Genomic DNA, 226,261 nt, shown 5'->3' on the forward strand with positions numbered 1-226,261 from the left:
CTGCGCGACGCAGGCGACGACATCCGCTCGCTCACGGTGCCCGCCGGGCGGGTGCGCGTGCGTGCAGAGGGCGACCTCGTGTTCGTCACAGCCAGGCCGGATTGGGCCCCCGACTTCGACCTCGAGCAGCTTGATTCCCCCGAGGCGGTAGAGGCGGTCGACCCCGACGCGTACGGGTTCGGCGCGCACTACGTGTGGGCCTGGCTCGACGAGCACAAGGGCCGGGTTCGCGCGCGCATGTTCGCGCCGAGCCTCGGTATCCGCGAGGACGAGGCCACCGGCGCCGCCGCCGTGCGGCTGAGCGCGGCCCTCGGCCGCGGCCTCGACATCACGCAGGGGGCAGGCTCGCGCCTCTCCACGCACGTGCGCGATCTCGGCCGGCAGGTGGAGGTCGGCGGCCGCACGTCGGGGGCGCGCACGCGCGAGCTGTGACCGGGGCGCGCCGCGGGCGCGCGCTCAGGACCAGACGAAGCGGAACGTGCCCGCAGCCACCGCCGCCGCGATCGCGAGCGCCATGATCAGGCTCCCGCCGGCGACGGCGACGAGATCGCGCCGGTGCAGCCGCGACGGCCTCGACCACGTGCGCGGGATGCCCGACCCGAAGCCCCGCGCCTCCATCGCCATCGCGAGCTTGGTCCCGCGGCGCACCGCGAAGACCAGCAGCACGAAGGCCATCGAGAAGAAGCGGCGCAGGGCTCCGGCATCCCCCACTCCCCGGGCGCGGCGGGCGAGGCCCATGCTCCGCCAGTCGTCGAGGAACAGCCCGAGCGTGCGGGTGCCGGCCAGCACGCCGAGCACGAAGCGGCTCGGCAGCTTCGCCACCTGGGCGAGGGCGTCGGCGAGCTCGGTGGGATCGGTGCGCCCGAACAGGAGGATCGTCGGCAGCCCGAGGGCGACCACGCGCAGCGACACCGCCATCGCGAGCGCGATCGAGTCGTCGCTGATCGTGGCGTACCAGAACGACCAGTAGACCTCGCCGCCCGGTTCGGCGTACAGCAGCATGCTCACCCCCGCGACCGGCGCGAACAGCACGATCGGGAGCATCCGCAGGGCCACGGTGCGCAGGGCGAGCCCGGTCAGCGGCAGGCACGCGAGCTCGAGGGCGATCGCGACGAGGGCGCTCGTGGCATCGATCGACGCGAACAGCGGCACCGACAGCAGCAGCGCCAGCAGGATCTTGGTGACCGGGTTCACCCCGTCGAGCCACGTCATGCCGCACCGCTCGAGAGAGTGAGGGCGCCGGGCGCGAGGGCGATGCGGTGGCCACCGAGGTGGTGGAGCACGTCGGCGTCGTGGGTCACGGCGACGACGGTGGTGCCGCGGGCGATCTCGTCCTGCAGCAGCGCGACCAGCTCGATCCAGCCGCGGCGGTCCTGCCCGAACGTCGGCTCATCGAGCACGATCACCGGCGGCGCATCGGCGAGCACGGTCGCGACCGAGAGGCGGCGCTTCTGCCCGCCCGACAGGGTGAAGGGGTTCGCGAGCGCGAGGGGGGCGAGGTGCAGGCGGTCGAGCAGGTCGTCGACGATGCGGTCGACCTCCGCCGGGGCGACCTTGCGCGACCGTGGTCCTATGGCGAGCTCGTCGCGCACGGTCTGGGCGAGGAACTGGTGCTCGGGCTCCTGGAACACTGTGCCGATGCGGGTCAGCAGTTCCCGCGAGCGCCAGCGCGACGGGCGCCGTCCCGAGCGGGCGGCGAGGTCGGGGGCCGCGACCACCTCGCCCGCCGCCTCGGGCAGCAGGCCCGCGAGCGTCAGGGCGAGCGTCGACTTGCCCGCGCCGTTGGGGCCGGTGATCGCGGTTGCCGCGCCGCGCGGCACGCGCACGTCGAGATCCCGCTGCACGATCCCCCGTCCGTCGCGGGAGATCGACAGAGTGGATGCCGCGAGCGCGGCATCCACCGAGGGATCGACCTCGGGCAGGACGGGCAGGTCGACAGCGCGTCCGGGCACCCAGACGCCGGCGGAGGCGAGGGCGGTGCCGTGCGCGGCGAACACCTCGTCGGGCGCGCCGTCGGCGAGCAGGCCGCCGTCGGCGCCGACCACGATCACGCGGTCCATGAGGTCGGCCCACACGGCGGTGCGGTGCTCGATCACGATGAGGGTGGCGCCGGTCTCGGCGACGGCGTGCTCGACGGCGGCGCGCACCTCGGCGACGCCGTCGGGGTCGAGGTTCGCGGTGGGCTCGTCGAGCAGGAGAACTCCTGGCCGCATCGCGAGCACGCCGGCCAGCGCGAGGCGCTGCTTCTGACCGCCGGAGAGGGCTTTCGTCGCCCGCGAGGGCGGCACATCGAGCCCGACCGCGCGCATCGCCTCGGCGACCCGCGCCGGGATCTCCGCCGCCGGCACACCGAGGTTCTCGCAGCCGAACGCGACGTCGTCACCGACCTTCGAGAGCACGACGCCCGCGTCGGGGTCCTGCAGCACGAGGCCGACGCGACCGCGCTGCGCCTCGGGCCGCTCTCCGTCGACGAGCAGCGCACCCGACTCGTGGCCCTCGTCGGCGCCGCCGAGCAGCCCGGCGATGCCCGCCAGCAGCGTGGACTTGCCCGCTCCCGAGGCGCCGAGGAGCAGCACGCGCTCGCCCGGCTCGATCGTGAACGTGACGTCGGCGACGGCCGGCGCACGCCGCCCGGCGTAGCGCCAGCCCCACCCCGCCGCGGTGACCCGGGCCGGGTGACCGCCGGTCATCTCAGACCTCGCGTCGCGCTTCGCGTCCGGCGGCGAAGCGGTTCAGCGCACCTGTCGCCGCCAGCGCCTTGACGGCGAGCCAGCCGACGAGCCCTGCCAGAAGCGCTCCCGACGCCACGAGCGACACCAGGTAGATGGTGTTGAACTCGAGCGTCTTGAGGATGTTGGGCGAGGAGCCGTAGAACAGCTCGAACACCCACGCGCCCACGGCCGCGCCGACACCGGCGAGCATCGCGACCGGAAGCGTGAACCGGCGGTAGAGGAAGAGCAGGAAGATGAGCTCGGCGCCGAGGCCCTGCACGAGGCCGGACAGCAGGGTCGACACGCCCCACACGTTGCCGATGAGCATCGAGACGATCGCGGCGATCACCTCGACCAGCAGCGCGGCGCCGGGCTTGCGGATGACGAGGCCGCCGATGACGCCGCCGATCAGCCAGATGCCGACGGCGATGCCGCCCAGGCCCGGGGTGAGCCCGTCCATGGCGATGAACCAGGCGTAGCCGACGGTGTTCCAGCCCCAGAAGACGAGGCCGATCGCGACGCCGAGCACCGCGGCGACGACGATGTCGACGACGCGCCATCGGTAGGTGCGCGTCGGACGGGCGTCCGTGGCGGTCTCGGAAACGGACGAAGACGTGTTCATTTCACTCCTCCCTGCGCCGGCATGATCCGGATCAGGTTCGACGGTCGAAGCGCGGATCGCTTCCTCTCAGCCCGGCTCGCCGGACTCCCGTGGTTTCGCGGATGAGTATAGCCCGGGGCGAGACGGTAGTTTTGACACGTGACCGTCGAGGAACCGCTTGCCCCCACCACGCGCCGCGCGGCGCGCACCGGGCCGATCCCGACCGAGCCGCACGACTCCGAGGCCGGCTCGACGATCACCGACGACACCGTTCCGATCGAGGGCGTCCCAGTAGACGAGGCTCTCGCCGGAACGGGCCCGGTCGACGCGGCCCCCGCCGAGACGCTCCCGGTCGAGCCGCTCGAGCAGGAGCACGAGCTCGCCGAGACCGAGGTGCTCCCCGACGGGATGCTGCCCGCCGAGGCATCCCCCGCCCCTGACGCCCCGCCCGCCCACGTGGCGCTGGCGTGGCTCGACGAGGAGCGCGTCACCCCGCGCCCGATCACCCAGCCGACATTCGTCAATCAGGATCTGCTCGCCCACCGTCCGCGCCGGTCGCTCATCCGCGCGGGCGTGATCGTGCCCACGGCCCTGGCCGTGCTTGTCGTCGCCGCGTACACGATCGCGATGCTCCTGTGGCCGCTCAACGCCGTCGAGCCGACGGTGTCGCCGATCACGGTCGAACCCGCGCCCGCACCGGCGACCGCCCTGCCATGGCCGGCCGAGGGGTCGGCGGCGGTGACGGTCGATGGCATCGGCGGAGTGCCGGCCTCCAGCGCCGATGCCGCCGCGATCGCGAGCATCACCAAGGTCGTGACCGCGCTCCTCGTGCTCGACGAGTCGCCGCTCGCCGTCGGCGAGGCGGGGATCTCGTTCCGCTTCTCGTTCGCCGACAACCTGAACTACTGGTCGTATCGGGCCCGCGGCGAGTCCGCGCTCGATGTGCCCGTGGGCGGCGAACTCTCGCAGTACCAGATGCTCGAGGGCATGCTCATCGGCTCGGCCAACAACTACGCCGACCGCCTCGCGGGTAACTGGTGGCCCTCCGACGCGGTGTTCGCCGACGCGGCCCAGCAGTGGCTCACCAGCCACGGTGTGCCCGGCGTGACGATCGTCGAGCCGACCGGCATGGACTCGCGCAACGCGGCGAGCCCGGCCGCCCTCATCACCCTCGCGCAGAAGGCGCTCGAGAACCCGGTGATCGCCGAGATCGTCGCCAAGCGCTCGGTGGAGCTGCCGGGTGCGGGGCTCGTCGAGAACACCAACGCGCTGCTCGCCGACCCCGGCGTGATCGGCATCAAGACCGGCACCCTCGACCGCTGGAACCTCCTGTCGGCCAAGGACATCACGGTCGGCGAGACCCCGGTGCGCCTCTACGCCGCGGTGCTGGGCCAGCCTGACGAGGAGGCGCGGATCGCGGCATCCCGTGCCCTCTACACCCAGCTCGAACTCGAGCTGCAGCTGAAGCCCTCGGTGCCGGCCGGCACGGTGGCGGGCTCGGTCGAGACGGAGTGGGGCGATCAGGTCGACATCGTGACGGCGGCCGATGCGTCGGTGATCTTGTGGAACGGCGGCATCGGCGAGGTCGTGACGAACTTCGCGCTCGAAGACAGCCGCACCGCCGGCAACGACGTGGGTGCGCTGTCGGTGACCGGTCCTCTGGATGCCACGACCGTGAGCCTCCGGCTCGCCGACGACATCGGGCCGCCCGACGCCTGGTGGCGCCTCACCCACCCGCTGGAGCTCCTCGGCCTCGACTGAGAGCCGCCGCCGCGCCGGTCAGGACCCCGACTCGGCCTCGATCGCCTCGGCGAGCGTGTAGATGAGCGGCCATGCGCCCTCGGAGCTGTTGCCCAGCACGCTCACCGTCGTCTGCGACGCGACGATGTGCGTGGAGCGGAACGACGCACCGGCGTCGTAGCCCTCGATCGCGAGCACGGTGCCGCCCGGATCGATCGAGTACACGCCCAGCCCGCACCACATGTCCTCGCCGGGGATCTCGCCGCGGGGTCGGATCATCTCGGCCACGGTGTCGGGCGACACGATCGCGCCGGCGAGGAACGCGCGCCAGAACCGGTGCAGGTCGCCGGCGGTCGTGAACGCACCCCCGTCGCCGTTGCCGAGCACCGGCAGGTGGAGCGTGTTGGCCCGGTCGCCCGTGTCGAACACGTACCCGACCGCGGCCGTCGCGGGCAGCTCATCGAGTCGCAGGTAGTCCGTGTGCGCGAGCCCCGCCGGGGCGAGCACGAGCCGGCGCACCACGTCGTGGAACACCTCGCCGGTGATCCGCTCGATCACGACCGCCAGCACCATGTAGCCGCCGTTGCAGTAGGCCAGGCGTTGCCCGGGCGGGAACGACTGCGGAAAGCCGTCGAGCATCGGCAGGAAGGCGGCTGCGGTGGTCAGCTCGTGCACCGGACGCGTGAGCACGTAGTCGAAGACCTCCCCGTCGCTGTCCTCGTCGAGGTAGTCACCGATCCCGGACGTATGCGAGAGCAGCTGCTCGATCGTGACGGCGTCGTCGATGAGCGGCAGGTCTGCGCCGAGCACCTCTCGCACCGGCTGGTCGAGGCGCAGCATCCCGTCTTCGACGAGCCGCATCACCGCGAGCGCCGTGAACATCTTGCTGCCGCTGGCGATGCCGAACTGCGTGTCCGGAGTGTTCGGAACGGCCAAGGCGCGATGCGCGAACCCCCGGCAGCGCTCGAAGGTTCGCTCGTCGCCCACGTCGATGGTGACGACACCGGAGAAGGCGTGCTTTCTGGCGGCCACGTCGAACGTCTCGGTGCTGAGCTGCATGGCTTGCTCCTCGCTTCTGGCTGCGAGTCTATTGACGTCCCCGCGGCGCGAACAGCGCGCCGGTGGATGCCGCGCCCTGCCGCGCTCGTTCGGAGATCTGCGCTCGTTCGGCGATTCTGCGTCGGATGCTCCGCACGACGGCAGATCTCCGACGCACGGGCGCCAGGCAGTCCGACCCGACTAGACGAACTGGGCGGTCTGCTGCAGCCTCGTGCGCACGTCGAAGACCTCGTTGCCGCCGAGGGAGCGCGCGCCGGTGATGCCGCGCCGCAGCACGGCCGACAGTGCGCTGCGGGATGCCACGGCCACCGGCATCCCCTTGACCTTGCCGATCTCGTCGATGGGGTGCTCGACGTCTTCGTCGGGGAGCACGACGATCGCACCGCTGAAGCGCACGCCGGCCGCGCGGGCGATGACCCGCATGCGGGCGACGAGCTCGGCGATCGGGGCGCCGCCCACGCCGTCGCCGATGAGCTCGCCGCGCTTGAGGCGCACGGGTCCGCCGAAGTCCTCCGAGAGCACCCCGTACAGGCCGCTCGGGCCCAGCACGATGTGGTCGAGCTTCACGTCGGGGCCGGCACCCCGGCCGCCGGCGTACACGTCGTGCCACACCGTGTAGCCCATGCCGAGATCGGAGATGACGCGGGCGGTCGCCTCTTCGGCGAGCGCGTCGGCCAGGAGCCGCTTGATGTCATGGGGTGCGCGACGCACGAGCGCCGGGTCGTAGGGATCGGACAGTTCGACGCCGCGACCGGCCCACTCGCGGATGAGCGTCAGGTACCGCTCGCGCCGCCAGCCGCCCGGGTGGCCGTACGACCGGGCGCGGGGACGCGTGTCGCGCGTCTCGGTGCGCGGTGCCTGCCAGCCCGCCCACTCCGGCGCCGCAGCGGCGCCGAAGCCGTGGCCGCGGTCGTACGCGGCGCGCGCCTCCGCCGTGCCGACGAGCTCCCACGCCCGCTGCACCTGGATGAACATGGCCGCATCTCCCCCGGTGTCGGGGTGGGTCTGCCGCAGCCGCAGCCGGTACGCCTTGCGCAGCGCCTCGTCATCGATGTCGGGCTCGACGGCGAGCACCTCGTACGCCGAGGCGGAGAGCGGACTGTCGAACACCGGGTCAGTCCTCCGCCCAGAGCGGCAGTGCGGGCTCGAACGCGAAGGCCGCGTCGATCACGGCGGGGTCGAGCTCGGCGAGCGTGGCCGGCTGCCAGCGCGGCGAGCGGTCCTTGTCGATGAGCTGCGCGCGGATCCCCTCGACGAGGTCGGGCTGCGTCGTCGCGAACCACATCACCAGTCCGTACTCCTGGGCGAGCGCCGCGCGCAGGTCGGGAAGCCCGCGGGCGCGGCGGATGGCGGCGAGCGTCACGGCGAGCCCGGTCGGGGCGAGGCCCTCGAGCGTGTCGGCGGTGGTCGATGCCGCGGGCTCGGGCCGCGCCCGGAGGCGCGCGATGATCTCCCCGACGGTGTCGGCCGAGAAGGCGTCGTCGATCCACGCGCGCGCGGCCTCGAGGGTCGAGGGACCCGGCGTCTCGTCGAACAGGAGCACGAGCTCGGTCGGACTCGACGGGTCGGCGCGCGTGCGGAACGCGTCGCGCAGGGCGTCGAGGTTCTCCGACGGTACGAGGTGATCGGCGAACCCGGCGTAGACGGCGTCTGCGGCATCCATCACCGCGCCCGTCAGACCGAGGTACTCGCCGAGCCGGCCCGGGGCGTGGGCGAGCAGCCACGTGCCGCCGACGTCGGGAGTGAAGCCGATGCGCGTCTCGGGCATCGCGAGCTTCGAGCGCTCGGTGACCACGCGGATCGCGGCGTGGCCGGCGAGACCGATTCCGCCTCCCATGGTGATGCCGTCGGCAAGCGCCACGAACGGCTTCGGGTACTCCGCGATGCGCGCGTTCAGGGCGTACTCGGCGCGGAAGAAGTGCGCGGTGAGCTCCGGCTGGCCGCCGCGGATCTGCTCCGCGAGCCCGCGCACGTCGCCGCCGGCGCACAGTCCCCGATCGCCCGCGCCGTCGAGCAGCACGAGGTCGGCCTCGGTGTCACGCTCCCAGCGATCGAGTGTCGCCGACAGGGTCTCGATCATGCCGAGGTCGAGGGCGTTGATCGCCCGCGGGCGATTGAGCGTGAGGTGGCCGACACCGCCCTCGGTGCGGGTCAGGACGGTGGGCTCAGCGGCTTCGGTCACCTGCGCAACGTTACCCTTGTGCGCCTCTGCCGTTCCCGTGACGTTTCCGCAAAGATAAGGAGGATCGACTCCCGACGACGAGAGGGTTCGGATGCCCGACGGACAGGTGCTGGAATTCTCCGCGGTGACGAAGCGCTTCGGCGCCGTCACCGCCGTCTCTGATTTCACCGCCCGTGTCGAGCCCGGCACCGTGACCGGATTCCTCGGTCCCAACGGCGCCGGCAAGACCACCACGATGCGCATGCTGCTCGGCCTCGTCACGCCGAGTTCGGGCGCCGCGACCATCGGCGGCGTGCCGCATGCGAAGCTGCGGCAGCCGATGCGCGCGGTCGGGGCGGTGCTGGAGTCGTCGAGCTTCCACCCGGGGCGCACGGGCGCCAACCACCTCAAGGTCTACGCGCGGGCGGGCGGGCTGCCGAACGCGCGGGTCGACGAGGTGCTCGGTCTCGTCGGGCTCGCAGATGCGGCGGGTCGCAAGGCGGGCGGCTACTCGCTCGGCATGCGGCAGCGCCTGGGCCTCGCCTACGCGCTGCTCGGCGATCCCGGCGTGCTGGTGCTCGACGAGCCGGCCAACGGCCTCGACCCCGAGGGCATCAAGTGGCTGCGCGGATTCCTCCAGACCCTCGCCGGCGAGGGGCGCACGGTGTTCGTCTCGTCGCACCTGCTCGCCGAGATCCAGCAGACCGTCGACGCCCTCCTGATCATCTCGCGCGGGCGGCTCGTCTTCGAGGGCGGCATCGAAGAGCTCGCCGATCCCGCCGAGCACGCAACCGTCGTCGATGCGCCCGATCGCGCGGCGCTGATGCGGGCGCTGGATGCCGCGGGCATCGGCTACGAGGTGCTGCGTACCGGTCTCACCGTGCGCTCGAGCGACCCCGCCTCGCTCGGCGCGCTGGCCGCCGGCGCGGGCATCGCCCTCTCGTCGCTGCATCGCCGGGGACCGGCGCTGGAGGAGATCTTCCTCGAACTCGTCAACGGCACCCGGATGCACGAGAGCGCGGCAGGGGTCGGGGATGCTCCGGAGGCCGAGCCGGAACCCGAGGCCGAGCCTGAGGGGGAACCCGAGCCGATCGCCGAAGCAGAACCCGAGCCCGAGCCTGAGCCCGTCGCCGAAGCAGAACCGGAGCCCGAGCCCGAGCCCGAGCCGGAGCCGGAGCCGGAGCCGGAGCCGGAGCCGGAGCCGGAGCCGCAGCCCGAGCCCGTCGCCGAAGCAGAGCCGGAGCCCGAGCCCGTCGCCGAAGCAGAGCCTGAGCCTGAGCCTGAGCCCGTTGCCGAAGCAGAACCGGAGCCGGAGCCCGAGCCCGAGCAGGTCGAAGACACAGCACCCGAGCCGATCGCCGACGAGGAGCCCGAGGCCGAGGCTTCCCTTCCCTTCCCGGAGCCCCGCGACGACACCGATGACCGCCCGTGGGAGCACTACGAGAAGACCGACGCCGACGTCGAGGCCGATCGCTTCTTCGCGGCCTTCGATGCACCGCCCGAGACAGCCGGCGGCCCCGAGGCCGAACCCGTCACCGCCGACCAGACCCGCGAGGAAGGTGAGCAGCGATGAGCCTCGCCACCGCCACGCGCTCGGAGTCGACCAAGCAGTTCACCACGGCGATGTGGTGGGTGCTCGCCATCGTTCTCTTCGCCTACGTGGGCTTCACGGCCGCCGTGCTCGGGTTCGTCTTCGCGGCGTCGGCGACCGGCTCGCTGCCCGGCGACGCGCCCACGATCCCCGAAGACGGCCTCGCGCCCGTGCTCTACAGCACCGCCACGGCGGTCGGGTACGTCTTCCCGCTGCTGATCGGCACGCTGATGGTGACCGGCGAGTTCCGCCACCGCACGCTCACGCCGACCTTCCTGGCCACCCCGCGGCGGGGCATGGTGCTGGTCGCCAAGCTCCTCGTGGGCGTGCTGCTGGGCGCTCTGTACGGGATCGTCGGCATCGCGGCATCCGTCGGCCCGTCGGTCGGGTTCCTGCTCGGCTTCGACATCGACGCCCAGTTGACGAGTGTCGACACGTGGGCCATGTTCGGCAGGATGCTGCTGGCCTTCGTGCTCTGGGTGCTGATCGGCATCGGCACTGGCGCCCTGGTGCGCAACCAGGTGGGGGCGATCGTGGGCGTGCTCGTGTTCACGCAGTTCCTCGAACCGGTCGCGCGCACCGCCGCGGGCTTCGTGGACGGACTCACCGACGTCACGCGGTTCCTGCCGGGAGCCGCGAGCGACGCACTCGTCGGCGCGAGCCTGCTCACCGCCTCGACGGACCTTCCCACCGAGGATCCGCTCGAGTGGTGGGTCGGCGGGCTCGTACTGCTCGGCTACGCCGTGGTGACGGTGCTGCTCGGCCTCCTCACGAGCTGGCGGCGCGACGTCAGCTGACGCCTGCGGCGATGTCGACGACGTCGGCGGCCGCCTCGGCGGGCGCGTCCACGCGCAGCGCCTGCACGAGCGCGAGTCCGTGCCGGGTGGTGAGCGTGAGCCGCTCGAAGTCGGGGTGGCCCGCGAGATCGATGACCACGCCGGCCCGGTGGCGGCGGACGATCACGAAGTCGTCGCCTCCGGCCGCCTTCCACGTGCCCATGGCGACCAGCCCGCGGACGTGCGTGCCGGGGCTCGGGATGCCGCGCAGCCACGTCCAGCAGTCCTCGGTGAGCTGCACCTTGGTGATCTGCGAACGCTCGATGACGACATTCCCCTTGCGGAATGCCATCGCGCGCTCCGCACCCGACAGCACCACCTCGAGGCGGGTCGAATCGAGCAGCAGGGTCACCACCCCCTCAGTCTGCCAGCAAGGGCATGCCGCTTCGACCGGTTTGCTTACAGGAGCACAACGATCCCGGCACCGCCAGGGCACCCCTCCACGGCGCCCGGCCGCGCCCGCGGTGCAAGACTGGTGCAGTGACCCTGCTCGAGCCGTCCCCGCCCACGAGCACGCCGATCGCGCACGCGCTCGATCGCGCGGCGGGCGGCGCCCCGCTCACGGTCGATGACGCCACGGCGCTGCTCGGCGCGCGCGGGGCCGATCTCGACGCCGTGCTCGCCGTCGCGGGGTCGCTGCGGGATGCCGGGCTGGCCGCTGCCGGCCGCGCGGGCGTCATCACGTACTCCCGCAAGGCGTTCGTGCCGCTCACCACGCTGTGCCGCGACCGCTGCCACTACTGCATCTTCGTGGACACCCCCGGGCAGCTGCTCAAGAAGCGCAAGCCCGTCTTCATGTCGCCCGAGCAGGTTCTCGCCGTCGTGCGACAGGGCGCGGCGATGGGGTGCAAGGAGGCCCTCCTCACCCTCGGTGATCGGCCCGAGGAGCGGTGGCCCGAGGCGCGCGCGTGGCTCGACGAGCACGGCTTCGCCTCGACGCTGGACTACGTGGGGCACATCGCGCGGCTCATCACCGCCGAGACCGGCATGCTCGCGCACCTGAACCCCGGGGTCATGACCGCCGACGAGCTGGTCGCGCTGCGCCCGACGGCGCCGTCGATGGGCATGATGCTCGAGACCACCTCGCGCCGACTCCACGAGGAGCCCGGCCAGGTGCACTACGGATCCCCCGACAAGGACCCGGCCCTGCGCCTCCGGGTCATCGACGATGCCGGCCGCGCGCGCGTGCCGTTCACCACCGGCATCCTCGTCGGCATCGGCGAGACCGTGCGCGACCGGGCCGAGTCGCTCGTCGCGCTGCGCGACCTGCACGCCCGGCACGGGCACGTGCAGGAGATCATCGTCCAGAACTTCCGCGCCAAGCCCCGCACCGCCATGCAGGACGCACCCGACGCCGACCTCATCGAGTACGTCGCCGCCGTGGCCGTCGCCCGACTGGTGATGGGCGCGCACATGCGCATCCAGGTGCCGCCGAACCTCTCCGCCCCGGCCGAGTTCGCCCTCCTCGTGCGCGCGGGCATCGACGACTGGGGCGGCGTCTCGCCGCTGACCGCCGACCACGTCAATCCGGAACGGCCCTGGCCGCACGTCGACGACCTCGGGGCGAAGACCGCGGACCTCGGCTACACCCTGCGCGAGCGCCTCACCGCCCACCCCGAGTTCGTGCGGGATGCCGCGACCTGGCTCGATCAGGCGATGCGGGCGCCGGTGGCGGCCCTGGCCGACCCCGCGACCGGGCTGGCCGCTGCGGGCGCGGTGGTGGGGCACCCGGCCGCGCAGCCGGACGAAGGGCCGGACACGTTCCGGCGCCGGGTCGAGCGGGCCGCCGCCGACCCGCTGAGCCTCGACGACGCCGAGTGGGCGCGCCTGCTCGCCGCGACCGGCGACGACCTCGACGCCCTCGCGGCCACGGCCGACGACGTGCGCCGGTACACGGTCGGCGAGGCGATCACCCTCGTCGTCAACCGCAACCTCACCTCGTCGGGCTTCACGCGGGGCGCCCCGACCGCGCCCGGCGCGTTCACGCTCGACGACGCGGCAGCCATCGCCGTCGACGCCGCCGCGCTCGGCGCGACGGAGGTCTGCGTGCAGGGGCTCCTTCCGGCCGAGGTCGAGGCGGAGGCCTACCTCGACATCGCGCGGGCGATCAAAGACGCGGTGCCCGGCATCCACCTCCACGCCTACCGCCCGCAGGACGTGCGCGACCTCGCCGACCGCGGCGGGCTCGGACTCGACGGGGCCCTCGCGGCGATGCGCGCCGTGGGCGTGGACACCGTGCCCGGCACCGGCGTCAAGGTGCTGAGCGAGCGCGTGCGGGCGCTCGTCGCACCCGGCGACCTGGAGATCGATGGGTGGGTCGAGGGCATCACGGCCGCGCACCGCGCCGGTTTCCGCTCGACGAGCGTGCTGTTCTACGGCCACGTCGAGACCGCGGCCGAGCGTATCGCGCACCTGCGCGCACTGCGCGCGATCCAGCACGAGACGCGCGGCTTCACCGAGTTCGTGCCGATCCCGCTGCCCGGCCCCGCCGGCGGGGTGCCGCTCGTGCCCGGCCGCGCCGCGATCGACGAGCACCGCGCCATGGTGGCCGTCTCGCGGCTGATGCTGTCGGGCAGCATCCCGCACATCCAGATCCCGTGGACCCGGGTCGGCCGCGACACCGGAGCGGTGCTGCTGCGATCGGGCGGCGACGACCTCGGCGGCACTCTGCTCGACGGGCGGGTCAAGCCCGAGGCGGGCATCGAGCACGGTCTCGAACTGCCGGTGGCGGATGCCGCCGCGATCGCTGCCCGCATGTTCCGCCCGTTCCGGGTGCGCACGACCACGTACGGCGACGCGGGGGCACGGCCATGACCGAGCCGGTGGAGGTCGCCGTCGTCGGGGCCGGGTTCGCCGGACTCGGCATGGCGATCGCCCTGCGCCGCGCCGGTATCGACGACTTCGTGGTGCTCGAGCGGGCCGGATCGGTCGGCGGCACGTGGCGCGACAACACGTATCCGGGGGTGGCGTGCGACGTGCCGGCCCACCTCTACGGGTTCGCGAGCCACCCGAACCCGGACTGGTCGGGGCTGTACGCGCGCGGCGACGAGATCCGCCGCTACCTCCTCGGGGTCGCCGACGCGGAGGATCTCGGCGTCCGGCTGCGACTGCGCACGGCGCTCCTGTCGGCGCGCTGGGATGCCGACCGCGACCTGTGGCGCCTCTCCACCTCGCGCGGCGAGGTGACGGCCCGCTCGCTCGTGCTCGCCTGCGGCCGGCTCACCGAGCCGAGGATCCCCGAGATCGACGGGCTCGAGACATTCCCCGGCCCGCTGTTCCACTCCTCGCGCTGGGACCACTCGGTCGACCTGACCGACGCCCAGGTCGGCATCGTCGGCACCGGGGCGAGCGCCGTGCAGCTCGTTCCGACGCTCGTGCGGCAGGGGGCGCGCGTCACGGTGTTCCAGCGCACGCCGGCCTGGATCGTCCCCCGCGGCGCCCACCCCTACACCGAGGCCGAGCGCACACGGCTGGCGACGCACCCCGGCGAGCTCGCGCGCCTGCGGGCCGCCCTCTACGCCGAGGGCGAGGCGCGGTTCGCGTCGCGATCGGGGGATGCCGCGGCGGCGCGCGCCGCGCAGGAGAGCGCGCTCGCGCACCTCGCGGCGCAGGTCGCCGACCCGGCGCTTCGCGCGGCGCTCACCCCCGACTACGCGTTCGGGTGCAAGCGCGTGCTGCTCTCCGACGACTTCTATCCGGCGGTGGCCTCGCCGGCGGTCACGCTCGTGACCGCGGGCCTTGCCTCGGTGGAGGGCGCGACGCTGATCGCCGACGACGGCACCCGTCACGACGCCGACGCACTCGTGCTCGCCACCGGCTTCGCGACCACGCAGCAGCCGTACGCCGACCTCGTCACCGGCGAAGACGGCACCCTCGCCGACCACTGGTCGGGCGGCATGACCTCGTTCGGCTCCACGGTGGTCGCAGGCTTCCCCAACATGTACGTGCTCGACGGCCCGAACGCCGCGCTCGGGCACTCCTCGTCGGTGCTCATGATCGAGGAGCAGGCCGCCTACGCGGTGCGGTGCCTCGTGCGCGCGCGGCGCGGCGTGCTGCGGGTCGAGCCGGCGGCCGAAGCGGCCTACACCGAGGAGATCGCGGCGGCCGCGGCATCCACCCCCTGGATGACCGGCGGCTGCCGCAACTGGTACGTCGACGAGCGGTCGGGGCGGCTGACGCTGCTGTGGCCGGGCACCGTCGACGCGTTCCGGGCGCGACTGGCGCGCGCGGACGGTTCGGAGTTCGCGTCCGCCCGGGCGGACGTGCAGAGAGGAGATGCGTGATGATTCCCATCCGGTTCGGCTACAAGGCCTCCGCCGAGCAGTTCGGCCCCGGCGAGCTGCTGGACTACGCGGTGCTCGCGGAGGAGGTCGGGTTCGACTCGGTGTTCATCTCCGACCACCTGCAGCCCTGGCTGCACGAGGGCGGGCATGCCCCGGCATCCATCCCCTGGCTCGGCGCGCTCGGGGCGCGCACCTCGAAGGTGCTGATCGGAACATCGGTGCTGACCCCGACCTTCCGGTACAACCCCACCGTCGTCGCACAGGACTTCGCGACCCTCGGCGTGCTCTACCCGGGGCGGGTGATCCTGGGCGTCGGCACCGGCGAGGCGCTCAACGAGGCGAACCTCGGCATCACGTGGCCCGAGCCGCCGGAGCGGTTCCAGCGGCTGAAGGAGGCGATCGGCCTCATCCGGCGCCTGTGGTCGGAAGACAGGGTGAACTTCGACGGCACGTATTACCACGCGAAGAACATCACGATCTACGACAAGCTCGACCAGCCGGTGCCGATCTACATCGGCGCCGCCGGCCCGGCCGCGACGCGCCTCGCGGGCCGGATCGCCGACGGCTTCATCACCACCTCGGGCAAGAAGCGCGAGCTCTACACCGACACGCTGCTGCCGGCGCTCGAGGAGGGCCTGTCGAAGGAGGGCCGCGCACCGGGATCGATCGACACCCTCATGGAGATCAAGGTCTCGCTCGACGAGACGCTCGAGGCCGCGCAGGAGAAGACGCGGTTCTGGGCTCCGCTGGCGCTCACGCCCGAGGAGAAGATGGGCATCGACGACCCGATCGAGATGCAGCGGCTCGGCGAGGAACTGCCGATCGAGCGCGCGGCGTCGCGGTTCATCGTCTCGGACGACCCCGACGAGCACGTCGAACGGATCGCCTGGTACGTGTCGCTGGGCTTCCGGCACCTGGTCTTCCACGACCCCGGCCACGACCAGGAGGCGTTCCTGCGCCGCTACGGCACCGAGATCCTGCCGCGACTGCGCGCGCGGTTCGGAGCGTGACGGCGAGCCCGGCCGCCGCGGGCTGGGCGGTCGTCGTGCCGGTCAAGGATCCGGCCCGGGGGAAGTCCCGCCTGTCCGTCGACGGGGTGGACCGCGCGACGCTGGCACGGGCGATCGCGCTCGACACCGTCGCGGCGGTGGCGGTGTGCGACGAGGTCGCGCGGGTGATCGTGGTCACCGACGACGCCGCCCTGCCCGCGCACGCGGGCGACATCCCCGGCGTGCGGTGGGTCGATGAGACGTTCGCCCGCGAGCGCGCCGCGGCCGATGCCGTCGCCGGACGCCCCGGGGCGGGCATCGCCCCGGCGGGGCTCGACGGAGCGATCGCCCTCGGGATCGCGACAGCCGGTGAGGGGATGCCGCGCGCCGCGCTGCTCGGCGACCTGCCCGCCCTGCGCGCCGACGATCTGGGTGCGGCGCTGCGGGCCGCGGCATCCCGCGATCGGGCCGTCGTCGCCGACGGCGAGGGCACGGGCTCGACCCTGGTGACGGCCGCGCCGGGCGTGGCGTGGCGCTCGTCGTTCGGCGACGGATCGTTCGCCCGCCACGTGGCACTCGGGTGCACGGCGCTGGCCGTGGAACCCGACTCGACGCTGCGGCGCGACGTCGACACGGCGGCCCAGCTGCGCGCAGCCCTCGCGCTCGGCGTCGGCCCCCGCACCGCGGCCCTGCTCGCGCGGCCGTAGCCCGACGGGCGGGGTGGGCGCCGGACCCCCCGGCTCAGGAGACCAGCAGGTAGACCGCGCCGACGACCGTGAAGACGATCACCAGCTTCTCGAACACCGACTGGTCCAGGCGCGAGGCCAGCCACCGACCGGCGAAGGCGCCGATCACCACGAGCGGCACCAGCACGGCATCCACGAGCAGTCCCGGCGCGGTGATGATGCCGATCCCGACCGAGAACGGCACCTTGAAGATGTTCACGATCGCGAAGAACCACGCCGCGGTGCCGAGGAACTCCTTCACCGGGAACCGCGCCGCCAGGAAGTACATCGACATGACCGGCCCGGCCGCATTGGCGACCATCGTGGTGAAGCCGCCGAGCGTGCCGTAGGTCGCCGAGGCCACACGGTGCGAGCCCTCGCCGCCCGCCGTCGCACCCAGCCGCCGCCGCACGAGCGTGATCGCGATCACCGCGAGCAGGATCACCCCGATGACGCGCTTGACCCACACATCGTCGGCGAACGCGAGGAACACGACGCCGAGCAGCACTCCGACGACCACGGCCGGCATGAGCCGCAGCAGCGCCCGCCAGTTCGCGTGGCGGCGGTACATCGTGACCGCGAAGATGTCGGCCACGATCAGCAGCAGCAGGAGCGTGCCGGTGGACTGTCGCGCCGGCAGCACCGCCGCGAAGATCGCGACCGCGACGGTTCCGGCGCCGGGCACCGCGGTCTTCGACAGTCCGACGATCAGCGACGCCGCGCCCAGGGCAACCCACGCCCACCAGGTGAGATCGGGCACGTCACACGCCGCCGGTGCGCAGCGCGGCTTCGGCGAGGGCGGCCGAGGTGGCGGCGTCGGTCATCCACAGCGGAACGACGGGAGAGTGGATGCCGCGCCCGGCCACCTCGTCGGCGGCAGCCGCGTCTTCCTCGGCGAGCAGCCACGCGTCGAGGAGTCCGCCCGAGGATCGGGCCCCGTAGTGGGCCGCGACTGCCGCGGCGGAGGTCTCCACGCCGATGGCGGTGAGGCACACGTCGGCCATGCCGCGCACGACCTCTCCGCCGATGATCGGCGAGACGCCGACGACGCGCGCCGGTGCGGCGGCGAGGGCCGCGCGCATTCCAGGCACGGCCAGGATCGGCCCGATCGACACCACCGGGTTCGACGGCGCGACGAGCACGACGTCGGCCGCGGCGATCGCCTCGGTCACCCCGGGCGCCGCAGCAGCCGCCTCGATGCCCGGGTTCTCGAAACGGGCGGGGGCGAGGGTCGCCCGGTGGCGCGTCCACCACTCCTGGAAGTGCATGTCCGATCCGTCGGCGAAGACCACCCGCGTGTCGACCTCGGCGTCGGTCATCGGCAGCAGCCGGGCGCCGAGCGGCCACCGCTCGGCCATGCGGGCGAGCACCGCGGTGGGCGTGAGCCCGTCGCGCAGCCATCCGGTGCGCGCGAGGTGGGTGCCGAGATCGAGGTCGCCGAGCGTGAACCAGGGCCAGCCGGCTCCCCACGCCTGCAGCTCGGCGTTGACGCGCTCGGTGTCACCGGCGCGTCCCCACCCGCGGACGGTGTCGTTCACGCCGGCCAGCGCGTAGGTGATCGAGTCGACGTCGGGCTGCAGGCGCACGCCCGAGAGCCACAGGTCGTCGCCGGTGTTGACGACGACCGTGAGGGATGCCGCGGTGTCGGCGACGCCGCGATCGCGCAGCGCGGACCGCACGCCGAGCACGAACCGCGATCCGCCGACGCCTCCGGCGAGCACGACCACGCGCGGTGCGCGCGAGGTCACGAGTTCTCGTACCCGGGGAGCGGCAGCACGCCCGTGCGGGGCGTGAATTCGTCGGCGGCGTACGGCAGCGGGAACGACCCGAGCGCATCGATGAGCGAGTCCACCGTCTGGGTCTGCGCGACGACGTCGACCTCGAGCCCCGCGTGCCGGGCATCGGCGGCCGTGCGCGGGCCGATCGCGGCGATGAGGGTCGAATCGGGGATGTCGGGGAACTGCGCGACCACCTGCTCGGCGACCGAGCCGCTCGTCACGAGGATCGCGTTGACCCGGCCCGATCGCACGTCGGCGGCGACCTTGTCGGACACCGGCACGCCGATCGTGCGGTAGGCGACGACGCTGCGCACCCGATGGCCGGCGCCGATGAGCGTCTCGGTGAGCACGGGCTTGGCGATCTCGCTGCGCAACGTGAGGATCTCGCGCGGCTCGGGCTCACGGGCGATGAGGTCGGCGGCGAGGCCCACCGCGGAGTTGTCGTCGGCGGGCACGAGATCGACCCGGTAGCCGACCGCCTGCAGCGCGGCGGCGGTGGTCTCGCCGACGGCGGCGACCCGGGTGTGCGCGGGGATCTTCGCGCGGTACGCGTAGAGCACGTCCACGGTCGTGGCGCTGGTCATCGTGAGCCAGTCGAAGGCGCCGGCCGACAGATCGACGAGCGCCTGCTCGAGGGTCTCCTGGTCGGTCGACGGGGCGAAGTTGATGAGCGGCGCGACCACGGGACTGGCACCTTTGCGTCGGAGCGTCGCCGCGACGCCGTCGCCCCACGGCCCGCCGCGGGGCACGAGGACGCGCCAGCCGGCGAGGGGCTTCTCAGACGATGCGTGTGGGGCGTGGTTCATCAGCAGGGCTCTCAGGCGCGGATTCGGCCGCCCCGACGTTCGAGCAGCCGATACGTGATTCTCGGGTCACGCGATCGGCAGCGTCCGCACCATTGCACTGCCTGGAACCGAGCATACCCCCGCTGACAGGTCGCTGTGAGCGCGGCGTGTCCATTGCGCGGCTTTCGCTCGCTCCGCCAGGGATCCGACCCGCTCAGCGCGAGTAGAGGCGCACCAGTCCCCACACGGCCGCGCCGACGGCGGCGGCTCCGACGACGACGGCCACGGCCGCCGCGGCGGGATTGCGCTGCGAGAACGCGCGGGCTTTCACGATGCCACGGTCGACCGCGTTCCCGACGCGCCGGGGCACGTTCGCCTTCGTCTCGATCGCCGCGAGCGCCGCCTTCAACTCGGCGCGCGCCTTCTCGACCGGATCGCCGATGCCGAGGGGCACCGCGGTGCGGGGAACGGGCACGTTCGTGGGCGCGTCAGAGCTCATCGCGCACCTCCTTCACATCCTGGGCGATCGACTGCACCGGATTCTGGCGGCTCGAGAGGCGCTTGAAGCGCATCAGCCCCAGCAGTGCGAGCACCGCGGTGATCACGAGCATCACGGCGAACACGACCAGCGCTGCCAGCCACACCGGCCACACCAGCGACAGGGCGGCGATGATGACGGTGAACAGCACCGGAACCGCCCAGAACAGCACGAACAGGGCGGCGAGCACCCAGACGACGCCGATCCCGGCATCCTTCGAGGTCTTCGCCGCCCACTTCTTCGCCGCCTCGACCTCGGCGACCACGAGGTTTCGGATCAGCTCCGGAATCTCGCCGACGAGCGTCAGCAGGCTGTCGTCCGCGCGATCGCGGAGGCCACGGGGGGTCGTCATCTCAGGCCCCGCCACGGCCTTCGATCGCCTCGTCGACCGCGTCTTCGACGGCCTCCGCCGAGGTCTGCGCGGCGCGGCTCACCTCGTCGGCCGAGTCCTGGCTCGCCTTCACGGCGGCATCCAACCGCTGTCCGGCGGTTCCCTTGGATGCCGCGGCCTTGCCGACTTTGACGGCCGAGTCCCACAGGGTGCTGGGCAGGGCCATGGCGCTGGACTTCGCGAAGTCCTTCACCTTGCCCACCTGCTCCTGCACGGGATCGAGATTCCAGACCTTGAGCCATTGCGTCTTGATCTGCTCGTACCGCTCCCGGCCGGCTCGGGTGCCGAGCACATAGCCGATGGCGATTCCGATGACGAGTCCTGCCTTGCCCCTCATGAGGTCCCCTCACGCTTGGTGGTGCGTCTGCGATTCCCGTCCAGGTTAGCCGTGCATGCCGCTGTGGGCATCCGCCCTTGACATGATCCGCCGACCGGGGTTCACTCGGCGGGTTCGACCGCGTCGCTCCCCCAGAGCGCGCGGCGGCGCACGTGCTCCGCCTCGGCGACGGCATCGGCGACCACCTGGGCCAGTCCGCTGCCCGAGAGCCACCCGCCGACGGCGGCCAGGCCCGGGATGCCGCGCACCGCGGCTCGCACCGTGTCGGCGTGCTCGTCCACCCCGAGCGCGGAGCCCGGGCGCGCGAGGGTGAAGCGATCGCGGCGGGCGGCCCGCACCGTGCCGAGCTCGGCGCCCAGCAGCGCGGTCGCCTCGCGGCGGGCGAGGTCGAACGCCGCGGCGTCGTCGAGCGCCGCGGTCGCCGGAGCCGTGCCGGCGGATCCGAACATGACGCGCAGCACGTGGCGGCCGGGCCCGGCCGCGCGCGCGAGCCACTCCCACCGGGCGGTGTCGTGGAGCACGCCCGCGGCCGCGTGCGAGCCGGGCACGCTGTAGACCGCGGCGCCACGGGGAGCGGCATCCAGCGCCGCGGCGTCGACGACGAGCGTGACGACCTCGCGCGCGATCGGCGCGGCGGCGCGCGCCGGCAGCGCGCCGGGCGCGGCATCCTCCACCAGAGCCCGCACGGCGCCCTCGTCGGCGGCCAGCACGACCAGATCCGCATCGAGCTGCGCGCGCGCCGCGTCCGCGGACCCATCGCCCGGGACCTGCCCGGCGCCGTCGAGTCCGGTGGCGACATCGCCGGCGTCGACGGCGTCGACGGCGTCGACGGCGTCGACGGCGTCGACGGCGTCGACCGTCACGCGCCACCGGGCGTCGGCCTCGGTGCCGGTCCGCGCGATCGCGGTGGCCGCGGCATCCACGCGCACGGTGCCGCCGAGCGCCGTGATCCGCTCGCGCAGCGCGTCGGCGAGGAGCGAGAGTCCGCCTTCCAGCCCGGAGATCGCCGGCCCCTCCGGTGGGGTGGCGCGCAGGTCTGCGACGGCGCCGCCGAGGGATCCGGTGCGGGTGAGCGCCGTGCTCAGGCCCGGCGCCGCGCCCTCGACGTCGACGGTGTCGGGCGTGACGCCGTAGCCGCCCACGCTCAACGGCGCGACGAGGCGGTCGGCGACCGCGTCGCCCATGCGCGAGCGGACGAGCTTGTCGAGGTTGCGCTCGATGCCGATGGTCATCGGCGGGCGCAGCCGGTCGACGTACGCGCGCCACGTGCCGCCCCACCCGAGGAACGGGCGCACCCGCTCGTCCCACGGGTTGGCCGGGATGCCGGCCACGGCGTCACCCGGAACCTCGGCCGCCGCACCGCGCGGCAGCCCGGCGATCCAGGTGCGGGAGTCGCGCGGATGCACGACGGCGTCGCCGAGACCCAGCTCGTCGACGAGGGTGCGGACTGCGCCGCCGCGTCGCGCCCAGCCGGCAGCGCCGGTATCGACCGGGAGTCCGTCGACGTCGATCGTGGCGACGGCGCCCCCGACGCGGTCGGAGGACTCCAGCAGCGTGACCGGCATGCCGACCTTCGCGCATTCGTACGCGGCGACCAGGCCTGCGATGCCGCCGCCGATGACGACGACGCGGGTCTCGTGCGCGTGCTGGAGGAGGTCGCCGAAGGGCGCTGGGGAGTCCGTCACGTCCTCCATCCTCCCACCGGACTCAGCGCTGACACCCGGCCGCAGCGGTGGAAGGCTTGTCGTCATGACGCTCCACATCACCGGCGACTCGGGATCGCGCATCCGCGTCAGACGCAGAGTCACCAGTGGCCGGGACCGACCGCGCCGCCATCAGGGATCGTCTTCGCGATGTCGGTCGCGATGTGTTCCAGTGCGGTGGATCAGGCGACCATGTGCCAGTCCGGTGACATGGCTCCACAGCGAGAGACACACCGAACTCATCGGCGAACTCTGCACGCATGGGACACGGCGAGCTTGAATCTGCAGTACTGAGAACTGGAGGGGTCATGCGCAAGAAACTGCTCGCCGCAGTGGTGGTGTTCGCGGCACTCAGCGTGACGGGATGTGCGCAAGGGCGCGTAGCCGCGGCCACACAAACGGCGGAGTCACCAGACGCAGGAGAAGTGTGTGCATCGACGACATACTTCGAGCATGCTCCGGACAGTGGGGCGCGATCACGGGTGGACGCAGTCAACGGGATGATCGCGGCGCTGCGCGAGCATCCCGAGGCCCCTGAGCTCGAGTATGCATCGCGAGCAGACATCCTGCTCCTGCTCGAGACCAGTGTCGACAACCTGATCGCTGCTGAGAGAGCGGCAGGCGAGGCCGCGCAGGCGAACGGATATCTGGAGGTACCTGTCGAGACACGCGACGGCGAGCACCTCGGACAGGTGAACATCTCCGAAGTCAATGGCGGCTTCGTCATCGACGCCATCGAGGTCGCACACAGAGACGGCATCTCCTGCCCTGGTTGAGCCTGCCATGCGGTCGCCGCCCGGGCGCGCGGTACAAATCCACCACTCACGCACGGCTACCGCGGAGGAGTTCGCCACAGTCCGAGTGCGCCCCTCGCCCACCGGTGGGAGACTGGGGGTCATGACGCTCCACATCACGGGCGACCCCGCCGCCGACCGCCTGCTGACCGACGAGCCGCTGGCCCTGCTCATCGGGATGCTGCTCGACCAGCAGGTCGCCATGGAGACCGCGTTCGCCGGCCCGCTGAAGATCCGCGAGCGGGTGGGATCGATGGATGCCGCCACCCTCGCCGGCTTCGACCCCGAGGCCTTCGTCGAGGAGTTCAAGAAGACGCCCGCGGTGCACCGCTTCCCGGGCTCGATGGCGGCGCGCGTGCAGTCGCTCTGCGCCGCGGTCGACCAGGACTGGGGCGGCGATGCCGCCGCGATCTGGACGCAGGGCGACCCCGACGGGGCGACCGTGCTCAAGCGCCTGAAGGCGCTGCCGGGATTCGGCGAGCAGAAGGCGAAGATCTTCCTGGCGCTGCTGGGCAAGCAGTACGGCTACGACGGCGCCGGATGGCGCGACGCGGCCGGCGCCTACGGCGAGGAGGGCTCGTACCGCAGCGTCGCCGACATCGTCTCGCCCGAATCGCTCACCAAGGTGCGCGAGTACAAGCGTGAGATGAAGGCCGCGGCCAAGACCGCGACGTCGTAGGGAGCTAACCCATGCAGAAGACCGGCACGAGCGTGGCATCCTTCCTCGCCGGCGTCACCCCCGCCAAGCGCCGCGCCGACGCGGAGATCCTGATCGCGCTCATGTCCGAGACCACCGGCCGCGAGCCCGAGATGTGGGGCACGATCGTCGGCTTCGGCACGTGCCACTACCGCTACCCGACCGGCACCGAAGGCGACGCGCCGATCGTCGCGTTCTCCCCCCGCCGCCAGGCGACCACGATCTACCTGCAGGCGGACTATGCGACGACTCACGCGCACGATCTGGCGGAGCTCGGGCCCCACACGACCGGCGTCGGGTGCCTGTACATCAAAGACCTCGATGCGGTCGATCACGACGTGCTGACCCGTCTGATCTCCGCCGGGGAGGCCTGGGTGCGCGCCGGCGGAGATGCCTACGCGGCCTACACCGTCACCGACTGACACCCGGTTCCGCGACCTCCGACACACCGGTTCGGATTTTCGGCTCATTCATCAGAAGCGGCCCTAGAGTGGGCGAGCGCACGGATTCCGTGCGCCGAGTCGGATTCGGTGCGGTACCCCAGATCCCGCTGATTCCGACCTGCGTGGGCACAGTCGACGCAGCCGGGGGTTCCCGAGTCCCAGTTCGGTCGAACCCCCGGTCTTCCCTTCGCGGGTAACGCCCCGCGGGGTGCCTCGACCCGTCTCCGGATCGAGGCACCCCGCGGTGTCATCGCCGCGGGCCCCGGCTCACTTCACCGCGATCGCGTCGATCACGGTCTCCGTGAAGGTTCCGCCGGCCGCATCCCACGCCTCCGACTTCAACGCGACCTTGGTCGTGCCCTTGGGCGGGGTGATGGTGGCCGAGTAGTCGCCGTCCGATCCGCTCACGGCGACGGCCGTCCACGACTTCCCGGCGTCGAAGGACGCCCACAGCTTCAGCCCCTGGATCGTGGAGCCCGTCGAGCCGTCCTGGTGGGACACGGTCGGGGTCAGCACGATTCTCTTCGACGACGCGACGTTCAGGCTCGACAGCCCCTGCACGCCGTAGTCGAGCTGGAGCAGCGGCAGCACGGTGGGCGCGTCCGTCGCGGCGCTCCGGAAGGTCCACTCGGTCCGGACGTCGGTGGACTGCGTCCACCACCGCTCGTACCGATGCGTCTCCAGGGCCAGGCGGTACGTGTGCTCGTCGGCGGGGAAGGCGCCCGAGCCGCTCGCATACGGGCTGCTCGTCACCGGCGTACCGTCGATCCACAGCTCCATCCTGCTGTCGGTGCCGCCGTCGGGGCCCGCGACGTTCGGATGGCCTTGGGCGTCCACGCGGTACGGCAGATCCACCGCGAGCACGTCGCCGTCACGACGGACGGATGCCTGAGAGGGAGATTCCGGATCGGGATACAGCCCACCGTGGACGACCTGTCCGAGCAGCTCCTCGGTCAGCTTCTCACCGGGCGCGTACGAGCGCAGCGGTCCGTTGAACGCCGACGGGAAGGCGTCCGAGCCATTGGTCCCGCCGCCCGCGTAGGGTTCGGCGGACCGCTGGAATCGGACTCCCGCATCGGCGAGATAGCTGATCGTCCGATCGGCCACGGGCTCATCGAGCCAACGGGGGAACCCGACGTAGCTCTCGGCGGTGATCATCGTGTGCCACTCCTGCAGCGAGGAGCCGGCCGTCTGGCCGTTCACCGCGCTCGTGACGACGGCGGTGTTGGACGCGTCGAGACGGTAGTCGAGGCTCGCCGGGATGCCGTGCTCGACCGTCGCGAACGCGTAGTCGTACGGCGCGTACCCGTAGCCGGTGCCGACGAGCTTCGCACCCTTCTTGGCGGCGAGGAGATCGAGCACCTGCAGCCCCGTGGCGCGGGGCAGCGTGAGCGTCGGCAGCACCTTGTCGGGGAAGTTGCCCATCGCGATGATCTCCAGGTCCTCCCAGTAGGGGCCGTCCACAGGCCCGTAGGCGATGAGGGCCAGGGCGCCCGCATCCTTGGCCGCCTGGGCCTGCGCGTTCAGGAGTCCGGTCACCGTGCCGACCGCGGCGGGCCGCGCCTCGACGAGGGCGACCTTGCCTCGGACGCCGGCCCGCTCGAGCTCCGCGGGCGTCCCGGCACCGGCCGCGACGATCCCCGCGTTCACGCTGCCGGTGAGCTCCGGCGAGGTGACGGCGTACCGCAGGTCCAGTGCGAGATCGATGGATCGCGAACCTGAGGTGACCGCGACATCGAGCTCGGGCGCGGCGAGCAGCCAGCTCTCGGTGAGCGTCTGCTCGCCCACCAGGTCGCCCTCGGTGAACACGTAGATCTCGTCCGCGACTCCGGGGCTGCTGATGATGGAGTTCGCGAAGGTGCTCTGCGTCACCGGCCAGCTCCACCCCGGAAGGGTGCGCTTGAGCACCTGATCGAAGTTGGTGACCTGCGCCTGCTTCTCGGTGCTGATGCTCACCGGCATCGCCTTCGTGCCGTCGATGACGACGTCATGCCGACCCGGTTCGGTGAGGTCGAGGTCGCGCGTGAACAGCGTCGACCCGTCGATGATCAGCGCATCCGGAGCGCTGTTGTAGAGGGCGCCGAGGATGGCGTATCGCCCGATCGGCACGCGCACATCGGCCTTTCCGCCGCTGATCACGACGGTGCGCACGATCGAGGGGTCGTCGATGTTGTAAAGAGTCGCGTAGCTGGAGCCCCTCACGAGTGCGCCGTCCGGCTGGAGCGCCTCGAGGTGGAGAGCGGCCATGTCAGCCTCGACCTGGAACCCGAGCACGGTGCGAACCGGCACGAATCCCGCCCCGGCGGCGGTCACGACTCCCGTGTAGAAGTCGGGATCGTCGAGCGTCGGGTCCACCGTGACATCGACCGACGCGGTCCCGTGCGCGGGGACGGTGACGGAGGTGCTGGACAGCGTGATCATCCCGTCGGGCACCGGGGCTCCGTCCGAGCCTGCGGCGACGTCCCACAGCTCGAGCGTGAGATCGGTGGCCTGGGTGTTGGTGTATTCGATCGACACGGTCCGGGGCACCTGCTCTTCGCGCGGGGACTCGAAGACGCCGATCGACAGCGACGAGGGTTCGGCGTAGAGCGGCTGGCCGAGGGCGGCCGGGATCTGGATCTTCCCCGCCCCCTCCTTCCACACGTCGCCGACGGTGGACTGCGCGGTGCCCATGAGGACGGCCTTCAGCCCGTCGCCGTCCAGGTCGGGCCGCGCGGCCTTCAGGATCGCCGCCGCGCCCGCGACGGCCGGCGTCGCCATCGACGTTCCGCCGTCGTGCACGTACTTGTCTTCGGCGGGGATGTCGGGGCGGGTTCCCGCAGCACGGGCTGCCAGGATCCACGCGCCCGGTGCCGTGACGTCGGGCTTGACGCCCGCGTCGCCGAACCGCGGCCCGACCGAGGAGAAGCCGGCGAGCTGATCGTTCTCATCGATCGCGCCGACCGTCAGCGCGCTCTGCGCCGTGCCGGGCGTGGTCACCGTCGTGGATCCCGCGTTGCCCTCGTTGCCGGCCGCGACGACCACAAGAGTGTCGTAGCGCTCCGAGATCGAGTCGACCGCCAGCGCGCCGGGATCGGTGCCGTCGGTGTAGTCGCCGCGGACCCCGAGGCTCATGTTGATCACATCGGCGCCCTCGGCGGCGGCCCACTCCATCGCGTCGATGGTCCAGGACTCCTGGCCGAAGCCAGTGGGGCCCAGCACGCGCGCGTTGAGGAGCTTCGCCCCGTACGCGACACCGCGGTTCGCGCCGTCGGATGCTTCACCGCTGCCCGCGACGATCGATGCCACGTGCGTGCCGTGGCCGAAGGGGTCCTTCGTCGAGCCGCTGCCGGTGAAGTCCTTCTCCTTGATCACGACTCCCTCATCGAGATCGGGATGTGTCGTGTCGATGCCCGTGTCGAGCACGGCGACCACGGCGCCGGTGCCATCCAGGCCGGCCTCCCACGCGGCGGGTGCGCCGATCTGCGGGGTGGAGACCGCGTCGAGCATCTCGACGGGCGCGTCGAGCCACACCTTCTGCACGGACCCGCCTGCGTCCACCGCCTCCAACAGAGCCGGGGCGCCGGCGGCCGGAACCTCGCCGGACACCGCGTCGATCGACTCGAGCGTGCGGTCGGCATCCACATCGAGCGCTTCCCACTCGGCGGCATGGGTCTTCGCGTTCGTCGATTCGTCGGACTGGACGATGACCGGCACTCCCTCGGCGTCGTCGAGCTCGGCCAGCGTCAGCACGTCGAACAGGCCGAGGTCGAGCTTGTCGGGAACGAGCCCGGCCACGTCGGACGGGATCACGTAATAGTGCTCGGCGTCGCCGTAGGCGGCGTACGAGATCGGCGCACCGGTCTCCCGCGGGGCGGCGGTGAACTCGACGATCGGTGCATCGCCCGGGCCGTCGTGGAGGGTGACCTCGTCACCGGTGATCAAGGTGACCGTCCGCTGCGGGGACGTCGTGACCCAGCCGCCTGATGCCGCCGTGGGTGGCGGCGGCGCCGCGACCGCGGGTGCTGTCGCCGCTGTCGCGACCGAGATGATCCCGACGACGGCCATCGCGGCGCCCGCCTTGTTGACTCTGTACCTCACGTGTGTGTGCTCCCGTGTTTGCGGGGCGCGGCTCCCCGCAGTCACGTGCCAGAGCTGAGACCGGACGCCGAGGTGCCGTCAGCGCCCCTGCCGATCAATGGCTTCACCCAAACAGGGACGGGAGCGCTCCCACAAGATCCAGCGAAACGTTTTTCCGCGCGGAAACATCGTGTCTCGAGCTGGGCGCGGCGCGAATTATGTTGTGATCAGCCACTTATCGGCGGCGTGGCCAGCGGTACCGGAATCGTCCTTCAGCAACCTGTAACAAGTCGGACACGAACCGGCGTGGCTCCCCGCTCGCTCCGGACAAATCGCTCCGGTTCGCCGCAGACGACGGATGCCGCCACCCGATCGGGTGACGGCATCCACGGACTCGGAGGTCAGGCGCCGCCGAGGCGCTCCGCGAGGTACGCCCGCAGGTTCTCCATCGGCACGCGCTCCTGCGACATCGTGTCGCGGTCGCGGACGGTCACGGCGCGGTCCTCGAGCGAGTCGAAGTCGACCGTGACGCAGAAAGGGGTGCCGATCTCGTCCTGCCGGCGATAGCGGCGGCCGATGGCACCGGCGTCGTCGAAGTCGATGTTCCACTCGCCGCGCAGGCTGTCGGCGACCTCCCGCGCGATCGGCGACAGCTTCTCGTTGCGCGACAGCGGCAGGATCGCCGCCTTCACGGGCGCCAGCCGCGGGTCGAGCTTGAGCACCGTGCGGGTGTCGGTGCCGCCCTTGGCGTTCGGCGCCTCCTCCTCGTGGTACGCGTCGACGAGGAACGCCATCATGGCGCGCGTGAGGCCGAACGACGGCTCGATCACGTACGGGATGTACTTCTCGCCCGAGGCCTGGTCGAAGTAGGTGAGGCTCTGGCCGGAGGCCTCGGTGTGGCTGCCGAGGTCATAGTCGGTGCGGTTGGCGACGCCCATCAGCTCGCCCCACTCCTTGCCGGGGAAGCCGAAGCGGTACTCGACGTCGATCGTGCCGGCCGAGTAGTGGGCGCGCTCGTGCTCGGGCACGTCGAACTGGCGCATGTTCTCGGGGTCGATGCCGAGGTCGATGAACCAGTTCCAGCACGCCTCGACCCAGTGGTCGAACCACTGCGGCGCCTCGGCGGGCGGCGCGAAGAACTCGATCTCCATCTGCTCGAACTCGCGGGTGCGGAAGATGAAGTTTCCGGGCGTGATCTCGTTGCGGAACGCCTTGCCGACCTGGCCGATGCCGAACGGCGGCTTCTTGCGGCTGGCGGTGAGCACGTTCGAGAAGTTCACGAAGATGCCCTGGGCCGTCTCCGGGCGCAGGAAGTGCAGGCCGGACTCGTCGTCGACGACGCCGAGGTAGGTCTTCACCAGACCCGAGAACGCCTTCGGCTCCGTGTACTGGCCCTTGGTGCCGCAGTTCGGGCAAGGCACCTCGGCGAGGCCGTTCTCGGCCTTGCGGCCCTTGCGCGCCTCGAAGTCCTCGATGAGGTTGTCCTCGCGGAAGCGCTTGTGGCACTGCAGGCACTCCACCAGCGGGTCGGTGAAGGTCGCGACGTGGCCGGAGGCCTCCCACACGCGCTTGGGGAGGATCACCGACGAGTCCAGGCCCACCATGTCGCCGCGGCCGCGCACGAAGGTCTGCCACCACTGCCGACGGATGTTCTCCTTCAGCTCGGTGCCGAGGGGGCCGTAGTCCCAGGCCGAACGCGAACCGCCGTAGATCTCACCCGCTTGGAAGACGAACCCGCGATGACGGGCGAGGGCGATGACTTTGTCGAGACGGGACTGCTCGGCCACGGTGGCTCCAATGGTCGGGTGGGGAGGCGCACGAGGTGCGGGATGCCGCGAGCGCGGCATCCATCGATTCTAATCGGCGCGGGGCACGGGGCCGGTGTCGTCGGCGGCGCGATCGAAGGCGCGATCCCACTCCTGCAGCTCCTTGCGACGGCCGATGAGACCGTCGAGCGACACCTGGAAGTGCAGTCCGCGCCGCGCGTTGACCTGCTTGATGTTCTCGACGAGCTCGGTCGCGACCTCCGCGAGGGCGGAGCGCACCTCTCGCGCGCGTTCGGCCGGGTCGTCCCAGAGGTGCGGGTGGGTGAGGATGTCGAGCAGGTAGTCGCGATCGAGCGCCCCGGTGAGCTTGCGCAGCGTGTCGCCGTACTCGAGCGCCGCCGTCGCCCGCTGCGCTTCGTCGCCGCGGCGGCCGAGGCGCTCGAACAGCTCGACGGTGTTGGTCGCGACGCCGCCGATCTCGGCGGCGACCTCCTGCGCCGCGGGGGTGCCTGCCATCGCGGCGGCGCCGTACTCCGCCGCGAGCACCCGCAGGCGCGCCACCGACGAGCGCACCGGCTCGGGCAGGGCGTTCCGGTCGCTGCGGCGACGCGCGCGCACGATGCCGAGCACCGCACCGCCCGCGGCCAGGACGACCGCGACGCCGACGGCGACGCCGATCACGACGCCCGCATCGATGCCCCCGGTGGCGCCGCCGGCACCGCCGGGGATCTCGGCGGTGATCTGCTCCACCGTCTGGGTGAGGGCGCCCTCGACGGAGTCGGTCGAGGCCTCCGACTCGTTCGCGATGCGCAGCGCCTCGCCGCTCGGGAGCACCCGGGAACCCGCGAACACGTCGTCGCCCACCGCCACGATGATGGTGTCGTACGGAGTGGATTCGGCCAGCTCCGCCAGGATCTGCTGATCGGATGCCTCGAGCGAGACGTTCTCCGAGAACACCGCGATCCCGATCGATGCGTCGCCCACCTGCTGTTCGAGCGCACTCGCGAGATCGGCGGCGCCGCTCACCTCGCGGGACACGTACACGTTCGCGCCGGCCAGCCCGTCGACGGCGTCATCGACGTAGCCGGTGGTGTCCAGTGGCTGCAGCATGCGGTGGCCTCAGAAGTTGTTGATGACCGAGGCGAACACGAGGTCGATCTTGGCCGCGTCGGAGGCGTCGAACCACTGACCGCCGGTCGCCTCCGCGATGCGCTGCAGCGCACGGGTGTCGGCGCCCTCGCCGTACGCGATCGGGAAGATGCGCACCGGCGACGACTCGCCTCCCTCCCCCTCGTCTGCGCCGATGCGCGCGATGAGCGAATCGAGGGAGATCGTGGAGTCGGTGTCCTGGCCGTCGGAGAGCACGACGATGGCGTTGATGCGCCCCGGCTCGGCCCGCGCGGTCATCTCCTCGTACGCGACGGCGATCGCGTCGTAGAGCGGCGTGCCCTCGCGCTGGGCGAAGCGCAGGTCGTCGAGCGAAGCATCCACCGACTCGCGATCGGAGGCGAGCGGCTCGACGTCGCGGAGCACGACGATGTTCTCGCCGGCCTCGGACTCGATGCCCGTGGTGAAGGCCCAGACGCCCACCTCGTCGCTCGAGCGGAAGTGGCCGAGCGTGGCCTGCGCGCCCTCGATGGCGCCGTCGAGCTTGGAACGGCCATCCCCGATCGGGTCGTCCATCGAGCCCGAGATGTCGATCACCTCGAGCACCGACGAGGGCTTGCGGATCTGGGTCCACTGGTCGAGCGCGGCCGAGACCACGTCGACGGCAGGGCGCGGGAGCGTGATCGCGGGGCCGGCGGGGTCGACGCCGAACTCCGCGGTGAACAGGTCGCCGAGGGGCGCCGAGGCATCGAGGGGCCGGAAGCCGAACGCGGGGAGGATCTCCTGGGCCGCGTCGGTCTGCAGGAACGCGGCGAACGCGGCGCCCGCCTCGGCCTGGGCGTCGGTCACCCAGTCGGCCCCGAGCACGGTGATGGGATTGTCCGACCACATCGATCCGCCCGAGGGATAGATCGCGACCAGCTTCTCGCTGGGCCGGGTGAGCGTCTCCCCCGGCTGCACGGTGTGGGAGTCGGGGTTGCCCTGGTTGTAGTTGAGGAGGGAGGTCTCCTCGAGGGCGACCGCCGACACGTAGCCCGACCCGCCCGCCCCGTTCTGCGTCTCGTCGTAGAGGGTCGTCAGCACCTTGCCGGTGGTGTCGCCGTAGTGGATGACGCACTCCTCGAACACGCGCGAGAAGTCCTCCGCGGTGGCGACGTCGTCGGTCGTGAGGTCGGCCGACTTGCCCGCCGCCTCGTACGACTGCATGAGGATCGCCGATAGGCCGGTGGTCGAGGTGTTCGGGTTGGTCTTGGAGATCTTGAACGACCCCCACAGGGACTTGCCGACGCTGCCCCAGCCCTCCGGGTCCTGGCAGAGCGCCTCCAGGTCGGCGATGCCGATCTCGGCGTCGGGCCAGCCGAGCGCCTTCGCCATGGTCTCGGGCATGCCGAACACGACCGGCGTGTGGGTGAAGCTCTCCGGCTCGCCGACGAGCGCCGGCGATCCCGCCGCCGCGACGCGCTCGGTCCAGACGGTGGAGGCGGGCGACCACATCGCCGGCCAGCGCCGCACATCGTCGTCGGGCCAGTCGCCGCCCGCGGAGAGGAAGCGCGTCGCGTCGCCCGAGGAGACGTTGATCGGGCGCACGGTGGCGCACTCGGCGAGCGCCTCATGCTGCGGCGACTGCTTGAAGGCGTCGGCGAGCGCGTCGAGCATGTTGACCTTCTCCGACGAGGTCGCCACCACCACGCTCGTGCAGCCGTCGTCGACGAAGTCTCCGTCGACCGCGTCGTCTTCACCGGTCGGCGTGCACGCGGTCAGCGCCAGGCCGACAGCGAGCGCGAGAGCGCCGATCCGGACCGTGCGGCGGGTCCCGGCGGCGGCGATGCGGACGGGCTCTGTCTCGAGGCGGGGGGCCATGCGTACAGCGTAGATCCCCGCCCGGGCCTCACGTGCCGAAGCCGCACCACTGCGCCACCCAGGTGAGGATGCGACCGCGCAGCGCGTCGCCGACGAACAGCTCGATCTCGCCCGGCTCCCCGTCGACGATCACGCGCACGTCGAAGATCGTGCCGCGCTTGTCCTCCTGCACGGCGTGCGGATCGCACCGGAAGGGCACGATCGGCACGTCGACACCCTGCGCCGCGCCGTCGGCGGTCACGTCGGCGTCGATCGGGAAGGTGCCGTCGACGCTCGCGTCGCCGAAGTCGAGGAGGTTCGTGCCCTCGACGGCGACGATCGTCACCTCTGTTGCCGAGTCGCCGGTGGGCGTCATCTCGAGCCGGAGCATGCCCGGCGAACCGGTGGCGAACGTGGTGAACGACGTGAACGCGAGGTCGACGGCCGCCCCGAGCGCCTGGGCGCGGCACTCGCGCTCGTGCAGCGGGCCGACGAAGCCGAGCGGGTCGGTCGCCGCGGCCCGCACGGGCTCTCCTGCGTCGCCGCCGAGGTCGAGGAGCACGACGGGCGCGGCATCCACCGTCCCGTCGCCCGCGCAGGCCATCTCGGGGAGCTGCACGCGGATCTCGACGCGGCCGCCCGGCGGCACGGTCGTGGTGCGCCCCGCGACGACCCGCGTCGCCTCCCCGTCGAAGCGCTCGTCCTGCACGCGCACATCGCCGATGACGACGGCCTCGTCGGATCCGTTGCTCACCTGCACCTGCGCCTGCCGTGCGGCGACGTCTCCGCGCAGCTGCACGAGCGCGACCTCCAGCCCTGCGGGCACGGCGTCGGGCGAGGGCGAAGGCGGGCCGGCCGGATCGCAGGCCACGAGCAGGGCACCGAGCATCGCGACCTGCACCGCGGTCGACAGGGCGGCGACGGCGCGCCCGCGTGCGACCACCGCTACCTCCGCAGCACTTCTCGGGCGACGGTGAACTCCTCGAGGGCGGCGTCGTCGAGCTCGACGCCCAGCCCGTGCCCGGTCGGCACCCGCACGTGGCCGTCTTCGAGCACAGCCGGCTCCGTGACGATGTCGCGGGTGTAGAAGCGGTTCGAGGCGGAGATGTCGCCCGGCAGGGTGAATCCCGGCAGGGCGGCGAGCGCGGCGTTGGCCGCGCGGCCGATGCCCGTCTCGAGCATGCCGCCGCACCATACCGGGATGCCCGCATCGCGGCACAGGTCATGGATGCGCAGCGCCTCGAGGTACCCGCCGACCCGCCCGGCCTTGATGTTGATGACCGATGCCGATCCGAGCGCGAGGGCATCGAGGGCGGCCTTGGCCGACACCACCGACTCGTCGAGGCAGATCGGCGTCTTCACGTGACGCGCCAGCGCGGCGTGGTCGACGATGTCGTCTTCCTGCAGCGGCTGCTCGATCAGCAGCAGGTCGAACCGGTCGAGCTCGGCGAGGGTGTCGAGGTCGGCGAGCGTGTAGGCCGAGTTCGCGTCGACCTGCAGGGGGATGCCGCCGAAGGCGTCGCGCACTGCGGCGGTGTCGTGCACGTCGCGCCCGGGCTTGATCTTGATCTTGATGCGCACGTACCCCTCGTCGAGGTACCCGCGCACGGCCTCCACGAGGGCTTGCGGGTCGCGCTGGATGCCGACGCTCACGCCGCTCGGCACGCGGTCGCGCTCGGCGCCGAGGTACTCCGCGAACGCACGGCCCTGGGCGCGCAGCGCCGCGTCGAGCACGGCGAGCTCGAGTCCCGCCTTGACCATGCGGTGGCCCTTGAACGGCTCGAGCGCCGGCGCGACGCGCTCCGCAGGCAGTGTCCGCTCGTCGAGCAGGGCCGGGATCAGCCAGCGCAGCGCGACGTCCCAGGCGCCGTAGGTGTACTCGCTCGAATACAGCGGCGCGTCCTGCGTGACGATCTCGCCCCAGCCGTCGCCGTCGGCCGTCAGCGCCCGCACCACGATCACCTCGCGCACCGTCTCGGTGCCGAACGAGGTCGTGAAGGGGGACACGAGGGGCAGGTGCAGCACCCGCAGCTCGAATCCGTCGAGGGTGATCGGTGCGGTGGGCGCGCGCATGCCCCTCAGGCTACGCCGGGTCGTGGGTCAGACGGCCGCAACGCGGGCGGCGACCCGGCGCGACGGGGCGACGAAGGTCTGGCGGGCGGCGCGGGGCAGGCCGCGGCGCGGCAGGCGCGGCATCCGGCGCGACACGGTGTGCGGTGCGCGCGGCGTGCGACGGAAAGCGTCGACGATCGCCTCGACGATGGTCTCGGTGTGCTCGTGCATGGCTCCTCCTGGCTGTTCGCAGTGGAGGAGCCCCTTCGGCCGGCCCTGATACACGCCCGGTGGATGGATGCCGCGCCCGGCGCGGGTCAGGGTCGAACCAGCAGATACCCGCGGGCGTCATCGAAGCCGCCGACCACGAGTCCGTCGGCGAGGTGGCCGACGAGAGCCTCGCGCACCCGGACGCGCCAGGAGGCGGCATCCACCGGATCCGACGCCCGCAGCGCCTCGATGTCGCGCGGGATCGCGACCGACGCCACCACCGCATCGTCCTCGGGGGTGGGCGCGGGCGGCGCAGCGAGCGCCCACGACACCATCACCCGGTCGGACTCGTCGCCGCGGTTGACGCCGTCGTCCATCGGTCCGTAGTGGTTCACGAGGTACTCGGTCACCCTGGCTCCCAGCACCCGCAGGTTGAAGTGGGCGTTGCGGGCGATGAGGGGGTCGAACGTCCACGTCACGTGCCCGACGCCGCGGCGCAGCGCCCAATCCCGCTGGTGGAACTTCAGCAGCCGCCCGATCCCCCGGCCCTGGTGCCCCGGCAGCACGCCGGTGATGTGGCTGTGCATCGATCGCGCCGCGGGCTCCGCGAAGAACGCGACCGAGGCTCCGACCATGCGCTCGCCGTCGTAGATGCCGACCGCGTAGCTGCCGGCGTGGGCGAGAGCGCGCAGCAGGTTCGGCGGCATGCCGCCGCGGTCGCCGCCCCACACCTCGGCGAGCACCTCGGAGGCCGTGAAGACCTCCTCCACGGTGTCGAGGGGATGGATGCCGAGACCGGCCGCGGGATCGGGTTGCGCGCTCACGGCCCCACGTTACGCCCGCGCGTGCGGTCAGCGCGCGGTCAGCGCGCGGTCAGCGCGCGCCGGTGGTGGCGACGTGCTCGGCGAACAGTCCGGGCCAGGCCATGATCCCGTAGGGCGTGCGGGCGACGACCAGCCGAGAGTCCGGGAGCAGCTTCTTGAGCCGCTTGGCCGTGGTGATCGGGTGGGCGGGGTCGCCCGTCCAGGCGAGGATCAGGGTGGGCGTCGTGATCTTCGCAACGGTCTTCTCACCGGGGAAATCCGTGGATGCCGCACCCCGCAGCACCGTGGGAAGCAGGTGCTCCGGCACGCTCGGGTGCGTGACGGGCGCGTCGGCGAGCGCGGGCGGCACCGGGGAGACCGCGCTGGCCAGGAACGCGTCGAGCCCCTCCCGCTCGATGCGCGCGGCGTTCACGCGGTAGACGCGCTGCTGCAGCGGCCGGGTCGCCCACGCGGTGGGCGGCACCACCAGGGTGAGGCTGGCGAATCGCTCGGGATGCCGCTTGGCGGCGTGCAGGAGTGTGCCCGAGCCCATCGAGGGGCCCACCGCGTGCACCCGCTCGCCGGGCGCGAGCGCGTCGAGGATCGCGAGCAGGTCGCGGGCCAGCCGGGTCCAGCGGTACGAGCGCGGATCGCTGTCTCCGGTCGACCCGCCGTGCCCGCGGGCGTCGTAGCGCAGCACGCGGTGCCCGCGCAGGGCGCGACCGAGGTCGAGGCCGAGCTGGGCGTCCTGCGCGCGCGAGGAGGTGAGTCCGTGAAGCTGCACGACGAGCGGCCCGGTGGAACCCGTGATGTCGTAGTCGATGGTCACATCGTCGACGGCGAGTGCGGGCACAGAACCTCCACGGCGCGGGCGTGAAACCTGAGAGCCCTAGACTACGACGCCATGCGGCTGACCACGGTCTCCCAGATGACGCTGCCCGAAGGCGTCGTCCGCAGCCTCGAGATGCGCGCCGACGTGCTCGAGGACGCGGTGCTGCCCATTTCCTTCGACCAGCGCCGTCACGTCGGGGCGGGCGACCGGCCGGGATCGTGGATGGCGATCGCCTTCCGCCTGCCGGAGCAGGCGGCCCGCAGCGAGATCGCCGAGGCCTGGGCCGCCGCCGTCACGCGCCACGCGGCGCTGCGCACGGTGTTCGACCGCGACGCCGCGGGCGAGCTGCGGCTGCGCGAAGCCCGGGTCGAGGTCGCCGGCTGGCGTCTGCACGACGACGCCGTCGGGGCGCACCCGCGGGAGGTGCTGGCGGGGCTCTTCGACGCGCGCTGCCGCCCGTTCGCCGCGCCCTCCCACCTGCTGTGCCTGGTGGAGCCCCACGACGCCTCGGCCGATCCCGACCCCCGCCCGATCGCGGTGATCGCGTCGGACCACTCCCACGTGGACATGTGGTCGCTGCTCGTGCTCGCCCGCGACCTGGAGGCCGGCATCCAGGATCTGCACGACGGTCGCGGGCCCGAGACCGCGCCCGCGCCCGCCTTCGCCGACCACACCCGGCTGCTGGCCGCGCAGCCTCCCGCCCCCGCGGCCGTCGCCGCGCGCTGGGCGGAGGTGCTCGACGCGGGCGGCGGCGCCATGCCCCGGTTCCCGCTCCCCCTCGGCGACCCGGCGCGCACCGCGCGCGCCGTCGTGGGCGTCGACGACATCCTCGACGCCGACGGGCTCGCCGCGCTCACCGCCCGCGCGGCCCGGAGCGGCGTGCGGGTGACCGCGCTGGCGATGTCGGCGCTGGCCGATGCCACCCTCGCCCTCTCCGGCGCGCCGCTGCGCGCGGTGTTCCCCGTGCACAGCCGCCACGGCGGCCGCTGGGACGACGCGGTCGGCTGGTTCATCACGAACTCGGTGCTCGAACTCGGCGACCCCGACCCGCACGCGTGCGCCGCCGCGCTCCGGGACGCGATCCGGCTCGGCTCTTACCCGCTCGCGCCGCTCCTTGCCCCGTACGGCGGCATGGTCGAACCGCACGGCATGTTCGCGCTCTCCTGGCTCGACACGCGCCGCATGCCGGTGGGCGTCGATGCGGGTTTCGACGTGCAGTACGTGTCGGCGACGGTGTCCACCGACGGCGTGATGGTGTGGTTCATCGTCAACGACGACGGGCTCCACGTGCGCTGGCGCCATCCCGACACGCAGGCGGCCCGCACGAACGTGAGGGCGTGGGTGGATGCCGTGGCCGACCGCCTGGGCGGACTCCGCCCCGGCGGCCCGGCCCCCGCTTCCGCGCCGATAGCCTTGCGTGGTGGCACCACGGGATGACGACGATCGACGCGGACTCACCCGGATGCCACCCCAGGCGGCCATCGTCGCCGTGCTGGCCGTGGCCGGCCTCGCCTCGTCGTTCATGTTCACGCTGGTCGTGCCGATCCAGTCGAAGCTGCCCGAGCTCCTGAACGCCAGCCGCGAGGACACCGCGTGGGTGGTGACCTCGACCCTGGTCGCCGCCGCCGTGATCACGCCGATCTCGGGGCGCCTGGGCGACATGTACGGCAAGCGGCGCATCGTGCTGATCCTGCTGGCGCTGCTCGTGGCCGGCTCGGTGATCGCAGCGGTCTCCCCCGGCATCGTCGGGGTGATCGTCGGCCGCACGCTGCAGGGCGCGGTGACCGGGGTGATCCCGCTCGGCATCTCGATCCTCCGCGACGTGCTGCACGAGAATCGCGTCGACTCCGCGATCGCCCTCATCAGCGCCACCCTCGGCGTCGGCGGTGCGCTCGGACTGCCGATCAGCGCGTTCATCACCGAGCGCAGCGACTGGCACGTGGTCTTCTGGGTGGCCGCCGCGCTCGGAGCGGTCGTGTTCGTCCTCGTGCTGTGGATCGTGCCGGTGAGCGTGCTGCGCACGGCCGGCCGGTTCGACTTCGTCGGCACCGCCGGGCTCGCGATCGGCCTGGTCGGCATCCTCCTCGCCGTCTCCCGGGGCAACGAGTGGGGCTGGACCTCGCCCGCCGTGCTGGCTCTGGGCCTCGGCGGGGTCGCGGTGCTGCTGGTGTGGGGCTGGTACGAGCTGCGCATCGACGATCCGCTGCTCGATCTGCGCGTGGCCGCGCGGCGCCCGGTGCTGCTCACCAACATCGCCTCGATCGCGATGGGCTTCTCGCTGTTCGCCTCCAACGTGGCCTACCCGCAGATCCTCGAGCTGCCGGCGGAGGTGGGAGGCTTCGGCCTGTCGCTGCTGGCGGCGAGCCTGGTGGTCATGCCCGCCGGGCTCGTGATGATGGTGCTCTCGCCGTTCTCGGGGCGGCTGGCGCGCACCGTCGGCCCCAAGCTCCTGCTCGTGCTGGGCGCGATCTCGCTGATCGCGGCCTACGCGTTCACGCTGCTGTTCTCGAGCGAGGTGTGGCAGCTCGTGGTCGCCAACATCATCATCGGGGTGGGCATCGGCTTCGGCTACGCCGCGATGCCGATGCTGATCATGAGGTCGGTGCCGCAGTCCGAGACCGGCGCCTCGAACGGGCTGAACGCGCTGTTCCGGTCGCTCGGCACCAGCACGGCGGCGGCGGTGATCGGCGCGATCCTGGCGACCTACTCGATCGACTTCGAGGGGGTCCCGGTTCCCACGCCCCAGGGGTTCCAGCTGTCGTTCGTGCTCGGCGGCGCCGCGGCCGTGATGGCGCTGGCCGTGGCGCTGTTCATCCCCCGTCACCGGGCGCCTCAGGAGCGGCATCCCTCGCTCCCCGAGTGACGACGGTGCGAGGTCTGTCGGCGGCGCGGCTCGGCGACTAGCCTGACGCCATGGACGCGCACGACGGCCGCGAGCCGGACCAGGTGCCCGTCGGACCGCCCGATGGCGCGGTGACGGCGGAGGCGACGACCGCGACCGGGGGCCAGGGAGTGCAGGACACCCGCTTCTTCGGGCAGCCCTGGGCCCTCGCGCACGTGTTCGGCGTGGAGATGTGGGAGCGCTTCAGCTTCTACGGCATGCAGGGCATCCTGCTCATCTACATGTACTTCTCGGTCGCCGAGGGGGGCCTGGGCATCGACCAGGCCGTCGCCACCGGCATCGTGGGCGCCTACGGCGGGTCGGTGTATCTCGCGACCATCCTGGGCGCCTGGCTGGCCGACCGGCTGCTGGGCTCGGAGCGGGTGCTCTTCTACAGCGCCATGGTGATCATGGCCGGGCACATCGCGCTCGCGGTTCTGCCGAACGTGTGGGGTCTGGGCGTCGGTCTGATCCTCGTGGCGCTCGGCTCCGGCGGGCTCAAGGCCAACGCGACGGCCGTCGTCGGCACGCTCTACGCCGCGAAGGATCCCCGGCGCGACGCCGGCTTCTCCCTCTTCTACCTCGGCATCAACCTCGGCGCGTTCCTCGGCCCGCTGATCACGGGACTCCTGCAGAGCAACGTCGGCTTCCACTGGGGGTTCGGGGCCGCCGCGGTGGGCATGGCGATCGGACTCATCCAGTACTCCTTCGGCCGCAAGGATCTGCCGCCCGAATCGCGCGTGGTCGCCAACCCGCTCCCCCGGAGCCGGTACGGCATGATGATCGGCATCGGCGTGGCCGGCATCCTCCTGGTCGTGCTCGGGGTGCTGTTCGGCATCGTCCGCGCCGACAACCTCGCCGGCATCGTGATCCTCGTCACCCTCGTCGCCGCCGTCGCCTACTTCATCGTCATCATCGGCTCGTCGCAGATCACCGCCGTCGACCGTTCGCGTGTGACGGGATTCATTCCGCTGTTCATCGTGAATGTGGGCTTCTGGTCGCTGTACCAGCAGCAGTTCACCGTGCTCACCGTCTACTCCGACGAGCGGCTGAACCGCGACATCCTCGGCTGGACGATGCCGATCTCCTGGATCAACTCCATCAACCCGGTGTTCGTCATCATCCTCTCGGGCGTCTTCGCCGCCATCTGGTCGAAGCTCGGCGACCGCGCCCCGTCGGCGCCGGTCAAGTTCGGCGTCGGCGCGATGATCATGGGCGTCGCGTTCCTGCTGTTCCTCCCCTTCGCGGGGGGCGGCCCGAACTCGACGCCGCTGCTGGCGATCGTCGGCATCCTGCTCGTGTTCACGATCGCCGAGCTGTTCATCTCCCCGCCGGGGCTCTCGGTGACGACCAAACTCGCCCCGGAGCGCTTCCACACGCAGATGGTGGCCCTCTACTTCCTGTCGGTGGCGCTCGGCACTGCGATCGCGGGCTGGCTCGCGCAGTTCTACAACCCCGACGACGAGGTGCCCTACTTCACGATCCTGGGTGTGATCGCGATCCTGCTGGGCGCGGCGCTGGTGGCGGCCGTCAAGCCGGTGCTCGCCCTCATGCGAGGGGTGCGGTAGCCCGCTCGCGTCACACCAGTCGCAGCTCGGCGTCGATCGCGGCGGCGGTCTCGCGCAGCGGCGGCAGGTACCGCTCGCGCACGTGCTCGACCGAGTCGCGCGTCGCGCTCGTCGAGACGTTCACGGCCGCGACCACGGTGCCGCGCCGGTCGTGCACGGGCACCGCGACCGAGCGGAGGCCCGGCTCCAGCTCGCCGTCCACGAGCGCCCATCCCTGTGCGGCGACGCGGTCGAGCTCGGCCCGCAGGGCCGCCGGGTCGGTGATCGTGCGCTCCGTGTGGGCCGGGAGCGGGGATGCCGCCAGCAGCGCGTCGCGCGCGGCATCCGGCATCCCCGCCAGCAGCACGCGCCCCATGCTCGTGGCCGCCGCCGGGAACCGCGTGCCGATCGTGATGCGCACGCTCATGATGCGGCGGGTGGGGACGCGGGCGACGTAGACGATGTCGTCGCCGTCGAGCACGGCCGCCGAGACGGACTCGTCGACAGTGCGGGAGAGGGACTCCAGGTGCGGCTGCACGATCTCGGGCAGCGACAGCGACGACAGGTAGGAGAAGCCCAGCTCCAGCACGCGCGGGGTCAGCGCGAAGGTGCGCCCGTCGGTGCGCACGTATCCGAGCGCGACGAGGGTGTGGAGGAACCGGCGGGCGGCCGCGCGGGTCAGCTCGGTGCGGCGCGCCACGTCGCTCAGCGACAGCTCGGGATGCTCCGCGTCGAACGCACGGACCACCGCGAGTCCGCGGACGAGGGACTGGACGAACTCCTCAGCCATGCGTCACCCGTCCTCCAGCGCCGGACGGATGTCGGTGCGCGAGAAGTCGTCGCCGACGTAGAGCAGCGAGTCGTTCTGCACTCGAGCGAGCGCGTAGCTTGCCGTGTCGCCGAAGTTGAGGCGCGCGGGGTGCCCCGAGCCCTTCCCGTAATCGCGGTACGCCGTCGCCGCGACGTCCGATTGCCGCGCATCGAAGGGGGCGATGTCCAAGGAGAACTGCGCGACCATATCGTCGACGCGACGGACCGCCGAAGCGCCACCCCTCGCGAGTGCAACGATGCGCGCCTCCAGGAGCGTCACGGCCGAGATGGCGCCGCCCTGTTCGAGGAGGAGTTCCGCGAGGTCCGCGGCGGAGTCTTCGTCCTGAAGGATCGCGATGAGCGCGGATGTGTCGACGATCACCTCGGGAGACCGAGTTCGTCGTACAGCCAATCGCCGTGGTTGCTCATCGCTTCCCTCTGCTCAGGAGTCGTCTCTTCGTGGAACTGCGCCACGATCCGACGGATCTCGGCACGGCGTCGCGCCTCCTCCTCGGGGCTGAATCGGCGCTTCGGCGTCTCTTCGCGCAGCTGCTCGAGACGCCGCCGCACGGCATCCTCCACGGCGCTCGTCTGACTCATGCCCGTGATCTCGGCGAGCTCGCGCACGAGGGCGTGCACGCTCTCGTTCTTGATGTTCAGGCTCACGCGGCGATTCTACCCAGGGTAGAAAGCATGGTCTACCCCTCTACCGTTCCAGCACCACGGCGAGACCCTGCCCGACGCCGATGCAGATCGCGGCGACCGCGACGCCGCCGCCGCGACGGGCGAGCTCATGCGCGGCGTGGCCGATGATGCGGCCGCCGGAGGCGCCCAGCGGGTGCCCGATCGCCAGTGCGCCGCCGTGGATGTTCACCTTCTCCGGGTCGAGGTCGGGCCATCCGGCGATGCACGCCAGCGACTGCGAGGCGAACGCCTCGTTCAGCTCGACGAGGTCCACGTCCGCCCACGTGCGTCCGGCGCGCGCGAGCGCCTTGTTCGCCGCTTCGATCGGCGCGATCGGGAACTGATCGGGGTCGGTGCCGTGAGCGCCCCGGCCTGTGATGACCGCCAGCGGTGCGGCATCCACCGCCCCCTCCGCCCCGAGCAGCACGGCCGATGCGCCGTCGTTGATGGGCGAGGAGTTGCCGGCCGTGACCGTGCCCGCGTCGTCGGCCGCGAACAGGGGCTTCAGCTTCGCCAGGGCCCCGACCGACGTGTCGTCGCGGATGCCCTCGTCGCGCGCCAAGTCGACACCGGGAACCCCGACGACCTCGCCGGCGTACACGCCCGCCGCCCACGCCTGCGCGGCGAGCCGGTGCGAGCGCACCGCGAAGGCGTCCTGCGCGTCGCGGTCGATGCCCCACTCGCGCGCGATCTTCTCGGCCGACTCGCCGTTGGAGATCGTCCAGTGGCGCGGCAGCGCGCGGTTGGTCATGCGCCATCCGATCGCGGTGTTCCAGAGGGTCTGGTTGCCGACCGCGGGGTAGGGCCGCGGCGACTTCTCCACCACGTAGGGCGCGCGGCTCATCGACTCGACGCCGCCCGCGAGCACGATCCGCGCATCGCCGGACTCGATCGCGCGCGACCCCTGCACCACCGCCTCGACGCTGGAGGCGCAGAGGCGGTTCACCGTCACGCCGGTCACCGTGGTCGGGAACCCGGCCAGCAATGCGCCGAACCTCGCGACGTTGCGGTTGTCCTCGCCGGCCTGGTTCGCGTCGCCGAAGATCACGTCGTCCACGAGCGCCGGGTCGAGACCGGCGCGCTCGACCGACGCCTTCATCACGAGGGCCGCGAGGTCGTCGGGGCGGATGCCCGCAAGGGCGCCGCCGGCGCGACCGAACGGGGTGCGCACGGCGTCGAAGATGTGGGTGCGGGTCATGTCAGGCATCCTCTCCGGTCGCATCGGCCAGTGTCAGGCCGGTGAGCTCCGCCAGCGACGCCACGGTGTTCTCGCCGAACGCCTCGCGCACGGCGAACCCGTCGGGGGTCACATCGAACACGGCGTGATCGGTGTAGACGCGCGTGACGCAGCCGACCCCGGTGAGCGGGTAGGTGCACGCCGCGACGAGCTTGGACTCCCCGGTCTTCGTGAGCAGGTCGGTCATGACGTACACCGCCTTCGCGCCGATGGCGAGGTCCATCGCGCCGCCGACCGCGGGGATCGCGCCCGGCGCCCCCGTCGACCAGTTCGCGAGGTCGCCGGTCTGCGACACCTGGAAGGCGCCGAGCACGCACACGTCGAGGTGCCCGCCGCGCATCATCGCGAACGAGTCCGCGTGGTGGAAGTACGCGGCCCCGGGCAGCGCGGTGACCGCCTGCTTGCCCGCGTTGATGAGGTCGGGGTCGATGCGGCCGGGCTCCGGAGCCGGCCCCATGCCGAGCAGCCCGTTCTCGGTGTGCAGGATCACCTCGAGGCCCTCGGGCAGGAAGTCCGCCACCAGGGTGGGCGCGCCGATGCCGAGGTTCACGTAGGCGCCCTCGGGGATGTCGGCGGCGATGCGGGCGGCCAGCTGCGCACGCGAGATGCGGGTGGTGGGGTTCGTCGCGGTGCTCACCGGCCGCCCTCCGTCTCGGTGGATGCCGCGCCCGCCGACACCGGCTGCCCTTCGATGTCCACCCCGCCGACGAAGGCGCCCTCGCGCAGCCACGCGCGCTCGCCGACGGCGACCACGCGGTCGACGAAGATGCCCGGGGTGACCACCGACTCCGGATCGAGGGATCCGAGCTCGACGATCTCGTCGACCTGCACGATCGTGCGGCGCGCGGCTGCCGCCATCACGGGGCCGAAGTTGCGGGCCGTCTCGCGATAGACGACGTTGCCCCACCGGTCGGCGGCACGCGCGCTGATGAGGGCCACGTCGGCGCGGATCGGGTACTCGAGCACGTAGTCGCGTCCGTCGATGCGGCGGGCCTCCTTGCCGTCGGCGAGCAGCGTGCCCACGCCCGTCGGCGAGAAGAACGCGCCGATCCCGGCGCCCGCGGCGCGGATGCGCTCGGCGAGGTTGCCCTGCGGCACGATCTCGAGCTCGATCTCCCCCGCGCGGTACAGCCCGTCGAACACCCACGAGTCGTGTTGACGCGGGAACGAGCAGATGATCCGGCGCACGCGCTTCTGCGCCAGCAGGGCGGCGAGGCCCACATCCCCGTTGCCGGCGTTGTTGCTCACGATCGTGAGGTCGGTCGCGCCCTGCGCGATGAGCGCGTCGATGAGCTCGACCGGCTGCCCCGCGCGGCCGAAGCCGCCGATCATCACCGTCGCTCCGTCGGGGATGCCCGCCACAGCAGCCTCGACATCCGGCACCGTCTTGTCGATCATCGCGCCTCCTCTGGTTCGCCGCTCGAGTGTTCGACATGCGAACGCCTGTACGTATTATGAACAGGATACGCCATCGGTCGCGCCGGGGGTCTGCCCGGTCACACTTCGTCGCCGTAGACCTCCGACGCGATGCGGAACGCCGTGTTGGCCGCCGGCACACCGCAGTACAGCCCGGCCTGCAGGATCACCTCCCGCACCTCGTCGACGGTGAGGCCGTTGCGAAGCGCCGCACGCAGGTGCATGGCGAGCTCTTCGTGGTGGCCGAGCGCGATGAGCGCGGTCAGCACCGCGACCGAGCGCGACCGGCGATCGAGGCCCGGACGCGACCAGATGTCGCCCCACGCATACCGGGAGATGAAGTCCTGGAAGTCCGCGGTCAGCTCCGTGGTGTTCGCGATCGCACGGTCCACGTGCTCGTCGCCGAGCACCGCGCGGCGCACCTGCATGCCCTGTTCCCAGCGCTCCGCGTCGGAGAGTCCCTCGTTCGTGGTCATCGCCCCGTCCTTTCGAGAGTGGTCGCGAAGAAGGCGCGCAGCGCGTGCGCCGTCGCGGCCGGGTCTTCCGCCGGCGGCAGGTGGGCGACGCCGGCCACGCACTCGGCCCGACCGTCGCGCACGCCGGACGCGATCTCGACGGCCTTGCCCTCGGGCGCGACAGCGTCGTGCTCACCCCACAGCGCGAGCGTCGGCACCGCGATCTCGCCGAGCCGGTCGCGCACGTCGTACGCCGCGAGCGCCTCGCAGCAGCGGGCGTAGCTCTCGTCGTCGGCATCGCGCAGCGCGTGCAGCAGGCGCCCGGACAGGTCGGGGTGCCGCTCGATCGACCCGGGCGCGAACCAGCGCTGCGCCGAGGGGATCACGAGCGACGCGGTCGAGAGTGCCCGCACGTGCGCGGCCCGCTCGTGCCACGCGGCCGGATCGCCGAGCCTGGCGCCCGAGGCGACGATCGCCGACGCGGCGACGAGATCGGGATGCCGCAGCGAGAGCTCCAGCCCGGTGGCGCCGCCCAGCGAGACGCCGGCGTACAGCACGCGGTGCTCGCCGAGTCCGCGCGCGCGCTCGGCGACGGCATCGGCGAGGTCGGCGACCGAGAAAGCCGCGGCGCCGGCGGGCGAGGCGCCGTGACCGGGAAGATCCCACGCGGTGACGCGGAACTCCGTCGCGAGCGCCGGCGTCGCTGCCTCCCAGAGGATCGTCGAGGTGCCCAGCGACGGCCCCAGCACGAGCAGGGGCGCGCCGGCGGGTCCGACGGGTTCGGTGAAGGCGAGGGTCGGGATGGTCACGCGCGGGTGTCTCCGGTGAGTCGGTCGGTCAGGATGCCGGCAAGGCCCGTGTAGTGCGCGGGGTCGAGGAGCTCGTCGAGGTCGAGACCTGCCAGCGCGCTCTCGGAGGCCAGGAGGCCGCGCAGATCGTCACCGCCGTTCGCCCGGGCGATGATCGCCGCGAGACGGTCGGGGCCGACCAGCGGCGCGGCGACGGCGGAGAGCCGCTCCGCGACGATGAGGCCGCCCGAGGCTGCGGTGTTGCGCGCCATCGCGTCGGCGTCGATCACCAGTCCGTCGACGAGGCGCGCGAGCGTGGCAGCGGTGCCGAGCGCGAGGCGCAGAAGTTCCCGCAGCACCGGCCACTCTGCGTGCCACGCGCCGTCGGGTCTTTCGTCGACGGCGAGGGCCGCCGACGCATGCAGGCTCGCCCCGAGGTGCGGCGCGCGGATCGCCGCCGATCGGATCAGCACCGACGCCGCCGGGTTCTGCTTCTGCGGCATGGCCGACGAGCCGCCGGCGGCGCCCTCGGAGACCTCGGCGATCTCGGTGCGACTGAGCGTCACGACGTCGGCGGCGACGACGCCCGCGGCATCCATCACCTGCACGAGGGCGTCGCCGAGCTCGGTCACCGGCCAGCGGACGGTGTGCCACGGGGCGTCGGGGGCCGCCAGCCCCAGCTCGGCGGCCAGCAGCGTCGGCAGCCGCACCGCGGCATCGCGCGCCGCCTCGTCACCGAGCGCGTGGCCGGCGGCCTCGACCGCCGCCGCGAGGGTGCCGGCCGCCCCGCCGAGCTGGGCGGGGAGAGTGGATGCCGCGGCCTCGAGCCGCACGCCGGCGCGGCGCACGCCGGCGAGCCACGTGGCCGCGCGCAGACCGAACGTCGTCGGCACGGCGTGCTGGCCGAGTGTGCGGGCCGCCGCGACCGTGCCGCGGTGGGTGCGGGCGAGCGCCGTGAGCGCGGCCTCGGCGCGCTCGAGCGCCGCCGAGACGTCGGTGCACGCACGTCGGGCGACGAGCATGAGGGCGGAGTCGAGGATGTCCTGGCTCGTCGCGCCGCGATGCACCCAGGCGCGATGCTCGGGCGCGACGCGCGCGCGCAATGCGGAGACCAGCGGGATGACGGGGTTGCCGCCCGCGACGGCCGCCTCGGCGAGCGCGCCGAGGTCCGCACCGTGCCCGATGCACAGCTGTCCCGGCCCGCTCCAGCCGAGCGCCCCGGAGATCCCGGCCACGGCGTCGGCGGGCGCGGCCGCCACCTCCCCCCACGCCCGGGCGAGGGCGGCCTCGGCGGTCACGAGCGCGTCGAGCACCGCGGCATCCGACACGGCGTCGGCAGAGCCGACCGTCACCGGCGACAGCAGCCCGACGTCGATCGGGGCGGGGTCAGAAGGCAAGGAACACGGTCTCCCTCTCGCCCTGCAGGCGGACGTCGAACCGGAGTCCGCCATCGGGCGTGCGCTCAGCGATGAGAGTAGCGCGCTCCTCGGCGTCGAGCGAGGACAGGAGCGGATCGGCGGCGAGCGCCGCCTCGTCGTCGGGCAGGTAGATGCGGGTGTGCAGCTTGTTCGGCAGTCCGCGCGCGTAGACGATGAGCGCGATGAACGGCGCCTCGGCGGCGACCTGGCCGGGGTTGCGGGTCCAGAAGTAGTAACCGCCTTCGTCGTTCGTGTACGAGCGCCCGAATCCGGTGAACGTGTGGTCGTCACGGCGGAGCGATCCGCGACCGCGCGGCACCGAGCCGTCGGCGTCGCGCTGCCAGATCTCGAGCATCGCGTCGGGAATCGCGTTCCCGTCGCCGTCGGTCACCGTGCCGGTGAGAACGATCGCCCCCGGCGAGTGCGGGAAGGCGACTTCGCGCATCTTGGGGTACTCCACCCCGTACGCGAAGAACGGGCCGACGGTCTGGCCGGCGGTGGGCGCATGGGTCTTCGGGGGCACGTTCGCGGTGGTCATCAGTGCTCTCCCTCGGGCTCGAACCATGTGGCATCCGGCCCGTCGACGACGATGTCGAAGCGGTAGCCCATCGAGAACTCGGGCACCGTCAGGTCGTGGTCGTACACGCCGATCAGGCGGTCGCGGTCCTTCTGACTGCGGATGGTGTTGTAGATCGGGTCGAGCGGGAACAGCGGATCGCCGGGGAAGTACATCTGCGTCACGATGCGCTGCGTGAACGACGAGCCGAAGACGGAGAAGTGGATGTGCGCGGGCCGCCAGGCATTCACGTGGTTCTTCCACGGGTACGCGCCGGGCTTGATCGTGGTGAACCGGTAGAAACCGTCGCCATCGGTGACCGCCCGGCCGGCACCGGTGAAGTTCGGGTCGAGGGGGGCGGGGTGCTGGTCGCGCTGGTGGATGTAGCGCCCGGCGGCGTTGGCCTGCCACAGTTCGATCAGCTGATTGGCCAGCGGGCGCCCCCACGAATCGAGCAGGCGCCCCGACACCGTGATGCGCTCGCCCTGGGGCTCTCCGGTGTGCTGGAGCGTCAGGTCGGATTCGATCGCGGCGACATCGCGCTGACCGAACGCCGGAGACCAGAGCTCGATGGTCTCCGGGTCGACGAGCTTGGGGTTCTTCGTCGGGTGCCGCAGGATGCTCGACCGGTACGGCGGGAAGTCGTAGAGGGTCGCGGGCACCTGCTCGCCGGCGGCGACACGCCGCTCGGCCTCGGCGTGGATCGCGACGATCTCGGCCGTGATCTCGTCCTGCGACACCTGGATCGCGGGTGCCAGCAGCGATTCCGGGGCTGCGGCGGTGGGCGCGTCTGCCATGGGGTCGGTCTCCTTCGACGCGGTCGGGCTCGGGAACGGCGGCGCGCACGGCGCCGCTCCCATGCTCCTCCGGGCGGCCGGGCGCGGCATCCCTCTTCCCGTCCAATGGGAATCGGAGGCGTTGTGTGGCATTCTGCGAGGGTGGCGAACTCCCCCTCCGGCGACTCCGTGACCGACCGGCTCGTGCGCGTTCTCGAGACGTTCACGCCGACCCGCACCGCGCAGACGGCGGCCGAGATCGGCCGGCGCAGCGGCCTCCCGTCGTCGAGCGCGCACCGGATCGTCGGGGAGCTGGTGGATGCCGGCCTCCTCGAGCGCGACGGCGACCGGCGCATCCGCATCGGCATGCGCCTGTGGGAGCTGGCCACGCGTTCGTCGCACGCGCTGCGCCTGCGCCAGGCGGCCATGCCGTTCATGGAGCGCGTGCAGTCGCGCGTGCGGGAGCACACGCAGCTGGCGATCCTCGAGCAGGACGAAGCCCTGTTCCTCGAACGGCTGAGCGGACAGGGGGCGGGCTCGAACGTCACCCGCGTCGCCGGGCGCCTGCCCCTTCACGCGTCGTCGTCGGGGCTGGTGCTTCTGGCCTTCGCCGACGCGGAGCTGCAGGAGCGGGTGCTCGGTGCGCCGCTGCGCGCCCTCACCCGCTCGACGCCCACCGACCCGGCCGCGGTGCGCCGCAAGCTCGCCGAGGTGCGCACGCTCGGCCACGCGATCGCCCCCGGCTACATCGAGGAGGTCTCCACGGGGCTCGCCGTTCCCGTGCACGACGAGACCGGGGCGCCCGTCGCCGCGCTCTCGGTGGTGCTCCCTCGCGACGCGCAGACCGCCTACGCGCTCGAGGAGCTCTACCGCGCCGCCCGCGACATCGAGCGAGCCATGGGGTATCGACGCTGACGCGGCCGCCCGGCTGCGACGTCAGAAGGGCGGCAGGTCGTCATCGCCCCTGTCGGCGGCCGGCACGGGCGGGCTCGGTCGGAAGACGGGGATCCGCCGTTCGGGGTTCACGACGTATCGTCGCCCCGTGGGCGAGGTCCATCGCACGGCGCCGCCGCTCGCGGGGAGCTGTTCGACCCTCCAGGTCGTGTTGTCCTTCACGAGATGATGGCCTTTGCAGAACGGCGCATTGTTCTCGAGCGAGGTTTCGCCACCGTCGGCCCAGCGGATCTGATGATCGATCTCGCATCGTGATGCCGGCATCCCGCACCCGGGACCCATGCATCGGTCGGCCCGCCACCTCACGAGCCTCTGCAACGCCGCCGGCGGCCGGTAGGAGTCTCGCCCGACCGACAGCACCGCGCCGGTCTCGGGGTGGGTGAGCACCCGCATCCAGCGGGTGTCGCCGCCGCACAGCTCACGAGCACGGGAGATCGGAATCGGCCCGACGCCCTCGACCGTGGCCGGGTCGCTCGCACGGGCCGCGTCGTCGTCGAGCAGTGCGAGCGCGGGAACCGTCACGACCACCGTGGCACGGATCCCCCGCGCCGTCGCGGGCGTCGCGTCGGTCGTTCCATCGATGAGCAGGTCGCAGAGCACATCGGCACGCACCTTGTCGAGCGTGCGCTGCTCGCCATCGCGCCCCGTGATGGTCTTCGCCATCGCGGTCGCGCGGCCGTGGATCGCCCGCAGCTCCACCTCGGGGGCGTGCAGGTGCAGTACGCCCATGCCGGCGCCGGTCGATTCGACCACGACCCGCCGTTCCTGCACCGCCTGGCGGTACTGCTCCTCGAGGGTAGCGGCGAGCGCGGCGTCGACCATCGCCCGCACGGCGCGACGGAACGTGCCGACCGCCTCGGCCTCGGCGACGGCGACCGCGCGCTCCACGATGTCGCCGCGCAGCGCGGCCGGCAGCCGGTCGATCTCGTCGACGAGGACTTCGGCGTGCTTCAGCGTGATCCGTCCGCCGCCCAGCGACGAGAGCGCCTGCGGGTACCGGCACACCAGCGCCTCGGCGTGCGTGATCATGCGGCCCGCGGCGTGCTCGGTGATCCGCATGGCCGCGGCGAGCTCCAGCCGGATCGACCGTTCGGTGAGATCCGACATCGCTCCGTACCGCACCCCGTGGGCCCCGAACCCGCTGTCGTCGGCCGCGGCGAGCGCCTCCCGCCGCATCCCGTGGATGCGCTCCAGTCGCTGCGCCGCGAACACGGCCTCCATCGTCGCCACCTCGGTCACCAGATCCACAGCATCCGGCACGACGACCGCGGAGAACTCCGCGTCGCTCATCCACACCGACTCATCGAGCTCGTCGGGGCCGTCCGCCGTCTCGAGATCGGCGGCCGGAGCGAGGGTCGAGGTCATGCATCCAGAATAGAACAGATGTTCGAATGTGTCCAGAGTGTGATCGAGAGAGGATCGCGTCCGACGAAGGAGTCGGCGACCGTCGCCAGGTCCACGCGGCAACCCGTTCAATGAGAGTGCGGCCTGGATGTCGAACCTCCGCGCGCACCATGAATCGCAGGCACCATGTCGAAGGAGACACCCCATGACCGAGACCATCCGCACCCGCGTCGCGATCGTCGGCGCCGGACCGGCGGGGCTCGTGCTCTCGCACCTGCTCGCCGCGTCGGGCATCGAGTCGATCGTCGTCGATCAGCGCTCGCGCGAGGAGATCGAGACGACGATCCGCGCCGGCATCCTCGAGCAGGGGACGGTCGAGCTGCTCGCCGCGATCGACGGATCGCGCGTGCACACGGTCGGCTCCCGCCACGACGGCATCGAGCTGCGTTTCGACGGCGCCGGGCACCGCATCGACTTCGCCGACCTCGTCGGCCGCGCCGTGTGGCTCTACCCGCAGCACGAAGCGCTGAAGGACCTCATCGCCGCGCGGCTCGCGGCCGGACAGGACCTGCGCTTCGGCGTCACCGTGGCGTCGGTCGAGGGCGCCGACACGTCGTCGCCGCGCGTGCGCGCGACCGATCCGACGGGCGCCCCGCTCGAGATCGAGGCCGACTTCGTGGTCGGCGCCGACGGCTCGCGCTCGAGCGTGCGGGCTGCGGTCACCGGCGCGCACGGCGGCTACTTCCGCGAGTACCCGTTCGCGTGGTTCGGCATCCTGTGCGAGGCGCCGCCGAGCGCCGAGGAGCTCATCTACTCGAACTCACCCGACGGCTTCGCCCTCATCAGCCAGCGCTCCCCCACCGTGCAGCGCATGTACTTCCAGTGCGACCCGGAGGCCGACCCGCACGCGCTCAGCGAAGCCGAGATCTGGGACACGCTGCAGAAGCGGGTGCCCGGCACGACCCTCGCCGAGGGCCCGATCTTCCAGCGTGACGTGCTGCGGTTCCGCTCCTTCGTCGCGCGCGACCTGCGCCGGGGACGCGTGGCGATCGTCGGAGACGCCGCCCACACCGTGCCGCCGACGGGGGCGAAGGGCATGAACCTCGCGGTCGCCGACGTGATCCTGCTGGCGCGGGCGCTGGAGGCGCTGCTGCTGCGCGGCGACGAGGCCGGCATCGACGGATGGGCGGATGCCGCGCGCCAGCGCATCTGGAAGGCGCAGCACTTCTCGTGGTGGATGACCTCGATGCTGCACGTGACACCGGACGCCACCGACTTCGACCGGCTGCGCCAGCTCGGCGAGCTGCGCACGGTCGTGGATTCGGACGCCGGCCGCGCCTACCTCGCCGAGGCGTACACGGGGTGGCCGCTGGACTGACCACCCCGCGCACGGCCGTCACTCGTAGCGCAGCGATTCCACCGGGTCGGCCTTCGCCGCCCGCCAGGCCGGGATCGTGCCGGCGAGGAACGCGATCACCATCACGATGAGGATGATCGTCGCGATCGACACCGGGTCGAACGCGATGAGCGTCAGCCCCGCGAGATCCGCGAGCAGTCCCTGGGCGAGCGCTCCGCTGAGCGCGGTGCCCGCGACCATCGCGATGCCCACCCCGATCGCGCTGCCGAGGAACCCGAGGAAGACCGCTTCGAGGCTGAACAGTGAGAACACGCGCCCCGACCCCATGCCCATGGCCTTCATGAGTCCGATCTCGCGAGTGCGCTCCTGCACCGACATCAGCAACGTGTTCACGATGCCGAAGCTCGCGGCGAGCAGCGCGATGACCGCGAACGCATTGAGGACGAGCACGATGCCGTCGATCACGGTCGTGACCGCGCCGAGCTGGTCGGCCACGGTGGTGCCGGTGAAGCCCTCGTCGGCCAGGTCGTCCTTCAGCGCCTGGATCTCGTCCTCGGTCGCCGCCGCGTCGAACCACACGGTGGCCGACGCGTATCGATCGGCCTGCTCGGCCGGGATGCCGGCCGACTGCGTCTCGAACAGCGTGTCGGTGAGCGCATCGTTGAGCAGGATGCTCGACCCGAGCGGCGAGGCGAGCGTCTCCTCGGTGACCCCGGTGACGGTCGCCTCGATGATGTGCTGCTCACGCAGCGCATCGGTGATCGCGATCGAGATCGTCTCGCCGACGGCATCCGTGTCGGAATCGAACCCGAGCGCCTCCACGTACTCCTGCGGGATCGCCACCTCGAAGGCGTCGGCGTCGGCATCGGGCTCCGCGCCCGCGGTGAGCAGGGTCGTCTGCCCGGGCACGAGGCTGCCGACCTGGGCCGTGTACTTCGTGCCGGCGTCGTGGACGATGTAGTCGGGGCTGATGGCGCGGGCCGCCTGCACCTCGAACACGCCGTCGATCCCCTCGATCGCCTCGATGTCGTCGGGGGTCATGGCGATCACGGATCGGCCGGGGATGCCGGTGTCGACGGCATCCGGGTCGTACTCGAGCGGGCCGGTCTCGCCGGGGATGGCGCCGCCCTCGCTCTGCACCTTGGCGACCGACATCGCATCGGATGCGCCGACGCCGCTGAGGGTGTCGTCGATGTACGCGTTGATGCCGGTGCCGAGGCCGCTGGTGAGCGTGAGGGTGAACGCGCCGACGAAGATCGCGAGGATCGTGAGGGTCGATCGGGTCTTGGAGCGGAACGTGTTGGCGCCCGCCGTGGTGATCAGGTCTGCGGTCTTCATGCCGCCACCTCCTCGATCGAGTCGGACTCGATGCGGCCGTCGCGGATGTGGATGCGCCGGTCGCAGCGGGCGGCGAGCTCCTCGTCGTGGGTGACGACGATCAGCGTGATGCCGTGCTCGCGATTGAGGGTGAACAGGATGTCCTCGACGACCGCACCGGTGTGCGAATCGAGGTTGCCGGTCGGCTCGTCGGCGAAGATGATGCGCGGGCTGTTGACGAGCGCGCGGGCGATGACCGTGCGCTGCTTCTGCCCGCCGGAGAGGTTCACCGCCTTGTTCCTGGCTTTGTCGGCGAGTTCGAGCTGCTCGAGGGCGGCCAGGCCGCGACGCTTGCGCTCGGCGCGGCCGACGCCGGCGATCTTCAGGGGGAGGATCACGTTCTCGAGCACGGTGTTGGAGCCGGTGAGGAAGAACTGCTGGAACACGAACCCGAACGTCTTGTTGCGGGTGCGGTTGAGCTTCTTTCCGCGCAGCGCCGCGGTGTCGGCGCCGTCGAGCGTCAGGGCCCCGGAGTCGGGGGCGTCGAGCAGGGCGAGCACGTGCATGAGGGTGGACTTGCCGGAGCCCGACTTGCCGATGATCGCGAGGCTCTCGCCCTCTCGGATGTCGAGGCTGATGCCCTTGAGCGCCTCGAACCGGTTCTGGCCCCGGCCGTAGGACTTGCGCACGTCACGCACCGAGATGATCGGCGGCGCGACGGGCGTCGTTCGGGTGTGGATGCTGGATGTGTTCACCCTTCCAGCCTCGCGAGCGCTGCCCGTTCGCGAATCCTCCGGGCGCGGCATCCTCATACCGCAGCCGCGGTATTCGGATCAGCCGCCCGGGGTCAGCAGGCCGGTCTCGTACGCGACGATCACCAGCTGCGCGCGGTCGTGGGCGTGCAGCTTCGTCATGATGCGGTTCACGTGCGTCTTGGCGGTGTGCGGGGAGATGAACAGCTCATCGGCGATCTCCTGGTTCGAGCGGCCCCGCCCGACGAGCATGAGCACCTCCTGCTCGCGCTCCGTCAGCGGCGCGAGGCGGCTGCGATCGACGGTCGCCGGTGCGGGGTGCAGGTGCTTGGCGATGAGCGCGCGCGTCGCGGTCGCCGACAGCAGCGAGTCGCCGGCGTGCACCGCTTCGACCGCGCGCACGATGTCGTCGGGCTCGGCCCCCTTGCCGATGAATCCGCTCGCGCCGGCGCGCATGGCGGAGACGACGTACTCGTCCTCCTCGAAGGTGGTGAGGATCAGCACGCGTGTCTCAGCAAGCGCGGGGTCGTCGCAGATGCGCTCGGTAGCCTGGATGCCGTCGAGGTGCGGCATCCGGATGTCCATGAGCACCACATCCGGCCGCAGAGCCCGCGCCTGCGCCACGGCCTCGACGCCGTCGACGGCCTCGCCCACCACGGACACCCCGTCTGCCCCGGAGAGGATGTCGGTCACGGCCTGGCGGATCAGCGCCTGGTCGTCGACCACGAGCACCCCGATCACGCGGAATCCCCCGTCGGCAGGGGAAGTCGGGCGGTGACGCGCCAGCCGCCGGGCGCCGACCCGGTCTCGACGACCCCGCGCACCGTCGCCACGCGCTCCCGCACGCCGACCAGTCCCCGCCGCGAGCCGGGTGATGTGGATGCCGCGCCCGCCGCCGTCGGATTCGTGACGACGACCGTGAGCGCGTCGTCCTGCACCGTGAGCAGCACGTGGGCGCGGTGCTCGTCGCCGTGCTTGTGGGCGTTCGTAAGAGCCTCCTGGATCACCCGGTACGCCACGAGCGACACCGCGCTGGGCGCACGGGAGAGATCACCCTCGACGCGCACCGACACGTCGAGCCCGGCATCCGCGAACTGCCTCGTCAGCTCGTCGAGTCGTGCGAGGTTCGGTCCGGGCGCGGTCGCCGGGTCGTCGTCGGCGGCCCGCAGGACGTCGAGGAGCCCGCCGATCTCGCCGAGCACCGTGCGGGAGGCCGAGCGGATCGTCGCGAGCGCCTCCTTCGCCTTCTCGGGGCGCTCGTCGACCGCCGCCGAGGCGACCCCCGCATTGAGGCTGATCACCGAGATCTGGTGGGCGACCGCGTCGTGGAGGTCGCGCGCGATGCGCAGGCGCTCCTCCGACACGCGACGCCGCGCTTCGGCCTCGCGTGTGCGCTCGGCCCGCTCGGCGCGATCGGTGATGGCCTCGATGTACTCGCGGCGTGAGCGCGTGGCGTCACCGAGGGCCGAGCCGATCGCGGTCGTGAGCGCGAACTGCACCAGGCGCGGGTCGGGGCCGTCGCCGACCCAGGCGATCAGGCCGAACCCGGTGACGACGGCGAGGGTGATGCCGGTGGCGACGAGACCTTCGCGGCGCGGCATCCGATTCGTCACCTGGAACATCGCGACGGCGACGGCGAGCGAGAGGGCCTGGGGCAGACCGCCGACGACGGCGGCGAGCGCGAAGATGCCGAGCTCGACGCCGAGGATGGGCAGCGGCCACCGGCGCCGGAAGGGGAGCGCGACCGCGGCCAGGATCACGAGACCGATCGTCGCCGGTGAGGGCCACTCGATGCTGCGGCCGGGCTCGGTCACGAGAGTGAGCGGCACCATGATGACGACGATCAGCGCGTCGACCGCCCAGGCCGGCACGCGCGGCTGCGGGTCCTTCGGCATCGCGGGCACGGTGGCGGTCATGCCCCTAGTGTGGCCCGGCTGCGAGGTGGGGGAATCCCCCCGGTGCGGTATTCCGCGGCGGGGCCCTGTTCGGTCCTGGTCGACCAACGGCGGCCGTCGCCGGGCGCGAGAACTTGGCATACTCCTCTCGTCGGCATCATCAGGACGAAGCGGAGCCCCATGGACATCGAGCTCGTCGATCCGAGCCTGCGCGAGGCGACGCGGCGCGCGCCCCGGGTCGATTTCGAGAACCGGTTCGTCCGCTGGAGCGTCGCCGCGCTCACCCGCATCGCCCCCGGCCGGAAGGTCGACGGGGTGGAACGCCGCCGGGCCCGCGCGGGCCGGGTCGGCGTGCGCGTCTACACGCCCGAGACCGTCTCGGGCGACGGGCTGCTCTGGATCCACGGCGGCGGCCTCATCATCGGATCGGCCGCGCTCGACGATGTGATGTGCGCGAAGACCGCGCGCGACACCGGCGCCGTCGTGGTGTCGGTCGACTACCGCCTGGCGCCGCGGCATCGGTTTCCCGCGGCGATCGACGACTGCGCGGACGCGTTCGCCTGGCTGATCGAGAACGCACTCGCGCTCGGGATCAACCCCTCACGGGTCGCGGTCGGCGGGCAGAGCGCGGGCGGAGGTCTCGCCGCAGCCCTCGCGCAGAGGCTGCACGACGAAGGCGTCGCGGTCGCGGCGCAATGGCTCTTCTGTCCCATGCTCGATGACCGCACTGCGACCGACCGCACGCACGACGCGACCGCGCACCTGGTGTGGAGCAACCGGTCCAACCTCGTCGGGTGGTCCTCCTATCTGGGCGATCGGGTCGGCGCTCCCGACCTCCCGCCGTACGCCGCAGCCGCGCGCCGTGAGGACCTGTCGGGGCTGCCCCCGACGTGGATCTACTCGTCGGACATCGAGCTCTTCCACGAGGAGGACCGGGACTACGCCGAACGGCTGCGGTCTGCGGGCGTTGCGGTGACCATGACCACTGTCTCCGGCGCCCCGCACGGTTTCGAGGCATGGGCGCCCGGGAACGCGATGGCGCGAGACCTGCTCGCGGAGGCGCTTGCGTGGCTCCGCGGTGCGCTCGAGGGCGCGGAGCCCGCCAAGGCATAGGTGAGCGTCTCGATGATCAGGAGAGTCATGCGGCGGAGGCGATCGACGACCTGGCCGACGAGCGGCACGAAGATGGTGATTGTCTATCGTCCGCATTGACACCACCGATACCCCTGCCCCACACGACGTTTCGCCGGATACGCCGTGGGACGATGGACTTTGAAACGATCCACAAACGGGCGCCTCGCCCGGACATGACCCGATAGGCAGGCTACGATGGCCCTCGCCCCGACCGCTCCCACACTGCGCACCGAGCACGACGATCATTCACCGCGGATCGGAAGCGGAAGCGCGCGCCCTCGCCTCTCCTGGACGATCGAGACGGCACCGCCCGCCTATGCTCAGGCCGCGTACGAGCTGCGCTGGACGACGACAGATCCGAGTGGCACCGTCATCGAGCGGTCCGACGCGACGGTGGAGTCCACCGATCAGATCCTCGTCCCGTGGCCCGGCCGTCCGCTCGGGCCCCGCCAGTGCGCCGAGGTGAGCGTCCGCACCAAGGACGGCTCCAGCGGGGAATGGGGTCGTTGGAGCGCACCGGTCTCGGTCGAGCGCGGCCTGGCCGCCGAAGACTGGCGCGCACAGCTCATCGGTCCCGGCTACCCCGAAGGCCCCGAAACCGATCGTCGCGCACCTCTCGTGCGATACGGCTTCGTCGTGACCGGAGACGTGCGCGCGGCCCGCCTGCATGTGACCGCCCACGGCCTCGTCGAGACCGAGCTCAATGGCATCCGGGTCGGCCGCGACGAACTCCTCCCCGGCTGGACCCCTTACGGGGAGCTGCTGCGCGTGTTCACTTACGACGTCACGGACCTCATCCGCGCCGGCGAGAACGCCATCGGAGCGTGGCTGGCCGACGGATGGTTCCGCGGCCGCTTCGGATTCGAAGGCGGCACCACCGACATCTATGGATCGCACGTCGGCGTGCTCGCCCAGCTCGAGATCGTGCTCGCCGACGGTACGACTCAGACCGTCGCCAGCGATGATTCGTGGCGCAGCGCTCCCGGCCCGCTCACCCGCGCGAGTCTGTACGACGGCGAGCGGATCGACCTGAACCTCGTGCCGGCCGGCTGGTCCGAGCCAGGATTCGATGACGCGGAGTGGGCACCGGTCGTCGTCCACCCGCTCGACCTCGCGACGCTGGCGGCACACGATGGTCCCGCTGTGCGGGTGATCGAGGAGATCGCCCCGATCAGCATCACGGCGGTCGACGACGGGTGGCTGATCGACTACGGGCAGAACCACTCCGGGCGTCCGCGAGTGCGCGTGCCAGCTGCGCCGGCCGGCACGCACATCACGATCCGGCATGCCGAGGTGCTGCAAGACGGCCGACTGTGCACGCGCCCCCTGCGTGCGGCAGCCGCGACCGACGAGATCATCACGGCCGGGGAGCCGGTCGAGTGGGAGCCTCGCTTCACGATCCACGGATACCGCTACGCCTTCGTGACCGGATGGCCCGGAGACCGCGCGCCGTCCACCGAGGAGATCGTGTCGCGGGTGATGCACTCCGACATGCCGCGCACCGGCTGGTTCCGGTCCGATCGCGACGACCTCAACCGGCTGCACGAGAACGTCGTGTGGGGCCTGCGCTCGAACTTCGTCGACATCCCGACCGACTGCCCCCAGCGCGACGAGCGGCTCGGCTGGACCGGTGACATCCAGATCTTCACGCCGACGGCATCGTTCCTCTACGACGTCCACGACGTGCTCGGCGGCTGGCTCCGGGCGCTCGTGATCGAGCAGGACCGCTTCGACGGCAACGTTCCGGTCTACGTGCCGTTCATCCCCGGCGGCCCGTGGTGGAACCCGCGCGAGGCCGTCGCCGGGTGGGGCGACGCTGCCGTGCTCGTCCCGGAAGCGCTGCACGACGCGTTCGCCGATCGGGCGCTCGTCGAGCGGCAGTTCGCCTCCGCCCGCACGTGGGTGGAGAAGGTCTGCGCACTCGCCGGCCCGGGACGGCTGTGGGATCAGCAGCGCCAGCTGGGCGACTGGCTCGACCCGACCGCACCGCCGGATCGCCCGTTCGAGGCGAAGACCGACCCGCACCTCGTGTCGACCGCGTACTTCGCGCGGTCGACGGCTGGGCTCGCCCGTCTTGCCGGGCTGCTCGGCAAGAGCGACGATGCGGTGCACTACGGAGCGCTCGCGACCGAGATCCGCGGCGCGTTCGCGAACGCCTACCTCGAGTCCGGCGTGGCGAGCCACGACACCGTGACCGCGCATTCGCTCGCGATCGTCTTCGGCCTGCACCCCGACGATGAGTCGCGTCAGCGCGCCGGGGATCGGCTCGCCGTGCTCGTCCGCGCGCACGGTCACCGCGTCGCGACCGGCTTTCTCGGCACGCCCGTCGTCGCCGAGGCACTCACCGCGACCGGGCATACCGATACCGCCTACGCGCTCGTGCTCAACCACGACGCGCCCTCGTGGATGGCGACGGTCGACCTCGGCGCGACCACGGTCTGGGAGCGCTGGGACTCACTGCTGCCCGATGGCACGGTGAACCCCGGCGATATGACGTCCTTCAACCACTATGCCCTGGGCTCGGTGGCCCATTGGATCCACGGGACGATCGGCGGACTCAGCACGGTCGAGCCGGGCTGGCGACGCATCCGCATCGCCCCGCGGCCCGGTCCGGGTGTCACCTCGGCAATGGCCTCCCACATGTCCCCTTACGGCATGGCGAGCGTCGACTGGGCAGTCCATGACGGAGATCTCCGGGTCTCGTTCACCATTCCTGTCGGGGCGACCGCCGTCGTCGACCTGCCCGGCACCGATCCGTACACGGTCGGGCACGGCATCCACACCGCAGTTTCACGCCTCTGACACCGCGTCGCCGGCAGGCGGTGTCAGTCGTCCTGCCGCCCGCGGCGGGCGAGCGGGACCAGTTCGATGACACGCACCTCGAGGGGTTCGAGCACGGCCGAGAGCGTCAGCTCGCCATCGACCTCCACATCGTCGACCACCATCTGCGGCACCGACACCTGACGGATGTAGTCCACCGTGCGTGCGTCGATGGCCGGTGCTCCCATGCGGATCCAGGTGTCGAACGCGGAGCCGTGCTCCGTGTTGATCACCTCCTCGCGCCGGCGGTACCGTCCCGGGGCGAGACCGGTGAGCTCGGCCGAGAAGTCCATCCGTCCCACCTCGGAGAACGGTGCGTAACGCTCCAGGTAGGTCATGTCGTACCGCTCGCCCGAGGCGAACAGGTGGCCGAAGTGCTCGTAGTTGTAGAGGATCGCCTGCACGCCATGTTCGGTCGCCGTCACGAAATACCCCTCCCCCGACGCGAGCAGGCGATCACCGACACGCCCCAGCGCCGTGAAGAAGTGGTAGTGCGGCTTCTTCACGCCGTTCGATGTCAGGAGTCCCAGACCGCCGTGGAACATGTCGGGGCTCGGCTGGAGCTCCTCGATGAGGTCAGTGAGAGTCCAGTAGCCGAACGCGTCGAGCTCGTCGTAGTTCTCGAGCAGGTTCTTGGCCAGGTAGCAGCTCTTGAACGTGGTGTCGTTGAGCAGGTCCCGATGCGAGACGGTGAGGTTCCACTCCGTCAGGTAGACCGGCACTCGGAGTCCGCGATCGCGCAGCAGCAGCTTCAGCTGCCGAACGGTCTTGTGGAACGTGTCCTGATCCTTGTTGAGGCGTGATGAGCTGGGGTTTCCCGGTGTGTGCTCGGGCAGCGTGTCCCAGGCGAAGTCATTGTCGTAGAAGTGGATGGTCAGGAAGTCCGGACGGCAGGCGTGCTCGTCGGCGTAGTCGAGGAAGGACATCAGCCAGTCCTTGCCCTGCGCGTAGGAGACGAGCATCGCCGGGCTGCCGAATGTCAGCTCGGACCCGAAGCCCTTCACGGCGCCGAATGTCGCCCGATAGAACGCGTGGAACTCGGCGTCGTCGTCGAAGCCGAACAGTGTCGGACCCGTGTCGGGCTCATTCCACACGCTGAACAGCCACGAGCGCACCTCGTCGTACGTGTATCGCTCGATCACATGCGCCATGAACGCCTCGACCAGCGCCGTCCACTGGTCGAGGCGCGCCGGAGGGCTCACGTTGAAGGGCGCCGAGTACACGGTGCGCTCCGGCAGTGAGGCGAGCTCCTGGGGCATGAACGACAGTTCGACGAACGGGCGCAGGCCGATCGACAGCAGGTAATCGATGACCTTGTCGACGAAGGTGAAGCTGTACACCGGCTCCCCGTCGGCGCCCACCCGGTACACGTGCATGTCGTCACTGAAGATGCCGTGGAATTTGATGTACTCGAATCCGACGTCGCGCTGCCACTGCGACAGCATCTCGCGGACCTCTTCGTACATGAGTTCCTTGGCGCGCCCGACCGTGGTGACTTTCCGGTACCGGTGATGGAGTCGGCGACCGCGCGAGGAGGCATCGATCGGCTCGACCGCCACGATCTTCGTGGTCGGCTCGATCTCGAGCCCCCGCGACACGTCCGTCGCGCTCTCGTCGGGGAGGTACTTCGCGAGTACTCGGAGCGGCGTGTCCGGGGCCGCGGCCGCCGTCGTCATGCGATCGACGCGGTCTCCGCGTTCGTCACGGCCATCGCGCCGATACTGGCTGGGCAGCAGGCCGAAACGCTGCTTGAACACCTTCACGAACGCGCGCGGATCGCGGAAGCCGTTGCGCCGCGCGATCACCTCCACGCTCTCGTCACTGGTCATGAGGTCGTCGACGGCCCGGTCCAGGCGCAGAGCGTTGTAGTACGCCGAGAACGTCATCCCGACGTGCTCCTTGAAGAAGGCCGACAGGTAGGGCGCCGACAGGTGCTCGTGATCGGCGACGTGATTGAGGGTGAGCGCCTCGGCGTAGTGCTCGTCGATGTAGCGGAGGAGCCCGCGCATTCGCGATCGATGTTTGTCGGATGCCGGCGCCGGTCCAGCGGGGCTCGCGACGTACGCACGGGTGAGCTCATCGAGGAGCATGTAGAGCAGGGCTGTGGTCTTGAATCGACTCTGCTCGTCTTCGGTGCTGTTCACCTTGATGATGCGGGCGAGGATGTGGACCAGCGGCCGGAACGCCTTGCTGTTGCCCGCGGTTGCGGAGTTGACGCGGAACTCGACGTCGTCGAGCGATCCGGCGAGCCTGCGGATGTCGAATCGCAGGGCGATCACCTGGAACGGGCCGTCGGACTCGAGCGCGACGAGACTGTGCGCGTTCGCGAGGACCACGTCCTCGACATCGAGATTCGTCTCGTCCTCGTCGATCACAAACGTCGGTCGCCCGTGGACGACGAAGAACAGCTGCGCCTCATCGCGGCGGGTCGGCGGCACCTGTTCATCGGCGTCGATGAACACCACACGGGCAGGCACCGCGCGCGCGAGAGCGACGAGTTCACTCTCCCGGAACATCATCCGCTCGCTCTCGCAAGGCCGTCATCCTCTCGAGCCCTGGTGTCGCATCGGTCTCAGATGCGCTCGAGGACCTCTCCGAGCGTATCGATCCGCCACGTGACCTCGGGGTGTGAACCGGCGTCGCCGATGCCGATCGCGGTGAAACCACCGGCGACGGCGGCCTCCACTCCCGCCCGTGCGTCCTCCACGACCGCGCACTGCGCCGGCGTGAGCGCGAGGAACTCCGCGGCGCGCAGGAAGACCTCGGGGTCGGGCTTGCTCCGAACGATGTTCTCCCCGTCGGAGACGGCGTCGAACCACCCACGCAGGCCGGTGCGCTCCAGGATCATCTTCGCGTTGCGGCTCGACGAGCCGACCGCGAGCCGCAATCCGCGTTCCCGCAGCGTCGCGAGCGTCTCGCGGACGCCCGGTTCGACATCGGCGGCCGACAGCCCGCGCAGCAGCGTTCGGTAGATCGCGTTCTTCTCGTCGGCGAGGACGGATTTCTCGGTCTCGGAGACCTGCGTGCCGCCGATCTCGAGGATGATCTCCAGGCTCTCCTCGCGCGATACGCCTCGCAGCCGATCGTTGTCCTCGCGGGTGAACGGGATGCCGAGGCGTCCAGCGATCTCCGACCACGCTTGGAAGTGCAGATCGTCGGTGTGGATGAGCACACCGTCGAGGTCGAAGATGACGCCGCGCGTCGCGGTCACAGGCGGGTGTCCCAGCGGCCGACGAACGCATCAACCGGCGATGTGCCAGGGAACGGCGACTCCCCGCGCAGGGCAGCCAGCATCGACTCCACGACGGCGGGCGACGATCCGTACGTGTTGATGTACGTGCGCACGCGCGGCACGTCGAGCAGGTGGTAAGGATTCTCGAGCGAGATGAAGACGGTCGGCACGGTCGGCACGTACGCCGGCACGTTCGCACCCATGGGCGACGCCCACTCGATGCGGACCACGGTCTGATTGGACTTCGTCGAGAGGTTCGCGAGGTAGACGATGAGGTCGTGGTTGTCCGTGACATCGCTCGTGGGCGCGGCCAGACCCTCCCAGCCGCCCCCGGGGACGAATCGGGTGACCTCGTGCCCTGCGGCGACCAGCTCGGCGACGATCTGCTCGATCGCGCCCGCCTTCGCGCCCTGCCCGATGGGGTTGGCGCCGCCCTCGATGTCGTACACGAGGACGCGGGGGTAGCGCTCGGCCGAGATCGGGAGCACCCCCGCCTCCTCCTTCACCAGCGTGAGCGACTCCTGGGCGACCGCGCGCGCCACCGCGCGGTGATCCTCGCTCCCGATCTTCACCGCAGTCGCGTCGGGCAGCGTCCGGCCGCGGTGAATACCGAGGGACGCCTTGAGCGCGAGCACGCGTGTGACCGCTTCGTCGAGCCGCTCCCGGGTGAGGATGCCCGACTCGAGCCCCGCACGCATGAAGGCGAAGTCCTCTTCCAGGTTCTTCGTGAACAGGAACATGTCACAGCCCGCCGCGATCACCCGCGGCACGGCCTCGCGGCGCGGGAGAACGGTGGCCATACCGGCCATCGTGGTCGAGTCCGAGACAATGAGGCCGTTGAAGCCGAGACGGTCGCGCAGGAGGTCGTTCAGCAGCTCCTCGGCCACCAGGCCCGGCATGATCTCCGAGTCGTGGATGCCGGGTCGCAGGGCGCGACTGTACTCGGGCAGCATGATGTGGCCGACCATGATGGTCTTCGTTCCGGCCTCGATTCCTGCGCGATAGACCTCTCCGAAACTGGACTCCCACTCCTCGACGCCCATGGAGTTCACGGACGCCAGAAGGTGCTGGTCTCGCTCATCGACGCCGTCGCCGGGGAAGTGCTTGACCGAAGCTGCAACTCCTTCGGCTTGCAGGGATTCGACGTAGGCGGCCGTGAAGGCGGCGACGTCGTCGGCGTGGGCGCCGAAGGTGCGTGTGTTCGTGATCGGGTTGCGGAAGTTGAGGTCGATGTCGGCGACGGGCGTGAAGGCCCAGTTGATGCCGACCTCTCGGGCTTCGCGGGCGATGACCTGCGCAGCCTGGCGCACACGCTCGAGACAGCCGGTCGCTGCGAGGGCCATGTTGCTCCCCACGTGCGTCGCGCCGATGAGGGTCTGATCGGCACCGCCTTCGAGGTTGGCGGAGATGAGCAGCGGGACCTCGGCACTCTGTTGGAGCGTCGTCACGGCTTCGGCCGCCTCGGCGATCTCCATCGTGCGCAGCATCACCCCGCCCACGTGGAGCCCACGGGTGAGGTAGTTCAGGTAGCCGGGATCGTTCGTGTAGGTGATGAGGCAGAACAGCTGGCCGAGCTTCTGCTCATCGCTCATGCCGGCGAGGGTGTCGGACACCCACGAGACGTCCTCGTCGGTGAGCGAGAACGGGGCGGCGGCGAGGTCGATCATGATGCGGATGCTCCGGTGGTGACGAGAGAGGACGGTGTCGAGCCGCCGCGAGCGCGGCCGGTGAGCGTGCGCCACCAGCGCGCGATGCGCTGCTCGTTGCTGAGGAAGATGAGGAACGCGACAAGGAGGAGCGCCGTGGTGACGGACTGGACGCTGCTTGTGAGGTTCATCGCCGAGTAGCCGAGCGCGATCACGGTCGTGCTGAAGGCGCCCAGCAGATATCCGAGCTTGTCGTTCGAGTACCGTCCGATCCACCCACCGACGAACATGGGCAAGAAGGCCGTGAACATGATGCCGATCGTCGCGAAGTTGAGGTTGCCCGCCTCGATGAAGCCGACCTGCGAAGCGAGGATGAGCCCGACGACGCTCATCAGCCCGCCGCTGGCCGCATAGGTCGCGATCGCGTTGCCCCGCTCCTTCGCGCCGGCGGCCACCGCCGCGTTCTGCCCGGTGATGAGCGCACGGTAGTCGAAGCCGAATCGGCTGCGGTCGAACAGCACATACACCACGCCGAGCGCGACCCCGACGACCAGGATCATGTTGATCGGGCTCTTCGCGAACGCCGTGAGGTCGTTGCGCAGCACGAAGCTGATGTTCGCTCCGCCGCTGATGGTGAAGGCGATGCCCTCGTAGAGGAGTGTGACTCCGAGCGAGCTCACCAAGGGTGAGATGCGCAGGAGTACGTAGACGAGCCCCGAGAACGCACCGAGGCCGAGGCCCGCGACGACGGTGATGAACGCCATCATCGGGAATCCTCCGCCGAGATCGAGCGCGGTGCTCGTGCCGATGACCGCGGACAGCGTGGCCATCGCTCCGAGTGAGAAGTCGAAGCGGCCGCTGTTGAGGTTGATGGCGAGCGCCATCGCCGTGAGCGACGTGATGGCCACACCTCGGGTCAGCAGCAGGAAGCTGTCGCCCGTGCCGAACAGGGAGACACCGTTGATCGCGCACAGCGCGGAGACGATCGCGACCACCCCGATCGGGATGATAAGTGTTCCCGTCGCCCGTCGCATGAAGCCAGCCATCTGCGGTGCCTCCCTGTCCTTTCCGGTGTGTGTCAGCCGACGAGGTCGGCGTAGGTGTACTGGCTCACGAAGGTTGCGAAGTCGTCGTAGGTCGCACCCGATGCGATCCACGGCTCCAGCGCGGTCTTGTCGTAGACGGGGCTCTCGACGCTGTCGGCAGCAAGGATCTGATCGAACTCCTCGATCGAGGTGGCGACCCAGTATCCCTGGCCCAGCGCGATCGCCGCGTCGCCGTCGGCGCGCAGCGGCTCGCCCTGGACGGCACTGAGGGTGGCGGCGAAGATCGGACCGTTGATCGAGGTGAACTTTCCGGCGAGGTAGGCGAGCGCGCCCGACTCCATCGCGGCCTTGTTGTCCTCGGTGTACGCGTCGATGTCACCGATCTTGATGTCGGTGCCTGCGACAGCGGCACCCACCACGGCGAACCCGGTGCCCGCGGCGAGGATCGCATCGGGCTGCGCGGCGACCATGCCGGCCATGTTGGCCTGCCACGCCGAATCGCTGAAGTTCCAGGCCTCGAGATATCCGGTCAGGCTGTACACGTCGGACTCGAAGTCAGCGATCTTGATCGTGCCGTCCTGGTAGATCTTGCCCAGGATCGCGCCCGGGTCCTTCTGGCCGCCGTACGTGGTCGAAGGCTCCTCCGCGAGTGCCGCGAGAATGCCCGCCGTGCGGTGGATGTGCATGTCGAGGTAGTAGGGGATGCCCGCACCGAAGAGGCCGAAGGAGGTGTCCCCCTCCTCGACGAAGAACTGCGCCATGTCGTACCCCGCCTGGAACTCGATGTCGAGGCTCGGGCCGATCGCGCCCACGTAGTACTCGTAGTCCTTGTAGGTCTCGTAGTCCTCGTCGGAGAGCGTGCCGGTGGCCACGGCGTAGTAGACGCCGGCATCCTCGGCCATCTCGATCTGCGCGGGCCGATCGGCCGACGCGAACGAGATGACGGCCTTGCAGTTGTTGGCGATGAAGTTCTCCATCGCGGACTTCTCGGCGTCGGCGTCGGCGAGCTCGTCCGAGTAGACGAACTCGACGGGGAAGTTCTCCTGCACGTACTCCGTGTAGTAGTCCTTGAAGCCGAGCGCTTCGGACGAGGTCGCGTCGGAGACGAGGACGCACATCTTCACCGGGTCGGCGGAGGCGTCGCCGCCTGCCGAGCCCGTGCTGCCCGCGCAGCCGGTGAGGGCGAGCGACAGTCCGACCACGGCGGAGGCGCCGAGTGCGATGCTGCGGGTGATTCTCATTGGTGTTCCCTTCATTGGGTGGGTTCTCGGAGGTGCGAGCCGGGCGCGCGTCAGCGCGGGAGGACCTTGCTGCGGAAGCCGATGGTGGCGACCCATACGATCGCGAGGAACAGCACGGCCCGCACGATCTGGGCGATGCCGTTCCCGGCGGATGTGGTGGAGAGCAGCGTGGTCATGGTCTGGTTGAGGAAGGCCATCGAGAGCCCTCCGATGAGCGCCGCGTAGATGCGGCTGCGCGGCCCGCCGGAGATCGGCATGCCGCCGAACACCATCGCGACGAGGATGTTCATTCCGATGTCGCCGGCGCTCATCGTCGTCAGGGTCGGCGTGCGGAGCACGGTGAGGAAGGCGCCGAGTCCCACGCCGAGCCCCGCGATCGCGAATGCGGCGATCGCGGTCTTCTTCATCGACACGCCGGTGAGCTTGGCGGTGACGGGGTTGCCGCCGATGAGCTTCTCGACCCTGCCGAGTCGAGTGAAGGAGAACAGCAGCACACACAGTCCGATGAACGCACCGGCGACGATGAGCTTCATCCACAGCGTGTCGTACTCCCGTGCGAAGGAGCTGTCGATGCGGATCTGTGCGCCGCCGGTGGTCTGCACGAGCGCGACGGCCACCGCTCCCAGAACAGAGAGCATCGCGACAGTGGTGACGAAGACGGGCAGATCGAAGACGGCAGCAAGCACCGCACTGATCAGGGAGGTCGTGACCGCCGTCACCACGCACGCCAGGAGCATGGCCCAGAGGTCGCCCGTCGCGTTGAAGACGAGCGCTCCCACCATCGCGGAGACCAGCGTCGACGCACCCAGGCTGATGTCGAACGAGCCCATCGAGAAGATGAAGATGGCGCCCGTGGCGATGATGATGATGATGACGGACTGGTTGATGAGCGTCTGCAGGCTGAAGGCCATGTTGATGCCCTGCCATGACCCGACGACGACGAACGCAACGGCCAGGACGACCAGTCCGGCGAGCGGAGCGAGCTCGGCGGCGAACGTGGCCCAGCGGGCGCGGTTGCGGGCTTTGGTGTCGACCTCCGGCTCGACGAACTTGTCGTCGACCGACGTGATGACCGGATCCTTCACGCCGGTGGCGCTGCTCAGATCATGCATTCGATGATCTCCATCTCGTTGAGGTCGGCGCTGCGCTCGAACTCGCGCACCACCTGACCGTCCTTCATGATGAGGAGGCGGTCGCTCATGCCCATGAGCTCGGTCATCTCCTCGGAGACGATGACGATCGCCTTGCCTTCGTTCTTGAGGTCGGTCATCAGCCGGTACATCGCCTGCTTGACCCCCACATCGACGCCGCGGGTGGGGCAGTCGAGGATGAGCACCTCGGTGCCGCAGGCGATCCACTTGCCGAAGACGACCTTCTGCTTGTTCCCGCCCGAAAGCGTCGAGACGACCGTTTCGGCGCTCGGCGCCTTGATCTCCAGCTGGGCCATCGGGTCTGCGACGTACGCCGTCTCCGCGCGCGAGGTGATGAGCCCCGCACGGCCACGGCCGATGATCCGCAGACCCGCGCTGGCGATGTTGTCCCGGATGCTCGCCGTCAGACTCAGGGACTCCGTGTCCCGGTCCTTCGAGACGTAGCCGAGGGATGCGCGCACCGCTCGCTGCTCACTGGTGATGCGTCGCCCCTGCGCGGTCACCTGGCCCGAGTCGACACGGATGGCACCGAACAGCGCCTTGCCCAGCTCGTGCATGCCGCTGTGGCTGAGCCCTCCGATGCCGAGGATCTCACCGCTGCGCACCGACAGGCTGACGTCCCGCACCTTGTCGCCGACGCTGACGTGCTCCGCCTCGAGCACGATTTCCGAACCCCACGAGGGTGTCTGGTCCTCGCGATAATAGTGCCCCTCGAGGTTGCGTCCGATCATGGCCGCACGGATGTCGTCCTCGTCGAACTCGTGCTTGTCGAAGGTGCGGATGATATCGCCGTCGCGCAGCACCGTCAGTCGATCGCAGACCGACATGATCTCGTCGAGATCATGCGAGATGAAGATGACCGAGCCGCGGGACTTCTGCTCGTCCATGAGCCGGTACAGCAGATCGCGACCGTCCTGGGACAGAGCGGTGGTGGTCTCATCGACGACGACGACCTTCGGACGGTGCATCATCACGCGCGCGAGCTCGACGAGCTTGCGCGTCTGGATGTCGAGCGATCCGGTCATGGCGGCCGGGTCGATGTCGGGGATGCCGATCGCGGCGAGCGCCTGGCGGCCGGCATCGTGCAGGGCGCGCCGGTCGACGATGCCGAACCGCGAGAAGCGCCGGGTGTCGCCGAGGAAGAGATTCTCTGCGACGGACACTCCCGACACGGTCCCCGCTTCCTGCACGATCATGCCGACGCCGGCTGCGAGTGCCTCGTTGACGGTCGACGGCGCCCAGCGCTCGCCCTGGAAGTCGATCGCTCCGCTGTCGGCGACCTGCTGCCCGGCGACGATCGAGGTGAGCGTCGACTTGCCGGAGCCGTTCTCGCCGATCAGGCCGTGGATCTCGCCGTCGCGCAATTCGAAATCCACGTTCTTGAGCGCGCGCACGACACCGAAGGACTTGGATAGGTCCGCGATCGTGAGTACGACGTCGTTCGTCATGGCGCAGCCTCTCTGCTGTCGGGTAAAGCCTGCGTATCCATGTTTCGTCGCACGAAACATGTGCGACAACGAGCGTTGCTACCGCGTTCGCGGGAAGGAATTGCGGCCGGGCGCGCGGCTCGACACCCACTTCCGCGCCCGACGAGATATCAGGTTGCGGCGATCGAGCAGCCGCCAGGTGAAGAAAATGAGCCTCGATCCAGGGAGGCTCGCTTTCTTCTCCTCACTCCTTCGGTGCGGCTGTCCGGTGCGCGAAGTAGTCGAGTGTCGCCGTGGAACTGCTGATCAGCGGACCGAACACCGGCGTGCGCCCGCGCACGGCATCCGGCAGCGAGGCATCCTGCAGGGCTGCGGCGAGCGCAGACGCCGCCTGCGCGAGGAGTTCGATCGTGGGCGCCGGGTCCGCACCGTCGTTCGGCACGACGACGCCCAGAGCCGCGAAAGGGTGCCGGTTGGGCGCCATGACCGGCACCGCGATGCCGCGCGACCCCTCGTGGATGAAGCCGTCGGCCACGACGAAGCCGTCCGCGCGTGCGCGGCGAAGCCGACAGACGAGAGCGTCCTCGCCTCGAATCGCGGCCGGTGTCGGCGTCGGCCAGCCCGTTGCGACGACGTCGTCGAGAACGGCCCGTTCCGCGTGTGCGAGGAGGATCAGGCCGCTGGAGCTGAGCGGCAGCGGCATCCGCCCCCCGACCAGCGTCGCGTTGATCACGGCATCCCGCGTCGACATCCGCTCGATGAACAGCACGTCGCGCCCACTGAGGATCCCCAGCTGGGTGTGCTGACGCACGCGTGTGTGCACGGCGGCCATGAACGGCCGGGCTATCTCCCGCAGCCCGAACCCTCCCGGTGTGCGCGACCCCAGTTCCCAGAGGCGCAGTCCGAGTCGGTAGGCGCCGTCAGGCGTCCGCTCGACGAGCCGTTCACGCTCGAGCTCGGCCACCAGCCGGTGAGCGGTGGCGTGGGCGAGACCCGATCTCTGGGTGATCTGCGCGAGCGTGAGGAAGGGGGTGAGGGCATCGAATGCGTCGAGCACGCGCAAGTGCCGCTGTAGGACGGACTCTCCATTCGATCCACGCGCCACGCAACGAGATTATCTGTCCATTGAACGGACACGCACGCGCGTTCGAATTCCAGCCCTCATACGCTCATCGGGATCGAAGACGATCGCAGGCTCGGCAAGGAGGTCGGATGCCCACCTTCACGTTCCCCGACGGCCATCAGGTCACCGCACCATCCGCGGCGGCCGACACGGTGACCGTGGTCTCCCGTCGTGACGTGGCCCACGGGGTCATCGAACTGCGCCTGCAGCGCCCCGGTGGTGGCCGCCTCCCGGACTGGGCTCCCGGCGCCCACATCGATCTCCTGCTCGACGATGGCGCAGTGCGCCAGTACTCCCTGTGCGGGGATCGATGGGATGCCGCGACCTACACCATCGCGGTCCAGCGCGAACCCTGTGGACGCGGCGGGTCGGTGGCGATCCACGACAGCATCGCCGTCGGCAGTGTCGTGCGATTCGGCGGGCCGCGCAACAACTTCCGGCTCGCACCGGCTCCGGAGTATCTGTTCATCGCCGGGGGCATCGGCATCACCCCCCTGCTGCCGATGATCCGCGGCGCAGAGCTCGCGGGCGCCGAATGGAGGCTGCTGTACCTCGGACGCTCGCGACGGCGCATGGCCTACCTCGACGAACTGAGCCCGTACGGCGCGCGCGTCACCATGCATTGCTCCGACGAGCGCGGCCGCATCGACCTCGACACGTGGCGTCCCCGCGACGCCCGCGTGCGCACGTACGCCTGCGGTCCTGAACGACTCCTGGACTCCGTCGCGGCGTGGGGTGCCGTCGAAGGCGGTTGGCCGCCGAAGGTCGAGCGGTTCGCCGCAACCGCCTCCGATTCGGGCGCTGAGCGAGCGTTCGAGGTCGTCGCCACGCGCACGGGAGCGACCGTCACGGTCGACACCGGCGAGACGGTCGTCGCCGCACTGCGTCGCGCCGGCGTGAGCGTGCTGACCTCGTGCGCGCAGGGTGTGTGCGGTACGTGCGAGACCCGCGTCGTGGCGGGAACCCCGGACCATCGCGACGCGCTGCTCGACGATGACGAGCGCACGGCGTCGGACTCCATGTATCCCTGCGTCTCCCGGTGCCGCGGCGAGCGGCTCCTGCTCGATCTCTGATCCCCACCCCAAGGAACGCTCATGACCTCCGTCACCCGCGCGTCGCTCCCCGTCTCGATGCTCGACCCCTTCAGCGACGAGTTCCTCGCCGATCCCTCTCCGCGGCTTCACGAACTGCGCGAACTCGGACCGGTCTTCCGGCTCGAGCGATACGACGTCTATGGCATCGCGCGCTACGCCGAGGTGCACCGCGCGCTCACCGACTGGCAGTCGCTCGTCTCGAGCGCGGGCGTCGGCCTGGCGAACTTCGACGAGGAACCGCCGTGGCGGCCGCCGAGCCTCCTCCTCGAAGCCGATCCGCCGCGACACGACGCGCCCCGCTCAGTTCTCACCCGCCTGCTCTCGCCGGCACGGCTGCGGGAACTGTCGACCCAATGGCAGACCGACGCGGCCGCGCTGGTGGACGAGGTGCTTTCGCGAGGCGAGGGCTTCGATGTGGTCACAGACCTCGCCGAGGTCTTCCCCCTGCGGGTGTTCCCCGATGCCGTCGGTCTCGGCACCGACGGCCGGGAGAACCTCCTGCCCTATGGGGACTTCGCGTTCAATGCCTTCGGACCGCAGAACGATCGGGTCATCAGCGGTGCCGCCCACATCGGTCCGACGATCTCGTGGATCGCCGAGCAGTGTCGGCGCGAGAACCTCTCCACATCAGGCTTCGGTGCGCAGATCTGGGCCGCCGCCGACCGCGGCGACATCACCCACGAGCAGGCGCCGCTGATCGTGCGATCCCTGCTCACGGCCGGCGTCGACACCACGGTGACCGGCATCGCCTCGACGCTGCACGCGCTGGCGTCGAACCCCGCTGCATGGGCCCGGCTGCGCGGCGATCGCTCACTCCTCCCTCGCGCTTTCGAAGAGGCGATCCGCCTCGATTCGCCGGTGCAGACCTTCTTCCGCACGACGAAGACCGAAACCGTCATCGACGACGTGCTCATCCCGCCCGGGCAGAAGGTGCTCATGTTCCTCGGCTCCGCCAACCACGATCCGCGCCGATGGCGCGACCCGGAGCGCTTCGATCTCGACCGTGATCCCTCCGGCCACGTCGGCTTCGGCATGGGCCTGCACCAGTGCGTCGGGCAGCACGTGGCGCGCGCCGAAGCACTCGCCGTGCTGAACGCGCTGCTCGATCGCGTGGAGACCCTCACGCCGACAGTCGAGCCCCGTCGGCACCTCAACAACACGCTCCGAGGCTGGGAGAGCATCCCGGTTCGGGTACGCACGGTGCCTCGATCGGATCAGAGCGAAGCCCTCACGTAGCGGGCGCACGCGGCGACGATCGCGGTGGAGGCGACGATCGCTTCAGCGACATCCTCGCGCGTGGCCGTCGGGCGGTTGTCGTCGGGTACTCCGTGCTGTTGCGCACCTGGCGCATTCCGCTTACCGGAATGGTCAAGGAGATCCCGGCAACCGAACCCGGTTCAGGCGACCGGCCTCCACACGGCAGAATCTATCCATGGCCGCGCCCGCTTTCGTCCACCTGCTCCCCGATCACGCCTGCCTCATCGTGCACGGCAGCGACAAGCCGGGGATCATCGCGGCCGTCTCCGCCATGATCACGCGCCTCGGCGGGAACATCGTCACCCTCGACCAGTACTCCGACGACCCGCGCGGGGGCGCGTACTTCCAGCGCGTCGTGTTCCACCGCCCCCAGTTCGCCGCCGCCCGCCCGCAGATCGAGGCCGAGATCGCGCAGACCCTCGCGGGGTTCGACCTGGAATGGTCGCTCACCGACCAGTCGGTGCCCAAGCGCATGGCGATCCTGTCATCGAAGCAGGACCACTGCCTGCTCGACCTGCTCTGGCGGCACCGCCGCGGCGACCTCCCGGTCACGGTGCCCATGGTGATCTCGAACCACACGACCTCCGCCGAAGACGTGCGCTCGTTCGGCGTGCCGTTCTTCCACGTGCCCTCGACTCCGGGTCCGGACAAGGCGGAGTCGGAGGCGAAGATCCTGCAGCTGCTCCAGGGCAACGTCGACTTCGTGGTGCTCGCGCGCTACATGCAGATCCTCTCGCCCGACTTCCTCGAGCAGCTCGGGGTGCCGGTGATCAACATCCACCACTCGTTCCTCCCCGCCTTCATCGGCGCCGAGCCCTACAAGAAGGCCAAGGAACGCGGTGTCAAGCTCATCGGCGCGACCTCGCACTACGTCACCGGCGACCTCGACGAGGGTCCGATCATCGAGCAGGACATCGTGCGCGTGACCCACGCCGACACCCTCGCCGAGCTCGTGCGCCGCGGCGCCGACGTGGAGCGCCAGGTGCTCTCGCGCGCGGTGCTCTGGCACGCGCAGGACCGCGTGATCCGCCACGGCAACCACACGATCGTTTTTTGACGCGCGACGGATCAATCCGAGCGGAGCCCGCGTTGATGCGTCGCGGGTCAAGGACGGGGAGCGAGGAACGAGCGTATCGAGACCCCACCGGCGCTAGAAGACGTACTCCATGAGGTCGACGCCGAGCGTGCGGAAGGCGTCGTGCACCCGCATGCGGTGGTAGATCGACAGGTCGTCGAAGCAGACGATCAGGGCGTATGAGACGCCGCCGCGGGGGCCCGCGAGCACTCCGGACTCCACCCGCACGCCGGACTCGCGACCCGTCTTGTTGATGAACAGCAGCCCGTGCTCGTCATTCTCGTGGGCGAACGGGTCGAGCCCCGTGGCCGACGCGACCAGGGACAGGTCGTGGTTGAGGCTCAGCCATTCCGCCACCTGGGCGCTCACCGGCGCCGAGACGACCTGCGAGTTGACGAGCGCCGCGAACACCTCCGCGAGCTCGCGCGCCGAGCCGAGCGCGTAGTGGGGCGCGTCGTCGGGTCCCCGCTCGTCGCGGAACTGGTCGAGCAGCGCCGAGCGCGACAGCCCCAGCTGCTCGATGCGGGCCTGCACGTGGCTCAGTCCGACCCGGGAGAGCAGGGCGTTGGCGGCCAGCGCGTCGCCGGTGGATGCCGTGAGCACGGCGAGATCCACGAGAGGGAGCGCCGGCGCCTTCAGGTGCTGCCACACCCCCGCCACGGCCACGGAATCGAAGCCTTGACGGTCGACGATCTCCAGCGGCTCGAGCCGGCCGGACTCGAACGCGGCCGCCAGTTCGATCAGCAGCGGCACGACCCCCAGACCCCCGACCGGCAGAGTCACGAAGTCGTCGCCGGCGAGCACCGGGGTGCCGCGGTCCAGGTCGGTGATGCGCACCGAGATCTTGGCGCCGGACGCGGCGAGGCCGTCGAGCGCCTTCAGCGTCGACGTGAATGAGGATCTGCGCCCGACTGCCGCCCTCCTCGGCAGTCTGCGGCTGCTGCGTCGCGACCCCCGCTGCGACTCAGCTTCCGGTATGGGCTCAGGGGGCTTGCCCACGAGCGGGGTTCCTTCCGGTCGGAATGGATGCGGGAACTATTCGTGTTCAGTTGGGGAGTGAAGGCGCGCGGGGCCTCGGGTGGCCCGCGCGGGTCACCAGATGGTGACGCGCGCCTCCGGGTCGAGCCACAGCGCGTCGGACTCCGTCACGCCGAACGCGTCGTAGAACGCGTCGATGTTGCGGACGATCTGGTTGCACCGGAACTCGTTCGGCGAGTGCGGGTCGATCGTGAGCAGGCGGATGGTCTCGGCATCCCGGCCCTTCTGCTGCCAGATCTGCGCCCAGCTCAGCAGCAGGCGCTGGATGCCGGTGAATCCGTCGAGCTCGGGACCGGTGACCGCAGCGTCGGCGTCGTCGGCGCCCACGTGCAGCGCGTACGCCTTGAGGGCGATGCCGAGTCCGCCGAGGTCGCCGATGTTCTCGCCGATGGTCAGGGAGCCGTTGACGGTGTTCTCCTCGGCCAGCCCCTGCGGAGTGAGCGCGTCGTACTGGGCGATGAGGTTCTTCGTGCGCTTCTCGAACGCGGCCCGGTCGTCGTCGGTCCACCAGTCGCGCAGCGACCCGTCGCCGTCGAACCGGCTGCCCTGGTCGTCGAAGCCGTGGCCGATCTCGTGGCCGATCACCGCGCCGATGCCGCCGTAGTTCGCGGCCGCGTCGCGGTCGGGCTCGAAGAACGGGTACTGCAGGATCGCCGCCGGGAACACGATCTCGTTCATGAGCGGGTTGTAGTACGCGTTGACGGTCTGGGGCGTCATGTACCACTCGTCGCGGTCGATCGGCTGGCCGACCTTGGCGAGCTGGCGGTCGTGCTCCCACACGTGCGCGCGGCGCACGTTGCCCACGAGGTCTTCGGCGTCGATCTCGAGGGTGGAGTAGTCCTTCCACTTGACCGGGTAGCCGATCTTCGGCGTGAACGCGTCGAGCTTGGCGAGCGCGCGCTCGCGGGTCTCGGGGCTCATCCAGTCGAGTTCGGCGATCGACTGGCGGTACGCCTCGATGAGGTTGGCAACCAGCTCGTCCATGGCGTCCTTGGCCGCCGGCGGGAAGTGCCGCTCGACGTACACGTGGCCGATGGCCTCGCCGAGCGCCGCCTCGGCGAGCGAGACGCCGCGCTTCCACCGCTCGCGGTTCACCGGTACGCCGGTGAGCTGCGTGCCGTAGAAGGAGAAGTTCTCGTCGACGAACACCTGCGGGAGGAACGGCGCGGCCGAGTGGACGATCGAGAACCGCAGCCAGGCCTTCCAATCCTCGAGCCGGTCCTCCGTCAGCAGCGCGCCGAGCCCCTCGAGGAAGCTCGGCTGGCTGACGTTGATCTCTTCGAAGACGCCCGGGTGATCGGGCGCGACCGCGGCGACCCACGGGTCGAGGTTCAGACCCATGAGCTTCTCGGCCTCGTCACCGGTCATGAGGTTGTAGGTGGCGACGGCGTCGCGACTGCGGACGTTGTCCCAGTGGTGGGTCGCCAGCTCGGTCTCGAGCGCGACGATGCGGTCGGCCGCCGCACCCGGCTCGTCGACGCCCGCGAGCCCCAGGATGCGCTCGGCGTGCCCGCGGAACGCGATGCGCGTCTCCTGGAAGTTGTCGAGGCGGTAGTAGCTCTCGTCGGGCAGCGACAGGCCGCCCTGGATGAAGAACGGCACGTAGCGCTCGGGGTTGCCCGGGTCGGGCTCGATGTAGAGGTGGATGAGCCCGGCGACGCCGTCGCGCTCGAGTTCGCCCAGGGTCGCGAGGAAGGCGGGGATGCCGTCGACAGCGTCGACCCGAGCCAGCTGCGCGGTCAGCGGTGCGGTGCCGAGCGCCTCGATGCGCTCGGTGTCCATGAAGCTCGTGTAGAGGTCGCCGATCTTGCGGGCCTCGGTGCCGGGCTCCGCCGACTGCGACTCCTCGACGATCGCGCGCACGTCCTTCTCCGCCTGTTCGGCGATCAGGTGGAACGAGCCCCAGCGCGCCTTGTCGTCGGGGATCTCGGTGCGATCGATCCAGGCCCCGTTGACGTGACGGTAGAGGTCGTCCTGCGGGCGGATCTCGGCACTCAGCTCCTCGAGCGCGAGACCGGAACGGGGGGAATCGGTCATGGGCTCTATGCTATGCGCCGCCGCACCCCGGTGCGGGCCCGATCGGACCGCGCCCGAGGTCGTGATGCCATCGTGACCCGTAGGCTCGGACCGTGACGAGCGCCCCCGACACTCTGAACCGCGCGATCCTGCGCCTGGCGGTGCCGGCGCTGGGCGCGCTGGTGGCCGAGCCCCTGTTCCTCATCGTCGATTCCGCGCTCGTCGGGCATCTCGGGGTCGTGCCGCTCGCCGGGCTCGGCATCGCCTCGGCGGTGCTGCAGACGATCGTCGGCCTCATGGTCTTCCTCGCCTACAGCACCACCCCCGCGGTGGCACGCCGCTTCGGCGGAGGCGACCTGTCGAGGGCGGTCTCGGTCGGCATCGACGGCATGTGGCTCGCCCTGGCGCTGGGCTCCGGCCTCGCCCTGGTCGGCTACCTCGCGACACCGGGCCTCGTGGCGCTGTTCGGCGCTTCCCCGGAGGTCGCGGGCGAGGCATCCATCTATCTCGGCATCTCGATGTGGGGTCTGCCGGCGATGCTCGTGGTGTTCGCCGCAACGGGCCTCCTGCGCGGGATGCAGGACACCGTCACCCCGCTGTGGATCGCCGGGCTCGGCTTCGGCGCGAACGCCCTGCTCAACTGGCTGTTCATCTACGGGTTCGGCTGGGGGATCGCGGGATCCGCGTTCGGCACCGTCGTCGCCCAGTGGGGCATGGTCGGCGCCTACGCGTGGGTGGTGTCGCGGCTGGCGCGCCGGCACGCGGCATCCATCCGTCCGCATCGGGAGGGATTGCGCGGCTCCGCCCGCTCGGGCGGCTGGCTGTTCCTGCGCACGGTGTCGCTGCGGGTCGCGCTGCTGGCCACGGTCGCCGTCGCGACCGGGCTCGGCACGGAGGAGCTCGCCGGCTGGCAGGTGGCGTTCACGATCTTCTCCACCGCCGCGTTCGCGCTCGACGCGCTCGCCATCGCCGCCCAGGCCCTCATCGGCAAGGGCCTCGGTGCCGGCGACGAGCACGAGGTCGTGCGGGTGCTGCGGCGCACCGTGGCCTGGGGCGCCTGGTTCGGGGTTCTCGTGGGTGTGGTCATCGGCGGCTTCTCTGGTCTCATCGGGCTGCTGTTCACCGGGGATGCCGCGCTCGCGGCACTGGTGCAGCCGGCGCTGATCATCCTGGCGATCGCGCAGCCGGTGTGCGGGATCGTGTTCGTGCTCGACGGGGTGCTCATCGGCGCGGGCGACGCGAAGTACCTCGCGGTGGCGGGCCTGCTGAACCTCGTGCCCTTCCTCCCCGCCCTCGTGGCGGTGGCACTGATCTCGCCCCCGGGCGCCGCGGGGCTCGCGTGGCTTGCAGTCACCTTCTTCGGCGTGTACATGCTGGCGCGGCTCGCGACCCTCGGCTGGCGCGTGCGCCGGCCGGAGTGGATGACCGCCGGAGCCTGAGGCTTCTCCCCAATTGGGGTGTGCACGATGATCGTCCACAACGGCACGGGTTCGGCGGATCGGGCGCCCAGGCACTGGCATCGTCGTGCGCACCGCATCACAATGAAGGAGTGCTGACCGTGACCGAGCCGCAGGTGTGGACCCTCATCGCCGTGTTCGCCGCCGGCATGTTCGGCATGATCACCGTGGTGTCGACGATGTTCGTGCGCGTGGTCCGCGCCGAGATCGGACGACTCGACACGAAGTTCGACCTCGTCAACGCCCGGCTCGACAATCTCGATCGCGACGTGCAGGCCCTCGTCAAGCACACCTTCGGCATCGACCGCGGCTGACTCGGCGTATCAGAGCCGTGCCTGCGACCTCTCGATAGGGCAACGGCGCCGCACCGTGCGGCGCGCCCGTCGAGAGGACCACTCCCATGAGCGCTGCCGGCACCTTCGCCTTCCTCGTGCACCCGCGAGCCCGACTGAGCGAGGACCTCGCCCGCGTGTGGCGTCCGCTCGGCGCCGTCCCCGAGCCGATCTACGACGTCGCGCTGCGCCGCCTGCCCGTGCCGCCGGTCACGATGGCGGGGGTCTCCATCGGCGGCGAGCGCGTCGGCCACGTGGTGCTGGTGCCCTTCGGCGCCCGCCACCTGCTCGCGCACGTCGACGAAGGACGCCGCCGCGTCTCGCGCGCCGTCGATCGCGCCGAATCGCTCGGCGCCGACGTGGTGGGCCTGGGTGCGCTCACCGCCACGGTGACGGCCGGAGGTCTCACCCTGCGCGGTCGCACCGGCATCGGCGTGACCAACGGCAACGCCTACACCGCGGCGATCGTCGACGATCAGGTGCGCGCGGCCGCCAGGCGGCGCGGGGATGAGGCGCGACGCATCGCGATCGTGGGCGCCAGCGGCAGCGTGGGATCAGGACTCGCGCGGCTTCTCGCCCGCGACCCGATCGCCTCGCAGCTCCTGCTCGTCGCGCGTTCGGCGCCGAAGCTCGAGGCGTTCGCGGCGAGCCTGCCCCGCGGCATCCATGTCTCCACGGCGGTCTCGATCGACGCGGTCGCAGACGCCGACATCGTGGTGCTGCTCACCGCGTCGGCCGACGCGCTCCTGCGGCCCGAGCACCTCGCCCCCGGTGCGGTCGTGATCGACGGAACGCAGCCGCGCAACACCTCTCCCGACCTCGCCGAGGCCCGCCCCGACGTGACGGTGATCGACGGCGGAATCGTCGCGATCCCGAGCCTGCGGCTCGTCGGCGGCGATATCGGCCTGCCCGACGGGCGATCGTACGCGTGCTTCGCCGAGACGGCGATCCTCGCCCTCACCGGGCACACCGGCCACTTCTCGATCGGCATGCCCGACCTCGCGCAGATCGACGAGATCCGCGGCCGCGCGGCCGACCTCGCGCACCTGGGCTTCCGTCCCGCGCCGCCGACGAGCTTCGGCCACGCGCTCGCGCACGCCGAGGAGGTGCCCGCGTGACCCGCATCGTGCTGCTCGGCGGCGGCTACGTCACCCTTCACGCGTATGCGGGCCTCGTCCGGGGGCTCCGCTCGCGCGTGCGCCGCGGCGAGGTCGAGATCGTCGTCATCTCGGCCGACCACTCCCACCGGTTCCATGGGTTCACGGGCGAGCTGCTCGCGGGCGACATCCGCCCTGACCGTCTCGCGACCCCGCTCGCCGAGGCGATGCCGCTGGCCCGCATCGAACGCGGCGTCGCGACCGCGATCGATCCCCACGCGCACACCGTCACCTACGAGGGGGATGCCGGTGAGCGCACGCTCGCCTACGACCACCTGGTGGTCGGCACCGGCGCGCGCGAACCCGTCGCGGCGGTGCCCGGGCTCGCCGAGCACGCCCGCACGCTGCGCGGTGTGGACGAGATCGCGGCGCTGGGCGACCACGTGCGCTCCACCCGATGCGGCGAGGTCGTCGTGATCGGCGGCGGCGTCGCGGGGGCCGAGATCGCCGCGGCGATCGCCAAGCGCGGCCGGCGCGTGACGCTCGTGCACTCCGGCGACCGGGTGCTCGGCGCGTGGGACGACCAGCCCGCGCTCGTGGGAGCGGCCGCGCGGGATCTCGCCGACGCGGGGGTGACGCTGCGCCTCGGCGTGCGTGTCACCGAGGCGGATGCGACGGGCATCGCACTCTCGGACGGCACGCGGCTGCGTGCCGACACGATCGTCGCGGCCGTCGGCGAGCGGCCCGTCGTCGTGCCCGGGCTCGATGCGTGGCGCGACCGGCGCGGCCGCCTCATCACGCGCCGCGACCTCGCCGTGCGCGCCGGCGTGTGGGCCGCGGGCGACGCCGCCGCCGTGGTGCACCCGGTGACCGGGCTGCTCGTGCCGGCCGACGCGCTGTGGGCGATCAAGGGCGGCGAACACCTCGGCCGTCAGCTGGCGCGCGTGGTCGCCGGCCGCGCCCCGCGGCCCTTCCGCTACCGCGGCCTCGGCCGTGCGGCCGCGTTCGGTGTGGGGCGCGGCATCGCGGAACTGTACGGCATCCCGTTCACGGGCCGGATGGCGTGGATGCTGCGCCTGACGTTCTTCCTGCGCTTCATGCCGTCGCGCTCGCGCGCGGCCGGCGTGGTCGCCGACCTCGCGGCGGCCGTCGCCCGGTCAGTGCGCGACGCTCAGGCCCAACGCCGGCACCACTCGTACATGACGACCGCTCCGGCGGCGCTCGCGTTGATCGACCGCGTCGAGCCGAACTGAGTGATCTCGATGACCCCGGATGCCGCGGCGAGCGCCTCCGGAGACAGACCGGGGCCTTCCTGGCCGAACAGGAGCACGCACGCCTCGGGGAGATCGGCGCGATCGAGCGGCGCGGATCCGTCGACGTTGTCGATCGCGAGGATCGGCAGTCCCTCGGCATCCGCCCACGCGGCGAAGGTCGCGACGTCTTCGTGATGGCGCACGTGCTGGTAGCGGTCGGTCACCATTGCGCCGCGGCGATTCCAGCGGCGCCGCCCGACGATGTGCACCTCGGCGGCGAGAAAGGCGTTCGCGCTGCGCACGATCGAGCCGATGTTCATGTCGTGCTGCCAGTTCTCGATCGCGACGTGGAAGGGATGCCGCCGCGTGTCGAGGTCTGCCACGATCGCCTCCATCGTCCAGTACCGGTACCCGTCGACGACGTTGCGCGTGTCGCCGTGCGCGAGCAGATCGCGGTCGTAGCGGTCGTCGTCGGGCCACGCGGCCTCTCCGCCGGGCCACGGCCCGACGCCGTGGGGAAGCACGGGCTCCGAAGCAGTCACCCCGCCACCGTATCCCGCGCGCGAATTCCGAGGTTTCGGTCCTCCGAAATATCGCGTACTCTTTCGGCATGCCGAAAGTCGTCGAGGGGATGCGGATGCCAGGCACTTCCGCCCAGGGGGGTTCCGGTGCCGGCCCCACGGCACCGGTGCGAAGCGAGCGAAGCTTGCGCCTGGCATCCGTCCCTCGAATCGCCTGGCTGATCGGACCTGCGCTCGTTGCCGGGGTCGCCTATCTCGACCCCGGCAACGTAGCCAGCAACATGACCGCGGGCGCGCTGTACGGGTATCTCCTGGTCTGGGTGGTGGTGCTGGCCAACGTGATGGCCTGGCTCATCCAGTACCTGTCGGCCAAGCTCGGCATCGTCTCCGGGCAGAGCCTGCCCGAGGTTCTCGGCCAGCGGATGCGGAGCGCCTGGGGGCGTCGCGCGTACTGGCTGCAGGCCGAGCTGGTGGCCATGGCCACCGACATCGCCGAGGTGATCGGCGGTGCGGTCGCACTGTGGCTGCTGTTCGGCGTCCCACTCGTGTGGGGCGGCGTGATCACCGGCGCCGTGTCGATCGGACTGCTGCTCGTGCAATCGCGGGGCGGGGCGCGGGCATTCGAGGTGATCGTGATCGGCATGGTCGCCGTGATCGCCGTGGGCTTCACGTTCGGCGTATTCCTCGGCCCGCCGGAGCCGAGCGGCGTCCTCGGCGGCATGGTGCCGCGCTTCGAGGATGCGGGATCGGTGCTGCTGGCGGCATCCATCCTCGGCGCGACGATCATGCCGCACGCCATCTACGCGCATTCGGCGCTCGCGCGCGACCGGTTCGCGCCGCGCCACCACCGTGTCGGCGACGTGTTCGACCAGGCCACCGGCGCCCGCGTCCCCGCGCCGCTGGAGCACCGGCGTGGAATCAGCACCGCACGGCTGCTGACCGCGACCCGCTGGGACGTCACGATCGCGATGCTCATCGCCGGCACCGTGAACCTCTGCATCCTGTTGCTGGCGGCCGCGAACCTCGTCGGCGTCCCCGGCACCGAGACCCTCGAGGGCGCCTACGCGGCGCTGCGAGACGGGCTCGGCCCGGTCGTGGCGACCCTGTTCGCCGTCGGTCTGCTCGCGAGCGGCCTGGCGAGCACGTCGGTCGGCGCCTACGCCGGGGCCGAGATCATGCACGGGCTGCTGCGCGTGCGCGTGCCGCTGCTGGTTCGCCGCCTCGTCACCCTGCTGCCGGCGCTGGCGATCCTCGCGGTCGGCTTCGACCCGACCCTCGCGCTCGTGCTGAGCCAGGTGGTCCTCTCGTTCGGCATCCCCTTCGCGCTCATCCCGCTGGTCGTGCTCACCGCGAAGCGCGAGGTTCTCGGGCCGTTCCGCAACCGGTGGATCACCACGGCCGCCGGCGTCGCGGCATCCGTGTTCCTCATCGCGCTCAACGCCCTCCTGCTCGTGCTCGTCTTCACGGGGGCGTGACCGGCTCCGGCGCGGCGGCCTGAGCGCCGCCGGTACCCTGGGACGGTGGCATCCCCCGCGGTCGACGACTACCTGAAGACCATCTACCACCACACCGAGTGGCAGAACGAGCGCATCACGCCCTCGCAGCTGGCGGGGGTGCTCGGGCTCGCCCCGTCGAGCGTCACCGAGATGGTGAAGAAGCTCGCCGCACAGGGCCTGGTCACCCACCGCCCGTACGGCCCGATCGGGCTCACCGACGACGGACAGCGCCGCGCCGCCGCCATCATCCGCCGCCACCGTCTCATCGAGACCTGGCTGGTGAGCGAGTTCGGCTACGGGTGGGACGAGGTGCACGACGAGGCCGAGGTGCTCGAGCACTCGATCAGCGACCGCCTCCTCGAGCGGATCGACGAGCGCCTGGGCCGCCCGCGCTTCGACCCGCACGGCGACGCGATCCCCGATGCCGACGGCAACGTGGAGCGCGAGCCGTTCGTGCTGCTCGCCGACGCCGCCTCCGGCCACCGCGGACGGGTGCTGCGCATCAGCGACCGCGACCCCGAGATCCTGCGAGCGGCCGAGGCCGCCGGCCTCGCGGTCGGCGTCGAGGTGATCGTCGGCGATGCCGGGGCCCTCCGCGTCGCCGGCGACGACGCGGCCCTTCCCGCCGACGCCGCCGACGCCGTCTGGCTCACGGCCTGACGGTGCGCCCAGCTGTCTGAGGCCGCATTCAGCGCCGGCGCCGGCGCGCCGCCTTGCTCATCGGCCAGGGCACGCTCGCGCGCTCGCAGTGCTCCCACAGGCGCTCCCCGACCGCGGGCTCACGGGTGATCTTTGCCGGCGTGCCGCGCTTCGGCTCGCCGCGGGGGCCGAACTGCGGTCCCCAGAACTCCCCGCCGCCGATCGTGGGGTCGACCAGCGCGCGCACGAGCGACCACGCCCCGTGCTCTTTGGACTGGGTGATCGGCATCTGCAGGCTGTCGGTGAACCGCGTGCCGCGCGTGGGTTCGTTCACGTCGCGGATGCCCACCGTGCGTCCGCTCACCGAGTAGCCGGGATGGGCGACGATGCTCGCCACCCGCACGCCGGCGACCCGCAGCCGCCGATCGGCTTCGAGCCCGAGGGCCGTGGTGGCGATCTTCGACTGCGCGTATGCGCGCCAGGGGGTGTAGCCGGTGCGCAGCTCGGGGTCCATCGGGTCGTAGGGCGTGAGCTTGGTGGCGAGGCTCCCGACCCACACCATGCGCCCCGACGCCGAGGCGAGGATGGTGAGCAGCTCCGCCGCGAGGGCGAAGTGCCCGAGCACATTGGTCGCGAAGACGATCTCATGCCCCTCGGGCGAGGTCGTGCGCTCCTTCGGCGGATGCACGATGCCGGCGTTCAGCAGCAGCCCGTCGAGCTTCTTGCGGGACCGGATGGATGCCGCGGCTGCGCGCACCGAGCCGAGGTTGGCGGTGTCGAGCAGCATCGTCTCGATCGCGCTGGGATCGGCATCCACTCGCTTTCGCAGCGCCGCACGCGCGGACTGCAGACGCGTCGCGGAGCGCCCGGTCATGATCACGCGCGCCCCCGCGCCGATGAGCTGCTCGCACGAGAAATAGCCGAGCCCGCGGTTGCCGCCGGTGACGAGATAGGTGCGCCCGGACAGGTCGGGAAGCCGTCGAGGGTCCCACGCGTCGTTCGCCACGAGGATGAGACTACGCCCGGCGGCGCGCGCCGACGAACGCACCTAGGCTGTTCGCATGCGGACCCGTGCCGAGATCGAATGCTGGCTGACCGACATGGACGGCGTGCTGGTCCACGAGAACACCCCGATCCCGGGTGCGAGCGAGCTGCTCGACCACTGGCGCGACACCGCGACGCCGTTCCTGGTGCTCACGAACAACTCGATCTTCACGCCCCGCGACCTCTCCGCCCGGCTGCGCGCGTCGGGTCTGATCGTGCCCGAGGAGCGCATCTGGACCTCGGCGCTGGCCACGGCCGACTTCCTGCAGTCGCAGATGCCCGGGGGCACCGCGTTCGTCATCGGCGAGGCGGGACTGACCACCGCGCTGCACGAGGCCGGCTTCATCATGACCGAGACCGACCCCGACTACGTCGTGGTCGGCGAGACCCGCAACTACTCGTTCGAGGCGATCACCAAGGCGATCCGGCTCATCGGGGCCGGGGCGCGCTTCATCGCGACCAACCCCGACGCCACGGGCCCTTCGACGGAGGGCCTGCTGCCGGCGACCGGGGCGATCACCGCGCTCATCACCAAGGCCACCGGCCGGGAGCCTTACGTGGTCGGAAAGCCCAACCCCATGATGTTCCGCTCGGCGCTCAACCGCATCGGCGCGCACTCCGAGAACACCGGCATGATCGGCGACCGCATGGACACCGACGTGGTCGCCGGCATCGAGGCGGGCCTGCACACCGTGCTCGTGCTCACCGGCATCTCCGACGCCGCCGACGTGCAGCGCTTCCCCTTCCGCCCCGACGAGGTGCTCGACTCGGTCGCCGCGCTCCTTCCCGAAGAGCCCGCCGAGTCCGAGATGCCGGAGGGCGTCTGACGCGGACGCCGTCCGTCCGCATTCACGGGTAGGGTCGCCGGCATGGGAGCACTCGACGACGGCGAACGGGTCGAAGCGGTGGATGCCGCGGCCTGGCGCGCCTGGCTGGAGGAGAACCACCGCACGTCGACGGGCGCCTGGCTGGTGCGACCGCGACCCGGGTCGGGCCTCGAACTCGTCGCCTACGAGGACGCCATCCGCCAGGCGCTGTGCTTCGGCTGGGTGGACGGCCCGGTGCGCTCGTTCGACGAGGAGCGCGGAGGCCTCTGGTTCGCGCCCCGCCGCCCGTCGAGCGGGTGGGCCGCCACCAACAAGGCCCGCGTGATCGCGCTCGAGGAGTCGGGAGAGATGACCGATGCCGGCCGCCGCGCGATGGAGATCGCGCGGGCGAACGGCGCGTGGAGCATGCTCGACAACGCCGAGGCACTGCGGGAGCCCGCAGATCTCGCCGCCGCATTGGATGCCGCGCCCGTCGCTCGCGCGGCATGGGACGCCTTCCCGCCGTCCGCGCGCAAGCTCGGCATCGCGACCGTCGACATGGCCCGGCGGCCCGAGACCCGGTCCGCGCGCATCGCGAAGATCGTGGCCGATGCGGCCGAGGGGAGGCGGCCGTGATCAGCGGGGTCGAGCAGGCGCTGCTCTACGGTGTCTCGGCGATCGTGCTGCTGGGCACGACGATCCTGGTCGCGTGGCAGCTCTGGCAGCGCCGCGGCAAGGACTGATCGCTCGGGAGCGCGCTGATACGCCGAAGGCGGGCACGGCCTTCGGCCGCGCCCGCCTCCGCTCAGCGCCTTACGGCACCTGGTACAGGTCGAACACGTACTGCTCGACCTGGGCGCCGTGCGCGTCGACGCCCTCGACCGCCAGGGAGATCTTGCTGTTCACCGGCACGTCGGCCTGGTCGATCAGCGCCACCCATTCCCCGTCGCGCTCCACCACGGGCACATCGACCCACGACGGGCTCTCCCCGGGCAGATTGTTGACGTCCCACACGATCGGCGTGCTCGCCATGCGCACCGAGAGCGACGCCCACTCGCCCGGGTCGTAGCCGTCCTGACCGACCGAGCCGATCGTCACCTCGAACGCGCTGTCACGCGGCGCCCGGTTGAACTCGTCGACGGCGGCGTCGTAGCGCGGGAACACGACGGGCAGCGCCGCGATGGCCCCGTCGGCCGGTTCGTCGGTCGAGAACGAGAACACGGTGTACGTCGTGCTCGACAGGGGCGCAGACCCGAGCTTGGTGTTGATGATCCGCACCGACACGTCATGCGCACCCTCACCGACCGTGAGCTGTGCGTACGGGAAGGCCGCCACGCCGCGATAGACGCCGTCGACCCACACCGCGGTGTTGCCGACCTCGCGGAAGCCGGCGATCGCGTAGCGTCCGGCGACGGTGTCCTGCCACTGCGGGAAGCTGAACCCGATGAGCGTGCCCTGCCGTTCTGCGACACGTCCGGGCGAGCCGTCCGCGCGGTACAGGGTGCCGGTGCGGCTGCGCAGCTTGTACCAGTCGACCGAGGTCTCCTGGCCGGCCGTGTACGTGCGCTCCGGGTCGACCCACAGGGCGGCGGGCAGCCGGCTGGACTCGCTCGCGCTCTGCTGCCACGTCGCGCCGGCCGTGTAGTACGCCGTGCGCTGGGCGGGGGCGTTGACCGGGACCGACAGACCGACCAGGTCGGTCGTCCAGCCCGCGGGCCGCACGGTCATCACATCGAGCATCGCGAGCGGACCGAGCTCGCCGTGCCACGACTCGGTGACGGTGGCCAGGTCCTTCTCGCGCACGACGTGATTCTGTGCGGCATCGATGCCGTGCTCGGTGGCGAAGACGAGGTTGTAGATGTACGGGCTCGTCGCGATAGAGGTCGAGGGATCCACGCCGCGCATCGTGACGGCGAAGCCGAACTCGCCGTCCTTCACCCGCGCGGTGGGGGTGACGAACAGGTCGGCGCCGGTCGTCGACAGGTACGACTCGACCCCCCAGCGATCCCAAGACATCTCGGTGCCGAACTGCGAATCGACGATCTTCATCGGGCGGGGCGTGTCGACGGTGATCGGCACGGCGTCGCGCGCATCGAGCGTGACCTTCGTGGTCGACCCGGTGATCTCGAGCTCGGGGACCGACACGTAGGTCCAGGTGCGCTGGCCGTCGACGGTCGTGCGTACGTACGCACCCACCGTGTACGTGCCCACGCGGAGCTCCTCGGTCGGGATGCCGGACGCCAGCGACACCAGCCCGCGGGCCGGAGCGTGACGGTCGACGAGATCGAACAGGCCGACGCTCGCGGGGGCGCCGTTGCGGTCGATCACCTCGAAATCGACGGTGGTGGTCTGCGGCGCGAGCCACATGCCGACGGCGGTCGTCGACGCCGTCTTCCCGTTCGCCGTGGCGATGACGCGGGCGCTGATCTCGCCGTAGGCATCGGTGGCGAGCGTGCCGACGTCGCCGCGCGCCGACACGGTCACCTCCACCGAGCCACCGGCGGGGATCGTCACCGTCTGCGGCGACACGCGGATGAGCGACGACGGCACACGTGCACCGTCGGCCCCGGTCACATCGTCGACGCGGAACGACAGCTGCACGGCCTTGGATCCGCTGTTCTGGTACGTCACCGGCGTCGACGCCTTCTGGTCGGCGCCGTGCGGCCACGCGAAGGTGCCCACCGAGACGCTGACGTCGGAGGTGACGGTCGCCGCGATGGCACCGGGAACCCACAGCTCGCCCGCGCCCTCTTCGTACACGGTGCTGGTCTCGCCGGTCTTCACGCCGGCGGCGAGCGCGCGCTTGATCTGATCGCCGGTCCACTCCGGGTGGGCCTGGGCGACGAGCGCCGCCGCACCCGCAACGTGCGGTGCGGCCATCGAGGTGCCCGACATGCTGCGGTACTTCACGCCGCCGGTTCCGTTGGCCCACGCCGAGACGATGTCCACACCCGGTGCGGAGATGTCGGGCTTGACGCGGTGGTCGCCCATCACGGCGCCGCGGCTGGAGAACGAGGCCACGTCGCCGTTCGCGTCGACGGCGCCGACGGTGAGCGCCTCAGGCGCGCAGCCGGGCGAGGTGACCGAAGTGCGGGTCGAGAGGTTGCCGGCCGAGATGACGAACAGCGCCTGGTCGCTGAGCGCCTCGACCGCCGCCTCGACGGGGTCCTCGCAGGGTGCGGGCACCTGGCTGCCGAGCGACATGTTCACGATGTCGGCGCCCTGGGCGACCGCCCACTCCATGCCCTCGATGATCGACGACTGCGATCCGCCGTTCGGGCCGAGCACCTTGCCGATGATGAGGTCGGCGTCGGGTGCCATGCCCACGCGGCTCACGTCGGCGGTGCCGTCCCCGGCCACCGTACCCGCGACGTGCGTGCCGTGGCCGACCTGATCCGCGGTCGCGCCCGAGCCGGTGAAGTCCTTCTCGGCGACGACGTGATCGGCGAGGTCGGGGTGGCTGCTGTCCCACCCGGTGTCGAGCACGGCGACCCGCACCCCCTCGCCGGTGTAGCCCGACGCCCATGCCTTCGGCGCTCCGGTCTGCTCGACGCCCGTGCGGGGGTCGAGCATGACCGAGGTGGATGCCGCGCCCGCCGCGGCCGGAACGACGGCCGGCTCCATGAGGGCGTCCAGCGCGATCCGCACGTCGGCACCGCCCGCCATCAGCGCCTCGAAGGCCTCGGCGGCGGACTCCTTGTCGATCGTCACGGCGGTCGCGTCGATGGACTCGAGCTCGGCAGTCGCCTCGGTGCCCTCGATGACCCCGACGGTGCCCGACACGATGACGGGGAGGGAGGTGCGGCCCGCGTCGTCGTAGCCCTGGCGGACCAGCCCGCTGACGTTGAAGAGCTCGAGATCGAGACGGTCGTCGCCGATGGCGTCGAGCGCGTCGACGGGGATCGCGTAGACGTCCCCCTCGACCGTGCGCGTGAAGACGTCGCCGGTCGATTCGCCGCCGGCGCCGCGGACGAACACGCTCTGGCCGCCATCCGCATCCGTGGTGAGGTACGCGGTGTCGCCGGTGATGAGGGTCACCGCGGTGCCGCCGGCCGAGGCGCCGCTGAGCAGCGCGGGAGACCCTGTGAGGGCGGGGGCGGCCGGGTCGGCGGCGACCGCTGCGGTGCCGGTCAGGCCGGCGCCGACCAGCGCACAGCCGGCGACGGTGGCCGCGAGCAGGCGTCGGGGTCGGGAAGAGCTCGGTTGCATGGAGTCACTCCTGGGGATCGGGGGATCCTTAGATCGTCCGGATCCGCCCCGGGAGTCGGCAACCCTCCGCAGCGGCGGGAATGCGCCATGGCACAGGCCCGCCAGCCGCGCGGGACTACTGGGGCGCGAGCCCCAGGTCGTCGAGGTCGATCGCGGCGAGCCACTGCAGGCCCTCCGCCTCGATCGCCGCCTGCGCGCCGGTCTTGCGGTCGACGATCACCGCGACGGCGACGGGCTCCGCGCCCTCTCGCCGCAGCGCCTCGACCGCCTTGAGCGCCGACTGACCGGTCGTCGAGGTGTCCTCGACCACGACCACGCGCTTGCCGACGACGTCGGCGCCCTCGACCTGGCGGCCGCGGCCGTGGTCCTTGGGCTCCTTGCGCACGACGAACGCGTCGAGCGGGGTCGGCGTGCGGGCCGACTCGTGCATCACCGCGTTCGCGATCGGGTCGGCGCCGAGGGTGAGACCGCCCACCGCCACGATGCCGTCGACGTCGCGGATGAGGTCGAGCATGATGCGCCCGATCGCGGGAGCTGCGCGGTGGTCGAGCGTCAGCTTGCGCATGTCGACGTAGTACGACGCCTTCTTGCCGCTGGAGAGGGTGAAGTCGCCGTGGAACACGGCTTCGGCCGTGATGAGGGCGATGAGGTTGTGGCGGTCGAGCTCGAGCTCGGGCGTGGACGCGACGGTCATGGTCTCGAGTCTATAAATCCTGGGATTCTTCACACGACTTCTCGTGCCGAAGGGGTTGCTCCCACCCTAGAGTCAGGACTCGAGTGTCCCGCCGCCGAGTCGCCCGACCCGCGGCATCCACCGTCAGGAGCACCGCATGACGCGCATCGGCATCGTCGCCGAACGACCCGGGGAGAACCGGGTCTCCGCCACGCCCCAGACCGTCGCCAAGATCCTCGCGCTCGGGTACGAGGTCGTCGTCGAGACGGGGGCGGGTGCGGCATCCACCTTCCCGGATCACGCATACGCGGATGCCGGGGCCGGCGTCGTCTCGAAGGAGGAGGCGTGGGCGGCGGCGGTCGTGCTGAAGGTCGCGCCGCCGACCGACGACGAGATCGCCCTCCTCGCCGACGGCGCCACGCTCCTCGGACTGCTGTCGCCGGCGCTGCGCCCCGATCTCGTCGCGGCACTGTCGACCCGCGGCATCACCGCGCTCGCGCTCGACGCCGTACCGCGCATCTCGCGGGCCCAGTCGATGGATGTGCTCAGCTCCATGGCGAACATCTCCGGCTACCGTGCCGTGGTGGAGGCGGCGCACGAGTTCGGCCGCTTCTTCACCGGTCAGGTGACCGCGGCGGGCAAGGTCCCGCCCGCCAAGGTGCTCGTCGCCGGCGCGGGCGTGGCGGGGCTCGCGGCGATCGGCGCGGCATCGAGCCTCGGCGCCATCGTGCGGGCCACCGACCCGCGACCCGAGGTGGCCGACCAGGTGCGTTCGATCGGCGGCGAGTACCTCGAGGTCGTCGTTCCCGACGAGCAGAAGCAGGTGTCGTCCGACGGCTACGCCAAGGCCACGAGCGAGGCCTACGATCGGCGGGCCGCCGAGATCTACAGCGAGCAGGCCGCCGACGTCGACATCATCATCACGACCGCGCTGATCCCGGGACGCCCGGCACCGCGCCTGATCACCGCCGACGACGTGGCGGCCATGACACCCGGCTCGGTCATCGTCGACATGGCGGCCGCCCAGGGCGGCAACGTCGCGGGGTCGGTGGCGGGCGAGCGCGTGGTCACCGAGAACGGCGTGGTCATCCTCGGCTACACCGACCTCGCGGGGCGGCTGCCGGCCCAGGCGTCGCAGCTGTACGGCACGAACCTCCTCAATCTGCTGAAGCTCGTGACTCCCGCCAAAGACGGCGTGCTGACGCTCGACTTCGACGACGTGGTGCAGCGCTCGGTCACCGTCGTGCGCGACGGGGCGACCACGTGGCCGCCGCCGCCGGTGACCGTCTCGGCGGCGCCCGCGAAGCCGGCCGTCGAAGCCACGGACGCGGCATCCACGGGACGAACACCCTGGCTCACGCCGGCCAGACGCGGCGCGCTCGTCGTGGCGGGCATCGCCGCGCTGTTCCTCGTCAGCGCCGTCGCCCCCGCACCGCTGCCGCAGCACCTCACCGTGCTGACGCTGTCGATCGTGGTGGGCTTCTACGTGATCGGCAAGGTCACCCACGCGCTGCACACACCGCTGATGAGCATCACCAATGCGATCTCCGGAATCATCGTGATCGGCGCGATGAGCCAGATCGTGGTGCCCGATCTCACGGTTCGGGTCCTCGCCGCGATCGCCGTGCTGCTCGCATCGATCAACATCTTCGGCGGATTCGCGGTGACCCGACGAATGCTCTCGATGTTCCAGAAGGGGGCGCAGCAGTGACCGGGGATCCGCTCGCCGCCCTCATCCTCGCCGCCTCGGTGGCCACCGCCGCCTACCTCGTGGCCGGACTGCTGTTCATCCTCGCCCTCGCGGGACTGAGCAAGCACGAAACGGCCCGGCGCGGCGTCGGCTACGGCATCGCCGGCATGGCCATCGCCCTGCTCGCCACCGTGCTCGCAGTGACGGGGACCGCGGCCGTGACGAGCCAGGACGCGCTCGGGTTGATCCTCCTCGTGGTCGCGGTGGTCGTGGGCGGTGCCATCGGACTGTGGCGGGCGCGCGTCGTCGAGATGACGGGGATGCCGGAGCTCATCGCCCTGCTGCACTCGTTCGTGGGCGCCGCCGCGGTGCTCGTCGGCTGGAACGGCGCCCTCTACGACACCGGGCTGGAGGGCGCGCTCGCCGACATCCACCACGCAGAGGTCTTCATCGGCGTGTTCATCGGCGCGGTCACCTTCACCGGCTCGATCGTCGCGTTCCTGAAGCTCTCGGGGCGCGTGTCGTCGAAGCCCCTCGTGCTGCCCGGCAAGAACGCCATGAACCTCGGGGCGCTGGTCGCCTTCGTCGCGCTGACCGTCTGGTACGTCATCACGCCGGAGCTGTGGCTGCTGATCGTCGTGACGCTGCTCGCACTCGCGCTCGGGTGGCACCTGGTGGCATCCATCGGCGGCGGCGACATGCCCGTGGTCGTCTCGATGCTCAACAGCTATTCCGGCTGGGCGGCGGCCGCGGCGGGCTTCCTGCTGAACAACGACCTGCTCATCGTGACGGGCGCGCTCGTCGGCTCGTCGGGTGCCTACCTCTCGTACATCATGTGCAAGGCGATGAACCGGTCGTTCCTGTCGGTGATCGCCGGCGGCTTCGGCATCGAGGCTCCGCGCGGCGACGACGCCGATCACGGCGAGCACCGCGAGGTGGATGCCGAGACCGTCGCCGACATGCTCGCCGGCGCCTCGACCGTGGTCATCACGCCCGGCTACGGCATGGCCGTCGCGCAGGCGCAGTACCCCGTGGCGGAGCTCACCCAGCAGCTGCGCGACCGCGGCGTGAACGTGCGGTTCGGCATCCATCCCGTCGCCGGACGCCTCCCGGGCCACATGAACGTGCTGCTGGCCGAGGCCAAGGTGCCCTACGACATCGTGCTGGAGATGGACGAGATCAACGACGACCTGCGCTCCACGGCGGTCGTGCTCGTGATCGGCGCGAACGACACCGTCAACCCGGCGGCCGCCGAGGACCCGTCGTCGCCGATCGCCGGGATGCCGGTGCTGCGGGTGTGGGAGGCGGAGAACGTCATCGTGTTCAAGCGCTCGATGGCCTCCGGCTACGCCGGCGTGCAGAACCCGCTGTTCTTCCGTGAGAACACGGCGATGCTGTTCGGCGACGCCAAGGAGCGGGTCGACGACATCCTGAAGGCCCTGTAGCGCGGCGCGGGACGGAGGAAGGGCCGGCGCCGCAGGGGCACCGGCCCTTCCTGTCGGTCGTCCCGCCGCCGGAGCTCAGTCCAGGAAGCTGGACACCCAGGCCAGCTCGTCGGCCTGGTCGAGCCGGAAGACGCCGCCCGTGCCACCGCACGTCTCGTTCAGGCCGAACGAGGTGACCCCCGCGATGACGTTGCTCGTGCCGAGGAAGTTCGGCCCGCCGGAGTCGCCGAAGCACGTGCCTCCGGTGCGGGCGTTGTTCGACAGCAGGATCGAGAAGCCGCCCGTGAAGCCCGGGGAGTTGATCTGGTTGAGCTTCGGATACGCGACCATCCGGGTCTTCAGAGCGCTCGACTCGAGCTTGGACGCCGCGGGATACGAGCTCTGCAGGCCGTAGCCGACCGCCGTGAACGTGACATCCTGCTTGCCGCGCTTGGTCGCGAGGCTGTCGAGCTGACCCGCGACCGGCAGCGCGCCGTAGGCGTCGAGGAGGACGGGCTCATCGAGCACGACCACGCCGAGGTCGTTCGTGAAGAACGCGGCCGGGTCGTAGTCGGGATAGACGTAGGGCGTTCCGGTCACCTCGCCGACCAGCGGATAGCCGTGCGCCGCGGGGTCGGGTTCGAGGTCGCTCGTGAACCACAGCTGCACGCCCTCGACGGCGCCCTCGGTGCAATGGCCCGCGGTGACGTAGACCGTCGGCGAGATGAGGGTGCCCGAGCACCGCCATCCGCCGCCTTCGCCGTCGAAGGCGACCATCAGTCCGACGTAGGGATGGCCCTCGCCGTCGGGCACGCCGTCGGTCACGGCCTGCGCGGGCGTGGCGAATGACAGGAACAGCACGGCGGCCGCCGCAGCGGCGAGTCCGAGCACAGGTCTGCGCATCACTTCTCCTCGTGAGTTCGGTTGGGCAGAGGATCCCACCGCACCTGGCGCCCTGCAAGAGCCCGATTCGACCATCGCGCGCGGAACGGCGAGGTCGGCGGTGCGACCTAGGCTTGAGGGATGCGCCTTGCCACTTGGAACGTGAACTCCATTCGCGCCCGCGTCGACCGCATCGTCGATTTCGCCGTGCGCGAGCACATCGACGTGCTCGCGATGCAGGAGATCAAGTGCAAGACCGAGCAGTTCCCGTTCGCCGCGTTCGAAGAGGCGGGGTACCACGTCGAGGCGCACGGGTTCTCCCAGTGGAACGGCGTCGCGATCGCCAGTCGCGAGCCGATCTCCGATGTGCGCACGGCGTTCCCCGACATGCCCGGCTTCGCGAAGGGGCATGAGGGCCCCGACGCGCCGCAGGAGGCGCGGGCGCTCGGCGCCACCGTCGGCGGGGTCGAGGTGTGGAGTCTCTACGTGCCGAACGGCCGCGCCCTCGGCGACCCGCACTACGACTACAAGTTGCACTGGCTGAAGGCGCTCGAGGAGTACACTCGCTCGGCCCTCGCGGCGAACCCCGAGCTGCCGCTCGCCCTCGTGGGCGACTTCAACATCGCCCCGACGGATGCCGACAACGGCGATCCGTCGGTGGTGGCGGGCTTCTCCACCCACGTCTCGCCCCTCGAACGCGACGCGTTCGCGGCGATCGAGGCCGCCGGCGTGCAAGACGTCGTGCGCCCGCTGGTTCCGACCGGCTTCACCTACTGGGACTACAAGCAGCTGCGCTTCCCGCGCAACCAGGGTCTGCGCATCGACTTCATCATGGGATCGCAGGCCCTCGCCGACGGCGTGACGGGTGCCGCCATCCACCGCGAGGAGCGCAAGGGCGACGGCCCGAGCGACCACGTGCCCGTGGTCGTCGACCTCGACCTCGAGCCCGTCGACGACGACGACCGCCCCATGTTCTGGTGACGACGATCCGACCGGGCCTGGTCACGCGGGCCCCGCGCGCGTAGCGTGGCCCGCGTCGGAGGGAGCCCCATGAAAGCCGTCGCGATCACCCTCGCCGTGCTCATCGGCGCCGTCGTCGCCGCGGCCGTCGGCCTGGCCGCGGCGCTGGTCGGCGCGGTGCGCACGGGGGATCCGGAGCGGGTCCGCCGGTTCACGCGCTTCCAGCGCGACAGGGTCAATCCGCGTGTGCTGCAGACCGCCGGCTCCGCCGGAGACCGCTACGCGGTCGTCGAGCACGTCGGGCGCACGAGCGGCACCCCCTACGAGACCCCCGTCGGCGCGGTGCGCGACGGCGATCACTGGTACGTCATGCTCGTCTACGGGCCGCAGACCTCGTGGGCGCGCAACCTCGTCGCCGCGGGCGGCGGGTCGTTGCGCAGCGACGGCGAGCGCCGCACCGTCGTCGACGCGGTGGTCGTGCCCGTCGCCGAGACGCCGTTCGTGCACAGCGACGCCGGCGTGATCCGTTTCCTCGGCATCCAGTCGGCGCTGCGGCTGCGCGATGCCGGGGTGGCGGCATCCACCGAGGCGGTCGCGGAATGAGGCGGCTCGTCGTCACGGCAGCCGTGCTGCTGGTGCTCGCCCTGCCCCTCGCCTATGTCGTGCGCGGGGTGCGCACGAAGGATCCGCGCTTCCTCGACCGGTTCATCCGCCTGCAGCGGGACGTGCTCAACCGCGGCATGATGACCGCCGCCGGACGGACGAACTCGCCGATCGCCGTGATCGAGCACATCGGCCGGTCGAGCGGCCGCTCGTACGAGACGCCGGTGACCGCGTTCCGCGAGGGCGACGACTGGGTGATCGGACTGCCGTACGGCCCCGAGGTGTCCTGGGCGAAGAACGTGCTGACCGCCGGAGAGGCCGTGCTGCGCATCGACGGGGACCGCCACGTCGTCAACGGGGTGCGCGTGGTGCCGATCGCCTCCACCGCGCTCGCCACGCGCATGTCGGCGGTGATCCGGCTGTTCGGCGTGGAGTCCGCGATGGTGCTCCACGACGCGTCGGTGCGCTGAGCGACCCGAGCCGGCGACGAGACCCACCTTCCGCACTCGAACCCGCCCATCGGCGGCGGTTCTCGGCGCGAAAGGCGGGTCTCGGCGGCAGAGGCCGGTCTCGGCGGCAGAGCGCAGCGCAGGGCGCAGAGCGCTGACCCTCAACCGCCCATCGTGCCGGTGCGGGGCTCGCCGGGCGCGGGCGCGTAGCGCAGCAGCACCGCCCCCCTGTCCGACACGAGCGGCGGGGCGATCAGCCGGAGGTTCGCCGGCGCGGCGCCGTCGGGGAAGACCTTCTTCCCCTGCCCCAGCACGACCGGGTACACCCACAGGGTGAGCTCGTCGAAGAGCCGATCGGTCAGGAGGGTCTGCACCAGGTCGACGCTGCCGATCACGCGCACGTTCTCGTGCCGCTCGCGCAGCCCGGCGAACTCGGCCGCCAGGTCGGGGCCGAGCCGCTGCGATCCGACCCACGCGAGCGTCGGCGTCCCGCGGGAGGCCACGTACTTCGGGATCCGGTTGAAGGCGCCCGCGATGCCGCCGGCGAAGGCGTCGGGATGCCGCGGCCAGTAGTCCGCGAAGATGTCGTACGTGCGGCGCCCGAGCACGAGGGCGTCGATGTCGCGCAGCCGCTCCTGCACGTTCGCGCCCTCGACGTCGTCGCTGAGCGGCGCCTGCCACCCGCCGTACGGGAACCCGTTCGATGGGTCCTCGTCGGGCCCGCCCGGCGCCTGCGCGACCAGGTCGAGGGTGGTGAACAGGTCGATCGTGATGCGTCCGGTCATGCCGGCTCCTTCGCTCGGGCGCCGGCGCCGGCGCCGGCGTCGATGTGGAAGATCGCGGCGAACCGCTCCAGGAGCGTCGCCTCTCCCGCGACGACGTCGACCACATCCTGGTCGATCGCCTCGGCGGGCGTGAGCTCACCCGACAGGAGTCGGCGGATGCCGGGCCCGGCCGCGAACACGAGGTCGGGCTCCCCCTCGATCGGCCGGCCCCCGACCGGTGGCGCGGGCGGTGCGAGCTGCGCGATGCGCAGGCTGTCGGCATCCACCCGCACGCGCAGCGCGACCTCGCCCACGTGCACCTCGAGGTCCGCGGGGGGCAGCTCTGCCGCCACCGACGGCTGGAATGCGGAGCGCAGCGCCATGGTGAGCGAATCCGCGGTCACCACGTCTTCGGGCTCGGGCTCGCCCATCTGCGCGAATCCCCACCGGCCCAGGGCGAGCACGATCGGCTCGAGCTCGCGCCCGTACGGGGTGAGCTCGTACACCAGCCCGCAGTTCATGACGGGCACGCGCCGCACCACTCCCCCCTCCTGCAGCTCCTTCAGCCGCGTGGAGAGGATGTTGGTCGGGATCTTGGGCAGGCCCTGCTTGAGGTCGGTGTACCGGCGCGGGCCGACGAGCAGATCGCGAACGATGAGCAGCGCCCAGCGCTCCCCGATCAGCTCGACGGCGGTCGTGACCCCGCAGTACTGCCCGTAGCTGCGGGAGGCCACCTACGCCTGCGCGCCCTGCTCCGCGAGGTAGACCTCGGGGCCCTTCTCGACGGCGGCGGGGTCCATGTAGACGAACTCGAGGATGTTGCCGTCGGGGTCTTCGAGGTCGCGGTTGTACATGAAGCCGAGCTCGGTGGTCGGGCGCGGCTCGGTGCCGCCGGCGGCGAGCCCCGCCTCGACGACCCTGTCGACGTCTTCGCGCGAGTCACGGGTGAGCGCGACCAGCAGCTGGGCGCCCTGCTGCGGGTCGACGACCGGCTTGTCGGTGAACGTCGCGAAGAACTCGCGGGTGAGCACCATGAAGTAGATGTTCTCGTCCCACACGATGCACGCGGCGTTCTCGTCGGTGAACAGCGGGTTGATGTCGGCGCCCAGGCCCGTGTAGAACGCCTTCGCGCGTTCGAGGTCGGACGTCGGGATGTTGACGAAGATGTGGGTCATGTCGGTTCCTTCCATCTGTCCGGGGTCTGGCACCTCGGGCCTGGAGAGATACTTGCAAAAGACAAGCAAGCTTGTCAATAGCAAGCTCGCCCCCGGGATCCATCGCGCGGGGGATGCCCGGCCCCAGCCTCCCCCGTAGCGTGGAGGGATGTCCGACACCACGTCTCCCGCGCGGCGCTCCAGGCCGACGGCGACGGATCTCCGCGCCGACGTGTGGCTGGCCGGCGCGCTGCTGCTCGGCGCGATCCTGAGCACGGCTCTCGCCTCGACCTCCGGCATCTACGGCACCGAGACGCCCGGAATGCAGTGGGGCCTGCTCTACGCGTTCGGGCTCACCGCCCCGCTGGCGCTGCGGCGGCGGCATCCACTCGTGGTCGCGGTCGCCGTGGCCCTCGTCTTCTTCGCAGGCGGCTCGGCCAAGATCCCCGAGATCTACGTCGGCAACATCGCCCTGTTCATCGCGATGTACACGGTCGGCGCGTGGGTCGACGACCGGCGCCGGGCCGTGTGGGTGCGCGGGGCGATCGTGGTGGGGATGTTCCTGTGGCTGATGATCACCACCTTCCAGGCGGCGATCTCGCCCGATGACGAGGGGCTCTCCCGCGCCGGACTGTTCTCCCCGTTCGTGGCGTTCATGCTGATGCAGTTCCTCGTGAACGTCGCGTTCTTCGGCGGATCCTGGTACATGGGCGACCGCGCCTACGCCGCGGCGCTGGAGCGGGCCGCGCTCGAGCAGCGCACGGCCGAGCTCGAACGCGAGCGGGAGCTCACCGCCGCGCAGGCCGTCGCCCTCGACCGCGTGCGCATCGCCCGCGAGCTGCACGACGTCGTCGCCCACCACGTGTCGGCGATGGGCGTGCAGGCGGGCGCCGCGCGGGCGGTGATGGACGCGGATCCGGATGCCGCGCGCGACGCCCTGCGCGGGGTCGAGGACTCCGCGCGCTCGGCGCTCACCGAGCTGCGACAGCTGCTGGAGACCCTGCGCGGCCCCGGCATCGACGCGCCGAACGCGTCGACCGTCCGCGTCGAGCACCTCGACGAGCTGGTCGCCCACGCGAACGCCAACGGCCTGCCCACCACGCTGTCGATCGTCGGCGATCCGTCTGCGGCTCGGCTCACCGATGTGGCGACCGTCAACATCTACCGCGTCGCGCAGGAGGCGCTCACCAACGCCCGCCGTCACGGTGGCGCGGATGCCACCGCCGACGTGCGGGTGCGCTACAGCGCCGACGCGGTCGAGCTCGAGGTCGCCAACACCGGCCGCGTGACGCCGATCGCGCGACCGGGCCTCGGGATGGTCGGCATGCGCGAGCGCGCCGCCGCCTCGGGCGGCACCCTCGAGGCCGGGCCCCGGCCGCGCGGCGGATACCTCGTGCGCCTGCGGATCCCCGCCCCGCAGCGGGTCGACGCGTGAGCGGGTCGATGGATGCCGGCGCCGGGCCGATCGCCGGCGCCGGGCCGATCCGGGTGCTGCTGGTCGACGACCACGCCGTGATGCGCGCAGGGTTCCGCATGATCCTGCAGGCGGCGGGCGGCATCGAGGTCGTGGGCGAGGCGGCGACCGGCACGGAGGCGGTGGCTGCGGCATCCACGCTCCTCCCCGACGTCGTCTGCATGGACGTGCAGATGCCCGACATGGACGGCCTCGAGGCGACGCGCCTCATCGTCGCAGACCCGTCGGGCGACGCCGCGGTGGTGGTCGTGACGACCTTCGACCGCGACGACTACCTGTTCGAGGCGCTGTCGGCCGGGGCGAGCGGGTTCCTCCTGAAGAACGCCGGCCCCGAGGAGCTCGTGGCCGCCGTGCGCGTGGCCGCCGCCGGCGACGCGCTGCTCGCTCCCGAGGTCACCCGACGGGTGATCGCCCGCTTCGCCGGGCAAGCCTCCACCCCCGGCCTCCCCCGCTCCGCCGGACAGCGCCCCGCCGGACAAGCCTCCACCCCCGGCCTCCCCCGCTCCGCTGTCGCAATCGGCGACTCCGACCAGCAGAATGCGACAGCGGAGCCGCGGGGTGATGGGCGCGGGGTGCTGCCGGCGGCCGGGGCGCTGCCGGGGGGCGAGCTCACCGACCGCGAGCGCGAGGTGCTGCGACTACTCGCCCAGGCGCTCAGCAACGGCGAGATCGCGCAGCGGCTCTTCATCGGCGAGGCGACCGTGAAGACGCACGTGTCGAACGTGCTGCAGAAGCTCGGCGCCCGCGACCGGGTCGCCGCCGTCGTGTACGCGCACCGCCACGGCCTGGCCTGATCCCCTGCGGCAGCCGCACGTCCGCCGCACGGCGGGCCGATCCCCTCCTCACGGGGGATGTCGCGGCATCCGCTCCTCCGTAGCGTGGATGCCATGCTGAAACTCCAGGGGATCACCAAGAGCTACGGGGGCAGGCCCGCGCTCGACGACGTGTCGTTCGAGGTGCGGCCGGGCCGCCTCACCGGCTTCGTCGGCGGAAACGGCGCGGGCAAGACCACCACCATGCGCATCGTGCTGGGCGTGCTGGCCCGAGACGGCGGCAGCGTCACGCTCGACGGCGCGGAGGTGACCGCCGCCGATCGCCGCCGCTTCGGGTACATGCCCGAGGAGCGGGGCCTGTATCCCAAGATGAAGGTGCTCGAGCACATCGCGTACCTGGCGCGTCTGCACGGATTCTCCAAGGTGGATGCCACCGCCCGCGCCCGCGAGCTGCTCGAGCAGCTCGGCCTCGGCGAGCGGCTCGACGACAACGTGGAGACGCTGTCGCTGGGCAACCAGCAGCGCGCGCAGATCGCCGCGGCGCTCGTGCACGACCCCGAGGTGCTGATCCTCGACGAGCCGTTCTCCGGTCTCGACCCGCTCGCCGTCGACGTCGTCGCCGGGGTGCTGCAGCGCCGCGCGGCGGCGGGGGCCGCCGTGCTGTTCTCCTCGCACCAGCTCGACGTGGTCGAGCGGCTGTGCGACGACCTCGTGATCATCGCCGGCGGCACGATCCGCGCCGCCGGCGCCCGCGACGAGCTGCGCGCGAAGCACTCCACCCACCGCTACGAGATCGTCTCGGTCGGCGACGCCGGGTGGCTCCGCGACGAGGAGGGCATCACGGTGCTCGACTTCGACGGCGGGTACGCGGTCTTCGACGCCGACGGCGACGAGACCGCGCAGCGGGTGCTGCGCCGGGCGGTCGCCCAGGGCGATGTCGCGAGCTTCGCCCCGCAGCATCCCACCCTCGCCCAGATCTTCAAGGAGGTCATCCAGTGAGCACCCCGAACACCGGCCTGAGCACGGCCCAGGGCACGTGGCTCGTCGCCGAGCGCGAGATCGGGTCGAAGCTGCGCAGCAAGGCCTTCGTCATCTCGACGCTCATCCTCTTCGTCGGCGCCCTCGCCCTCGTGGTGTGGGCCGGGTTCACGGCATCCAGCTCCTCGGGCACGCCGGTCGCGGTGACCGCCGACGCCTCGTCGCTCATCGTGAACGACGACGGCCTCGACGTGACCGAGGTCGCCGACCGCGCCGCCGCCGAGACCCTCGTCGCCAGCGGAGAGGTGGATGCCGCGATCGTCGGCGATTCCGGCTCTCCGACCGGCTTCGTCGTGCTCGCCGAGTCCGACGCGCCCACGCAGCTGCTGCTGCGCCTGGCCGAGCTGCCGCCGGTCGAGCTGCTGAACCCCGCCGAGGTGGATGCGGCCCTCGGCTACATCGCCGCGGTCGGCTTCGGCGTCGTGTTCCTGTTCGCCGCGTCCGCCTTCGGCGGCACCATCGCGCAGAGCGTCGTCGAAGAGAAGCAGACCCGCGTGGTCGAGCTGCTCATCTCGGCGATCCCGGTGCGCACGCTCCTGGCGGGCAAGGTGATCGGCAACACGATCCTCGCCATGGCGCAGGTGCTGATCCTCGCCGCGATCGCCGTCGTCGGACTCACCGTCACCGATCAGACCGAGCTGCTGGCGGGCCTGGGCGCGCCCATCGCCTGGTTCTCGGTGTTCTTCCTGCTCGGCTTCGTGCTGCTGGCCGCCCTGTTCGCCGCCGCCGCGTCGATGGTGTCGCGCATGGAGGATGTCGGGTCGACGACGATGCCGCTCACGATGCTCATCATGGCGCCGTACTTCCTGGTGATCTTCTTCAACGACAACCCCGTCGTGCTCGGCGTCATGTCGTACGTGCCGTTCTCGGCGCCGATCGGCATGCCGATGCGGATCTTCCTCGATCAGGCCCAGTGGTGGGAGCCCCTGCTCTCGCTCGGGATCCTCGCCCTCACGTGCGTCGCGGCCATCTGGGTCGGCGCGAAGATCTACGAGAACTCGCTGCTGCGCATGGGAGCACGGGTCAAACTGCGCGAGGCCCTGGGGGGCTGAGTGCGACGAGCGACGCGCCGTCGCTGCGATCACCGTCGCAGCGCGGCGCGTCCTTCGTGTCCGCCGAGGGCGTCGGCGGCGCGGATGAGGGCGATGTGCGAGAGCGCCTGCGGGGTGTTGCCCACGTGCCTCCCACCGTGCACGTCGTACTCCTCCGACAGCATCCCCACATCGTTGGCCAGTCCGCACAGGCGGGCCATGAGGGTGGATGCCTCCTCCCGCCGCCCCGTCGTGGCGTACTGCTCCACCAGCCAGAACGAGCAGGCGAGGAACGGATGCTCGGTGCCGGGCAGTCCGTCGACGCCGGTGGCCGTGCGGTAGCGCATCACCAGGCCGTCGCGCAGCAGCGTCTGCTCGATGCGGGCGACCGTGGCTAGCATGCGCGGATCGTCGTGCGCGCAGAACCCCACCTGGGGAAGGAGCAGGAGCGAGGCATCCACCTCGTCGGTGCCGTAGTGCTGCACGAAGTGCCCTCCGTCGGGATCGACGCCGCGCTGGTCGATCTCCGCGCGCACCTCGTCGCGCAGCCGCGCCCACAGCGTGGCATCGCCGTCGAGCCCGCCCTCGCGCACGGCGCGCACGCCGCGGTCGAGAGCCGCCCAGATCATCGCGCGCGAGTGGGTGAACAGGCGCGCGGTGCCGCGGATCTCCCAGATGCCCTGGTCGGGGCGGTCGATCTGCGCCACGACCTGCGTGAGCAGGGCGCGCTGCAGCGACCACGAGAACTCGGTCTCGCCGACGCCGGCCGCTCGGGTGGCCTCCAGGGCGACGAGCACCTCACCGAGCACGTCTCCCTGGTACTGGCAGACGGCGCCGTTGCCGATGCGCACCGGCGCGGCGCCGGCATAGCCGGGCAGGCTCGGCAGCGAGCGCTCCGCAAGGTCGCGTTCGCCCGCGAGGCCGTACATGATCTGCACGTCGGCGGGGTCTCCCGCGATCGCGCGCAGCAGCCAGGCCCGCCAGCGCTGCGCGGTGCGCACGAACCCGTGGGCGAGCAGGACCTCGAGCGTCAGCGCGGCATCCCGGAGCCAGACGTAGCGGTAGTCCCAGTTGCGAACGCCGCCGAAATCCTCGGGCAGCGACGTCGTGGCCGCCGCCACGATGCCGCCGGTGTCTTCGTGGGTGAGCGCACGCAGCACCAGCAGCGAACGGATCACGTGATCGTCGTGGGGCCCATCGTGGTCGATGCCGTGGGCCCACTCCGTCCACCACCGCCGGGTGCGCTCGATGGCCGAGTCGGCGTCGAGCGGGTGGGGCGGATCGTGATGGGAGGGGAACCACGTCAGGGTGAGGTCGACGAACTGCCCCTCGGCGACCTTCACGGTGCCGGTGTGGGCGGTGCCGTCGGGCTCGAGGCGCGCACCGCGCAGCAGCACCGCATCCGGTCCGGCGACGGCCAGCACCGCCGGCACGAACTCCGTGCCCACCTGCCGCACCCACGGCACCGCTCGCGCATAGTCGAAGCGGAAGCGCACCTCGTGCGCGAACTCCACCGTGCCGCGGATGCCGACCACGCGCCGCACGAGGTCGACGCGCGGCCCGTCGACGGGCATCAGGTCGTGCACCTCGGCGACGCCGGTCGGCGTCTCCCACCGCGTGATGAGGATGAACGACCGGCCGTCATAACGGCGCGTCGAGGTCGCCGACCGCGCGCGCGGCCGCAGCGCCCAGTGTCCGTGCTCGGGGGTGCCCAGCAGCGCGCCGAAGATCGACGGCGCGTCGTACCGCGGCACGCAGAGCCAGTCGATGCTGCCTTCGCGCGAGACCAGCGCCGCCGTGCGGCAGCTGCTCAGCAGGGCGTAGTCCTCGATCGGTGCGGCCATCACGCGCGATTCTGGCAGGATCGGCCGCCGACCGGGAGGCCCCGCGGGGGATGCCGCTGCCGCTCAGACGAACTTCATGATCGAGATGACGTTGCCCGACGGGTCCATGAACCACGCGATGTCGGGCCCGCCCTCGAACCCCCGCGAGATGCCCTTCTCGTCGGTGCCGTAGTCGGGATCGGTATAGATCTTCGTCACGACCCCCCGGCCGTTGAGCTCGTCGACCGCGGCTTCGACGTCGTCGACGGCGAAGTTGAAGACCGTGAAGTTCGCCGGCGCGTGGCCCTCCTTCGCGTAGATGAAGTGCCGGCCCCCGTTCGGGAGGGTGAGGGCCATCGACTGCATGTCCTTGTCGACGTCGACGTCGAGGCCGAGAGTATTGCCGTAGAACTCCGCAGCGGCGTCGAGGTCGCTCACGGCGAAGCTGCCGAACGGCTGAGAGTTGTCGAACATGGGTGCCTCCGGGTGTGGATCTGGCGTGGATGCTGCTCCCCGCGGCATCCACGATCCTCCTGTCTCCGGAGCTTCGCCAGGGGGTCAGCGCTCGACGAGCACCCCGTCGGCGTCGGCCCAGACGTGCGCGCCCGGGCGGAAGCGAACGCCGCCGATGACGACGTCGACGTCGACCTCGCCGCGCCCCTCCTTGGCGCTCTTGCGCGGGTTCGAGCCGAGCGCCTTGACCCCCAGTGCGAGCTCGCCGATCGCCGCGCGGTCGCGGATCGCGCCGTGCACGATGATCCCCGCCCAGCCGTTCTCGACAGCGGAGGCGGCGATGAGGTCGCCGACGAGCGCCGACTCCAGCGACCCGCCGCCGTCGACCACGAGCACCGCGCCCTCGCCGGGAGTGGCGAGCATCGCCTTCACCAGCGCGTTGTCCCGATGGCACCGCACGGTGCGGATCGGGCCGTCGAAGGCGACCCGGCCGCCGATGTCGTGCAGCTGCAGCGCCAGCGAGTCGAGCGCCTCGCCGCGTTCGTCGTACAGGTCGGCGGTGGCGACGGCGCCGGTCTCGGTGGCAGGGGTCTGCGGGCTCATACCGGCCAGGCTAGGCGGCCGTGCCCGCGTCGCGGCGTGCAGAACTCCGGAAGAACCGCCCGAATTCTGCTGACGGCAAGCCGAACGGCGCCGAATCGGCCAGAAGTTCCGGAGTTGCGCACGGCGCGCCGGGCTCGGCCGGGCGGCGGGGCGGCTCAGGCGGGGGGCGTCGGCGGGTTGCGGTCGGTGTGGAGGGCAGTGAAGAGGGAGTAGGAGTCGCCGTCGGGGTCGGGGCCGCGGTCCTTGAACTCCTGGGCGAGGTCGTGCAGCCGCTGCGAGAGCTCGGCCATGTGCTCCGCGTTCAGGCGCAGGCCGAGCCACGTGATGTCGAGCTCGTCGCCGGGGATGCCCTCGATCTGCTGCAGGAATGTCTCCACCAGCACGCGCGACCCGTCGCGCACGGGGGTGTGCCACGACAGTCCGGTGGCCCGGTAGGGCACCTCCCGGGCGCCCTGCGCGCCGAGGCGCTCGGGTTCGGGAGCGAGGAATCCGGTGCTGACCAGCGTGCGCACGTGGTGGAGCATCGTGCCCGGGTTGACGCCCAGGAGCTCGGCGAGCTCCTTGTTGGTGCGGGCGTCGAACGCGCACAACCGGAGCACGCGCAGGCGCATCGGCGAGCTGATCGCGCGCATGCGCGCCGCGGCGAGGTCGTCGTCGAGGGTGTCCGGGGTGTCGGGGCTCTCCGTCACACGCCCCAGCATAGGCCGATTGACACTTCCCAATCAGTGCTTCAGACTGATTGACATGTCTCAATCAGAGGTCGCCGAGGCGCCGGCATCCCCTCCTGCCCCACCGCGATCACTGTGGCGCGACCGCAACTTCCTCACCATGTGGAGCGGTCAGGCCCTCTCCCAGTTCGGTGCGCAGATCACCGAGCTCGCCCTCCCCGTGCTCGCGGTGCTCCTCCTCGGTGCGACCGAATGGGAGGTCGGTGTGCTGGGCGCGGCGCAGATGGCGGCCTTCCTGCTGGTCGGGCTCCCCGCCGGCGCGTGGATCGATCGCATGCGCAAGCGCCACGTGATGATCGTCGCCGACGCCGTGCGCGCGCTCGCGCTGGCGACCCTGCCCGTGCTCGCGCTCGCCGGCGTGCTGGAGATCTGGCACCTCGCCGCCGTCGCCCTGGTGATGGGCATCGCCACGGTGTTCTTCGACGTGTCGAATCAGAGCATCATCCCGTCGCTGGTGCCCACCCGGCAGATCGCCGAGGCCAACGGCAAGCTCCAGACGACCGAGCAGCTCGCGGGCCTCGCCGGCCCCGCCGTCGGCGGGTGGCTCGTCGGCGCCGTCACTGCCCCGATCGCGATCATCGTGACCGCGTGCACCTACATCGCCTCGACCGTCGCCCTGCTGTTCACGCGCGACCACGAGAAGCTGCGCGCCCCCGAAGACCACAAGCCCCTCCTCCACGAGATCCGCGAGGGTCTCGGCTGGGTGTTCGGCAACCCGCTGCTGCGCCGCATCGTGCTCACGACGGGCACGTCGAACTTCTTCAGCACGATCGCGGCGACCCTCCTGCCGATCTTCGTGCTGCGCGAGCTGGGCCTCACGCCGCAGATGCTGGGCGTGGTGTTCTCGCTCTCCGCGGTCGGGGGCCTCCTCGGCGCGATCGCGACGCCGCGCATCGTGGCCCGCATCGGCGAGGCCCGGGCCATCCCGCTGAGCGCGATCGCGTTCTCGATCGTGCCGTTCTTCCTCCCCGCGATCTCGCTCGTGCCGACGCTGGCGTTCCCCCTGCTGGTCATCCAGTTCTTCCTCATGAGCTTCACGGTGCTGCTGTACAACATCACCCAGGTGACGTTCCGCCAGCGCATCACCCCGCCCCGCCTGCTCGGACGCATGAACGCCTCGGTGCGGTTCGTCGTGTGGGGCGTCATGCCGATCTCCGCGCTGCTCGCCGGCGCGCTCGGCACCTGGATCGGCACGGTGCCCACCCTGTGGATCGCGGCGAGCGGCCAGGTGCTGGCGGGACTGTTCGTCATCACCGGACCGTTCTGGAGCATGCGCGAGCTGCCCGACGCGCACGAGGAGCATCTCGCCTGAGCGCCTCCGCCTGGGAATAGCTCCCAGATTCATGCCGTTGCATGGACGTGGGCCGACGGTGTCCCGGCAGACACCGTTCCGACCCAGGGAGCATCCCATGTCCATCGCCCTCGACCGCACCGCGGAAACCGCCACGCCCATCCTCGACGTCCTCGCCGAGCGCTGGAGCACCCGCATCTTCGACGCCGAGACCCCCCTCGACGAAGCCGCCCTCGCGAGCGCCCTCGAAGCCGCCCGCTGGACCCCGACCGCCGCGAACTCGCAGGCGTGGCGCGTCATCGTCGCCCGCCGCGGCTCCGCCGCCCACGCCAAGGTGCTCGCGTCTCTGGCGGGCTTCAACAGCGCGTGGGCGGGCGACGCCGCCGGCCTCATCGTGTTCGTCGCCGAGACCACCCGCGAGGGCAAGCCGATGATCTGGGCGGAGTACGACGCCGGACAGGTGGCCGCCCACTTCACGATCCAGGCGCACGCCGGCGGCCTGTCGACCCACCAGATGGGCGGGTTCGACCGCGCCGCGATCGCCGAGGCCTTCGACCTCGGCACCGACTTCACCCCCGTCACCGTGATGGCCATCGGCGAGCTCGGCGACATCCGCGCCGCGTCCGAGGAGCTGCAGGAGCGCGAGACCGCGCCCCGCGTGCGTCGGCCCATCGCCGAATCGGTCCTCGTCGACGACTGACACCTCATCCCGAATGAGTGGATGCCGCGCCCGACGACGACGGGCGCGGCATCCACTCTCTCCGCAGGCGTGCGGACGCCTCTCCGCAGGCGTGCGGACGCCCATAGTGGTCGAACCGCGCTCGCGCAACCACTCCCGTTGCAGCCTGACCCGTGCTTAGGTGGCTCCATGACGGCGCGCATCGTCTCGATCGGCACCGCCACACCGGCAACCCGCATCGTCCAGGAGGACGTGCGGGATTTCTTCACGGGCCAGCCGGGGATGGACCGGCTCGCCCAGCGGCGCATCCGTGCCGCGTTCGACGCTTCGGCCATCGCCAGCCGCCACACGGTGCTCACCGAGCTGGCCGGTCCCGCGCATCACGCCCACGCGTTCATCGATCGCGCGGGCGGGCTGCTGTCGCCGTCGACGGGCACGCGCAACGACCTGTACCGCCGCGAAGCGCCCGCCCTCTACGCCGCCGCCGCGCGCCGCGCGCTCGCGGATGCTGCGGTGCCGGCATCCGCGATCACGCACGTCGTGACCGTCTCGTGCACCGGGTTCTTCGCCCCCGGCCCGGACTACCGCCTCGTGCGGGATCTCGGTCTGCCGACCACTGTCGAGCGGTACCACCTGGGCTTCATCGGATGCGCCGCCGCCCTCCCCGCACTGCGCCTGGCCGCAGGGCTCGCCGCCTCCCATGCGGGTGCGGCGGTGCTCGTTGTATGCGCCGAGCTGTGCACGATCCACATCCGGTCGTCGGCCGATCCGCAGCAGATCGTCGCCTCGTCGGTGTTCGCCGACGGCGCCGCGGCGGCGGTCATCACCGCGGATGCCGATCTCGGCCGCCCGGGCGGTCTCGGCCTCGAGCGCTTCGGCACCGCCCTCACCGACGAGGGCGAAGACGACATGGTGTGGACGATCGGCGACGACGGCTTCGAGATGGTGCTCACGGCGGAGGTGCCGCGCATCGTGGGGCGGGAGATCCGCGGCGCGGTGGAGAGGTTCATCGGCGACGACCGCGCTCCCGACGTGTGGGCCGTGCATCCCGGCGGGCGCAGCGTGCTCGATCGCGTGGAGGCCGGGCTCGAGCTCGATCCGGCGGCGCTCGATGCGTCGCGGGCGGTGCTGCGCGAGTGCGGCAACATGTCCAGCGCGACGATCCTGTTCATCCTGCGCGATCTGCTCGCCGACGATGCCGTGGGCGATGCGGCGCGCATCGCGGGGCTCGCCTTCGGCCCCGGGCTGACGGTCGAGTCGGTGCTCCTGACGAAGCACGCGGCGGAGCGGCCGCGGGCGGCGGCCGATCCGGAGCGGGTCGCGGCCGACCGCGCGGCGGCGCGGGTGACGCCGGTGGCCGGCGCGTGAGCCTGACCGCCCGCGACGAGTCGCTCGTCGAGCTGATGGACGACCCCGCGTGCGACCCCGTGCGGCTGGCTGCGACGCTGCGGCGCTTCACCGTCGTCAACCGCCTCGTCTCCGGCTGGGGCACTGTGTACCGCACCACCCTCGGACCCTCCCTCGCAGGGCTCGGGCGACCGGCGCGCGTGCTGGATCTCGGCTCCGGCGGCGGCGACGTCGTCGTGCGTCTCGCGGCGCGCGCGCGGCGAGACGGCCTCGACGTGCATTGGACCGGCGCGGAACCCGACGAGCGCGCCCACCGCGTGGCGCTCGCCCGCGGCGCGGACGACGCGATCGAGTTCCGCTGCGATGATGCCGCGGCCTTGCTGCGCGCGGGCGAGAGCTTCGACGCCGTGATCTCGAACCACGTGCTGCATCACCTCGGCCCGGAGCTGCCCGCGTTCGCGGCCGCGTCGCGCGCGCTGTCGAGGGGGCTCGTGCTGCACAGCGACATCGCCCGCGGACGACTCGCGTACACCCTGTACAGCGCGGGGGCGGCACCGCTCGCGCCCGGCACGTTCCTGCTCACCGACGGGCTCCGCTCGATCCGCCGCAGCTTCACGCCCGCGGAACTTCAGGCAGCGCTGGGGCAGGACGACCCCGGCGCGTGGCGTGTCGCGCGCCCGGTTCCCTTCCGCCTGCTCGCCGTGGCCGGACGCGGAGCCGGGGTCGGGGCGGAGCCGGAGAGCGCGGCGGGCGCCAGTGGCTGAGGTCACCGTCGTCGGGGCGGGGCCGGTGGGGATGCTGCTGGCCGGCGAGCTGGCCCGCCGCGGCATCCCGGTCGATCTGCTCGAGCGCCGGGACGTCGCCGGCCCGGGCTCGCGCGCGATCGGCGTGCACGCTCCGGTGCTCGCGGCGCTGGAGCCGTCGGGGGTGACGGAACGTCTGCTCGCCCACGCCGTGCGCGTGCACCGCGGCGAGGCGCGCAGCAACGGGCGCCTGCTCGGGATCGTGCGCTTCGACGCACTGCCGGCCCGGTTCCCCTTCGTCGCGACTCTTCCTCAGGCCGCCACCGAGGCCGTGCTCGCCGCCCACGCGCCCGAACCCCTGCGCGGCGCCCGGGCGTTCCGCGTGCTTCCGCGCGCCGACGCCGTCGTCGTGCGTGCGGCGCACGGTGGGCGGCCTATCGAGCTGCGCAGCCGGCTGGTGGTCGTCGCGACCGGTGCGGGCGGGCGCGATCTGGTCTATCGGCCCGGTGCCGTGCGCACCCGCGCCTACCGCGATCGGTACCTGATGACGGATGCCGCCACCGGCGAGCGCGCCGACGCCGACGTCGCGGTGGTGCACCTCGATCGCGACGGCGTGCTGGAGTCGTTCCCGTTGCCGGGCGGCATGCGCCGATTCGTGGCGTGGGACCCGCCCGGCGCCGAACCAGACCCCGCTGCCCGGGCACGGCGGCTGAGCGCGGCACTCGCGCGACGGGGCGATCCCGCGGCCGACGCCGTCGATGCCGCCACCTCGTTCGGCGTGCGCCGCGTCGTCGCGCCGCGCCTGCGCAACGGCCGCGTGTTCGTGATCGGCGACGCGGCCCACGAGGTGAGCCCCATCGGCGGCCAGGGGATGAACCTCGGCCTGCTCGACGCGGTCGGGCTGGCTCCCCTGCTCGCGGACTGGGTGCAGCGCGGCGAGGCCCCCGAGGCGGAGCTGCGGCGCTGGGAGGCCCGCCGCCTGCGGTCCGCGCGCGCGGCCGCGCGGCTCGCAGCGATGAACACGGCGCTCGGCCGGCCACTCGCCCGCGCCGAGCCGCTGCGGCGGGCCGCCGTGTCGGCGATGCTCGCGCCGCCCACCGCCCGCCTCTTCGCCCACGCCTACGCGATGGGCTTCGACGCCGACGCGTGAGCCTGGTCGCCCTTCCGCCCGGCCCCGCCCCGGCCACTGCGCCCTGCGCCTGCCCTGCCCCTGCGCCCCGCCCCTGCGCCCTGCGCCCGTGCCCCCTGCGCCCCGCCCCTGCGCCCGGCCACCCGGCGCCCTTGCCGAAAACAGGTGATCCGGCGGAGACAGGCCGCGCGCGGCATCCACCAGCCTGCTCTCGGCAGATCACCTGATCTCAGACATGTGGATGCCGGCGAGCCGCCCGTCCGCCATCGCGTGAGCCGCCCGGCCACCCGGCCACCCGGCCACTTGCCGAAAACAGGTGATCCGGCGGAGACAGGCCGCGCGCGGCATCCACCAGCCTGCTCTCGGCAGATCACCTGATCTCAGACATGTGGATGCCGGCGAGCCGCCCGTCCGCCATCGCGTGAGCCGCCCGGCCACCCGGCCACCCGGCCACTTGCCGAAAACAGGTGATCCGGCGGAGACAGGCCGCGCGCGGCATCCACCAGCCTGCTCTCGGCAGATCACCTGATCTCAGACACGTGGATGCCGAACACGCCGACCCCGAACACGCCGACCCCGAACACGCCGACCCCGAACACGCCGACCCCGGTCACCCCGACCCGGTCGCCCACTCGCCCTCACGCCGCCAGCGCCGCTCCCGAGACGACGAGCTGCGCCGCCAGCAGCAGTGCGGCGAGCATCACCAGCCGGAACAGCGCCCGCGACGGCGGGCGCAGCACCGCCCGCCCGGCCGTGACGGCGGCCACCACCACGACCGCGGCGAACAGCACCCAGGCCGCCGGCGCCACGGCGGTCAGCACACCGCCCGACGACCCGACCAGCACGGCGATCGCGCCCGACACCACGGCTGCAGCGGCGACCAGCGCCGCGGGCCGCGCCCCCAGCCGGTGCGGCAGTCCGCGCACGCCCGTACGGGCGTCGTCGTCGAGGTCGGGCAGCACGTTGGTCAGGTGCACAGCCGCTCCGAGCGCTGCCCCGGCCAGCCACGCCCACCCCGCCGCGAACGACGGGACGGGCGCCGACAGCGTCGCCAGAGACGGGAAGATGCCGAAGCTCACGAGGAACGGCACGATCGACAGCGCCGTCGACTTGAGCCCGGCGTTGTAGGCCCACGCCGCGCCCAGCGCGAGGGCGTGGGCGGCTGCCATCCGCCACCCGAGCACGAGCGAGAGGCCGAGCGCGATCACGAGACACAGGGATGCCGCACCCCACGCCACGCGCAGGCTCGCGTCTCCGCGCGCGAGCGGCTTGTCCCCGCGGCCGACGGTGCGGTCACGCGGCGCATCGATCGCGTCGTTCGAGATCCCCACCGAGAGCTGCCCCGCGAACACCGCGACCGTCAGCACCGCGAGCCGCCACGGCTCGAGTCCGATCGCGATGCCGAGCGCAAGGGCCAGCGCGGTCACGACGAGCGTCGGACCGGGGTGCGACGACCCCCACAACGCCCGCACGATGTGCATCGCCCGATGCTCTCACGCAGGCAGTGGATGCCGCACCCCGCCGCTCGGGCGGGGCGCGGCATCCACTCGCTCAGTCTTCGACGAGGTCGGCCTCGATCACCTCATCGCCGGCCTCGGGCGCGGGCTTGGGTCCGGCGCTGGTCAGCACGAGCTGCGAGCCGTCGGCGGCGATGTCGACACGCACGATGTCGCCGTCGCGCACCCCGCCGGACAGGAGCGCCATCGCGAGGCGGTCCTGGATCTCGGACTGGATGAGCCGGCGCAGCGGCCGCGCGCCGAACACCGGGTCGTAGCCGCGCTCGGCGAGCCAGCTGCGGGCGTCGGGGGTGACGGCGAGCTCGAGGCGGCGGTCGTGCAGGCGCTTCTGCAGCGCCGCCACGGCGAGCTCGACGATCTGGGCGAGGTCGTCCTCGGTGAGCGCCTGGAAGATCACGATGTCGTCGAGGCGGTTCACGAACTCGGGCTTGAACGCCTGGCGCACGAGGGCCTGCACCTGGTCGCGCTTCACATCGATCGAGAGGGTCGGGTCGATGAGGATCGGCGAGCCCAGGTTCGAGGTGAGGATCAGGATCACGTTCTTGAAGTCGACGGTGCGGCCCTGGCCATCGGTGAGGCGGCCGTCGTCCATCACCTGCAGCAGCACGTCGAAGACCTCCGGGTGCGCCTTCTCGACCTCGTCGAGCAGCACCACCGAGTACGGGCGTCGCCGCACGGCCTCGGTCAGCTGACCGCCCTGCTCGTAGCCGATGTAGCCCGGAGGGGCGCCGACCAGGCGCGAGACGGAGTGCTTCTCGCCGTACTCGGACATGTCGATGCGCACCATGGCGTGCTCGTCGTCGAAGAGGAACTCCGCGAGCGCCTTGGCGAGCTCCGTCTTGCCGACGCCGGTGGGGCCGAGGAACAGGAACGATCCGGTCGGCCGGTCGGGGTCGCTGATGCCCGCCCGCGAGCGGCGCACCGCGTCGGAGACGGCCTTGACGGCCTCCTTCTGCCCGATGAGGCGCTTGCCGAGCTCGGCCTCCAGGTGCAGGAGCTTCTCGGTCTCGCCCTGCAGCAGCCGGCCGACGGGGATGCCTGTCCAGGCCGCGATCACGGCGGCGATGTCCTCGTCGGCGACCTGGTCGTTGACCATGCGCTCGCCGGCGGGCTCCTCGCGCTCGGCGTCGATCACCTGCCGCTCGAGTGCCGGGATCTCGCCGTAGAGCAGGCGCGAGGCCTTCTCCAGGTTGCCTTCGCGCTGCGCGCGCTCGGCCTCGACGCGGGCCGCATCCAGGCGCGTCTTGAGGTCGCCGACGCGGTTGAGCGACGCGCGCTCGCGCTCCCACCGCGCCTGCAGCTCGTCGAGCCGGGCCTGCTCGTCGCCGAGCTGGGTGCGCAGTGCCGCCAGGCGCTCCTTCGAGGGGTCGTCCTTCTCCTTCTTGAGCGCGAGCTCCTCGAGCTTGAGGCGGTCGACGTGCCGGCGCAGCTCGTCGATCTCGAGCGGCGCGGAGTCGATCTCCATGCGTAGGCGCGAGGCCGCTTCGTCGATCAGGTCGATGGCCTTGTCTGGCAGCTGGCGGCTCGGGATGTACCGGTGCGAGAGGGATGCCGCGGCCACGAGCGCGGCATCCGCGATCGCGACCTTGTGGTGCGCCTCGTAGCGCTCCTTGAGTCCGCGCAGGATCGCCACGGTGTCTTCAACGCTCGGCTCGCCGACGTACACCTGCTGGAATCTGCGCTCGAGCGCGGCATCCTTCTCGATGAACTCGCGGTACTCGTTGAGGGTCGTGGCACCGATGAGGCGGAGCTCGCCGCGCGCGAGCATCGGCTTGAGCATGTTGGATGCCGCCACCGAACCCTCGCCGCCGCCGGCGCCCATGAGCACGTGCAGCTCGTCGATGAAGGTGATGATGCGCCCGTCGGACTCGGTGATCTCCTTGAGCACGCTCTTCAGGCGCTCCTCGAACTGGCCGCGGTACATCGCGCCGGCCACGAGGGCGGAGATGTCGAGGGTGACGAGCTCCTTGTCCTTGAGCGACTCGGCGACGTCGCCCGCGACGATGCGCTGGGCGAGCCCCTCGACCACGGCGGTCTTGCCGACGCCGGGCTCGCCGATGAGGACGGGGTTGTTCTTGGTGCGCCGCGTCAGCACCTGGCTGACCCGGCGGATCTCGCTGTCGCGGCCGATGACGGGGTCGAGCTTGCCCTGCCGCGCACGGTCGGTGAGGTTGATGCCGAACTGCTCGAGGGCGCTGCGCGCGTCCTCCTGCCCCGGCTGCTGGGTGGCGTTCATGTGGCTCCTGAAGTCTGTCGCGACTCAAAGTTGAGTCGACTGCGCTCAACTTTAGCAGAGCGTGTGGAGCGAGGCGAGAGTGTCGGCGGCTGCCCTTACATTCTTCTCACTGGTAAGTGATACTGGCTTCAAGAAAGGAGCATGACGATGCCCATCGCCACCCTCACCAGCAAGGGACAGATCACGATCCCCAAGGAGGTGCGCGACGACCTCAACCTCGTCGCAGGCTCGAAGGTGCTGTTCGTGAAGCTCTCCAACGGGCAGTACCGGATCATCCCGCGCACCGGCCGGATTCAGGACCTGAAGGGGATGCTGTACACGCCGGACGGGCCGCGCTTGACCATCGAGGAGATGAACGAAGCCATCGGCGACGCCGCGGCCGAATCCGGGATGCGGGGGCTCCGGCAGTGATCGGCCTCGACACCAACGTCGTCGCCCGCTATGTCCTCGAGGACGATGAGGCGCAGCTGGTCACCGCAACCGAGGTCATGGAGTCGCTCTCGCTCGACAACCCGGGCTTCGTGACGCACGTGACGCTCGTCGAGCTGGAGTGGATCATGAATCGCGGGTACCGGATCCCCCGCGACTCCCGCCTCAAGGTGCTCCGCGCGCTCATCGAGACCGAGACGCTCGAGTTCGAAGACGGCGAGAGCGTCGTGCGCGCGCTGGCGCTCGCCGAGGAGGGGGCCGACTTCGCCGACGCCCTCATTGCGGCGAGCGGCGAGCTGTTCGGAATCCCGGAGTTCGTCACCTTCGACCGCGGCGCGGCACGGCACCTCGGCTGGACCCTGTTGAACTGATCCCGCTCAGGCGACACGCAACCATAGAATGCGGCAATGCCCACCCCTCGCCCCGCCTTCGTTCTCTCGGCGGTCGCCGCCGCACTGCTGCTCTCTGGATGCTCCGCCCCGGCCGGACCGGACTCGGGTGGGCCGCAGGATGCAGCCGGGGCCCAGTCCCGGTCGGAGGCGTGTGCCATCGTCGAGCAGACGATGATCGAGTTCGGCGATAGCAGCTCCGAACTCGGCACGAACGACGACCCGCAGGTCGACATCGAGGCGTACGCAGATCTCTCGGGATCCGCGACGGAGAGACTCACGGCGATCACCAACGAAGAGGTCGAAGACGGCGCCGCCGCTGTCGCGACGGCCTTGTCGGATTACGTGACGTTCCTCCAGACGGCCATGTCCGATCCGACTGATGCCCCCGAGCTCACCGATGAGTTCACAGCGCTTCAGGAGGCGTTCGCCGAGGTCACGGCGATCTGCGCGAGCTGATCCGGCGGCCGTTCCCGTTGCGCCGGACACTCCTGAATCGGATTCAGGCGACGGGTTCGAGCGCCGCAGCGGCGAGCGCGGCATCCATCTCTGCCTCCGACGAACCCCGGACCGTACAGCAGAAGCGGGCGCGATAGGCCGTCGGGGTCATGCCGAGCACGCGCGCGAAGTTCTGCCGGAGCACGGCCGCCGAGCCGAACCCGCTCTCGAAGGCGATGCGGTCGAGGCCGAGCTCCGTCTTCTCGAGCAGACGCTGGGCATGGATGATGCGCTGGCGCGCCAGCCATGCGGCCGGCGTCGCGCCGAAGTCGGCCTTGAAGCGCCGCGCGAACGTGCGCGGCGACATGTGGGCCTTCGCGGCGAGCTGGTCGACGGAGAGGTCTTCGCGCAGGTTGTCGAGCATCCAGTCGCTGACCGGCGCGAGGGAGTGGGATGCCGCGACCGGCAGCGGCTTGTCGATGAACTGCGCCTGACCCCCGTCGCGCTGGGGCGGCACGACCATGCGCCGCGCGATCTTGTTGGTGAGCTCGGCCCCGAGCTCCTGGCGCAGCAGGTGCAGGCACGCGTCGAGTCCCGCCGCGGTGCCGGCGCTCGTGATGATGCGGCCGTCCTGCACGTAGAGCACGTCGGGATCGACATCGATCTGCGGGTACATCGACATCATGGTGGGTGCGTACATCCAGTGGGTGGTCGCCTTGCGGCCGTCGAGCACGCCCGCGGCCGCCAGGATGAACGATCCGCTGCACACGCTCAGCACCCACGCCTCGCGCGCCACCGCGTGCCGCACGACGTCGAGCACGCGCGGGTCGGAGCGGTGCCACCACTCGCGGGGCGTCGGCGAGACGACGACGAGATCGGCCTCGTAGGCGAACGACAGGTCGTTGTCGACGTTGATCGAGAATCCCACCTTCGATGGCACGACACCGGGGTCGGGCGTGACCACGCGGAAATCGAAGTTCGGGATGCCGTCATCGGTGCGGTCGAGCCCGAAGGCCTCGCACGCGACGCCGAATTCGAACGGGGCGAAGCCGGGCTGGACGATGACCGCGACAGTGTGCATGAGAACTCCAGGGGTGGCAGTTTTTCGATGAACAGTGGCCATTCTGCCACTCGTGGCAGTTCAAGCGCAAGCGTAGTGTTTCTGCCATGTTCACGCTCATCATCGTTCTCGCCCTTGCCGCCGCCGGCGTTGCCGCGACGGTGTTCACCCTCCCGCGCGACGGCTACCGCCGCACGCGCACCGACTGGACCCGCCTGCCGTAGCCGCGCCGCGCACCGCGCACCGCCGGACCGCGCGCGACGGCCCGGCCCGCCAGGCCGCCCGCTCCCACCGAGACCCCACAATCGCGCCGAGACCCCCTGATCGCTCAGGGGGTCTCGCCGCGTTCGCCGGGTCTCGCCGTGTTCAGCGGGTCTCGCCGCGATCGGTCGGATCCTCGCCAAGCTCGGCGCACGGGATCGGGTGCAGGCGGTGATCGCCGCCTACGAGTCCGGCCTGGTCGCCGTCAGGCCGTGACGCGGGCGTAGACCTCGAGCATCGCCGCGGTGCGGGAGGACTGGCGGAACCGCTCGCGGATGCCGGGGTCCACCGCCACCGGGTTGCCCGCCGCGATGTCGGCCGCCGCCGCGCGCAGGGCTGCGGCGAGCGCCGTCACCGAGGCGTCCACCACCGGCCAGAACCCGGCGCCGAGCTCGGCCGCCAGGTCGGGGTCGCTCACCACCGACGGCGTGCCGAGCGAGGCGGCCTCGAAGATCGTCATCCCCTGCGTCTCGAAGCCGATCGAGGTCTGCACGACCGCGTCGGCGGCCGCGATCCGCCCGAGCGTCTCGGCGTACGGCAGAGTGCCGGCGAAGCGGATGGATGCCCGGGGCCGCAGTCTCCCGACGAGGCGGCGCGCCGCGCGCAGCTGCCCGCCCCCGCCGATCACCTCGATCTCGGCATCCACACCGGACTCGGCCACCGCCTCGAGGAACGGCAGCAGCCGCTTCTCGGGGCTCATGCGACCGAGCCACACGAACCGCGGACGCCCCGCCGGGCGCCCGGCCGGCGCCGCCGCGAGCGCGGCGTCGAGCACCTCGTCGTCGATGCCGTTCCAGATCACGTCGACCGACGGCGCCACCGCGTGCGTCTCCAGCCGGTAGGCGAAGTGCGACGAGGGGGCGGTGACGGCCGCCGAACGCGCGCCGAAGCGGCGCAGGAACGCCCAGCCGTCGGCGCCGCGCTCCCCGCGCGCCCCCAGGGCGCGCCGCTGCCACGCGTTCAGCGCCCGGAGCACGAGCGCCGGGGCCGGGGCGGTCGCGGCGATGCCGACGTCGACGCGGTTGTGCATCGTGTGCACGAGAGGCAGTGCGTGCCGCGCCGCGAAGCGGTGTCCGATGAAAGCGCCCCAGAAATCGGCCTGCACGTGGACGAGGTCGACCGACGGCAGAGCGGCGAGCGCGGCATCCACCCATCGGTCGGTCCGGCGCCCGGGCCAGGTCATCGCGTACTCGCGGTCGGGCGTGATCGGCACCGATGGCATGTCGAGGTAGGCGGGCTCCGCTTCGCCCGGTGCGTGTGCGGAGTCGTCCCGGCGGCGGGCGGCCCGTCCATGCCGTGCCGGCGCGACCACCGTGACGCGGTGTCCCGCCTTCTCGAGGAAGCGCCGCTGCAGCCGTGTCGACACCTGCGCACCGCCGAGCGTCTCGAGGTGCTGGTCGGCGAAGATCACGACGTGCACGGGCGCCTACTCCGGCAGCGGCTCGTCGCGGTAGAGCGCCTCGAACGTCTCGAGGGTGCGGGTCATGTCGTGCACCTTCACGCCGTCGAGCGAGGCCTGCTGCATGCGGCGGCGCTCCTCGGGGCTCTGGGTGAGCACCGTGGTGAGCTTGGCGGCGAGGTCCTCGACGTTGCCCGGCTCGAAGAGGTAGCCGTTCACGCCGTCGTGCACGAGGTGCGGCAGCGCCACGGCGTCGGCCGCGACGATCGGCAGACCCGACGCCATCGCCTCCATCGTGGCGATGGACTGCAGCTCGGCGATCGAGGCGATCGCGAACACGCTCGCGCCGGTGAGGAAGCCCCGCAGCTGCTCGTCGGTGGTGTGCCCGTGGAACGTGACCCGATCGGTGAGCCCCAGCTGCGCCGTCAGCTCCTCGAGGTTGCGGCGCTGATCTCCGTTGCCCACGATGTCGAAGGTGACCTCGAGCGCGGGGTCGAGCGACGCGATCGCCCGCAGCACGACGTCGATCTGCTTCTCGGTGGTCAGCCGCCCCACGAACACGATGCGGTGCGCATCGCGCGGGGTGAGATCGGCCGTGTAGTTGCTCGCATCGAGTCCGCAGCTGACGGGCAGCACGTCGCGCACGTCGATCGTCGCCTCGAGGAAGTCGGCCGCCTTGCGGGTGGGAGTGGTCACGCGGCGCGTCAGGTCGAACGTGCGCTTCGCGTCGGCCCAGGCGAGCTTCATCGCGAAGCGGTTGACGGAGTCGGGCAGCATCGTGAAGTCGACGACGTTCTCGGCCATCACGTGGTTCGTGGCGATGATCGGGATGCCGCGCTTGGCCGCCTCGCGGGAGAGCCCCCGGCCGATCACGATGTGCGACTGGATGTGCACGACATCGGGCTTGACCGCGTCGAGCGTGCGGCGCGCGTAGTGCTTCGACATGAAGGGCATGACGAAGGTGAGCCAGTCGTGCGGGTACCAGCGCCACGACGGCAGCCGGTGCATCGTCATCGGCTGGCCCTCGATGGTCTCGGTGAACACGCCGTGGTTGCGATGGCCGTCGCTCGGGGCCATGACGTGCACGTCGTGGCCGCGCGCGACGAGGCCGGCCGCGAGGCGCTCGGCGAAGCGGGCTGCGCCGTTGACGTGCGGCAGGAACGTGTCGGCGCCGATGAGCACGGTCATCGGGCGAGGACTCACGGCGTCGGCGGAAGAGTCGTCGGGCGTCGCGGGTTCGGTCACGGGATGCGGTGGGCCTGTCTGTGCGGCGGGCGGCGCGGCGTGGGGTCGCGCGGATCCACTGTACCTGAGGGGTGTCGACTCGCCCGAGGCGACCCGACTGCGCCGTGGGGTCACGATGCGCGCGGGACATCGTTCACAAGGGGTGAAGACAGGACGTGCCCCGGGTCGATACCGTAAGCGAGTCCGGTCGTGCGCCGACACCGCGCGACGACACGAGCCACGACGTGAGCGAGGGACGACATGCCGAAGAACGCCGCACCGAAAGAGCCGATCCATGGGAGTGCGGCGTTTCGCACCCACCTCGATCCCTTCACGTTCCCACAGGAATCGATGGCCCCCGACACGGTCTACGAGCTTCTCCATACGGGGCTGATGCTCGATGGCCGGGAGACGCTGAACCTGGCGTCGTTCGTGACGACGTGGATGGAGCCGCAGGCCGAGAAGCTCATCCACGACACACTGCGGAAGAACCACATCGACCACGAGGAGTACCCGGCGGCATCCCTCGTGGAAGAGGCCTGCGTGCACATGCTCGGCGATCTCTTCCACGCCCCGGACAACGAAGACGTCGTCGGCGTCGCCACGATCGGGTCGTCGGAGGCGATCATGCTCGGCCTGCTCGCCCACAAGCGGAGCTGGCGCGACCGACGGCGCGCGGCGGGCCTTCCCACCGACCGGCCCAATGTCGTCTTCGGCGCCGAGACCCACGTGGTGTGGGACAAGTTCGCGAACTACTTCGACGTCGAGATGCGCAAGATCCCGATGAGGCCCGACCGTTTCGTCATCTCGGCCGACGACGTGGAAGCCCATGTCGACGAGAACACGATCGCCGTGGGCGTCGTGCTCGGCACGACGCACATCGGCGAGTCCGATCCGATCCCCGAGATCAACGAACGCCTGGTGCGTATCAAGGCCGAGAAGGGCTGGGACATCCCGATCCACGTCGACGGCGCCAGCGGCGGATTCATCGCGCCGTTCGCGCACCCCGACTTCGAATTCGACTTCCGGCTCGAGCAGGTCGCCTCGATCAACGCATCCGGCCACAAGTACGGTCTCGTGTACCCCGGTGTCGGCTGGTTGATCTTCCGCGATCGGACGAAGCTCCCCGACGATCTGGTCTTCAGCGTGAACTACCTCGGCGGCGCGCAACCGACGTTCACGTTCAATTTCAGCCGCGGCTCGGCGATGATCCAGGCGCAGCTGTACAACTTCCTCCGTCTCGGACGCGAGGGCTACGGCGCCATCGTGTCGAACATGCTCGACAACGCGCGGCATCTCAATGAGCGGCTCGCAGAGAGCGGGTGGTTCGAGATCCTCAACCCCGGGCTCGCCGAGCCCGTCGTGACCTTCCGGCTGACGGGCGATCCCGGCTTCGACGTGTACCACCTGTCTGCCCGGCTGCGGCAGCACGGCTGGATCGTCCCCGCCTACAGCCTGCCCCCGGACGCGGAGGACGTGCATCTGCTGCGCATCGTGGTGCGACTCGACCTCAGCCGCCAGATGATCGACCAGCTGCTGCGCGACATCGACGATGCGTGCACGCACCTCGCCGCGGAGAATCCCGGTACGCAGGCACGGACGAGTCCCGATCTGTGGACGGCCCCGGAACTGCTCGCCGCGCACCAGAAGGCCCGCACCGCCCCCCGCCGTGGCTGATCCGTCGTCGCCGGGCACGCCGGGCACGCCGGAACGGTCGCTCGGCCTCCGCGTGCCCTCCGGCTGGACCGTGGGCGACACAGCCGGGGTGCCCCCGTTCGTCTCGCGCGCCGTGGTCACCCGCCCTGACGGGGCCGTGCTCGACTGGAGCACCCGGGCGCACCGCAAAGGACTCGCGCGGCTGCGGGTCGACGGCCACCGGGCACGACGCCTGGCAGGGTTCGTCGCCGGGGCATCGACATCGAGCTGGTGGATGGGCTGCCTGTTCATGGCGGGCTCGTTGTGCTTCGCCCTGGGATCGGTGCCGCTGTTCTTCAACGCCGTCGACCCGGGTCTCGTTGCCTGGGTGTTCTTCGTCGGGTCGATCTTCTTCACGAGCGCCGCATTCCTCCAGTTCCGGGAGTGCGCGTCGGCGCCGGAGTCGATCGATCCCACCGCACCGCGGCGCCGCGGTCTGCGCGGGGTCGTCGGCTGGCGGCCGCGCAGCCTCGGATGGTGGGCCACCGCGGTTCAGCTCGTCGGCACGGTGTTCTTCAACGTGAGCACGTTCGCCGCGACGCGTGACAGTCTCGACCTCTCCCAGGAGCGTCATCTCATCTGGGCGCCGGACGTGTGGGGCTCGGTGTGCTTCCTCATCGCGAGCTGGCTCGCGTACATCGAGGTGAGCCCGCGGATCTGGCGACGCCCTCGCGGCGACCTCGGCTGGTGGATCGCCCTGCTGAACCTGGCCGGCTCCGTCGCGTTCGGTCTGGCGGCTGTCGGCGCGCGCTACCTGCCCGGCACCGGCGATGTCGCGAACATCGCGCTCGTCAACCTCGGCACCTTCCTCGGCGCCGTGGGCTTCTTCATCGGAGCCCTCCTGCTGCCGGTCGAGTCCTCCCGCGGGCGGGCGCCGTAGCCTGCGCGCGGGGAGCCCACGCGGCGCGCCCGCATCGGCGCATCGTACGCTGGGTGGATGCCACGACTGCAGGCCGACGCGGACCCGACCCTGTGGGTGCCGGTGACCGATTCCCTCGGCTTCCGGGGCCGCCGCCACCGCAAGGCCGCCATCCGGATGCTGCTCACGCAGGCGAACATCGCGATGGGCGGCGGCGACCGGCCCGCGAGCGGTCTCGCCGCCTGGGCGATGAGCCAGGCCGCACCGCTGCTGATGAAGCGCGCGGCGGGCCGGGTGCTCGTGTGGGTGTGGAAGGCCGACGCCGAGCTTCTCGTGGTCATGGCGCAGGTGCAGCAGGCGACGAACGACCTGCGCGCCGCGCGGGCGATGATGCCGATGGAGTACGACGACACGGAGTCGTTCCGCAACCCGCACCTGGGCGTCGGCGAGAAGCTCGAGATGCCGCTGGGCGGACCGGCGCGCGGCGACGGCGCGACCGGCACGCCCCCGTTCGCCACCTACACGTGGGACACCGGCGCGCAGTTCGTGACCGTGACGGCCGTGTGCTCCGATCGCGCGCGCTTCGGCACGGTCATCGGCTCCGTGGATGACCTCGCCCGCACCGTGCGGGTCGTCGACGACCTCACCGCCCATGAGTCCGACACCGTCCTGAGGATCGACCCCGCATGACCGACGCCACCACCACCGCCGAGTCCGCCGTGCACCCGGCATCCCATCGCCCCGTCCGCATCGGCGTGCAGCTCGCCCCGCAGCACGGAACGTGGATGCAGTACCGCGACGCCGTGCTGCGCGCCGAAGACCTCGGGGTCGACGCGATCTTCAACTGGGATCACTTCTTCCCGCTGACCGAGCCCTTCGAGGCCGCCCACTTCGAGGCGTGGACGCAGCTCGCGGCGCTCGCGGAGATCACCGAGCGGGTCGAGTTCGGTCCGCTCGTGAACTGCAGCTCGTACCGCAATCCCGACCTGCAGGCCGACATGGCCCGCACCGTCGACCACATCAGCGCGGGCTCCACGGGGACCGGCCGGCTCATCTTCGGCACCGGGTCCGGCTGGGCCGAGCAGGACTACACGGAGTACGGCTACGCGTTCGGAACGGTCGGATCGCGCCTCGACGCTCTGGCCGGCGACCTCCCGCGGATCCGCTCGCGGTGGGACCGCCTGAACCCGGCGCCGACGCGCAGCATCCCGATCCTCATCGGCGGGCAGGGCGAGCGCAAGACGCTGCGACTGGTGGCCCAGCACGCCGACATCTGGCACACCTTCACGCGGCTCGACGACATGCCCCGCAAGATCGGCGTGCTGCACGACTGGTGCGCGCGCGAGGGCCGCGACCCGGCGGAGATCGAGCTGTCGACCGGGTTCACGATCCGCGGCTTCGGGCCGCTGCTGGAGGAGGATGCCACCGCTCGCCTGCACGCGCTCGGCTTCCGCCTGCTGATCCCGGCGATCGACGGACCGGACTACGACCTGTCGGCGCTGACGCCGCTGCTGGAGTGGCGCGACCGGGTCAACGGCACGGCCTGACCGCCTGACGCGGCCCCGATCGGGCGCGCCGTTGTGCGCGGCATCCCCACCTGGGACGATCACTGCGTGAGCGACCAGAGTCCGCATCCGCCGCGCCGACGCCTGTCGGTGCTCGCGGCGCCCGCGACGCCGCTGGCGTCGGGCTTCCTCGTCGCCATCGGCGTCGTGCTCGCCGTCACCCTCGCCGTGGCCCTCGCCTCGATCGCCACGGTGCTGATCTCGGTCATCATCGCGGTGTTCCTCGCCCTCGGCCTCGACCCCACGGTGCGCACGCTGGAGCGCCGCAGGGTCTCACGTCCCTGGGCGATCACGATCGTGGCGGTCGCGTTCCTCGCCGTCGTGGTGCTCATCGTCGCCGTCGTGCTCCCGCCGCTGGTGAACCAGTTCGTGTCGTTCGTGGAGTCGGTGCCCCAGACGGTGGCCGATCTGCTGGCCAGCGAGTGGTTCCGCGCACTGGATGCCGCCACCGACGTCGATCTCGTGGCGGCGGTCGAGGAGGCCATCGCGTCGCTGGGGAGCCTCTCGACGTTCCTGTCGATCTCGGGCGGGCTGCTGCGCGCGAGTGCGGGGATCGTGGCGGCGATCTCGACGTCGGTGATCGTCGTGGTGCTCACCCTGTACTTCCTGGCCTCGCTGACCGGAGCGAAGGAGGCGCTCTACCGCCTCACCCCGGCCTACCGCCGCCCCCTCACCCGTGACCTCACCGAGCAGATCACCGGATCGGTGGGCAACGCCGTCGCGGGGGCTCTCACGCTGTCGTCGATCAACGCCGCCGTGGTCTTCGTGCTCATGCTCGTGATCGGGTCGCCGATCCCGCTGCTGATGGCGATCGCGGCGTGGTTCGTCACGCTCGTGCCCATGATCGGGTCGCTCGTGTTCCTCGTGATCGGCACGATCGCGGCGCTGTTCGTCAGCCCGGTCGGTGCGGTGATGTTCCTCGTCGGCTATTTCGCCTACATCCAGATCGAGGCCTACTGGGTCACCCCGCGGGTGCTCGGCAAGGCCGTGGCGCTGCCTGGCGTGCTGGTGCTGCTGAGCGCCATGATCGGCGCGACGCTGTTCGGCTTCCTCGGCGCGCTCGTGGCGATCCCCACCACGGCGTCGGTGCTGATCATCCTGCGCGAGGTCGTCTTCCCCCGGCAGGATGCGCTCACCGAGGCGCCGACGGGCCGGGCGGGCCCGGCGGCACCGCCGGCGGGATCGGCGGCGGAGGAGAACCCGGGCCCGGGCCCGGGGCCGGGGCCGACGAGCCCGCCGGACCCAGACGCTCCGTGAGCGCCGCGATCTGCAGTTCGAGCCCGCGCACCTGCGCCCGGGTGGCCGGCTCGTCGTCGTCACGGTCGCGCGAAGCGCGCTCCACCACCCACGACGCGAGCGCGGCGGTGATGATCCCGGCGAGCGCCACCCCGCCGAACATGAGGCCGACCGCCACCCACTGACCGGCGCCGGTCACCGGCACGTAGTCGCCGAAGCCGGTCGTGGTCACCGTCACGCACGCCCACCAGATCGCGATCGCGAACGTCGTGATCGTGGCGTCGGGCGCCCGGCGCTCCGCCTCGAGCACGGCGAGGCTCGCGATGTAGATCAGCACCGCGGCGGCGCCGACGCCGTAGACGAGGATCTGCACGCGCAGGATGCTGCCCGCGGAGGTCGCCATTCCCGGCACCCGGGTGAGCACGCGCAGCAGCCGCACCAGGCGCAGCACCGGGATGAGGGCGAACGCGAGCGCCGGGAGGTTGTGCCGGAACCAGCGGCCGCGCTGGTCGGCGAGCGAGAGCCGCACGAGGTAGTCGACGATGAACATCAGCCACGTCACCAGCACGATCGTGGTGGCCACCAGCCGGCCGGGGCCGCCGAGGTCGAAGATCACCCGCCAGGAGTACGCCACGAGGTACGCGAGGCTCGCGACCATCAGCGCCACGCTGGTGCGCTTGTGCCACGTGTACTCGTCCACAGCGGCATTCTGGCAAAGTCCGGCGGCACCCCCGCGGGGGCGCGCCCGCGACGGAGCACCCCGTGGCGTGCTCCCGTCCTGCGGCGTAGCGTCGGGCGCATGGACGCGGTCGACGTCGACGGCCTCCGGATCGCCTACCGTCGCGCGGGGTCGGGCGATCCGCTCCTGATCCTGCACGGCGGCCTGGAGGACTCCCGGCTCTGGATCGACGACATCGAGCGCCTCTCCACCCGGTTGGATGTCATCGCGTGGGACGCGCCGGGGTGCGGAGCGTCCGACGACGTCCCCGACGGGTGGCGCAGCGACGACTGGGGTCGGGTGGCGGCGTCGCTCATCGACGCCCTCGGCCTCCACCAGCCTGCGGTCGCCGGCCTGTCGTTCGGGTCTGTGGTCGCGCTGCTGCTGGCCCGCGATCGCCCCGACGCACTGGGTGCCCTCGTGCTCATCGGCGGCTATGCGGGCTGGGCCGGGTCGCTCGCGCCCGCCGACCTCGAGAAGCGCATCGCCTCCGTGCGCGACACGATCGAGCGCCCCGCGGAGGAGTGGGCCGACGACTTCCTGAACTCCGTGTACAGCCCCGACGCGGCCCCGAGCCGGCGGAACCTGGCACGGATGCTGATCGACCATTGGCGGCCGCAGACCACGGCGGCGATGCTCGACACGATGGTCCTCGACCTCCGCGATGTGCTCGACTCGATCCAGACCCCGACCTTCGTGGTCCGCGGCTCCGCAGATGAGCGGAGCCCGCGCGCCGCATCACTCGAGCTCGTCGAGCGGATGCCGCACGCCCGACTCCGTGAGATCGCCGGCGCCGGGCACGACTGCGCCGGACCCGAGCTCGACGAGGTGCTCGTGCAGGCCGCGCACGAGGCGGCGTCGAGGCGTTGAAGGAGGGCCGCGCGCCGCCTAGTGCTCCAGAGCGGAGTCGGCGTCGTGCTGCAGCGCGGCGGCGTTGCGGATGAAGAGGATGATCCAGGTGAACACCAGCACGCCGGCCACGAGCTCGACGGCAGTGAGCGTGTAGTACTGCACGGCGAACAGCACCGCCAGCACGACGATCACCGCGACGAAGATCCAGCCGACCGCGACGAACGAGCGCGTCACGCCGGTGATCCAGCGCGGCAGGTTGATGACGAGCACGCCGAACGCGACCGCCATGCCCGAGGCGACCCCCGTGTGCAGGGCGAAGAAGTCGTCGACGTGGAAGATGCCCACGCACGCGAGGAAGATCCCCACGATCACCAGGCACAGCCGCACGCGGGCGGTGCCGACGGGGTTGGCGGTCGGGATGTCGCGGGTAACGTAACGGGCGAGGGTCGTCACGATGAACCCGGCGACGATGAGGGTGATGTTGAACGCCCAGGCCGAGGCGTTGCTGCTCATGCCGAGCGCGCTGAGGTTGTCGTGCCACCAGTCCGGGTCGGTCGCGGTGAGCATGCTCGCGAGCACGCCCATCACCAGGAACACCGCCAGCACGACCGCGAGCAGCTGCAGATCGAGGTGGGTCGCCGAGAAGAACACGATGTAGGCCGTCATCGCGGCCGCTGCCCCGGCCAGGAGCAGCAGCGGGAGTGCGAACACGGTGGCGCCGATGAACGCCTGCTCGAGGACGACCGCGAGGAGCGTCCAGCCCAGCAGGGCGATCATCGCGTGCGCGAAGGCGAGGGCGACGATGTCGAGCACGTCGAGGACCGACGGCGTGCCGGCGCCGGTGCTGCGACGCAGCACGATGCGCCCGGCCACGAACGCGACGAATCCGAGCGCCGCGGAGGCGATCGCGGTGAACTGGCCGATCGAGTCCGGACCCGAGATCGGCGCGTCCTCGAAACGGAAGGCGATGAGCGCGGCGAGCGCCGCGACGACGAAGGCGACGGCGCCGACGCTGAGGGCGAGCGACTCGAGGTCGCGCTCGGTCGCGGCGTCGAACATGCGGGCGGGCGAGGACGAGCGCTGGGGCGCAGCGGCCGGGGACGCGGTCATGGTCGCAACGTTAGCGCGCGGCCTCCGGATCGCCCGAGAGCCATCGCAGCCACCGCGCGCCGTCGTCTCCGTCGAACACGAGGGCGCGCACGAGCAGCGTCAGCGGGATGGAAAGGATCGCCCCGAGCGGACCGATGATGAAGGTCCAGAAGATGACCGAGAAGAAGCTCAGCGTGAGGCTGAGGCTCACCGCGTCGCTGACGAACTTCGGCTGGATGAGCACCTGCAGGGTCACGTTGACGACGCAGTAGATCGCCACGACCACGAGCATCATCGGCCAGCCTCCGACGACGAGCGCCAGCAGGGCGGGCGGGATGAGCCCGAGCACGAAGCCGATGTTGGGCACGAAGTTGGTGACGAACGCGAGGATCGCCCACACCGCGGGAGCAGGCACGCCCAGCGCCCACAGGGCCAGGCCGTCGATCACGGCGACGATAGCGCCGAAGGTGGCGTTGACGACGTAATAGCGTCGCACGCTCGCGTTGAACGACCGGATCCGGCCGAGCGTCGACTGGATGCCACGTCCGAACGCCTGCTCGGCCCGGCCGTAGCGCGCAGCGTCCGCGGCCATGAAGATCACGTAGGCGAAGACGAAGAACAGCGCCGTCAGCACCGCCAGGGCGACGACCCCGACGTCGGCCGCGAGGGCGAGGAGCGTACTGGGCTGCAGCGCCTCCGCCGTGGCATCCGCCGCCTGGTCGGCCAGGCCCGCACTCTGCAACCACTCCTGGAAGCCGTCGACGGTCGCGCGCATCTCGTCGGCGTAGTCGGCCACGAGGTGCGCGAACTGCGTGCCGGCGAACCAGAGCAGGGCGGCCATCGCGAGCAGGATCACGTACCCCAGGGCGATGACCGCGGTGGTCCCCGCCCAGCCGGGCCAGCCACGGCGCACGAGTGGTGCGCGCACGGGTTCGCAGATGATGACGATCACCGCGGCGAGTGCGAGCGGGCCGACGAGATCGCGCGCGAGGTACAGCCCCGCGAGCACGACCACGGCACCCGCCAGCCCCAGCACGATCCGCACGCGCGGCGGGAGTGCGGGCGAGGGCGGGGGCTCGGTCGGCGTCACGTGGTCAGCGTACCGAGCGTCGTGCGGATCACCGGGTTATGCGGCGCCGCGCGCGGTGCCACACTGACCCTATGTCCACGATGACCGGACCCGACGCGGGTCCCATCGCGCGCGCCTGGGCGTCGCCGGGCTCGCTCGAAGACCAGCTGGCCGCGGGCCGCGCCGCCCGCGAGCGCGTGCCTCGTGAGGCCCTGTCGGAGCTGCCTCCCGGCGCGCGCGACCCGATGGGGATCCTCGACGGCCAGGACGCCGTGCGGGTGCCCGAGCTCGTCCCCCTGCGCACGGAGCGCATGTCCGCGAGCCCGTTCGCGTTCTACCGTGGTACGGCGGCGATCATGGCGGCCGACCTTGCCCGGTCGCCGAGCTCGGACCTCACGGTGGGGTCGTGCGGAGACGCGCACGTGTCGAACTTCGGCCTGTACGCCTCACCGCAGCGCACGCTGGTGTTCGACCTCAACGACTTCGACGAGTCCGCGTGGGCGCCGTGGGAGTGGGACGTCAAGCGGCTGGTGACCAGCATCGTGATCGCAGGGCGCGCCACTTCGCGCGACGAGGAGGTCGTGCGCGCGTCGGCGCTCGAAGCCGTGCGCACGTATGCCCGCGCACTCGGCTCGGGCGCGAAGCGCACACCCCTCAAGCGCTACTTCGACCGCTACGACCCGCTCGGCGCCGAGAAGGCGACCGACGCGGAGACCCGGGCGATCATCGCCCAGACCGTGGCCGATGCCGAGAAGCGCACGGGCAAGCGTGCAGCGCGAAAGCTCACGAACCGCGCCGACGACGGTCGTCTCGTCTTCATCGACGCTCCCCCGGTCATGTCGCATGCCACCCCCGAGATCGAGGAGCGCGTGCTCCACACGCTCAGCGAGTACGTCGCGTCGGCGCACGTCGACATCCGCGTCGTGCTGCGCAACTACGCCCTCGCCGACGTCGCGATGCGGGTGGTCGGAGTCGGCAGCGTCGGCACGCGCTGCTTCCTCATCTCGCTGCAGGACGGCGACGGGGGCGCGCTGCTGCTGCAGGGCAAGGAGGCGGGGCCGAGCGTGCTCGTCGAGCACGGCCGTGTGCCTCAGCCCCCCGAGGCCACCCGCTACACGGAGCTGAACGGCGACGGCGGGCGCGTGGTCGCGATGCAGCGGATCCTGCAGTCGGTGTCCGACCCCTTCCTCGGCCACGTGCGCCGTTCCGAGCACGGGGCGCAGCGCGACTTCTACATCCGCCAGTTCCACGACAAGAAGGGCGGGTTCGACATGGAGGCGCTCGACGACAGCGGGTTCCGCTGGTACGCCGACGCGTGCGCGGCGACACTCGCGCGCGCCCACGGCCAGTCTCCGAACGCGTCGACCGTCGCCGGGTACGTCGGGGGCGGGAAGGTGGTGGGCGAGGCGATCCTCGCCTGGGCCTACGCCTACGCCGATCTGTCGTACGAGGACTGGAAGCTGTTCTGCACGCACCGCGGGGTCGACGCGACCGCCTGAGCGCGCGTTCTACGCGTCGTCGGGCTCGGGATGCCCCTGCGCGGCCGGCCCCGGCGCGGCCGGTCCCGGCTCGATGGCCCGCAGCGGACGCCACACGACGACCTCCGTCGCGCGCCGCACCCGCACCCCGGAGCGCAGCGACACAGCGGGTCCGTTCACGCTGGCGGCGAAGACGCGGGCGCCGGGACGCCGCTCCAGCTCGGCCTCGACCCGCTGCTCGAGATCGCGCACGCGCTCGTGAAGCTCGCGCACCCGGTTCTCGAGCTCGAGGATGCGGGCGATGCCGGGCAGGCTCAGCCCATCCGCCGACAGGCGCGCGACCTCGCGCAGCTGCTCGACATGGCGCAGCGAGTAGCGCCGTGAGCCCCCCTGGGTGCGCGCGGGCACGACGAGACCGAGCCGGTCGTACTGGCGCAGCGTCTGCGGGTGCATGCCCGAGAGCTCCGCAGCCGCCGCGATCGCGAAGATCGGCGCGTCGGGGTCGATGCGGTCACGCTCGGCCATGCGCTCTTCCTCCCGACTCCTGTCAACCCGTCACTGAGAACAGGTGATCCGCCGCACACAGGATGAACGCGGGGCGAAGCATCCTGTTCTCGGCGGAACACCTGTTCTCGAGCATGTCAGCCGCGCGCCTTGGCCATCAGGTCGGCGCGCGGGTTCTCCTTCGGCTCCAGCTCGTGGAAGCGCTCGAGCGCCTCGCGCGCGGCGTCGTCGAGGTGCGCGGGCACGGCCACCTGCACCTCGGCGAGCAGATCGCCGGTGCCCTTGGCGGTCGTGATGCCCCGGCCCTTGACGCGCAGCACGCGCCCCGAGGGGGTTCCGGGGGCGACGCGCAGCTTCACGTGGTCGCCGGTCAGCGTCGGCACCTCGATGGTGGCGCCGAGCGCCGCCTCGGTGAAGGTGACCGGCACCGTGACACGCAGGTTCAGCCCGTCGCGCGAGAAGACGGCGTGGGGGCGCACCGTGACCTGCACGACGATGTCGCCGGCCTCGCCGCCGTCGGGCGAGGGCCGGCCACGGCCGCGCAGGCGGATCTTCTGCCCGTCGGCGACGCCGGCGGGGATCTTGACCTTGAACGGCCTGCCCTCTTCGCCCTGCAGCGTGATCGTCTCGCCCGCCGCGGCTGTCACGAAGTCGAGCGTCGTGCGCGCGGTGACGTCGGCGCCGCGGGTGGGACCGCCGTATCCGCGGTACCCACCCGTCGACTGGCCGAAGCGGCCCGACCCGAAGCCGGCTCCGCCCTGCTGCTGGTTGAACATCGAGAAGATGTCGTCGAAGTCGCCGGCCTGGAATCGTCCGCCGCCGCGCCCGGACTGCCCGAACATGCTGAAGACGTCCTCGAAGCCGCCGGCGCCCTGACCGCCCGCGGTGAAGCGGGCGCCGCCGGCGCCCATCGCGCGGATCTGGTCGTACTCCTTGCGCTGCTCGGGGTCGCTCAGCACCGAGTACGCCTCGCTGATCTCCTTGAACTTGGCCTCGGCGGCCGCGTCTCCGGGTTTCGAGTCGGGGTGGTACTCGCGGGCGAGCTTGCGGTAGGTCTTCTTGAGATCGGCGTCGCTGACGTCCTTGGAGACACCGAGCACCTGGTAGAAGTCCTTGTCGAACCAGTCCTGACTGGCCATGGATGCTCCTTCGCGGCCTATTCGGCCGGCACGGCCACGACGACCTTGGCCGGTCGCAGCTCGACAGAGCCCAGGCGGTAGCCGATCTCGACCACCTCGAGGATCGTCGGCTCGACGGTGCCGGGGGTCGGCGCCTGGAAGATCGCCTCGTGCTGCTGCGGGTCGAACGCCTCGCCCGCTTCGCCGTAGGTGACCAGGCCGATGCGCTCGGCGACGCCGCGCAGCTTCTCGGCGATCGCGGAGAACGGGCTGCCCTCCTGCAGATCGCCGTGCTTCTCGGCGCGGTCGAGGTCGTCGAGCACGGGGAGCAGGCCCTTCGCGACCGAGCCCTTGGCGCGCTCGATCTCGATGTCGCGCTGCTCCTCGGTGCGGCGGCGGTAGTTGGCGTACTCGGCCTGCAGGCGCTTGAGGTCGTTCAGCAGCGCCGACTCGAGGTCGGCGAGCACGGCGTCCTCCGCGGCGGCGTCGACGTTCTGCTCGGCGCCGAGGATGTCCTCGACCGTCAGCTCGTCCGCCTCGGCATCCGTCCCGTCCTGCGGCTCGGGGCCGGAGGACTGCTCCTCCGACCCCTCACCCTCGGGCCGGACCTCGTCGTTCTCGTCGAAGTCCTTGTCGGCCATTACTTCTTCTCTTCGTCCTCGTCGATGACCTCGGCGTCGACGACGTCCTCGTCGGGGTTCGACGAGCCGGCGTCACCGGCGGGCTGCTCGCCCGCGGCATCCTGCGCCTGCTCCGCCTGACCCGCGGCGTAGATCGCCTCGCCCAGCTTGGTCTGCGACGCGTTCAGCTTGTCGAACGCGGTCTTGACCGCCTCGTCGTCGTCGCCGGCGAGCGCCGTCTTGAGCGCGTCGACGTCGGCCTGCACCTCGGTCTTGACCTCGGCGGGCAGCTTCTCGTCGTTCTCCTTGATGAGCTTGTCGATCGAGTACGCGAGGGTCTCGGCCTGGTTGCGCACCTCGGCGGCCTCACGGCGCTTCTTGTCCTCGGCCGCGTTCTCCTCGGCCTCGCGCACCATGCGCTCGATGTCCTCCTTGGGCAGCGACGAGCCGCCCGTGATGGTCATCGACTGCTCCTTGCCGGTGCCCTTGTCCTTCGCCGAGACGTGCACGATGCCGTTGGCGTCGATGTCGAAGGTGACCTCGATCTGCGGGATGCCGCGCGGGGCCGGCGCGATGCCGGTGAGCTCGAACGTGCCCAGCGGCTTGTTGTCGCGGGTGAACTCCCGCTCGCCCTGGAAGACCTGGATGGCGACCGACGGCTGGTTGTCGTCGGCGGTCGTGAAGGTCTCGCTGCGCTTGGTGGGGATGGCGGTGTTGCGCTCGATGAGCTTGGTCATGATGCCGCCCTTGGTCTCGATGCCGAGGCTCAGCGGGGTGACGTCGATGAGGAGCACGTCCTTGCGCTCGCCCTTGAGGACGCCGGCCTGCAGGGCTGCGCCCACGGCCACGACCTCGTCGGGGTTCACGCCCTTGTTGGGCTCCTGGCCGCCGGTCTCCTTCTTCACGAGCTCCGAGACGGCGGGCATGCGGGTCGAGCCGCCCACGAGCACGACGTGGTCGATGTCGGCGACCTTGATGCCGGCCTCGCGGATGACGTCTTCGAACGGCTTCTTGGTGCGGTCGAGGAGGTCCTTGGTGAGGTCCTCGAACTTGGCGCGCGAGAGGGTCTCCGACAGCGAGACGGGGCCCGAGTCGGTCAGCGACAGGTACGGGAGGTTGATGCTCGTCGAGGTCGACGACGAGAGCTCCTTCTTCGCCTGCTCAGCGGCCTCCTTGAGGCGCTGCAGCGCGATCTTGTCACCCGAGACGTCGACGCCGGTGGTGTCCTTGAACTGCTTGATGAGGTAGTCGACGACCCGCTGGTCCCAGTCGTCGCCGCCGAGGCGGTTGTCGCCGGCGGTGGCGCGCACCTGGATGGTCGAGAAGTCGTCGTCCTTGCCCACCTCGAGGAGGGACACGTCGAAGGTTCCGCCACCGAGGTCGAAGACGAGGATGAGCTCGTCCTCCTTGCCCCTGTCGAGGCCGTACGCGAGCGCGGCGGCGGTGGGCTCGTTGATGATGCGGAGCACGTTCAGGCCGGAGATCTCGCCGGCCTCCTTGGTGGCCTGGCGCTCGGCGTCGTTGAAGTACGCGGGAACCGTGATGACGGCATCCGTCACCGTGTCGCCGAGGTACTGCTCGGCGTCGCGCTTGAGCTTCTGCAGGATGCGCGCGGAGATCTCCTGCGGCGTCCACTTCTTGCCGTCGACGTCGAAGCCCCACGTGGTGCCCATGTGGCGCTTGACCGACGAGACGGTGCGGTCGACGTTGGTGACGGCCTGGCGCTTGGCGGTCTCGCCGACGAGCACCTCGCCGTCCTTGGTGTAGGCGACCACCGACGGGGTGGTGCGGAAGCCCTCGGCGTTGGCGATGACCTTGGGCTCGCCGCCCTCGAGGACGCTCACGACCGAGTTGGTCGTTCCGAGGTCGATACCGACAGCACGTGCCATGTGTTCTCTCCTTCGTTCGGGCAGGGGCGAATGCCCCGTGCCCTGGGGTGTTACTGAGGAAGTCAGGGGTGCGACACGAGATTGAGCCGCAACGACTCAAGGCTAAACCCGACTCCTGAACGTGTCAAATGAAGTTGATAAGAGTCGACTCAACTTCGCCGGAGAGTGGATGCCGCGCCCGCCGCGCCCGTGGTGATCGGCGCGTCAGGACGAACAGGTGCGGAAAGCGGCGACGCCCTTGCTCAGCACTCCCTCGCCGCCGAGCAGGGTGACCCGCGCCGCCTGCCGCTCGCGGATGCTCTGCAGGGTCCATGCGTTGATGCAGGTGGGGCTCGAGAGGTAGAGCGGCGCGTCGTATCGACCGGCCAGCGGCGCCCCCGCCAGCGCGTCGGCGAAGCCGGCCCCGCTGGCGAGGAACGCATCGTCGACGTCGGCGAAGATCGCGTCGTTCACCGCGATCGCGGTGAAGTAGCGGTCCGAGCCCGACAGGCGCTTCACCCGGGAGGTGCCGAGGAGAGCCTTCAGACCGCTCTCGAGCGTGGGGCTGACCGCTCCCCTGCCGCCCGCGATGTACACGTCGGTGATGCCGAGCGCGCCGATCGTCGCCGTGGTGGCCGCGGTGAGCCCGCGGGCGCCGTCGACCAGCAGCACCGGCGCGTCGAGGTGACCGGCGGCAGGACCCGCCGCCAGCGCATCGGGGTAGGTGGCTCCGGTCGCGACGATCGCGTACCGGCTGCCGCCGGCGCCGAACGCGTCGCGCACGATCGCGTCCGCCGTCTCGTATCGGCTCGCTCCCCCCAGGCGCGACACCCGCGCGTCGGCCGGGATGACCTTCTTCACCGCCGTGCTCACCGCGCTCCCGACCACCCCGGTGCCGCCGACCAGCACGACCCGCCGGGGCTGGAGACGGCGGAGCTCCTCGAGCACGACCTGGGGGACGCTGGTCTTCGCCACCGGAAGGATCACACCGCCGCTGCGGATGGCGGCAGGAGCTGCGGCGAGCGCGTCGGGGAAGTCGAAGGCGTTGGTGAGATAGACGACCGGCGCCCTCTGCCCGGTCGGCACGACCCGCTTCGACGCAGCGACCGCCGTGGCGAACCGGTCGATCCCGGCGACCCGCTTCGATTGGAAGGAGGACCGTGGCAGGAGCACGTCGGCGAGCACGCGGTCCTGGCCGAGGCCGACGGTGACACGCGTCGCATCCTCGAGCAGACGGGCGCCGCCGAGATAGGACGCGCCGAACTCGGGCGAGCCGGGGATCCATACCTTGAAGACGTAGGTTCCGGGGGCGAGCGCGGCCCGGAACGCCCCATCGCCGCCGGTCGGCAGGCTGTCGAAGGAGGCATCGACCGGGGTGAGCGCACCGGAAGACGCCACCCGCCACACCTTCACCTCGGCGCCGCTGAGCGCGATCGTGCTGCCGGTGGCGGTCTTCCCCTTCACGACGCCGCTCACGCTCGCGCTGTCGTCGACGACGATGTCGACGCCCGACCGCGTCTCGTTCTTGCCGAGCACGATCTCGGGCGCGCTCTGCAGGTCGCCCCCGCCCCAGAAGGTGGTCACGCCGTCGTTGAAGAACGCCAGCTTGTACCGACCCGCGCCCAGGCCGTCGATGAGGTAGGAGCTGCGCGAGGTGCCGCCGGCGGGCCAATCGATCCGCAGCCAGCGCGCCTGGGTGGTGGACCACTTGTAGACATCGATATGGCCGGAGCCCCAGGGCACGATGCCCGACGCCGTGCGGATCGCCCACGTGCCCGAGATCGAGGCGCGCGCGGCCGTGAGGGCGATGTCCTGGGTCGTGTCCGACGCGACGACGACGCCGGCCACCGTCTTGGTCGCGTGTGCGCCCGTGCTGTCCGTGGCCGTGACGGTGTAGGTGCCGGCCGGCACGCGGAGCACGTACCTCTCCGAGAGGCGCAGCGAGGTCGTGGGAAAGCGGATCCAGGAGTCGAGTTCGGCGTCGCCGGTGCTCGCCCGCACAGTGATGTTCGTGCCGCCGACGACGTAGTCCGTCTGCCGCCCCGTCACGATGCCCGACAGGGCGACGGTGGAGGACAACCGCGCCTCCAGATCGACCACGCCGCCGTCCTCGAGGGTGATGAACGCACGCTCCGCAGCGCGGCGGGTGTCGCCCCACCACTCGCCGACGATCCAGGAGGAGAGCGGCTCGAACTTCACGGCGTAGCGGCCCGCCGGCACGTCGGGGATCGCGAACTGGCCGTTCGCCCCGGAGGCGATGTCGAAGACGACGGCCGGCGTCGTCAGCTCGTCGTCGGCGAACAGCGAGATGCGGACGTTCGACTCCTCGCGCACCAGCAGCCCGCCGAGCTCATCGAGCAGCACACCGCGCACGATGCCCGTGGCCTCCTCGGCGTGGGCGGGCGCGGCAAGCCCCAAAACGAGCGGGATCACGCCGACCATGGCGGCGACGGAGCGGAGCAGGGCGCGCGGCATCGGGCTCGCTTTCGGGTGCAGCCGGGGGGACGGCATCGCGCGCGGCGATACGCGCGACACGGGGAGGCTAACACCCCGTGGCGACCGCGCCGGGCGGCTCAGATCGCGTGCGCGAGCGTCTGCAGCAGGATCACCGTGCCGCCGAGGGCGACGAGGATGCCGAGCGCCACCAGCTGCTTCCACCACACCAGCCGCGCCCGGCGCACCGCGAGCCACCCGATGACCGCGAGGGTGACGAGGTAGACGTACGCCGACGCGCGGAGTGCGGCATCCAATCGGATGATCTCCATCCAGCCGAGCGCGATGAGGACCGCCGGCACGAGGAGGGTGCTGAGCGCCCCGGCGGCGATGCGCCCCAGCACGCTGAACGCGCGCCGGCGGGGGAACTCACGGTGCACTGCGAGCAGGGCGATGACATCCGACGCGAAGCCCGCGGCGGTCACGCCGATCACCCCGAGCACGAGCGCGAAGAACGCGTGGGCGCCGGCCGCGTGTCCCTCGGAGGCCACCACCAGCACGATCGCGAGGCCCGTGAAGGTCGCGTAGACGCGCTCCTTGAAGTAGGCGACGAAAGCCTCGCGCTCCCGGTCGGGCGGAAGATCGGCGAACCGGCCGCCCCCGATGGGGACGCGCTGTTCGCCCTGCTGCCCGGCTGGAACGTCCATGAGCATCCCCCGATCGCGCTGACCTTGACCGTGAGGGTAGTCCGCCGCGGGCCGTCGTCTCTAGGCCGTCGCCGCACGCTGGCGACGGCGGCGATCGGCTTGCACGCGCTTGGTCCACGCCGAGAACCAGGGGGCGTCGGGCAGACGGGCCAGCAGCGGCCCCGCGATGATCGTGATGAGCACGTACGCCGTCGCGAGCGCCGCGAGCGATCGGTCGAGGCCGGCGGCGACCGCGAGGCCCGCGATCACGATCGAGAACTCGCCGCGCGGCATGAGCGCGAAGCCGGCGCGCCAGCGCCCCGCCTCGCCGATGCCCGCGCGCCGCGCCGCGTAATAGCCGGTCAGCAGCTTCGTGGCCATCGTCACCACGGCGAGCGCGACCGCGGGCCCGAGCATCGGGAGGAGGTCGGCGGGGTCGGTCGACAGGCCGAAGAAGAGGAAGAACACCGAGGCGAAGAGGTCGCGCAGCGGAGTGAGCAGGCGCTGGGCGTGATGGGCGACCGGGCCGGAGATGGCGATGCCCACGAGGAACGCCCCCACCGCCGACGACACGCTCGCCTGCGCCGCGATTCCCGCGACGAGCATCGTGAGCCCCAGCACCGACAGCAACAGGATCTCGGCGCTGCGCGACCACACCAGGCGGGAGACGACGTGGCCGTGGCGGAACGCGATCCACAGGATCACGATCACCGCGGCGGCGGCCACGATGACGGTGATCGCCCCGGTGGCGAAGCCCAGGTCCATGAGCACGGCGGTCAGCAGCGGCAGATAGAACGCCATCGCGAGGTCTTCGATGACGAGGATCGACAGCACCACGGGCGTCTCGCGGTTGGAGATGCGGCCGAGGTCGTGCAGCATCTTCGCGATCACGCCCGAGCTCGAGATCCAGGTGATGCCGGCGAGCGCGATCGCCGCGACCGGCCCCCACCCGAGCATCAGCGCCAGCAGCGCCCCCGGGGTCGCGTTGAGCAGCATGTCGATCACGCCCGCGGTGCGGGAGCCCTTGAGGTTGCCGAGCAGCTCCTGCGCCGTGTACTCGAGGCCGAGCATCAGCAGGAGCAGGATCACGCCGATCTCGGCGCCGATCTCGATGAACTCCTCCCCCGATTCCAGGGGCAGCAGCCCGCCCTCGCCGAACGCGAGGCCGCCCAGCAGGATCAGCGGGATCGGCGAGATGCCCAGGCGCGAGGCGAGCCGCCCGAGAAGCGCGATGCCCAGCAGAAGCGCGCCGATCTCGATGAGGACGAGCGCGCCGTGTTCCATGATCCCGTCAGGCTCCGTCGACGATGTCGGCCAGTTTCTCCAGGCCCTCGCTCGTTCCGACGCAGACGAGGGTGTCGCCGACGTGCAGGAGGTCGTCCGGCCCCGGCGCGGGGATCACCCCGCCGTCGCGCACGATCGCCACGATCGAGCAGCGCGTGCGGGTGCGGGCGCGGGTCGCACCGAGCGGGCGGTTGGCGTAGGGGGTGTCGGCGCGCAGCGTGATCTGCTTGGTCGACAGCCCGTCGACCTGCTCTCGCAGGCCCGCGAGCTGGGTGAGGATCACCGATCCGCCCAGCACCTCCGACAGCGCCGTCGCCTCCTCGTCGGTGAGCGCGACGGTCTCCACCGCGCGGTCGGGGTCGTCCTCGTCGGCGATGGCGAGCTCGCGGCCCCCGTCGCGGAAGGTGACGACCGACAGCCGTCGCCCCGCCTCGGTCTCCAGATCGTGGCGGGTGCCGATGCCCGGCAGGTCCGCGCGTTCCACATGAACGGACATGCGCCCATCTTGGCATCCCGCCCGCGCCGGCAGGGGCCGAGTGGATGCCGCACCCGCCGCGATCGCGTCCGGGACGATCCGCAGGGCGTAGCCTGGCCACGCGTCGCGACGAGGCGGCGCGCACCGTCGGCGCCACGCGCCGTTCACCGAAGGGTCCTAGCGTGCCGGACATGAGTTCGCCCGAGTTCTCCCCCGTGACACCCACCGACGCGATGGCCGCGGCCGTCGACGCCCACGGCCCCGCGCGCACGAGTCGGCGCGCGGTCGTGGCCTGGGGCCTCTGGGACTGGGGCTCGGCGGCGTTCAACGCGGTCGTGACGACGTTCGTGTTCACCGTGTACCTCACCAGCTCGAGCTTCGGCGAGGCGGGCACGGTCGAGGCGCAGCTCGGCTGGGCACTGGCGGGTGCGGGCCTTCTCATCGCCCTGCTCGCACCGGTGACGGGCCAGCGCTCCGACACCTCGGGGCGCCGCAAGCTGTGGCTCGCCGTCAACACCTACATCGTGGTGGCCATCACCGCCGCGATGTTCTTCGTGCAGCCCGACCCCTCGTTCCTGTGGCTGGGCCTGCTGCTGGTGGCCGCCGGAAACGTGTTCTTCGAGTTCGCGGGCGTCAACTACAACGCGATGCTCTCGCAGGTGTCGACCCCGCGCTCGATCGGCCGTGTGAGCGGGTTCGGCTGGGGCATGGGCTATGTGGGCGGCATCGTGCTGCTGCTCATCGTGTACTTCGGCTTCATCCAGCCCGAGGTCGGCTGGTTCGGCATCACCGGCGAGGGCGGCATGGACATCCGGGTGACGGTGCTCGTCTCCGCGCTGTGGTTCGGGCTGTTCGCCCTGCCGGTGCTGCTGGTGGTGCCCGAGTACCGCGGGGTGGGCGTACGCCGCGAGCGCATCGGCTTCTTCGCCTCGTACGGCCGGCTCGGGCGCGACATCGCCCGGCTGTGGCGGGAGAGCCGGCACACCGTGTGGTTCCTGCTCGCCAGCGCCGTCTTCCGCGACGGCCTCGCGGGCGTGTTCACCTTCGGCGGCGTGCTGGCGGCATCCGTCTTCGGGTTCTCCGCGGGAGAGGTCATCATCTTCGCGATCGCCGCCAACGTCGTGGCCGGAGTCTCCACGATCGCGGTCGGCGCGCTCGATGACCGGCTCGGCGCGAAGCCCGTCATCGTCGCCGCGCTGATCGGTCTGGTCGTGTCGGGTCTGCTCGTCTTCTTCCTCGCCGACGGCGGCCAGATCGTGTTCTGGACGGCGGGGCTCGCGCTGTGCCTGTTCGTGGGGCCGGCCCAGTCGGCATCCCGCACGTTCCTGGCCCGCATCATCCCGCCCGGACGCGAGGGCGAGGTGTTCGGCCTGTACGCCACCACCGGCCGCGCGGTCTCGTTCCTGGCCCCCACGATGTTCGCGCTGTTCGTCGCGCTCTCGGGTCAGGCCGTGTACGGCATCCTCGGCATCGTGATCGTGCTGCTGGCGGGGCTGCTGCTCCTGCTGCCGGTGCGGGCGTCGCAGCCTCCGCTCGCCGACTGAGGGGCTGTGGATGCCGCACCGCGGCGCCCCGCCGATCGGCTAGCCTTCTGCCAGGCGCCCCCCCGACGCCCGCCCCCTCCTGCAGAAGGTCCCCGCACGTGACGACCCCTTTGATCGAGCGACGTCGCGTGGCACGCCACCGACGCGCCCTGGGCTATTGGGCGGTCGGCATCGGCTGGTACCTGTCGATGTGGATGGGCGCGCAGTTGGTGCCGCAGGAATGGCTGCATTTCCTCGCGCTGTTCGGGCACCTCGCCGCCGTCATCATCGGGCTGGGCGCCGCCGTGCTGCTCGAGGTGAAGGGCCTCCTGTGGGCCATGGGCCGGCGCACCCTCGGCGAGTTCATGCGCACCGAGCGCACCGTCACGCGACTTGCCTGGCTGGGCATCGCGGGGCTGTTCGCCACCGGCGCGTTCCTGGAGCCGTCGCTCGGCGAGCCCCTCACCGCCCTGAAGATGGCGGCCGTGCTCGTGGCGGGCCTCAACGGCGTCGCCATGACCCGCATCACCGGCGAGCTCCATCGTCTGCCGGGAACCGTCGCGTTCGGCCGCCTTCCCCTGCGGCTGCGCCTGTCGAGCCTTTCGAGCGCGGTCGTCTCGCAGATCGCGTGGTGGACCGCCGTCATCATCGGGATGCTGAACACCGCCACCTCCTGAGCTTCGAGAAGACTGAGAACCCCCGGTCAAACGGCCTCTGGGGTCGCGCCGTCGCGCCCGCGCCCGTTAGGCTCGGGGTCGTCGGAACCCGACCGGCAGCGATACCCCCCAGAGGACCAGCCTCGTACCGAGCCTTCCGTCGCGCTCCTGCGCACTCGACGTGCACACGTACGCGGCGCACGGAGAGGCCCGTCCCCCATGAGCATGAACACGAGCGCGATCGAAGAGCGCCGCGCGCGCCGACGGCGCCGCCGCCGCACGTTCGTCCTCTGGACCAGCATCGTCGCCATCGTGGTGATGGTCGGGGCGATCGGCACGGTCGGCACCCTGGTCGTCTCCGCTCTGGCGTCGGCCGACGAGCCCGACGCCACGGCCGAGCAGAGCGCCGCCGACGCCCCCGAGGTCGAGCTGATCGAGTTCCCCGAGGACGAGCCGGCCGCCACCGCCGGCACCGGCCCCTGCACGACCGTGCCCGTGCTCTCGTCGTTCGAGAACGCCGGCATGGTCGATGCCCTCGCCGCCGCCTACAACGCCGCGCCCCGCAACGTCGCCGGCACGTGCGTGACGGTGACCGCCGACAAGAAGAAGTCCGGTGTCGCCGCCTCCCTCGTGGCCGACGGCTTCCCGACCACCGCAGCCGACGCGAAGCCCACCGTCTGGCTGCCCGACGCGACCACCTGGCTCGACGTGGCGGCCGCCGAAGGCGCCACGTCCCTGCGCGCCGAGGGCCCCAGCGCGGGTTCGTCGAACGTCGTGCTCGCGATGCCGCAGCCCCTGGCCGCGGCCATCGGCTGGGACGAGGCGCCGCCGACCTGGGCCGAGGTCTTCGAAGCCGCCGAAGACGAGCAGCTGTGGGGCAACCTCGGCCACCCGGAGTGGGGCGCCTTCAAGCTCGGCAAGACCAGCCCCCTCGTCGCCACCTCGGGCGAGGCCGCCATGTTCGCGTCGTTCGGCTCGTCGGCCGGCGACGTCGCCGCGCTGACCGCCGCCCAGGTCGCCGACCCCGCCGTCGAGGCGGAGGTGCGGGCGCACGAGCTGGCCACCAGCCACTACATGGCCACGCCCGAGCACTTCCTCTGGCACGCCCGCCAGGCCGAGGAGACCGGCGGCTCGGCCGCCGACTTCCTCTCCGCGGTGATCGTCGACGAGAAGTCGGTGTGGGACTACAACCGCGGCATCACCAGCCGCGACGGCGTGACCCGCGTCGAGGCGGAGGCCCCGGCCGAGCAGCTCGTGCCGATCTACCCGAGCGACGGCCACTACGCCGCCGACAACCCGGTGATCCGCCTGTCCGGCGACTGGATCGATCCGGTCGAGTCGGAGGCCGCGGCCGACTTCGTGCGGTTCGTCGGCACCGCGCAGGGCCAGGCGGCCGTGCGCACCGCGGGCTACCGCGATCTCAACGGGCAGCTCGACGCAGGTGTGGCCGAGCTCGCGCACCTGACCGAGACCCCGAGCACGCCGATCGCGATGCCCGACGCCGACGTCGTGACCGCCGTGCATGCCGCGTTCCCCGACGTGCGCAAGCGCGCGAACGTGCTCTTCCTCGTCGACGTGTCCGGCTCGATGGACGAGAAGATCTCGGCGACCGAGACCAAGCTCACCGCGGCGCAGGACGCGATCGCGCTCGCGCTCGACCACTTCACCACCGGCGACAGCGTGGGGCTCGCCGCCTTCGCGCAGGCCGCCGACGGCTCGCTCGTTCCCGGCAACCTCGCTCCGGTGGCCGACATCGGCTCGTCGCGCGATGCGTTCCTGTCCTCGCTGAACGGGCTCACCTCGATGGGCGACACCCCGCTGTACCAGGCCGTCGACACGTTCGCGGCCCAGCAGGCCGCGGCGTGGACGAGCGACCGCATCAACGCGATCGTGCTCCTCAGCGACGGCGAGGACGACCCGCTGAACGCGCCCACCATCGGCGAGGCGGAGATGCTCGAGAACCTCGGCGAACTCCACCACTCCACGCCCGTGCTGATCTTCACCCTCGCCTACGGCGAGGACGCCGACGTGCCCGCCCTGCAGGCGATCTCCAAGGCGACCGGCGCGCACTACTACGACGCCACCGACCCCACCGAGGTCGAAGAGGTGCTCGGCGACCTCGTCACCAGCTTCTGAGCGGATGCCGCACCCGGCCGCTGCGCCGGGTGCGGCATCCCCTCATCGGTTCGGCGTGCGGGCGCGGCGCAGCGACAGGCGCGGCCAGCGCACTCCGCGACGGTCGGGCTCCTCGACCTCGAGCCCGTAGTAGTCGCCGATCCGCTCCACGAACGCGGCGCGGCGGGCCAGCTGATACGCGCGGCGCTCGCGCGTGAAGGCGACGACGGTCGCCCAGCAGATGAGCAGCATCACGATGCTGAACGGCAGCGCGATCGTGATGGCCGCGGTCTGGATCGCCGAGAGGCCACCCGTGAGCAGCAGCGAGATCGCGAGCAGCGCGGTCGCGAGGGTGAAGAAGGTGCGGATCCACTTCGCCGGGTGCTGGTTGCCGCCGGTGGCGATCATTCCCATGACGAGGGCGCCCGAGTCCGACGAGGTGACGAAGAAGATCGACACCAGGAGGATCACGCCCAGTGTCAGCAGGGTCGAGCCGGGGAAGTACGACAGCAGCTGGAAGATCGACCCCTCGATGTCGACGGTGCCGTCGGGGAGGGTCATCGATCCGGGATCGTTCAGCTCGAGGTAGAGCGCCGACCCGCCGAGGATCGCGAACCACAGGATGCCCAGCATCGTCGGCACGATGATGACGCCCAGCACGAACTCGCGCACGGTGCGACCCCGCGAGACGCGGGCGATGAAGATGCCCACGAAGGGCGCCCACGAGATCCACCAGCCCCAGTAGAACGAGGTCCACGACGCCTGCCACGCCTCGCCCGCGGCCCCCTGGAACGCGCTGACGGTGAAGGAGAGCCCGACGAAGTTCTGGATGTACCCGCCGATCGACTGCACCCACTCCCGCAGGAGGAATTCGGTCTGGCCGACGATGAGGATGAACAGCAGCAGGATCCCCGCGAGGATCAGGTTCGTCGACGACAGCCACTTCATGCCCTTGGCCACGCCCGACAGCACCGACAGCAGCACGAAGACCGTGATCACGAGGATGATCAGCACCTGCATCAGCTCGCCCGGCTCGCCCAGTCCCGCCGATTCGAGGCCGGCGCTGATCTGCAGCACGCCGAGCCCCAGCGAGGTGGCGACGCCGAACACGGTGCCCACGAGCGCGACGATGTCGATCGCGTGGCCCCACGGGCCCGCCACGCGCTTCTCACCGAGCACGGGCTCGAGGGTCCAGCGGATCGAGATCGGTCGCCCGCGGCGGTGGATCGCGTAGGCGAGGCCGAGGCCCACCACGACGTAGATCGACCAGGCCTGCACGCCCCAGTGCAGATAGGTCTGGGTCAGCGCCTGCTGCGCGAGCTGCTCGGGTGTGCCGGTGACCCCCGGGCGCGGGGAGACGAAGTGGCTGAGCGGCTCGCTCACACCGTAGAAGACGAGGCCGATGCCCATGCCGGCCGCGAACAGCAGCGAGAACCACGCCCCGACCGAGAACTCCGGCTTGTCGTCGTCGCGCCCGAGCTTGATGTCGCCGAACCGGCTGAAGCCCATCGAGAGGGCGAAGACGACGAAGAACGCCGCGATGAGCACGTAGTACCAGTTGAAGGCGTTCACGATCGAGGCCTGGATCGCCCGGAACATCGCCTCGGCGGCGCTCGGGGTGATGATGGCGAACGCGCTGAACGCGAGGATCACCCCGGCCGCGGGCCAGAACACCCAGCGGTTGATGCCGACCCCCGCCGCGACCGGCGAATGGTCGTCCAACGGCGGCGCGACGGGCATGACGGTCGCATCCGGCTCGCCCGCCAGGACCATGTCGTTCGTGAGCGGGTGCCCCGCGCCGTCGGGCTCGGGACGCTCCGTCTGCGCAATGCTGTCGTCATCGTCCACTCCTTCACGCTACCGAGCGGGTCGCCGGAGCGGGAGGGGGGCCGTGCGCCGGGTCAGTCCTTCGGCCAGCCCTCGGCGAGCTTCGCCAGCAGCCGGGCGAGCTCTTCGCGCTCGGCCTCGGTGAACGCGGCGAGCGCGGTCTCGAGCGCCTCGCGCCGCTGCCCGCGGGCGCCGCGCACGAGCGTGCGGCCCTCATCGGTGAGCGCGACGCGGGTGCGGCGCGCATCGTCGGGGTCGGCCTCCCGCCGCGCGAGTCCCTCATCGACGCACTGCTGCACGAGTCGGGAGGCCCGCGGCTGATCGACTCCCACCGCCTCGGCGATCTCCCCGATCGACAGGGACGTGGATGCCGCGGCCAGCGCCTCCAGCAGCCGCAGTCGCGCACCCCCGCCGCGGGGTCCTGCCGTCCAGGGCGGTCCGCCACGCCCGCGGCCGCGCGGCATCCCGTGCCCGAACGGCCCGCCGTGCGGACCGTGCCCCGGGTGCTCGGGCGACGCGTGGTCGTGACCGTGCGCGCCGAAGGGGCCGCCGGGGCCGCCGGGGCCGGACCACGGTCCGGTCGGGCGCCGCCGGCCCCGCAGTGCGGCGAGCGCCGCTGCGATCGCGTCGACCGGGTCGCCGGGCCGGTGGTCGGCAGGGTCGTGGGGCTGCTCGTGCGGCATCCTTCGAATTTACATGCAACTTGACATGGATGCAGAAAGCATGTCACTCTACATATGCATGCCAATTGACATGCAATACGAGAGGACCCCCTCATGGACACCCCTGAGAACACGACAGAGAACACCACACCTCGCCACGGCCGCCCGCTCGGCTCGTGGCTTCGACTCGTCGACGCGCTGCTGACCGACACGTTCGCCCGTGAGTTCGCCGACGAAGAGGCCTCGCGCCGCGAATGGATGCTGCTGAGCGTCATCGACGGCGACCTCACCGACCCCGACCTGCGGGCCCGCATGATGCGGAAGCCCCATCGTCTGCGCCGGCTCGCCGACCGCGGCTGGATCGAGCGCGGCGACGGCGACTGGACGCTGACCCTCGAAGGCCGGGCGGCGAAGGAGCGCCTCGGCGCGATCGTCGACCGCATCCGCGCCCGCGTGGCCGGCGCCGTCACCCCGGAGGACTACGCGACCACGATGGCCTCGCTCGAGGCCATCGCGCGCGAACTCGGCTGGCCCGAGGGCCAGCGGCCGCCGCGTCGCGGCCGGCGGCGCGGCTTCGGTCGCGACCGCGGATTCGGGCGGGGCTTCGAGCACGGGCACGGCTTCCCGCACGGGCACGGGCACGGGCACGGGCACGACCGCGGATTCGAGCACGGCCGACCCTGGCACCACGGCCCGCACCACCACGGCCACCCGCACCACCACGCCCGTCCCCACCACCGCGGATGCCAGGCCGAGCACCACGCCGGGCACGAGGCGGCCGACTCGGCGGATCGTCGGCCAGAATGAAGCCGTGACAGCACCGGCACTCCTCGCGATCTCGCACGGCACGGCTTCGTCGGCCGGGCAGGCGGCCGTCTCGGCGCTCGTCGAGGCGGTCGCCGCGCGTCTGCCCGATGTCACCGTCCGCCTCGGACACGTCGATGTGCAGCAGCCCGACGTCGCGGCATCCCTCGACGCGTTCCCCGCCGATCAGCCGGTCGTGCTCGTGCCGCTGCTGCTGTCGGCGGGGTATCACGTGCGGGTCGACCTGAAGGAGCAGACCGCCGGGCGCGACGCCATCGTCATCACCCCGGCGCTCGGCCCAGACCCGCGCCTGGTCGACGCCCTGGTCGAGCGCCTCGCGCCCCTGCACCCCGAGAACGCGACCGGCGTCGTGCTGGCCGTGGCCGGCTCCAGCGACGAACGGGCGAACGAGGACTGCCGCACGATCGGCGCGATGCTCGCGGCGCGGCTCGGCGCCGCGGTCGAGGTCGGGTTCCTCGCCGCCGCAGAACCCCGCGTCGACGCGGCCGTCGCGCGCGTGCGCACCCGCGTCGCGGCGAACGGCGGCGGCAGCGTCATCGTGGCCAACTATCTGCTCGCCCCCGGATACTTCCACGACCTCGCCGTGACGCTGGCCGGCGGCGCACCCGTGGCGCGGCCGCTGCTCGATGACGGCGCCCCCGCGGCATCCCTCGTCGACCTTGTCGTCGACCGCTACCGCGACGCGCTCTGACCGCCCCGGCACGGCCGTCAGCACCGCCGGCAGAACCGCCGGCAGAACCGCCGACAACACCTCCAACCGCGCCTCCGACCCCAGCGTCCGCTGCTCCGCTGTCAGAATCCGCTGTCCACACCGCCGATTGCGACAGCGGAACAGCGAGGGCCGCCGGGCGCCGGGCGCCGGGCGCCGAAGTGTGACGCCGTGTGACGTCCGTTAACGCTCTCTGACACATTCGGGGCGGCATCCAGGTTGGCCGACGTACTCTCGCGGAGTGGGCTCGATCGGAGTCCGCCCCGGGGACGCCCGGGACACTGGAGGCCCCCACCGTGAGCATGAGCGACACCCCCACCCGCACCCCGGCACCGCGTGCCGAAGGCGCTCGAGCCGCCCGGCCGCCGCGCCCCTCGTCCAAGCCCAACGGGCAGTGGAAGGTCGACGGCACCACCCCGCTCAACGGGAACGAGGAGTGGAAGCAGCAGGACGGCGGCCTCTCGGTGCGCGAGCGCATCGAGACCACCTACGCGAAGGGCGGCTTCGCGTCGATCGATCCGACCGATCTGCACGGCCGCTTCCGCTGGTGGGGCCTGTACACGCAGCGCAAGCCCGGAATCGACGGCGGCCGCACCGCGACCCTCGAGCCGCACGAGCTCGAAGACGAGTACTTCATGCTGCGCGTGCGCATCGACGGCGGTCAGCTGACCACCGAGCAGCTGCGCGTGATCGCCGGCATCTCGCAGGAGTTCGGCCGCGACACCGCCGACCTCACCGACCGGCAGAACATCCAGCTCCACTGGATCGAGGTCGAGTCGATGCCCGAGATCTGGCGCCGCCTCGAGGCCGTGGGCCTGGGCACGACCGAGGCCTGCGGCGACGTGCCGCGCGTGATCCTCGGCTCGCCCGTGGCCGGCATCGCCGCAGACGAGCTCATCGACCCGACGCCGCAGATCGCCGAGATCACGTCGCGGTTCATCGGCGACGAGTCGCTGGCCAACCTCCCGCGCAAGTTCAAGTCGGCGATCACCGGCCACCCGAGCCAGGACGTCGTGCACGAGATCAACGACGTCGCCTTCGTCGCCGTCGACCACCCCCAGCTGGGCATCGGCTACGACCTGTGGGTCGGCGGCGGTCTGTCGGTCGCCCCCCGGCTCGCCGAGCGCCTGGGCGTCTTCGTCGCGCCCGAGAAGGTGGCGGATGCCTGGCACGGCGTCGCCCAGATCTTCCGCGACTACGGGTTCCGGCGCCTGCGCAACCGTGCGCGGCTGAAGTTCCTGCTCGCCGAGTGGGGCGCGGAGAAGTTCCGTCAGGTGCTGCAGGACGAGTACCTCGGCTACGCGCTGCCCGACGGCCCCGCGGCACCGCCGCCGGCCACGGTGGGCGACCACGTGGGTGTGCACCGCCAGAAGGACGGCCGCTTCTACGTCGGCGTGACCCCGATCGTCGGGCGCGTGTCGGGCCCGACGCTCGCCAAGCTCGCCGACCTCATCGAGGCGCACGGGTCGACGCGGCTGCGCACCACGCCGCACCAGAAGCTCGTGATCCTCGACATCCCCGAAGACAGGGTCGAGTCGCTGGTCGCCGGACTCGACGAGCTCGGACTGCAGGCCCGCCCGAGCCTCATCCGCCGCGGCACCATCGCCTGCACCGGCATCGAATTCTGCAAGCTCGCGATCGTCGAGACGAAGGCCTACGCGACGGCGGCGGTGCTCGACCTCGAGGAGCGGCTCGCGCAGTTCGACCTGCCGCACCCCATCGCCCTGCACGTGAACGGCTGCCCGAACTCGTGCGCCCGCATCCAGACCGCCGACATCGGGCTCAAGGGCCAGCTCGTCACGATCGATGGCGAGCAGGTGCCCGGCTACCAGGTGCACCTCGGCGGCGGCCTAGCCTCGCAGGACCGCGACGAGGCAGGTCTCGGCCGCACCGTGCGCGGCCTCAAGGTGGCCGCCGATGGCATCGCCGACTACGTGGAGCGGGTCGTCACGCGCTTCCTCGCCGACCGCGACGCCGACGCGGACGAGACCTTCGCCCAGTGGGCGCACCGCGCCGACGAGGAGGCCCTGCAGTGACCGTCTCCCTCGCCCCCCGCACCACCGCGCACCGCTCCCCCGAGGAGCTGAAGGCCCTCGCCGAGCGCGCCAACGAGGAGCTCGGCAGCCTCACCGACCACGAGGCCTCCCCCGCGGAGGTCGTGCGCTGGGTCGCGGAGAACTTCTCGATGGAGGCGGCCGCGGTCGCCTGCTCGATGGCGGATGCCGCGCTCCCCCACCTCGTGGCCGAGCAGCTTCCCGGTGTGGACGTGCTGTTCCTCGACACCGGCTACCACTTCGCCGAGACGCACGCCACGCGTGACGAGGTCGAGCGTGTGCTCGATGTGCGCATCATCGACATCACCGCCGAGCAGACGGTCGCCGAGCAGGACGCCGAGTTCGGCGCCAAGCTCCACGACCGCGACCCGGCGCTGTGCTGCGCGCGTCGCAAGGTCGCCCCGCTGCACGACGCGCTCGGCGGATACGAGGTGTGGTTCACGGGTGTGCGCCGCGACGAGGCACCCACGCGCCTGAACACGCCGCTGGTCACCTGGGACGAGCGCAACGGCCTCGTGAAGGTGAACCCCGTGGCCTCGTGGACCTTCGACGACCTCATGGGCTACGCCGCCGAGCACAAGGCGCCGGTGAACCTCCTCGTGAACTTCGGCTACCCCTCGATCGGCTGCGAGCCGTGCACCAAGCCGGTCGCCCCCGGCGAAGATCCCCGGTCCGGCCGCTGGGCCGGCACCTCGAAGACGGAATGCGGGCTCCACGTATGACTCTCGACACCACCGCCCCGGCAGCGCAGCGGCGCGAGGGCACACTCTCGGCCCTCGACGTGCTCGAGGCCGAGGCGATCCACGTCATCCGCGAGGTGGTCGCCGAGTTCGAGCGCCCGGTGCTGCTGTTCTCCGGCGGCAAGGACTCGGTCGTGGTGCTCCACCTGGCGACCAAGGCGTTCGCGCCCGGCAAGGTCCCCTTCCCGGTGCTGCACGTGGACACCGGACACAACTTCCCCGAGGTGCTCGCCTTCCGCGACGAGACCGTCGAGCGTCTCGGCATCCGCCTCGAAGTCGCCCGCGTGCAGGACTACATCGATGACGGGCGCCTCGAGGAGCGCGCCGACGGCACGCGCAACCCGCTGCAGACGGTCCCGCTGCTCGACGCGATCGCCGCCGGCCGGCACGACGCCGTCTTCGGCGGCGCCCGCCGCGACGAGGACAAGGCCCGCGCCAAGGAGCGCATCATCTCGCTGCGCGACGAGTTCGGCCAGTGGGATCCGCGCAACCAGCGCCCCGAGCTGTGGAGCCTCTACAACGGCCGCCACACCCCGGGCCAGCACGTGCGCGCGTTCCCGATCTCGAACTGGACCGAGCTCGACGTGTGGAACTACATCGAGCGCGAGGACATCGCCCTCCCGCCGCTGTACTTCGCCCACGAGCGCGAGGTGTACAGCCGCGACGGCATGTGGCGCCCCGTCGGCGAGTTCTCGCCGCCGCGCGAAGACGAGGCCGTCGAGGTGCGCACGGTGCGCTACCGCACCGTGGGCGACATGAGCTGCACCGGCGCGGTCGAGTCGGATGCGTCGACCCTGGCCGCCATCGTCGCCGAGGTCGCCGTCTCGACCCTCACCGAGCGCGGCGCGACGCGCGCCGACGACCGCCTCAGCGAGGCGGCCATGGAGGACCGCAAGAAGGACGGGTACTTCTGATGACCACCGACACCCTCGCCGAGGCCACCATGACTCCGATCGCCGCGCCCGCCACCGGCACGCGCACGCTGTTCCGGTTCGCCACCGCCGGCTCGGTCGACGACGGCAAGTCGACGCTCGTGGGACGCCTGCTGCACGACTCGAAGGCGATCCTCGCCGACCAGCTCGAGACCGTCGCGCGCACCTCCGCCGAGCGGGGCTTCGCGCACGGCACCGGCTTCGACTTCGCCCTCCTCACCGACGGCCTGCGCGCCGAGCGCGAGCAGGGCATCACGATCGACGTCGCCTACCGCTACTTCTCGACCGGCTCGCGCTCGTTCATCCTCGCCGACTGCCCCGGTCACGTGCAGTACACGCGCAACATGGTCACCGGCTCGACCACCGCCGACGCGGTCGTCGTGCTCGTCGACGCGCGCCACGGCGTCGTGGAGCAGACGATCCGCCACCTCGCCGTCGTCGCCCTGCTGCGGGTCCCGCACGTGATCATCGCGGTGAACAAGATCGACCTCACCGGCTTCGACGCCGACACCTTCGCGACGGTGGCCGCCGACGCGCAGCGCGTGGCCGCCGGCCTCGGCATCGACGACCTCCACGTGCTGCCCGTCTCGGCGCTCGAGGGCGACAACATCGTCGAGCGCTCCGCGCGCACGCCCTGGTACGAGGGTCCGGCGCTGTTCGAGCTGCTCGAGACGCTGCCCGGCGCCGACGAGCTCGATGTGCAGCTGGAGCCCCTGCGCCTCCCGGTGCAGCTGGTGATCCGCCCGCAGGGCGGCCTCGCCCCCGAATACGCGGCGGACCCGGTCGCCGTCGAGAAGCTGCGCGACTACCGGGCCGTCGCCGGACGCATCGCCTCGGGCACCGTCCGCGTCGGCGACAGCGTCGAGGTCCACCCCGCCGGCGTGACCACGACGGTGACCGGCATCCAGGTGGCCGGCGTCGCCGCCGAGGAGGCGATCGCGTCGCAGTCGGTCTCGCTCGAGTTCGCCGACGACGTGGATGCCGCCCGCGGCGCCCTGGTCGCCACGGCCGGCTCGCTGCCGGAGGCGCGCCGCGACGTCGACGCGGAGCTGTTCCAGCTCGATCGGCGCCCCCTCGCCGTCGGCGCGCGCGTGCTGGTGAAGCACGGCACGACGACCGTGAAGGCCCTCGTGTCGGACATCTCGTCGCGCTACGACCTCGACAAGCTGACGCACGAGCCGGCCGAGGTGCTCGAGACCAACGACATCGGGCGGGTGCGGCTGCGGCTCGCGACCGAGGTGCCGTTCGAGACCTACGCGGGCAATCGCCATGGCGGATCCTTCCTCGTGATCCACCCGACCGACGGCGCCACGCTCGCCGCGGGCATCGTGCGCGACCGCTCCACCGAGGAGGACGTCGACGCGAGCGCGGAGTGGGCGATATGACCGCCCCCGCCGCGGCGGGCAAGGTCTGGCTCGTCGGAGCGGGTCCGGGCGACCCGGGGCTGCTGACGGTCAAGGGGCTGCGCGCCCTCGAGGCCGCCGACGTGATCGTCGCCGACCGCCTCGGCGCGCGCGCCGTGCTCGACGGACTGGCCGAGGACGGCATCCATCTGCGGGCGGAGGTGGTCGACGTGGGCAAGCTCCCCGGCCACCACGCGGTGCCGCAGGACGCCATCAACGCGCTGCTCGTGCAGCTCGCGAACGACGGCAAGACCGTCGTGCGCCTGAAGGGCGGCGACCCGTACGTGTTCGGCCGCGGCAGCGAGGAGCTCGCCTTCTGCGCACGGGCCGGCGTCGCCGTCGAGGTGGTGGCGGGTGTCACGAGCGCTCTGTCGGTGCCGGCCATCGCGGGCATCCCCGTCACGCACCGGGGCCTGGCGACCGCGTTCACGATCGTGACCGGCCACGACCAGATCGCCTCCCTCTCGGGCGGCCGCGACCACACCGTCGTGCTGCTCATGGGCATCGGCACCCTCGCGAACTCGGCGCTCACCCTCGCGCGCGGCGACCGCGGGGCCGACTGCCCGGTCGCCGTGATCGAAGACGGCTTCGGCGCGCGCCAGCGCGTGACCGTCGGCACGCTCGGCTCGATCGCCGCGCAGGCCGCCGAGCGCGGCATCCGATCCCCCGCCGTCGTCATCGTCGGAGACGTCGTACGGCTCAGCCCCTACGCCCCCGCCTCGCTCGCGCTGGATGCGCTCGAGGTGTCCGAAGCACACTCCGCACGCCTCGCGGCGGAGCTCACCCGCCCCGAAAGGCCCACCCGTGACTGACCTGAACCTCCGCGTCGCCATCGTCGGAGCCGGCCCCGCCGGCATCTACGCCGGTAACCTCCTCGCGAACGCCGTGAAGGAGAACGAAGGAAGCGTCGCGATCGACCTGTTCGAGTCCCTTCCGGCCCCGTACGGCCTGATCCGCTACGGCGTCGCGCCCGACCACCCCCGCATCAAGGGCATCGTCAACTCGCTGCACGAGATGCTCAGCGCCCAGCCCGAGGGCGAGTCGCGCCGCACGATCCGCTTCATCGGCAACGTCGAGGTCGGCCGCGACATCTCCGTCGACGAGCTGCAGGAGCGCTACGACGCTGTCATCTTCGCCACGGGCGCGATCCGGGATGCCGCCCTCGAGATCCCCGGCATCGACAAGGCCCGCTCGTACGGCGCCGCAGACTTCGTCGCCTGGTTCGACGGACACCCCGACGTGCCGCGCGACTGGCCGCTGAACGAGCGCGAGGTCGCCGTGATCGGCAACGGCAACGTCGCCCTCGATGTCGCGCGCATCCTCGCCAAGCACGCGAAGGACCTCCGCTCGACCGAGATCGCCGACAACGTGCTCGAGGGTCTCGAGGCGTCGGCCGTCACCGACGTGCACGTGTTCGGACGCCGCGGTCCCGCCGAGATCAAGTTCACCCCGATCGAGCTGCGCGAGCTCGGCGAGGTGCCCGACGTCGACATCGTGCTGCACGACGAGGACTTCGCCCACGTCGACCCGTCGAAGGCCTCGACCAACCAGCTCAAGGTGATGCTGCGGGTCATGGACGGGTGGCGCGAGAAGGAGACCGGCACCGCGTCACGGCGCCTGCACCTGCACTTCTACCACTCCCCCGTCGAGGTGCTCGGCGAGGACGCCGTGGAGGGTCTGCGGTTCGAGCGCACGACGCCCACCGGTGACGACAGCGGCAGCGTCGTGGGCACCGGCGAGTTCCGCGAGATCCCGGTGCAGGCCGTCTACCGCGCCGTCGGCTACTACGGCACCCCGGTGCTCGACGTGCCGTTCGACGAGGTGCGCGGCGTCATCCCGAACGTGGAGGGCCGGGTCGTGGCATCCGCCGCCGACGCGCTCGAAGGCGAAGGCGCCACCGCCCTGCAGGGGCTCTACGCGACCGGCTGGATCAAGCGCGGCCCCGTCGGGCTCATCGGCCACACGAAGTCCGACGCGATGGAGACCGTCGCCCACCTGGTCGCCGACGCGCAGGCGGGCGTGCTGGCGGCGCCCACCGTGACCGGCGACGTGCTGGAGCTGCTCGCCGAGCGCGACACCGCGTTCACCACGTGGGACGGCTGGGTCGCCCTCGACGCCTATGAGCGCGAGCTCGGCGCGAACCACCGCTACACGCGCGAGCGCGTGAAGGTCGTGCCCCGCGACGAGCAGGTCGAAATCTCCCGCGGAGTGCCGGTCTCATGACCTATGTGATCGCCCTGCCGTGCGTGGACGTGAAGGACCGCGCCTGCATCGACGAGTGCCCGGTGGACTGCATCTACGAGGGTGAGCGATCGCTGTACATCCACCCCGACGAGTGCGTGGACTGCGGCGCCTGCGAGCCGGTGTGCCCGGTCGAGGCGATCTACTACGAAGACGACCTGCCCGACGAGTGGCAGGACTACTACACGGCCAACGTCGAGTTCTTCGACGACATCGGCTCGCCGGGGGGCGCGGCCAAGGTCGGCGTGATCGCGAAGGACCACCCCGTGGTGGCCGCACTGCCCCCGCAAGGGGAGTGACATGTCAGCTGGGGAGTACGGTGGCACGGCCGCCGGCGGGGCACCGGTCGCGGTCGACGCGATCATCATCGGCGGAGGCCCGGCGGGCCTGTCGGCCGCGCTGAACCTCGCGCGCGCCCGCGCGTCGGTCGTCGTCGTGGATGCCGGGCGCCCGCGGAACGCGGCCACGCTCCGCTCGCACGGGTTCCTCACCCGCGACGGCGTCCCGCCGCTGGAGCTGCGCAAGCTGGGGCGCGCGGAGCTCGCGCAGTACCCGAACGTCACGGTCTTCGATCGCACGGCGGTGACCGCGGTGATGGAGCAGGACTCGGGCGACGGCATGCGCTTCCTCGTGGCGCTGAGCGGCCGCGGTGCCGGCATCCCGTCGGCGATCGCCGCCCGCTCGGTGCTCGTGGCGACCGGGCTGCGCGAGACGCTGCCCGACATTCCGAGCCTGCGGGCGTTCTACGGGATGAGCGTGTTCAGCTGCGCCGCGTGCGACGCGTGGGAACTGCAGGACCGTCCCCTCGCACTCATCGGCGAGACGCCTGATCTCGCCGCCCGCGCCCGGCTCATCGCCCGCTGGACCGACAGCCTCACCGTCTTCACGAACGGCGCCGACATCGTCACCACCGTCGAGGAGGCCGAGCTCGCCGCCGCCGGCGTGAGCGTCCAGCGCCGGGCGATCGACGATCTCGAAGGCGATCGCGGCGCCGTGTCGGCGGTGCGCCTGGTCGACGGCGGGCGCGTCGAGGTCGACGGAGGATTCGTGCGCCCGCAGTGGCATCCCGCCCTCGACTTCCTCGCCGGGATCGACGTCGACCGTGACGCCGACGGCCACCTCGCCGCCGATCGCTCCGGGCGCACGTCGGTGCCGGGCCTCTACGCCGCCGGCGACGCGGCCTCGCCCGGCCCGCAGCAGCTGATCGTGGCGGCCGGGCAGGGCGCGCGCGCGGCGGCGGTGCTCATCCACGACGCGGTCGGTGTGCGCACCTCGCACTGACGGGCAGCGCCGCGTGCCCTCAAGCGCCGCCCTCCGCCACGCACGCTCAGCGCCGCCCTCCGCCGCGCACGCTCAGCGGTGGGTCTGCTCCGAGCCGGAGAGGCGCTGGGCGAGATAGATCGGCACGATCGAGACGACCACCAGCACGACCGCGATCACCGACACGATCGGCGCCTGACTCGGGCGGAACATGTTGTTGAGGATGAAGATCGGCAGCGTCGTCACCCCTGATCCGGCGGTGAACGTCGTCACGATGATCTCGTCGAACGACAGCGCGAAGGCGAGCAGGCCGCCCGCCAGCAACGAGGATCGCAGCTGCGGGAACGTCACGAGCCGGAAGGTCGTCCACACTCCCGCCCCGAGATCGGCGGAGGCCTCCTCGAGGTTCGTGCCGGTGCGGCGCAGGCGCGCGATCACGTTGTTGAAGACCGTGACGATGCAGAACGTCGCGTGGGCGATGACCACGGTCCAGATCGACAGCGGCACGCCCATGATCGTGCGGAAGAAGTTGTTGAGCGCGATGCCCGTGATGATGCCGGGCAGGGCGATCGGCAGGATGATCAGCAGCGAGATCGAATCCCGACCGAAGAACGAGAAGCGCTGCAGCGCGAACGAGATGAGAGTGCCGAGCACCAGGGCGATCGTCGTGGAGACGATGGCGACGAGCACGCTCGTCCACACCGCTTCCACGGCGCCCGCGCTCTGGAACGCCTTGACCCACCACTCCAGCGTGAACCCCGGCGGGGGCCAGGTGAGCGAGGTGGAGGTCGAGAACGAGTTCACCAGCACCACGAACAGGGGCAGGTAGACGGCGAGCAGGATCAGACCGGTCACGATCGCGAGGATCGTGCGAGCCGAGGTTCCGAGACGCATGACCGGGTCCTAGAGGTTGTCGAGGGCGCCGGTGCGACGCACCAGGGCCAGGTAGCCGAAGATGATGACGATGGGGATGAGGGCGATGGCCGCGGCGAGCGGCAGGTTGTTGGCCGCGCCGACGTTGGTGAACACCAGGTTGCCGAGCATCTGGTTCGCGCCTCCCACGATGTTCACCGTGATGTAGTCGCCGAGCGACAGCGAGAAGCTGAAGATCGTTCCGGCGATGATGGCGGGGAACGCGAGCGGGAGCACCACCGAGCCGAGAGTGCGCCAGGTCTTGCCCCCGAGGTCCGCGGATGCCTCCAGCAGCGAGTCCGGCACGCGCTCGAGCCCCGCGTAGATGGGCAGGATCACGTACGGCAGCCAGAGGTAGGCGAGCGTGATCACGGTCGCGGGCAGTCCGTAGCCGGGCGTGTGGAGCCCGAAGGGGGCCAGCAGCCATTCGAGGATGCCCTCCTGCGAGAGCACCGACCGCCAGGCGTAGGCCTTGACGAGATAGCTCGCCCACAGCGGCATGAGCACGGCGATCACGAGGAACCGCTGCATGCGGGGGCTGGCGACCTTCGCCATGTAGAACGCGATCGGCAGCGCCAGGGCGACGTCGATGATCGTCACCAGCAGCGCGACGCCGACCGTGCGCAGCGTGACCGTCTGGTACAGCGTGCCGGTGACCACGGTGATGATGTTGTCGAGCGTCCAGTCGATGATGATCTCGCCGGTGAAGCTGTCGACGCGCCAGAAGGCGGTCACCAGCAGAAGAGCGAGGGCCACGATGTAGACCAGGCCGAGCCAGAACAGCGGCGCCGTCAGCAGCAGCGTCAGGCGCACACGCGGGTGGGTCGACAGGAACGCCGACACCCGCCGCGTCGGCGTGGGTGCGGGCATCGGCACCGCGCGGGCGGTGCGGGTCGTCTGGGTTGTCATGTCTTCCTCGTGGATGCCGGGGGCGGCGACGCGCGGCGCGCACCGCCCCCGACGGTCGTCAGGGCGTCAGCCCTTGATCTCGGCCCAGGCCTGGGTCCAGGTCGCGTAGTCGACGCATTCGACGTCGGTGCGGCCGTCGACGCACTCGGCGATCGGCGTGGTCCAGTACCAGATCTGCGCCGCGTACTCCTCGTCACCGGCGTGGTAGGCCTCGCAGTCGTCGCGGTAATCGCACGCCTCGAGGCTCGAGGGAGCCTCGCCGAAGTACGCCGTGGCGGCGGCGTTGGTCTCGGGGCTGGCGATCCAGTCGAGCCAGGCGTAGGCGCAGTTGGGCGCCTCGGCGTCGGAGGCGATCATCCAGGTGTCCGACCAGCCGGTCGCGCCCTCCTCGGGGAGGACGACCTCGGTCGCCGCACCGGAGCCTGCGAGCACGTTCTGGATGACCTGCCACGTGGTGCCCGCGACCGAGTCGCCGGTCTCGAACGCCTGGACCTCCTTGAGGTAGTCCGACCAGTACTCGCCGACGTGCTCGCGCTGGGCCTTCAGCAGATCGACGGCGGCCTGGAACTGCTCCTCGTCGAGGGCGTAGGGGTTCTCGATGCCGAGCTCCGGCTGGTGCGTCATCAGGTAGACGGCGGCGTCGGCGATGTAGATCGGCGAGTCGTAGGCGGTGATCTTGCCCGAGTTCGCTGCGGCGTCGTCGAACACGACGTCCCACGACGTGGGGGCCTCGGCGAAGACATCCGTGCTGTAGAGGAGGAGGTTGGCGCCGTAGCCGTGCGGCACGCCGTACGACTGGCCGTCGACGGAGTTCCACTCCTTGTCCTTGAGGAAGCCGAAGACGCCCTCGTAGCTGGGGATGAGGTCGGTGTTGACGGGGGCCACGTCGCCGGCGGCGATGAGGCGCAGCGTCGCGTCGCCCGAGGCGGCCACGACGTCGTAGTCGCCGGTCTTCATGAGGTTCACGGCCTCGTCGGAGGTGCCGTAGGTCTTGGAGACGACCTCGCAGCCGGTCTCCTCCTCGAAGCCGCTGACCCAGTCGACAGCGGGGTCGTTCGTACCGTCCTCGACGTAGCCGGGCCACGCCAGGATCGAGACGCTGCCCTCGAGTTCGCCGAGCTCGTCGGCCTGCTCCGAGGGAGCGGCGCTGCCGCCGCCGGAGGTGCCGCAGCCGGCGAGGACGGCGATCGAGCCGATCGCGAGCGCGGTGGCGGCGATGCGCGCCCCGCGGGTCTTGTGCATCATGAGTGTTCCTCTCGGTGTGCTGTGTGGTGCTGTGTGATTTCCGGGGCAGGTGCCCAGGTCTGTGGTGCGGCGCACACGTCGACGGCTCGGGCGTCGGCGGATCCGTCGCCGGCGGCTCAGGTGCCGACGGGAGTGAGGGCGATCACGTCGGCGTCGCGCCACGCGACGTGCACGCGATCGCCGCGGTCGTCGTCGCCGATGCGGGTGCGGTCGTTGGGCTCGAGCACGGTGATGCGCATCCCCGCGTCGAGGTCGACCACACGCCGGATGCCGCTGCCGAGGTAGATCGACTCGACGAGCGTGCCCGCGGCCGACCGCTCGCCGTCGGCGGTGGCGGCGTCGGGGCGCAGCACGAGCTTCTCGGGACGGATCGAGTGGTCCCCGGCGCGGCCGATGAGGGCCGAGGAGAGCTCGGCGTCGAACAGGTTCGAGGTGCCGACGAAGTCGGCCACGAACCGCGACGCCGGGCGCTCGTACAGGTCGCGCGGGGTGCCCAGCTGCTCGATGCGCCCGTCGTGGAAGATCGCGATGCGGTCGGAGAGCGTGAGCGCCTCCTCCTGGTCGTGCGTCACGAAGATGAACGTGATGCCGAGGTCGCGCTGGATCTCCTTGAGCTCGACCTGCATCTGCTCGCGCAGCTTCAGATCGAGGGCGCCCAGCGGCTCGTCGAGCAGCAGCACCTTGGGCTCCACGACCGTCGCGCGGGCCAGCGCCACGCGCTGGCGCTGACCTCCCGAGAGCTGAGAGGGCTTGCGCCCGGCCATCTGCTCGAGCCGCACCGACGCCAGCGCCTTCATGGCGCGCTCGCGGCGCTCGGCCTTCTTCACGCCCCGCACCCGCAGCCCGTAGGCAACGTTGTCGAGCACGCTCATGTGCGGGAACAGCGCGTAGTCCTGGAACACCGTGTTGACGTCCCGGTCGAACGGCGCCTTCCTCGTGACGTCCTGCCCGAACAGCTCGACCGTGCCGCCGGTGGGCTGCTCGAAGCCGGCGATGAGCCGCAGCACGGTGGTTTTGCCCGATCCCGAGGGGCCGAGCATGGAGAAGAACTCTCCCGCGGCGATCTCCAGATCGACATGGTCCACCGCGGTCACGGTCCCGAACGACTTGGCGAGTCCGGTCAGCCGGATGGCCGGCTGGGTCTGATCAGTCATGGTGACGATCTCCTTCGATGTCGATGCAACTAAATCATATGGATCCATATGTCAAAAGGGGATCATCCGTGTTACGGTCTTGTCACGGTCGCCGAGGACGAACTCGCGACGCCGCCATCCGCCCCACTCAGGAGCCGTATGCCGCACGCGACGGGACGCATCGACGCCGCTCGCGCCGTCGTGTTCTCCCCCCTCGACGGCACCGGCCGCGCGGAGCTCGTCGAGCAGCGGCTCACCGACGCGATCGTCAGCGGCGTGCTGCGCGACGGCGAGCGCCTCCCCAGCGAGTCCGATCTCTCCCGCAGCCTCGGCGTCGCGCTCGTCACCGCGCGCGAGGCCCTCGAGGGCATGCGCGACAAGGGGCTCGTCCGCACCCGTCGCGGTCGCGACGGCGGCAGCTTCGTCACCTTCGATCGCGACACGGCCGCGCGCTTGTTCGACCGGCGTCTGCGCACCCACAGCCGCATCGAGCTGCGCGACCTCGCCCTTCACGTCTCGGCCATCGCCGGCACCGCCGCCGAGGCGGCCGCCGAGCGCGCCAGCGACGATGACGTCGAGACGCTGCGTCGCGTCGCCGCCGACGCGGATCTCACGACGACCGGGGGCGCCCGGCGCGCGCTCAGCCGATTCCAGCTCGAGGTCGCCGCCATCAGCCAGTCCCCCCGGCTCGTGCACGAGGAGATGCGCCTGCAGAGCGAGGCGGGCCCCCTGCTCTGGCTCTGCCTGCGCGAGCAGGAGTACCGTGACCGCAGCGCCACCGCACGCGAGCGGGTGATCGCGGCGATCCGCGACTACGCCCCCGCGCAGGCGCGCGGCGCCACCATCGCCCACATCGAAGACGCCTTCCACTGGCTCATCGACGAGCGCGCACGCATCGACGCCCTCGCCCCCGACCCGGCCGACACCTCCCTCGCGAAAGAACTCCCATGACCACCACCGCGACCCGCTCCGCGAGCGAGGTGGCCGCGCACGTCGCGGCCACGATCGACGACATCTTCGCGACGATCGACGGCTGGCGCGCCCTCGTCGAAGAGCAGTGGACGAGGGATGCCGCGCCGAGCGCGGCATCCCTCGATCCGCTCGTCGCGCGCTTCGCGGTGCCGGCCGTCGGCGGACGGACGCTCCTCACCGGCGCGGGCTTCGTCGCCGCCCCGGGCACGCTCGCCGACGCCGAGTGGCACCTGGCGTGGTGGCTGGCCGGTGTCGCCGGGGCCGCCCCTCGGCGGCTCGCGACGATCGACGACCCGCGGCACGAGCAGTTCCGCGACTACACGACGCTGGAGTGGTGGCGAATCCCGGCGCTGACCGGCGCGCGCCACTTGACCGGCCCGTACGTGGACTACGTGTGCACCGACGACTACACGGTCACGATCACGACACCCGTCGTCGTCGACGGCGAGATGGTCGGGCTGGTCGGGGCCGACGCCCTGGTCGACCGGCTCGAGCGCGAGCTGCTCCCGGTGCTGCGCGGCGGCCGCGCGCCCGCCACCCTCGTCAACTCCTCCGGCCGCGTGGTCACCTCGACCGATGCGCGGCGCGAGCCCGGCTCGCTGCTGCGCGGTGACGGGATCCCCGAGGCGGTGAGGGCGGTCGATGCCGCGCCCGTCATACTTCCGGGCGGCGGCTCGGTGCTCGCGTGCGGCGACACCTCGCTCGCCCTCGTCATCGGCGCCTGAGCAACCAGAAGCGGCCGACCAGGGCTTTCCCCGGCTGAACCATGCCACACAGGACATGTTGCACTGTGCCCAGAAATCCGCGACACGCGCCGCCAACATGCTGGTTCTGGAATCTGCGGGATGCCCAATCTGTGAGATTCCGATGAGAACGCTTGACCGCGAGTGGACCTATACGGTCGCATGAACCCAGAACCACCCCCGCACGGAACTGGAGAATCATGCGAACGAAGACAAGACTCACCGTGGCCGCCCTCGCGAGCGCCGCACTGGTCGGCACGGCCGTCATCGCGGCCGTTCCCGCCGCGACCGCGATCCCGGTGAATTCCCATTGCGGCACGGAGACGGCAGGGCCCCGTGCGAGCTTCGTCAGCCACGCCCAGCTGACCAAGCAGCTCGAGTCCATCGAGGCCACGAGCAGGGGAACGGTCGACGTCGAGGTCGCCGGCTACAGCAACGAGGGACGCGAGATCTACCAGGCGCGCGTCGGCACCGGCGACACGGTCCTCCTCGTGCAGTCGCAGATCCACGGCAACGAGAATCACGGCACCGAGGCGCTGCTCTCGCTGCTCAAGGAGCTCGGCGGCAGCTCGGCGGCAGCGGCCGAGATCCGCGAGAACATCACGATCGTCGCCATCCCGCGCCTGAACGTCGACGGCGGCGAGCACGACACGCGGCAGAACCGCATGACGTGGGCCGAGGTCGTCGAGGACTTCCCGCAGCTCGACGGCGTCCAGCCCGCGTGGAACTACCGCGCGGCGACACCGGGCTTCGACGTCAACCGCGACTTCAACCCCGACCTGGACTACGTCCCGCAGCCCGAGGACTTCCCCGGCAACAGCGCCGACACGGGCTGGTACATCACCCCCGAGGCTCAGACGCTCCGTGACGTGTACGCGGGCCTCGAGGGCGAGTTCGGCACCGTCGACTACTTCGTCGATCTCCACAACCAGTGGCCGTGCTACCAGCAGGTCGGCACCGACAACATGTCGCCGCTGTCGATCTCGGGCCGCTTCATCGCCGACCCGACCGCGTTCGGCGACTGGCCGGAGTTCGACTACGACGCCTCGCGCCGTGCGAACGTCGCCGTCTACGACGCGCTCCAGGCGCACGGCGAGTCCGCGTTCGGAGACCTCACGCTGTACCCGCAGAACACCAACCTGCCGGGCACGGCGCTGGGTTCGTTCGCCCTCCGCGGCAGCGCCACGGTGCTGTTCGAGACCTCGAGCAACACCCAGTCCGATGGGCAGAAGCGCAACGGATTCCTCGCCAAGCAGGTCGAGGTCGGGCTCAAGGGACTGATCACCGCGATCGCCGACGGCTCCGTCGAGACGCTCGATCCCGAGGCATACGAGGCGATCCCGGAGCGGCGCACGCTGCCGGCGGACTGAGCCACCTGCGCAGCGGGGGCGGTCCGGACTTCTCCGGGCCGCCCTCTCGGCTTCTGTCCGGTTTCCGCCGCGCCGAATCGGCGCGCTCTCCGGAGATCGCAGCGACCGCGGCCCGCGCTCGAACTGCCCCTATCGCGCGGGGGTGACATCCTGCAGAATTCAGTAGTCACCGTCGCTGAGCGACGCAGGGCTGGGGAAGAACGGCAGAGCTCCAGGTGATGCCAATTGGGGGCACCAAGGGTGGCGCGGACCGTTCCTGTCCGCGCCACCCTCGCTGTGTCAGGCGCCGCGGCTGCCCGCGTCGGTGGAGCCGACGTCGGTGCGGTGGAAGTTCTGGAACGAACGGGATGCCGTCGGCCCGCGCTGCCCCTGATAGCGATTTCCGTACCGGCCCGATCCGTAAGGGTTCTCGGCGGGCGAGGTCAGGCGGAAGTAGCAGACCTGCCCGATCTTCATGCCCGGCCAGAGCTTGATCGGCAGAGTCGCCACGTTGGACAGTTCGAGCGTCACGTGTCCGGAGAACCCGGGGTCGATGAACCCCGCGGTGGAGTGGGTGAGCAGCCCGAGCCGGCCGAGCGACGACTTGCCTTCGAGGCGTGCGGCGATGTCGTCGGGAAGCGTGATCTGCTCGAAGGTCGAACCGAGCGCGAACTCGCCCGGGTGGAGGATGAACGGCTCGGTGGGCTCGACCTCGATCAGGCGCGTCAGCTCGGGCTGGTCTTCGGCCGGGTCGATGAACGGGTACTTGTGGTTGTCGAACAGCCGGAAGTAGCGGTCGAGACGCACGTCGACGCTCGACGGCTGCACCATCCCGGGTTCCCAGGGGTCGAGCCCGATGCGCCCCGCGCTGATCTCGAGCCGGATGTCGCGGTCACTGAGCAGCACGGGAGTCAGCCTATCGGGCTGCGGTGCAGGGTCATCGCTCCCTTCTCACGTAGTCGGCGAGCACCGCCGCGCTCGGCTTCGCCGTGCGCGCCATCGTGTCCCGGTCGACCGCGAGCAGGCCGAGCTTTGGTCCGTAGCCGAAGATCCACTCGAAGTTGTCCATGAGCGTCCAGTGGCAGTAGCCGAGCACCGGGGTGCCGGCGGCGATCTCCTCCGCGAGCAGATCGAGGGATGCCGGGATGAACGCCGCCCGCTGCGCGTCGTCGTCGCACTGCAGCCCGTGCTCGGTGACGAACACCGGGACACCCGACCGCTCGTACGCGTAGCGCACGGCGCCGGCGAGCGATGCGGGTTCGATGACCGTCCCCATCCCGTTGCGCTCCCCCTCGGGCACCACCTCGCCGTCCGGTCCGTGGGAGATCCGCTCGTAGTTCTGCACGCCGATGAAGTCATCATCGCGGGCGACCTCGAGCCAGTGGTCGTAGACGCGGGCGCGCTTGGCGTCACGCCGTTCCTCGCCGCCCGGGAGCGCCACCTCGTCGGCGATGGCGATCGAAACGCCGACCGGCAGATCCGAGCGGCGCGCCTTGATGGCCGCCTTCGCCGTGCGATGGACGATGGTGAACGCATCCCGGAACTCCTCCTGGGCGGCGGCGGGAATGACGTTCGCGGCGTAGTACCGGTCGCTGCCGGCCGCGCGGGCGGCCGCAGCGAGCATGTCGAGCTTGATCTGCTCGATGTGCGGGGGGAGCTTGTCCTGCAGCAGCTGCTCGAGGTTCGGCTCGTTGAGGGTGACTCCGGCGGCGATGCGGTCGCCGATCCGCGCCATCACCCGATCGCAGTGCGCGGCGAACAGCGCGGCGGCATCGACGCCGAGCCACGAACCCGACGCGGCGAACCAGTGCGGCGCGGCGAAGTGGTTGAACGTCACCACCGGCGCGAGACCGCGGGCGAGGCATCCATCGACGAGTTCGTCGTAGTGGTCGAGCTCTGCCGTGGCGACCTCGCCGCGGGCCGGCTCGATGCGCGCCCATTCGACGGAGAAGCGGAAGGCGTTCAACCCCATGCCCGCCACCCGGTCGAGGTCGTCGGGCCACAGATCGTACGCACGGCAGGCGTCGCCGCTGGGCTCGCGAAAGAGGCTGGGCTCGACGTTCTCGAGGAACCAGATGTCGCTCGCGGAGTTGCCGCCTTCGTTCTGGTGGCCGGCGACGGCCACGCCCCAGAGGAAGTCGCGGGGGAAACGGCCGGGGTTGGTCATGAGGACTCCTTGTCGTCGTGAGTGATCGGCACGGTGCGTCGGTGGGTTCCGGCGGGGATGACCTCGTCTGCCGTGCCGGGCAGACGAAGGACCGCTTCGGCCCCGTCGGGCACGGTCAGCTCGACCGTCATCGCCCTTGGGTCGGTCTCCCACCGCACCGATGCCCGACCCCGACGGGTGTCGAGCTCCGTGTGGGCCCAGGTGAGCCCGCCTCCCGGCCGCGGGGCGACGAGAAGGCGTTCGTAGCCGGGATCGAGGGCGGCTAGTCCGCCGATCGTGCGGTGCATCCAATCGGCGACCGAGCCGAGCGCATAGTGGTTGAACGAGGTCATGCCGCCGGGGTTGATCGTGCCGTCCGGCAGCATCGAGTCCCAGCGCTCCCAGACGGTCGTCGCCCCCATCGTGACCGCGTACAGCCACGAGGGGCACTCGGTCTGCAGCAGCAGCCGGTAGGCGTCCTCGAGGTGTCCTGTCAGGGTGAGCGCATCAGCGATGAAGGGCGTGCCGGCGAAGCCGGTGCTGATGCGGTGACCGCTCGCGCGCACGAGAGCGGCGAGCCGCTTGCCCGCCGCCGCGAGGTCGTCGTCGTCCAGCACGCCGAACACGATCGCGAGCGTGTACACCGTCGTGCAGTCGCTCTCGATCACGCCGTCGCGCAGGTATTCGGCCGCGAACCCTTCACGGATCCGGCTCGCCAGCGCCGCGCACTCATCCCGCGCGGACACGTCGCCGAGCACCTCGGCGGCAGCGGCCACGAGACCGGCGGTGCGGAAGGCGCACAGCGTTGCGACCACGTGCGGGTCGGCCTTCGAGCGGAAGGGCGCCTCCGGCGGCGCGTCGGGGTCGAGCCAGTCGCCGAACTGGAATCCGCTCGTCCAGATCCCGCCGGGTTCGAGCATCGCCTCGATCGCACGAGCGTGGGCCATCATCGAGTCGAACTGGTCTGCGAGCACGCGTCGGTCGCCGTACGCCGTCCAGACGGCCCAGGGAACCCAGACGGCCGCATCGCCCCAGATGGCTGTCGTGCCCGGCTGCGGCATCCCCTCGGGAAGGGTGAAGTACTTCTCCGCATCGGGGACGACGATGGGCACCGCGCCTTTGTGCGACTGCTCGATCGCGAGATCGCGCAGCCAGTCGCGCAGGAAGTCCTGCGCGTCGTAGAGGAACGCCGCGGTGGGTGCGAACACCGACAGATCGCCGGTCCATCCCAGCCGCTCGTCGCGCTGCGGGCAGTCGGTCGGCACGTCCACGAAGTTTCCGCGCATGCCCCACACGATGTTCTCGTGCAGGCGGTTGAGCATGTCGTTCGAGGTGCGGAACCAGCCGGTGCGCCGCAGATCGGACATGACCACGACGGCCGTGATGCCCCCGAGGATGCTGTCGAGATCGCCGGGCCACCCGTCGACCTCGACGTACCGGAATCCGTGGAAGGTGAAGGTCGGCTCGAATTCATCGTCGCCGCCGCTGAGCGTGAAGCGATCCGTCGCCTGCGCCGAGCGAAGAGGACGCGTGCCGAGTTCGCCGTGCTCGAGCACTTCGGCATGGCGGATCGTCACGACCTCGCCCGCCTCGCCGCGCACGCTGACCCGCAGCCAGCCGACGAGGTTCTGCCCGAAATCCACGAGGGTCCTGCCGGCCGGCGACAGCCAGGCCCGCACCGGACCCACGTGCTCGTGACGACGCACGGGCGGCGCGATCGCGGGCTCGAGCGTCTCGTCGTCGACGTCGACGATGTGCACCCCGGCCCACCCGTAGGCATCGAAATCGGCGGCGAGCCAAGCATCGCCGTGGCGGCGCGCGTCGATGGACTGTCCGTCGTAGAGGTCGTTGGCCGTCGTCGCGCTGGGGCCGCTCGTCCATGATCCGTCCGTGCCGATGACCTGCTCGTGGCCGTCCGAGAAATGCACTCGCAGCTCGGCGAAGCCGGCGAGCTCCGCACCGTACAGCGCGCGGTCGCCGTCCCAGCCGATCCTCCCCCGGTACCAGCCGTTGCCGAGCGCGATGCCGATCACCGTGGTCTGCTCGATGAGCGCGGTCACGTCGTGCTCGCGCGTGCGCAGACGCCATTCGTACGCCGACCATCCCGGCGTGAGCACCTCGTCCGACACCGGACGGCCGTTGACCCACACCTCGCAGATGCCGAGCGCGGTCACCAGCAGGCTCGCACGCTGAACCGGCCCATGGCCGGCATCCAGCTCGATCTGCCGGCGCAGCCGCGGGGCGCCGTCGAACTCCTCGTCGGGGGCGATGAATCGGGCGACCCGGTCAGGCATGCGCGTCCTCCTCGATCGCCAGCAGGTCGCCGATCCACGCGATCGCCTCGTCCATCAGCGGCAGAGGGTCGACCCCGAGGAAGACATGATCGGCACCGGGCACACGGCGGAAATCGATGGATGCCGCCACCGCGGCCATCGCGTCGACGAACACCTCGCTCTGCGCGATCGGCACGAGGCCGTCCGCCTCGCCGTGCATGACGAGGAACGGCGGGGCATCGGCGCGCACGTGCGCGACCGGTGAACAGAGTCGCAGCGCCTCGGCTCCGAGCGGTGAGCTCTCGGTGAGGGTGAGCAGCGGCTCGCGCGCGAGCGTGTCGGCGTGGCCTTCCGGCACCGTGGCGGGATCGACCGGGAGCGAGCGCAATTCGAGGCGCTCGCCGTCGTGCACGCCGTACCAGTCGACCACCGCGGTGACCTCGGTGTGCAGGCCCCGCACGCCTTCTTCCCCCTCCCACTCCGGCCGACCGCCGGTGAGGCCGACGAGTGCGGCGAGGTGTGCGCCGGCCGACTCGCCCCACACGACCAGACGCTCCGCGTCGATCCCCAGGTCGGCGCCGAACCGGCGCAGGTAGCGGATCGCGGCCTTCGCGTCGTGCAGCTGGGCGGGGAACGGCGCCTCCTTCGAGTGACGGTAGTCGATCGTCGCGACGGCGAGTCCGGCATCCACGATCCTCTGGAAGAGCGCCCCGACCGGCCACATCACCGGCGGGAGACGGCGATCGCCCATGAGCCAGGCGCCGCCGTGGATCCAGAGCACGACCGGCGGATTCTCGACGCCGTCGGGCGCGTGGAGGTCGAGCAGGAGCGGTCGGTAGCCGGGGATCGTCGAGTACGTCAGGCCCTCGAAGCTCCGGGCACCGCGCGGTCGGACCGGCCGCTCGCCTCCCACCGGCCGGATGTAGGGCGGCGGGGGCCACTCGTGGTCGGCGATCTCGGGAGCACGGTGGGCGACGGTGTCGGCGGCATCGGCGACGGTCATGGGGACCTCCAGGTCGGGTGTCGAAGTATCGGCGCGTCAGAGTGCGACGCGGTGGACGAACGCGATCGCGTCGTCGAAGAGGGGGCCCGTGTCGAGGCCCTCCCAGAAATGACGGCCGCCCGCGACGCGGCGCAGCTCGACGGGCACGCCCTCGCGGGCGAGGGCTGCCGCGAGAAGCTCGCTCTGCTCGAAGGGAACGTGCGCATCGTCGGTGCCGTGGGCGATGTGAAAAGGAGGCGCGCCCGCGTGCGCCATCAGTGCCGGCGAGGCGGCCCGTGCTCGGTCGGGCACGGTGACGGCCGGCGCACCCAGCCACCGCGCCTCGCGGGTCTCCTGCGGCTCCCCGTCGGAGCGCGCGGCCATCGCGAACAGCTCGGTCGGTCCGAACCAGTCCACGACGCCGCGCACGTCCTCGCGCCGGAGCGCCGTCAGCGCTGCGATCGTCGCCCCCGCCGACACCCCCCACAGCACCATGCGCGCAGGGTCGACGCCGTACTCCGAGCCGTGCTCGTGGAGCCAGTCGATCGCCGCCGCGGCATCATCGAGCTGAGCGGGGAACCGCGCCTCCCCGCTCAGCCGGTACTCGCACGATGCGATCGCGAGTCCGCCGCCGACGATGCGGTCGAAGGAGTCCGCCGTCGCGACCCCCGGCGTGAAGACCCTGCGCGTGCCCCGGAGAAATCCCCCTCCGTGGAAGAACACCACGAGGGGAGCTTCCGGCCGCTCGGGAACCCGCAGGTCGAGGGAGAGCGGACGGAAGCCCTCGGGCTGCGCGAAGTCGATCTCGACGATCGGAGCCGCCATGCTCAGTCTCGGAACGAGAACTCTGGCATGAACACCGTCGCGTACTTCTCCCCCGCGGCACGCAGGACCTCGAAGGGAGGGACGTAGACGCCCTCCGGCGCGACCGCGTCGGTCTTCTGGCCGATCGCGTGGAAGAACCGCTCGAAACCCGCCGTGCCGGCGCCGAAGACTGTCGTGGTGTTCTCGATCTGGAAGGCGTGCACGATCCCCGCCGGGACGTAGGCGAAGTCGCCCGTCGTCAGGGTGGTCTTCGAGTGGTAGTCGGCCTGATCGTCCATCCACACCGAGATCTCGCCGTCGACGACGTAGAAGATCTCGTGCGTCTTCAGGTGGATGTGGGCGGGAATGCGGTCGCCCCGGCGGGCCTTCATCGTCCACGCGCCGTACTGGTCGTCGGTCTCGTCGCCCGAGAGCAGGATCTCGAAGAGCTGGTCGAAGACGAGGGACTTCTCGCCCTGTCCTTCGCCGAGGACGAAGGGTCGCGGCGATGCGGGAAGGATTCCGGCGAAGGGGGCCTTCTCCGGGTCGTCGATCGCGTAAACAGTCATGCTTACCTCCTTGTGAAGCATTGTTCGCCGTTAGGCGAGGGGAATCATCGGGTCATTCCGATTCGTGTTCCGATTTCCTCGATTCTCACGTTCTGAGGCGGAAGTCGGAAGTTCGAGATCCCTACGCAGCGTTAGTCGCAGACTAAGGTCGGAGGCATGGACGTCCCCATCCACACGATCCGATACTTCTGTGTGCTCGCTGACGAGCTCCACTTCGGCCGCGCCGCCGAGAGACTCAGCATCACGCCGCCCTCGCTGAGCCAGCAGATCAGCAAGCTCGAGGACCAGATCGGCGTGCGGCTGTTCGATCGGAGTCCCCGCAAGGTCGAGCTGACCGCCCACGGGAGGGAGCTGCTGCCCTTGGCTCGACGCGTGCAGGATGATCACGAGCAGGTTCTCGCGTGGGCTCGCGCCACACGCCGCGACCGCGACGCGCCCAGCCTGCGGGTCGGCGTCGTTGCCGCGGGCGCGGGCGTGCTCACCACGCAGGCCATCGCGACCACGCTGCAGCGGGTGCCGTCGGCGCGCATCGAGATGCGCCGACTCGGCTTCTTCGACGTGATCGAGGACCTCGACAGTGCTCGCGCCGATGTGGTCTTCGCCCCGTGGCCGCTGAACCTGCCTCCCCGCATCCGTGTCGAGAAGCTGTGGAGTGAGCCGCGGGTGCTGGTGGTGCCCGTGGGTCATCGCCTGGCCGATCGCGAGGCGATCTCGATCCTCGAGGCCGCCGACGAGATCTTCGTCGCCGCGGGCGGCGGCGATCCCGAGATCATCGACTGGTGGCTGGTGGATCCACGGCCCGACGGTTCCCGCGCCCATCGGGGTCCGACCGCGGATAGCGTCGAGGGCCTGCTGGAACTGGTCGCCGCCGGCGCGGGCGTGAACATCGCGGGAGAGTCCGCCGCCCACCACTACCGCCGGGCGGAGCTGGCGTACCTGCCGATCACCGACATCGAGCCGGCGACCATCGTGCTGTGCACCTTGGCGGACTCGCGAAACCCGATGGTCCACACCTTCCGCGACACGGCACGCACGCTGTCTCCGATGAGCGACGGCTCCTGACGGGGCGCCCCGCCGCGTTCGCACGCCGAACGGGGTCACTTCGACACCGTGATCACCCCGGTCTCGCTGCGCCACGTCTCCCGCATCTCCCGCCAGACTGCGCGACGACGCGCCTGCTCGTCGGGATCGGGGACGGGCGAGGCGGCCATGAGCACGCGCGTATACGGATTCTGCGGGTGGTTCATGACCTGCGCGGTGGAGCCCTGCTCCATCACTCGCCCGCGATGGAGCACGACGACCCTCTGCGCGAGGAACTCCACCACGGCCATGTCGTGGGCGATGAACAGATAGCCGAGGTCCGCGCCGCGCCGCAGGTCGGCGAGGAGGTTGAGCACCTGCGCCTGCGTGGACAGATCGAGTGCGCTGACCGCTTCATCGCAGACCACGAGGCGCGGGTCCGTGACCAGGGCTCTCGCGATCGCGATCCGCTGCCGCTGCCCGCCGGAGAACTGGCGCGGGTACCGCGCACCGGCATCACGCGGCAGGCCCACGGACTCGAGCGCGGCCTCGACGCGCCGCGCGCGCTCCGCCTTCGCCGCCCCGGCCACGCGCAGCGGCTCGGCGATCGCATCGCCGATGGGTCGACGCGGGTTCAGCGACGAGAACGGGTCCTGGAACACCGCGCGCAGGTCGCCGTGGAGCGCTCTGCGCTCCGCGGGCCCGGCGTGGGTGATGTCCCGTCCCTCGAACAGGATCTGACCGCTCGTCACGGGCTGCAGTCCCAGGATCGCCTTGCCGATGGTCGTCTTTCCCGAGCCGGACTCTCCGACCAGACCCAGCGTCTCGCCGCGCGCGATCGAGAACGATACGTCTTCGACCGCCGGCGCGCTCTTCTTGCTGTACCGCACGACGAGATCCCGCACCTCCAGCAGCGGTGCCTCGCCGGGGATGGATGCCGCGCCCGCGGTTTCTGCGGTGCTCATGACCCGTGTCCTCCGATCGTGACAGGCGTACGCCATTCATGCTGGCGTCCGATGACCTCGTCTCCCCGCACGCATCGCACGGCGCCGACGCCCGCCGAACGCGGGGTGAGTTCGACGGTGCTGAGGCAGTCTTCGGTGGCGAAGCGGCAGCGTTCGGCGAAGCGGCAGCCGCTCGGCCAGGATGCGGGCGCCGGCACCTGCCCGGGGATCGACGCCAGATGGGTCGACTCCGCCAGCCCGACGGCGGCGTGCGGGTCCGATGCCAGCAGCGCCATGGTGTACGGATGCTCGGGAGCCATCAGCACATCGCGCACGGAGCCGGTCTCGACCAGCTGACCGGCGTACATCACCGCGACCTGATCGCACAGGTCGGCGACGACGCCGAGGTCGTGGGTGACCAGCACGATGGCCATGTCGCGCTCGGCGACGAGGGTGCGCAGGAGCCCCAGGATCTCGGCCTGCACGGTCACGTCGAGCGCGGTGGTCGGCTCATCGGCGATGAGCAGGCGCGGGGTGCCGGCCAGAGCGAGTGCGATCGCCACGCGCTGTGCCATGCCGCCGGAGATCTGATGCGGATAGCTCTTGAGCACGCGGGGCGGGTCGACGATGCCCACGTCTTCGAGCAGGCGCTGTGCCAGCGTCGTCGCTTCGCGACGCGAAGCACCCCGCAGCCGCCGGATCGCGGCCGTCAGCTGCCACCCCACGGTGAACATCGGGTCCAGCGCCCGCGTCGGCTCCTGCGAGATGTAGGCGATCTCGTCGCCGCGCACGCGGCCGAGCGCTGATTCGCCCGCGCCCGCGAGTTCGATCCCGCCCCAGAGGATGCTTCCCGAGCGCACGGACAGCCCCGGCGTCAGCAGCCCCAGCAGCGCGTGCGAGGTGACGCTCTTTCCGCAGCCGGATTCCCCGACCAGTCCCATCACGGTGCCCGGCTGCACATCGAACGTCACACCCGTGACCAGTGCGGGCCCGTCGTCGACGCCGATGACGAGGTCGCGCACGCGAAGGCCCGAACCCGTCGGCGAGGGGGATGCAGCGGGCGTCGGCACGGCATCGTCCGCGGCCGCCGTCGACGAGGTGCCCGTCGACGAGGTGCCCGTCGACGCGGCGCCCGTCGACGAGGTGCCCGTCGACGAGGTGCCCGTCGACGCGGCAGTGCGGCGGCGGCGGCGCAGGGAGATGAGGGGCGGCGGGGTCGCCGCCCCTCCCGCGAGCACATCGGCCAGAGCATTGGCTGAGATGATCGTGAGCGCGAGCACGCCCCCTGTCGGCACCATCATCCAGGGCTGCTGGAAGATGAACCGCGAGGCGGTCTGGATCATGCCGCCCCAGGTCGGCTCGGGCGGCTGCGGTCCGAGCCCGATGAACGCCAGGCCCGCCTGCATCCCGATCGCGGCACCGAACAGCAGGACGAACTGCACGATCACCGTCGTGGACATGTTCGGAAGCACGTGACGGATGCTCGCCAGCATCGGCCTGACTCCGTCGACCGCGGCGGCTTCGACGTAGAGCTGCTTGTGCAGCGACATCGCCTGCCCGATGAACACCTTGTACATCGCGCCGAAGACCAAGAGGCCGAAGATCGCCATGACGACGGCCATGTTCGTTCCGACGGCCGAGATCACGGCGAGGATGATGACCATGCCGGGCAGCGACAGGACGATCTCGCTCACGCGCCCCATCACGGCCTCGACACGAGGCCGCCGGGCAGCCCACAGCGTGACCGGCGTGGTCACCGCCACGGCGACGATCGGCGTCAGCAGCGCGATGAACAGGGTCGGCGCGGCTGCCGTGACGATGCGGGAGAGCAGGTCGCGTCCGAGCTCGTCCGTTCCGAGCAGGTGCTCCCAGCTCGGGCCCTGCAGCACTGCGGTGAGGTCCTGCTCGAGCGGCCCGTAGCGCACCCACAGCGGGGCCGTCAGCGATGCCAGCACGAGGCCGGCGAGCCAGATGATCGACAGCATCGCTGTGGGTGAGCGCAGGACGCGGCCCTTCAGCCGGCGAGGCGGCTGACGACGGGCGACGAGGACGGAGGTCGTGGGAACGGTCATGAGGCACGCAGCTTCGGGTCGAGGGTCCGGTTGAGCAGCTCGAGCGCGAGATTCACGGCGACGACGACGAGCGTGGCCACGAGCACGAGTGCCTGCACGAACGGCAGATCGGCCGAGCCGACGGCCGCCTGCATGGCCTGGCCGATCCCGGGAAGTGCGAAGAGGATCTCGATCACGACGGAGCCGCCGAAGAGGATGATGAACTGCACGGCGACGCTGGCGATGATCGGCAGGCTCGCCCCGCGCAGCGCGTGGATGTAGACGATGCGGCGGATCGGGGTGCCGACCGCGCGCAGCGTGCGGATGTGCTCCTGCGTCAGGACCTCCGCCATCGATGCGCGCGTCTGCCGTGCGATGCCGGCGGCGGAGGTGATCGCGATGGTGAGCACGGGAAGCGCGAGCGACCGCGCCCAGGCCTCGGGGTTCACCTCGAAGGGGACGAATCCGGTGGCCGGCAGCAGGCGGAGCTGGACGGCGAAGACGTAGACGAGGATCACGCCGACCCAGAACGCCGGCAGCGAGAGCATGATCCCGGTCGCGACGGTGATCGATCGGTCGACGGTTCCGCCGCGCACCGCGGCCGCGACCCCCATCGCGATTCCGACGACGGCGCTCAGCAGCGTGCCGAAGACGGCGAGCGCCGCCGTGACCGGCAGTCGCTTGGCGATGTCGGGGCCGATCTCGCGCCCGTCGATGAGGGAGGTGCCGAGATTGCCCTGCAGCACCTGGGCGACCCAGTTCGCGAACTGGACGGGCCACGGGTCGTACCAGCCGACCTCGGTGTTGTACGCGACCACCTGCTCGGGTGTCGCCGACATGCCGAGGGCGACGGCACCCGGCGTCGAGCCGGAGAGGTGCACGAGGACGAACGCGAGGAAGGACGCCACGAGGAGCGTCAGGATCGCGAACCCGACGCGGCGGAGGAGGAAGACGAGCATGGATGACTCCTTGTCCGGGGCGGCGCCGGCGCAGTCGCCGACGCCGCACCGGGCATCAGGAAGCGGGCGTCAGCGTCGCCAGGATCGGGAAGGACTCGGTTCCGGGGAACGACGGCTCATCGAGGGTCGATGTGTCGTACGCCCACGGCGAGAGCTGTTCGAACAGCGGGATGAGCCAGCCGGAGGTCGCGATCGCCTCGTTGAGGTCGGTGAGCGCGGCCGCCTGTGCGTCGGCGTCACCCGCCGCCGCTCCGTAGGCGCCCACCGCGGCCTGGATGTCGGGGTTCTCGGCACCGTGGAAGTTGGCGAAGCCGAACAGCACACCGAAGACGTTGCCGGCGGGGTTGGTCCACGTCAGCGGGATCGGGCCGCCCAGCGGGGTGTTCTGCACGGCAGCGAACACTTCCTCGGTCGAGGCGGCGTTCTTGAGCGTGACGTCGACGCCGATCGCCGCCCAGTAGGGCTGGATCGCCTCCAGGTCGCGCTGGCTGCCGCTGTTGATGACGAACTCGAAGTCGAATCCGTCGGGGTAGCCGGCCTCGGCGAGAAGCTCCTGCGCGCCCTCGGGATCGTAGGCGTACTCGTCCTCGAGGGCCGGGATGTAGCCCGGGCTGTCAGCGGGCAGCACGTTCGCGGTGGGGATGTCGCCGGGGTGCACGGCGTTGACGTACGCGTCGCGGTCGATGGCGATCGACAGGGCCTTCCACACCTGCGGATCGGCCCACTGCGGGGCGAGCGACCCGTTCTTGTCGAAGGGCAGCAGGTTCTGCACCACGCCGCCGTTGGCGACGAGGCCTACTCCGGCGGACTCGACCTGTGCCTGCGTGTCGGAGGTGATGTTCGCGATGTCGACCTCGCCCGAGATGGCCGCGTTCACGCGCGCCTGCGGGTCGAGAATGGGACGGAACTCGTACGTGTCGAAGGGGTACTCGTCGGCGTCGGGGTGGTCGGCCTTCTTGACCTGGAGGTAGGAGTTCCCCTTGACCGTGGCATCCGCATCGATCTCGAGCGGGCCGGAGCCGTCGGCCGCGGAATCGAGGCTGGAGCGGTCGGCGACCCCCGTGGGTCCGACGATCGCGCCGGCCGGGAGCACCAGGTTCGCCTCGAATCCGGGGGACGGGGCGGCGAAGGCGAGGGTGACGGTGTCGTCGTCCACGACGGTGACGTCGGTGATCTCCTGCTCTCCCCCCTCGGCGAAGCCGCTGTAGGCGGACAGGTCGGCGTCGCCCCGGAAGTCGAGGTTCTGCTTCACCAGCTCGGCGGTGAGCGAGGACCCATCGGCGAAGGTCGCGCTCGTGTCGAGGTCGAGGGTGAGCTCGGTCTGCTCGTCGTTGTACTCGAACGAGGTCACGAGGTCGGGAACGACCTGCCCGTCTGCATCGATGAGGAACAGCGAGTCGTACAGGCCCTCGTAGAAGAACCGCTGGCCGCTGCCGTACCGAAGGGGGTCGTAGCCGAGCGCCGCCGAATCGGAGTCGACGCCGATGGTGAGCGTCGTGGCCGCGGCATCGCCGTCGCCGTCGCCGTCGCCGCCGGCGCTGGTGCAGGCCGTCAGGGCGATCGCCGCGACGGAGACCGCCGCAATGCCGAACGCCCCTCGGCGGGAGGGTGTGAATCGAGACATCTCAATCTCCAATGATCGATGTGCTGTGAGTGGGACTGCGCTGTCACCTTCGCGGTACGGGTCCGCGACTGCTTTCCTCAGTTTGTTCAGCGAAAGCGCATTTGGCCAGTTGGAAGTCTGCCGAGAGCGTTAGGCGAGCCCTAACGCCACCAGAGTCGTTCCCTCGTGGACGACGACCACGTCATCGCCCGTGCGGACCCGCCCGGACACCCCCGGGGGCAGCGAGAGCTCGAGCGTCCGTCCGCGTTCCCAGGCCAGCTGGATACGCCCGCGGGGCGTATCCACGTGCGCGCGGACCCAGGACAGTCCGCAATCGAGGTCGGGCTCGATGACGACCTCGGCGTACCCGGGAGCCGTCGGGCGGATGCCCGCGATCCGGCGGAACAGCCAGTCATCGACGCAGCCGAACGCGTAATGGTTGAACGACGTCGCGGAAGGTGTGCCGTCGGGGGCGATCGCCGCCCAGTTCTCCCACATCGTCGTGGCTCCCCGGTCGACCGCGTAGAGCCACGAAGGTGGCTCCGACTGCCACAGCACTCGTCGCGCGAGGTCGCGATATCCGGTCTCCCACAGCACATCGAGCAGGTGAGGCGTACCGAGGAACCCGGTGTCCAGCCGATCACCGCGCGCCCGGACCAGTTCCGCCAGACGCGCGGCGGCGCCCCGCCGACGGTCTTCGGGGATCATGTCGAAGGCGAGCGCCAGCACGTACAGCCCCTGGAGCGGAACAGGCAGCCCACCGGACACGTCGACGTACTCGGCGGCGAACGCTGCTCGAACCTCGGCCGCGCGCGCAGCGAGGTCCGCCGCCTCCTCGGGACGGCCGAGGATCTCCGCCGCACGCGCGGCGACGGTGAGCGTCTGCGCCTGGTACATCGGCCCGATGTACTCGCCGGTCAGGGCGGGCGCGATCCCGATCGCTTCGTGAACGGGTCGCCCCTCGAGCGTCGACGGGGCGAGCCAGTCGCCGAAGTTCTGATCGGAGTTGTAGAGGAGCGCCTGCCTGTCGCGCGTGACGGGATCGAGTTCGGTGGAGGCGAGGCGATCAGGGACGCGCGTGCGGGCGACCTCGCGCTGATAGTCGATCCATCGGAGCATGGCCGGCCAGTTCTCCTCGAGCACCCGCGGGTCGCCGTAGCGCTCGTACAGGGTCCAGGGCACCAGTGCGATCGCGTCACTCCACCCCGCCGCGCGGGACACCGCGGCGATACCGCCCTCGGTCGCCGCCATGTCGGAGTTCACGGGCGACCAGGGGGAGAAGATCGGCACCGCGCCGTCGCTGAACTGGTCAGCCCGGACGTTGGCCAGCCAGCGCTCGAGGAACGGCAGCACACGGGAGTTGTTCGTCGCGGCGGGCGCGAAGACCTGCATGTCGCCGGTCCAGCCGGCGCGCTCACGCTGCGGACAGTCCGTCGGGATCGAGACGAAGTTCCCGCGCTGGCTCCAGACCGCATTCCGGTGAAGACGAGTCAGTCGCGGGTCGGAGCATTCGAACGACCCGGCGTCCGCCAGATCGCTCGCCAGGACGACGGCCCGCACATCGGCCGGCGCGGGCAGAGCGTCCAATCCGACGATGCGGGCGTAGCGGAAGCCGTGGAACGTGAATGCCGGTTCGTAGTCGGCGTCCTCGCCCGACGATACGAAGACATCGGCCTGCTCCTTGTTGATGCCGACGATGTTCTGGAACCACGCGGCGTCGGCGGTGAGAACCTCGGTGTGCTCGATGGTGATCCGCCGCCCCTCAGGCAGACCCCGCAACCGCAGACGCACACGCCCGACGAGCACCTGGCCGAAGTCGATGAGCGCGCCCTCGTCCGTCTCGCGGACGTCGACAGGTGCCACCTCACCCACCCGACGGACAGGTTCCCCGGTGAACGGAACCAGGGTGTGCGTCGAGTCCTCGAGCACGCGCACCGGCTGCCAGTCCGAGGCGTCGAACCCGACGGCATCCCAGCCTGGCCGGGCCTTCCGCGCGTCGTAGCACTCACCCACGAACAGATCCGCGTACAGCCAGGGACCCGCCGAACTGCGCGCGCGAGCGCCGAGCATCATGACCTCGGTCGCGCCGTCGGCGTAATCGATGTGCGCCTGCCAGGCGACGGCGGTGCGCTGACCGAACTGGGCGCTCGAACCGGTGATGCCGATGCGCCCCGTCCACCACCCATCGGCCACGGCGATGCCGATGACGTTCTCCCCCGGACGGAGCGCTGCGGTGATGTCGTAGCACTGCACGCTCACACGGTGCAGGTAGGAGTCGAATCCCGGCGCGAGCACCTCGTCGCCCACCGTCACGCCGTTCACCGTCGCCTGGTAGATCCCCCGTGCAGTCGCGTACAGGCGTGCCCGCACGACCGGCCGGTCGATCTCGATCGCCTGGCGGACCAGGTTCGCCGGCCGGAGGCGGTCCTGCTCCGGCGTGGCCGGACCGCCGCCGCGGATCCAGTCGAGGAGCGTCCACCGCTCGATGAGGGTGCCCGCTTGGGCGGGTTCCACCCACGGCGCCTGCCAGTCGCCCGGGCGAAGCAGAGCGACGCCGAATGTCGACGTCGCCCAGGCCGTCCACCCCTCCGAGGTGAGCGACCGCACCCGCCAGGCGTACGCCCCGTTCGCGTCGAGAGCCGTGCCGTCGTAGACCACCGGACCTCGGGGGAATCCGGTGCCCTCGGCGCGCCAGACCGTTTCGCCCGCGGCATCCTCCACGTCGAGTTCCCAGGCCCGCTGCTCGCCTCCCGGGATCCAGGTGAAGCGCGGACGCTCCGTGCCGATCGCGATCGGCGCGATCAGGTGCTCGGTGCGCAGGTCCCGGCATGCGCTCATGCTGTGGGGGGCGACGGTGTTCGTCATCCGACTGCGGTGAAACGGGTGACGAGCGAGCCGATCCCCTCGATCTCGCTCACCAGGACGTCGTCGGGGCCGATGAAGCGCGGCGGCGTGCGGCGGTTGCCGATCCCCGAGGGCGTGCCCGAGAAGATGAGGTCGCCCGGCAGGAGCGTGGCGACCGCTGACAGCCGCGCGAGCAGTTCAGGAACGTCGTAGAGCATCATCGAGGTGCGCGACGACTGCATCCGCTCCCCCGACAGCGTGCACGAGATCGCCAGGTCGTCGCGGGCGTCGAACTCGTCGGGTGTGACGATCCAGGGTCCGGTCGGTCCGAAGCCGGGGAACGACTTGCCCAGACTGAACTGCGGGAGGGTCCCCTGCAGCTGCATGACGCGCTCGGACAGATCCTGGCCGATGGTGAGTCCCGCGACGTGGCTCCACGCGTCCTCACGGGCGATGCGGAACCCCTCCCGGCCGATCACGACGACCAGTTCGACCTCCCAGTCGACGTTCCCCTCCGGGAGTTCGACGACGTGATCGGGTCCGACGATCGAGGTCGGGAACTTCGTGAAGGTCACCGGCATCTCATCGGGCGGGTAGCCGGCCTCGGCGGCGTGCTCGGCGTAGTTGAGGCCGATCGCGAACACCTGCCGGGGGCGGGGCGCCGGCGCCGCGAGATCGGACGTCCCGAACGGGACGCCCGGCGGCGTGTCCGCCGAGGCCGCCCACGCGCGGAATCCGTCCCAGTCATCGAAGAGCGACTGCGGGTCGGGTCCGTGGCGCCCGTCCGACGCGGCGGCGATGTCCACCGCACGGTCGTCGACCACGATGACAGCGCGACCCGCGAGGTTCGCGATCCTCACGAGGCCGGCCTACCAGTCGACCCGCTGGGGAGCCGGCTCGCCGTAGCGCTCCTCCCACGAGATGACCTTGTTGCGCAGCACGCCCAGGCCCTCGATCTCCGCCTCGACGACGTCGCCCGGAGTGAGGTAGAAGTCGAACGGGTTCTCCTGGATCGCCGCGACGCCACGGATCGTGCCGGTGGAGATCAGGTCGCCGGCGCTGAAGATCTGCGGCGAGTGATACGAGATCAGATGCGGGATCGTCACCAGCATCTCGTTGGTGTTCCCCTTCTGACGGCTCTCGCCGTTCACGCGCAGCTCCATGGCGAGGTTCTGGTAATCCGGCACCTCGTCGACCGTCACGATGTAGGGGCCGATCGGGCAGAAGGTGTCGATCGCCTTGCTGAACGAGAACACGCCCGACTCCATCTCCTTGCGCTGGATGTCGCGCGCGGAGATGTCGTTGAAGATCGTGAACCCGGCGATGTGCTCGACCGCGTCTTCGGGACTGAAGAACTTGCCCGGCTTGCCGATCACGGCGACCATCTCCAGCTCGTAGTCCATCTCCTTGGTGAGGTGATCGGGGTAGACGATCGCGTCCTCGGGGCCGATGATCGCGTCGACGTTCTGGAAGAACACGATGCCCTTGTGCACCGGATGCGACCAGTCGACTTTCTCCAGCTCCTCGTGGTGCGCGGCGAAGTTGCCGGCGGTGTGGAAGAACTTCTTGGGGACGATGGGCGCCCGCAGCCTCACGTCGGCGTAGTCGAGGCGCTCACCGGTCTCGGCGACTTTGCCCTCCCGCTCGAAGTACTCACGGGTCGAGGGGACGTCGAGTTCGATGACGAGCCCCTCCTCGAGTTCGAGGCGGCCGACGCGGCCTTCGTCGAAGGTGATGAGTTTCATTCTTATGTCTCCTTGATTGGGATGCCGGGGCTCAGGCGCCGACCATGTTGAAGCCGCCGTCGGCGAGCATGTAGCTGCCGGTCAGGTGCGCGGCCTCATCGGTCGCGAGCCACAGGCAGGTGCCGGCGACGAACTCGGGCGGCGGGATGTGCCCCATCGGCGTCTGCGAGATGAGAACCTCACGTCGGCCGCTCTTCCAGTCCTCGCGCTGCAGCAGCCGCTCGGTCTCCATGAAACCGGGCGCGAACGTGTTGACACGCACCTTGGGGGCGAGCACCTTCGCGTACGACTTCGTGATACCGAGGATCGCGTACTTGGCGGCGGCGTACTGGGGCGCGCGGGGCGAGCCACGCACGATCACGGTCGAGCCGACGTTCACGATGCTGCCGCCGTTCGGCTGCTCGAGCATCCGGTCGCCGAACTCGTGGGTCATCAGGAGCGTGCCCTTCACGTCGATGTCGACGACGGCATCCAGGGTCTCCTGGGTGAGCTCGCGCCACGACATCTGCTCGCTCGACACGTCGCCGACGTTGTTGACGAGCACGTCGAGGGTGCCGAAGGCCGCCCACACCTCGTCGGCCATGCGCCTGATCTCGTCCCACGAGCCGATGTCGGCCTGCACGAGGATGCCGTCGCTGCCGGCTTCGCGGACGCGCGCGAGCGTCTTCTCGGCGCCGGCGCGCGAAGAGCGGTAGTGGATGGCGACCTTCGCACCCTCCTGCGCGGCGCGCACCGCGATCTCGGCGCCGAACCCGGTGCCGGCTCCGGTGACGAGCACCGCCTTGCCCGCGAACCGCGGGAAGATCTGAGCCTCAGCCATATCTGCCTCCTTGAAGTGGTCGGGATCAGACGAGCGTGCGCCCGCCGTCGATGTACATCACGTGTCCGGTGACGAATCCGGCGTGCTTGGACGAGAGGAACAGCGCGGGTCCGGTGAGCTCGTCGGTCGTGCCCAGGCGCCCCGCGGGAACCTGGCTCTCGAGCGCCTCGCGCTTGCCCGGCGTGGATAGGTGCGCAGCAGTGAGCGGGGTCTCGATGTAGCCGGGCGCCAGAGCGTTGACCGTGACACCGAAGGGCGCCCACTCGTGGGCCATGACGCGCAGCAGCTGATTGATGCCGCCCTTGGTCGCCGCGTACGGTCCGTGCGAGTGATGCGCGAGGAGGCCCGAGACACTCGACAAGGCGAGCACGCGCCCGTGCCCTTGCGCGACCATGTGGCGCCCCGTCGCCTGCGCGAGCGAGAAGACGGTCGACAGGTTGACCCGGACGATGCGATCCCACTCCTCTTCGGTGAACTCGAGGATCGGACGACGATCGTTGATGCCGACGGCGTGCAGGAGAACGTCGATGCCCCCCAGTCGCCTGATGGCTTCGGCGGTGACCCGCTCGCCTTCACCGTGCGCGGTGAGGTCGGCCTCGATGGTCTCGAACCGCTCTTCGCCGTCCGCGGCGAGAGCGGCGAGAGCGGCCGCATCACGATCGACCACGGCGACCGTCGCCCCGGCTCGGGCGTACGCCCGGGCGCACGCTCCCCCGATGCCGCCGGCGCCGGCGACCAGTACCCGCGCACCGCTGAGGCCGAGCCAGTCGTCGTGTCCGCCCATGTCATCCCCTTTGGTGACTTCTCATTTAATGAAAGTGAGTTTCGCGAAATGAATGTAACCTGGAGTCCGCCGCGCTGTCAAACATCACCCAGGAGGAGCAGTGCCACCACGCATCAGACCGCTGACGCCGGTCGAGCTGAGCGCTCCGCAGAGCGAGCTCTACGAGGCGATCACCAGCGGGCCGCGCGCTCGCGGACCGCAGCACTTCGCGCTCACCGCGCCCGACGGCTCGCTGCGCGGGCCATTCGACGCGATGCTGCGCTCCCCCGCGATCGGCGCGGCTCTCCAGGGCCTCGGCGCGGCGATCCGCTACCGGTCGACTCTCACCGACCGTGCGCGGGAGACGGCGATCCTCCTGGTCGCGGCGCACGAGGACAGCGCGTTCGAACGGGACGCCCACGAAGCGATCGCGCGATCGCTCGCGTTCAGCGACGCCGACCTGGCGGCGCTGCGGGCTCTGGACATGTCCGGCGTCCCCCGCGACGTGTCGATGATCGCCTCGACCACGCTCGCGCTCCTGGCCGGCGACCTCGACGACGAGGAATGGGATGCCGCGCACGCCGCGCTCGGCGACCAGACGCTGTTCGAATTGATCACCCTGGTCGGGTACTACGCGACGCTCGCCCTCCACCTGCGCGTCTTCCGGGTGACGACGTGACCGCCGTCGTGGCGGTTGCACGACACGATCGACGGGAATACGGTTCCGACTGATGAAAGCTGAAGACGAGAAGCCGAACCGCTACCGCATCGAAGCTCTCGCAAAAGGCCTCGACGTCCTGCGGCTGTTCGACGAGTCGACCACATCCCTGAAGCTGCGTGAGATCTGCGATCGCACCGGCATCCCCATGCCCACCGCGTTCCGGGTGGTGGCGACGCTCGAAGAGGGGGGGTTCGTCGAACGGCTCCCCGACGGCGCCCTGCGGCCGGGGCTCGCTGTCCTCACGCTCGGGTCCGCCGCCCTGCGCGGATCCAGCCTGGTCCAGCTCTCCGAGCGACCGCTGCGGGCGCTCGCCGAGGAACTCGCCGAGACGGTGAACCTCGGGGTGCTGCGCGGTGCGGAGGTTCTCTATCTGGCGCGCATCCGCAACGCCGATCTGGTGACCGCGAACATCCAGGTCGGGTCGACCCTGCCGGCCCCTCTCACATCGATGGGGAAGCTCCTGATGTCCTATCTCGAGGAGAGCGAGGTGCGGGCGCTCGTCACGGGCTTCGATTTCGACCGCGCGGCGGGCCCGCGCGCCGCGCGCTCCGTCGAAGAGCTGCTCCCCCGCCTCATCGAGACGCGTGAGCGCGGCTTCGCCCTTCAGGACGAGGAGGTCGCCGCCGGGCTGCGATCGATCGCCGTGCCGGTCTTCGGGCACGACGACCAGCCAGCCGCGGCGATCAACATCGCCGTCGCGACGACCCGTCACACGCTCGCCGAGCTGCGCGGGCCCTTCCTCGATCGCCTCCGCGCAACCGCGGACGAGATCACGCTCCGACTGCGCGCGGGATGACCGGGGGCCGCGCGGGATGACCGGTGACGGCGCGCGGGAGTGAGCCCCGTCGGGGCGCGGTGCATCCGAACGGCCAGGTTCCGCGGAACAGTACAAGTGAGCCGGGGCGCCTGCTCCGGTGTCGCGCACGACATGAGGAGTGGGAAATGACCGCATCGACGTCCGCCGCCGAATCCCGAACGACCGCCGCCTCGGGTGATCTCTTCCGTCAGATCGCCGTGCTCGTGAGCTCGGTGCTCGCCATCGTCGCCGCCTTCATCGGCTCGGGCGTGCTGGGCGGCACGCCCATCCAGGAGGCGTCGGGCGGATTCCTCGATGCCGATTCCACGCTGATCGCTCCCGGAACGGGCGCCTTCCGCATCTGGAGCGTGATCTACACGGGGATGCTGGCCTACGCGATCTGGCAGGCGCTTCCGGGCCAGCGTCACGATGAGCGGCAGCGCCGTATCGGCTGGTGGGTGCTCGCATCGCTGGTGCTCAACGCCGTGTGGATCGGCGTGGTCCAGGCCGATCTGCTCTACCTGAGCCTCCCGGTCATCGTCGCGCTGCTCGCGGTGCTCTGCTATCTCTTCGTGCTGCTGCGCCGCTCGACGCCGAAGAACCGGATCGAGGCGGTCGTCGCCGACGGCGCGATCGGTCTCTACCTCGGCTGGGTGATCATCGCGACCGCGGCCAACGCGACCGCGATCCTCGTCGCCGCCGGATTCGATGGGTTCGGGCTGCCGGCTGAGGTGTGGTCCGTCATCGTGCTGGCCGTCGCCGCTGTCATCGGAGTGGCCTTGGCCCTCTGGGGCGGCGGGCGCATCGCGCCGGCGACGTCGCTGAGCTGGGGCATCGCGTGGGTGGCGGTCGCCCGGATCACCGACGAGCCGGCATCCACCGTGACGGGCGTCGCCGCCGTCGTCGCGGCGGCCGTCGTCATCGCCGGCACCGCGTTCGCCCGCGTGCGCCACGATCGGGCGAAGGCCCTCGCGCGCGGCTAGGCCGACACGGGAGTTCGCCCCCGCCGCGCGGGCGCTACGGGCGCCTGCGCGACGGGGGCGGGGGCGGCACTTCCTTCGCCGCGATGATGTCGACACGCGCGATGCGCTCCACGCCCCGTTTGCCGTCGACGACGACCGTGGTCTCGTCGGCGCTGAGCAGCTGGCCGAGGGCGTCCGTGGCCTGCCCCGTCGGCAGCAGATAGCGCACCACGACGCGGCGGCCGGGCGAAGGAAGGTTCACCATGCGCCGGGAGCGTAGTCCTTGAGGAAGACGCCGAAGAGATCCTCGCCCCCTTCGCCGCGCACGATCGGGTCGTACACGCGCGCTGCGCCGTCGACGAGATCGAGCGGCGCGTGGAACCCCTCCTCCGCCAATCGCACCTTCGTCGGGTGCGGGCGCTCGTCGGTGATCCAGCCGGTGTCGACGCTCGTCATGAGGATGCCGTCGGTCTCGAACATCTCGCGAGCGCTGGTGCGGGTGAGCATGTTGACCGCGGCCTTGGCCATGTTGGTGTGGGGATGCCCGGGGCCCTTGTATCCGCGGTTGAACACGCCCTCCATCGCGCTGACGTTCACGATGTAGGTGCGCCGCGCGCTGCTGGCGGCCAGCGAGGGTCGGAGCCGGGAGACCAGGAGGAATGGCGCCGTCGTGTTGGCCAGCTGCACTTCGAGCATCTCGAGGGGGTCGACCTCGTCGACGCGCTGCACCCACGAGTTGGTGTGGTCGAGGTCGGGGATGAGACCGCCCGCATCGATCGCGGTGCCGGCTGCGAGCCGCTCGAGCGAGCTCGAACCCGCGGCCATGGCCTGTTCGGTCAGCTCCTCCGCCCGGGCGGCGGCCGCCGCGAGGATCGGATGCGCGGTCACGGAGCGCTCGAGCGCCTGGGGGTGCCTGTCGTTGGTGTGACCGAAGGTCACGAGTTCGGGCAGTGGACCATCGGGGAGGGGCGCGAGCTCGGCATCCACGAGCGGCTGGTACGCACCCGGCGACCGCCGTACGGTCTGGGTGGCGTTGTTGATGAGGATGTCGAGGGTGCCGGCAGCTGCGACGTCGTCGGCCAGGCCGATCACCTGGGCGGGGTCGCGCAGATCGATGCCGACGATCTTGAGGCGGTCGATCCACTCGGGCGCATCGGGCAGGCCGCTGAAGCGGCGCACGGCGTCGCGGGGGAACCGGGTGGTGATCGTCGTGTGGGCGCCGTCGCGAAGCAGGCGCAGCGCGATGTACATGCCGATCTTCGCGCGGCCTCCGGTGAGGAGCGCCCTCTTGCCGTCGAGGTCGGTGCGCGCGTTGCGCTTGGCGTGGCTCATCGCCGCGCACGTGGGGCAGAGCTGGTGGTAGAACGCGTCGACCACCGTGTACGGCTGCTTGCAGATGTAGCAGCCGCGCGCCTTGAGGAGGGTGCCCGCGATGGGGGCGGTCGTCGCGGCGCTGATCGGGATGCCTCGCGTCTCGTCGTCGATGCGGTCGGGCGCCCCGGTCGCCGTGGCGGCCACCACAGCACGGTCGGCCTGCGCGATCGCCTCGCGGATCTCACGACGGCGCACCTTCTTGACCGCCTTGAACATCTTGGCGGTGGCCTGGCGCACGGCGATGAAGTCCGGGTGCGTCTCGTCGAGTCCCGCCATCCCCTTCAGCACGCGGAGCGTGATCTCCAGTTCCGTCGGGTCGATGCCGCTCGGCGGGAGGTCGGACGTGGCAGGGGTCTCGTGAGGCACACGCGATCCTACGTCGGCAGGATGTGCGCAACCTGTTACCGTGCGACAGTGAGCATGACCGCCGACCACACCCCGCCGCGCCATCTCCGCGTCTCCGCCGCGGTCATCACCGATGCCGAGGGCCGTCTGCTGCTCGTGCGCAAGGCCGGGACCACCGCGTTCATGCAGCCCGGCGGCAAGCCCGAGACCGGCGAATCGGCCGACGAGACCCTCAGCCGCGAACTCGAGGAGGAGCTCGGCATCCGCATCCCCTCGTCGCAGCTGCGTCCGCTCGGCCGGTTCACGGCGGCCGCAGCCAATGAACCGGGGTTCCTCGTCGTCGCCGACGTCTTCGCCGCCGAGATCGGCGCGCAGGTCCCCGTCGTCGGCGCAGAGATCGCGGAGCTGCGGTGGATCTCCCGCGCAGATGCCGAGCACCTCGAGGTCGCGCCGCTGGCACGCGAGTACTTCCTCCCGGCTGCGTAGGCGACCGCGCCCGGCGTGCGCGAACGCCGGATCTCAGCGGGTAGTATGAAGCGCGGTGCCCTTCCAGGCTCCGGGGCTGTAGTTCAATGGCAGAACTTCTGCTTCCCAAGCAGACAGCGCGGGTTCGATTCCCGTCAGCCCCTCCACATGATTCGCGTCGCCGCCGCCCTGATCGCAGCATCTGCATTGTTGTTGACCGGGTGCGTGGCCGATGCCTCCGAGGCGGAAGGGCCCGGAGCCTCCTCGCCGGTGACACCTTCCGCAGCGACTCCGGCCGCGTCGGCGACGCCCACGGCATCCCCGTCGCCCTGGCTCGAGAATGCGATGGTGGTCTCCCTCGACGGGCTCTCGTTCGCGGTCGACGGCGTCGAGGGCTTCTTGGCGCTCGACGACGCCGAGGGACTTCGTGTTTTCTTCGCGGATCTCACCGGAAGCAGTCCTGTCGAATCGTCGATCACGGATCCGTTCGGCGGCGGAGACGTCATGGGCGTCCGGTATGTCTGGACAGAGGTCAGCATGACCGTGCTGACCCCAGCGACGGTGAGCCTCACCGTCTCGGCGCCCCGCATTGCCGGTGTTCCCGTCCAGACCTCGAGCGGCCTCGCCGTCGGAGACAAGCGCGCCGACATCGTCGCCGCCGGCGGCTGGAACGAGTGGGATGTCGACGGCGACGGCGAGGCCGACTGGATGGGCGTCGACGGTCGCGTCGTCGAGGGGACGGAATCCCTCGTGCGCGCGGGCGAACCCGGACGCGAGTACGTGATGATCGAGGTCGGCGACCGCATCGAGCAGATCAGCCTCCCCGGCAACGACTTCAGCGACCTCTGACGGCGTGAGCCGCTGATCGATGCCCGACGGCGGATGGCGAGAGGATCACTCCTCGCGCGGGCCCAGGTCCGGCCCGGCGACGAACCGCGCGACCGGGTCGACCGGCGTCTCGAGCTCGATCATCACCAGCTCGTTCGTCCCGTCGACGAGTGCCGCCGCGGGTACGTAGAGCGTGTGCTGAGGACCGGAGCGCCCGTAGCGACCGAGAACGAAGCCGTTGACCGCGGCGAAGCCCCTCCCCCACCCGCTGGTGTCGAGGAAGAGGTCGGATGCTGCGCCGCCGTCGAACCTGCCTCGGTACACGAACGGCGCCTCGACGCCGACCACATCCGCTGTGCGCGCGGACTCAGACCCGGCGAGCGCGTCGAGGTCGAGCGGGGTCGCCGTCCATCCGGTGAGCGGCACCCCGTCGAGCGTCGGAACGCCGATCAGACCCTTGGGCTCACCCAGGTGCTGGTCGTAGTTGACCCGGCCCTGTTCCTCCACGAGCACGCGCAGTCGCCGGCCGGGCGGAAGCCGCAGCGCGGTCTCATGGCGCGTGCGCGCGAGCGTACCCACGGATCGCCCGTCGACCGAGATCCAGGCGTGATCGCGGACATCGTCGAATCGCAGCACGCGCGGAGATCCGGCATCCGGGATCTCGGTCTCGTACGCGACGAGCGCACCCGGATGCGCCAGCTCCTCGAACGTGGGCGGCGTCTCGAACCATCCGCCCTCGGCCGCGCCGTTCCCGGACTCGTCGAGGTCGTGCGCCATGGCGACCTCGAACACGGGCGCGGGCGCAGAGCGTGCCGGCACCTCGTCGGGCACCGGCGCGTACTTCGCGATCACGTCGCGGAAGGCGAAGTACTTCTCGGTCGGGTCGCCTCGTTCGTCGATCGGGGCGTCATAGTCGTACGACGTGACGATCGGCAGGTAGCGGCCCTTGTAGTTCGCCCCGTTCGTCAGCCCGAAGTTGGTGCCGCCGTGCACCATGTAGAAGTTCACCGATGCTCCCGCGGCCAGCAGGGCGTCGAGCTCGGCGGCCGAGTCGGCGGCCGAGGTGGCGTGGTGGATGCCGCCCCACCAGTCGAACCAGCCGTCCCAGAACTCCGCGCACAGGAGCGGCCCGGTCGGCTGGTGCCGGCGGAGCGTGGCGAGCCGCTCGGTCGCCCGCGACCCGAACGACCCCGTGAGGTGCAGACCGGGGAGCGACCCGGCCGTCAGCATGTCGTCGGTCGGCTGATCGATCGTCGTGAGGGGCACCGTGATGCCCGCATCGGTCGTCACCTGCACGAGATGCGCGAGGTAGTCCTTGTCGGAGCCGTACGCACCGTACTCGTTCTCGATCTGCACCAGGATCACCGGCCCGCCGCGGTCGATCTGACGCGGCGCGACGATCTCGTAGACGCGCTCCAGATAGGTCGTCACCGCGGCGAGGTACTGGGGCTCCGAGCGACGCAGCCCGACGCCCTCGATCGCGGTGAGCCAGACCGGCAGCCCGCCGTTGTGCCACTCGGCGCAGATGTAGGGTCCGGGGCGCACGATCGCGTGCATGCCCTCGGCGGCGACGAGGTCGAGGAAGCGGCCGAGGTCGTTGGCACCGCTGGCGTCCCACTCGCCGCGACGCGGCTCGTGCGCGTTCCACGCGACGTAGGTCTCGATCGTGTTCAGGCCCATGAGCCGCGCCGTGCGGATGCGGTCCGCCCACTGCCCGGGATGCACGCGGAAGTAGTGCAGCGCGCCCGAGAGGATCCGATGCGGGCGTCCGTCGAGCAGGAAGTCGGTCTCGCCGATCGCGAACGAGCCCATGTCAGCTCTGCCGGGCGGCGAGGAGGTCGGCCAGGCGCGCGAGTTGCGCCTCGTCGTCGAGCGCCGATCCGACGGCGACCACGCGGACACCGGCATCGAGGAATGCACCGGCATTGCCGGCATCCATCCCTCCGGTCGCGACGAAGCGCACCTGCGGGAACGGCCCGCGCAGGTGCCGGAACCACTCCGGCCCCAGCCACTGCGCCGGGAATGCCTTCAGCCACTCGAGCCCGAGGGCGACCGCGTGCTGCACCTCGCTCGGGGTGGCGACCCCCGGAAGGATCGGGATGCCCGCCTCGGCGGCCGCGCGCACGACGACCGGGTCGAGCCCCGGCGACACGAGGTAGCCGGCTCCAGCGTCGACGGCGGCGCTCACCTGTGCGGGTGTGATGACGGTGCCGGCGCCGACCATGGCGCCGCGCTCGCGCCCGAGCGCGGCGACCTCGCGCAGGGTCTCGACGTCTGCCGTCGACTGGATGGTGACCTCCACCGCGTCGAGGCCGAGGTCCCACGCGGTGGTCGCCACGCGCACCGAGCGCTCGAGACCCATGCTGCGCAGGATCGCCATGAGCGGGGCGCGGGAGAACAGATCGTCGAAGAACGCTGAGTCGGTCATCGTGTCGCTTTCTGGGTTGCGGATGCCGCGGGTGCGGCGTCGGGGAAGTCGCCGGTGGTCTGCAGGGTGAGCGCGGCGCGCGCGTGGCCGGCCGCGAGGCGGGCGCCGGCGCGCACGCCCGACAGGCGCGCGGCGAGGTATCCGCCGGCGAACGCGTCTCCGGCGCCGACCGGCTCCACCACCGCCACACGCAGCGCCGGCACGAAGGTCGCGCCGGCCGGTTCGAAGCAGATGGCGCCGAGCTCGCCGTCCTTGACGACGAGCTCGGGCACGTCGGACAGCAGAGCGCGCGTGCTCGCGGCATCCGCGGTGCCCCACAGGGTCTCGGCCTCGTCGCGACCGACGAACACGATGTCGGCGCGCGCGGTGAGATCGCGCAGCACCGGGGCCGCGGTCTCGGCAGCCCAGAGAGCCGCGCGATGGTTGACGTCGAAGCTCACCAGAGCCCCGGCCGACCGGGCACGATCGATGAGCCGGTCGAGGAACTGCGGCGCGGTGCCGCCGAGCGCCGCCGTGATCCCCGACACGTGCACGATCGCCACCCCGTGGAGGTCGACCGCATCGGCGTCGGCGGCGTCGAGGTGGGAGGCCGCCGAGCCGTCTCGGTAATAGTGCACGCCCGCACCGGGGTTCTTGACATAGAGGCCCGTGCGATGCGCCGCGTCGATCACGACACCCGACAGGTCGATCCCCCGTCCGCCCAGGATCGCCGTGACGCGACGCCCGAGCGGGTCGTCGCCGAGGCGGCTGACCCAGCGGGCCGGGTGGCCGAGGGCCGCGACGTGCCCGGCGACGTTCGACTCCGCACCCCCTGCGTCGATGCGGAACACCTCGGCGTCGTCTACCGGCTGGGCGACCACCGGGGTCACCATCGCCATCGTCTCGCCCGCTGCCAGCAGCGCGGACCGGTGTTCGCGATCGCCCATACGAACGAGTATGCCGCGGCGCCGACCCCAGAGCGGAGCGACCATCGGGCACCGCCGCGCTTACCGCTCCCGCTCGTCGTACTGGCGCCGCAGGTACTTCGGAGCCTGCACCCGCCACGCCTCGGTGACCAGCTCGGCGAGGTGCTCCGGATCGATCAGGGCCATGCGGAACGCGACCTTGGGCTCGCTCCATGCCGTCGTGGTGCGCAGGAACACGTCGGGCGCCATGTCGACGAGCGCGAGCGCATCGAGCCGATCTGCCACCTTCACGCCGACCACGAGTTCGGCGGCGATGATCGCGCGCATGTCGGCCGGGATGCTCGGCCACGGGTGGCACTCCCACGCGAACAGCTTTCGCCGCACGAACCACGCCGCTCCCCCGGTCATCGCGCGCTCCTCGCTGCCGGGCAGCTCCGCCGCGAGGCGGCGCACGTCGTCGAGCGTGGCCATGGCGCGAGCCTACGCGCCACCGCAGACACGGCGGGCTCGCAGACACCGACGACCTCATGGTATGTTCAGAACGTTCTGAACCTAATGGGGAGAAAGCATGCACGACGACGACGCGCGGGCCTACGCCGCCGAGGTCGGCGTCGCCCTGTCGCAGATGGGGATGACACCCGCCTTCGGCACCCTGCTGGGATGGCTCATGATCTGCGACCCGCCCCGCCAGACGAACGCGCAGCTGGTCGACGCGACGGGGCTGTCGAAGGCGTCGGTGTCGACGGGCATGCGGGCTCTGCAGCAGTCGGGGCTCGTGCGACGCGTTCCCGCCGCGGGCCGCGGTCACGCGTACGAGATCGACGAAGACGCCTTCGCCCGCGCCGCCGATCCGACGGCGAAGATGCGCGACTTCCTCGACGTGGTGCAGCGCGGCATCGACGTGCTCGGCTCCGACGCGGCACCCCGCGCGCAGCGCCTCGCACGCACGCGGGACTTCTACGCATTCATGATCGAGCGGATTCCGGAGCTGATGGACGAGTTCCGCCGCAGCCGGAAGGGAGAGGTCTGATGTCGAGGATCCTGGTGGTCACCGTCGGCTCACGTGGAGACGTCCAGCCCTACGTCGCCCTCGCCCGAGGGCTGCAGGAGGCCGGACACGACGTGACGCTCGCCACCTGCGGGCGCTTCGCCCCCTTCGTCGCCGAGCACGGCGTCGCGTTCGCCCCGCTGAGCGACGACATCCTCCTGCTCCTCGACTCGGATGCCGGACGGGCGACGATCGACGAGGCGTCCGGCGCTCTCGGGCTGATCCGCTCCAGCATCCGACTCGCCCGCCAGGCGGGACCGATCAACGAGCGCCTGATGGCGGACGTGTGGGACGTCGCCCGCACCACGCGACCCGAGCTCGTGATCTACCACCCCAAGGCCCTCGCCGCCCCGCATGTCGCCGACAAGCTCGGCGCGACGGCGGTACAGGGGCTTGTGGTGCCGGTGTCGGTGCCCACCGGCGACTTCCCCATGATCGGGATGCCGGCGCTCCCCGTCGGTCGCTGGTACAACCGCTTCACCTACCGTCTCGCCGCGCTCGGCTACGCCTCGTACGACAAGATGGCCAACCGCTTCCGGCAGGAGACGCTCGGTCTCGCGCCGAAGAAGCGGGCGGCGATGTCGCCGACCCAGCCCGACGGACGCGCGCTCGAGGTGATCCACGGCATCAGCAGCCACGTGCTCCCCCGCCCGGCGGACTGGTCGGCTCGCGCGCAGCTCACCGGATACTGGTTCCTCGACGCCCCCTCCGACTGGACGCCGCCCGCCGACCTCCTCGCCTTCCTCGATGCCGGCGATCCTCCCGTCTACATCGGGTTCGGCAGCATGGCCGGCCGCGATCCGGAGCGCATCACGCGTTCTGTCGTCGAGGCGCTCGAGGCCACCGGAATGCGCGGGATCATCGCGACAGGCTGGGGAGGGATGGATGCCGCGCACCTCCCGCCTTCGGTCATGCACATCGTCGACGCACCGCACGACTGGATCTTCCCGCGCGTCGCCGCCGTCGTGCACCACGGCGGCGCGGGAACGACGGCGGCGGGGCTCCGCGCCGGCCGGCCGACCGTGGTGTGCCCGTTCATCGTCGACCAGTTCTTCTGGGGTGCACTCGTTGCGCGCTCCGGCGCCGGAAGCGCCCCGGTCCCGCAGAAGAAGATCACCCCGGCCCGTCTCGCCGCGGCGATCCGCGAGGTCGTCACCGACGACCGGATCCGTGAACGCGCGGCCGAGGTCGGTCGACGCATCCGCGACGAGGACGGCGTGACCGCGGCTGTCCGGCAGATCGAGCGGATCCTCGGCGGCGAGGCGCCCTAAGCCACCGGCTCCGCAGCCTCCCGGGCGGCCCGCGCCGACGAGCGCACCGCTCCGATGCTCGCGGCGATCACGAGGCCGATGCCGACGATCTCGAGCCACGACAGGTGCTGGCCGAGGAGCACGAAGCCGGCCACCGCCGCCGTCGCGGGAGCGAGGCTCATGAGGATGGCGAAGGCGGCCGCCGGCAGTCGACGCAGAGCCATGAGCTCGAGGGCATATGGGATGGTCGACGACAGCACGGCGACCGCCGCGCCGAGTGCGACGAGCTCCCACCGCAGGAGCGCGGGCCCGGCATCCACGATCCCGAACGGAAGCGCGACCAGCGCTCCGGCGGTCATCGCGAGGGCGAGGCCGTCGAACTTCGCGAAGTCCCGGCCGACACGTGCCGACGCGAGAATATAGAACGCCCAGCTCGCGGCGGCGCCCAGGGCGAACAGCACACCCAGCGGGTCGAGGCGATCCCAGCCTCCCCCGCCGAGGGCGACGACACCCGCAAGCGCGAGCAGCGCCCATAGCCATGCCGAGGCGCGACGGCTGGCGACGATCGAGAGCACGAGGGGCCCCAGAACCTCGATCGTGACCGTCACGCCGAGCGGAAGGCGCTCGAGCGCGAGGTAGAACAGTCCGTTCATGAGGGCGAGCACGCCGCCGAACCAGAGCACGCCGCGCCAGGCGGAGGCCGAATGCCCGCGCAGCGACGGACGCGCGATCGCGAGAAGGATGAGCGCCGAGAACACCAGTCGGAGCAACACCATGCCGAGCGGCCCGACCTGCGGGAACAGCAGCACGGCCAGCGACGCGCCGACCTCCTGGCAGGCGAGCCCCACGACGACGAGGGCGACCGCCGACGACGGGGCGACGCGCAGGCTCACCCGCGCGGGCTCACTCGGCGGGAGCGCAGATGGCGCCGTCGGTGATCGCGTCGTGGTACTGCTCGGGCGTCCAGGGCAGTCCCGCGGCCGGGGCAGGCTCGCTCCCGGTCGCCGGAGCCTTGGATGCGATCGCCGCGAGCTCCCACGCGAGGTAGGCGCCGAATCCGCCGCCCGCAGCCGAGTTGTTGAGCACGACCGCGACCGTCAGTCCCGTCTCATCGTCTGCGAACGCGGCGGTGATGTAGCCCGGGACCGCGCCGAACTGCCCGGTGAGGGCGCCCGCCTGAACGGTGCCGCCGCCGATGGTGTACCACGCGGGGGCGCCGTTGTAAGCCGGCTGCACGGAATCCCAGCGGTCGGTGCCCTCGGGCATCAGCACGCCCTCGGAGAGCGCCTGCGCGTAGCGGCCCAGATCGTCGATGTCGGTGACGATCCCGGAATCGGTGAACCCCGTGCTGGCCGACACCGGCGTCGCGTCGATCGGATCGGTGCAGTTCCACACCCCGTCGGTGCGAGTCGAGTGCGCGCCGGCGAGCACCGTGGCGCCGGCCTGCGCCGACCCGTTCGACAGCCGCGTCGCCTCGAGCGCGAGCGGCTCGGCGACGTACTCCTCGATGAGTTCCGCGGCGGTCTTGCCGGTGGCCCGTTCGAGGGCGAGGCCGAGCAGCACATAGCCGGCGTCGGAGTCCCGATAGGCCTGGCCGGGCTCGGTCTTGCGCTCCTGGCCGAGGCCGTAGCTGGCGAGCTCGAGCGGCTGCCAGCGCCGCTCGGGGTTCGACAGCCACAGCGTCTGCAGCTGCCCCTGGTACGCCCCGATGCCGCTGGTGCTGTTGCACAGCTGCTCGAGGGTGACGTCCCCGAGGTCGGCTACGCCGCCCACGTAGTCGGACACGGCGGCGTCGAGTTTCACGCGCCCGTCCGCGACGAGGCGGTACAGCACGTCGCAGGTCATCGGCCGTCCGATGCGCGCCGCGCGGAAGGTCATGTCCTCGGTGACCTCGGCCCCGCCTCCCGGGCGCTGGGTGCCGAACCCGCTCACCCACGTGCCGCTCCACGGAGCCCAGACGCCGATGATCGCGCCGGAGGCCCCCGCCGCCGTCATCGCGTTCTCGACCGCGGCGCTCAGCTCGGTGACCGTGGCCTCGGGAAGGGCGCTGTCGACCTGCTCGGGTCCGTCGAGTTCGACGCCCGGCCCGGAGCAGGCGGCCAGCCCGATCGCGAGCACCACTGCGGCGGCGAGCGCAGCGCCCACGCGCCGTCGTCGTGCTGCCATCGGCATATCACCCCCCGATGATCGTCCAGAGCATTCAAACATATCTGCGCCGATCCTCCGATTCGAGCGCCCCGCCGCCGCTGTTCCCTAATCTGTCCCTCATGACCCACCAGTTCGACGCCACAGTCGTCGCGGCAGTGCTCGACCACATGAACGGCGACCACGCGGACGACAATCTCCTGATCGCGAGAGCTTTCGCGCCCGACGCCACGATCTCGGCGGCGTCGATGACCGCCTTCGACGGCGATGGCGGCCGCTGGGCGGCGACCCTGGCCGACGGCACCACGCGCGAGATCGCCGTCGCGTGGCCGGCTGCCCCGATCACCGCGCGCCCCGAGGTGCGCCGCGAGATCGTCGCGCTCTACGACGAGGCCTGCCGCCGGCTCGGCGTCGAGCCGCGGCCGCACGCGTGACCACCCTCCCCCGGAACTTTCCCCGCTCGTAACTTAGGTTCCGCTTACCTGAAGGTATAGTGGGCGCATGAGCGGCGTCCTCCCCTTTTCCGCGGCCCTCCGCGAGCGTTCGAGCAGCGCCCACTCGTCGAGCGAATCCGCCGGGTTCATGTCCGACCTCATGACCGGAGAGGGCACGCGCGACGACTACATCGCGCTGGTCGCGCAGCACTGGTTCCTCTACGAGGCGCTCGAGCGCACCGCCGGGGTGATGCGCAACGATCCGGTGGCATCGGTCTTCCTCAGCGACAAGCTCACCCGGCTGCCGGCGCTCGAGGCCGACCTCGAGTTCCTCCTCGGCCCCGACTGGCGCGAACGGATCGAGCCGCTGCCGACCACCCGCCGCTACGTCGACCGCGTGAACGAGGTCGGCGCGACCTGGGCGGGCGGATTCGTCGCCCACCACTACACCCGCTACCTCGGCGACCTCTCCGGCGGCCAGTTCATCGGGCGGGTCATGGCGCGCCGGTTCGGCTTCGAGACCAACGGCATCGGGTTCTACCTCTTCGACGACATCGCCGACCCGAAGGCGTTCAAGGACGTGTACCGCGAGCAGCTGGATGCCGCCCCGTGGGACGCGGCGGAGCAGGAGCGCGTCATCGCGGAGGTGCTGCTGGCGTACCGCTTCAACACCGACCTCTTCCACGACCTCGCGCACGACAAGGCCGCCCGCGCCGCCTGACGGCCCGTCGCATCCCCGAGGCGGGGGAGCGCGGTCACCGAGACGGGACTCAAGGACCGGTGCGGGTCGCCGTCCCCTCGCGCACGCCCCTCATCCAGCGCTGCACGTCGGGGTCGACGCGGATGTCGCTCGGCCGCAGCGGCCGCGACAGGTACAGCCCGTCCAGCGAGGTGAGCCGGGAGAGCGCCACGTAGGTCTGTCCCGGTGCGAACGCGCCCGAGCCCAGATCGATGACCGCCCGGTCGTAGGTCTTGCCCTGCGACTTGTGGATGGTCACCGCCCACGCCAGCCGCAGCGGGAACTGGGTGAACTCGGCCACGATCTCGCGGGTCAGGGCTTTCGACCCGGCGTCGTAGGCGTAGCGGAACCTCTCCCACACCGCCGGCTCGACGTCGACCTCCTCGCCGTCGACGTCGACGCGCACCGTGCCTCCGGCGATCCTCGTCACGGTGCCGATCGTGCCGTTGACCCACCGCGGCGGATCGCCGAACTGCGACGAGTCGTTGCGCAGGAACATCACCTGCGCCCCCACCTTGAGCTTGAGCTCCATGTCGGCCGGGTACGCGGCATCCCCCCGCCCGAAATCGCCGTTGACCTCGGCGACCGCGGTCTGCTCGCGCCCGATGAGCTCGGTGAGGTGGCGGCGGTTGATGTTGTTGACGATGTCGTTGCGGGTCGCGAGCGTGATGATCGGATGCTCGCCGTCGGCCGGGTCGGGCACGGCCCGCGCCCCGGTGTCGTTGAGCACCTTCGCGATGTCGGCGGTCACGCGCCCGTACCGCACGGCGTTGAGCATGGATTTGAACGCCGGGTCGCTCTGGCGATGGATGTCGACGAGCTCGCGCATGTGCAGGGCCGCCCCATAGGAGCCGACGTCGAGGATGCCGTCGGAGGCGGCCTCGCCCACCCACACCTTCGCGTCGAAGAACCAGAAGGAGCGGTAGTGGTCGCGGATGTACCGCAGCTCGTCCCCGCGCGGCGGCACCGGGGCGAGCTGGTACGGATCGCCGAACATGACGATCTGCACGCCGCCGAACGGCTCGGCGCGGCGGCCCCGCGCCTGCCGGAGCGAGCGGTCGATGGCATCCATGAGATCCGCGTTCACCATCGAGATCTCGTCGATCACCAGTGTGTCGATCGCGTTCAGGATGCGCCGCGTCGCGTCGGACTGATCGAGATCGCCCCCGGCGATGAGGCCGATCGGCAGTCGGAACAGGGAATGGATCGTCTGCCCCTCGACGTTGAGCGCGGCCACGCCCGTCGGCGCGCACACGGCGATCTGCTTGCTCGTGTTCCAGGCCAGGTGCTGCAGCAGCGTGGACTTGCCGGTGCCGGCGCGGCCGGTGACGAACACGTGCTCGCGGGTGTCTTCGATGAGCCGGAACACCGCCTCCTGCTCGGGGGACAGCGCGGGGGTGGTCACCGATTCATGCTAACGACCGGATGCACTCGCTTTCGGCTTCCGTTCGGACTGGCTCCCTAGACTTGCCGGGTGAGTCAAGGGGCGGTGGGCACCACTCCGGCGTCCGCTGTCGCGTCGTCGGACTCCTCGGAGACCCCGTACGCGCCCATCCCCGCTCCGCGCCGCCGCACCCTGGGCCGCGATCTCATGATCATCGGCGTGCTGGGCGCCGCCCTCGTCGCCGCCCTGTGGGCGGGCGGCGCGCTGCTCTACCAGCACTTCTACAGCCCCACCGCCTTCGTGGAGCGCTACCTCGGCATGCTCTCCGATCGCGATGCCGCCGACGCCCTCGCGGTTCCGGGCGTCGCGATCGACTCCGCGGACCTCGCGGACTCCTCCCTGCCCGAGCAGGCGTCCGACGCGCTGCTGCGGCGCGACGCCCTCGCCGCGCTCACCGACGTCGAGGTGGTCTCCGAGCAGATCGACGGAGAGGTCACGCTGGTGACCGTCGACTACCGGGCCGGCGCCTACCAGGGCACGACGACCTTCGAGGTCGAACGCGACGGCTGGATCGGCATCGCTCCGACGTGGCGCTTCGCCCGGAGCCCCCTCGCGGTGATCGACCTCACCGTGAACGGCTCGATGAGCTTCGACGTGAACGGCTTCGAGATCGACAAGCGCCAGGTCTCGCCCGACGGCGTCGATGCCGACCCGCTCGAAGCGGTGCCCCTGCTGGTCTTCTCGCCCGGGGTGTATTCGATCTCCGTCGACACGGCGATCTCGGCGACGCCGGGCGTGGCCGTGCTCTCCGACAGTCCGTTCCACACGATCCCCGTGTCGGTGCAGGCGACGGCCACCGAGGAGTTCGTCGAGGTCGTGCAGGAGCGCGTCGTGCAGTTCCTCGAATCCTGCGCGTCGCAGCAGGTGCTGCAGCCCACCGCCTGCCCGTTCGGCTATCTCGTGCAGGACCGCATCGTCGCGCCGCCCACCTGGTCGATCTCGGCCCACCCCGCGGTCACGGTCGAGCCGGCGGGCGCCGGATGGCGCATCCCTCCCACCGAGGCCGTCGCGCGGATCGCGGTCGACATCCAGTCGCTCTTCGACGGCTCGATCACCGCGGTGGACGAGGACGTGCCCTTCATCGTGACCGCCGACATCACCGTGCGACCCGACGGCACGGCATCCATCGTCGTCACCGGCCCCGACACCCGCTGACGCGGACGAGGGGCGGTGGATGCCGCGCCCGGCGGCTCAGGTGCGGGTGCGGGCGTCGCGCTCGGCGAGCTTCGCGAGGTGCTCGTTGTAGGCCTCGAGCTCCGCATCGCCGGTGCGGTCGGCGTGGCGATCCTGGCGCTTCTGGTCGCGTGCGTCGCTGCGCGACCACTGGATGGCCACCGTGATGGCGAGCACCAGCGTCGGGATCTCGCCGATCGACCAGGCGACCCCGCCGCCGATGTACTGGTCCTCCAGCGGCGTCGCGCCCCACGTGCGCCCCATCGACCCGAACCACTCGGCGACCATGAGGCCCTCCTGCATCATGATCGCGATGCCGAAGAACGCGTGCATCGCCATCACGCCGATGAGCAGCAGCAGTCGCCCCGGGTAGGGCAGGCGGTAGGGCACCGGATCGATGCCGATGAGGGTCAGCACGAACAGGTACCCGGTGATGAGGAAGTGGGCGATCATCCACTCGTGGCCGAGGTGGTCGTACAGCGACCAGCGGAAGAGGTCGGTGTAGTAGAAGACCCACAGCGATCCGACGAACAGCCCGGCCGCGACGAACGGATTCGTGAGCACGCGCGAGACGGGGGAATGCACCGCCCACAGGATCCATTCGCGCCCGCCCCGAGTGCCGTCGTCGCGCTTGCGGATCGCGCGCATCGCGAGGGTCACCGGCGCACCGGCGACGAGCATGACGGGGATCGCCATGGTCAGCAGCATGTGGCCGACCATGTGGATGCTGAACAGGTAGTCCTGGTAGACGTTGACGACGCCGCCGGTGACCCACAGCAGCAGCAGGAGGCCGAGCGACCACAGCACGGTGCGGTAGACGGGCCAGGCGTCGCCGCGGCGGCGCAGCCGCCAGACGCCGGCGAGGTAGAAGAGGAGGCCGAAGCCAACGGCGAACGCCCAGAGCAGATCGATGTCCCACGCGGTGAGGTAGTGCAGCGGGGTGAGCTCGGGCGGGAGCGGGGCGTCGGTGAGGAACTGGGCGGGCGTGCGCTCGGCCGGGAGCGAGGTGTCCACGGGCGGGGGCGTGCGCGCCAGTGCCGCCGCGGCGCCGCTCGCGACGCCCATCAGGGCGAACTCGAACGCGATGAGCGTCCAGAAGGAGCGCGACGCCTTCTCCCCGGTGAGCCCCCCGATCAGCCGGCGGCGGTACCAGGCGCCGAACAGCCCCAGCCCGCCGAGCGCGGCGATCTTCACCATCAGGATGACGCCGTACTCCGACAGCAGCGCCGACCAGTCCCCGAGGCCGATCGCCGCGCGCACGGTGCCCGAGACGGCGACGACGATGAATGCGACGAGCGCGATGCTCGAGTACCGCGTCACGACGGTGGCCAGCGCAGGCTGCGCGAGCACGGGCCGTACGAGCACCAGCAGCAGCAGACCGCCGACCCAGACGGCTGCGGCGATGATGTGCAGGATGATCGCGACGACCGCGGCGTCGTGCCCGGCGTCGTATCCCGAGTGCCCCTGCGTGCCCATCGGGATCAGCGCGGCGACCGCGAGGATCGCGACGAAAAGGGTCGTCGTCCACCCGCGCACGGCGAAGGTCAGCACCGTGAGCACGGCACCGGCGACCGTCGTGATCAGCCACGTGCGGCCGACCTCGGTGTCGACGAGGAAGCGGGCCAGCTGGGCCCCGAACTCAGGCCCCGCGTCGATCGCCGGATTGAAGGCGTCGATGAACGTGAAGAACCCGGTCGCGGCGGCGGCCACCGTGAACACCGCGGCGGAGATGGATGCCGCATCCAGCGCGATGTCGAACTCGCGCTCTCCGGAGCGCAGCGTGAACAGCGCCGTCACCAGCACGCCCACCATGCCGGCGGCCGAGAGGTTGACGATCAGCTTCGCGGTCGGCAACGACCAGCGCACGAACGGGCCGGGATCGCCGATCGCGAGGGGTGCCGCACCGCCGCCGTACGCGAGCGCCGCGAACAGTGCGATCAGCGCGGCGCCGAGAAGGATGGCGGGGCCGACGGCCCGCAGCGCGCGGGGGTTCACCCCACGAGTGTAGTTCGTCGCCATCGGCGACGAGAAAGGGGGACGCCTCCCGGCATCCCCCTTGTGGTCGGCTCAGTGAATTACTTCACTGCCGCCTTCAGCTTGGAGCCGGCGGTGACCTTGACACGCTTGCCCGCGGGGATCTTGATCTCCTCGCCGGTCTGCGGGTTGCGGCCGGTGCGGGCCGAGGTGGCGACCTGCTCGAACGAGATCCAGCCCGGGATCGAGACCTTGCTGCCCTTGGCGACCGCCTCGGAGACGGTGGAGAAGAGGGAGTCGAGCACGCCCGAGACGGCGGCCTGGCTCTGGCCCGTCGCGCTGGCGATGCTCGCGACGAGTTCGGTCTTGGTGATGGACTTGTCGGCCATAGGGTTATGTCCTCCAAAGCGGGCTGCGCGTGCGGCCCTCATTGCTCGGACCGGACGGCGATCAGCCCCCCGGCTTGGTCGGAACGACCGCCTCGACTATAGCCAGAAACCGCGGAATTTCGCGGATTTTGGGCTCTTTCGCGCGTTTGCGGCGGCGTGTCGAGGGTCTGGTGGGGCGAAAGTGACCCGTGATCCGGTCGCACGTCACCCCCGATGGGACGCGATCACCCCGCGTGCGGTGCGGGCGAAGGCGGGCGCCACCCGCTCCTGGCCGTCGAGGTAGCCGCCCACGAGCGCGGCATCCCGCAACAGGACGAGGGATGCCGCGACCTCGGCGGGCTCGTGCAGTCCGGCGCCTCGGGCGAGCGTCTCGAGGGTGGCGCGGAACCACTCGCGGTGGGTGTCGATGAGTTCGCGCACCGGGCCCCGGTCGGGATACTCCGCGGCCGCGTTGATGAACGGGCAGCCGCGCGTGTGGCGACCGCCGATGTCGGCCGCGATGCCCTCGATCACGAGGTCGAGGAGCACGTCGGGGTCGTCCGAGGCCCGCGCCGCGTCGGCGAACAGGCCGCGCAGCTGCTGATCCTCGCGGGCGAGGTAGGCGAGCACGAGGCCCTCCTTGCCGGCGAACTGCTTGTACATGGTGGCGCGGGTGACGCCCGCCTCCTGCACGATGCGGTCCACACCGACGGAGTGGATGCCTTCGCCGTAGAAGAGGACGGTCGCGGCATCCAGCAGCCGATCACGGGCCGAAAGATTTTTCTGGGACATCGGGAATACCTTGTCATAGATAGAACGTTCGGTCTACCATAGCCGAAGATCCACCACTTCGGAGCACCACCCACCGCGAAGCACCAAACAAGGAGAATTGACATGGACACCACGACCAAGGCCCCGATCGTCCTCATCCACGGCCTCTGGATGACCCCCAAGAGCTGGGACACGTGGGCGGAGCGCTTCCGCGCCGCCGGCCACGACGTGATCATCCCCGGCTGGCCCGGCATCGGCGACCGCACCGTCGACGAGATCCGCCAGAACCCCGAGCCCCTGAAGGGGATCGGCCTCACGCAGATCGCCGACTACTACGAGGAGATCATCACCGCGCTGCCGCAGAAGCCCATCATCATGGGCCACTCGTTCGGCGGCGTCATCACCCAGATGCTGGCCGACCGCGGGCTCGGCATCGCCTACGTGGGCGTCGAGCCCGGACAGACCGCCGGCGTCACGGCCCTGCCCCTTTCGACGCTGTGGACCGGCACGCCGATCCTGTCGAACCCCTTCGGCAAGAACGGCGCCAAGCCCCTCTCGAAGCGCCACTTCCACTTCACCTTCGGCAACGACCTTCCCCGCAGCGAGAGCGACAAGCTGTGGAAGGAGTACGCGGTCAACTCCTACAACCGGGTCTTCTTCGAGGGAGTGACCTCGGTGCTCAACGAGAAGGGCGGCGTGACCCACGTCGACTACGGCCGCACCGACCGCGCTCCGCTGCTGATCCTCACCGGCGAGATCGACCACGTCGTGCCGCCGGCCATCGGCAAGGCGATCGTGAAGAAGTACCACGCGTCTGGCAGCCCGGCGGTCGTCGACTACAAGGAGTTCCCCGGCCGCACGCACCGGATCGTCAGCCAGGACGGCTGGCAAGAGGTCGCCGACTACGCCCTGGACTGGGCGACCTCCCACGCGCTGGCCGCCTGACGCGGCATCCCGGATCCCGCGACACTGTCGCCGGTTCCCGGGTCGGGGAGACGAGCGCCCCGGCCCGGCATCCGGTGTCCGCGGTGGGATCCGGTGGGCGGGGCCTTCGGGCCCCGCCCTTTCTCGTGGGGCGGTTCGTGCGGCATCCCGGCACCTGTACCCACCGCAAGCGCCCCACGAAGGAATGCGGCGCGTGTTCGTGGGGCGGCTCGTGCGGCATCCGAGCGCCCCAACCCACCGCAGGCGCCCCACGAGCGGCGCCGCGACGCGCGGCGCGTAGCGCACGGCAGGTCAGGCGTGCAGGCGGCGCAGTGCGGTGACCACGTCTGCGTGCCAGCGACGGGCGGCGGGCAGGACGCCGCCGAAGATCGCGGTGTCATGGGTGACGCCGAGATACTGCACCGTGCTCGCCTCGACCCCCGCCCGCCGGAGCGCATGGCCGTAGGCCGCGCCGTCTCCGCGCAGCAGGTCGTACTCCGCCGTGAGGATCACCGCCGGCGGCAGGTCGGCGTGCGAGGCCGCCCGCAGGGGAGAGGCCAGCGGCTCGCGCGCCTGGCGGGCGTGCGGCAGGTAGGTGCGGGCGACCGAGCGCAGCTCCCGCACGGCGATCAGGGTCGGGATGCCGAGAGCCCGCGTCACCCGGAAGTCGAGGTGCCCGCCGGTGAGGTCGACGACCGGCACCTCGAGCAGCTGCATCCGGAGCGGATGGCCCGCGCCGTCGCGATTGACGAGCGTCACCGCGGCAGCCAGGTTCGCCCCCGCCGACACCCCCGCGATGCCGATGCGAGTTGCATCCACGCCCAGCTCGGCGGCGTGCGCGAAGAGCCACCCCAGGGCGGCGACACCCTGCTCGACCTGGGTGGGGTAGCGGTGCTCGGGGGCGAGTGCGTAGTCGACGGCCGCGACGACGACGCCCGCGTCGGCGGCGCGGCGCCGGAAGGCCGCATCGGTGGTGGGGTAGTCGATCCCCCCGATGCGGAAGGCCCCGCCGAAGAACGTCAGCACCGCGGGCACGGGCGATGCGGCATCCCGCGGCCGGTAGAGCCGCACCCGCACGTCCGGGCGGCCCGGCACGGCGACCCGGTGCTCCTCGATCGGCACGTCGGGCCCGGGCATGCCCACGGTCGCGAGCTCGGTGCGGTCCCACGCCAGCGCCGCACGGCGGTTCTTGGCGCGCGCCCGGGCACGAGGACCCGGAGACGTGGATGCCGCGGCGCGGCCGGGCGCGGCATCCATCGCCCTGTCCTCGCCGCCCCATCGGGGCCAGAGCGCGGCCAGACGCCGGCGCAGCGTCTTCACCGCCTTGCCGAGCAGGTAGCGGCGGTGCACACGCAGGCGCTCCTCGAAGAAGGGATCGAGCGGCATGAGCCCATCATCGGGGAGACGACGCCGTCGACGAGACCCCTTGAAATGCGCGAAACCCCTCGTTCCGTGCTGAGGTCTCAGCGGGAACGAGGGGTTTCGGCGTTGCTGTGGTGCTACCGGCTGGTGATCACCAGGACACGGTGCTCTTCGCGTGCGGGCTTACCAGCTCGACTTGGTCACACCGGGCAGCTCGCCACGGTGAGCCATGTCGCGGAAGCGGACACGCGAGATGCCGAACTTCGTCAGCACACCGCGGGGGCGGCCATCGATGACGTCGCGCGAGCGGAGGCGGACCGGCGACGCGTTGCGGGGCAGCTTCTGCAGGCCCACGCGAGCGGCCTCGCGCTGCTCGTCGGTCGAGTTGGGGTCGATGAGGGCCTTCTTCAGCTCCGCGCGCTTGGCGGCGTAGCGGTCGACGACCTCCTGGCGCTGCTTGTTGCGCGCGATCTTGCTCTTCTTAGCCATGGATCAACGCTCCTCTCGGAATTCGACGTGCTTGCGGATCACCGGGTCGTACTTCTTGAGCACGATGCGGTCGGGGTTGTTGCGACGGTTCTTGCGCGTCACGTAGGTGAACCCCGTGCCGGCGGTCGAACGCAGCTTGATGATCGGACGGACGTCCTGAGCCTTCTTGGCCATTAGAGCTTCACACCCTTCGCCTGGAGGTCGCGAACGACGGCCTCGATGCCGCGAGCGTCAATCACCTTGATGCCCTTGGCCGAGACGTTCAGCTTGATGTTGCGACCCAGCGACGGAACGAAGTAGGTCTTCTTCTGCACGTTCGGGTCGAAGCGGCGCTTCGTCCGGCGGTGCGAGTGCGAGATGTTGTGACCGAAGCCGGGAACAGCGCCGGTCACCTGGCACACTGCTGCCATAGTGATGTCTCCTTAGTACCGTGGCACCGGACGGTGCCACCCAAGATCCCTTGTCTGCATCCCGCCGCACGTGCCGGAACCCCGCCCGGTTGCACCGGTCGTTGAGCGAACGAAGTGAGACGAAACGCGAACTGCGTGCTGGAGTGCGCGCAGACAAAGAGTCAGTCTAGCACGGACGGCGCGTCGCCCTTGACAGCGGCCGCTCCGCGGCCCCAGCGGAACGCCGACACGGTCGGATCGCCGGCGATCCAGAAGCGCCACGGGAATGCCTCCGTGCCGCCGACGCCGGCGACGCCCACCCGCGGTCCTGCGGCGATCTCGGCCAGAGGCGCGGCACGCACCAGCAGCCGCGCGCTCGCGCCGGCCCGCGGTTCCCCCGTGACGGCATCGATGCCGTCATGGTCGGGATGCCGCAGCCCGACCGCTCTGCCGAGGCGTCCCGGGCCCCGCGCCAGGTCGCGGAGCGTGCGCGCTGCCGGTCGGCGCCGCGTCGCGGCATCCTCGCCCTCGATCACCTCGGCGGCGCGCATGAGGATTCCGCCGGCCTCGCCGACGGGACCGCACACGACATTCACACACGAGTGGATGCCGTGGCTCAGGTACACGTACAGGTGCCCCGGCTCCCCCCACATCGTCGCGTTGCGCGGCGTCGGCCCCATGCGTGCGTGGGAGCCGGGATCGGGGCGGTCGCCCGTGCCGCGCCCGTGATAGGCCTCGACCTCGGTGAGCCGCACGGTGACGCTCTCACCGTCCACGACGGTCGTCAGGTGCGCACCGAGCAGGCGCGGAGCGATGTCGGCAGGAAGGCCGCGCAGCTCGTCGCGGGTCACCGGGCGCAGCGCGATCTCCGCCATGCGCCGAGTCTAGGCGCGCCCGTCGGCGGCGACCCCGTATCCGTCGACGATGCGCGCCCGCTACTGTTCACGCATGGCCCGCTGGTTCGTGCTGATCGTGCTCGGCGTCTCGCAGTTCGTCATGGTGCTCGACAGCACCGTCATGAACGTGTCCATCTCGACCGTCGCGTCCGACCTCGGCACCGACATCTCCGGAATGCAGGCGGCGATCACGCTCTACGCGCTGACGATGGCGGCCTTCATGCTCACCGGCGGCAAGCTCGGCGACAAGTGGGGTCGCTCCCGCGCCTTCCGGATCGGCTCGGTCATCTACGGGCTCGGCTCGCTCACCACCGCGCTCGCCCCGAATCTCCCCGTGCTGCTGGTCGGATGGTCCCTCGTCGAGGGCCTGGGCGCAGTGCTGGTGATCCCCGCCATCGCGGCGCTGGCCGCGATCAACTACTCCGGCCGCGACCGCGTCGTCGCCTTCGCGGCCCTCGGCGCGATCACCGGTCTCGCCGCCGCCGCCGGCCCCCTCATCGGCGGCCTGGTGACCACCTACGCCTCGTGGCGCTACGTGTTCGTCGGCGAGGCGATCGTGATCGTGATCGTGCTCGTCGTGTCGGGCCGCATCAAGGACGTCCCGGCGGAGAAGAGCCTGCGCATCGACCTGCTCAGCGTGCTGCTGTCGGTGCTCGGCATGACGCTGCTCGTCTTCGGCATCCTGCAGAGCAAGACGTGGGGCTGGATCGTCCCGCTCGACCCGCCCGTGATCGGCGACGTCACCGTGGCGCCGCTCGGCATCTCGCCGGTCGCCTATCTGGTGCTGCTGGGCATCGTGGTGCTGTGGCTGTTCATCCGGCGCCAGCACCGGCTGGAGCGCCTCGGCCGACCGGCCCTGCTGCGGGTGAGCCTGCTGCGCATCACGGCGCTGCGCAGCGGACTGACGATGTTCATGGCGCAGTACTTCGCGATCGCCGCGCTCTTCTTCGTCGTGCCGGTCTACCTGCAGACGATCCTCGGCTTCGACGCGCTGCAGACGGGACTGAAGATCCTGCCGCTTTCTCTCGGGCTCATCGCCTTCTCGATGCTCGGCTCGCGCCTGTCGACGGTGAAGTCGGCGCGGTACCTCGGCCGCATCGGACAGCTGACCATGGCGGGCGGGCTCTTCCTCGTGTTCGCGGCCGTGCAGCCCGACCTCGCCGGCTGGCTCTTCGCAGCGGGCATGTTCGTGGTGGGCGCGGGCTTCGGACTGCTCGCGTCGCAGCTGGGCAACGTCAACATGTCGGCGGTCACCAAGGACGACACCTCCGAGGTGGGCGGCCTGCAGGGCACGTTCCAGAACCTCGGATCCTCCTTCGGCACCGCGATCGTGGGCTCGGTGTTCATCCTGCTGCTCACCACGGGCTTCACGGCGACCGTGGCCGAGAGCGAGCAGCTGACCGACGAGGTGCGCGCGGGCGTGGTGGCCGCTACCGAGACCGGCGCGCCGATCATCTCGCAGCAGCAGGCGCAGGACGCGCTCACCGCCGCCGGCGCCGGACCCGACGAGGCCGCGGCGATCGCGCAGCTGTACGCCGATGCGCAGCTCGAGTCGCTGCGGCAGGCGCTGTTCATCGTGTTCGCCATCACGGTGGTGGGGCTGATGCTCGCGCGCGGGCTTCCCACATCGATCCCGGTGCCGCCGAAGGACGAGGCGGCCGCGCGGAGCGAGTGAGCGGCCGTTCGTCTCGCTGCGCTCGCTCAGGGACCTCGGTCAGGACGGCGGGACGCGGCACCAGGAGATGTCGAAGCCGCTGAGCGCCACGAGCGCGGTCGCATCGTCGAGTTCGGCCAGTCGCGTCTCGACCGTCTCCGGCATCGGCAGCAGGTACTGGTCGTACCGGTTCGTGACGGCGTCCGGCGCGATGAGGGTCGCCGCGTACCGCCCGCTGGGCGACACGCAGTTCTGCAGCACCGCATCGGCGGGATCGACGTCGGCGACCACCTGCGACCGGCCGTCGTCGTCGACGAACGCGATCCGCGAGCCCACCGGGAACCCGTCGGCGTCGAGCTGCGCATACGTGCGCAGTGTTCCGCCGCCGGGGACCGGCAGCGCGGCATCCAATCGGCCGAGCTCGGCGTCGGCCTCGACGAGGGGCGCCTCGCTCGCGTCGGTGAGGTCGATCACGATGATGCCGTCGACGCGCTCGACGATGGCGTCGGTGCCGGCGATGCCCTCGATCGACACGGCGTTGCCGAGGGTCGTGGCGCCCTCGCCGGTCGCCCCCGCGAGCAGCAGCGTGCTGTCGAACGTGAGCACGAGGATGCTGTCGGTCTCGGGCACGAACCGCCACTGGTCGACGCGCGGGTCCACCCCCTCGACCGCGACCGCCGTCGGCTCTGCGTCGGCGGCGCCCGGTGCGACTGACGCCGTGTAGAGCATGCTCTCGCGCCCGCCCTCGGCGCCGAGGTCGGCATCCGAGAAGGTGTACCCGATCGTCTCGCCCCGGTCGGCGGCCTGCAGGTTGGAGACGAAGCCGTTGCCCGGCAGCGGGAGCTCCCGCTCGTCGCCGCCGTCGAGGTCGGTGACGATGAGCGCGGCGCGGTCGTCGTCGGTGCGCACCGAGATCACCAGGTGCGACGCGGTGGCGCGGAAGTCCTCGATGTGCGGGTGGCGGAACACCGGCTGGGCCTGCTCCCCGCCCAGGTCGGTACGGAAGATCGTGTCTTCGTCGCCGCCCCGCTGCAGCAGGTGCACCTCGATCGCCGGCGTGCGGAAGGTCTCGGTGATCTCGACCGCGGGACCGCCGCCCACGCCGGTGAGGCCGGAGAAGGTGACCGTGTACTCGGTCTCGTCGCGCAGCGGCGTGCCGAACCTCACGCCGACGCTGCGGCCGGAGGTGTCGACCGCGAACGGCGTCTCCGGCGTCACCGTGACCTGCTCGGCGGTCACCTCGGCCAGCGACTGCGAGGTCGTGACGATGAGGCGGGAGCCGGATGCCGCCACCGCGGCATCGGGATCGACCGACACCTCGGTGACCCGCGGCCCGAGAGCGACGCTCGCCGCGGCGCCGACGAGCCCGACGACGGCGAGCACCGCGACCACGATGCCGAACGCGGAGACGAAGGCGCGGCCACGACGGCGGCGCGCGTTGCCGCGGCGCGTGGGGCCGGGGGTGCGGCCGGGCGCGGGGGCGGAGCCGCGGCCGGGAGCCGTGCCGGGGCCGTCAGAACTCATACGGGTCCTCGGGCTCGTCGATCTCGTCGACGGTGTCGGCGACGATCGCCAGGCGTCCGTCCGAGGTGGAGCGCACGGTGCCGGACACCGTGATCCACTGCCCGGTGCTCGGCACGCCGCCGTCGTCGACGATCGGCACACTGGCCGGCTGGGCGTCGATGACGCAGTGGGTGATGACCAGGCGCGTGAGGGCGAAGTCGCCCCGCTCGCCCGGCGTCACGAAGCCGGTGAGCTCGACCGGGTCGCCGTCGAACGCCTCGGGGTTCGTCGCCGTCGCGAACACGGCCGACCACTCGCCGACCCCGAACGCGGAGGTGTCGCCGGTGGCAGCGAGGTTCACGACATCGGACCCGGCGAACAGGGGCGCCGCGCCCGTGTCGCGCGACATCGCGAGCTCGGCCGAGAGCGTCGCGGGCGGCAGCACGAGGGTGAGGAGCACGATTCCGGATGCCGCGACCCCGCCGGTCACCGTGGCGGCCACGCCCAACGGCGAAGGGCGGTGCGCGTGCGTCGGCTCAGGGACCTCGTGCTGAGCGGCGCCGTGGGCGTGGGCGTGGCCGTCGCCGTGGTCGTGGCCGGAGTCGTGGCCGTCGCCGTGGTCGTGGCCGTGGTCGGCTTCGGCACCCAGCGGCAGCGCGAACGAGGCGATCGCCCCGATCAGCACGACGACCGACATCGACACGGCGAACCACGTCGAATCGGGGTTGATGTACAGGCCCAGCTGCCCGGTGAGCGCGAGCGAGACGGTCACCACGGCGAGGATCGCCGCGAGCCCGACCCCCAGCCACCGGGTGACCAGGGATTCGCGCACGATCGCGCGGGCGGGAGAGGCCTCAGACAAGGAGGTTCACCGCCGTCCCGATCGCGAAGGCCGCGAGCACCACCACGACCACGATCCCGGCGAGCGTGCGCGTGGTGAACGTCGTGCGCAGGAGCGCCAGCATCTTGACGTCGACGAGGGGACCGACCAGGAGGAACGCGACGATCGACCCCGGCGTGAAGGTCGAGGCGAACGACAGCGCGAAGAACGAGTCGACGTTGGAGCAGATCGACACCACCATCGCGAGCGCGATCATCGCGACGATCGACAGCGCCGGATTCGAGCCGATCGCCAGCAGCGTCTCACGGGGAACGAGCACCTGCACCGCGCCGGCGAGCGCCGAGCCGATGATGAGAGCCGGCATGACGGCCCGCAGCTCGATCACGAACTGCGCCATCGTGCGGCGCCAGCGGCTGCCGGGTTCGTGCGTGACGAGCGCGCACGTGTCGCGGAAGCGCTCGGTGAGCAGGGTATCGGGGGAGGGATGCCGGCTGTACAGCCAGCCGATGAGGTTGGCGATCGCGTAGCCGCCGAGGAGTCGTGCGATGAGGATGCCGTCGTCGAACCCGAACGCCTGGTGCGTCGTGATGATCACGATCGGGTTCACGATCGGCGCGGCGATGAGGAAGGTGAGGGTCTCGGGCACGCTGAATCCGCGCATGAGGAGACCGCGCGCGAAGGGCACATTCCCGCATTCGCACACCGGAATGAACATGCCCAGCAGCGAGAGCACGGCCCGACGCAGCCACGGCGTGCGCGGCATCCATCTCTCGATGACTCCAGGCGGCACCCAGACCTGCACCACGATCGACAGCACCACACCGAGCGCCACGAACGGCAGCGACTCGATCAGCACGCTGATGGCCAGGGTGAGGCCGTCCTGCGCACGTGTCGGAAGGGATGCCGGGAACAGCGTGGGCGCGAACGCGTCGATCAGGAAGAGGGCTGCGACGACGACCGCGCCGATGCCGACGGCGGCGGCCAGGCGGGCGGCGGGGCGAGGATCCGGGCGCGCGGTGCGGGGCGTGTACCGCGCGGTGCCGGGGTCAGGACGCGACATCAGCGGCATCCCGAGCACTTGCGCACGTCGCGCACAGGCCGAAGATGTCGACGATGTGCTCCGCCTCGCGGAACCCGTGGGCGGCGGCCGTGCGGCGCGCCCACTCCTCCACGTCGGTGGCGGCGATCTCGACGGTGAGTCCGCACGACCGGCAGATCAGATGGTGGTGGTGGCCGGTGCTCGTGCACGCCCGGTACAGCGCCTCGCCCTCGGGGCTCTGCAGCGAGTCCGCGTCGCCCTGCGCCGCGAGACCGGCGAGGGCGCGGTACACGGTGGCCAGGCCGATGCCGGTGTTCTCGTCGCGGAGAGTGGCGTGGAGCGTCTGCGCGCTCACGAAACCGCGCGCGTCGGCGAGTGCTTCGCGCACGCGTTCGCGCTGCCACGTGTTCCGCTGGGCCATGCTCGGGAGTCTACCCGCGGGCGCTGAGGGCTTCTCTGGGCGCCGGTCCGGCGACGACGCGGCCGCGGCGGGCGCCGATGCCGCGGCACACGAGGTAGATCACGAACGAGATCGTCGTGATGTAGGGACTCACCGGCAGGGTCCCCATGATGGCCAGCAGGATGCCGCCCACGGCCGACACGAACCCGAACAGCGCCGACAGCAGGGGCACCGACAGGGGTCCGGATGCCACGCGCATGGCCGCGGCGGCAGGCGTCACGAGGAGCGCCATGACCAGGAGCGCGCCGATGATGTGCACCGCGACGGCGACGATGAGGCCGAGCAGGAGCATGAACCCCAGCGAGACGGCCGTGGTGGGAACGCCGCGCGCGGCGGCGGACTGCGGATCGAGGGAGTCGAAGCGCAGCGGCCGCCAGATCGCGAGGAGCCCGAGCAGCACGAACGCGCCGATGCCGATCAGCCACCCGAGCTGCGAGTTCTGCACCGAGACGATCTGGCCGGTGAGGAGGCTGAAGCTGCTGGCGCTGCGGCCGTCGTAGAGCGAGAGGAACAGGATGCCGAGGCCGAGCCCGAACGGCATGAGCACGCCGATGATCGAGTTGCGGTCGCGGGCGCGGGCCCCGAGCCAGCCGATGAGGGCGGCGGCGATGAGGGAGCCGACGATCGACCCGGTGACCACGTCGACGCCGATGAGCAGGGCCGCCGCGGCGCCGGCGAAGCTCAGCTCACTGATGCCGTGCACGGCGAAGGCCATGTCGCGCTGGATGACGAAGACGCCGATCAGGCCGCCCACGAGGCCGAGCACGGCGCCGGCCCACACCGAGTTGGAGACGAGAGCCAGGATCTGCCCGTAGAAGGGGAGGCCGCCGAACATGGCGTCGGCGATGTCGGGCCAGTTCATTCGTGGTCCTCGTGGTGGTGGTGGGACTCCTCGGCATCGGGGGCGCCGACGACGACGAGCCGGTCACCCGCGCGGAGGACGAACACGTGCGCGCCGTACAGGTCGCTGAGCACATCGGAGCGCAGCACCTCCTGGGGTGTGCCGAGCGTGAAGCGACCGCCGGCGATGTAGAGGATGCGGTCGACTTTGCCCAGGAGCGGGTTGATGTCGTGCGTCACGAGGAGAACAGCGGCGTCGGACTGCTTGCGGTGCCGGTCGATGAGAGAGATGACGGCCTGCTGGTTGGCGAGGTCGAGGCTCGTCAGAGGCTCGTCGCACAGCAGCAGGCGCGGGTCGTCGGCGAGCGCCTGGCCGACGCGCAGCCGCTGCTGTTCGCCGCCGGAGAGCCGGCCGACCGGCTGGTCGGCGTACGCGGCGGCGCCCACCGCCTGAAGGAGCTCGTCGACGTGGCGATGTTCGCCGCGGCGGGAGAAGGGGAACCCGAACCGGTGCCCGTTCACCCCGAGGGTGACGAGGTCGCGGCCGCGCAGGGCCGTGTCGCGGGGCAGCGGGCGCGCTTGCGGGATGTAGCCGACGCGGCGGTTGCCCTTGCGTGTCACCGGCTCGCCGTGCACCCGGATGTCGCCGGCGCTGAGGTTCTCGAGCCCCAGGATCGCGCGCAGCAACGTGGTCTTGCCCGATCCGCTCGGTCCGAGCACGGCGATGAGCTCGCCGGGCGCGACGCTCAGGTCGAGGCCCGACCAGAGCTCGCGCTCGTCGCGCCGCAGCGCGGCGTCCCTGATCTCGAGCGGCGGCGCGGTCACTCCGACAGCGCTCCGCTGAGCGCCTCGATGTTCGCCTGCATCCACGAGATGTAAGTCTGGTCCTCGGGGAGGGTCTCCGTGAACTCCACGACCGGAATGTCCTGGGCCGCGGCCGCATCGAGCACGGCGGTCGTTTCGGCGCCCCCGGTCTGGGCGTTGGTGATCATGACGGCGATGTCGCCGGATTCGATCAGGGTCAGCGCTTCGAGCAGGGTGGCGGGGGCGACGTCCTGGCCCTCTTCGACGGCCTCGCTGAAGGCGCTCGGCGTGGCGTCTTCGAGGCCCGCGGCCTCGGCGAGGTAGAACGGCACCGGCTCGGTCGCGAAGATCTGCGCGCCCGCGTGTGCGGCCTCGATCTCTGCGAGGGAGGATTCGAGGCCGTCGATCTCGGCGGCGAAGGCGTCCGCGTTCGCGGTGAATGTCGCGGCGTCGGCGGGGCTGAGCTCACCGAGCTCGGCGGCGATGTCCTCGGCGAGGTGCGCGATCGTGTGCGGGTCGTACCAGACGTGCTCGTTGAAGCCCTGGACGTGCTCGTGATCGCCGTGCTCGTGGTCTTCGGCCGCGGACTCGGTCTCGTCATCGTGCCCGGCGTCGCCGTCGGCTTCGTGGCCGGTGTTCTCCCGCCAGTCGTGGGAGTACTCGACGGCGGTGAGCACGTGCGCCTCCGAGCCGCTGGACTCGATCAGCGCATCGATGAACGCGTCGTAGCCGCCGCCGTTCTCGATGATGAGGTCGGCAGTGGCGACCGTGAGCTGGTCGCGGGCGCTCGGCTCGAACGAGTGGGGGTCTTGGGCGCCGCTCGTGACGATCGAGGTGACCTCGATGAGGTCGCCGCCGATCTCCTGCGCGATCTGACCGTAGACGTTGGTCGATGCCACGACGGAGCTCGTGCCGTCGTCTGCCGTGGTGCCGGTGTCGGCAGCCGCGCACCCGGAGAGGACGACGGCCGCGGCCGTCGCGAGGCCGAGCAGGGTCGCCATGCGTCGCGTCGAGGTCATGGACCCACTCTAACCGTTAGTGATAATCGTTCTCAACTCGAGAGGAGAGCGGGCACCCCCGACGGCGACCGCGGTGCTCGGTCCCCGCCCTCAGTCCAGCAGCAGCGCGGGCTCCTCGAGGATCGACGCGACGTCGGCGATGAACCGCGACATGCCGTCGCCGTCGATCACGCGATGGTCGAACGAGCCCGAGACCGTCGTCACGAAGCGCGGCCGCACCTCGCCGTCGACGACCCACGGCTTCTGGCGGATCGTGCCCATCGCCACGATGCCCGCCTCGCCCGGGTTGATGATCGGCGTGCCGGCATCCATTCCGAACACACCGATGTTGGTGATCGTGATCGTGCCGTTCTGCTGATCGGCCACTGACGTCTTGCCCTCGCGTGCGGTGAGCGTGAGCTTCTCGAGCGCGCGGGCGAGGTCGCGCATCGAGAGATCCTGCGCGTCCTTGATGTTCGGCACCAGCAGTCCGCGCGGCGTCGCCGCCGCGATGCCCAGGTTCACGTACCGGCGCACGCGGATCTCGGCGCCGCCGTCGACGTCCGCCCACGCCGCGTTCACCATCGGCGTCCGCCGTGCAGCCCAGATCACGGCCCGCGAGAAGATCAGCAGCGGCGAGATCCGGATGTCGGCGAAGTCCGGCGATGCCTTGAGCCGCTTGACGAGCTCCATCGTGCGCGTGGCATCCACATCGGTCCACACCGACACGTGCGGGGCGGAGTAGGCCGACTGCACCATCGCCGACGACGTCGCCTTGCGCACGCCCTTGACGGCGATGGTCTCCTCGCGCTCATCCGCGACCGCGGGGGCCGCCGCCGGCGCGGCGACCGGGATCCGCTCCTCGCGGACCGAGCCCCACTCGGGCGTCTCGATGTTGCGGAACACGCTCGCCTGCGAGGCGTGCTTCATCACGTCGTCGCGGGTCACCTCGCCCGCGGGACCGGTCGGGGCGACCACGCCGAGGTCGATGCCCAGGTCGCGCGCCAGCTTGCGGATCGGGGGCTTTGCCACCACGCCGACCGACGCGGCGACGCGCTCCTCGCGCGCCACAGCGGGGCGGCGACGTCGCGACTGCGCGTGGCCGCCGGTGCCGTATCCGACCAGCACCGCACCCTCGCCTTCCGAAGGCTCCTCGGGGGCGCCGTGCTCGGACTGCCCGATCGTCGTGGGACCTGCGGGCGCGGCATCCGCCGAGGAGATCGTGATGATCGCGGCCCCGACCTCCACGGTCACGCCCTCGGCGACCAGCAGATCGGCGACCGTCCCCGCGAAGGGCGACGGCAGTTCGACGAGCGACTTCGCCGTCTCGATCTCGACCAGCACGTCGTTGACGGCGACGGTGTCACCCGGGGCCACCCGCCACTGGACGATCTCGGCCTCGGTGAGACCTTCCCCGACGTCGGGGAGGACGAAGGTCTGCGTGCTCATGCGGCTGCTCCTGGAACGGGGGGGTCAGTAGGCGAGGGACCGGTCGACGGCCTCGAGGATGCGATCGGCATCGGGCAGATACGTCCCCTCGAGCTTCGCGGGCGGGAAGGGCACGTCGAAGCCCGACACCCGCAGCACGGGAGCCTCCAGCGCGTAGAACGCCTTCTCCATGACGGTGGCGGCGACCTCCGACCCGAGCGACGTGAACCCCGGCGCCTCCTGCGCGTAGACCATGCGCCCGGTGCGGCGCACCGAGTCGAGGATGGGACCATAGTCGATCGGGGAGAGCGAGCGCAGGTCGATGACCTCGATGCTCGTCCCCTCGGACTCGGCCAGCGCCGCGGCCTGCAGCATCGTGGTGACCATCGCGCCGTGGCCGACGAGCGTCACGTCGGTGCCGCGGCGGACCACGCGCGAGGCGTGCAGCGGCAGCGCACGGGCGGAGGTGTCGACCTCGCCCTTCATCCAGTACTTGGCCTTCGGCTCGAGGAAGATGACCGGATCGTTCGAGGCGATGGCGTCCTGGATCATCCAGTAGCCGTCGTTCGGCGTCGACGGGCTCACCACGCGCAGGCCCGCGGTGTGGGTGAAGTATGCTTCCGGGCTCTCCTGGTGGTGCTCGACCGCGCCGATGTGCCCGCCGTAGGGGATGCGGATCACGACCGGCATCGACAGCGCGCCCTCGTGGCGGTTGGTGAGCTTGGCCAGCTGGGTGGTGATCTGGTCGAACGCGGGGAAGACGAAGCCGTCGAACTGGATCTCGATCACCGGACGGAACCCCGTCATCGCCAAACCGATGGCCGTGCCGACGATGCCCGACTCCGCGAGCGGCGTGTCGAGCACGCGCCGGTCGCCGAACTCGGCCTGCAGCCCCTCGGTCACGCGGAACACCCCGCCGAGCTTGCCGATGTCCTCGCCCATGAGCAGCACGCGGTCGCTGGCGGCCATCGCGGCACGCAGGCCGGCGTTGATCGCGCGGGAGAAGGGCATGGTGGATGCCGCGCCCGGCGCGCCCTTCGTCTCGCTGCGCTCGCTCAGGGACCGGGCGGAAGATCCGGCGCCCTCGCTCAGGGACCGGGCGGCGACGGTGTCGGTCATGACGCTCCCCCTTCGAACGAGGCTTCGTAGTCGGCGAGCCAGCGGCTCTGCTCGTCCATGAGCGGGTGGGGCTCCGAGTACACGTGCGCGAAGATCGTCTCGCGATCGATGCCGCCGAGCGCGTTGGTGCGGGTGCGCACATCGTCGGCGACGGCTGCGGCCTCGGCATCCACCTCGGTGAAGAAGGACTCCGAGGCCCCACGGCCGAGGAGATAGGCGCGCATGCGGGCGATCGGATCGCGGCGACGCCACGACTCCTCCTCGTCGCCCGTGCGGTACTTGGTCGGGTCGTCGCTGGTGGTGTGCGCTCCCAGGCGGTACGTCATCGCCTCGATCGCGCGCGGTCCGGCGCCGCCGCGCGCCTCGTCCAGAGCGACGCGGGTGACGGCGTACGACGCGAGCACGTCGTTGCCGTCGACGTGGATGCTGGGCATGCCGTATCCCTCGCCGCGGCGGTACAGCGGCGAGCGCGACTGCGTCGCGACGGGCACCGAGATCGCCCACTGGTTGTTCTGCAGGAAGAAGACCTCGGGGGTGCGGTAGCTCGCGGCGAACACCATCGCCTCGTGCACGTCGCCCTGGCTGGAGGCGCCGTCGCCGTAGTAGACGATGACCGCCTCGTCGCGCTCGGGGTCGCCGGTGCCGCAGCGACCGTCGAAGACGAGGCCCATCCCGAAGCCGGTCGCGTGGAGCGTCTGCGCGCCCAGCACGAGCGTGTAGATGTGCGCGTTGCCGTTCTTCGGGTCGGCCGGGTTCCACCCGCCGTGGGTGAGCCCGCGCATGAGACGGATGATGTCGAGCGGGTCGACGCCGCGGATGCGGGCGACCGCGTGCTCGCGGTACGACGGGAACAGGTGGTCCTGCGGGCGCGCGGCGCGCGCCGATCCCACCTGCGCGGCCTCCTGCCCGTGGCTCGGCGGCCAGAGGGCCAGCTGCCCCTGACGCTGCAGGTTGGTCGCCTGCTGGTCGAAGGCGCGGATCACGGCCATGTCGCGGTAGAAGCCCTCGAGATCGGCGTCGGTCAGCGCGTCGATCAGCGCGAGGTACGGTTCCGCGGCGGCGGTCGGCGCGAACGCGCCGTCGGCCGCCAGCACGCGGACGGTGCGCGCGTCATCCGTGGCCGTCGTGTCGGTCGGGGCCGAGTTCTCAGGCAGGGTCACTTCTCTACGCTAGCCCTCGCGCCCGGATGGCCTTCCGGGAGGTCGTCGACAATGGATGCCGCGATCCGCAGTACCTTCTCGACAGATTCCTCCTCGCCGACGGAGATGCGGATGCCGTCGCCGGGGAAGGCCCGCACGATGAGCCCGGCCTCGTCGAACGCATGCGCGAGCACGGCGGTCTCCGCCCCGGCGGGCAGCCACACGAAGTTGCCCTGCGCCTGCGGCACCGCCCAGCCGGCAGCGCGGAGCCCCTCGGCGAGGCGGTCGCGGCGCTCGGCGACGACACCGACCCGCTCGAGCAGGGCGGGTTCGGCATCCAGGCTCGCCAACGCCGCGGCCTCGGCCTGCGCCGTGACCGACAGCGGGATCGCGGTCGTGCGCGACGCATCGAGGATGCGCGGGTGGCCGATCGCGTATCCGACCCGCAGGCCCGCCAGGCCGAACGCCTTGGAGAACGTGCGCAGCACGATGACGTTGTCAGGGCGACCGCCGCGCAGGCCGTCGACGGCGTCGGGGTCGGTCACGAACTCGGCGTAGGCCTCGTCGAGGATCACGAGCACGTCGGCGGGGACCTTGGTGACGAACGCGTCGAACTCGGCCTGGGTGACGATCGGCCCGGTCGGGTTGTTCGGGCTGCAGACGATGACGGCGCGCGTGCGCTCGGTGATCGCCGCGGCCATCGCGTCGAGATCGTGGCGGGCGTCGGAGGTGAGCGGCACCTGCACGCTCGTCGCACCGGCGACGACCACGAGTCCGGGGTACGCCTCGAACGACCGCCAGGCGTAGACGACCTCGTCTCCGGGGCCTGCGGTCGCGAGGATGAGCTGCGCGATGATCGAGACGCTGCCGGCGCCGATGTGCACCTCGTCGGCGCTGACCCCATAACGCTGCGCGATGCGCTCGCGCAGGCGGGCGGCGAGCGCGTCGGGGTAGCGGTTGAACGCCGCCGCTCCGGCGACCGCGTCCACGACACCGGGGAGGGGATCGAAGGGGTTCTCATTGCTCGAGAGCTTGAACGCGTCGGCGCCGGCCTGGCGGCCCTGGCGATAGGGCGGCAGCGCCGAGATCTCGGGCCGGACGCGGACGGGGATGTCGGATGCCTCGCTCACCCGGTCGAGTCTAGGCGCGGCACCTTTCCCGTGGCGGCATGCGATGCCAGACTGCGCGCTATGCGCTTCGTCATCAATGTCGTGGTCAACGCGTTCGCGATCTGGGTCGTGACCCTCATTCCGGCGCTCATGGTGACCGTCATCCCGTTCCCCCCGGGCGAGACGCTCCAGCTCGTGCTCACGCTGCTGCTGGTCGCGGCGATCTTCGCGATCGTCAACACCGTCATCGGCACCGTGATCAAGGTGCTGGCGTTCCCGCTCTACATCCTCACGCTCGGCCTCATCGGGCTCATCATCAACGCGTTCCTGCTGTGGCTGACCGCGTGGTTCACCTCCTTCTGGGACTTCGGCCTGCGGGTCGAGGACTTCTGGTGGGGCGTGGTCGCCGCGATCATCATCACCCTCATCAACTGGGTTCTCGGCATCATCCTCCGTCCCAAGGCCGACGACTGAGCCGCCCGCCGCACAGGGAACGCCCCCGCACCGAGCGCTCGGTGCGGGGGCGTTCCGTTCGTGTTCTATGCGACCGGGAGGTCAGCCGATGGCGGCGGCGGAGATGATCTCCTGGGTCACCGCATTGCCGACCGCGTCCTCAGCAGAGGTGCGCAGCGACAGCGAGGTGGCGCCCTTGGGAACGGCGACCTTCGTCGACCAGAGATCTCCCGCCCGGGTCGTCTTCGCGGTCGACCAGGTGGTGCCCTCGTCGAAGGAGACCTCGAGGGTCAGTCCGGTGATGGCGCCGGTGTTCAGCGCCGTCTCCTCGTGCGTGGCGCGCACGCCGAGCGCGAGCTGACCGTTCGCCTTGACGGCGCCGGCCAAGTCGGTCGGCACGTCGTAGTCGAGCGCGATGAAGGGCATGTCACCGTTGACGGATTGATCCATGTGGAACGTCCAGGCGCTCGTGCTCTTCGTCGTGCCGTTCCAGGTGGCCGGGCCGCCCGCGGCGTCGAGCTCGTAGCGATACTCCTGCATTCCCGACACGGCGGGCAGGTTGACGTTGATCGCCGGGGAGTTCACCTGACGCAGCAGCGTGCCGGCCCCGTCGTACAGGCGCGCCTGGCGGGTCACGCCGCCGACCACACCCGTCAGCCCCTCGGCGGACGAGGCGATCGGCATGTTCAGCCGCACCTGCACGCCGCGGTTGTACGAGAGCACGTAGTTGGTGCCCTGACGGGGCGCGGTGACGCCGAACCAGTCGAGCGCGTCCTTCTCACCCGCGCGGTGCGAGAAGAGGTCGCTGTTCTGGTACCAGCCGAGGCCCGGGATGACCGCCTCGGCGATCCAGCGGGTGCCGATGCCCTCCTGCGCTGCGCTGACGTAGCTGGTGTGCGCGCTGCCGCTCATCATGTTCTGCCCGAAGCCGAAGCAGCGCAGCAGGTACGCCGGGCAGTCGTAGCGCGTCAGGTACGCCGCGCGCGGCGTCGCGTCGGCGAGCCGGTCGGTGATGGTGGCCAGGTCTCCCGTCTGCGGGGAGACGCTGAGGTCGGCCGGGATCGCACCCTGCCACGTGTGGCCGATGTCGTACGAGTACTTCGGGAAGGCCGTGCCCTTGCCCGTGACGCGCACGCCGGCGCCGGCGGCGCGCAGCTGCGCACCGTCGGCCTTGCTCACCGAGACCGTCGGCACGACGGTTCCGCCCGCACTGCCGTACAGCGTGCCGGGGCCGCTGTTCTCGACGATCACCAGCTTCGCACCCGCCGCCGCCGCCGCGCTGTGACGCTGGATGGCGGCGAGCACGTTGGCGTTCGGGTCGTGGCGGACCAGCAGGGCCTTGCCTGCGGCATCCACTGCGGCGATCTCGGCCGGCGTGCCCGTGCCTGCCTCGACGACCTCGAGGTCGAAGGCGCCGTCGACGCGTGCCGTGCTGGCCTGGTACAGGGGGTCCAGCACCAGCGCGTCCTGACCCGGGACCTGTGCGGCGATGTCCAGCACGGGGGCCGTGGCCGTCCAGCGCGCGGTGAGGTCGAACTCGCCGCCGCCGACGGCGTCGACCGTGTTGACCCACACCTCGCTGCCGGGTCCGACCGGGTAAGAGGCGGTGTAGGTGGTCAGGGAGGTGTTCAGACCCGCATCGTGGAACCACTCCACCCGCTGGTTGAACAGCTCGCTCTCACGCGGCGTCTCGAGGCTGAGGAGCGTCGCATCCCGGGCGTCCAGGACGAGCTCGACGTCACGGTCGGTGATCTCGACGTGGGGCTGGGTGAGCACGTAGACCCGATCGGTGCCGTCGTCGGAGCCCATGCGGATCTGCGTGAACGCGGCCCAGACGCCGGGGGCGACGCGCCGGGTGGCGACGGCGCCGCTCTCGTCGGTGCCCGCCTGCACGAGGTTCGTGGTGCCGTACTGGTACATGCTCACCACGACGTCGGCCGGACGGCCATCGGTGCCGATGACCTTCACGTCGAGGTCGTAGCGCTCGTCCTCACGGGTGAGCCCGGTCGTGGTGCGGGCGACCACGTTCCCCTCGCCGTCGGTCGCGACGATCTCGCCCAGGTAGTGACCCGACGCCGGGGCGTCGGCGAACGACGCGGTCGCGTCGACGGAGGCTTCGCCGCCGGCAGGAACGGTGAGGGTGTCGGCCGAGAGGTCGACCAGGTCGACCGCGCCGGCAGGGCCCTCGGTGGAGGCCGCGAGTGTCAGCTCGAGGTCCGCCGCGGTGTCGTTGCGGTAGGTCACCGTGCGGGTCACGGGCTCCGACGGGTCCTCGGCCTGCCACAGCACCTTGCCGAAGTACACGGAGCCGGTCGCGTCGATGCCGTCGAGCGTGGCCGGGATGTCGAGACGGCCGGTGCCGACCTCGTAAGCCGTGTAGTCCAGTTCGACCGTCGACGACATGAGCGCGTCCTTCAGGCGCGTCGCCGACCAGTCCGGGTGCTGCGCCGCGAGGATCGCGGCCGCGCCGGCCACGTGCGGCGTCGCCATCGACGTGCCGCTGAGCGAGCGGAGCAGACCGCTGCCCGACGTGTACTGCGAACGCGCGGCCATGATGTTCACGCCGGGCGCGGCCATGTCGGGCTTGAGCCCGTCGTCGAGGCCGCGGGGCCCGCGGGAGGAGAACGGCGCGATGACGTCTCTGTCGTCGGTGGCCGCGATCGTGAGCGCCGCCTGCGCGGTGCCGGGCGCCGTGACCGTGCCGGCCGCGCCCTCGTTGCCCGCGGCGACGACGAAGAGCGTGTCGTACTGCTCGCTGAGCTGGTTGAGGGACTGCGACAGCGGATTGTCCTCGCTCGTGCGATCGCTGTCGCCGAGGCTCATGCTGACGACGTCGGCGTCGACCTCGGCGGCCGCCCACTCCATGCCCGCGATGATCCAGGAGTCCTGGCCGTAGCCGGAGTCGGCGAGCACCTTGCCCACCACGAGGTCGGCCCCGGGGGCCACGCCCACGTGGGTGCCGCCGCTGGCGGCGCCGGAGCCGACGACGGTCGCGGCGACGTGCGTGCCGTGTCCGTTGACGTCCTTGACGGACTCACCCGGGACGAAGGACTGGCTGGCGACCAGCGCCTCGGCCACATCGGGGTGAGCGGCGTCGATGCCGCTGTCGAGCACCACCACGGTCGCGCCGGTGCCGTCGTAGCCGGCGGCCCAGGCCTCACGAGCACCGACCAGCGGCACGCTCACATCCAGCGTGGCTTCGACCTGTCCGTCGAGCCAGAGCTTGCTGATCCCGCCGGCGAAGGCGCCGGTCGACGCCGAGCGCGTCTGGCCCGCCGCCGTGAGCGAGGTCCAGAACTCCTCGGACTGCTCGCTGTCGGTCTGCAGCGCCGCGCCGCCGATCGAAGCGAGCGTCAGTTTCTTCTCGGCGCCCTTCGGAGTGACCGGCTTGGCGCGCAGGCGCGTGTCGTACTGCGCGATGACCGGGATGCCGCCGCTCGTGGCGTCGTCGTAGCCCGACTCGATGAGCTCGCTGACGTTGAACAGGGCCATGTCCAGCGCACCCGAGGTCAGGTAGGGGTCTGCCG

209 protein-coding genes, 1 tRNA gene, 2 pseudogenes and 1 riboswitch (2 of these 213 running past the window's edge) are annotated in these 226,261 nt (G+C 71.1%); of the genes and pseudogenes, 85 read left to right on the forward strand and 127 right to left on the reverse strand.

Translation table 11 applies throughout. The annotated features are described in order from the left end of the window. Nucleotides 1-432 carry the 3' portion of a PhzF family phenazine biosynthesis protein gene (locus HQM25_RS16165; protein ID WP_172991163.1) on the forward strand. The gene continues 246 nt to the left of window position 1, outside the view, so 432 of the gene's 678 nt are visible here — the last part of the coding sequence; its start codon lies off the left edge, out of view; its stop codon occupies nt 430-432. Nucleotides 433-456: 24 nt separating this feature from the next. Here the strand turns inward: HQM25_RS16165 and HQM25_RS16170 are convergent, their stop codons facing one another. The 3 genes from HQM25_RS16170 to HQM25_RS16180 form a co-directional block, all read right to left on the reverse strand. Continuing rightward, nucleotides 457-1,212, reverse strand: coding sequence for an energy-coupling factor transporter transmembrane component T family protein (locus HQM25_RS16170; RefSeq protein WP_172991164.1), 756 nt, complete (start codon nt 1,210-1,212; stop codon nt 457-459). Next, nucleotides 1,209-2,690: an ABC transporter ATP-binding protein gene (locus HQM25_RS16175; protein WP_172991165.1), complete on the reverse strand. Its 1,482-nt coding sequence runs from the start codon at nt 2,688-2,690 to the stop codon at nt 1,209-1,211. Before HQM25_RS16175 ends, HQM25_RS16170 begins: the two co-directional genes overlap by 4 nt. A gap of 1 nt (nt 2,691) precedes the next feature. After that, nucleotides 2,692-3,333 (reverse strand): ECF transporter S component, encoded by a 642-nt coding sequence (locus tag HQM25_RS16180; protein WP_172991166.1) that lies wholly within the window; start codon nt 3,331-3,333, stop codon nt 2,692-2,694. After that, a riboswitch (TPP riboswitch) is annotated at nt 3,325-3,434 on the reverse strand. Its footprint overlaps the gene before it by 9 nt. Nucleotides 3,435-3,471: 37 nt before the next feature. On the opposite strand from HQM25_RS16180, the gene HQM25_RS16185 reads away from it, so the two are divergent. Next, entirely contained in the window at nt 3,472-5,073 is a 1,602-nt protein-coding gene (locus tag HQM25_RS16185; RefSeq protein WP_172991167.1) for a D-alanyl-D-alanine carboxypeptidase family protein, read from the forward strand. An 18-nt stretch (nt 5,074-5,091) separates the two neighbouring features. Here the strand turns inward: HQM25_RS16185 and HQM25_RS16190 are convergent, their stop codons facing one another. The 3 genes from HQM25_RS16190 to HQM25_RS16200 form a co-directional block, all read right to left on the reverse strand. After that, entirely contained in the window at nt 5,092-6,111 is a 1,020-nt protein-coding gene (locus HQM25_RS16190) for a serine hydrolase domain-containing protein (RefSeq protein WP_172991168.1), read from the reverse strand. A 180-nt stretch (nt 6,112-6,291) separates the two neighbouring features. Continuing rightward, the gene (locus HQM25_RS16195; protein WP_172991169.1) at nt 6,292-7,221 is read right to left on the reverse strand and encodes a J domain-containing protein; all 930 of its coding nucleotides are present in this window, start codon (nt 7,219-7,221) and stop codon (nt 6,292-6,294) included. A 4-nt stretch (nt 7,222-7,225) separates the two neighbouring features. Further along, nucleotides 7,226-8,293, reverse strand: a complete 1,068-nt coding sequence (locus tag HQM25_RS16200) for an enoyl-CoA hydratase/isomerase family protein (RefSeq protein ID WP_172991170.1) — start codon at nt 8,291-8,293, stop codon at nt 7,226-7,228. A gap of 91 nt (nt 8,294-8,384) precedes the next feature. Between HQM25_RS16200 and HQM25_RS16205 the strand changes: the two genes are divergently transcribed. Together HQM25_RS16205 and HQM25_RS16210 are read left to right on the forward strand one after the other, a co-directional pair. Next, nucleotides 8,385-9,845, forward strand: coding sequence for an ABC transporter ATP-binding protein (locus tag HQM25_RS16205; protein ID WP_172991171.1), 1,461 nt, complete (start codon nt 8,385-8,387; stop codon nt 9,843-9,845). Next, nucleotides 9,842-10,660 (forward strand): ABC transporter permease, encoded by an 819-nt coding sequence (locus HQM25_RS16210; protein ID WP_172991172.1) that lies wholly within the window; start codon nt 9,842-9,844, stop codon nt 10,658-10,660. The genes HQM25_RS16205 and HQM25_RS16210 overlap by 4 nt, the downstream gene beginning before the upstream one ends. On the opposite strand, the gene HQM25_RS16215 is transcribed toward HQM25_RS16210, so the two are convergent. Beyond that, a complete protein-coding gene (locus HQM25_RS16215; protein ID WP_172991173.1) occupies nt 10,653-11,054 on the reverse strand; it encodes a hypothetical protein in 402 nt (133 codons plus the stop codon). The two genes, HQM25_RS16210 and HQM25_RS16215, sit on opposite strands and share 8 nt — an antisense overlap. A gap of 125 nt (nt 11,055-11,179) precedes the next feature. Between HQM25_RS16215 and cofG the strand changes: the two genes are divergently transcribed. Genes cofG through cofC form a run of 4 tightly spaced genes read left to right on the forward strand, consistent with a single transcriptional unit; the run spans nt 11,180 to nt 16,678 of the window. Next, on the forward strand, nt 11,180-13,513 hold the full coding sequence (gene cofG / locus HQM25_RS16220; RefSeq protein WP_254359415.1) for a 7,8-didemethyl-8-hydroxy-5-deazariboflavin synthase CofG: 2,334 nt from the start codon (nt 11,180-11,182) through the stop codon (nt 13,511-13,513). Continuing rightward, on the forward strand, nt 13,510-14,982 hold the full coding sequence (locus HQM25_RS16225) for a flavin-containing monooxygenase (protein WP_172991175.1): 1,473 nt from the start codon (nt 13,510-13,512) through the stop codon (nt 14,980-14,982). Before cofG ends, HQM25_RS16225 begins: the two co-directional genes overlap by 4 nt. After that, on the forward strand, nt 14,979-15,992 hold the full coding sequence (gene fgd / locus HQM25_RS16230; protein ID WP_217275161.1) for a glucose-6-phosphate dehydrogenase (coenzyme-F420): 1,014 nt from the start codon (nt 14,979-14,981) through the stop codon (nt 15,990-15,992). Before HQM25_RS16225 ends, fgd begins: the two co-directional genes overlap by 4 nt. After that, a complete protein-coding gene (gene cofC / locus HQM25_RS16235) occupies nt 15,989-16,678 on the forward strand; it encodes a 2-phospho-L-lactate guanylyltransferase (RefSeq protein WP_172991176.1) in 690 nt (229 codons plus the stop codon). The genes fgd and cofC overlap by 4 nt, the downstream gene beginning before the upstream one ends. Nucleotides 16,679-16,712: 34 nt before the next feature. On the opposite strand, the gene HQM25_RS16240 is transcribed toward cofC, so the two are convergent. The 7 genes from HQM25_RS16240 to HQM25_RS16270 all read right to left on the reverse strand — a co-directional run bounded on the left by HQM25_RS16240 (nt 16,713) and on the right by HQM25_RS16270 (nt 22,219). Beyond that, nucleotides 16,713-17,456: a sulfite exporter TauE/SafE family protein gene (locus tag HQM25_RS16240; RefSeq protein WP_172991177.1), complete on the reverse strand. Its 744-nt coding sequence runs from the start codon at nt 17,454-17,456 to the stop codon at nt 16,713-16,715. 1 nt (nt 17,457) lies between these two features. Next, nucleotides 17,458-18,444, reverse strand: coding sequence for a 2-phospho-L-lactate transferase (gene cofD / locus HQM25_RS16245; protein ID WP_172991178.1), 987 nt, complete (start codon nt 18,442-18,444; stop codon nt 17,458-17,460). Beyond that, entirely contained in the window at nt 18,441-19,280 is an 840-nt protein-coding gene (locus HQM25_RS16250; RefSeq protein ID WP_172991179.1) for a uroporphyrinogen-III synthase, read from the reverse strand. Before HQM25_RS16250 ends, cofD begins: the two co-directional genes overlap by 4 nt. A gap of 193 nt (nt 19,281-19,473) precedes the next feature. After that, nucleotides 19,474-19,758 (reverse strand): hypothetical protein, encoded by a 285-nt coding sequence (locus HQM25_RS16255; RefSeq protein ID WP_172991180.1) that lies wholly within the window; start codon nt 19,756-19,758, stop codon nt 19,474-19,476. Further along, nucleotides 19,748-20,149 carry a phage holin family protein gene (locus HQM25_RS16260; protein WP_172991181.1) on the reverse strand — a complete coding sequence of 134 codons (402 nt, stop codon included), beginning with the start codon at nt 20,147-20,149 and terminating at the stop codon, nt 19,748-19,750. The genes HQM25_RS16255 and HQM25_RS16260 overlap by 11 nt, the downstream gene beginning before the upstream one ends. Before the next feature lies 1 nt (nt 20,150). Further along, entirely contained in the window at nt 20,151-20,525 is a 375-nt protein-coding gene (locus tag HQM25_RS16265; RefSeq protein WP_172991182.1) for a hypothetical protein, read from the reverse strand. Between the two features lie 101 nt (nt 20,526-20,626). Further along, nucleotides 20,627-22,219 (reverse strand): protoporphyrinogen/coproporphyrinogen oxidase, encoded by a 1,593-nt coding sequence (locus tag HQM25_RS16270; protein WP_172991183.1) that lies wholly within the window; start codon nt 22,217-22,219, stop codon nt 20,627-20,629. A 317-nt stretch (nt 22,220-22,536) separates the two neighbouring features. Between HQM25_RS16270 and HQM25_RS16275 the strand changes: the two genes are divergently transcribed. The 3 genes from HQM25_RS16275 (at nt 22,537) to HQM25_RS16285 (ending at nt 24,141) form a co-directional block, all read left to right on the forward strand. Then, nucleotides 22,537-23,004: a hypothetical protein gene (locus tag HQM25_RS16275; RefSeq protein ID WP_172991184.1), complete on the forward strand. Its 468-nt coding sequence runs from the start codon at nt 22,537-22,539 to the stop codon at nt 23,002-23,004. A gap of 121 nt (nt 23,005-23,125) precedes the next feature. Then, on the forward strand, nt 23,126-23,701 hold the full coding sequence (locus HQM25_RS16280; RefSeq protein WP_172991185.1) for an HhH-GPD-type base excision DNA repair protein: 576 nt from the start codon (nt 23,126-23,128) through the stop codon (nt 23,699-23,701). Between the two features lie 11 nt (nt 23,702-23,712). Next, a complete protein-coding gene (locus HQM25_RS16285; RefSeq protein WP_172991186.1) occupies nt 23,713-24,141 on the forward strand; it encodes a DUF1801 domain-containing protein in 429 nt (142 codons plus the stop codon). A gap of 288 nt (nt 24,142-24,429) precedes the next feature. Here HQM25_RS16285 and HQM25_RS16290 read toward each other — a convergent pair whose 3' ends face one another. The 9 genes from HQM25_RS16290 to HQM25_RS16330 all read right to left on the reverse strand — a co-directional run bounded on the left by HQM25_RS16290 (nt 24,430) and on the right by HQM25_RS16330 (nt 36,851). Beyond that, nucleotides 24,430-28,242, reverse strand: coding sequence for a S8 family serine peptidase (locus HQM25_RS16290; protein ID WP_172991187.1), 3,813 nt, complete (start codon nt 28,240-28,242; stop codon nt 24,430-24,432). Between the two features lie 380 nt (nt 28,243-28,622). Next, the gene (locus tag HQM25_RS16295; protein ID WP_172991188.1) at nt 28,623-30,008 is read right to left on the reverse strand and encodes a glycine--tRNA ligase; all 1,386 of its coding nucleotides are present in this window, start codon (nt 30,006-30,008) and stop codon (nt 28,623-28,625) included. A gap of 69 nt (nt 30,009-30,077) precedes the next feature. Then, nucleotides 30,078-31,097, reverse strand: coding sequence for a hypothetical protein (locus HQM25_RS16300; protein ID WP_172991189.1), 1,020 nt, complete (start codon nt 31,095-31,097; stop codon nt 30,078-30,080). 9 nt (nt 31,098-31,106) lie between these two features. Next, nucleotides 31,107-32,954, reverse strand: coding sequence for a vWA domain-containing protein (locus HQM25_RS16305; protein WP_172991190.1), 1,848 nt, complete (start codon nt 32,952-32,954; stop codon nt 31,107-31,109). Nucleotides 32,955-32,982: 28 nt separating this feature from the next. Continuing rightward, nucleotides 32,983-33,876, reverse strand: coding sequence for a hypothetical protein (locus HQM25_RS16310; protein WP_172991191.1), 894 nt, complete (start codon nt 33,874-33,876; stop codon nt 32,983-32,985). A 2-nt stretch (nt 33,877-33,878) separates the two neighbouring features. Next, the gene (menC, locus tag HQM25_RS16315) at nt 33,879-35,006 is read right to left on the reverse strand and encodes an o-succinylbenzoate synthase (RefSeq protein WP_172991192.1); all 1,128 of its coding nucleotides are present in this window, start codon (nt 35,004-35,006) and stop codon (nt 33,879-33,881) included. A gap of 27 nt (nt 35,007-35,033) precedes the next feature. Further along, on the reverse strand, nt 35,034-35,216 hold the full coding sequence (locus HQM25_RS16320; protein WP_172991193.1) for a hypothetical protein: 183 nt from the start codon (nt 35,214-35,216) through the stop codon (nt 35,034-35,036). Between the two features lie 86 nt (nt 35,217-35,302). Beyond that, the gene (locus HQM25_RS16325; protein ID WP_172991194.1) at nt 35,303-36,019 is read right to left on the reverse strand and encodes a GNAT family N-acetyltransferase; all 717 of its coding nucleotides are present in this window, start codon (nt 36,017-36,019) and stop codon (nt 35,303-35,305) included. Nucleotides 36,020-36,068: 49 nt separating this feature from the next. Beyond that, nucleotides 36,069-36,851: an alpha/beta fold hydrolase gene (locus HQM25_RS16330; protein ID WP_172991195.1), complete on the reverse strand. Its 783-nt coding sequence runs from the start codon at nt 36,849-36,851 to the stop codon at nt 36,069-36,071. Nucleotides 36,852-36,902: 51 nt separating this feature from the next. On the opposite strand from HQM25_RS16330, the gene HQM25_RS16335 reads away from it, so the two are divergent. From HQM25_RS16335 to HQM25_RS16345, 3 genes are read left to right on the forward strand one after another with little or no spacing between them, the layout of a single operon-like run. Next, nucleotides 36,903-38,267, forward strand: coding sequence for a condensation domain-containing protein (locus HQM25_RS16335; protein WP_172991196.1), 1,365 nt, complete (start codon nt 36,903-36,905; stop codon nt 38,265-38,267). A 25-nt stretch (nt 38,268-38,292) separates the two neighbouring features. Then, nucleotides 38,293-39,693 (forward strand): MFS transporter, encoded by a 1,401-nt coding sequence (locus HQM25_RS16340; protein ID WP_172991720.1) that lies wholly within the window; start codon nt 38,293-38,295, stop codon nt 39,691-39,693. 50 nt (nt 39,694-39,743) lie between these two features. Further along, nucleotides 39,744-41,279, forward strand: coding sequence for a peptide MFS transporter (locus HQM25_RS16345; RefSeq protein WP_172991197.1), 1,536 nt, complete (start codon nt 39,744-39,746; stop codon nt 41,277-41,279). 10 nt (nt 41,280-41,289) lie between these two features. On the opposite strand, the gene HQM25_RS16350 is transcribed toward HQM25_RS16345, so the two are convergent. From HQM25_RS16350 to pcaH, 11 genes are all read right to left on the reverse strand, one after another. Beyond that, nucleotides 41,290-42,048 carry an IclR family transcriptional regulator domain-containing protein gene (locus HQM25_RS16350; RefSeq protein WP_172991198.1) on the reverse strand — a complete coding sequence of 253 codons (759 nt, stop codon included), beginning with the start codon at nt 42,046-42,048 and terminating at the stop codon, nt 41,290-41,292. 3 nt (nt 42,049-42,051) lie between these two features. After that, a complete protein-coding gene (locus HQM25_RS16355) occupies nt 42,052-42,450 on the reverse strand; it encodes a type II toxin-antitoxin system VapC family toxin (protein ID WP_172991199.1) in 399 nt (132 codons plus the stop codon). After that, nucleotides 42,447-42,734, reverse strand: a complete 288-nt coding sequence (locus HQM25_RS16360) for a type II toxin-antitoxin system VapB family antitoxin (RefSeq protein ID WP_172991200.1) — start codon at nt 42,732-42,734, stop codon at nt 42,447-42,449. The genes HQM25_RS16355 and HQM25_RS16360 overlap by 4 nt, the downstream gene beginning before the upstream one ends. Nucleotides 42,735-42,774: 40 nt before the next feature. Continuing rightward, nucleotides 42,775-43,950, reverse strand: coding sequence for a thiolase family protein (locus HQM25_RS16365; RefSeq protein WP_172991201.1), 1,176 nt, complete (start codon nt 43,948-43,950; stop codon nt 42,775-42,777). Between the two features lies 1 nt (nt 43,951). After that, nucleotides 43,952-44,626 (reverse strand): 3-oxoacid CoA-transferase subunit B, encoded by a 675-nt coding sequence (locus HQM25_RS16370; RefSeq protein WP_172991202.1) that lies wholly within the window; start codon nt 44,624-44,626, stop codon nt 43,952-43,954. Next, entirely contained in the window at nt 44,623-45,387 is a 765-nt protein-coding gene (locus HQM25_RS16375; protein WP_172991203.1) for a 3-oxoacid CoA-transferase subunit A, read from the reverse strand. The genes HQM25_RS16370 and HQM25_RS16375 overlap by 4 nt, the downstream gene beginning before the upstream one ends. A 98-nt stretch (nt 45,388-45,485) precedes the next feature. Then, the gene (pcaC, locus tag HQM25_RS16380) at nt 45,486-45,881 is read right to left on the reverse strand and encodes a 4-carboxymuconolactone decarboxylase (protein ID WP_172991204.1); all 396 of its coding nucleotides are present in this window, start codon (nt 45,879-45,881) and stop codon (nt 45,486-45,488) included. Further along, on the reverse strand, nt 45,878-46,669 hold the full coding sequence (locus HQM25_RS16385; RefSeq protein WP_172991205.1) for an alpha/beta fold hydrolase: 792 nt from the start codon (nt 46,667-46,669) through the stop codon (nt 45,878-45,880). Before HQM25_RS16385 ends, pcaC begins: the two co-directional genes overlap by 4 nt. Then, complete coding sequence (locus HQM25_RS16390) at nt 46,666-48,045, reverse strand: lyase family protein (RefSeq protein WP_254359416.1); 1,380 nt, start codon at nt 48,043-48,045, stop codon at nt 46,666-46,668. The genes HQM25_RS16385 and HQM25_RS16390 overlap by 4 nt, the downstream gene beginning before the upstream one ends. Continuing rightward, nucleotides 48,035-48,604, reverse strand: a complete 570-nt coding sequence (gene pcaG / locus HQM25_RS16395) for a protocatechuate 3,4-dioxygenase subunit alpha (protein ID WP_172991207.1) — start codon at nt 48,602-48,604, stop codon at nt 48,035-48,037. Before pcaG ends, HQM25_RS16390 begins: the two co-directional genes overlap by 11 nt. Next, nucleotides 48,604-49,419 carry a protocatechuate 3,4-dioxygenase subunit beta gene (gene pcaH, locus HQM25_RS16400; RefSeq protein WP_172991208.1) on the reverse strand — a complete coding sequence of 272 codons (816 nt, stop codon included), beginning with the start codon at nt 49,417-49,419 and terminating at the stop codon, nt 48,604-48,606. The genes pcaG and pcaH overlap by 1 nt, the downstream gene beginning before the upstream one ends. A gap of 141 nt (nt 49,420-49,560) precedes the next feature. On the opposite strand from pcaH, the gene HQM25_RS16405 reads away from it, so the two are divergent. Continuing rightward, a complete protein-coding gene (locus tag HQM25_RS16405) occupies nt 49,561-50,313 on the forward strand; it encodes an IclR family transcriptional regulator (protein WP_172991209.1) in 753 nt (250 codons plus the stop codon). A gap of 21 nt (nt 50,314-50,334) precedes the next feature. Here the strand turns inward: HQM25_RS16405 and HQM25_RS16410 are convergent, their stop codons facing one another. Continuing rightward, on the reverse strand, nt 50,335-51,717 hold the full coding sequence (locus tag HQM25_RS16410; protein WP_254359417.1) for an HNH endonuclease signature motif containing protein: 1,383 nt from the start codon (nt 51,715-51,717) through the stop codon (nt 50,335-50,337). 184 nt (nt 51,718-51,901) lie between these two features. Here HQM25_RS16410 and HQM25_RS16415 point away from each other — a divergent pair, with 184 nt between their 5' ends. Continuing rightward, entirely contained in the window at nt 51,902-53,074 is a 1,173-nt protein-coding gene (locus HQM25_RS16415; protein ID WP_172991210.1) for a 4-hydroxybenzoate 3-monooxygenase, read from the forward strand. A gap of 18 nt (nt 53,075-53,092) precedes the next feature. On the opposite strand, the gene HQM25_RS16420 is transcribed toward HQM25_RS16415, so the two are convergent. The 4 genes from HQM25_RS16420 to HQM25_RS16435 form a co-directional block, all read right to left on the reverse strand. Beyond that, nucleotides 53,093-54,391: an ABC transporter permease gene (locus HQM25_RS16420; protein WP_172991211.1), complete on the reverse strand. Its 1,299-nt coding sequence runs from the start codon at nt 54,389-54,391 to the stop codon at nt 53,093-53,095. Next, complete coding sequence (locus HQM25_RS16425) at nt 54,388-55,077, reverse strand: ABC transporter ATP-binding protein (protein WP_254359711.1); 690 nt, start codon at nt 55,075-55,077, stop codon at nt 54,388-54,390. Before HQM25_RS16425 ends, HQM25_RS16420 begins: the two co-directional genes overlap by 4 nt. A gap of 126 nt (nt 55,078-55,203) precedes the next feature. Beyond that, entirely contained in the window at nt 55,204-55,863 is a 660-nt protein-coding gene (locus HQM25_RS16430) for a response regulator (RefSeq protein WP_172991213.1), read from the reverse strand. Continuing rightward, complete coding sequence (locus HQM25_RS16435) at nt 55,860-57,038, reverse strand: sensor histidine kinase (RefSeq protein WP_172991214.1); 1,179 nt, start codon at nt 57,036-57,038, stop codon at nt 55,860-55,862. Before HQM25_RS16435 ends, HQM25_RS16430 begins: the two co-directional genes overlap by 4 nt. A 159-nt stretch (nt 57,039-57,197) precedes the next feature. On the opposite strand from HQM25_RS16435, the gene HQM25_RS16440 reads away from it, so the two are divergent. Both HQM25_RS16440 and HQM25_RS16445 read left to right on the forward strand, forming a co-directional pair. Next, a complete protein-coding gene (locus HQM25_RS16440) occupies nt 57,198-58,130 on the forward strand; it encodes an alpha/beta hydrolase (protein WP_172991215.1) in 933 nt (310 codons plus the stop codon). A gap of 216 nt (nt 58,131-58,346) precedes the next feature. Then, nucleotides 58,347-60,953, forward strand: coding sequence for a glycoside hydrolase family 78 protein (locus HQM25_RS16445; protein ID WP_172991216.1), 2,607 nt, complete (start codon nt 58,347-58,349; stop codon nt 60,951-60,953). A gap of 23 nt (nt 60,954-60,976) precedes the next feature. On the opposite strand, the gene HQM25_RS16450 is transcribed toward HQM25_RS16445, so the two are convergent. From HQM25_RS16450 to HQM25_RS16485, 8 genes are all read right to left on the reverse strand, one after another. After that, nucleotides 60,977-63,487, reverse strand: coding sequence for a GH39 family glycosyl hydrolase (locus tag HQM25_RS16450; protein ID WP_172991217.1), 2,511 nt, complete (start codon nt 63,485-63,487; stop codon nt 60,977-60,979). 56 nt (nt 63,488-63,543) lie between these two features. Continuing rightward, complete coding sequence (gene pgmB, locus HQM25_RS16455; RefSeq protein WP_172991218.1) at nt 63,544-64,182, reverse strand: beta-phosphoglucomutase; 639 nt, start codon at nt 64,180-64,182, stop codon at nt 63,544-63,546. Further along, nucleotides 64,179-65,870, reverse strand: coding sequence for a glycoside hydrolase family 3 protein (locus tag HQM25_RS16460; protein WP_172991219.1), 1,692 nt, complete (start codon nt 65,868-65,870; stop codon nt 64,179-64,181). The genes pgmB and HQM25_RS16460 overlap by 4 nt, the downstream gene beginning before the upstream one ends. Then, nucleotides 65,867-66,895 carry an ABC transporter permease gene (locus HQM25_RS16465; protein ID WP_172991220.1) on the reverse strand — a complete coding sequence of 343 codons (1,029 nt, stop codon included), beginning with the start codon at nt 66,893-66,895 and terminating at the stop codon, nt 65,867-65,869. Before HQM25_RS16465 ends, HQM25_RS16460 begins: the two co-directional genes overlap by 4 nt. 32 nt (nt 66,896-66,927) lie before the next feature. Next, complete coding sequence (locus HQM25_RS16470) at nt 66,928-68,136, reverse strand: sugar ABC transporter substrate-binding protein (protein ID WP_172991221.1); 1,209 nt, start codon at nt 68,134-68,136, stop codon at nt 66,928-66,930. A gap of 50 nt (nt 68,137-68,186) precedes the next feature. After that, nucleotides 68,187-69,248, reverse strand: coding sequence for an ABC transporter permease subunit (locus tag HQM25_RS16475; RefSeq protein ID WP_172991222.1), 1,062 nt, complete (start codon nt 69,246-69,248; stop codon nt 68,187-68,189). Further along, a complete protein-coding gene (locus tag HQM25_RS16480; protein WP_172991223.1) occupies nt 69,236-70,735 on the reverse strand; it encodes a sugar ABC transporter ATP-binding protein in 1,500 nt (499 codons plus the stop codon). The genes HQM25_RS16475 and HQM25_RS16480 overlap by 13 nt, the downstream gene beginning before the upstream one ends. 223 nt (nt 70,736-70,958) lie before the next feature. After that, nucleotides 70,959-71,819 carry an IclR family transcriptional regulator gene (locus tag HQM25_RS16485; protein ID WP_302182824.1) on the reverse strand — a complete coding sequence of 287 codons (861 nt, stop codon included), beginning with the start codon at nt 71,817-71,819 and terminating at the stop codon, nt 70,959-70,961. 107 nt (nt 71,820-71,926) lie between these two features. Here HQM25_RS16485 and HQM25_RS16490 point away from each other — a divergent pair, with 107 nt between their 5' ends. The 3 genes from HQM25_RS16490 (at nt 71,927) to purU (ending at nt 75,245) form a co-directional block, all read left to right on the forward strand. Next, a complete protein-coding gene (locus HQM25_RS16490; RefSeq protein ID WP_172991225.1) occupies nt 71,927-72,910 on the forward strand; it encodes a PDR/VanB family oxidoreductase in 984 nt (327 codons plus the stop codon). Nucleotides 72,911-72,931: 21 nt separating this feature from the next. After that, nucleotides 72,932-74,167 carry a cytochrome P450 gene (locus tag HQM25_RS16495; protein WP_172991226.1) on the forward strand — a complete coding sequence of 412 codons (1,236 nt, stop codon included), beginning with the start codon at nt 72,932-72,934 and terminating at the stop codon, nt 74,165-74,167. A gap of 196 nt (nt 74,168-74,363) precedes the next feature. Further along, nucleotides 74,364-75,245, forward strand: a complete 882-nt coding sequence (gene purU / locus HQM25_RS16500; RefSeq protein ID WP_172991227.1) for a formyltetrahydrofolate deformylase — start codon at nt 74,364-74,366, stop codon at nt 75,243-75,245. Between the two features lie 93 nt (nt 75,246-75,338). Here purU and HQM25_RS16505 read toward each other — a convergent pair whose 3' ends face one another. Both HQM25_RS16505 and HQM25_RS16510 read right to left on the reverse strand, forming a co-directional pair. Beyond that, nucleotides 75,339-76,193 carry a serine hydrolase gene (locus HQM25_RS16505; RefSeq protein WP_438803639.1) on the reverse strand — a complete coding sequence of 285 codons (855 nt, stop codon included), beginning with the start codon at nt 76,191-76,193 and terminating at the stop codon, nt 75,339-75,341. A gap of 162 nt (nt 76,194-76,355) precedes the next feature. Beyond that, nucleotides 76,356-78,338, reverse strand: a complete 1,983-nt coding sequence (locus tag HQM25_RS16510; protein WP_172991228.1) for a M13 family metallopeptidase — start codon at nt 78,336-78,338, stop codon at nt 76,356-76,358. Nucleotides 78,339-78,430: 92 nt separating this feature from the next. On the opposite strand from HQM25_RS16510, the gene HQM25_RS16515 reads away from it, so the two are divergent. From HQM25_RS16515 to HQM25_RS16530, 4 genes are all read left to right on the forward strand, one after another. Then, nucleotides 78,431-79,756 (forward strand): MATE family efflux transporter, encoded by a 1,326-nt coding sequence (locus tag HQM25_RS16515; protein WP_172991229.1) that lies wholly within the window; start codon nt 78,431-78,433, stop codon nt 79,754-79,756. Between the two features lie 110 nt (nt 79,757-79,866). Continuing rightward, nucleotides 79,867-80,088, forward strand: coding sequence for a hypothetical protein (locus HQM25_RS16520; RefSeq protein WP_254359421.1), 222 nt, complete (start codon nt 79,867-79,869; stop codon nt 80,086-80,088). Nucleotides 80,089-80,174: 86 nt separating this feature from the next. After that, complete coding sequence (locus HQM25_RS16525; RefSeq protein WP_172991230.1) at nt 80,175-81,224, forward strand: NAD(P)-binding domain-containing protein; 1,050 nt, start codon at nt 80,175-80,177, stop codon at nt 81,222-81,224. After that, nucleotides 81,221-82,456 (forward strand): NAD(P)/FAD-dependent oxidoreductase, encoded by a 1,236-nt coding sequence (locus HQM25_RS16530; RefSeq protein WP_172991231.1) that lies wholly within the window; start codon nt 81,221-81,223, stop codon nt 82,454-82,456. Before HQM25_RS16525 ends, HQM25_RS16530 begins: the two co-directional genes overlap by 4 nt. Here HQM25_RS16530 and HQM25_RS16535 read toward each other — a convergent pair. After that, nucleotides 82,375-82,998 (reverse strand): TrmH family RNA methyltransferase, encoded by a 624-nt coding sequence (locus HQM25_RS16535; protein WP_172991232.1) that lies wholly within the window; start codon nt 82,996-82,998, stop codon nt 82,375-82,377. The two genes, HQM25_RS16530 and HQM25_RS16535, sit on opposite strands and share 82 nt — an antisense overlap. A 146-nt stretch (nt 82,999-83,144) precedes the next feature. On the opposite strand from HQM25_RS16535, the gene HQM25_RS16540 reads away from it, so the two are divergent. Both HQM25_RS16540 and HQM25_RS16545 read left to right on the forward strand, forming a co-directional pair. Next, entirely contained in the window at nt 83,145-84,452 is a 1,308-nt protein-coding gene (locus tag HQM25_RS16540; protein WP_438803640.1) for an Nramp family divalent metal transporter, read from the forward strand. A gap of 45 nt (nt 84,453-84,497) precedes the next feature. Further along, nucleotides 84,498-85,133, forward strand: coding sequence for a metal-dependent transcriptional regulator (locus tag HQM25_RS16545; protein WP_172991233.1), 636 nt, complete (start codon nt 84,498-84,500; stop codon nt 85,131-85,133). A 28-nt stretch (nt 85,134-85,161) separates the two neighbouring features. Here the strand turns inward: HQM25_RS16545 and HQM25_RS16550 are convergent, their stop codons facing one another. Next, on the reverse strand, nt 85,162-86,118 hold the full coding sequence (locus HQM25_RS16550) for an SDR family NAD(P)-dependent oxidoreductase (protein ID WP_172991234.1): 957 nt from the start codon (nt 86,116-86,118) through the stop codon (nt 85,162-85,164). Nucleotides 86,119-86,173: 55 nt separating this feature from the next. Between HQM25_RS16550 and HQM25_RS16555 the strand changes: the two genes are divergently transcribed. Next, the gene (locus tag HQM25_RS16555) at nt 86,174-86,983 is read left to right on the forward strand and encodes an HAD-IIA family hydrolase (RefSeq protein ID WP_172991235.1); all 810 of its coding nucleotides are present in this window, start codon (nt 86,174-86,176) and stop codon (nt 86,981-86,983) included. A 42-nt stretch (nt 86,984-87,025) separates the two neighbouring features. Then, nucleotides 87,026-87,598, forward strand: a complete 573-nt coding sequence (locus tag HQM25_RS16560) for a YdeI/OmpD-associated family protein (RefSeq protein WP_172991236.1) — start codon at nt 87,026-87,028, stop codon at nt 87,596-87,598. 177 nt (nt 87,599-87,775) lie between these two features. Here the strand turns inward: HQM25_RS16560 and HQM25_RS16565 are convergent, their stop codons facing one another. Beyond that, nucleotides 87,776-91,171, reverse strand: coding sequence for a S8 family serine peptidase (locus HQM25_RS16565; RefSeq protein ID WP_172991237.1), 3,396 nt, complete (start codon nt 91,169-91,171; stop codon nt 87,776-87,778). A gap of 115 nt (nt 91,172-91,286) precedes the next feature. Next, nucleotides 91,287-91,865: an orotate phosphoribosyltransferase gene (gene pyrE, locus HQM25_RS16570; RefSeq protein WP_172991238.1), complete on the reverse strand. Its 579-nt coding sequence runs from the start codon at nt 91,863-91,865 to the stop codon at nt 91,287-91,289. 136 nt (nt 91,866-92,001) lie between these two features. Here pyrE and HQM25_RS16575 point away from each other — a divergent pair, with 136 nt between their 5' ends. Continuing rightward, entirely contained in the window at nt 92,002-93,555 is a 1,554-nt protein-coding gene (locus HQM25_RS16575; protein ID WP_172991239.1) for a Re/Si-specific NAD(P)(+) transhydrogenase subunit alpha, read from the forward strand. Continuing rightward, nucleotides 93,552-94,979 (forward strand): Re/Si-specific NAD(P)(+) transhydrogenase subunit beta, encoded by a 1,428-nt coding sequence (gene pntB, locus HQM25_RS16580; protein ID WP_254359422.1) that lies wholly within the window; start codon nt 93,552-93,554, stop codon nt 94,977-94,979. Before HQM25_RS16575 ends, pntB begins: the two co-directional genes overlap by 4 nt. A 75-nt stretch (nt 94,980-95,054) precedes the next feature. On the opposite strand, the gene HQM25_RS16585 is transcribed toward pntB, so the two are convergent. Continuing rightward, nucleotides 95,055-95,861, reverse strand: coding sequence for a trypsin-like serine protease (locus tag HQM25_RS16585; protein ID WP_172991240.1), 807 nt, complete (start codon nt 95,859-95,861; stop codon nt 95,055-95,057). Between the two features lie 120 nt (nt 95,862-95,981). On the opposite strand from HQM25_RS16585, the gene HQM25_RS16590 reads away from it, so the two are divergent. The 3 genes from HQM25_RS16590 (at nt 95,982) to HQM25_RS16600 (ending at nt 97,873) form a co-directional block, all read left to right on the forward strand. Continuing rightward, complete coding sequence (locus HQM25_RS16590) at nt 95,982-96,821, forward strand: exodeoxyribonuclease III (RefSeq protein WP_172991241.1); 840 nt, start codon at nt 95,982-95,984, stop codon at nt 96,819-96,821. Nucleotides 96,822-96,890: 69 nt separating this feature from the next. Continuing rightward, nucleotides 96,891-97,403, forward strand: a complete 513-nt coding sequence (locus tag HQM25_RS16595) for a nitroreductase family deazaflavin-dependent oxidoreductase (RefSeq protein ID WP_172991242.1) — start codon at nt 96,891-96,893, stop codon at nt 97,401-97,403. After that, nucleotides 97,400-97,873, forward strand: a complete 474-nt coding sequence (locus HQM25_RS16600) for a nitroreductase/quinone reductase family protein (protein WP_172991243.1) — start codon at nt 97,400-97,402, stop codon at nt 97,871-97,873. Before HQM25_RS16595 ends, HQM25_RS16600 begins: the two co-directional genes overlap by 4 nt. A gap of 140 nt (nt 97,874-98,013) precedes the next feature. On the opposite strand, the gene HQM25_RS16605 is transcribed toward HQM25_RS16600, so the two are convergent. The 3 genes from HQM25_RS16605 to HQM25_RS16615 are packed head-to-tail and all read right to left on the reverse strand — an operon-like array spanning nt 98,014 to nt 99,791. Then, nucleotides 98,014-98,637 carry a dihydrofolate reductase family protein gene (locus tag HQM25_RS16605; protein ID WP_172991244.1) on the reverse strand — a complete coding sequence of 208 codons (624 nt, stop codon included), beginning with the start codon at nt 98,635-98,637 and terminating at the stop codon, nt 98,014-98,016. Continuing rightward, entirely contained in the window at nt 98,634-99,350 is a 717-nt protein-coding gene (locus HQM25_RS16610) for a winged helix-turn-helix transcriptional regulator (protein ID WP_172991245.1), read from the reverse strand. Before HQM25_RS16610 ends, HQM25_RS16605 begins: the two co-directional genes overlap by 4 nt. Beyond that, complete coding sequence (locus HQM25_RS16615) at nt 99,351-99,791, reverse strand: VOC family protein (RefSeq protein WP_172991246.1); 441 nt, start codon at nt 99,789-99,791, stop codon at nt 99,351-99,353. A gap of 148 nt (nt 99,792-99,939) precedes the next feature. On the opposite strand from HQM25_RS16615, the gene HQM25_RS16620 reads away from it, so the two are divergent. The 4 genes from HQM25_RS16620 to HQM25_RS16635 all read left to right on the forward strand — a co-directional run bounded on the left by HQM25_RS16620 (nt 99,940) and on the right by HQM25_RS16635 (nt 104,107). Continuing rightward, nucleotides 99,940-101,205 carry a sensor histidine kinase gene (locus HQM25_RS16620; RefSeq protein ID WP_172991247.1) on the forward strand — a complete coding sequence of 422 codons (1,266 nt, stop codon included), beginning with the start codon at nt 99,940-99,942 and terminating at the stop codon, nt 101,203-101,205. An 8-nt stretch (nt 101,206-101,213) separates the two neighbouring features. Next, nucleotides 101,214-102,038 carry a response regulator gene (locus HQM25_RS16625; protein ID WP_172991726.1) on the forward strand — a complete coding sequence of 275 codons (825 nt, stop codon included), beginning with the start codon at nt 101,214-101,216 and terminating at the stop codon, nt 102,036-102,038. Nucleotides 102,039-102,131: 93 nt separating this feature from the next. Continuing rightward, complete coding sequence (locus HQM25_RS16630; protein ID WP_172991248.1) at nt 102,132-103,016, forward strand: ABC transporter ATP-binding protein; 885 nt, start codon at nt 102,132-102,134, stop codon at nt 103,014-103,016. Next, nucleotides 103,013-104,107, forward strand: a complete 1,095-nt coding sequence (locus HQM25_RS16635; protein ID WP_172991249.1) for an ABC transporter permease — start codon at nt 103,013-103,015, stop codon at nt 104,105-104,107. Before HQM25_RS16630 ends, HQM25_RS16635 begins: the two co-directional genes overlap by 4 nt. 29 nt (nt 104,108-104,136) lie before the next feature. Here the strand turns inward: HQM25_RS16635 and HQM25_RS16640 are convergent, their stop codons facing one another. The 4 genes from HQM25_RS16640 to HQM25_RS16655 all read right to left on the reverse strand — a co-directional run bounded on the left by HQM25_RS16640 (nt 104,137) and on the right by HQM25_RS16655 (nt 107,654). After that, nucleotides 104,137-105,930, reverse strand: coding sequence for a glycoside hydrolase family 15 protein (locus HQM25_RS16640; RefSeq protein WP_172991250.1), 1,794 nt, complete (start codon nt 105,928-105,930; stop codon nt 104,137-104,139). Between the two features lie 63 nt (nt 105,931-105,993). After that, nucleotides 105,994-106,383, reverse strand: coding sequence for a VOC family protein (locus tag HQM25_RS16645; protein WP_172991251.1), 390 nt, complete (start codon nt 106,381-106,383; stop codon nt 105,994-105,996). An 84-nt stretch (nt 106,384-106,467) separates the two neighbouring features. Then, nucleotides 106,468-106,965: a ribonuclease E activity regulator RraA gene (gene rraA, locus HQM25_RS16650; RefSeq protein ID WP_172991252.1), complete on the reverse strand. Its 498-nt coding sequence runs from the start codon at nt 106,963-106,965 to the stop codon at nt 106,468-106,470. Between the two features lie 155 nt (nt 106,966-107,120). Continuing rightward, complete coding sequence (locus HQM25_RS16655; protein ID WP_254359423.1) at nt 107,121-107,654, reverse strand: ArsR/SmtB family transcription factor; 534 nt, start codon at nt 107,652-107,654, stop codon at nt 107,121-107,123. Nucleotides 107,655-107,709: 55 nt separating this feature from the next. Here HQM25_RS16655 and HQM25_RS16660 point away from each other — a divergent pair, with 55 nt between their 5' ends. The 5 genes from HQM25_RS16660 (at nt 107,710) to HQM25_RS16680 (ending at nt 112,903) form a co-directional block, all read left to right on the forward strand. Then, nucleotides 107,710-109,005 carry an MFS transporter gene (locus HQM25_RS16660; RefSeq protein ID WP_172991254.1) on the forward strand — a complete coding sequence of 432 codons (1,296 nt, stop codon included), beginning with the start codon at nt 107,710-107,712 and terminating at the stop codon, nt 109,003-109,005. A gap of 97 nt (nt 109,006-109,102) precedes the next feature. Then, nucleotides 109,103-109,684: a nitroreductase family protein gene (locus tag HQM25_RS16665; RefSeq protein ID WP_172991255.1), complete on the forward strand. Its 582-nt coding sequence runs from the start codon at nt 109,103-109,105 to the stop codon at nt 109,682-109,684. Nucleotides 109,685-109,852: 168 nt separating this feature from the next. Continuing rightward, entirely contained in the window at nt 109,853-111,031 is a 1,179-nt protein-coding gene (locus tag HQM25_RS16670; RefSeq protein ID WP_172991256.1) for a type III polyketide synthase, read from the forward strand. Beyond that, complete coding sequence (locus HQM25_RS16675) at nt 111,028-111,774, forward strand: methyltransferase domain-containing protein (protein WP_172991257.1); 747 nt, start codon at nt 111,028-111,030, stop codon at nt 111,772-111,774. The genes HQM25_RS16670 and HQM25_RS16675 overlap by 4 nt, the downstream gene beginning before the upstream one ends. Then, nucleotides 111,767-112,903, forward strand: a complete 1,137-nt coding sequence (locus tag HQM25_RS16680) for an FAD-dependent oxidoreductase (RefSeq protein ID WP_172991258.1) — start codon at nt 111,767-111,769, stop codon at nt 112,901-112,903. Before HQM25_RS16675 ends, HQM25_RS16680 begins: the two co-directional genes overlap by 8 nt. 617 nt (nt 112,904-113,520) lie before the next feature. On the opposite strand, the gene HQM25_RS16685 is transcribed toward HQM25_RS16680, so the two are convergent. Together HQM25_RS16685 and HQM25_RS16690 are read right to left on the reverse strand one after the other, a co-directional pair. Continuing rightward, a complete protein-coding gene (locus HQM25_RS16685; RefSeq protein ID WP_172991259.1) occupies nt 113,521-114,363 on the reverse strand; it encodes a UbiA family prenyltransferase in 843 nt (280 codons plus the stop codon). Between the two features lie 70 nt (nt 114,364-114,433). Further along, nucleotides 114,434-116,635, reverse strand: a complete 2,202-nt coding sequence (locus HQM25_RS16690; RefSeq protein WP_172991260.1) for an ATP-dependent Clp protease ATP-binding subunit — start codon at nt 116,633-116,635, stop codon at nt 114,434-114,436. Nucleotides 116,636-116,782: 147 nt separating this feature from the next. Between HQM25_RS16690 and HQM25_RS16695 the strand changes: the two genes are divergently transcribed. From HQM25_RS16695 to HQM25_RS16705, 3 genes are read left to right on the forward strand one after another with little or no spacing between them, the layout of a single operon-like run. Further along, nucleotides 116,783-117,046: an AbrB/MazE/SpoVT family DNA-binding domain-containing protein gene (locus HQM25_RS16695; RefSeq protein ID WP_172991261.1), complete on the forward strand. Its 264-nt coding sequence runs from the start codon at nt 116,783-116,785 to the stop codon at nt 117,044-117,046. Beyond that, nucleotides 117,043-117,435, forward strand: coding sequence for a PIN domain-containing protein (locus HQM25_RS16700; RefSeq protein WP_172991262.1), 393 nt, complete (start codon nt 117,043-117,045; stop codon nt 117,433-117,435). Before HQM25_RS16695 ends, HQM25_RS16700 begins: the two co-directional genes overlap by 4 nt. 36 nt (nt 117,436-117,471) lie before the next feature. Continuing rightward, the gene (locus HQM25_RS16705) at nt 117,472-117,912 is read left to right on the forward strand and encodes a hypothetical protein (RefSeq protein WP_172991263.1); all 441 of its coding nucleotides are present in this window, start codon (nt 117,472-117,474) and stop codon (nt 117,910-117,912) included. A 43-nt stretch (nt 117,913-117,955) separates the two neighbouring features. Here the strand turns inward: HQM25_RS16705 and HQM25_RS16710 are convergent, their stop codons facing one another. Continuing rightward, nucleotides 117,956-118,972, reverse strand: coding sequence for a GlxA family transcriptional regulator (locus HQM25_RS16710; protein ID WP_172991264.1), 1,017 nt, complete (start codon nt 118,970-118,972; stop codon nt 117,956-117,958). Between the two features lie 363 nt (nt 118,973-119,335). Here HQM25_RS16710 and HQM25_RS17905 point away from each other — a divergent pair. Then, nucleotides 119,336-119,428: pseudogene (locus HQM25_RS17905) on the forward strand (DNA-binding response regulator); the annotation flags it as partial. Here HQM25_RS17905 and HQM25_RS16715 read toward each other — a convergent pair. Then, nucleotides 119,418-120,632 (reverse strand): glycosyltransferase, encoded by a 1,215-nt coding sequence (locus HQM25_RS16715; protein WP_172991265.1) that lies wholly within the window; start codon nt 120,630-120,632, stop codon nt 119,418-119,420. The pseudogene HQM25_RS17905 and the gene HQM25_RS16715 overlap by 11 nt on opposite strands. Nucleotides 120,633-120,638: 6 nt before the next feature. After that, entirely contained in the window at nt 120,639-121,856 is a 1,218-nt protein-coding gene (locus HQM25_RS16720; RefSeq protein WP_172991266.1) for a glycosyltransferase, read from the reverse strand. Between the two features lie 330 nt (nt 121,857-122,186). Between HQM25_RS16720 and HQM25_RS16725 the strand changes: the two genes are divergently transcribed. The 5 genes and pseudogenes from HQM25_RS16725 to HQM25_RS17910 all read left to right on the forward strand — a co-directional run. After that, the gene (locus HQM25_RS16725) at nt 122,187-123,512 is read left to right on the forward strand and encodes a glutamate decarboxylase (RefSeq protein WP_254359424.1); all 1,326 of its coding nucleotides are present in this window, start codon (nt 122,187-122,189) and stop codon (nt 123,510-123,512) included. Continuing rightward, complete coding sequence (locus HQM25_RS16730; protein WP_172991268.1) at nt 123,505-124,410, forward strand: hypothetical protein; 906 nt, start codon at nt 123,505-123,507, stop codon at nt 124,408-124,410. The genes HQM25_RS16725 and HQM25_RS16730 overlap by 8 nt, the downstream gene beginning before the upstream one ends. A gap of 57 nt (nt 124,411-124,467) precedes the next feature. Next, complete coding sequence (locus HQM25_RS16735) at nt 124,468-125,079, forward strand: hypothetical protein (RefSeq protein ID WP_172991269.1); 612 nt, start codon at nt 124,468-124,470, stop codon at nt 125,077-125,079. Further along, on the forward strand, nt 125,076-125,936 hold the full coding sequence (locus HQM25_RS16740; RefSeq protein ID WP_172991270.1) for an LLM class F420-dependent oxidoreductase: 861 nt from the start codon (nt 125,076-125,078) through the stop codon (nt 125,934-125,936). The genes HQM25_RS16735 and HQM25_RS16740 overlap by 4 nt, the downstream gene beginning before the upstream one ends. A 165-nt stretch (nt 125,937-126,101) precedes the next feature. Continuing rightward, nucleotides 126,102-127,049 (forward strand): annotated as a pseudogene (locus HQM25_RS17910) (AI-2E family transporter); the annotation flags it as partial. 37 nt (nt 127,050-127,086) lie between these two features. Here HQM25_RS17910 and HQM25_RS16745 read toward each other — a convergent pair. Further along, nucleotides 127,087-127,890 carry a potassium channel family protein gene (locus HQM25_RS16745; RefSeq protein WP_172991271.1) on the reverse strand — a complete coding sequence of 268 codons (804 nt, stop codon included), beginning with the start codon at nt 127,888-127,890 and terminating at the stop codon, nt 127,087-127,089. A 99-nt stretch (nt 127,891-127,989) separates the two neighbouring features. On the opposite strand from HQM25_RS16745, the gene HQM25_RS16750 reads away from it, so the two are divergent. Next, nucleotides 127,990-128,778 (forward strand): alpha/beta fold hydrolase, encoded by a 789-nt coding sequence (locus HQM25_RS16750; protein ID WP_172991272.1) that lies wholly within the window; start codon nt 127,990-127,992, stop codon nt 128,776-128,778. Nucleotides 128,779-128,796: 18 nt separating this feature from the next. Here HQM25_RS16750 and HQM25_RS16755 read toward each other — a convergent pair whose 3' ends face one another. Continuing rightward, nucleotides 128,797-129,870, reverse strand: coding sequence for a DUF998 domain-containing protein (locus HQM25_RS16755; protein WP_172991273.1), 1,074 nt, complete (start codon nt 129,868-129,870; stop codon nt 128,797-128,799). 10 nt (nt 129,871-129,880) lie between these two features. Further along, nucleotides 129,881-130,939, reverse strand: a complete 1,059-nt coding sequence (locus HQM25_RS16760) for an AI-2E family transporter (protein WP_254359425.1) — start codon at nt 130,937-130,939, stop codon at nt 129,881-129,883. A 71-nt stretch (nt 130,940-131,010) separates the two neighbouring features. On the opposite strand from HQM25_RS16760, the gene HQM25_RS16765 reads away from it, so the two are divergent. Further along, on the forward strand, nt 131,011-132,417 hold the full coding sequence (locus tag HQM25_RS16765; RefSeq protein ID WP_172991274.1) for a DUF2252 domain-containing protein: 1,407 nt from the start codon (nt 131,011-131,013) through the stop codon (nt 132,415-132,417). A gap of 9 nt (nt 132,418-132,426) precedes the next feature. On the opposite strand, the gene HQM25_RS16770 is transcribed toward HQM25_RS16765, so the two are convergent. The 8 genes from HQM25_RS16770 to HQM25_RS16805 form a co-directional block, all read right to left on the reverse strand. Then, on the reverse strand, nt 132,427-132,921 hold the full coding sequence (locus HQM25_RS16770) for a heat shock protein transcriptional repressor HspR (RefSeq protein ID WP_172991275.1): 495 nt from the start codon (nt 132,919-132,921) through the stop codon (nt 132,427-132,429). A 116-nt stretch (nt 132,922-133,037) separates the two neighbouring features. Beyond that, nucleotides 133,038-134,039, reverse strand: coding sequence for a DnaJ C-terminal domain-containing protein (locus HQM25_RS16775; protein ID WP_172991276.1), 1,002 nt, complete (start codon nt 134,037-134,039; stop codon nt 133,038-133,040). 17 nt (nt 134,040-134,056) lie between these two features. Then, complete coding sequence (locus HQM25_RS16780) at nt 134,057-134,659, reverse strand: nucleotide exchange factor GrpE (RefSeq protein WP_172991277.1); 603 nt, start codon at nt 134,657-134,659, stop codon at nt 134,057-134,059. Next, nucleotides 134,659-136,527 carry a molecular chaperone DnaK gene (gene dnaK, locus HQM25_RS16785; protein WP_172991278.1) on the reverse strand — a complete coding sequence of 623 codons (1,869 nt, stop codon included), beginning with the start codon at nt 136,525-136,527 and terminating at the stop codon, nt 134,659-134,661. The genes HQM25_RS16780 and dnaK overlap by 1 nt, the downstream gene beginning before the upstream one ends. A 204-nt stretch (nt 136,528-136,731) precedes the next feature. Further along, nucleotides 136,732-138,981 carry a cell wall-binding repeat-containing protein gene (locus tag HQM25_RS16790; protein WP_172991279.1) on the reverse strand — a complete coding sequence of 750 codons (2,250 nt, stop codon included), beginning with the start codon at nt 138,979-138,981 and terminating at the stop codon, nt 136,732-136,734. A gap of 98 nt (nt 138,982-139,079) precedes the next feature. Continuing rightward, nucleotides 139,080-139,646: a hypothetical protein gene (locus tag HQM25_RS16795; RefSeq protein ID WP_172991280.1), complete on the reverse strand. Its 567-nt coding sequence runs from the start codon at nt 139,644-139,646 to the stop codon at nt 139,080-139,082. A 60-nt stretch (nt 139,647-139,706) separates the two neighbouring features. After that, nucleotides 139,707-140,909 (reverse strand): cation:proton antiporter, encoded by a 1,203-nt coding sequence (locus HQM25_RS16800; protein WP_172991281.1) that lies wholly within the window; start codon nt 140,907-140,909, stop codon nt 139,707-139,709. A 7-nt stretch (nt 140,910-140,916) separates the two neighbouring features. After that, the gene (locus tag HQM25_RS16805; RefSeq protein WP_172991282.1) at nt 140,917-141,405 is read right to left on the reverse strand and encodes a cation:proton antiporter regulatory subunit; all 489 of its coding nucleotides are present in this window, start codon (nt 141,403-141,405) and stop codon (nt 140,917-140,919) included. Nucleotides 141,406-141,575: 170 nt separating this feature from the next. Between HQM25_RS16805 and HQM25_RS16810 the strand changes: the two genes are divergently transcribed. From HQM25_RS16810 to HQM25_RS16820, 3 genes are all read left to right on the forward strand, one after another. Then, on the forward strand, nt 141,576-142,928 hold the full coding sequence (locus HQM25_RS16810; protein WP_172991283.1) for an MFS transporter: 1,353 nt from the start codon (nt 141,576-141,578) through the stop codon (nt 142,926-142,928). Between the two features lie 98 nt (nt 142,929-143,026). After that, nucleotides 143,027-143,584, forward strand: a complete 558-nt coding sequence (locus tag HQM25_RS16815) for a hypothetical protein (protein ID WP_172991284.1) — start codon at nt 143,027-143,029, stop codon at nt 143,582-143,584. 198 nt (nt 143,585-143,782) lie between these two features. Next, nucleotides 143,783-145,699 carry a VWA domain-containing protein gene (locus HQM25_RS16820; protein WP_172991285.1) on the forward strand — a complete coding sequence of 639 codons (1,917 nt, stop codon included), beginning with the start codon at nt 143,783-143,785 and terminating at the stop codon, nt 145,697-145,699. 42 nt (nt 145,700-145,741) lie between these two features. Here the strand turns inward: HQM25_RS16820 and HQM25_RS16825 are convergent, their stop codons facing one another. Then, nucleotides 145,742-147,418: a BCCT family transporter gene (locus tag HQM25_RS16825; protein WP_172991728.1), complete on the reverse strand. Its 1,677-nt coding sequence runs from the start codon at nt 147,416-147,418 to the stop codon at nt 145,742-145,744. Between the two features lie 161 nt (nt 147,419-147,579). Continuing rightward, nucleotides 147,580-148,188 carry a MarR family winged helix-turn-helix transcriptional regulator gene (locus HQM25_RS17915; RefSeq protein ID WP_254359426.1) on the reverse strand — a complete coding sequence of 203 codons (609 nt, stop codon included), beginning with the start codon at nt 148,186-148,188 and terminating at the stop codon, nt 147,580-147,582. A gap of 93 nt (nt 148,189-148,281) precedes the next feature. On the opposite strand from HQM25_RS17915, the gene HQM25_RS16835 reads away from it, so the two are divergent. The 10 genes from HQM25_RS16835 to HQM25_RS16880 all read left to right on the forward strand — a co-directional run bounded on the left by HQM25_RS16835 (nt 148,282) and on the right by HQM25_RS16880 (nt 158,352). Beyond that, a complete protein-coding gene (locus tag HQM25_RS16835; protein WP_172991286.1) occupies nt 148,282-148,974 on the forward strand; it encodes a hypothetical protein in 693 nt (230 codons plus the stop codon). A 4-nt stretch (nt 148,975-148,978) separates the two neighbouring features. Next, nucleotides 148,979-149,683 carry a sirohydrochlorin chelatase gene (locus HQM25_RS16840; RefSeq protein ID WP_172991287.1) on the forward strand — a complete coding sequence of 235 codons (705 nt, stop codon included), beginning with the start codon at nt 148,979-148,981 and terminating at the stop codon, nt 149,681-149,683. A 320-nt stretch (nt 149,684-150,003) separates the two neighbouring features. Continuing rightward, nucleotides 150,004-151,737, forward strand: coding sequence for a nitrite/sulfite reductase (locus HQM25_RS16845; RefSeq protein ID WP_172991730.1), 1,734 nt, complete (start codon nt 150,004-150,006; stop codon nt 151,735-151,737). After that, on the forward strand, nt 151,734-152,477 hold the full coding sequence (locus HQM25_RS16850) for a phosphoadenylyl-sulfate reductase (protein WP_172991288.1): 744 nt from the start codon (nt 151,734-151,736) through the stop codon (nt 152,475-152,477). Before HQM25_RS16845 ends, HQM25_RS16850 begins: the two co-directional genes overlap by 4 nt. Beyond that, entirely contained in the window at nt 152,474-153,409 is a 936-nt protein-coding gene (gene cysD, locus HQM25_RS16855; RefSeq protein ID WP_172991289.1) for a sulfate adenylyltransferase subunit CysD, read from the forward strand. The genes HQM25_RS16850 and cysD overlap by 4 nt, the downstream gene beginning before the upstream one ends. Next, on the forward strand, nt 153,409-154,812 hold the full coding sequence (locus tag HQM25_RS16860) for a sulfate adenylyltransferase subunit 1 (protein WP_172991290.1): 1,404 nt from the start codon (nt 153,409-153,411) through the stop codon (nt 154,810-154,812). The genes cysD and HQM25_RS16860 overlap by 1 nt, the downstream gene beginning before the upstream one ends. After that, nucleotides 154,809-155,642 (forward strand): uroporphyrinogen-III C-methyltransferase, encoded by an 834-nt coding sequence (gene cobA, locus HQM25_RS16865; protein ID WP_172991291.1) that lies wholly within the window; start codon nt 154,809-154,811, stop codon nt 155,640-155,642. Before HQM25_RS16860 ends, cobA begins: the two co-directional genes overlap by 4 nt. Further along, nucleotides 155,635-157,053, forward strand: coding sequence for an FAD-dependent oxidoreductase (locus HQM25_RS16870; protein WP_254359427.1), 1,419 nt, complete (start codon nt 155,635-155,637; stop codon nt 157,051-157,053). Before cobA ends, HQM25_RS16870 begins: the two co-directional genes overlap by 8 nt. Next, nucleotides 157,050-157,370, forward strand: coding sequence for a ferredoxin (gene fdxA / locus HQM25_RS16875; RefSeq protein ID WP_172991293.1), 321 nt, complete (start codon nt 157,050-157,052; stop codon nt 157,368-157,370). Before HQM25_RS16870 ends, fdxA begins: the two co-directional genes overlap by 4 nt. A 1-nt stretch (nt 157,371) precedes the next feature. Beyond that, on the forward strand, nt 157,372-158,352 hold the full coding sequence (locus HQM25_RS16880; protein ID WP_172991294.1) for an NAD(P)/FAD-dependent oxidoreductase: 981 nt from the start codon (nt 157,372-157,374) through the stop codon (nt 158,350-158,352). A 72-nt stretch (nt 158,353-158,424) separates the two neighbouring features. On the opposite strand, the gene HQM25_RS16885 is transcribed toward HQM25_RS16880, so the two are convergent. The 4 genes from HQM25_RS16885 to HQM25_RS16900 form a co-directional block, all read right to left on the reverse strand. Then, nucleotides 158,425-159,225, reverse strand: coding sequence for an ABC transporter permease (locus HQM25_RS16885; protein WP_172991295.1), 801 nt, complete (start codon nt 159,223-159,225; stop codon nt 158,425-158,427). Nucleotides 159,226-159,234: 9 nt separating this feature from the next. Next, nucleotides 159,235-160,152, reverse strand: coding sequence for an ABC transporter permease (locus tag HQM25_RS16890; protein ID WP_172991296.1), 918 nt, complete (start codon nt 160,150-160,152; stop codon nt 159,235-159,237). 66 nt (nt 160,153-160,218) lie between these two features. Continuing rightward, nucleotides 160,219-161,397 (reverse strand): extracellular solute-binding protein, encoded by a 1,179-nt coding sequence (locus tag HQM25_RS16895; RefSeq protein WP_172991297.1) that lies wholly within the window; start codon nt 161,395-161,397, stop codon nt 160,219-160,221. Between the two features lie 116 nt (nt 161,398-161,513). Beyond that, the gene (locus HQM25_RS16900) at nt 161,514-162,551 is read right to left on the reverse strand and encodes an ABC transporter ATP-binding protein (protein WP_172991298.1); all 1,038 of its coding nucleotides are present in this window, start codon (nt 162,549-162,551) and stop codon (nt 161,514-161,516) included. A gap of 138 nt (nt 162,552-162,689) precedes the next feature. Between HQM25_RS16900 and HQM25_RS16905 the strand changes: the two genes are divergently transcribed. The 3 genes from HQM25_RS16905 (at nt 162,690) to HQM25_RS16915 (ending at nt 165,615) form a co-directional block, all read left to right on the forward strand. Beyond that, nucleotides 162,690-163,481 carry a FadR/GntR family transcriptional regulator gene (locus HQM25_RS16905; RefSeq protein WP_172991299.1) on the forward strand — a complete coding sequence of 264 codons (792 nt, stop codon included), beginning with the start codon at nt 162,690-162,692 and terminating at the stop codon, nt 163,479-163,481. Continuing rightward, entirely contained in the window at nt 163,478-164,227 is a 750-nt protein-coding gene (locus tag HQM25_RS16910) for a PDC sensor domain-containing protein (RefSeq protein WP_172991300.1), read from the forward strand. Before HQM25_RS16905 ends, HQM25_RS16910 begins: the two co-directional genes overlap by 4 nt. A 218-nt stretch (nt 164,228-164,445) precedes the next feature. Then, complete coding sequence (locus HQM25_RS16915; RefSeq protein ID WP_172991301.1) at nt 164,446-165,615, forward strand: M14 family zinc carboxypeptidase; 1,170 nt, start codon at nt 164,446-164,448, stop codon at nt 165,613-165,615. A gap of 279 nt (nt 165,616-165,894) precedes the next feature. Here HQM25_RS16915 and dcd read toward each other — a convergent pair whose 3' ends face one another. The 6 genes from dcd to HQM25_RS16945 are packed head-to-tail and all read right to left on the reverse strand — an operon-like array spanning nt 165,895 to nt 172,368. Further along, the gene (dcd, locus tag HQM25_RS16920; protein ID WP_172991302.1) at nt 165,895-166,500 is read right to left on the reverse strand and encodes a dCTP deaminase; all 606 of its coding nucleotides are present in this window, start codon (nt 166,498-166,500) and stop codon (nt 165,895-165,897) included. Between the two features lie 31 nt (nt 166,501-166,531). Continuing rightward, entirely contained in the window at nt 166,532-167,761 is a 1,230-nt protein-coding gene (locus HQM25_RS16925; protein ID WP_172991303.1) for a family 1 glycosylhydrolase, read from the reverse strand. Beyond that, nucleotides 167,758-170,034: an alpha-L-rhamnosidase gene (locus HQM25_RS16930; RefSeq protein WP_172991304.1), complete on the reverse strand. Its 2,277-nt coding sequence runs from the start codon at nt 170,032-170,034 to the stop codon at nt 167,758-167,760. Before HQM25_RS16930 ends, HQM25_RS16925 begins: the two co-directional genes overlap by 4 nt. Further along, the gene (locus HQM25_RS16935) at nt 170,027-171,016 is read right to left on the reverse strand and encodes an alpha/beta hydrolase (protein WP_172991305.1); all 990 of its coding nucleotides are present in this window, start codon (nt 171,014-171,016) and stop codon (nt 170,027-170,029) included. Before HQM25_RS16935 ends, HQM25_RS16930 begins: the two co-directional genes overlap by 8 nt. A gap of 36 nt (nt 171,017-171,052) precedes the next feature. Continuing rightward, nucleotides 171,053-171,820 (reverse strand): alpha/beta hydrolase, encoded by a 768-nt coding sequence (locus HQM25_RS16940; RefSeq protein ID WP_172991306.1) that lies wholly within the window; start codon nt 171,818-171,820, stop codon nt 171,053-171,055. 2 nt (nt 171,821-171,822) lie between these two features. Continuing rightward, nucleotides 171,823-172,368 carry a quercetin 2,3-dioxygenase gene (locus HQM25_RS16945; RefSeq protein ID WP_172991307.1) on the reverse strand — a complete coding sequence of 182 codons (546 nt, stop codon included), beginning with the start codon at nt 172,366-172,368 and terminating at the stop codon, nt 171,823-171,825. A gap of 156 nt (nt 172,369-172,524) precedes the next feature. On the opposite strand from HQM25_RS16945, the gene HQM25_RS16950 reads away from it, so the two are divergent. Continuing rightward, complete coding sequence (locus HQM25_RS16950; protein ID WP_172991308.1) at nt 172,525-173,430, forward strand: LysR family transcriptional regulator; 906 nt, start codon at nt 172,525-172,527, stop codon at nt 173,428-173,430. 35 nt (nt 173,431-173,465) lie between these two features. Here HQM25_RS16950 and HQM25_RS16955 read toward each other — a convergent pair whose 3' ends face one another. From HQM25_RS16955 to HQM25_RS16995, 9 genes are all read right to left on the reverse strand, one after another. Next, nucleotides 173,466-174,353 (reverse strand): ATP-binding cassette domain-containing protein, encoded by an 888-nt coding sequence (locus HQM25_RS16955; RefSeq protein ID WP_172991309.1) that lies wholly within the window; start codon nt 174,351-174,353, stop codon nt 173,466-173,468. Next, nucleotides 174,350-176,404 (reverse strand): dipeptide/oligopeptide/nickel ABC transporter permease/ATP-binding protein, encoded by a 2,055-nt coding sequence (locus HQM25_RS16960; RefSeq protein WP_172991310.1) that lies wholly within the window; start codon nt 176,402-176,404, stop codon nt 174,350-174,352. The genes HQM25_RS16955 and HQM25_RS16960 overlap by 4 nt, the downstream gene beginning before the upstream one ends. Continuing rightward, nucleotides 176,401-177,342, reverse strand: a complete 942-nt coding sequence (locus tag HQM25_RS16965) for an ABC transporter permease (RefSeq protein ID WP_172991311.1) — start codon at nt 177,340-177,342, stop codon at nt 176,401-176,403. The genes HQM25_RS16960 and HQM25_RS16965 overlap by 4 nt, the downstream gene beginning before the upstream one ends. Before the next feature lie 55 nt (nt 177,343-177,397). Beyond that, complete coding sequence (locus HQM25_RS16970) at nt 177,398-178,966, reverse strand: ABC transporter substrate-binding protein (RefSeq protein ID WP_172991312.1); 1,569 nt, start codon at nt 178,964-178,966, stop codon at nt 177,398-177,400. 129 nt (nt 178,967-179,095) lie between these two features. After that, nucleotides 179,096-181,810, reverse strand: coding sequence for a family 78 glycoside hydrolase catalytic domain (locus HQM25_RS16975; RefSeq protein WP_172991313.1), 2,715 nt, complete (start codon nt 181,808-181,810; stop codon nt 179,096-179,098). After that, on the reverse strand, nt 181,807-182,649 hold the full coding sequence (locus HQM25_RS16980) for a fumarylacetoacetate hydrolase family protein (RefSeq protein ID WP_172991314.1): 843 nt from the start codon (nt 182,647-182,649) through the stop codon (nt 181,807-181,809). Before HQM25_RS16980 ends, HQM25_RS16975 begins: the two co-directional genes overlap by 4 nt. 9 nt (nt 182,650-182,658) lie before the next feature. Then, a complete protein-coding gene (locus HQM25_RS16985; protein WP_172991315.1) occupies nt 182,659-183,534 on the reverse strand; it encodes a fumarylacetoacetate hydrolase family protein in 876 nt (291 codons plus the stop codon). A 31-nt stretch (nt 183,535-183,565) separates the two neighbouring features. Continuing rightward, nucleotides 183,566-184,354 carry an SDR family NAD(P)-dependent oxidoreductase gene (locus tag HQM25_RS16990; RefSeq protein WP_172991316.1) on the reverse strand — a complete coding sequence of 263 codons (789 nt, stop codon included), beginning with the start codon at nt 184,352-184,354 and terminating at the stop codon, nt 183,566-183,568. 25 nt (nt 184,355-184,379) lie between these two features. Further along, entirely contained in the window at nt 184,380-185,138 is a 759-nt protein-coding gene (locus tag HQM25_RS16995) for an SDR family NAD(P)-dependent oxidoreductase (protein WP_172991317.1), read from the reverse strand. A 100-nt stretch (nt 185,139-185,238) separates the two neighbouring features. On the opposite strand from HQM25_RS16995, the gene HQM25_RS17000 reads away from it, so the two are divergent. The 3 genes from HQM25_RS17000 (at nt 185,239) to HQM25_RS17010 (ending at nt 187,617) form a co-directional block, all read left to right on the forward strand. After that, nucleotides 185,239-185,796, forward strand: coding sequence for a carboxymuconolactone decarboxylase family protein (locus HQM25_RS17000; protein WP_172991318.1), 558 nt, complete (start codon nt 185,239-185,241; stop codon nt 185,794-185,796). Nucleotides 185,797-185,848: 52 nt separating this feature from the next. Beyond that, nucleotides 185,849-186,634 carry an IclR family transcriptional regulator gene (locus HQM25_RS17005; protein WP_172991319.1) on the forward strand — a complete coding sequence of 262 codons (786 nt, stop codon included), beginning with the start codon at nt 185,849-185,851 and terminating at the stop codon, nt 186,632-186,634. Nucleotides 186,635-186,780: 146 nt separating this feature from the next. Next, on the forward strand, nt 186,781-187,617 hold the full coding sequence (locus HQM25_RS17010; RefSeq protein WP_172991320.1) for a tryptophan-rich sensory protein: 837 nt from the start codon (nt 186,781-186,783) through the stop codon (nt 187,615-187,617). Between the two features lie 34 nt (nt 187,618-187,651). On the opposite strand, the gene HQM25_RS17015 is transcribed toward HQM25_RS17010, so the two are convergent. Then, nucleotides 187,652-187,861 (reverse strand): putative acetyltransferase, encoded by a 210-nt coding sequence (locus tag HQM25_RS17015; RefSeq protein WP_172991321.1) that lies wholly within the window; start codon nt 187,859-187,861, stop codon nt 187,652-187,654. Continuing rightward, nucleotides 187,855-189,420: an SDR family NAD(P)-dependent oxidoreductase gene (locus HQM25_RS17020; protein WP_438803607.1), complete on the reverse strand. Its 1,566-nt coding sequence runs from the start codon at nt 189,418-189,420 to the stop codon at nt 187,855-187,857. Before HQM25_RS17020 ends, HQM25_RS17015 begins: the two co-directional genes overlap by 7 nt. On the opposite strand from HQM25_RS17020, the gene HQM25_RS17025 reads away from it, so the two are divergent. The 3 genes from HQM25_RS17025 (at nt 189,391) to HQM25_RS17035 (ending at nt 190,629) form a co-directional block, all read left to right on the forward strand. Next, entirely contained in the window at nt 189,391-189,801 is a 411-nt protein-coding gene (locus tag HQM25_RS17025; protein WP_172991731.1) for an NUDIX hydrolase, read from the forward strand. The genes HQM25_RS17020 and HQM25_RS17025 overlap by 30 nt on opposite strands. 72 nt (nt 189,802-189,873) lie before the next feature. Then, nucleotides 189,874-189,947: transfer RNA gene (locus HQM25_RS17030), tRNA-Gly, on the forward strand. Nucleotides 189,948-190,050: 103 nt separating this feature from the next. After that, nucleotides 190,051-190,629 carry a hypothetical protein gene (locus HQM25_RS17035; RefSeq protein WP_172991323.1) on the forward strand — a complete coding sequence of 193 codons (579 nt, stop codon included), beginning with the start codon at nt 190,051-190,053 and terminating at the stop codon, nt 190,627-190,629. A gap of 45 nt (nt 190,630-190,674) precedes the next feature. On the opposite strand, the gene HQM25_RS17040 is transcribed toward HQM25_RS17035, so the two are convergent. The 4 genes from HQM25_RS17040 to HQM25_RS17055 are packed head-to-tail and all read right to left on the reverse strand — an operon-like array spanning nt 190,675 to nt 194,412. Further along, nucleotides 190,675-192,420 carry a glycoside hydrolase family 35 protein gene (locus HQM25_RS17040; RefSeq protein WP_172991324.1) on the reverse strand — a complete coding sequence of 582 codons (1,746 nt, stop codon included), beginning with the start codon at nt 192,418-192,420 and terminating at the stop codon, nt 190,675-190,677. Between the two features lies 1 nt (nt 192,421). Beyond that, complete coding sequence (locus HQM25_RS17045) at nt 192,422-193,036, reverse strand: bifunctional 4-hydroxy-2-oxoglutarate aldolase/2-dehydro-3-deoxy-phosphogluconate aldolase (RefSeq protein ID WP_172991325.1); 615 nt, start codon at nt 193,034-193,036, stop codon at nt 192,422-192,424. Then, a complete protein-coding gene (locus HQM25_RS17050) occupies nt 193,033-193,962 on the reverse strand; it encodes a sugar kinase (RefSeq protein WP_172991326.1) in 930 nt (309 codons plus the stop codon). Before HQM25_RS17050 ends, HQM25_RS17045 begins: the two co-directional genes overlap by 4 nt. A 60-nt stretch (nt 193,963-194,022) precedes the next feature. Then, nucleotides 194,023-194,412: an MmcQ/YjbR family DNA-binding protein gene (locus tag HQM25_RS17055; protein ID WP_172991327.1), complete on the reverse strand. Its 390-nt coding sequence runs from the start codon at nt 194,410-194,412 to the stop codon at nt 194,023-194,025. A gap of 97 nt (nt 194,413-194,509) precedes the next feature. Here HQM25_RS17055 and HQM25_RS17060 point away from each other — a divergent pair, with 97 nt between their 5' ends. Both HQM25_RS17060 and HQM25_RS17065 read left to right on the forward strand, forming a co-directional pair. Continuing rightward, entirely contained in the window at nt 194,510-194,971 is a 462-nt protein-coding gene (locus HQM25_RS17060) for a GbsR/MarR family transcriptional regulator (RefSeq protein WP_172991328.1), read from the forward strand. Then, a complete protein-coding gene (locus HQM25_RS17065; RefSeq protein ID WP_217275163.1) occupies nt 194,971-196,260 on the forward strand; it encodes a glycosyltransferase in 1,290 nt (429 codons plus the stop codon). Before HQM25_RS17060 ends, HQM25_RS17065 begins: the two co-directional genes overlap by 1 nt. Here HQM25_RS17065 and HQM25_RS17070 read toward each other — a convergent pair. Both HQM25_RS17070 and HQM25_RS17075 read right to left on the reverse strand, forming a co-directional pair. Next, entirely contained in the window at nt 196,257-197,132 is an 876-nt protein-coding gene (locus tag HQM25_RS17070; protein ID WP_172991329.1) for an EamA family transporter, read from the reverse strand. The genes HQM25_RS17065 and HQM25_RS17070 overlap by 4 nt on opposite strands. A gap of 10 nt (nt 197,133-197,142) precedes the next feature. Further along, nucleotides 197,143-198,405 carry a serine hydrolase domain-containing protein gene (locus tag HQM25_RS17075; RefSeq protein ID WP_367948283.1) on the reverse strand — a complete coding sequence of 421 codons (1,263 nt, stop codon included), beginning with the start codon at nt 198,403-198,405 and terminating at the stop codon, nt 197,143-197,145. A 17-nt stretch (nt 198,406-198,422) separates the two neighbouring features. Here HQM25_RS17075 and HQM25_RS17080 point away from each other — a divergent pair, with 17 nt between their 5' ends. Beyond that, nucleotides 198,423-198,818 carry a DUF2470 domain-containing protein gene (locus tag HQM25_RS17080; RefSeq protein ID WP_254359429.1) on the forward strand — a complete coding sequence of 132 codons (396 nt, stop codon included), beginning with the start codon at nt 198,423-198,425 and terminating at the stop codon, nt 198,816-198,818. Between the two features lie 67 nt (nt 198,819-198,885). Next, nucleotides 198,886-199,539 (forward strand): heme oxygenase (biliverdin-producing), encoded by a 654-nt coding sequence (locus HQM25_RS17085; RefSeq protein WP_172991331.1) that lies wholly within the window; start codon nt 198,886-198,888, stop codon nt 199,537-199,539. A gap of 49 nt (nt 199,540-199,588) precedes the next feature. Here the strand turns inward: HQM25_RS17085 and HQM25_RS17090 are convergent, their stop codons facing one another. Continuing rightward, nucleotides 199,589-200,962, reverse strand: a complete 1,374-nt coding sequence (locus HQM25_RS17090) for an ATP-dependent DNA helicase (RefSeq protein WP_172991332.1) — start codon at nt 200,960-200,962, stop codon at nt 199,589-199,591. Between the two features lie 69 nt (nt 200,963-201,031). On the opposite strand from HQM25_RS17090, the gene HQM25_RS17095 reads away from it, so the two are divergent. Further along, nucleotides 201,032-202,156 carry a hypothetical protein gene (locus HQM25_RS17095; RefSeq protein WP_438803608.1) on the forward strand — a complete coding sequence of 375 codons (1,125 nt, stop codon included), beginning with the start codon at nt 201,032-201,034 and terminating at the stop codon, nt 202,154-202,156. A gap of 36 nt (nt 202,157-202,192) precedes the next feature. Here HQM25_RS17095 and HQM25_RS17100 read toward each other — a convergent pair whose 3' ends face one another. The 3 genes from HQM25_RS17100 to HQM25_RS17110 form a co-directional block, all read right to left on the reverse strand. Continuing rightward, entirely contained in the window at nt 202,193-204,193 is a 2,001-nt protein-coding gene (locus HQM25_RS17100; protein WP_217275164.1) for a cytochrome c oxidase assembly protein, read from the reverse strand. 56 nt (nt 204,194-204,249) lie between these two features. Beyond that, nucleotides 204,250-204,537 (reverse strand): HU family DNA-binding protein, encoded by a 288-nt coding sequence (locus HQM25_RS17105; RefSeq protein WP_127819842.1) that lies wholly within the window; start codon nt 204,535-204,537, stop codon nt 204,250-204,252. A gap of 204 nt (nt 204,538-204,741) precedes the next feature. Next, entirely contained in the window at nt 204,742-205,308 is a 567-nt protein-coding gene (locus HQM25_RS17110) for a TetR/AcrR family transcriptional regulator (RefSeq protein WP_172991333.1), read from the reverse strand. Nucleotides 205,309-205,410: 102 nt separating this feature from the next. Here HQM25_RS17110 and HQM25_RS17115 point away from each other — a divergent pair, with 102 nt between their 5' ends. Then, nucleotides 205,411-206,232 (forward strand): alpha/beta hydrolase, encoded by an 822-nt coding sequence (locus HQM25_RS17115; protein WP_172991334.1) that lies wholly within the window; start codon nt 205,411-205,413, stop codon nt 206,230-206,232. A gap of 291 nt (nt 206,233-206,523) precedes the next feature. Here the strand turns inward: HQM25_RS17115 and HQM25_RS17120 are convergent, their stop codons facing one another. From HQM25_RS17120 to HQM25_RS17140, 5 genes are all read right to left on the reverse strand, one after another. Then, nucleotides 206,524-207,597 (reverse strand): alpha/beta hydrolase fold domain-containing protein, encoded by a 1,074-nt coding sequence (locus tag HQM25_RS17120; protein WP_172991335.1) that lies wholly within the window; start codon nt 207,595-207,597, stop codon nt 206,524-206,526. A 159-nt stretch (nt 207,598-207,756) separates the two neighbouring features. Then, the gene (gene rpsN / locus HQM25_RS17125) at nt 207,757-208,062 is read right to left on the reverse strand and encodes a 30S ribosomal protein S14 (RefSeq protein ID WP_172991336.1); all 306 of its coding nucleotides are present in this window, start codon (nt 208,060-208,062) and stop codon (nt 207,757-207,759) included. 3 nt (nt 208,063-208,065) lie between these two features. Beyond that, a complete protein-coding gene (gene rpmG / locus HQM25_RS17130) occupies nt 208,066-208,236 on the reverse strand; it encodes a 50S ribosomal protein L33 (RefSeq protein WP_172991337.1) in 171 nt (56 codons plus the stop codon). Continuing rightward, on the reverse strand, nt 208,236-208,472 hold the full coding sequence (gene rpmB / locus HQM25_RS17135; RefSeq protein ID WP_013584774.1) for a 50S ribosomal protein L28: 237 nt from the start codon (nt 208,470-208,472) through the stop codon (nt 208,236-208,238). The genes rpmG and rpmB overlap by 1 nt, the downstream gene beginning before the upstream one ends. Nucleotides 208,473-208,633: 161 nt before the next feature. After that, complete coding sequence (locus tag HQM25_RS17140) at nt 208,634-209,326, reverse strand: DNA-3-methyladenine glycosylase (protein WP_172991338.1); 693 nt, start codon at nt 209,324-209,326, stop codon at nt 208,634-208,636. Between the two features lie 73 nt (nt 209,327-209,399). Between HQM25_RS17140 and HQM25_RS17145 the strand changes: the two genes are divergently transcribed. Continuing rightward, a complete protein-coding gene (locus HQM25_RS17145) occupies nt 209,400-211,022 on the forward strand; it encodes an MFS transporter (RefSeq protein WP_172991339.1) in 1,623 nt (540 codons plus the stop codon). Between the two features lie 39 nt (nt 211,023-211,061). Here HQM25_RS17145 and HQM25_RS17150 read toward each other — a convergent pair whose 3' ends face one another. The 11 genes from HQM25_RS17150 to HQM25_RS17200 form a co-directional block, all read right to left on the reverse strand. Continuing rightward, nucleotides 211,062-212,525 carry a hypothetical protein gene (locus tag HQM25_RS17150; protein ID WP_254359431.1) on the reverse strand — a complete coding sequence of 488 codons (1,464 nt, stop codon included), beginning with the start codon at nt 212,523-212,525 and terminating at the stop codon, nt 211,062-211,064. Beyond that, the gene (locus tag HQM25_RS17155; protein ID WP_438803609.1) at nt 212,515-213,366 is read right to left on the reverse strand and encodes a TIGR03943 family putative permease subunit; all 852 of its coding nucleotides are present in this window, start codon (nt 213,364-213,366) and stop codon (nt 212,515-212,517) included. The genes HQM25_RS17150 and HQM25_RS17155 overlap by 11 nt, the downstream gene beginning before the upstream one ends. After that, nucleotides 213,359-214,405, reverse strand: a complete 1,047-nt coding sequence (locus tag HQM25_RS17160) for a permease (protein WP_172991340.1) — start codon at nt 214,403-214,405, stop codon at nt 213,359-213,361. Before HQM25_RS17160 ends, HQM25_RS17155 begins: the two co-directional genes overlap by 8 nt. Continuing rightward, a complete protein-coding gene (locus HQM25_RS17165) occupies nt 214,392-214,805 on the reverse strand; it encodes a Fur family transcriptional regulator (protein ID WP_172991341.1) in 414 nt (137 codons plus the stop codon). Before HQM25_RS17165 ends, HQM25_RS17160 begins: the two co-directional genes overlap by 14 nt. Nucleotides 214,806-214,815: 10 nt before the next feature. Then, on the reverse strand, nt 214,816-215,706 hold the full coding sequence (locus HQM25_RS17170) for a metal ABC transporter permease (protein ID WP_172991342.1): 891 nt from the start codon (nt 215,704-215,706) through the stop codon (nt 214,816-214,818). Then, nucleotides 215,703-216,509 carry a metal ABC transporter ATP-binding protein gene (locus HQM25_RS17175; protein ID WP_172991343.1) on the reverse strand — a complete coding sequence of 269 codons (807 nt, stop codon included), beginning with the start codon at nt 216,507-216,509 and terminating at the stop codon, nt 215,703-215,705. Before HQM25_RS17175 ends, HQM25_RS17170 begins: the two co-directional genes overlap by 4 nt. After that, nucleotides 216,506-217,507, reverse strand: a complete 1,002-nt coding sequence (locus HQM25_RS17180; RefSeq protein WP_172991344.1) for a metal ABC transporter solute-binding protein, Zn/Mn family — start codon at nt 217,505-217,507, stop codon at nt 216,506-216,508. Before HQM25_RS17180 ends, HQM25_RS17175 begins: the two co-directional genes overlap by 4 nt. A gap of 90 nt (nt 217,508-217,597) precedes the next feature. Beyond that, entirely contained in the window at nt 217,598-218,935 is a 1,338-nt protein-coding gene (locus tag HQM25_RS17185) for a dihydrolipoamide acetyltransferase family protein (RefSeq protein WP_172991345.1), read from the reverse strand. 24 nt (nt 218,936-218,959) lie between these two features. After that, nucleotides 218,960-219,925 carry an alpha-ketoacid dehydrogenase subunit beta gene (locus HQM25_RS17190; RefSeq protein WP_172991738.1) on the reverse strand — a complete coding sequence of 322 codons (966 nt, stop codon included), beginning with the start codon at nt 219,923-219,925 and terminating at the stop codon, nt 218,960-218,962. 104 nt (nt 219,926-220,029) lie between these two features. After that, entirely contained in the window at nt 220,030-221,187 is a 1,158-nt protein-coding gene (locus HQM25_RS17195) for a thiamine pyrophosphate-dependent enzyme (protein WP_172991739.1), read from the reverse strand. A gap of 2 nt (nt 221,188-221,189) precedes the next feature. Further along, on the reverse strand, nt 221,190-222,302 hold the full coding sequence (locus HQM25_RS17200) for a histidinol-phosphate transaminase (RefSeq protein WP_172991346.1): 1,113 nt from the start codon (nt 222,300-222,302) through the stop codon (nt 221,190-221,192). 60 nt (nt 222,303-222,362) lie between these two features. Between HQM25_RS17200 and HQM25_RS17205 the strand changes: the two genes are divergently transcribed. After that, nucleotides 222,363-222,755 carry a phage holin family protein gene (locus tag HQM25_RS17205; protein WP_172991347.1) on the forward strand — a complete coding sequence of 131 codons (393 nt, stop codon included), beginning with the start codon at nt 222,363-222,365 and terminating at the stop codon, nt 222,753-222,755. A gap of 81 nt (nt 222,756-222,836) precedes the next feature. Here the strand turns inward: HQM25_RS17205 and HQM25_RS17210 are convergent, their stop codons facing one another. After that, nucleotides 222,837-226,261: the 3' portion of a S8 family serine peptidase gene (locus HQM25_RS17210; RefSeq protein WP_172991348.1), read on the reverse strand. 283 nt of this gene lie beyond the right edge of the window; the window shows 3,425 of its 3,708 coding nt (coding positions 284-3,708); its start codon lies off the right edge, out of view; the stop codon is at nt 222,837-222,839.

The organism is Microbacterium hominis, from assembly GCF_013282805.1.
In the GTDB taxonomy this organism is placed as follows: Bacteria; Actinomycetota; Actinomycetes; order Actinomycetales; family Microbacteriaceae; genus Microbacterium; species Microbacterium hominis_B.

Excerpts from the sequence above, each read along its gene's own strand:
- HQM25_RS16985 (WP_172991315.1), bottom strand. The coding sequence starts at position 183,534 with ATGAAACTCATCACCTTCGACGAAGGCCGCGTCGGCCGCCTCGAACTC.
- pcaG (WP_172991207.1), bottom strand. The coding sequence starts at position 48,604 with ATGACCACCGCGAACGTGCCCCCGAAGACCCATGCGCCCACCGCCGGC.
- HQM25_RS17145 (WP_172991339.1), top strand. The coding sequence starts at position 209,400 with ATGGCCCGCTGGTTCGTGCTGATCGTGCTCGGCGTCTCGCAGTTCGTC.
- HQM25_RS16800 (WP_172991281.1), bottom strand. The coding sequence starts at position 140,909 with ATGGAACACGGCGCGCTCGTCCTCATCGAGATCGGCGCGCTTCTGCTG.
- HQM25_RS17065 (WP_217275163.1), top strand. The coding sequence starts at position 194,971 with ATGTCGAGGATCCTGGTGGTCACCGTCGGCTCACGTGGAGACGTCCAG.
- HQM25_RS17185 (WP_172991345.1), bottom strand. The coding sequence starts at position 218,935 with ATGAGCACGCAGACCTTCGTCCTCCCCGACGTCGGGGAAGGTCTCACC.
- HQM25_RS16205 (WP_172991171.1), top strand. The coding sequence starts at position 8,385 with ATGCCCGACGGACAGGTGCTGGAATTCTCCGCGGTGACGAAGCGCTTC.
- HQM25_RS16960 (WP_172991310.1), bottom strand. The coding sequence starts at position 176,404 with ATGACCGTTCCCACGACCTCCGTCCTCGTCGCCCGTCGTCAGCCGCCT.
- HQM25_RS16905 (WP_172991299.1), top strand. The coding sequence starts at position 162,690 with ATGCCGCACGCGACGGGACGCATCGACGCCGCTCGCGCCGTCGTGTTC.
- HQM25_RS16605 (WP_172991244.1), bottom strand. The coding sequence starts at position 98,637 with ATGACCGGACGCATCACGATCGACCTGTTCACCACCCTCGACCTGGTC.
- HQM25_RS16775 (WP_172991276.1), bottom strand. The coding sequence starts at position 134,039 with ATGGCCAGTCAGGACTGGTTCGACAAGGACTTCTACCAGGTGCTCGGT.
- HQM25_RS17140 (WP_172991338.1), bottom strand. The coding sequence starts at position 209,326 with ATGGCGGAGATCGCGCTGCGCCCGGTGACCCGCGACGAGCTGCGCGGC.
- HQM25_RS17020 (WP_438803607.1), bottom strand. The coding sequence starts at position 189,420 with ATGGCGCGGCGGGGTGTGGTCGGCGGTCATGCTCACTGTCGCACGGTA.
- HQM25_RS17160 (WP_172991340.1), bottom strand. The coding sequence starts at position 214,405 with ATGTCGCGTCCTGACCCCGGCACCGCGCGGTACACGCCCCGCACCGCG.
- HQM25_RS16695 (WP_172991261.1), top strand. The coding sequence starts at position 116,783 with ATGCCCATCGCCACCCTCACCAGCAAGGGACAGATCACGATCCCCAAG.
- HQM25_RS16685 (WP_172991259.1), bottom strand. The coding sequence starts at position 114,363 with ATGCACATCGTGCGGGCGTTGTGGGGGTCGTCGCACCCCGGTCCGACG.
- HQM25_RS16285 (WP_172991186.1), top strand. The coding sequence starts at position 23,713 with ATGCAGAAGACCGGCACGAGCGTGGCATCCTTCCTCGCCGGCGTCACC.
- HQM25_RS16225 (WP_172991175.1), top strand. The coding sequence starts at position 13,510 with ATGACCGAGCCGGTGGAGGTCGCCGTCGTCGGGGCCGGGTTCGCCGGA.
- HQM25_RS17100 (WP_217275164.1), bottom strand. The coding sequence starts at position 204,193 with ATGGCGACGAACTACACTCGTGGGGTGAACCCCCGCGCGCTGCGGGCC.
- HQM25_RS17170 (WP_172991342.1), bottom strand. The coding sequence starts at position 215,706 with ATGAACTGGCCCGACATCGCCGACGCCATGTTCGGCGGCCTCCCCTTC.
- HQM25_RS16955 (WP_172991309.1), bottom strand. The coding sequence starts at position 174,353 with ATGAGCACCGCAGAAACCGCGGGCGCGGCATCCATCCCCGGCGAGGCA.
- HQM25_RS16640 (WP_172991250.1), bottom strand. The coding sequence starts at position 105,930 with ATGGCCGCACCGATCGAGGACTACGCCCTGCTGAGCAGCTGCCGCACG.
- HQM25_RS16945 (WP_172991307.1), bottom strand. The coding sequence starts at position 172,368 with ATGACTGTTTACGCGATCGACGACCCGGAGAAGGCCCCCTTCGCCGGA.
- HQM25_RS16710 (WP_172991264.1), bottom strand. The coding sequence starts at position 118,972 with ATGCACACTGTCGCGGTCATCGTCCAGCCCGGCTTCGCCCCGTTCGAA.
- rpsN (WP_172991336.1), bottom strand. The coding sequence starts at position 208,062 with ATGGCTAAGAAGAGCAAGATCGCGCGCAACAAGCAGCGCCAGGAGGTC.
- HQM25_RS16725 (WP_254359424.1), top strand. The coding sequence starts at position 122,187 with ATGGCCCCCGACACGGTCTACGAGCTTCTCCATACGGGGCTGATGCTC.
- HQM25_RS17205 (WP_172991347.1), top strand. The coding sequence starts at position 222,363 with ATGCGCTTCGTCATCAATGTCGTGGTCAACGCGTTCGCGATCTGGGTC.
- HQM25_RS16465 (WP_172991220.1), bottom strand. The coding sequence starts at position 66,895 with ATGGCTGGCTTCATGCGACGGGCGACGGGAACACTTATCATCCCGATC.
- HQM25_RS17080 (WP_254359429.1), top strand. The coding sequence starts at position 198,423 with ATGATCGTCCAGAGCATTCAAACATATCTGCGCCGATCCTCCGATTCG.
- HQM25_RS16925 (WP_172991303.1), bottom strand. The coding sequence starts at position 167,761 with ATGACCAACCCCGGCCGTTTCCCCCGCGACTTCCTCTGGGGCGTGGCC.
- HQM25_RS17005 (WP_172991319.1), top strand. The coding sequence starts at position 185,849 with ATGAAAGCTGAAGACGAGAAGCCGAACCGCTACCGCATCGAAGCTCTC.
- HQM25_RS16260 (WP_172991181.1), bottom strand. The coding sequence starts at position 20,149 with ATGACGACCCCCCGTGGCCTCCGCGATCGCGCGGACGACAGCCTGCTG.
- HQM25_RS16190 (WP_172991168.1), bottom strand. The coding sequence starts at position 6,111 with ATGCAGCTCAGCACCGAGACGTTCGACGTGGCCGCCAGAAAGCACGCC.
- HQM25_RS16835 (WP_172991286.1), top strand. The coding sequence starts at position 148,282 with ATGGACACCCCTGAGAACACGACAGAGAACACCACACCTCGCCACGGC.
- HQM25_RS16845 (WP_172991730.1), top strand. The coding sequence starts at position 150,004 with ATGAGCGACACCCCCACCCGCACCCCGGCACCGCGTGCCGAAGGCGCT.
- HQM25_RS16935 (WP_172991305.1), bottom strand. The coding sequence starts at position 171,016 with ATGACCGTCGCCGATGCCGCCGACACCGTCGCCCACCGTGCTCCCGAG.
- HQM25_RS17165 (WP_172991341.1), bottom strand. The coding sequence starts at position 214,805 with ATGGCCCAGCGGAACACGTGGCAGCGCGAACGCGTGCGCGAAGCACTC.
- HQM25_RS17075 (WP_367948283.1), bottom strand. The coding sequence starts at position 198,405 with ATGGCAGCACGACGACGGCGCGTGGGCGCTGCGCTCGCCGCCGCAGTG.
- HQM25_RS16890 (WP_172991296.1), bottom strand. The coding sequence starts at position 160,152 with ATGACAACCCAGACGACCCGCACCGCCCGCGCGGTGCCGATGCCCGCA.
- HQM25_RS16375 (WP_172991203.1), bottom strand. The coding sequence starts at position 45,387 with ATGATCGACAAGACGGTGCCGGATGTCGAGGCTGCTGTGGCGGGCATC.
- HQM25_RS17915 (WP_254359426.1), bottom strand. The coding sequence starts at position 148,188 with ATGCCGCACGAGCAGCCCCACGACCCTGCCGACCACCGGCCCGGCGAC.
- purU (WP_172991227.1), top strand. The coding sequence starts at position 74,364 with ATGGCCGCGCCCGCTTTCGTCCACCTGCTCCCCGATCACGCCTGCCTC.
- HQM25_RS16170 (WP_172991164.1), bottom strand. The coding sequence starts at position 1,212 with ATGACGTGGCTCGACGGGGTGAACCCGGTCACCAAGATCCTGCTGGCG.
- HQM25_RS16765 (WP_172991274.1), top strand. The coding sequence starts at position 131,011 with ATGTCCACGATGACCGGACCCGACGCGGGTCCCATCGCGCGCGCCTGG.
- HQM25_RS16565 (WP_172991237.1), bottom strand. The coding sequence starts at position 91,171 with ATGCAACCGAGCTCTTCCCGACCCCGACGCCTGCTCGCGGCCACCGTC.
- cobA (WP_172991291.1), top strand. The coding sequence starts at position 154,809 with ATGACCGCCCCCGCCGCGGCGGGCAAGGTCTGGCTCGTCGGAGCGGGT.
- HQM25_RS16350 (WP_172991198.1), bottom strand. The coding sequence starts at position 42,048 with ATGGCTGAGGAGTTCGTCCAGTCCCTCGTCCGCGGACTCGCGGTGGTC.
- HQM25_RS16250 (WP_172991179.1), bottom strand. The coding sequence starts at position 19,280 with ATGAACCACGCCCCACACGCATCGTCTGAGAAGCCCCTCGCCGGCTGG.
- HQM25_RS16490 (WP_172991225.1), top strand. The coding sequence starts at position 71,927 with ATGCCCACCTTCACGTTCCCCGACGGCCATCAGGTCACCGCACCATCC.
- HQM25_RS16770 (WP_172991275.1), bottom strand. The coding sequence starts at position 132,921 with ATGGCCGAGCGTGACCGCATCGACCCCGACGCGCCGATCTTCGCGATC.
- HQM25_RS16595 (WP_172991242.1), top strand. The coding sequence starts at position 96,891 with ATGAAAGCCGTCGCGATCACCCTCGCCGTGCTCATCGGCGCCGTCGTC.
- HQM25_RS16930 (WP_172991304.1), bottom strand. The coding sequence starts at position 170,034 with ATGCCTGACCGGGTCGCCCGATTCATCGCCCCCGACGAGGAGTTCGAC.
- HQM25_RS16275 (WP_172991184.1), top strand. The coding sequence starts at position 22,537 with ATGCGCAAGAAACTGCTCGCCGCAGTGGTGGTGTTCGCGGCACTCAGC.
- HQM25_RS16445 (WP_172991216.1), top strand. The coding sequence starts at position 58,347 with ATGGCCCTCGCCCCGACCGCTCCCACACTGCGCACCGAGCACGACGAT.
- HQM25_RS16180 (WP_172991166.1), bottom strand. The coding sequence starts at position 3,333 with ATGAACACGTCTTCGTCCGTTTCCGAGACCGCCACGGACGCCCGTCCG.
- HQM25_RS16270 (WP_172991183.1), bottom strand. The coding sequence starts at position 22,219 with ATGGAGGACGTGACGGACTCCCCAGCGCCCTTCGGCGACCTCCTCCAG.
- HQM25_RS16300 (WP_172991189.1), bottom strand. The coding sequence starts at position 31,097 with ATGCTGCAGCCACTGGACACCACCGGCTACGTCGATGACGCCGTCGAC.
- rpmG (WP_172991337.1), bottom strand. The coding sequence starts at position 208,236 with ATGGCCAAGAAGGCTCAGGACGTCCGTCCGATCATCAAGCTGCGTTCG.
- HQM25_RS17045 (WP_172991325.1), bottom strand. The coding sequence starts at position 193,036 with ATGACCGACTCAGCGTTCTTCGACGATCTGTTCTCCCGCGCCCCGCTC.
- HQM25_RS16415 (WP_172991210.1), top strand. The coding sequence starts at position 51,902 with ATGACCGAGACCATCCGCACCCGCGTCGCGATCGTCGGCGCCGGACCG.
- HQM25_RS16335 (WP_172991196.1), top strand. The coding sequence starts at position 36,903 with ATGCGGCTGACCACGGTCTCCCAGATGACGCTGCCCGAAGGCGTCGTC.
- cysD (WP_172991289.1), top strand. The coding sequence starts at position 152,474 with ATGACTCTCGACACCACCGCCCCGGCAGCGCAGCGGCGCGAGGGCACA.
- HQM25_RS17190 (WP_172991738.1), bottom strand. The coding sequence starts at position 219,925 with ATGCCCTTCTCCCGCGCGATCAACGCCGGCCTGCGTGCCGCGATGGCC.
- HQM25_RS16345 (WP_172991197.1), top strand. The coding sequence starts at position 39,744 with ATGGACGCGCACGACGGCCGCGAGCCGGACCAGGTGCCCGTCGGACCG.
- HQM25_RS16660 (WP_172991254.1), top strand. The coding sequence starts at position 107,710 with ATGTCTCAATCAGAGGTCGCCGAGGCGCCGGCATCCCCTCCTGCCCCA.
- HQM25_RS16305 (WP_172991190.1), bottom strand. The coding sequence starts at position 32,954 with ATGGCCCCCCGCCTCGAGACAGAGCCCGTCCGCATCGCCGCCGCCGGG.
- HQM25_RS16175 (WP_172991165.1), bottom strand. The coding sequence starts at position 2,690 with ATGACCGGCGGTCACCCGGCCCGGGTCACCGCGGCGGGGTGGGGCTGG.
- HQM25_RS16480 (WP_172991223.1), bottom strand. The coding sequence starts at position 70,735 with ATGACGAACGACGTCGTACTCACGATCGCGGACCTATCCAAGTCCTTC.
- HQM25_RS16585 (WP_172991240.1), bottom strand. The coding sequence starts at position 95,861 with ATGCGCAGACCTGTGCTCGGACTCGCCGCTGCGGCGGCCGCCGTGCTG.
- HQM25_RS17050 (WP_172991326.1), bottom strand. The coding sequence starts at position 193,962 with ATGGGCGATCGCGAACACCGGTCCGCGCTGCTGGCAGCGGGCGAGACG.
- HQM25_RS16365 (WP_172991201.1), bottom strand. The coding sequence starts at position 43,950 with ATGACCCGCACCCACATCTTCGACGCCGTGCGCACCCCGTTCGGTCGC.
- HQM25_RS16810 (WP_172991283.1), top strand. The coding sequence starts at position 141,576 with ATGAGTTCGCCCGAGTTCTCCCCCGTGACACCCACCGACGCGATGGCC.
- HQM25_RS16560 (WP_172991236.1), top strand. The coding sequence starts at position 87,026 with ATGGGAGCACTCGACGACGGCGAACGGGTCGAAGCGGTGGATGCCGCG.
- HQM25_RS16525 (WP_172991230.1), top strand. The coding sequence starts at position 80,175 with ATGAGCGCTGCCGGCACCTTCGCCTTCCTCGTGCACCCGCGAGCCCGA.
- pyrE (WP_172991238.1), bottom strand. The coding sequence starts at position 91,865 with ATGACCGTCGCGTCCACGCCCGAGCTCGAGCTCGACCGCCACAACCTC.
- HQM25_RS16555 (WP_172991235.1), top strand. The coding sequence starts at position 86,174 with ATGCGGACCCGTGCCGAGATCGAATGCTGGCTGACCGACATGGACGGC.
- HQM25_RS16755 (WP_172991273.1), bottom strand. The coding sequence starts at position 129,870 with ATGACCGCGTCCCCGGCCGCTGCGCCCCAGCGCTCGTCCTCGCCCGCC.
- HQM25_RS16670 (WP_172991256.1), top strand. The coding sequence starts at position 109,853 with ATGACGGCGCGCATCGTCTCGATCGGCACCGCCACACCGGCAACCCGC.
- HQM25_RS16420 (WP_172991211.1), bottom strand. The coding sequence starts at position 54,391 with ATGAAGACCGCAGACCTGATCACCACGGCGGGCGCCAACACGTTCCGC.
- HQM25_RS16940 (WP_172991306.1), bottom strand. The coding sequence starts at position 171,820 with ATGGCGGCTCCGATCGTCGAGATCGACTTCGCGCAGCCCGAGGGCTTC.
- HQM25_RS17060 (WP_172991328.1), top strand. The coding sequence starts at position 194,510 with ATGCACGACGACGACGCGCGGGCCTACGCCGCCGAGGTCGGCGTCGCC.
- fdxA (WP_172991293.1), top strand. The coding sequence starts at position 157,050 with ATGACCTATGTGATCGCCCTGCCGTGCGTGGACGTGAAGGACCGCGCC.
- HQM25_RS16615 (WP_172991246.1), bottom strand. The coding sequence starts at position 99,791 with ATGACCCACATCTTCGTCAACATCCCGACGTCCGACCTCGAACGCGCG.
- HQM25_RS16900 (WP_172991298.1), bottom strand. The coding sequence starts at position 162,551 with ATGACTGATCAGACCCAGCCGGCCATCCGGCTGACCGGACTCGCCAAG.
- HQM25_RS16975 (WP_172991313.1), bottom strand. The coding sequence starts at position 181,810 with ATGACGAACACCGTCGCCCCCCACAGCATGAGCGCATGCCGGGACCTG.
- HQM25_RS16450 (WP_172991217.1), bottom strand. The coding sequence starts at position 63,487 with ATGTTCCGGGAGAGTGAACTCGTCGCTCTCGCGCGCGCGGTGCCTGCC.
- HQM25_RS16320 (WP_172991193.1), bottom strand. The coding sequence starts at position 35,216 with ATGCACGAGCACACCGAGACCATCGTCGAGGCGATCGTCGACGCTTTC.
- pcaH (WP_172991208.1), bottom strand. The coding sequence starts at position 49,419 with ATGGCAGACGCGCCCACCGCCGCAGCCCCGGAATCGCTGCTGGCACCC.
- HQM25_RS16885 (WP_172991295.1), bottom strand. The coding sequence starts at position 159,225 with ATGCGTCTCGGAACCTCGGCTCGCACGATCCTCGCGATCGTGACCGGT.
- HQM25_RS16460 (WP_172991219.1), bottom strand. The coding sequence starts at position 65,870 with ATGATCGACCTCGCCGCCGCCCCGTTCTCGCTCACCGACGAGGACGTC.
- HQM25_RS16820 (WP_172991285.1), top strand. The coding sequence starts at position 143,783 with ATGAGCATGAACACGAGCGCGATCGAAGAGCGCCGCGCGCGCCGACGG.
- HQM25_RS16970 (WP_172991312.1), bottom strand. The coding sequence starts at position 178,966 with ATGTCTCGATTCACACCCTCCCGCCGAGGGGCGTTCGGCATTGCGGCG.
- HQM25_RS16410 (WP_254359417.1), bottom strand. The coding sequence starts at position 51,717 with ATGACCTCGACCCTCGCTCCGGCCGCCGATCTCGAGACGGCGGACGGC.
- HQM25_RS17115 (WP_172991334.1), top strand. The coding sequence starts at position 205,411 with ATGGACACCACGACCAAGGCCCCGATCGTCCTCATCCACGGCCTCTGG.
- HQM25_RS16915 (WP_172991301.1), top strand. The coding sequence starts at position 164,446 with ATGCGAACGAAGACAAGACTCACCGTGGCCGCCCTCGCGAGCGCCGCA.
- HQM25_RS17055 (WP_172991327.1), bottom strand. The coding sequence starts at position 194,412 with ATGGCCACGCTCGACGACGTGCGCCGCCTCGCGGCGGAGCTGCCCGGC.
- HQM25_RS16255 (WP_172991180.1), bottom strand. The coding sequence starts at position 19,758 with ATGAGCTCTGACGCGCCCACGAACGTGCCCGTTCCCCGCACCGCGGTG.
- HQM25_RS16435 (WP_172991214.1), bottom strand. The coding sequence starts at position 57,038 with ATGACCGCCACCGTGCCCGCGATGCCGAAGGACCCGCAGCCGCGCGTG.
- HQM25_RS16705 (WP_172991263.1), top strand. The coding sequence starts at position 117,472 with ATGCCCACCCCTCGCCCCGCCTTCGTTCTCTCGGCGGTCGCCGCCGCA.
- rpmB (WP_013584774.1), bottom strand. The coding sequence starts at position 208,472 with ATGGCAGCAGTGTGCCAGGTGACCGGCGCTGTTCCCGGCTTCGGTCAC.
- HQM25_RS16590 (WP_172991241.1), top strand. The coding sequence starts at position 95,982 with ATGCGCCTTGCCACTTGGAACGTGAACTCCATTCGCGCCCGCGTCGAC.
- HQM25_RS17105 (WP_127819842.1), bottom strand. The coding sequence starts at position 204,537 with ATGGCCGACAAGTCCATCACCAAGACCGAACTCGTCGCGAGCATCGCC.
- HQM25_RS17180 (WP_172991344.1), bottom strand. The coding sequence starts at position 217,507 with ATGACCTCGACGCGACGCATGGCGACCCTGCTCGGCCTCGCGACGGCC.
- HQM25_RS16470 (WP_172991221.1), bottom strand. The coding sequence starts at position 68,136 with ATGAGAATCACCCGCAGCATCGCACTCGGCGCCTCCGCCGTGGTCGGA.
- HQM25_RS16210 (WP_172991172.1), top strand. The coding sequence starts at position 9,842 with ATGAGCCTCGCCACCGCCACGCGCTCGGAGTCGACCAAGCAGTTCACC.
- HQM25_RS16790 (WP_172991279.1), bottom strand. The coding sequence starts at position 138,981 with ATGCCGCGCGCCCTGCTCCGCTCCGTCGCCGCCATGGTCGGCGTGATC.
- HQM25_RS16880 (WP_172991294.1), top strand. The coding sequence starts at position 157,372 with ATGTCAGCTGGGGAGTACGGTGGCACGGCCGCCGGCGGGGCACCGGTC.
- HQM25_RS16575 (WP_172991239.1), top strand. The coding sequence starts at position 92,002 with ATGACGCGCATCGGCATCGTCGCCGAACGACCCGGGGAGAACCGGGTC.
- HQM25_RS16645 (WP_172991251.1), bottom strand. The coding sequence starts at position 106,383 with ATGTTCGACAACTCTCAGCCGTTCGGCAGCTTCGCCGTGAGCGACCTC.
- HQM25_RS16625 (WP_172991726.1), top strand. The coding sequence starts at position 101,214 with ATGGATGCCGGCGCCGGGCCGATCGCCGGCGCCGGGCCGATCCGGGTG.
- HQM25_RS16600 (WP_172991243.1), top strand. The coding sequence starts at position 97,400 with ATGAGGCGGCTCGTCGTCACGGCAGCCGTGCTGCTGGTGCTCGCCCTG.
- HQM25_RS16280 (WP_172991185.1), top strand. The coding sequence starts at position 23,126 with ATGACGCTCCACATCACGGGCGACCCCGCCGCCGACCGCCTGCTGACC.
- HQM25_RS16630 (WP_172991248.1), top strand. The coding sequence starts at position 102,132 with ATGCTGAAACTCCAGGGGATCACCAAGAGCTACGGGGGCAGGCCCGCG.
- HQM25_RS16665 (WP_172991255.1), top strand. The coding sequence starts at position 109,103 with ATGTCCATCGCCCTCGACCGCACCGCGGAAACCGCCACGCCCATCCTC.
- HQM25_RS16340 (WP_172991720.1), top strand. The coding sequence starts at position 38,293 with ATGCCACCCCAGGCGGCCATCGTCGCCGTGCTGGCCGTGGCCGGCCTC.
- HQM25_RS17150 (WP_254359431.1), bottom strand. The coding sequence starts at position 212,525 with ATGAGTTCTGACGGCCCCGGCACGGCTCCCGGCCGCGGCTCCGCCCCC.
- HQM25_RS17120 (WP_172991335.1), bottom strand. The coding sequence starts at position 207,597 with ATGCCGCTCGATCCCTTCTTCGAGGAGCGCCTGCGTGTGCACCGCCGC.
- HQM25_RS17015 (WP_172991321.1), bottom strand. The coding sequence starts at position 187,861 with ATGGTGAACCTTCCTTCGCCCGGCCGCCGCGTCGTGGTGCGCTATCTG.
- menC (WP_172991192.1), bottom strand. The coding sequence starts at position 35,006 with ATGCGCGCGCCCACCGCACCGATCACCCTCGACGGATTCGAGCTGCGG.
- HQM25_RS16910 (WP_172991300.1), top strand. The coding sequence starts at position 163,478 with ATGACCACCACCGCGACCCGCTCCGCGAGCGAGGTGGCCGCGCACGTC.
- HQM25_RS16805 (WP_172991282.1), bottom strand. The coding sequence starts at position 141,405 with ATGTCCGTTCATGTGGAACGCGCGGACCTGCCGGGCATCGGCACCCGC.
- HQM25_RS16995 (WP_172991317.1), bottom strand. The coding sequence starts at position 185,138 with ATGGGCGGACACGACGACTGGCTCGGCCTCAGCGGTGCGCGGGTACTG.
- HQM25_RS16965 (WP_172991311.1), bottom strand. The coding sequence starts at position 177,342 with ATGCTCGTCTTCCTCCTCCGCCGCGTCGGGTTCGCGATCCTGACGCTC.
- HQM25_RS16510 (WP_172991228.1), bottom strand. The coding sequence starts at position 78,338 with ATGACCGATTCCCCCCGTTCCGGTCTCGCGCTCGAGGAGCTGAGTGCC.
- HQM25_RS16495 (WP_172991226.1), top strand. The coding sequence starts at position 72,932 with ATGACCTCCGTCACCCGCGCGTCGCTCCCCGTCTCGATGCTCGACCCC.
- HQM25_RS16780 (WP_172991277.1), bottom strand. The coding sequence starts at position 134,659 with ATGGCCGACAAGGACTTCGACGAGAACGACGAGGTCCGGCCCGAGGGT.
- HQM25_RS16795 (WP_172991280.1), bottom strand. The coding sequence starts at position 139,646 with ATGGACGTTCCAGCCGGGCAGCAGGGCGAACAGCGCGTCCCCATCGGG.
- HQM25_RS16825 (WP_172991728.1), bottom strand. The coding sequence starts at position 147,418 with ATGCCCGTCGCGCCGCCGTTGGACGACCATTCGCCGGTCGCGGCGGGG.
- HQM25_RS16440 (WP_172991215.1), top strand. The coding sequence starts at position 57,198 with ATGGACATCGAGCTCGTCGATCCGAGCCTGCGCGAGGCGACGCGGCGC.
- HQM25_RS16620 (WP_172991247.1), top strand. The coding sequence starts at position 99,940 with ATGTCCGACACCACGTCTCCCGCGCGGCGCTCCAGGCCGACGGCGACG.
- HQM25_RS16895 (WP_172991297.1), bottom strand. The coding sequence starts at position 161,397 with ATGATGCACAAGACCCGCGGGGCGCGCATCGCCGCCACCGCGCTCGCG.
- HQM25_RS16860 (WP_172991290.1), top strand. The coding sequence starts at position 153,409 with ATGACCACCGACACCCTCGCCGAGGCCACCATGACTCCGATCGCCGCG.
- HQM25_RS16735 (WP_172991269.1), top strand. The coding sequence starts at position 124,468 with ATGCCACGACTGCAGGCCGACGCGGACCCGACCCTGTGGGTGCCGGTG.
- HQM25_RS16265 (WP_172991182.1), bottom strand. The coding sequence starts at position 20,525 with ATGAGGGGCAAGGCAGGACTCGTCATCGGAATCGCCATCGGCTATGTG.
- HQM25_RS16475 (WP_172991222.1), bottom strand. The coding sequence starts at position 69,248 with ATGCATGATCTGAGCAGCGCCACCGGCGTGAAGGATCCGGTCATCACG.
- HQM25_RS16690 (WP_172991260.1), bottom strand. The coding sequence starts at position 116,635 with ATGAACGCCACCCAGCAGCCGGGGCAGGAGGACGCGCGCAGCGCCCTC.
- dnaK (WP_172991278.1), bottom strand. The coding sequence starts at position 136,527 with ATGGCACGTGCTGTCGGTATCGACCTCGGAACGACCAACTCGGTCGTG.
- HQM25_RS16740 (WP_172991270.1), top strand. The coding sequence starts at position 125,076 with ATGACCGACGCCACCACCACCGCCGAGTCCGCCGTGCACCCGGCATCC.
- HQM25_RS17110 (WP_172991333.1), bottom strand. The coding sequence starts at position 205,308 with ATGTCCCAGAAAAATCTTTCGGCCCGTGATCGGCTGCTGGATGCCGCG.
- rraA (WP_172991252.1), bottom strand. The coding sequence starts at position 106,965 with ATGAGCCCGCAGACCCCTGCCACCGAGACCGGCGCCGTCGCCACCGCC.
- pcaC (WP_172991204.1), bottom strand. The coding sequence starts at position 45,881 with ATGACCACGAACGAGGGACTCTCCGACGCGGAGCGCTGGGAACAGGGC.
- HQM25_RS17040 (WP_172991324.1), bottom strand. The coding sequence starts at position 192,420 with ATGGGCTCGTTCGCGATCGGCGAGACCGACTTCCTGCTCGACGGACGC.
- HQM25_RS17085 (WP_172991331.1), top strand. The coding sequence starts at position 198,886 with ATGAGCGGCGTCCTCCCCTTTTCCGCGGCCCTCCGCGAGCGTTCGAGC.
- HQM25_RS17025 (WP_172991731.1), top strand. The coding sequence starts at position 189,391 with ATGACCGCCGACCACACCCCGCCGCGCCATCTCCGCGTCTCCGCCGCG.
- HQM25_RS16950 (WP_172991308.1), top strand. The coding sequence starts at position 172,525 with ATGGACGTCCCCATCCACACGATCCGATACTTCTGTGTGCTCGCTGAC.
- HQM25_RS16750 (WP_172991272.1), top strand. The coding sequence starts at position 127,990 with ATGGACGCGGTCGACGTCGACGGCCTCCGGATCGCCTACCGTCGCGCG.
- HQM25_RS16990 (WP_172991316.1), bottom strand. The coding sequence starts at position 184,354 with ATGGCTGAGGCTCAGATCTTCCCGCGGTTCGCGGGCAAGGCGGTGCTC.
- HQM25_RS17010 (WP_172991320.1), top strand. The coding sequence starts at position 186,781 with ATGACCGCATCGACGTCCGCCGCCGAATCCCGAACGACCGCCGCCTCG.